Consider the following 230,686-nt stretch of genomic DNA (forward strand, 5'->3'; position numbering starts at 1 on the left):
TCTTGATTTCGTTATGCCTCCAGCGGGCAAGGGGCCATTGAGCGATGGCCCCTTGCCCGCCGGAGGCATAACGAGATCGGACGTGACCGAAAGGGCAGGATTGTCTTCGTAGAGGCCGCACCCAACAGGGCACTCCCCCTCCCCCTGCCTCCCCCACATCCCGCCCCGCACCTACAACAAACACACATCCTCGCCGCAGCACCGCTTCAGAAACGCCGTGTACGCCCCCAGTATGCGCCGCTCGCCCTCAGCGCGGTCCGGCGTCAGCGGCGGACACGGATGCTCTGCCGCCAACCGCCGCAGGTCATCGCGCTTCGGCAGCGCACGCATGCCTTCGCCCAGCACCGCGCCATCCACGGCGGCAACTAGCACGGCATCACGCGTATCGGTCACGGCCACCAGCGGTGCAGGGCCGCCGGGAAACAGCCGGGCCGCAGCCACGCTTTCGCGGACATAGGTGCCCGGCGCACCGGGGCAGAACAGCACGATGCACAGCGGCGTGCCGTCGTCGTCACGCAGGGTCAGGTCCACCACGCGGCAGCCTTCGTCGGGATCATCGGAAGGGGTAGGGGCGGCAAGGGAAACAGGCGGCGCATCAAACCGTACCCGCACGCGCGGCTCCACCAGCCCGCGCGGGTGGCCCAGTTCCTCCACCAGCAGCCGCGCCAGCGCCTGCCGCAGGTCCTCGTAGGTGGTGTGGTCCACGTCCTGCCCGGTCAGATAGTCGCGCAGGGTGGCCCCAAGGCTGACTTCATGCATGCGGCCCTCCGGCAAGGCTGCCCCTGATGGCGGCAGGCTTTGCTCCGGAATTCACGAGCACCACTCTCGCGGCGCCCAATCGGCCTGCGCACAGTGCCTTCGTCAGGCAAACCCGGTCAGTTTGCCTTCAGCAGGGCGCGCGCCACGGATTCGTCGTACAGCACCAGGGGATCGGCATCGCGCCCCATGTCGCGGTACATCCCCGCGGCATGGCGGATGATTTCCAGCGGCACCCACTCGTGACGCTCCCACACCTCGGGCCGGTCTGCGCGCCACAGGCGAAATTCCACGCTGCCGCCACTGGAGCGCACGTAAACGCGGGTGCGTTTGTCGTTGGGATCGGGGTAGTAATAAAGGCCAAGATCGTCCTGCATGGGCACTCCTGAACACATGAACTGCGGATGGCGCCCGCCGCCGTGGCCGGGTGCGGGCATACGGTCAATGCCCTATCCCGCCGATACGCGCAAGCTGTTGTCATTCCCCGGATGGTGGGCTACAAGCAGGCAAGTGTCGCCCGGCCCCCGCAATGGGTGGGCATGGCGGCGCCAGGATGTCCGACGGGGAGACTGCCATGCCCCGTCCCCGCGTGAACACGCGGCGGGCACCGGAACGATTCGGGGCATACGGCGCCACCGACACGCCGCCGCCTGCATCGATTCGGCAATCCCGACAAGGGCTTGCCCGCTTCCCCGCCGCCCGGCGGGGTGGTGTGCCAGCCTGCGTCGGGGCTTGACAACGCGCCGGAATCCTTTTAGGAATGGCGTTACTTTGTCCAAAAAATCACGAGTTTTCCGGGCGCAAGGGCCGCGCCGACCGATGCCCTTACCTCCGGAAGACGCCGTCCTGTTGCGCCCCAGGGGCGATGGGCGTGTCTGTTGAGAGTCCAGAACTTCAACAAACCAATGTGGAGGTAAGGCAATGGCGAAACATGCAACCCCCAAGTTGGACCAGCTCGAATCCGGGCCTTGGCCCAGCTTCGTGTCCGACATCAAGCAGGAAGCTGCTTACCGGGCTGCCAACCCCAAGGGGCTGGACTACCAGATCCCGGTGGACTGCCCCGAAGACCTGCTTGGCGTGCTCGAGCTGTCCTACAACGAGGGTGAAACCCACTGGAAGCACGGCGGCATCGTGGGCGTGTTCGGTTACGGCGGCGGCGTTATCGGCCGTTACTGTGACCAGCCCGAACAGTTCCCCGGCGTGGCGCACTTCCACACCGTGCGCGTGAACCAGCCCGCGGCGAAGTACTACCACACCGACTACCTGCGCCAGCTCTGCGACCTGTGGGACCTGCGCGGTTCCGGTCTGACCAACATGCACGGCTCCACCGGCGACATCGTGCTGCTTGGCACCCAGACCCCGCAGCTTGAAGAACTGTTCTTCGAACTGACCCACAAGATGAACACCGACCTTGGCGGCTCGGGCTCCAACCTGCGTACGCCCGAAGCGTGCCTTGGCATGTCGCGCTGCGAATACGCCTGCTACGACACCCAGGCCTGCTGCTACGCCCTGACCATGGAATACCAGGACGAACTGCACCGCCCGGCGTTCCCCTACAAGTTCAAGTTCAAGTTCGACGGCTGCCCCAACGGCTGCGTCGCCTCCATCGCCCGCTCCGACTTCTCGGTCATCGGCACCTGGAAGGACGACATCAAGATCGACCAGGCCGCCGTCAAGGCCTACGTCGGTGGCGAACTGAAGCCCAACGCGGGCGCCCACTCGGGCCGCGACTGGGGCAAGTTCGACATCGTGGCCGAAGTGGTGGAACGCTGCCCCTCCAAGTGCATCTCCTGGAACGGCTCCGCCCTGTCCATCAAGACCAGCGAGTGCGTGCGCTGCATGCACTGCATCAACACCATGCCCCGCGCCCTGCGCATCGGTGACGAACGCGGCGCGTCCATCCTGGTCGGCGCCAAGGCGCCCGTCCTCGACGGCGCCCAGATGGGTTCGCTGCTGGTTCCCTTCGTGGAAGTCACCGAGCCTTTCGATGAAGTCAAGGAAGTCATCGAAAAGATCTGGGACTGGTGGATGGAAGAAGGCAAGAACCGCGAGCGTCTGGGCGAGACCATCAAGCGTCTCAGCTTCCAGAAGCTGCTCGAGGTGACCGAGATCGCACCCCAGGCACAGCACGTGCAGGAGCCTCGCTCCAACCCGTACATCTTCTTCAAGGAAGAAGAAGTGCCCGGCGGCTGGGATCGCGACATCACGGAATACCGCAAGAGACACCAGAGATAAGAAGAGGGGTAGCACATCATGGCATTCATCTCTTCCGGGTACAATCCCGAAAAGCCGATGGAAAACCGTATCACGGACATCGGCCCCCGCAAGCACGACTCCTTCTTCCCCCCGTTCATCGCCAAGAACTTCGGGAAGTGGCTGTACCATGAAATCCTGGAACCCGGCGTGCTGGTGCACGTCGCCGAATCCGGCGACAAGGTGTTCACCGTGCGCGTTGGCGCTGCGCGTCTGATGTCGATCACCCACATCCGCGAGATGTGCGACATCGCCGACAAGCACTGCGGCGGCTTCCTGCGCTTCACCACCCGCAACAACGTCGAGTTCATGGTCGACACCGAAGCGGGCCTGAAGGCGCTGAAGGAAGACCTGTCCTCGCGCAAGTTCGCCGGCGGCTCCAACAAGTTCCCCATCGGCGGCACCGGCGCCGGTGTGTCGAACATCGTGCACACCCAGGGCTGGGTGCACTGCCACACCCCCGCCACCGACGCTTCCGGCCCGGTCAAGGCGATCATGGATGAAGTCTTCACCGACTTCCAGTCCATGCGTCTGCCCGCCCCGGTCCGCATCTCGCTGGCCTGCTGCATCAACATGTGCGGCGCAGTGCACTGCTCCGACATCGGCGTGGTGGGCATCCACCGCAAGCCCCCGATGATCGACCACGAATGGACCGACCAGCTGTGCGAAATCCCGCTGGCCGTTTCCGCCTGCCCCACTGCTGCCGTGCGTCCCACCAAGGTGGAAGTCGGCGACAAGAAGATGAACTCCATCGCCATCAAGAACGAACGCTGCATGTACTGCGGTAACTGCTACACCATGTGCCCCGCCCTGCCGATCTCTGACGGCGAAGGCGACGGCTGCGTGATCATGGTTGGCGGCAAGGTTTCCAACCGCATCTCCATGCCCAAGTTCTCGAAGGTCGTCGTGGCCTACATCCCGAACGAAATGCCGCGCTGGCCCTCGCTCACCGCGAAGATCAAGCACATCATCGAGGTGTACGCCGCCAACGCGAACAAGTACGAACGTCTGGGCGAATGGGCCGAGCGCATCGGTTGGGAAAGCTTCTTCAAGCTGACCGGCCTTGAGTTCACCCACCACCTCATCGACGACTTCCGCGATCCGGCCTACTACACCTGGCGTCAGAGCACCCAGTTCAAGTTCTAAGCCGGAAGGCAACCACATTCCGGGGGCGGGTTTGCCGCCCCCGGATAACCAAAGGGGCTATCCATGGAAGAAGCCAAGAACAAGGTCGTGGAATTCCTGCAGTCCAAGGCCGGCTCGAAGAGCAAGTTCTACTTCAACGACTTTCTCGACCTGTTCCCCGACAAGGGCCCGCGCGACGTGAAGAAGATCCTCACCGCGCTGGTGAACGCCGAAGTTCTGGAATACTGGTCCTCCGGCAGCACCACCATGTACGGCCTCAAGGGCGCCGGCAAGCAGGCCGGGGCCGAGGGCGAATAGTAGTTCTCCAAGCCGGGGAACTGTTTTTCCGAAAAGGCGTATGGACTGCAAGGTTCATACGCTCTTTTCGTATGCCCGCCCGCCATGCGCGCCGCGCACGGCAGCCACATCCATCACCCGCCACCCAGGCCGGACCCATCGGCGTCACTGCATGAATCTTCCGCGCATCGTCATCGCCGGGCTTTCCGGCGGCTCGGGCAAGACGCTGGTATCACTCGGCGTGGTGCGTGCCCTTACGCGCTCGGGCCTTGCGGTAAAGCCCTGCAAGAAGGGGCCGGACTACATCGACGCCTGGTGGCTGGCCCTGGCCGCCGGGCACCCCGCTACCAACCTGGACCCCTATTTTCTCGGCGCGGACATGCTGCGGTCGCTGTTCTGGACGCAATGCGGCCTGACGGGCAAGGGCAGCCCTACGGGCGGCGTGCCCGGCCCGTTGGGCATAGCCGATCCGGCTGGCCCGACACATCGTGCAGAACCCGAAGGCTCGCCGGTTCGCTATGACATGGCCGTCATCGAAGGCAACCGGGGGCTGTTCGACGGGCGCGACCTGTCCGGCAGCTGTTCCACGGCGGAACTGGCGCGCATCCTTGGCGCCCCGGTGGTGGTGGTCATGGACTGCACCAAGATGACCCGCACGGCGGCGGCCATCGTGTCCGGCCTGCGCCACTTCGAACAGGGCGTGCACATCGCCGGGGTCATCCTGAACCGCACGGCGGGGCCACGCCACCGCACCGTGCTGCGCGAAACCATCGAGCACTACACCGACGTGCCGGTGCTGGGGGTGCTGCCCAAGATATCCGACAATCCCATCCCCGAACGGCACATGGGCCTCGTTTCCGGCATGGAGCACGCGGAATGCGTGGCCGGGCTGGACAAGGTGGCGGACATCATGGCCGAGCACTTGGACCTGCACCGCCTGCGCCAGGTTGCCTCTGCCGCTCCCACGCCGCAGGGGCCGGTGGCCAATCTGTGGTCGCTGCTGCCAGGCACGGGGGACGCCCATTCACACGGCACCGCCCCCCTCGACACCGGTCGGGATGATGCGGCTCCGGGTGATGCGGCTCCGGATGATGCTGCTCTGGCTGATGCGGCGCAGTGCAATACCGCTTCCCGCGCGACGCCCTCCATCCGCCCGCGCATCGGCTACGTGCACGATGCGGCCCTGTGGTTCTACTACGAGGAAAACCTGCTGGCCCTGCGCCATGCCGGGGCAGACCTGGTGCGCCTTTCGCTGCTTGACGGCGCGGACTGGCCGCAACTGGACGGGCTGTACCTTGGCGGCGGCTTTCCGGAAAACCTTGCCGCCCGGCTGTCCGCCAACCGTCCTGCCCTTGACCGGCTGCGCGCCCTTTCCGAATCCGGCCTGCCCATCTATGCCGAATGCGGCGGGTTCATGGTGCTGGGCCGGTCCATCGTCATGGACGGCACCGAGCACCCCATGGCTGACATCTTTCCCGTGCGCACCGTGTTCCACCCAAAACCCCAGGGGCTCGGCTACGTGGACGCAGCCGCCATACTGGAAAATCCCTTCCACCCCGTGGGGGCGACCTTTCGCGGGCACGAATTCCACTATTCGCGCTGCATGCCCTGCGACGATGGGCGTGACGTCCACGCCATACCCAGCGCCCTGCGCCTGACCGCCCAGTCCGGGCATGTCACCGGCATGGGCGATGGCCGTGATGGCCTGCTGCTCCGCAATACCCTGGCCGCGTACACCCACATCTTCGCGCCCGCCGTGCCCCACTGGGCACCCGCCATGGTCCGGGCAGCGCGCGAACATCGGGCGGCTCGCGCTCCCAGGGCATAACCCCCTCTCCTGACGCCCTCCTCCCAGCCTGTCCTGCTCCGATACCTTCCTGACGGCTTCCTTGCGGCCCACCGGTGCAGCACGTTGCGACACGTGTAAAAGCACTTGCGCTGCGCGATCGCCTGTTTTATTAATCCGCTTATTATTAGCAATCAAACAATACTTGCAGCAATCATATGCCGCCGCATGGATCGGGCATGACCTGCGCCGCGCATGTCGTGCCCGCCGTGTCCGTTCCAGTCCGCTTTTCCACCACTGTTCCTTCCCATTGCATCGGCACTCGCCGGGCCTCCCGTTCATCCTACCCGCAACATGACGCACAACGCGTCCTCAGGAACCGCACATGATCCGCATTCTCTCGCATCGCGCCCACCGTGGCGCCCATCTCGTACCGTCCGCCGCCCTGCTGCTGTGCGCGGCCCTGCTGCTGGGCCTTGCCGTACCGGCCCATGCCGAAGACAAGGATTTCACCGCCACTGTCACCGGACGCTCCGTGGGCGAGGCCGACGTTGACGACGGCGGCTCGGTCTCCGTCACCGAAGCCGGGGCCAGCCTGCGTTACCGCTGGTTCGGCATCGACTACCTGAACCGCCGCTACGACTGGTCGGATACCGCCAGCCTGCCCTTCGGCAACGGTTCCGACCCGTGGGAGCAACTGCACATGCTGCGTCTGCGTGCCGACATTTCCGACCAGTTGGGCTTTGGCGGCCTTGGCTGGTTCGCCGGGGCAGGCCTGACCGCCGGGTGGGAAGAGGAAATGGACGACGCCTGGGGCATTTCCGGCTCGGCCGGGCTTACCTGGGCCGTGGGTGACGTGCGTTTGCGCGGCGGGGTAGCGGCCTCGCTGCACCCAGTAGGCACGCGCCTGCTGCCCGTTGCCGCCGCCGACTGGGGCAACCAGCGCGACATGGGCTTTTCGGCCACGGTGGGCATTCCGGAAACCATGCTGCGCTACCGCACCTCCGACATGTTCTCCTTTCGCGCGGGTGGCCGGATGGACGGCGACACCTATCGCCTGGCCGACGACAGCCCCGTGCAGCGGGAGGGCTACGTGAAAACCTCGTCCCTGACGCTGGGCGGCTACATCGACATCACCCCGCTGGACGACCTCACCCTGACAGTGGGCGCGGAATACCTGACCCGCCGGGAAATGACCATGTACGACAGCGACGGGGACGAACGGCGCACCTACGACCTGGACGACGCCCCGGCCCTGTTCCTGCGCCTGCGCTACGGCTTCTAGGACTGCATTCTTCACCTGCGGCGGCCCCGCTGGCTTGACGGCGCACGGGGCCGCCGCATAGCAAAGGGAAGCATCCGGACACTTTCATAACGGGAGCGCCATGCCCAAACCGCCCTTCTACCCCTATGACGCCCCCCTTCCCGGCGCGCGCACTTCGCACCGGTTCCTGTTTCTGCTCACGGAGCTGAACCGGGCCTGGCGGATGCGCCTGGACCAGCGACTGAAGCCGCTCGGCCTTTCCCTGGCCACCGGGGGGGTGCTGTGGTCGCTGGCCGCGCGCAGCACGCTGACGCAAATCCAGTTGGCCCGGCACATCGGCATCGAGGGGTCATCCCTTGTCCGCCAGGTGGACAAACTGGAAGCCGAGGGACTTGTCCGACGCGTCCGGAACCCGGAAGACCGTCGCGCCAACCTGCTGGAGCTGACGGAAGCCGGGGAGCCGCTGGCCCGGCGCGTCATTGCCGAGGGCGTTGCCGTGCGCGACGAACTGTTCGAGGGCATCCCCGACGCCGACCTGGAGACCACCCTGCGCACCCTGCACCTGTTGCGCACGCGACTGCCGGACTGACAAGCACGGCACGCCTGTGCACTGGGGGTCTGCCCGCAGGATCGGCCCACTGGCATCCGGCCCTGGCGACCCGCCGCACGCCGCCCGCCAAACCCGACCGGCGCGCCGCCCCGCATGCTTCGGCGTGCCACCTTCCAGCACTGGTTTCCACGGGGCTGCATCTGTCCCGACTGGCATATGCAGGCCTGACCGAGTTGTTCAACCAGCCTCGCCGTGCTACGCAGGCCAGACCATCCGCGACCAGTTCGAGGCCACTCCGCCATGTCCACCGCCACTCCCGTTCCCGGCGGCCCTTCGCCGCACCCGTTCCGTCCCGCACGCACCGCCCTGGCCGCGCTCGTCGAGTTGGCGCGTTCGCCCCGCCACGTCATCGCCCTCGCCTGCGCGGCGGCGGGTGCGCTGCTGGCCTTCCATCCCCCGACGGCACTGCCGCCCGAAGCCGCCAGGCCCGTGGGACTGGCCGTGGGCGCCATCGGGCTGTGGGTCACCGCCGCCCTTCCCGAATACCTCACCGCCCTGCTGTTCTTCCTGCTGGCCGTGCTGCTGCACGCGGCACCGGCGGCCACGGTATTCTCCGGGTTCCACTCGGCCACCTTCTGGCTGGTCTTCGGCGGGCTGTGCATGGGCGCCGCCATGCACTACACCGGACTTGGCGCACGCATGGCGCGGGGGCTGCTGGCCCGAACGGGAACGGGCTATGCCGCGCTGGTCTGCGGGCTGGTGGCCGTGGGCGTGCTGCTGTCGTTCGTCATGCCCTCGTCCATGGGGCGCATCGCCCTGCTCATGCCGCTGGCGGTGTCCCTTGCCGGTGCGGCGGGCCATGGGCCGGGCAGCGCACAGCGCACCGGCATCGTGCTGGCCGCCCTGTTCGGCGCGTTGCAACCGGCCTTCGCCATACTGCCCGCCAACGTCCCCAACATGATTCTTGCGGGCAGCGCGGAAAACCTGTTCGGACACACCCTTACCTACGGGCGCTACCTGTTGCTGCACTTTCCGGTGCTGGGCCTGCTGAAGGCCGTGATTATCGCGGGCGTGGTGTTGTGGTTGTACCCGGCACCCGCCGCCGAAAATGCAGGCGACATGACGGAGGGGGCGGCAGGAACGGCGGATGCGACGAACACGGAGGATGCGGGCCGGATACCCGGCGCTGCGTCCTCCGCCACCGGCGCCAACCTCGCGACGACTGCGGCCAGTCCGGTAATTCCCCCCAGTCCGGCGACCCCGCCCAGTCAGGTGACCCCGCCCAGTCAGGCGGAACGGCGGCTGATGGTGGTGCTGGCCGTGGCCGTGGGATTGTGGGCCACCGACGCGCTGCACCACGTCTCGCCCGCGTGGGTCAGCCTGGGGGCCGCCGTGCTCTGCCTGTGGCCGCCGCTGGGCCTTACCGGCAAGCAGGCCATCAGCAAGGACATGAGCATGGCCCCGCTGCTGTTCGTGGCGGGCATCATGGGGCTGGGCGCGGTGGTGGCGGCGTCCGGCGCGGGCAACCTGCTGGTGCGCACCCTGCTTGCGGCCCTGCCCCTGGTTCCGGGCGAATCCGTGCGCAATTTCACCGTGCTCACCGTGTACGCCATGGTCACGGGACTGCTCACCACCCTGCCGGGCATCCCCGCAGTGCTCACCCCACTGGCGGGCGATCTGGCCGCCGCCTCCGGCTTCAGCCTGGAGGCCGTGCTGATGACCCAGGTCGTGGCCGTATCATCCATGTTCCTGCCCTACCAGTCGCCGCCGCTGGTGGTGGCCATGCAACTGGGCAACGTTTCCTCCGGCCACATGACCCGCACCTGCCTGCTGCTGGCCGCCATCAACATCGTGGTGCTGCTGCCGCTGGACTACCTGTGGTGGCATCTGCTGGGTGTGCTTTGATGACGGGCCTGCCCTGAGCGGTCCGACAGGATTCCGAACGCACCCGGGCCATTCCAGCGGGCGCCGCCACCCGCACGCCAGCCCCACCGCGCACCCTCCGGCCACGCCCCGCAAGCCTGCCCGCAACGCGTCCCCCCCCCCGTCACCCCGAAAAAACAGCGACACCGCCCCCCAGCCGGGGAGCGGCGTCGAAAACCCTTGCGGCCTGAGGCCGGGCAGGTGCGCGCGGGCGCGCTATTCGTCGTTCAGTTCGGCGCGGAACTTGCGCGACAGACGGAACACCACGACCTTGCGCGGGGGCAGGGTGATGGTTTCGTCGGTCTGCGGGTTGCGCCCCTTGCGGGCCTTCTTGTCATAGGCCTCGAACTTGCCGAATCCGCTTATGAGCAGGGCATGATCCTTCTTGATCGCCTGCTTCATGATGCCGAGAAGCGACTCGACAACGCCTTTCACTTCGGCGCGGTTCCTGTCGGTCTTTTCATAGATGGCATCGACGATTTCCGCCTTGGTCAGGGTCTTGCCGCTCATACTGTCCTCCGGGCCGGTGCTTCCGGCTACTCCATGCGTTCCCTGATGGCCTTCGCGAGCGCCTGCATCTCGTCGATGCTGCCGTACTGTCCCTGCGCCCACAGTTCGTGGCCGTCGCCGGGAAAGCGGGGCACCAGATGCCAATGGACGTGGAACACCACCTGTCCCGCCGTCGCGAAGTTGTTTTGGAATATGTTCAGCCCTTCCGCTCCGGTGGCCTCCATGACGGCGCGGCCAACGCGCTGCTGGGCGGCTATGATGTGCTCGCCGAGCCGCGCGGGCATGTCCAGCACCGTGCGGTGATGTTCCTTGGGAACGATCAGCGCATGGCCCCGGTTGACGGGTCCGATGTCCAGAAAGGAAAGCACGTGATCGTCGGCGTAGATCTGCGCGCAGGGAATTTCGCCACGCACTATCCTGCAGAAAATGCAATCGGACTGGGACATGGATTCTCCGTCACATGGAACACTTTGAAATCATTCAGCCACGCGTACCGGCGCGCAGCATTGGGCATGTAACTAGTTATATACACAGTCAAAGACGCGACCGCAAGTAAAATCTTGCAAGATTATGCCGGGTTGCCACGCCTTGCGGCACAAGGGCTTCCGTGCCATCGTCCCTGTCGGAGGGGGGCTGCGGACCATGTCCAACCCCCTTGCATGAAAGGGGTCATGCGCCCGCCGACCTTTGCGCCCCGCTTTCCGCCCCGCAAGAAGGGGGCCGCACGGCGCAACGGAAGCCCGCCGCAAGGCGGGACGAACGCCCGGAAACCATCAACCTGGTTCCGATAGTAACACATCAGCAACACAAGGCAATCATGTCGGCGTTGATTTTTCCGGTCCCCAGGGCTCTTTGCGGCGGTCGCGAACTCGCCCGCGACATGCCAGACGGGCCAGACGGGCCAAGCGGGCTCAACGGACCAGGCGGGCTCAACGGACCAGGCGCGATGGGCCGATCAGAAGCATCGGACCAACCAGAAGTATCGGGCCGACCAGAAGCATCGAAAGGTCCGACGCATGGTCACGATGCGACCGATGCGCCTGCCGCACCACCGCGCAAGCGGCCACGCATCCTGCCGGTCTTCCTTCCCTTTGCCGGATGCCCCACCCGCTGCGTGTTCTGTGCGCAAGACGTGCAGACAGGCCAGCGCGGCGGAACCGACAGCGTAGCCCGCGCCCTGGCCCTGGCCGAAGCGCGGCTGGAACAGGAAGCGCGCCGACAACGGGAAACGCCCATGGCGGGCAACGGGCCCGGATCGGACGCTCTGCCCGGATCGGACGATATGCCCGCCCCGAACGCCGGTCGCGGCACACCCGCGCAGGACGGTTCCCCGCCGCCGCTGGAAATCGCCTTTTACGGCGGCACGTTCACCCTGCTGCCCGAAGCGGAGCGCACCGCCTGCCTGGAACTTGCCGCCCGCTGGCGGCAACGCGGGGTGGTCTGCCGGGTGCGCTGCTCCACCCGACCGGACGCGGTGACGGAACGCAGCCTTGCCGACGTGCGCGCGGCGGGCATGGACTGCGTGGAACTGGGAATACAGAGCTTTGACGACGCGGCCCTGGCCGCTGCCAGCCGGGGCTACGCCGGGTCGGTGGCCCGCGCCGCGTGCGCCATGGTGGCCGGGGCCGGGCTGGAACTGGGGGTGCAATTGATGCCCGGCATGCCGGGGGTGACGCCCGAGGTGTTCCGCGCCGACGTGCGCACCGCCCTGCTGCCCGATACCGCCGGGGCACGCCCCCTTGCCTCCTTCCTGCGCTTCTACCCCTGCCTTGTGCTGCGCGGCACGCCGCTGGCGGAACGCTGGCGGGCCGGAAGCTATGTTCCGTGGTCGCTGGACACCACGGTGGACGCCCTGGCCGACGGGCTGCTGGCCGCATGGGCGCGCGAGGTGGCCGTAGTGCGCATGGGCCTTTCGCCCGAAGACGGACTGGACGACGCGGTGCTGGCAGGTCCGGTGCATCCCGCGCTGGGCCAGTTGGCCAAGGGCGAGGCCCTGCGCCGCCACGTGGCCGCGCATCTTGCCCGTCTGCCTGGGCCGCCGGTACGCTTCGGCGTGCCGCGCCGCCTGCGCGGGCTGCTGTGGGGCCACGCCAACGGGCTGGTGGACGCCTACGCGGCCATGGGCATCACCCGCGCAATGGTCCACTGGCGCGACGACGACACCTTCACCCTGGAATGACGACGGCGATCGCCCCGCACTCCGGGACGACCGCCGCCGCAAAATCTTTCATTGCCCCACCGTCACCAATGGATGGGAGCCTCTCCCCGTTCTTCCAGCCAGGCATTGACCCGCGAAAAGTGGGCGCACCCGAAGAACCCGCGCGAGGCCGAGAGCGGCGAGGGATGCGCCGCCGTCAGCACCAGATGCGCCGGATGGGTCACCAGTCCGGCGAACCCGTGGGCGGGCCTGCCCCAGAGCAGAAAGGCGCACGGTTGCGAACGCGCGCCCAGCGCGGCCACGATGCCCCGTGTCACTGCCTCCCAGCCGAGGCCCGCATGGCTGTTGGGCTGCCCTTCCTCCACGGTGAGCACCGTGTTCAGCAGCAGCACGCCCTGCGCGGCCCAGCGTGACAGGTTGCCGGAAGGGACGGCGGGGGGCGGGGGCACGTCGGCGAACGGCGTCAGCAGCGGTGCGGCGTCCGGATTGCCGCCAGTCGGGACGCCAGTCATGCCGCCAGCCACCCCTGTCCCGGTACCCGCCCGCGTGCCGCAATCGGCGGCCACTTCCTTGAAGATGTTGCGCAACGAGCGCGGCAGAGGCACCCCGTCGGCAACGGAAAAGGCCAGGCCGTGGGCCTGCCCCGGCCCGTGGTAGGGATCCTGCCCCAGGATGACCACCCGCACGGCGTCCCACGGCGTGGTGCGCAAGGCCCTGAACACGTCGGCGCGGGCGGGGTACACGGTGCGCCCCTGCGCACGGAGTGTTTCGGCCATGGCCAGCGCTTCCAGATGTTTTCCGGCGGCCAGTTCCGCCACGTGGTCCAGCCAGCCGGTGGATGCCAGCGGGTCCGGTCCGGCCAGTACGGCGGGATCGGGCCCGGCCAGTACGGCGGGATCGGGCCCGGCCAGTACGGCGGCATCGGAAATGACGGATGCACGAGGCGAGGCGGAACGTGCGGGGGCGCCAGGCGCACGGGCAGACGCGCCTTTGGGCTTCCTTCCGGGCGTGGCGGCTGTGCCCGCCATGGTGGCCGCGGCAGTGGCGGCCCCATCCGCCTTGCGCGGCCTGCCGCGCCGCCGGGGCATAGCCTGCGGCTGTTCGCCGTTCACGGACGGGGATGCCGCATCAGACGAAGGTACGGCACTGGCCGCAGCCGCCCGTGCTTCTGCCCCTTCCCCCGGTCCGCGCGCCGGGCCGTCCACCAGAATCCTGCGACGGGCCATCTACAGCGCCGCCACCCAGTGCTGGATGCGGTCGAAGGACTCGGTCAGTTCCGCCTCGTCCATGCCGAACGAAAGCCGCAAATGACGTTCGCCCGTGGGGCCGAACGAGCCGCCGGGCACGGTGATTACCCGCGCCTCTTCCAGCATGCGCCGGGCCACGGCCATGGAGTCGGCATCGGTGAAGGTGTAGCGGGCCATGGCGTAGAACGCGCCGCGCGGCGGCACGTAGGTGAAGTGCGGGGCCAACGCATCGAGGCGACGGCAGGTCAGGTCGCGCCGGGCGGTCAGGGCCGCGCGCATGGTGTCCACGCAGTCCTGCGGGCCGGTCAGCGCCGCCAGTGCCGCGTGCTGCGACACGGTGGGCGCGCACACCGCCGTGGCGTCGTGCACCTTCAGCAGTTCCGCCATCCACGCGGCGTCGGCGGCCACGTAGCCCACCCGCCAGCCCGTCAGGGCGTACTTCTTGGAAAAGGAGTTCACGGTGATCACGTGGCGGCGCAGTTCGGGCTGGGCCACCGGACAAAAGCGGGCCGCGTCCGACCGTTCGCCGTACACCATGTAGTCGTAGGTGTCGTCCACGATGAGCACCAGATCGCGCTCCAGCGCAAGGTCGCACAGGGCGCGCACGTCGGCGTCGTCGTACACCCCGCCGGTGGGGTTGCCGGGGCTGCACACGATGATGGCCCGGGTGCGCGGGGTGACGGCGGCGCGCACCGCGTCCACGTCCAGCCCCCAGTCCGCCGCGCGCAGGGGCACGTGCACGGGCACGCCCTCGGCCATCAGCACCTGTTCGGCGTGCGAGGCATAGCCCGGAGAGGGGATGATGACCTCGTCGCCGCGCTCCACCACGGTGAGCATGATCATCACCAGCGCTTCCATGGCCCCCACGGTGACGCCGATTTCCGTCTCCGGATCGAAGCGCGCGCCCTTGCGGGCCAGGATGTCCGCCGCAATGGCCTCGCGCAGGGCAGGCATGCCGGGCTGCAGGCTGTAGCGCCCGGCCGTGGGGTCGTCGCGCAGGGCGCGGTACACGGCCTCCACGATGTGGTCCGGAGTACGGAACGAAGGCACTCCCTGCCCCAGCGACACGCAGCCGCCCACCTTGGCGGCCAGCATGGGCATGAGCTTGGTGGCGGAAATGCGGATATTGCGCACGCGCTCGGCAACGCGCAGGGAAGATTCCGAAGAAACGCTGTCGGACATGGTTCGGCTCCGGTGACCAAGAGAGGTCGGCAGAAAGGGGCGGAGGTGGAGAAATGGCCGCGCGGGTGGGCAAGCTCCGCTCCGTACGCGGGCACCCGGTGGCACGGTGCGTCGGCCAGCCTTGGGCTATACCCGCCCGCGCCGCGCTCCGCAACGCACGGGGACGGCGGAATCGCCGTCAGCGTGCGCCCAACTCGTGAAGCCTGCCCGCAAGATTGGGCCCATCGCAAGCGGATGGCAGTGTTCCTGTGGGGCAACGCACACGGACACCCGTCAGCATCGAACCGCGCCCTTGCATCGGCCTGCGCCTGGTGGCACCCTGACGGCATGGCAACATGAACGGTTGCAGCCCGCCCGCCATCCCGCGAGGACCGCATGAAGTACACCTGCACCATTGAACACCTGCCCGGTTCCCGCCCGTTGGAGGTTCCGCCCCGACCACCGCGCCATATGGCCAGGCACGGGGCTGGCTACGACACCGGATTCGGCATGAACGCCGCGCCGGATGCCAGCAGTTACGCCGACTACGGCCAGCGCCCGGTGCCTGCATCCGGCCTGCCCCTGCCGGTGCGCGACCGCATCGTGCTGGATGCGGCCCCCGGTGAAGTGCCGTGGCACATTGCGCTGAAATTTCTGGGGTATCTGCTGTACCGGGAATGGGAGCCGCGCGTGGAGGAAGGCGTGGGCTGGCACTACAAGCCGGACCTGGTCTCGCTGGACGCGGCGGGAAACATCCGGCTGTGGCTGGACTGCGGGAACATCGCGGCGCGCAAGACCGACCGGGTGGCGGCCAAGCTGGGCGAGTACACGCCCTTCCGCATCCTGCGCCGGACGGAGAAGGACGCCCGGCAACTGGCGACCACTCTTGAAGGCAAGGTGCGCCACCCGCAACGGGTGCGCCTGATAGCCTTTGACGCGGGATTCGTGGACGCCATCGCGGCGGGGCTGGACAGCACCAACCGCATCAAGGCCCTGCGTGGGTCTGACCGGCTGGACCTGACCTTCGAGACGCGGCAGGACCGGGTGGAACTGCACAGCCTGTTGCACGTGCTGGAACTGAAGGGGTAGCGAAGAGACCGATGGATAGCGCGGGACGGAGACGATAAAGACCATTCCCAGTGGCACACGCCACAGCGTATCGGCCCCCCAATTAAAAAGTTTGGAAGGCGGGGGAGGGTTCGGGAGGGGGAGGAAACTTTAGCTCTGCTGTCGCCATCCGTAAGGCTCGAAGACTCGCCTAACGGCTGCCGCTCAAAAGTTTCCTCCCCCTCCCGATTCTCTTCATTCCTGCTCTTTCTTCTCTACCCGAACACCTTGCCGGGGTTCATGATGCCCTTGGGGTCGAACACCTGGCGAATGCCCTGTTGCAGGCGGATGGAGGCGGGGGAGAGTTCCAGGGGCAGCAGGTGCTTCTTGGCTTCGCCAATGCCGTGCTCGCCGGAAATGGTGCCGCCAAGTTCCAGCACCTTGCCCACCAGGGCCACGATGCCCTGCTCCACCACGTCGCGGGTATCGCGGGTGGGGGCGGTGACGTTGAGGTGGATGTTGCCGTCGCCCGCGTGGCCGAAGGCGAAGATCTCCATGCCGTAGCGCTGCTCGAACTCCGGCAGCGCGGCCACCAGATCGGCGATGGCCCCAAGGGGCACGGCCACGTCCTCGGACATGTACAGGGCGGCATAGTCGTGGATGCGCAGCGACACCTGACGGCGCGCACCCCACACGCGGGCGCGGGTTTCCTCGTCGGCGGCGGGCAGCACGTGGGTGGCGCCCTGCTGACGGCAGATGGCGGCCACAAGATCAAGCTCGGGCACGATCTGCTCGCGGGGGCCGTCCAGTTCGATGATCAGCAGCGAGGGCTTGTCGCCGGGCACGGGGATGGGCAGCAGTTCGCCCAGCAGGCGGATGCAGCGGTGGTCCAGGAATTCGATGGCCGAGGGCAGGTGACCGCCCCCCAGCACGGCGGCCACGCCGCGCATGGCGGCGGCCATGTCGGGGAAGGCCACGGCCATGCTCACGGTGGCGGGCGGCAGGGGCACCAGCTTCAGGGTCAGCGCGGTGATGACCCCCAGCGTGCCTTCCGAGCCGCACAGCAGGTGGGCCATGTCGTAGCCCACCACGCCCTTGCGGGTGCGCACTCCGGCGCGCAGCAGTTCGCCATCGGGCAGCACGGCCTCCACGCCCAGCACGTAGTCACGGGTGACGCCGTACTTGACGCAGGCAGGGCCGCCCGCGTTGGTGGCCACGTTGCCGCCGATGGTGGAACGGTCCATGCCCGCCGGGTCCGGCGGATAGAACAGGCCCTGTTCGGCGGCAGCATCGCGCACATGCTGCGAGATGACGCCCGCCTCCACTTCGGCCACCAGGTTGCGAGGGTCGATGGCGCGGATGCGGTTCATACGCTCCAGCGACAGCACCACCCCGCCGCGCACGGCAAGGCAGCCGCCAGCAAGGCCGGTGCCGCCGCCACGCGGAATGACCGGGATGCCATGGGCACTGGCGCAACGCAGCAGCGCCTGCACCTGCTGCACGGTTTCCGGCAGCACCACCAGGTCAGCGGAGGCGCGCAGTTCCGAGGCATCGCGGTCGTAGGGTTGGCCGGGGGCGTGCAACACGGCGGCTTCGCCCACGGCAGCCACGATGGCGGCGCGGTGGTGGTCGGTGAGCACGAAACGGGGGGAGGAATCGGAGGTCGGGGGCAGATTGCGGTCAGGCATGTCGGCACGCTGGTCCGGTCGCGCGGCAGGCGGCGTGCGCCCCGGCCCCCTTCCGCGGGGTCACGCCGGACGGAATCGACGGGCGGAATCTGCGGACGGAACCGGCGCGCCACGCGCTACTGGCGCGGGCGACCGAACCCGGGAATGTGGAAGCGCTCCTCCACCTTGTGGAGCAGCCACGAAGCCACGGTGACAAGGAACAGGTAGTACGCGCCCACCACCAGGAACACCTCGGTGAACCGGAAGGTGCGGGACGCGAGCACCTTGGCCTCGCCCGTGAGCTCGATGCACGTGATCACGTAGGCGAGGGACGAGTACTTGATGAGATAGACGATCTCGTTGCCGCAGCCGGGCAACGCGCGCCGCACGGCCTGGGGCACCACGATGGACACGAGCGTCTGCATGGTGCTGAAACCCAGCGCCTGGGCCGCGCTGAGCTGCCCCTGACGGATGGAGAGCAGCGCGCCGCGCACGTATTCCGAATTGTAGGCCGCGCTGCACAGGATGAAACCCAGCACCGACGCCGCGTACGGTTCGAGGTAGATGCCGATGTTGGGCAGGCCGAAATAGAGGATGAACAGCTGCACCAGCAGCGGCACCCCCCGGAAAAGGGCGGTGTAGGCGTTGGCAACGCGCTGCATCCAAGGCTTGCCGAACACCCGCACGATCCCGATGATCACCCCGAACAGCAGGCCGAACACGGCGGAAGGCACGATGAGCTTCACGCTCATCCACAGCCCGGCGTTCAACTGGGGGAACACCCGGTCGACGAGAAAATCGACGTCGAACACTAGCTGCACTCCTCGCACAGGTCGGTCAGGCGGCTGCAGAAATCGGCGGTGCGGGTGCCGGAGCCGGGGGCCAGCAGTTCCGCCGGAGACCCGCGTTCGATGATCCGGCCCTGCTCCATGAACAGGATTTCGTGGGCCAGGGCGCGGGTAAAGTCCATCTGGTGCGAGGCCATGACCATGGTCATGCCGCCGCGGGCAAGGTCACGGATGACCGCCAGCACTTCGCCCACCAGTTCGGGGTCAAGGGCAGAGGTGGGCTCGTCCAGCAGCATGACCTTGGGGTCCATGGCCAGGGCGCGGGCAATGGCCACGCGCTGCTTCTGGCCGCCGGAAAGCTGGGCCGGGTACAGGGTGGCACGGTTGGCCAGGCCCACCCGTTCCAGTTCGGCCATGGCCCGTTCGGCGGCGGCCTTGCGGCTCATGCCGCGCACCTTGCGCAAGGCGATGGACACGTTGTTCAGCGCGTCCAGATGGTCGAACAGGTTGAAATCCTGAAAGATCATCCCCACCTGCTGGCGAAAGGCGTAGAGTTCGGACCTGCGCGCCGCATCCACCAGCCGACCTTCCAGACGGATGTGCCCCTCGTCCGGCGGAATGAGATAGTTGATACACTGCAAGAGCGTGCTCTTGCCCGCGCCGGAAGGGCCGATGAGCACCTTCAGTTCGCCCTTGTCCACATCCATGGAAATGTCGGACAGGATGCGCTTGCCGCCAAGGGTCTTGCCGATGTTCTCGAGGCGCAGGATGGGAGTGCCGGACGTGGTGACGCTTTCGGGCGTGGCCATGGGGATATCCTTATAACGGTCCGTGGCTGGCATAGCCCGGAATGTGCAGCTTGTGTTCGAGACGGCGCAACACCTTGAGCCCGATCAGGGTGATGACGAAGTAGAGCGCGCCCGCCGTCATGTACAACGGCAGGTGCTCGTAGGTGCGCGAGGCCACGAAGTGGGTGCGGGCCATGATCTCGGGCGTGCCGAGCACGAAGGCCAGCGCGGAATCCTTGAGCAGGATGGAGTATTCGTTGGACCAGCCGGGAATGGACAGGCGCAGGGCCTGCGGCAGGACGATGGAGCGGATGGCGGTGCCGTCGCTCATGCCCAGGGCGCGCGCGGCGCGCAACTGCCCCTGCGGCAAGGACAGGATGGCCCCCCGGAATATCTGCGACTGGTAGGCGGCGCTGGTCATGCCCAGCACCAGGCACGAGGCGGTGAAGGCCGAAAGGTTCAGCCCGATGAGCTGGAACAGCCCGAAATAGAACAGCAGCAGCAGCACCAGGATGGGCATGCCCCGGAAGAACCAGACGTAGAACCCCACGACGTAGCGCACGGGCCATGCCCCGTACACCTGGGCCACGGACATGGGCACGCCGAGCAGAAGGCCCAGCGACATGGCCCCGAACACGGTGGCGACGGTGACGAGGCTGCCTTCCAGAATGTACGGCAGGGCCTCTATGATGGTGGTAATGCTTTCAAGCATGAATCCGGGCCGCGCGGCCCCCCCTTTTTTTGCTGTTGCGCGCCGGGGCGCAACGGGTTGCATACCCAAAAAAGGTCCGGAAGGCGACAGGAGATTTCCCGCGCCCTCCGGACGGACATGCCCTGGCTTGCCGTGACCGCCCATGGCTGGTCATGGCCGGGCCGGACGCGGCAGCGCCCGGCGCCCCAGGCCGGATTACTTCTTGGCCAGGTGCTTCTGCTTCAGCTGTTCCCAGTAGGGGTCGGCCATGAGCAGCTTGTAGCCGTCGTTGATCAGCTTCAGCAGTTCGGCGTCTTCCTTGCGGGTGGCCACGCCGAAGTCTTCGGGGTCGCCGTACAGACCCACGACCTGGATGGCCTTGCCCTTGGCGGCGGCGTCGTCGGCGGGCAGGTTGTCCATGGTGGCGGCTTCGATGCGGCCGTTCAGCACGTCCTCGATGGCCAGCGGGGCGGAATCGTAGAAGCGCAGGTCATAGCCGTAGCCCTTGGCTTCCTTGTCCTTCTGCAGGGCTTCGGCCTCGGAGGTGCCGCGCTGCACGCCCAGCTTCACCTTGCCCTTCAGGATCTGGTCGGCGTTGAGGGTGGAGCCCTTCTTGGCGATGAAGACCTGCTTCACGTTCCAGTAGGGGTTCGAGAAGTTGACCTTCTGGCGGCGTTCTTCGGTGATGGACATGCCGGAGCAGACCATGTCGATCTTCTTGGCCAGCAGGTTGGGGATGATGCCGTCCCAGTCCATGGGCTGGTGGGTGACCTTGAAGCCCATCTTCTTGGCGATCCAGTTCATGGAATCCACGTCGAAGCCGGCAGGCTTGCCGCTTTTGTCCACGTAGGCGAAGGGGGGGTAGTTGGCGTCGATGCCGTTGATGTAGGTCTTTTCGGCAAAGGCCACGCCGCCAAGCGCCAGGACCAGGGCCAGGGCCGCCACAAGGGTGGTCATTCTGAACATGCTTGTGCTTCCTCTCGTTCGTTGAACCGTTGCTTCACCACGCCCACGCGCGGGGCCCGTCCCCGACACGCAACCCGGGCACGCATACCCGGCCACGCATACCGCCATGCGAACATGCCGGAAAAGCTAAATTTCTTCATTTCGCTACCAGAAACGGACTACCCGCGCAAGCGCCCCCCGCGTGATTTTGACAATTGCGTCGTCACTTGCCTTGCCGCGAGGGGCAAAGTCTGCCAAACTCGCCCCCAGCGCCCAGTCGCGCCCGGACCTCGCTGTCCGGCGCGGGCGGCGCCATTACCCCCAAACGAGGTCGGACATGAAGAAATCCCTGGGTGCGCGCACCCTTGCCTATCCCACTCCGCTCTTTCTCGTGGGCACCTACGACCGCGATTCCCGCCCCAACATCATGGCGGCGGCGTGGGCGGGCATCTGCTGCTCGCAGCCGCCGAGCATCGCCGTTTCGTTGCGCAAGGCCACCTATACCTACCGCTCCATCACCGAACGCGGGGCGTTCACCATCTCCATCCCCTCGCGCGTCTATGTGCGCCATGCGGATTACGCGGGCATCTATTCCGGCGAGAACGAGGACAAATTCGCCTCGCTGGGCCTCACCCCCGTGCCGGGTGAACACGTGGACGCGCCCTATGTGGGCGAATTTCCCATGGCCATCGAACTGAAGCTGATCCACCAGATAGAGATCGGCCTGCACACGCAGTTCATCGGCGAGATCATGGACGTGAAGGTGGACGAATCCTGCCTGCGCGACGACGGCCTGCCCGACATCAACAAGGTGGACCCGGTGGTGTTTGCCCCGGTTTCGCGCGAATACTACGCCGTGGGCGAGTTTCTTGCCAAGGCGTTCTCCGCGGGCAAGGGGCTGCGTTCCTGAGCACCGGGCAATGTTGCACTGCGCGGTGCCGCACCGGTTGCAGCGCCGCGCACTTTTCCTGTATAGAAACACTTTGTTGCAAGACCTCCGTGCGCCGCACGGACAACGGAACGACATTCAGAACAAACCGGCCCGGCCCGGATGCCCCCGGATGTCCCCCCCCCGGATATCTATGACACTCTGCTCGGTCCAGGCCGCGCCCTGGCGTACCACCCTGCTGCTGGCGCTGGCGGATACCGCCGTCATCATCTGCGTCACGCTGACGGCGGCCCTGCTGCGCGACCTTGCGGGCAGCGGCATCCAATGGGAGTTCTACCCGCGACTGCTGCCCTTCCTGCTGCTGCTGCCGGTGTTCAACGCGGTGTTCGGGCTGTATTCGGGCATAACCCTGCCTCCCCCACAGGAGCTGAAAAAGCTCACCCTTGGCGCCGCCATGGCCTTTCTGTGCGCCGGTTCGTTCACCTTCTTCGCCAGAGGGGGTGAACGCTATTCGCGTGTGGCCTTCCTGCTGGCGTGGCTGGGATGCACCGTGGCCCTGCCGCTGTGCCGCCACTGGCTGCGCACCCGCCTTGCCCGTCACGCATGGTGGGGAACACCGGTCGTGATCCTGGGCGGCGGCGCCCCCGCCCGGGAAGTGGTGCACACCCTGCGCGAGCGCCCTCTGCTGGGCCTGCGCCCCGTGGCCTGTGTGCCGCCGGATGGCGATCCGGCCCTATCCGCGGAAGAGTGCGGCCTTGGCTGCTGCGCCTGCGACGATGAGGCAGTACGCCTGTACCCCCACGCCTATGCCTTGCTGCTGCTCGACAGCTACGCCGAAGGAGAGGCGCGCCACCGCATCGTCGAGGCCACGGCGCGGTTCCGCAACGTGCTGATCATGCCCCCTTCTCCACGGGAGGGGCACGCCTGTGGGTCAGCGCCATGGACATCGGCGGGCTGCTGGGCCTGCTGGTGCGCCAGAACCTGCTGGACGCCAACCGGGTGCGCCTGAAGCGGGCCATAGACCTGCTGCTCACGCTGGGCACCGCCGTACTGGTCCTGCCGCTGATCCTGGCCATTGCCGTATGGATACGCATGGACAGCAAGGGGGCGCCCCTCTTCACCCAGCGCCGCATCGGCCAGAATGGCCGCGAGATGCATATCCTGAAGTTCCGCACCATGGTCCAGGACGCCGAATGCGTGCTGCACGACTGCCTGGCGACAAATCCCGAATTGAACGCCGAATGGGAACGGGACCAGAAGCTGAAGTGCGACCCCCGGATAACCCGGGCAGGGGCCTTCCTGCGCAAGACCAGCCTGGACGAGTTGCCGCAATTGTGGAACGTGCTGCGAGGCGAGATGAGCCTTGTGGGCCCGCGCCCCATCGTGCAGGACGAGGTGGCCAAGTACGGCGAGGTGTTCGATCTGTACACCCGCGTCAAGCCGGGCATCACCGGGCTGTGGCAGGTTTCCGGTCGCAACGACGTCAGTTACCAGCAGCGTGTGGAAATGGACCGCTACTACATCTGCAACTGGTCGGTGTGGTTCGACATCTGGATTCTGGCCAAGACCGTGCCGGTGGTATTGCAGCGCAACGGGGCGTACTAGGCCGCCCCCCCTCGCGGAAAACTTCGCTGAAACATGCCGCACTGCAGGAAGGCCGGGAGGATGCTCCCGGCCTTCCTGCAGTGCGGCGGATACGCACCCCGCGCAGCAACGCGCGCAGGGCACGGCCTCACCGTCCGCGTCCCGGCGGCTGCATCGTTCCCGGCCCCGCCATTTCGCGCAGGGACTCGTCCACCACCGCGCCGAACTCCGCCCGGAACCGTTCCTCGCCAAAATTCCGGGCATGCGCGGCGATGCGCAACGGATCGAACCGCTGCTCCTCACGCTCGAAGCGATCCATCGCGGCCATCAGTGCATCCACGCTCTGCTCACTGAAGAACATCCCCGTCTCGCCGTCCACCACCGTCTCCAGCGCCCCCCCCCGCCCATAGGCGATGACCGGACGCCCGGCGGCCATGGCCTCTACCGGGACCATGCCGAAATCCTCCTCTCCCGGAAACAGCAGCGCACGGCTCTGAGCATACATGGTGCTCATGGCGGCAGTGTCCAACCGCCCCACGAAACGTACCGTGGGTCCGGCCATGGCCTCCAGTGCACGACGCATTTCCCCCTCGCCCGCTACCACCAGCGGACGGTTGGTGGCGGTGCAGGCGCGCACGGCAAGGTCCACCCGCTTGTAGCCCACGAGTTGCCCAAGACACAGATAGGGTGACCCCGCCGCTGGGCGCGAAGGCTCGGCTGGCGCAAAGGGGTCCACATCGACAGGCGGGGTCACGACGACCGCGTCACGCCGCCAGTGCTTGCGGATGCGCGCCGCCACCGTGCGCGAATTGGCCACGCAACGGTCCACCCGCATGGCCGACACGGCGTCCCACATGCGCAGGTAATGGAACCACGGGCGCATCATGCCCCGCATGAACCATCCCGCCTCATCCAGGTAATCCTGATAGAAGTCCCACAGGTAGCGCATGGGGCTGTGGCAGTAGCAGACATGGAGGGTATCCGCGCGGGTCAGCACCCCTTTGGCCGGCCCGGATTCACTGGAAATGACCAGATCGTAGGCGCGCAGGTCCAACTGTTCCAGCGCCAGGGGCATGAGCGGCAGGTATTTCTTGTAATGCCGCACCGCGCCGGGCAGGCGCCCGATGAACGTGGTGCGGATGTCGTGCGCCAGCAATTCACGCGAAAGGCGGCTGCGATCGACCACGTGGGTGAACACGTCGGCCTGCGGATACATGCGGCACAGCGCCTCGACCACCTTTTCGCCGCCGCGCATGCCCACGAGCCAGTAATGGACGATGGCTACCTTCATCCCGCCTCCGTCAGCGTGCCGCCATTGCCTGAATGTTCCATGACCATGGCCTTGTAGCGCGTCCGACAGGGGAGCGTCCAGCACGGGCTGTGCCGGAGCCCGCGCCGCAGGCCCCTGCCCCGCGTGCCACGCGAAACGCCCCGCCGATACACACCGGCGGGGCGTCGTCATGCGTGCTTCCGACCATTCCGGCCGGGGCTATTTCTTCACCGTGGGCGCCACCCCGTGCTTGTCGGCCAGCAGGCGCACGGCGTGTTCGATGGCCCGGTCCACGTTCTCGAACACGTTCTCGCGGCCGATCATGTCCAGGGTGCCGAAGCGCTGCATCATGTTGCGGGCGGCTGGCCGCACGCCGGACAGCAGCAGCACGGTGCCCCGGCGACGGCAGGTGCGGTAGAACGCCTCCAGCGCGTTGGCCCCGGTGGAGTCCACGGTGGTGGCCTTGCGCATGCGCAGGATGAACACCTCCGGCTGCTTCTGCAACGCCTGCGACACGCTCTGGAAGCGGTCGGCCACGCCAAAGAAGAACGGCCCGTCTATCTCGTACACCTGCACCCCGTCGGGCACGGCCAGTTCCGCCGTCTCGCGCCCCTGGATCACCGGCTTGTCGTCGATGGCGCAGGAGCAGATGGCGGTCACCTCGCTCATGCGGCGCATGAACAGCAGCGAGGCCAGCACCACGCCCACGTATACCGCCACGGTCAGGTCGATGACCACGGTCAGCACGAAGGTCAGGCACATCACCACCACATCGGACTTGGGCGCGCGCAGCAGGCGCAGGAACTTGTGCAGTTCGCTCATGTCCCACGAAACCATGATCAGCACGGCGGCCAGGCTGGCCAGCGGGATGAACGAGGCCAGCGGCGCAAGGAACAGCACGAAGGCCACCAGCACCGCCGCGTGCACCATGCCCGCCACCGGGGTCTGCCCGCCGGAACGGATGTTGGTGACCGTGCGTGCGATGGCTCCGGTGGCCGGAATGCCGCCGAACAGCACCGAGGCGATGTTGGCCGCGCCCTGGGCGGTCAGTTCGACGTTGGAGTTGTGCTTGTCGCCGGTCATGCCGTCGGCCACCACGCACGAGAGCAGCGATTCGATGCCCGCCAGCAGGGCGATGGTCATGGCGTCGGGCAACAGTTCGCGCACGCGGGCAAAGGTGAACGTGGGCCAGACGAAGCTGGGCAGTTCACGCGGAATGCCGCCGAACCGGCTGCCGATGGTTTCCACCTGCAACCCCAGCGCCCACACGGCAAGGGAAGCCACCGCAACCCCCACCACCGGGGCGGGAATGCGCGGGATGAACCGCCGCGTGGCCAGGATGCACGCCAGCGCCAGCCCGGCCACGCACAGCGTGGGCGTGTTGATGGTGCCCAGGTGTTCCGCGTAGGCCATCCACTTGTCGAAGAATTCAGGAGGTACGACCTCCATCTGCAGGCCGAAGAAGTCCTTCATCTGCGACGAGAAGATCAGCACGGCAATGCCCGCCGTGAACCCGGTGGTGACCGGGTAGGGAATGTACTTGATCAGCGCGCCGATGCGGCACAGGCCGAAGATCAGCAGCATGGCCCCGGCCAGCAGGGTGGTGATGACCAGGCCGTCGTACCCGTGCCGATAGATGACGTTGTAGATGATGATCACGAAGGCGCCGGTGGGCCCGCCGATCTGGTAGCGGCTGCCGCCCAGCAGCGAAATGAGGAACCCGGCCACGATGGCGGTGAACAGCCCGCGTTCCGGGGTGGTGCCCGAGGCAATGGCGAAGGCCATGGCCAGCGGCAGGGCCACCACGCCCACGGTCAGGCCCGCCAGCAGGTCGCGGATGAATTTCTGCGTCGAATACCCGGCGCGCAGTTCCGTGATGGTGCGCGGCAGAAAGGATGTCGCGCTGTCGCCCATGTTGTCTGTACCAGCCATTGCCGCTCCCTTGCTTGCGCGCGCCGGGGTGGTGCATGCGCCCCAGGCACCGGTGGCGCCGTCATTCACGAACCGGATGCGGCAGCCCACCGCGTCCGGCCTGATCAAGAGTGCGCCACGCCCCGATTGACGCGCGTACTCACTCGCAAAAACTGCCTACGTTCCGCCGGTCATGCCGCACGATGCCTTGTCCCGACGGGATCGCAGGTCAGCAGGGGTGCGCGCCGCAAACTGCGGCGGTGCTGCCATTTTCAGCAGTAAGTAAAACATGCACCCCAAAGCCCGGTCCATTACTCCCGGTGCGCGGCATTGGCAAGCAGCCAGTTATATATTTTAATTTCAGCATATTGAAATGTGTTATATAAGACTGTGCGCCCGCACGATACACACCACCGCACCAAAGGCGGCAGGGAACGGGCACCGTGCCCCGATATTTGCGGGAACCGTTGAGCGGGGCGCGCATGGCGCGAAGGCCTGGCAGGACGGATGCCTGCGAGCGCAGAAGTCAGCCCCATGCAGGCAGGCTTGCGGCACGACAACTTCGTGGCGCCCCACTGCACACGGGCCGAAAACGGAAAAACCGGCCGCAGGCCATCGGCCCACGGTCGGTTCTTGCATGGCAGGCGGTGATGCAGATCGCGAAAGGTCGCAGAAACCGCCCGCATCTTCAATGCGCGCCCGACGCCCGCCCGATGGAGACGCGGACGATCCGCAAAAGGCGAACAGGCGGCGTGGAACCCCTGTACGGCTACAGCGGCCGCACCGCCACGCAGATGCCCACGTCCCACGGGCCTTCCGGAGGGCAGCCCAGCATGTCGTGATACAGTTCGTAGCCGGGGCGGTCATCGCACTGCCAGCCGCTGGCGGGCAGCCACTGGGTGTACATGTCGTTCCAGGCCCGGAAGAACCCGTCGCAGGGGATCATGCTGCGGTATTCCGCGTACAGCCCGCCGGGCAATGTCTGCACGCTGATGCCCGACTCGGCCAGTTCCAGCGCGTCCACCTCCGGCCCGATGGCGACGCAGGCGTCATAGCGGCAGTGTTCCGGCGGGGTCACTTCCGGGTTGTCCCAGCTCACGCCGAATCCCGGCACGCCGGGCCGTACCAGATCGCGCTGCCCGGCCCAGGCCATCAGGCGGCCCCACACCGGACCGATGGTTTCGCTGGCATAGGGGCCGATGTGCCGCAGGTAGGCCACGCGATAGGCGGGCTTTTCCGAAACTTCCACGTTCATGGCGTTGCTCCTTGCGCTGTCCGGATCCAGCCGGACGTGTGGCGGACCGCCCGGAAACCACGGCATGTCCCCATGCAGGGGCACCGTGCCCGGCAGGGCCGGGATACCGGAGGGCTCCGAATGCTGCGCCACGGAACCGGTCGCACCGTCGCGCCCGGCTGCCTCGTTGCACATGGACGGTGGGTACACCGGGCCGCCGGACGGGGCGTTTCGCGCCTTGCCATTCCCCGCGTGCGCGCGAAAGGGGTCTGCCAGCAGGCAGCGCGCCCCTTCCCGGTCCGCACCGGTCTGGTAATGACGGCGGCGGCGGTATTCGCTGGGCGTCATGCCGAAACGTTCACGAAAGGCGCGGGCGAAATTCTGCGACGAGGAAAACCCGCAGTGCATGGCAACGTCCGTCACGCTCAGGGCCGGGGCAAAGGCCAGCATGTTGGCCGCGCGGTCCATGCGCAGGCGGCGGATGAACGCGTGCAGCGTTTCGCCCACCAGCCCGGAGAAGATGCGGTGAAAGTGAAAGCGCGAAAAGGGGGCGGCACCGGCCAGTTCGTCCAGGGTGAAGTCGCGCGCCGGGTCCGCCGCGATGTAGTCGATCACCCGGTTGATGCGCGCCTCGTAGCGGCGCAGGGTGTCTTCGCGCAGGGGCAGGCCTTCCGGGCGGGGCAGGCCGAAGGCGGTGTCCGTGCCGGGCGGGGCATAATCCGTGAAGACTCCCGTGTACGACGGCGCGGATGCGCCTTGCCCGGTGATGTCCGCGGCGGAGGGACTGGCAGCGGGAGCGGCTGCGGCAGCCGGTGCAGTTCCGGGGACGGTCCGGAGGGCAATATCGAACGGAGAACGCGTCATGGGAATCTCCACAGGCGGAGGGGAATACCGGATGAGTACCGACCGCGATGCTCACGACAGGAACGCGCAGGGGATTGACCAAACGTCAGCACCGCGGATGCCGCACGTCAGGCCACCACGCGCGGGGCATGTCGCCCCGGCAGGTCAGAGCCTGGTATCCTGGTGCCGGAATAGGTGAAGGCGTTCGAGATCATGGCCCAGTGCCCGCCCTTGTCCACGCCCACGGCCTGCCCGCAGACGCACCAGATGCGCCCGTCGCGTTCCTCGGCGTCATACACGCGGGTGATGCGCTCCTTGTGGCAGCGCAGCACTTCGCCCTTGCCGAGCTTCAGGTACTTCCAGAGTTTGCGGCGGCAGGCCGCACAGCGCAGGGTGAGCATGGCACGTCAGATAGCAGGAGAGGTGGAAAGTGTCAGCCATGGTACGGCAGACGGGCAGGACCGGATGGGCCACGCGGAGCAATCCGCCCACACGACACACCGGGGCTGCGGCATCCTTGCCACGGCCCCGGTGCATCATATGTATGTACGGGCACAAAGCGTGCGCTATTTTTTCAAGGCTGTCTCCACCAGCACGGCCAGCGGCGTGGTGGGCCGCCCGATCAGCGTGGAAAGTTGGCGCCCGTCGTCGAACAGGCCTCCCCTGGCCGCGCCTGCGTCGGAATCGGCCAGCAGGTCCGCCACCGGTTCCGGCAGGCCCACGCCCACCAGCATGGCGCGGTACTCCGCCTGCGGCAGGTTGGTATAGCCGATCTGCCTGCCGGTCTGGCGGCTGACCTCGGCGGCCAGTTCGGCCAGGGTGTAGGAGGTGTCGCCCGCCAGTTCATACACCTTGCCCGCGTGACCTTCGCCGGTCAGCACGGCCACGGCTGCGGCGGCATAGTCCGCCCGTGCGGCAGAGGCGATGCGCCCGTCGCCCGCGCTGCCCACGAACGCACCATGCTGCAACGCGCCGGGCAGGCTGGCCAGGTAGTTTTCGGTGTACCAGCCGTTGCGCAGCAGCACGTGCGGCAGGCCGGATGCCCGCAGCAGGGCCTCCGTTTCGCGATGTTCCGCGCCAAGACCCAGCGGGGTAGTGTCCGCATGCAGAATGCTGGTGTACGCCACCAGCCCCACGCCCGCGCGTTTGGCGGCCTCGATGACGTTGCGGTGCTGCGGCACGCGCCCGCCCACCTCGCTGGAGGAAATCAGCAGCAGCCGATCCACGCCCGCGAAGGCCGCGTCCAGCGTTTCCGGTTTGCCATAGTCCGCCATGCGCACGGTCACGCCCCTGGCAGCCAGGTCCGCCACCCTGGCGGGGTTGCGCACCACCGCCACGATGTTTTCCGCAGGCACGCGGGCCAGCAGCCCTTCCATCACCAATCGGCCCAGTTGGCCGGATGCTCCGGTTACGGCAATCATGGTCAAACTCCTTTACGTTCGGGGTTGGAGTTGCCAATATATGACCGGCACGCACTTTTAGTAAGTACGCACATGAAGGTAAGTATGAAGAAAGCTGTCCATGACTCTGCCCCCGTATCCGCTGCCGCCGGAAACTCCACGGGTTTCGGCACGTCCGACATACATGGAGCACCCGGCATACATGGCGCACCCGGCATACATGGCGCACCCGGCATGCCCACTGCCACTGACGGCACCGCGCCCGTCACCGGACCCATGGCACCTGCTTCGGCGGCCCCTGCGGCCCTCACGCCCCCCGCCGCGCTTGTATTGCGCGGCAACCTGTTCGCGGAAAAGTGTCCATCGCGGCAGATCCTGACCCATGTCACCAGCCGTTGGGGCGTCCTGATCCTGGTGGCCCTGCTGGAAGGCACGCACCGCTTCAGCGAACTGCGCCGCCGCATCGGCGGGGTGAGCGAACGGATGCTGTCACAGACCCTGCAATGGCTGGAGGCCGACGGTTTCGTCACGCGCACCGCCTATCCCGTGGTGCCGCCCCACGTGGAATACAGCCTGACGCCGCTGGGCCGGGAGATCAGCGAACAGATGCGCCAATTGACGAACTGGATAGAAGAGAATCTGGAACGGATTCGGCACGGATGACCAGCCGCAGCGACCTGCACCCGGAAGACAAGCGGAAGTTGACACCGGGCACGTCGCCGCTCACCGGAACAGGCCTATTCGGGCAACCACCTGCGACATATCTATCTAATTACCATATTATGCATATCTACCTCGAACTGCACCTAAACTGTTTAGTCAAGCCGCTACAGTTGTGCCAACTAATTAGTTACGATAAAAGGGCAGAGAGGATTTCCCATGCATATGCCCCTTTCCGAAGAATGGCTTAAACGCCTGAAGCTCGGCCCACGTGTGGGCCGAGAGTTGATTACCGAGGCGACACAAGCCAAAGGGCATTCTTATGCCGAAATTTTGTGCAACACACTGGAGGCTGGGGCTTCCGGTGTCTTCTGCTTGGATGGTCGCCCCTGCGCTGCTGTGGCGCTACCTCCACAACACCACAACGCCGAGTGGTTGATAGAATTGCATACCGCCCTGTGGAACCAGGGTGAGTTAGATTTTTTACTCCTGTTGTTTCACGACAGAGTAGAGATCCACACCTTAGATGCCAAACCTCATGCGTGCTGGGAAGCCCTCAATACCGGTCACGAAGCCCTATCTCCGACCTTACAGGCATCTCTGAGAATTCTTGAACAGGCTGGTGAAATTGAAGACATCATCACCGGCCTGGAGTCTGGTCGCTTTCTGGAAAACATAAAGGGAGGGCTTAATACTGAAGCCAAAGTGGATGCTGCTCTAATTCGTGATTTGGAGGGTGCGCGTGAGACGCTTTTGAAGGCTGAAAGAGACAAAAATCCCGACCAGCCATCCAAAGAACTTGTCGAGTGTGTGCACGACGTTCTGCTTCAAGCCATGTTCCTTTTATACCTTGAAGATCGTGGGATCATTGAGGTCGGGTATATTCACGCCTATGGTAATGAACGGGTGGGTAAGTTGCACGAGCTATTACGTGGTTACCCCTCGGATTTTTGCCGTCTGTTGACGCGTCTGGACTGCGAACTCAATGGTGGCCTGTTCAAGAAAAATCCGCTGTGGGAAAAACACGCTAGCATCTTGGCTGACTTCCTGCAGGGTGAGCGCAACTTCCGCACCGGACAGGGACGGTTATTCCGGCTGTACCGTTTTGAGTACATTCCTGTAGAGTTGCTGAGTGAAGTATATGACCGTTTCCTCGGCTCCGAGGGCGGAAAGAAAGAGCAGGGGGCCTACTACACCCCCCGTCGCTTAGCTGCCTTGGTCGTGGAACAGGCGTGGGAATCGTTGCGCAAACACCTTGATGCCGGTCGGCTGCCTCGGGTTTTGGACCCAAGCTGCGGTTCAGGCATCTTTCCCGCTCTCCTTTTCCAGCGCATCGCTGGATATCTCACCACAGCCTCTTGGGATGATCTCAAGCTGATCACAGAGAACTTGTATGGGGTAGATATCAACCCGACTGCAGTGCGTATCAGCGCTTTTTCCTTGTATCTGGCCCTGCTGCACCGGGCTGAGCCCAAAGATCTGCGCACACTCATGGACAAGGGAAAAGTTCTGCCGGAGATTTTGGGTACAACGCTGCTTCAGGGCAATTTTTTCGAGTATTCAGCCGAGAAACAATTCGACTGTATCATCGGCAATCCCCCATGGGGTGGTTCCAAACAGAATGCCGGAGCCACAGGCGAACAGTGGGTGCGAAAAAACAAATACCCAAAGCCATCTCAAGGAGAGCGCTCCTGGCCGTTTATCTGGAAAAGCTTGACTCACTTATCGCCGGAAGGAACCCTGGCCCTGCTGCTCCCGTCCACGGGACTATTCCTCAACGATGTTACAAAAAGCCTGACTCACCTTCTAGATGTCGCACGCTTGGAAAAATTGGTGGATATTTCTGATCTGCGGCATGTATTATTCAAGGATGCTGACTTTCCGGCTTGTATCCTGACGGCTACACGAGCGAAAAAAAATGAGCCCCATACATTCGTCTACGTTTGCCCCAAAGCTGACCTGAACGCGACACGAGGAGACCGCATCACCCTCGCTCCGGGAGATAAACATCTTATCCACTCCCACGCGTTTGCGAGTGATTCTGTTTCCACAACACAGCGATTGATGTGGTTCAGCCCAAAGGAACGGCACCTGCTTTCCTACCTGGACACCCTGCCTACCCTGCAGGATCTGCCTTTATTGGAAACAGACGAAGCGCGGAAAAGATTCCCCGATGGCATACGCCCTGAGTGGGGAATGGGGTTAGGATTTCAAAAAGACACGGGAAAAGAAGAAAAAAACAAAAAACCTTCTATTGCCGAATTACTACGTCTTCCCCATGCAGATGTAAAAAAAGATTTTACTCCATGGATTCAGCTCGTCAGTCCCGCGTGGCAACCCTATGGCACAACACAGGTATACAGAAGACGCTTCCCAGAAGGATATACAGCTCCTCATATCGTCATGCCATGCAGTCTCCGTGCCGACTGCAGGCTACGCGCGGGCTACGCCGAAGAGAACTTCAGCTTTAATAATAGCGTAACGGCCATTACGGTGCCGGACTCAAATGCAGGCCGCGCTGCAGGGAAATTCCTTACCGCATTCCTGAATAGCGCCTTTACTGCTTGGTTTCTGGCGGCCTGCGGCCTTGCGGTTAATCGGCCTCGGTTCACCCCTTCACTCCTCCTTGCGCTTCCTTACCCTAACCCTGAAGACTTGCCCGATCCGAAGCGCGCTGAAGCCATCCGCGCGACCGTTATCGCCAAAATGGATGCACTAATGCAGCAGGCGCAGGCCAAGCAGGGAGCAACGCTTACTTCCTACGATGACTTTCCTACGCCACTGGATGTCCGCGAATTGGATAACCTGATTTTCGCCTACTTGGGACTGCGGCCCGAGGAAATCGCAATCATCTGGGAAAGCCTCGAACTGGTGCGCAAAGGCACCCAACCCACGCCAAGCGGCAACCTCCCGGAATTATGGAAAGCGTCCGAATCAAAACATTGGGACACGTATTGCGCAGCCTTGAACGAGGCATTGGGCGCGTACATGGCTGAAGGCGACAGGGTGGAGACCCGACCACTCGGCTATTCCAACGATGTGGTTGTCGTGCAGGTGACCTATCGGCAGATCAAGGATGCAAACGAGCCTGCGCATACGCGGCAACAAGAGGCCGTGAGACTGCAAGAATTACCCAGAGCCCTACTGCGAAGCCTAGAGCGCCCTCTCGGGGGTAATATTTATTTGCAGCGCTACGCCATGGTGTTCTCTAAAGAAAAGATATTTTTGTTCAAACCTAGACAGCGACGTTTTTGGCTCACGAGTATGGCCCATATGGATGCCGACCACGTTCTGGACAACCTGTTGCGGGCTGCGGAACCCGTCAGGAGTCCGGCATGACCGAAGCGGAAATTGCGCGTCGCTGGCTTGAGCGTTTTCCTCGCTTGCATCCCGATACCGTTATGAAACAGTTTCTACCACTGTTGGGGGCGGCCTGGGAGGCAAAAAAGGTGCTTTTCACCGAAGCTCACTGGGAAGATTTTATAACCAACACGCTTGTCGCCGATGTCATACAGCGGGTTCATCAAGCAAAGGATATTCCTTGGAGCGTACGCCCTCAAGTCCCAATACTGGTGAAAGGCGACGATGGCACTGGAGAGACCATTGGCCGTTGCGATCTGATCATTGATCTTGGTGGTAACAGGGAATACATCCACGAATGTAAGCGCCTTTGGCCAGAGGGTGAGAAACGCACCTTCACCACGTCGGCGCGGCTTTATGTGCAAGATGGACTGCACCGCTTTCTTCACCCCTCCAAGGATCACCCCACGCCGCATGCCCAATATACCACATGGCAGAATTTTGCTGGTATGATCGGCTACGTTATGGACGGTCGGACACCCCAGGCCTGCAAGGCCGTCCAAGCGGCCATCAATAATCACGCCCCGCCACAGGAGATGACCGCATCTTGCCCTTCAGCCTGTCGAGTTGAGGGGGCTCTCGACTTTCAATCCACCCATCAAGATTGCACGGGCAGCACCGTACGGACACACCACCTTTTTCTTGGGCTAGCTGGAAGAGGCTAACCCGCTTAGCCCATCAGCGGACCCACCCTCCTCCTGCTCAATATTTATGATCTACGAATACTAGCAAAGGGGCTTTTCGGATGTTGGTGAATATCCCCAATAAATGAGGAGTCGGTAGTCGTTGTATTCAACGACTACCGACTCTTCTGGGGGTGTATACCCCGACTTGAAAAATGGCGGAGCGGAAGGGACTCGAACCCTCGGCCTCCGGCGTGACAGGCCGGCGTTATAACCGTCTTAACTACCGCTCCGCGGAAACCCGGACATGGATACCGACCGCAAAGCGGTCTTCCATGTCGGGAAATTCGGGCTTTAAAAAGGGGGAGCTTGCGCTCCCCCCTCTGGGATCCTGGCGGAGCCGAAGGGACTCGAACCCTCGGCCTCCGGCGTGACAGGCCGGCGTTATAACCGTCTTAACTACGGCTCCGCGTGGTGGTGGGCAGTGCAGGGCTTGAACCTGCGACCCCCGCCGTGTGAAGGCGGTGCTCTCCCAGCTGAGCTAACTGCCCACGTAGGAAGGACTGTCTATCCTCACCCCCCCGAAGTTGTCAACGGAATTTTCCCGAAGCGGCGCATTTTTTTGAACTACGCGCACAACATTTTAAAATTACATACTATTCCTTCACACCAAGCACATCCGCCAGATCAAAAACCAGCCCCACCCCTGCACCCAGCACCGCCAGCGGCGGCCAGCCAGAACAGGCGATCCTGCCCGCAAAACACCGTCTGCCAATGCCTGGCGCGCACCGAAGTCGCCGCACATCCCCAACGCCCCCCCTTTGACGCAATGGGCACCGCCGCCCGACAAGCGCCCTGCTCCCCTTCCGCCTGCCCTGTTTCGGTTGCTCCGTGCTTCAGCCCCCCCTCCCGGCCCGCCATCCCTACCCGCCCCGTGCGCGCAATCCGCACGCGGGGACAGACAATCCTTGCGCGCGGAACCGTCTCTCTATACAAGGGTACTCGCATACCGTCGTCATGCGCGGCGATTTCTTGCAGCGCCCGGCGGCGGAGACGGAACGTCCTTTTCAGGAGTGCGACGTACGCACATGTTCGACCCCACGGATACCGATGCCGCAGAGAACTCTCCCTGCCGCACCTGCATACAACCGGCCATCGACCACAGCATGCAGCTTACCCTGCTGCTGCGCGATGCTACCGCCTACGCCGCCCGGCTGCGCACCCGCTTTGCGGATGAACGCTCTCACGCCCCCCCGCCGACGCCCGACACGTCGCCCCGGAGCAACTGACGCGCTTTCACGCCGCACCCCCACAGCGGGAGCCCCCATGCTCGCCCAGACCACTGCGCATCCACTGCACGCGCCACGCCACCAGCGTCGGCGCCGCCCCCTTATCGTGCGCCCCTTGCCCGCACGCTTTCTGCTGCTCCTGTGCGCCCTGCTGGTTGCGGCGCTGCTGCAACGCCCGGCACCGGCCCTGGCCCGCGACCCCTCGGTGCTCGACGGGCTGGCCCTGGCCCAGCGCGGCGTCAGCGCCAACCTGTGCGCCCTCACCTTCGACGACGGCCCCGGCCAGACCACGGAAGCCCTGCTGAACATCCTGCGCGACAAGGGCGTGCGAGGCACCTTCTTCGTGGTGGGATCGCGCGTGCATCTGTACCCCGACGTCATGCAGCGCCTGGTGGCTGAAGGCAACGAGGTGGGCAACCACACCTTCTCCCACACCAGCCTGCGCCAGCGCGCGCCCGTGGAACAGCTGAGCGAGATAGCCCGCACCAACGATGAACTGGCCAAGCTGGGCATCGTGCCGCGCTACCTGCGCCCGCCCTATGGCCGCTACGACAACGCCACCATCGACGCCGCCGCGGCCCAGGGCATGACCATCGCCCTGTGGTCGGTGGACAGCCGCGACTGGCGCAAGCACGACCTGTTCGCCATGCTGCCGCGCAAATCCTTCGGGGTGCGCGGGGTGCGCGGCGTCTTCCTGTTCCACGACAACCACCGCGAAACGGTGGAGGCCATGCCCGCGCTCATCGACCGTCTGGCCGAAGCGGGCTGTACCTTCGTGACCATGTCCGAATACGTGGAAACTTCCGGCCCGCTCTGCCTGCACTGATCGGCAGGGCGCGCCGCGCGCTGGCGCTTTCGACTGTCCGCCCGCGCTTGGCCTGCCTGCGACGGCCCTTCATGCTCCGGCCTGCTCTCCGTTACCAGCCCGCCGCTGCCGCCACCGGCCAACGCCAGCCCCCCTCCCGTCCTGTCCCGCCCCCGGCCCGCCCGGCGTGCCCAATCCGCTCCGGCGTGCCTCGTCGCTTCCTCACGCCATGCGTTCCATCCCGGCGCGTGGCACCGACCGGCACAACCCGCCCGCGCTCGGCCCTGCCTTTTTGCGACAAATTCGTCGCGCCCGCTGCCTTTATCTCCCTGCCCCCACACCGCCACTCCCGTTCCGCACCGCAATGTGGAGCGCGCGCATCTTTTATGGGTTGAACAACCAATCGAATTCATTGTAAAATTTTCTGCTTGCGAGTGATGTCCAGCCAAAACGGAGTATTACCCCCAGCCAGAGATATCCGCACCACTGTTTGCCGTGTTTACATTCTCGTCCAAACGCGCGTATTGGAACGCCATTACAACTTTCCGGCTCGCGAGAAGGAGCCCGCCGCACTTCGCGGCATGGCCTGACCGGACGTCCCGCCCAGGCAGACCGCCCCAACGGACGGTTGCCGACGTCCCTTCCCGCCGTGCCGCCGCCTCGTGAGCGCATGCCCTCCACCCGGCCCCATGACCGGTTGGCGTACGTTTCCTTCACTTTTCCGGAGGTCGAACCATGCGCAACATCCTGCTGGCTCTGTGTCTTTCCCTGTGCCTCGTCCTGCCCGCCACGGCCCTTGCGGCGGACCTTGCCCTCAGCGTGCCGCTGCCGCTTACCGGCGGCCAGGCCAAGTTCGGCGAGATCATCAAGAAATCCATGGAAATCGCCGCCGAGGAAATCAACGCCAAGGGCGGCGTGAAGGGCGGCAAGCTGGTGCTGCGCTTCGAGGATTCGCAGGGCAAGCCCGAAATCGCCCGGTCCATCGCCGAAAAGATCATCGACGTGCAGAAGCAGCCGCTGCTGTTCGGCGAATACACCTCGGCCTGCGCCAAGGCCGTGGCCGCCGTGGCCGAGGAACGCAAGACCCCGTACGTGGTCGTCGCCTCTGCCGCGGACGAGATAACCCAGCAGAATTACACGTACGTCTACCGCATCAACCCCACCAACGCCTATTACGCCTCCGGCCTGCTCTCGTTCATGGACAAGGTGGTCAAGCCCAGGACCATGGTCATCCTGTACGAATCGTCCGACTTCGGCACCTCGGGCGCGGAAGAAATGGCCAAGTCCGCCGAAAAGGCGGGCATCAAGGTGCTGATGAAGGAAAAGTACGAAAAGGGCGCGGTGGACTTCAAGCCCGTGCTCTCGCAGGTCAAGGCGCAGAACCCCGACGTCATCTACATGGTCTCCTACGTCATGGACGCGGCCCTCTTGATGCGCCAGATCAAGGAACTGCGCATCGACGCACGCCTGTTCGCGGGCGGGGCCGCCGGGTTCGCCATCCCCGAGTTCATCGACAACGCCAAGGACGCCGCCGAGTTCGTGGTCACCGCCACCCTGTGGAGCCCGCAGGTAAGCTACCCCGGCGCACGCGAGTTCGCCGAAAAGTACAAGGCCGCCCATGGCGACTACCCCTCGTACCACGGCGCGCTGGCCTATTCCTCGGTGTACGTGGTCAAGGACGCCGTGGAGCGCGCCAAGGGGCTGACCACCGAAGACATCAACGCCGCCATGAAGGGCGTGGACATGATGACCGCCTTCGGCCCGGTGAAGTTCGAAAGCCACGACGGCTACCAGAACCAGAACTTCATCGACACCCTTGCCTTGCAGGTACTTCAGGGAAAGCACGAAACCATCTGGCCCGAACGCTACGCCAGCGCCAAGCCGGTGTTCCCCATCCCCAGGTGGCGCGAACGCAAGTAGCGCCTTCCACCACGCCGTGACCGTACGGCGGCGGAGTGCCTCCCGCCGCCGCGCGACACCCCGGCCCACGGGCCGTCCACAGTGGACTGATCCCCGTCCGTCCCTCCACCCCAGCCGGTGCCGGGTTCACCAGACCCGGCACCGGCTGGACGGAGGACCGAATCCGGACCGCACCCGCACGCAATGCCCGCCCCCGCACGACAAGCAGAGGACGGGCCCCCTTGCGCAGGGCCGCGCATGCCCGTCCGCCGCCGCACGGACAACCCGCCGCCAGCAAACACCGGCCAGTCAACGCAGGCTGGCCGACACAGGGAGGTCACGCCCCATGTGGGTGCAAGCCGAAGTGTTTTTGCAAACCCTTGTCGCCGGCATCCTGCTCGGCGGCCTGTACGCGCTCATCGGCATCGGCATGACGCTGATCCTCGGCGTCATGAAGATCATCAACCTCACCCATGGCCAGTTGATGATGGTGGCCATGTACATCGCCTTCTGGCTGTTCACCCTGTTCGGCATCGACCCGTACGTGTCGCTGCTCATCGCGCCGCCGCTCATGTTCGCCTTCGGCATGCTGATCCAGAAGGCGCTGGTAAATCCGGTGCTGCGGGTGGAATCCATCCTGCCGCACAACCAGGTCATCCTTACCGTGGGCATCGGGCTGGTGCTCCAGAACATGGCCACCATCCTGTTCACCTCCGACTACCGGTCCACCCCGGTGGATTACGCCTCCACGGCCTTCTACCTGTCCGACCTGTGGAAGGACACGCCGGTGGAAATCTCGCTGTCGCTGCCGTGGGCGGTGTCGTTCCTGCTTTCTGTGGTCATCACCGTGCTGCTGTGGTTCTTCCTGGCCCATACCGACACGGGCAAGTCCATCCGCGCAACGGCCCAGGACAAGGACGCCGCACTGATCATGGGCGTGAATGTGGGGCTGATGCGGGTCATCACCTTCGGCCTGGGCTCCGCGCTGGTGGCCTGCGCGGGCTGCCTGTTCATCCCCATCTACTACCTGTTCCCCGCGCTGGGGTCGCAGTTCACGCTCATCGCCTTCGTCATCACCATCCTTGGCGGGCTGGGGTCCACGCTGGGCGCCATCCTGGGCGGGCTGATCCTGGGCGTGTTCGAATCCATGACCGCCACCTACGTGGGCATGGGCTGGGCCCCGGTGGGGCGCTTCGTCATCTTCGTGGCCGCGCTGGTGTTCCTGCCGGGCGGTGTCGCCTCGCTCCTCAAGACCAGGAAGCTGTCGAAATGAAAAACAACCTCGTTCCGCTGGTCGTGCTGGCGGTGCTGGCCGGGCTGCCGCTGCTGGGCCTGAACAGCTACGTCATGCACATCCTCATCCTGTCCATCATGTGGACCCTGGCGGGCATGGCCTGGAACCTGCTGGGCGGCCACTGCGGCCAGGTATCGTTCGGGCACGCCGCGTTCTTCGGCATGGGCGCGTACAGCGCGGGCCTCATCCACCTGCATCTGGGCCTGTCGCCCTGGTGGGGCTTTCTGGCCAGCCTGCCCGTGGTGGCCCTGGTGGCCCTGGCCATGGGGTCGGTGGTGCTGCGGCTGCGCGGCCCCTACTTCGTGCTGGCAACCCTGGCCATTGGCGAAGTGCTGCGCATCACCTGTGAAAACCTTACCGATTTCACCAAGGGCACCCTTGGCATCATGATCACCCGCACCTGGGTGGAAAAGACGCAATACTACTACATCATCCTGGGGCTGGCCGTGCTGGCCTTCGTGGTGTGCCGGGCCATCGTGCGTTCGCGCTGGGGGTACTACTTCGTGGCCATCCGCGAGGACCAGGACGCCGCCGAATCCATGGGCATCGACACCACGCGTTACAAGACCATCGCGCTGACGGTCAGCGCCATGCTCACCGGTCTGGCCGGGGCGTTCTACACCAATTACATGGGGTACATCGACCCGGGGGTGGTGTTCTCGCTGGGCGAAATATCCATCCTGATCATCATGGTGGTCATGGTGGGCGGCGTGGCAACGGAATGGGGCCCGGCGCTGGGCGCGGGCATCATGGTCATCCTGGCGGAATACATCCGATCGCTGCCGCTCATCGGCGTGGCCTACCAGACCATGTTCGGGGTGCTGCTCATCGTGATCATCATCTACCTGCCCAACGGACTGGTAGGCGACTGGCCGGTGCTCCGGCGCAAGCTGCTGCGCGGGGGGGCCACGGCATGAGCATGCTCGAAATCCGCAAGCTGTCCATGTTCTTCGGCGGGCTGGCCGCCCTGCACGACGTGAACTTCGACGTGCGCCAGGGCGAGATACTGGCCCTCATCGGTCCCAACGGCGCGGGCAAGACCACCCTGTTCAACTGCGTGAACGGCTTCTACAACCCCTCGGAAGGGCAGGTGCTGTTCAAGGGGCAGCCCATATCCGGGCTGAAGCCGCACAAGGTCTGCCAACTCGGCATTGCCCGCACCTTTCAGGTGGTCAAGCCGCTGTCGCGCATGAGCGTGTTCGACAACGTGCTGGCATCCGCCTTCCTGCGCAACCCCACCCGCAAGGGCGCGCAGGACGTGGCCGACGAGGTGCTGCACTTCACCGGGCTGTGGGACGACCGCGACCAGTTGTCCAAGGGGCTGCCGCTGGGCAAGCGCAAGCGTCTGGAAATAGCCCGCTCGCTGGCCACCCAGCCGGAATTCCTGCTGCTGGACGAATCGTTCGCGGGGCTGAACCCGGCGGAACTGGACGTGTCCATCGACATCATCCGGGGCATCAGGCAACAGGGCATCACCGTCATGATCATCGAACACCACATGAAGGTGATCATGGCCATTTCGGACCGCATCGTGGTGCTGAACTTCGGCCAGAAGATCGCCGAGGGCTCGCCCGCGGAAATCAGCGCCAACAGGCAGGTCGTGGAAGCGTACCTGGGGGAGGAGCACGGTGCTTGAGGTTCGCAACATCGATGTCGCCTACGGCGACGTGCAGGTGATCTGGGACGTCTCGTTCCGGGTGGGCACGGGCGAAATCGTGGCCATGATCGGCGCCAACGGCGCAGGCAAGTCCACCATCATGCGCACCGTGTCGGGCGTGCTGCGGCCGGGCAAGGGCGAGATACTGATGGCGGGAGAGGCCATCCACGACGTGGAGCCGTACACCCTCATCGAAAAGGGGCTGGCCCACGTGCCCGAGGCGCGGCGGCTGTTTCCGGAAATGACGGTGGAGGAAAACCTGGACATGGGCTCCCTGCGGGGGCGGGCACGCAAGGAGCGGGCCCGCACCAAGGAGCGGGTGTTTTCCATCTTCCCGCGCCTGGCCGAGCGGCGCAGGCAGGCATCCGGCACCCTTTCCGGCGGCGAGCAGCAAATGCTGGCCATTGGCCGGGGGCTGATGGCCCTGCCCCGGCTGATCATGTTCGACGAACCATCACTGGGCCTTGCACCCATTCTGGTTCAGGATATCTTTGGCGTCATCCGCACGGTGCGCGACGAGGGCATGACCGTGCTCATCGTGGAGCAGAACGTGCGGCAGACCCTGGCCCTGTGCGACAGGGCCTATGTGCTGGAGAACGGGCGCATCACCCAGGAGGGGGCCGGGGCCGACCTGCTGCGCGACCCCCACGTGAAGGCCGCGTACCTCGGGGTATAGCGCACCGCGCCGCCCCGCCATTTCCCAACGGAGGTTCCCATGCTGGTCAAGGACTGGATGACCACCCACGTCTACACGGTGACGCCCGACGACTCCATTTCGTCGGCGGCGGCCCTGATGCGCGAACGCAACGTGAAGCACCTGCCGGTGGTCGAAAACGAACTGCTGGTGGGCATGCTGTCCGACCGCGACATCAAGGCCTACCTGCCCTCCAAGGGCACGTCACTGGACATCTACGAAATCAACTACCTGCTGGCCAAGACCAAGGTCAGCCAGGCCATGACCCGCCCCGTGGTCTCCATACCGGCGGACACACCCATCGAGGACGCGGCCATGATCATGCACGACCGTGACTTCGGCTGCTTGCCGGTGACGGAGGCCGCCCCCGGCGGCCAGCGGGTGACGGGCATCATTTCCGACAATGACCTGTTCCGGGTCATGGTGGACATCACCGGCGTGCGCGGCGGCGGGCACCGGCTGGCCCTGGTGCTGCCCGACCGGCCCGGCTCCATCAAGGAGGCGGGCGACCTGGTGCGGGCGCGCGGCTTCCGCCTGCAAAGCATCATGTCCACCAACGAAAAGGCCGCACCCGGCACCCGTTACGTGGTGCTGCGCACCCGGGGCGAAGGCGACTGGGCCGGGCTGGTGGATGACATCGGAAAGAGCCCGTTCCAACTGGTGCACGCGTTGTAGGCAACCCACCCCACGAAAAACACGAGGGCCGGGAGACGATCCCGGCCCTTTTGCGTTGCCTGCCACATCCACATATATGAACGGGTGGACCGCAGGCCCCTGTGCGCCCCTGCGCCTTTCCCGCTTGCCTCCAAAAGCCGCTGCTGTTACAAGTTTGCAAAAATTGAGGGCGCGCACCTCCCTACGTTTTGCACGAATTTGTAAAATTTGCGGCTTTTTTACCGGCCCCGTGCACAGGACGAATTGCCAACCGCACGGAACACCGGCCTTTTTTTTAGTGGACCGCTTCTTGCTTTTGATTTTGGCGTCGCAACGCGCCGACACCCGCCACGTGGCACGCGGCGGAACCGGCACGCCGCCGCATCCCGGCGGGGCGACCACGTGAACGACGTGAACAGGGACACTGGCGCGAGCAGGTCGCGCCGGACACATGCGACAAATTTGTAAGCATCGCGATTACCGCAACCCCCTTTCAGGAGAACGTCCATGAGCGGAATCCAGGCCCGTCTGAACGCGATCTCGGCCATCACCAACTACAAGCCGAGCGCGGCCCCCATGAACTTCGCCGAAACCAAGCCCACCGAGCTGTTCGGCTGCAACGTCTTCAACGACAAGGTCATGAAGGACCGCCTGCCCAAGGCCGTCTACAAGTCGCTGAAGAAGACCGTGGAACTTGGCGAAAAGCTCGACCCCTCCATCGCCGACGTGGTCGCCAACGCCATGAAGGACTGGGCCATCGAAAAGGGCGCCACCCACTTCACCCACGTCTTCTACCCGCTCACCGGCCTGACCGCTGAAAAGCACGACGCCTTCCTGGTGCCCGACGGCAAGGGCGGCGCGCTGGCCGAATTCAGCGGCAAGCTGCTGATCCAGGGCGAACCCGACGCCTCCAGCTTCCCCTCCGGCGGCTTGCGCGCCACCTTCGAAGCGCGCGGCTACACCGCGTGGGACGTGACCAGCCCCGCCTACATCCTTGAAAATCCCAATGGCACCTTCCTGTGCATCCCCACTGCGTTCGTTTCGTGGACCGGCGAGGCCCTGGACAAGAAGACCCCGCTGCTGCGCGCCAACCAGGCCCTGAACAAGCAGGCCCAGCGCGTGCTGAAGCTGTTCGGCACCGAAAGCAAGCTGCCCGTGGGCTCGTTCGCCGGTCCTGAACAGGAATACTTCCTCATCGACCGCAACTTCGCCTTCGCCCGGCCCGACCTGCACATCTGCGGTCGCAGCCTGTTCGGCGCCAAGCCCGCCAAGGGCCAGGAATTCGAAGACCAGTACTTCGGCGTCATTCCCCGCCGCGTGCTGTCCTTCATGATGGAAGTGGAGCGCGAGCTGTTCAAGCTCGGCGTGCCGGTGAAGACCCGCCACAACGAAGTGGCCCCCAGCCAGTACGAAATCGCCCCCATCTTCGAAACCAGCAACCTGGCCACCGACCACAACCAGCTGATCATGACCGTGATGCGCAGCGTGGCCAAGCGCTACGGCATGGTCTGCCTGCTGCACGAAAAGCCCTTCGCGGGCATCAACGGTTCGGGCAAGCACCTCAACTACTCCATCGGCAACGCCGACCTCGGCAGCCTGTTCGATCCCGGCGACAGCCCGCATGAAAACGCCCAGTTCCTGGTGTTCTGCGCCGCCGCCATCCGCGCCGTCCACAAGTACGGCGCCCTGCTGCGCGCCACCGTGGCTTCCGCGTCCAACGACCACCGTCTGGGCGCCAACGAAGCCCCGCCGGCCATCATGTCCGTGTACCTCGGCGAACAGCTGGCCGACGTGTTCGAACAGCTGAAGACCGGCAAGGTCAACGGCTGCAAGAAGGCCTGCGTCATGAACATCGGCGTCGACGTGCTGCCGCCGCTGCCCATGGATCCGGGCGATCGCAACCGTACCAGCCCCTTCGCCTTCACCGGCAACCGCTTCGAATTCCGCGCCGTGGGCTCGTCCATGTCCATCGCCGGTCCCCAGGTTGCCCTGAACGCCATGATGGCCGAATCGCTGGACTACGTGGCCACCGAACTGGAAAAGGCCACCAAGGGCGATCCCGCGAAGCTCAACGACGCCGTGCAGAAGCTGCTGCAGAAGATCATGAAGGACCACGACAAGGTCATCTTCAACGGCGACGGCTACTCCGAGGAATGGCACAAGGAAGCGGCCAAGCGCGGCCTGCCCAACCTGAAGACCACCCCCGACGCCCTGCCCGTGCTGACCAGCCCCGAAGTGGTGAAGCTGTTCACCACCTACGGCGTGTTCAGCGAAGCGGAACTGAAGTCGCGCGAAGAGATCTACTTCGAGCAGTACTGCAAGACCATCGCTACCGAAGCCAACCTGGTCATCCGCATGGCCCGCACCATCATCTTCCCCGCCGCCATGCGCTACCAGGGCGAACTGGCCGCCACCTGCGCCAACCTGAAGGCCGCTGGCCACGACTACAAGGTGGTTGCCCTTGAAGACGTGACCGCCAAGCTGCGCTCCATGCAGGCCGCCGTGGGCGAACTGGAAAAGAAGCTGGAACACGAGGCTGGCAACACCCACGCCGAAGCCAGGCACATGTGCGACGTGATCCTGCCCGCCATGCTGAAGGTGCGCGAATACGCCGACGCGCTGGAAGCCGTGGTGGCCGACGACCTGTGGGCCCTGCCCAGCTACCAGGAAATGCTGTTCATCAAGTAGGGCCCGCCCCTGCCGGACGGCAGACATGCAATGACACGGGCCGCCCTTCGGGGCGGCCCTTTGCGTGCCCCCCCCCTTTGCGTCCCTGTCCGCACGCGCACGGGTATGGATGCGGCCGTCCGCTCCCACTGGCGCGCATCGGCAGCGCCTGCGGTACCCGGCGCACCGGGGGCACTGCGCCACACCGCGCATACCAGCCCATACCGGCCCATACCAGCTTGACGCAAAGCCCGGCCCCGTCTAGGCATGAGGCGCGCCGCGGCGGAATCCCCGTCACTACCGGTTCACCGTCGCGCGCATCACCACGAACGCGATCAGTACGAGGTTTCCATGGCCAACCACGAAGAAGACGACGGCTACGACTACCTGTTCGAGGCAGCCTACGAGGCGCTGGAAGAAAGCGGCTTCACCGGCCTGCTGGTAAGCGGCTACGAGGACATGCCGGAACCCGCCCCGGTGGAAGGGCACATGCCCGACCTGACCGCCACCAACGCCAAGGGCGTGGCCTGCATTTTCGAGATCTGCCCGCGCGAGGCCTTTGCCACGCAGGAACTGGCGGACCGGCTGCTGGTCTTCGCCCGCCATGCGGAAGCCATCAAGGGGCATCTGGTGCTCATCGTGCCCGAGGGCGAAGAGGACGTGGCCTGGGCCTTCCTGTCCGAGCACGCCATACCCGAGGACAGGCTGGACGTCTGGGAAGCGTAGACGAGACGCCGGGCACGGCCACAGGCACGACGCCCGCCCAGCTCTGGCTGACCTGGCAGACCGCCCGGCTCTGCAGACCGGGCAGATGCCTCTGACGGACGGTTTCGGCGGCTGCCCCTGCAACGCGGACACTAGCCCCTGTCGCGCACGTCGTGCCGCCACGAGCACAACGGAGCGCAGCAGCCAAGGCCCTGACGCAGCTCGGTCAGGTCCGGGCCCGGCGCGTCCCCAGCGGGCCTGCTGGCATCGGGCGTGTCTGCGCAGGGTCTTCCCGGACGGGACGCTTCGGACGACACCCCGGATGCCGGGTGGCGCGGCGCCATCAGCAGGCACAGGTACCGGCCAAGCGCGGCATCCCAGAGCAGTTCGGGGCAGCGCGGCAGATAGCCGTGCAGCAGGTGCGAGACCTGGCACTGGTCGGACAGGCAGCACCAGCCGCAGCCGACGCAAGGCACATGGGACATGAAGGTACCGTGAACAGCTTCGCGGGCAAGCCGTCCCCCTGTTGACGGACATATTGCGGGGGTGGCTCCGGGCCGCGCGGGTTCCGTGCCCCTTTCGGGGCAGGCACGGTCCTGGGAGGGGATTGCCGGGCACGGTACACCCCTGCCGCAGGCATGGCAAACCGGGCTTCGGGTCCGGCTTCCTCCGGCGGCGCCCCGGCCGGGTCCGCCCTTTCCCGCTTGCCATCAGGCGGTCGGACACGCCCCTCCCCCGTCCCCTCACTTCCCGGCGTCCCGCCGGGCTTGTTACACACCGTTACCATTTGCCCCTTGCCATCCGCCCGTGGTGGCTCTAGAAGGCATCCAGCAAAGCTCCGCGCGCAGCCCGGCAAAGCTCCTTCGCAGTCCGACAAAGCTCCTTCGCAGCCCGGCAACGCTCCCTTGCAACCCGGCAACGTCCCTCCCCAGCCCGAAAAAGACCGCCCGCAACCCCGGCATACCCGCCAAGACCGTCCCCATGTCGCGCCGCCCTCGCCTGCTCCGCCTCCCTGTCCTGCTGGTCCTGCTGGTCCTGCCAGCCCTGCTGGCGGCAGTGCTGCTGGCTCACCCCCCGCTGCGCGACGGCCTGGTGGGCCTGGCCCGCTATGCCAAGGCCCGGCTGTACGACTACCGCCTGTTCGACGATTCCGACCTGGTCACCGACGTCTCCGCCCGCGAACCAGTGCCCCTGCAACGCCTGGCCGACGGCAACACCCTGTACGTGCTGGTCATGGGGCAATCCAACGCCGCCAACGAGGTGGACACCCCCCTGCCCGCCGACGACCTGGAAAACGTGTTCATCGAATACGACGGCACCCTGTACCCCGCCGAAGACCCCATGCTGGGCGGCACGGGCGAACGGGGATCGGTGTGGTCGCGCTTCGCGCGGCTGGCGCTGGCCACCGGACGCTGGCGGTACGTGGTGCTTTCGGTCATTGCCGAAGGCGGCTCGCCGCTGTCCTACTGGCTGCCCGGCGGCCCGGTGCGCCCCAAGCTGGAAGAACGTCTGCGGGCCATCCAGCAGTTGCCCATCCGGCCGGACTACGTGTTCTGGTTCCACGGCGAATCGGATGCGCTCAATTCCCTGCCGCGCCTGCTGTACAAGTACGATTTCCTCGATCTGGTAGGCACGTTGCGCACCTTCGGCATCGACAATCCGGTGCTGGTCTCGCAAACCTCGCTGTGCCGCCGCTACGGCACCGAATCGGTGCGCCAGGCCCAGCAGGAACTGGCCCGCCAGGTGCCCAACGTTGTCCTGGGGCCGGATACCGACGAAGTGGGCCTGCCCTTTCGCCGCGATGGTTGCCACTTCACCGACGAAGGCGGCGACATCGTGGCCGGGCTGTGGATGGACGCCATGCTCGATGCGGAGCACGCCGCCGAATAGCCCGGCGGTGCGCCAGCCTGCGCCTTCCCTTCGGCCTCCTTCCCTGCCACGCTAGCTGCCCGGTCGCCCTTTACCTTTGGACCTGGTGAGCTCGGCTTGACGTGCCCAACGGCTCGGCCTTCCGTTGCGCCCCCCCCCCCCGGTTTCCCTGCGACCTTCCCCCGCCTCTCCGCCCCCCTGCTCCCTGCCGTTTCAGCCAGCCTGGCATTCCGCCTTGGCCCGCGTACCCTTCCCGCGCATCTGGATTAAAAAAATCAGTATTGGCGGAATGTTCCGGAAAAACTTCTTTCGCCGTTCAATCAATGCGGTTGGCTGCCCAGACAGTTTCACCCCACCGCGCGCAGACCCCCGGTTTTCGCCGTTTGCTCCGGTTTTTCCCGCCGCGCCGCAAGGCCACTCGGCGAAGCGCAAATATTTCCACGTGAATTTCCAAACATGGTAGCGGTTACTGACATTGGGTGATATACGGATGATAGACCATTAGTCTGTTCGGTACGCGAACTTCCCGCGCCCCTCGCCGGGCGGGCCTTTTCGCGTCGGCTCCCGTCAGGATGGCGGGTGGCGGTGGGGACGGGACACGCTTCGTGATGCCGGTCACGTTCACCCACGCCGGAATCGGGCATGCAGACGGCGGAAGGCGCCGCACTGCCCCCAGCCCGATGCCGGACGTACGCTGGCCCGGTGCCGGACCGACACCGCCGGCCCCTTCCGACAGGGCCACGAACGCGGACATACAACACGGCGTGTGACATTGGGCCGCAATTAGTAGCACTAATTTGACAAACGTAACACCATGAGGTAACCCACCACAACTCCACTTCCTCCGCGTTTCCGCCCACCATCGACGGGCAAACGCCAACCCGGCGGACACGGTCGCCGCCGGCGCGCACCGCATGTCAGGCGCTCCTGACATGGCATGCGCACGCAACGGGCAATCCAATGCCGCAGCCGCGCTGCGGTTTCACTGGTTTCCGGAGGTGACCGATGGTTTTCGACATCCTGCATCTTGCTATCATCCTCTTCCTCATCGCGGGGCTCGCGTTCGCGGGCGGCCCGCTCATCCTCGCCATGCTCGTGGCCCCACGGGCGCGCGGCGGCGACCTGGGCATGTCCTACGAATGCGGCATGCGCCCCCACGGCAACGCCTGGACCCGCTTCGGCATCAACTACTACGTTTACGCCCTGCTGTTCATCGCCTTCGACGTGGACGTGCTGTACCTGTTCCCCGCTGCCGCCCATTACCACGCCACCGTGGGCTGGGGCGCCTTCATCGAAATCTGCGTCTTCCTGTTCTTCCTCGTGCTTGCCCTGGTCTATTTCCGCGCCAAGGGGGTGTTCACATGGCCGCGCAAGATTGCCCTGTAAGGCCCCCGCTCATCGCGCCGGCCACGGGCGGAGTTGATGCACCCATCGTCAATGTGGCGCCGGTGCAGAAGATTCTGGACGTGTGCCGGGCCATGTCGCTGTGGCCCATGACCTTCGGCCTGGCCTGCTGCGCCATTGAAATGATGGCGGTGGGCATGGCCCGGTTCGACATCTCGCGCTTCGGGGCCGAAGTGTTCCGCCCCTCGCCGCGCCAGTCGGACCTGATGATCGTGGCGGGCACCGTCACCCGCAAGATGGCCCCGGCGCTGGTGCGCCTCTATGAACAGATGCCCGCGCCGCGCTACGTCATGGCGCTGGGCAACTGCGCCATCTCCGGCGGGCCGTTCAACTTCGAGGGGCAGTACGCCATCGTCGAGGGCGTGGACAATCTGGTGCCCGTGGACGTGTACGTGCCCGGCTGCCCGCCCCGGCCAGAGGCGCTGCTGGAAGGGCTGTTCCAGATCCAGCACAAGATCACGGGCCGCCGCTGGTGGCCGGTGCCTGCCGAAATCTCCGGCTCCATGGGGGGTGGCGCATGACGCCCGAAACCGCTTCCGTCACCCCCGACGTGCTGCTGGCCCCGCTGGACCCCGCCTACCTGGCCGAGGAAAACCCGGCCCGCACCGGCCTGCGCTGGTCCGCCTTCCTGTCCGCCGACGCCCTGCCCCGCGCGGCCAGCCTGCTGCTGGAAGCAGGCTGGCACCTGGAGGACATCTGCGGCCTTGACGTGCGCGAAGGGCTGGCGGCGGTGTACCACTTCGACCGCATGACCGCCCCGGGCCGCCTGGCCATCCGGGTGCTGGTGGACCACGCCTCCCCGGTGCTGCCCTCCATCGCCGACATCCATCAGGGCGCGGAATGGCACGAGCGGGAAACCGCCGACTTCTACGGCATCGCCTTCACCGGCAACCCCAACCCCGCGCCGCTGCTGCTGCCCGAAGGCATGCAGGGCCACCCCCTGCTGAAGGACGCCGCCGCCCGCGCGCCGCTGGCCGCCCTGCTGGCCACGCCGAACCGTGAAGCCACCGTGCTGCGCAAGGCCGAAGGCTTCGGCCTGCTGGAACCGGCGGAAGATGCCAAGCCCGCCAAACCGGCCAGGGCAAAGGCCGCCGCAACCGAGGAGGGCGCCGACAATGCATAGCACCGAGACCCTTCGGTCGCACGGCGCCGCCTGTCCCGCCACCTCGGCGGACGTGGGCTGCGCCGACGACCAGATCGCGGGCGACGGCTACACCTGCCGCTTCGAGCAGGGCGCCCGCCCGGAATCGCTCATCCTGAACATGGGGCCGCAGCACCCGTCCACCCACGGCGTGCTGCGCGTGCTTCTGGAACTGGACGGCGAATACATCGTCCGGGCGGAACCGGTGCTGGGCTACCTGCACCGCATGCACGAAAAGATGGCCGAGGTGAAAACCCCCGCCCAGTTCATGCCCAACATGGGCCGGGTGGACTACCTGCACGCCCTGGCCTGGAACTGGGCCTACGTGGGCGCGGTGGAAAAGCTGGCGGGGATAGAAATCCCCGAACGGGCCGAGTACCTGCGGGTGATCACCTGCGAGCTGAACCGCATCTCGTCGCACCTGCTGTGGTGGGGCGCGTACCTGCTGGACCTGGGGGCCTTCACCCCCATCATGTACGCCTTCGACGACCGCGAAATGCTGCTGGACCTGCTGCAGCTCATGACCGGCTCGCGCCTGACGTACAGTTCGTTCCGCTTCGGCGGGGTGTACACCGACGCCGGGCCCGCCTTCGTGCAGGGGGTGCGCCAGTTCATCCCGCACCTGCGTTCGCGCCTGCCCATGTACACTGCGCTGGTGACGGAAAACATCATCCTGCGCCGCCGCATCGAAGAGGTGGGCGTCATCCCGCAGGACATGGTCACCCGCTACGGGGCCAGCGGCCCGGTGGCGCGCGGCAGCGGCATTGCCTACGACGTGCGCCGGGCGGAACCGTATTCCGTGTACGACCGCTTCGACTACGAGATTCCCGTGCGCCACGAGGAATGTTCCATGGCCCGGTACATGGTGCGCATGGCCGAGATCGAGCAGAGCCTGCGCATCATCGAGCAGGCCATCGAAAGCCTGCCCGAGGGCGAGCACATGCACCCCAAGGCCCCCAAGCCCAGCTTCAAGCTGCCCGCCGGGGAGTCGTACTTTGCGGTGGAAGGGGCGCGCGGCAAGATCGGCGTGTGGATCGCCAGCGACGGCGGCAAGACGCCCTACCGCGTCAAGCTGCGCGCGCCGGGCTTCTCCAACCTGGCCCTGTTCGCCGAATGCGCGCGGGGCACCCTGCTGGCCGACGCCGTTGCCATCCTTGGCAGCCTCGACATGGTCATCCCCGAAATCGACAGGTAGGCCGCCATGAATGCAACCATCTCCTTCGATTCCGTGCTGCACGTGGTGCTCGCGCTGGTGGGCGTGGCCGTCTTCGTGGGGCTGAACGGGCTGCTGCTCGTCTACGCCGAACGCAAGGTGGCGGGCTTCATCCAGCGCCGCCCCGGCCCCTACGAAGTGGGGCCGCAGGGCATATTGCAGGCCGTGGCCGACGCCCTGAAGCTGATCGGCAAGCAACTGGTGCGCCCGGACAGGGCAGACCCGCTGCTGTTCTGGATGGCCCCGGTGCTGGCCTTCTTTCCCGTGCTGCTGCTGTTTCTGCCCATTCCCTTCAGCCCGCTGCTCACCGGGTGGGACGTGAACCTCGGCCTGCTGCTCATCCTTGCCTTTGCCGGGTTCAACGTGCTGGCCCTGTTGCTTGCTGGGTGGGGCTCCAACAACAAGTACGGCCTGCTCGGCGCGGCCCGCGCCGTGGCCCAGTCCGTGGCCTATGAAATCCCCCTGCTGCTGGCCGTGCTGGCCATCGCCTTCCAGGAAGGCACGCTGAGCCTTACCGCCATCGTGGGCGGGCAGGGCGGCATGCCGTGGCAGTGGAACATCGCCGTGCAGCCGCTGGCGTTCCTGATCTTCTTCGTCAGCGCCCTGGGCGAGACCAACCGCGCCCCCTTCGACCTGCCCGAGGCCGAATCGGAACTGACCGCAGGCTTCCATACCGAATATTCGGGCATGGGCTTCGGCATGTTCTTCCTGGCCGAGTACGCCAACATGATCGTGGCGTGCAGCGTGTGCACCGTGCTGTTCCTGGGCGGCTGGAAAGGCCCGTTCCTGGACGGGGCATGGTGGTTCCTGGCCAAGGTGTACGGGCTGCTGCTGTCCATGATGTGGTTCCGCTGGACGTACCCGCGCGTGCGCTTCGACCAGCTGCTGAACCTGAACTGGCGGTGGCTGCTGCCCCTCGGCGTGCTGAACCTGCTGGCGACCGCGTTCGTCATGAAGCTGTAGAGACGGTAAGGCGACGGGGGAAGGGACCCTTTGAAAAGGGTCTCCTTCCCCCGGACCCCCATCCCCCCAAACTTTTCATAAGGGTGGACACCCGCATGAAGGGGTCAAGGGGACACGGTCCCCTTGCGGGGGGCCGGGGGGCAGAGCCCCCGCTCTCTAAGGAGGATATAATGGCATCGATCTTCCGCACCCTCGCCGACCTGTGGAGCCTTGTGGTGGGCCTTGGCATCACCGGCAAGGAATTCTGCAAGCCCGGCGTCACCGTGCACTACCCGCGGGCAGAGGTAACGCCGGAAGCGGCGGCCTCGTTCCGGGGGCCCATAGAACTCATCGGGCTGGACAAGGACCCGGCAAAGCCCAAGTGCATCGCCTGCATGCTCTGCGTGTCCGCCTGCCCCAGCAACTGCATAACCGTCACCCGCGCCCCCACGCCCAAGCCCACGCCAGAAGAACTGAAGGCCATGGCAGAGGCGGAAGCGCGCGGCGAAAAGCCCAAGAAGCCCGCACCGCCCAAGGCGCCCGGCACCTGGACCTACGACTTCTCGCTGTGCAGCCTGTGCGGCAGCTGCGTGGAGGCGTGCCCGGTGGATTCCATCGGCTTCTCGCACGACATCTACATGGTGGGGACAAAGCGCGAGGACTTCGTGTTCGACCAGTTGGCGCGTCTGGCCCGCAAGGCCGCGGCCCGCAAGCCGGAACCGAAGAAGACCGCGAAGGCTGCGCCCGAAACTGCGCCTCCGGCCACGCCAGAGACCGCAACGGCCCCGGCCCCCGCGCCCGAAACCGCCGCAACCCCCGCAAGCGAGGCGTGACATGGAAACACCGGCAATCCTCGCCTTCGGCTTCTACTTTCTGGTCATCGTGGTCGGCTGTTTCATGGCCGTGGGCTGCGCCAGCCTTGTGCGGGCCCTGGTGGGGCTGGTCGCCACGCTGCTGGGCGTGGCGGGCATGTACCTCTTGCTGAACGCGCCGTTCATGGCCTTCATGCAGATTCTCATCTACGTGGGCGCCATCTGCGTGCTGATCTTCTTCGCGCTGATGCTGGCCCGGGCCGACGCGGACGGTGACGAGGCGGACCCCGCCCCAGCCCCGCGCACCTTCAAGGGCATACTGGCGGCCATGCTGCCCGGCGCGCTGCTGGCCCCCATCCTGCTGCTGCACCCCGCGGCCTCCAAGCTGATCCCGGCGGAAGTGCCGCTGGCCGAACTTGGCCGCAGGCTGATGGAGGACTACGTGCTGCCCTTCGAACTGATCTCGGTGGTCCTGCTCATCTCCATGGCCGGGGCCGTGCTGCTCGTCTGGGAAAGGAGGGACAAGTGAAACCGCTCGTGCTCTACCAACTGGCCTCCCTCGTGCTGCTGGGCGCGGGCCTGGCGGGGCTGGTCAAGCGGCGCACGCTGGTGGGCATGCTCATTGCCGTGGAGCTGATGCTCAACGGCGCGGGGCTGTCCATCGTGGCCGCAACCCAGCTTACCGGGGCGGACGCCACCCTCGGACAACTGGCCACGCTGCTGGTCATGGGCCTTGCCGCCGCTGAAGCCACCGTGGCCCTGGCCGCCATTGTCGTGGTGTTCCGCCGCTTCGGCACCACCCGCACAGACGCCCTGGCAACCCTGAGGGAGCAGCAGTGATGACCGTGCCCAACACCGTAGAATCCGCAAGCCTGCTCGTTCCGCTGCTGATCACCCTGGTCGCGCCCTTCGCCATCATGCTGGCGCGCGGCAACGACAACCGGCGCGAGGCCGTGTCGTTCATCGCCGCCGCGCTCACCTTCGTCTCGGTGCTGCAACTGGCGCCGGGGGTGCTTTCCGGGGTCATCTACACCTACACCGTCACCACCATCCTGCCCGGCGTCAGCCTGACCCTGTGCGCCGACGGGCTGGGCATGATCTTCGCGCTGATCGCCACCTTCCTGTGGGGCTTCGCCACCAGTTACAACATCGGGTACATGCGCGGGCTGAACGAACACGCCCAGACGCGCTACTACACCTGTTTCGCGGTGGCCATCTTCGGCGCGGTGGGCGTGGCCTTCTCCGCCACCGTGTTCACCCTGTACCTGTTCTATGAAGTGATCACCGTCTTCACCTACCCGCTGGTCGCACATCATCAGGACGCAGAAGGGTTCGCCGGGGCGCGCAAGTACCTCGTCTACCTCATGGGCACCTCCAAGCTGTTCCTGCTGCCCGCCATGATCCTGACCTACGTGCTTACCGGCACGCTGGACATGCGCCTTGGCGACGTGCTGAACGGCATGTTTCCGCCCGACGTCATCGCCGCGCACCCCAACCTGGTGCGGGTAACCTACGTGCTGTATATCGCGGGTCTGGCCAAGGCGGCCCTGGCTCCGTTCCACAACTGGCTGCCCTCGGCCATGGTGGCCCCCACCCCGGTCTCGGCCCTGCTGCACGCGGTGGCCGTGGTCAAGGCGGGGGTGTTCTCCGTAAGCCGGATCATCCTGTCCGGCTTCGGGGTGCAGGCCATGGACACCCTGGGCCTTGGCCTGCCCACGGCGTGGCTGGCGGCCTTCACCATCATCGGGGCCTCGCTCATCGCCCTGACCAAGGACGACATCAAGGCCCGGCTGGCCTATTCCACGGTCAGCCAGCTGTCCTACGTGATCATCGGGGTGGCCCTGCTGACGCCTTCGGCCGTGCAGGGCGGGCTGATGCACATCCCCCACCACGCCTTCTCCAAGATCACCCTGTTCTTTGGCGCCGGGGCCATCTACGTGGCCACGCACATCAAGAAGATCAGCCAGATGAACGGCCTTGGCCGCCGCATGCCGTGGACCTTCGGGGCCTTTGCCCTGGCGTCCCTTTCCATGATCGGCATGCCGCCGGTGTGCGGCTTCGTCTCCAAGTGGTACATCGTCAACGGTTCACTCCAGGCCGGGCAGATCGGTCTGCTGGTGACCCTGCTGCTGTCCACCCTGCTCAACGCGGGCTACTTCGTGCCCATCTTCTACCGGGCGTTCATGCTGCCGCCCGCCCCGGACGCCAATATCGAGCAGTACAACGAAGCCCCCGCCACCATGGTCATACCGCTGTGCCTGACCGGGGCCATATCGTTGCTGCTGGGCCTGTATCCGCAGGTGTTCCTGAACTTCATCCAGGCGTTCGGCCATTTCTAGGAGCGCGCTCATGAACAGACTCGGAGCATTCCTTGAACGCCAGCGCGAACTGCGCGGCGCATGGCTGAAGGCGCTGTACGGGGCGTTGGCCGCCCTCGTGCTGCTGAACCTGTTCGTCGGCCCGCACGAACCGCACTTCGGCCTTGATGCCTACCCCGGCTTCTGGGCGCTGTTCGGCCTTGTGGTGGGCGTGCTGATGGTGGTGATCATGAAGCGCGTGGTGCAGCCCGTCATCGTGCGCAAGGAGGACCACTATGGAGACGTCTAGCTTCATCCACCCCGCCATAGGGTTTCTGGCCCTGGCGGCGGTGCTGCCCTTCCTGCGGGGCAAATGGTGGAACTGGCTGCTGCCCGCACCCGCCGTGCTGGCCGTGTTCGCCGTGTTCACCATGACGCCCGGCGACCACCTGACCCTGCACTGGCTGGGGCAAACCCTGCTGCTGGGCCGCGTGGACAAGCTGTCGCTGGTCTTCGCCCAGGTGTTCGCCGTCATGTCGGTGGCGGGCATGCTGTACGCCATGCACGTCAAGGACCGGGGGCAGCACATCGCCGCCGCCCTGTACGTGTCGGGTGGGTTCGGCTGCGTGTTCGCGGGCGACTACCTGACCCTGTTCGTGTTCTGGGAACTGATGTCCATCGGCTCCACCTTCCTCGTGCTGCTGAACCGCACGCGCGAGTCGGTGCTGGCGGGCTTTCGCTACTTTCTCTACCACACCGCCGGGGGCCTTCTGCTGCTGGCGGGGCTGCTGATCCGCTACAAGGCCCTGGGCACGTGGGAATTCACGGCCATGGCCCCCGGCAACGCGCCGCTGTACGAATGGCTGATCCTGGCCGGGTTCTGCGTCAACGCCGCCGTGGTGCCGCTGCACGCCTGGCTGCCCGACGCCTACCCGCGCGGGACGGTGACCGGCTCCGTGTTCATGTGCGCCTACACCACCAAGACGGCGGTGTACGTGCTGGCGCGCGGCTTTGCAGGCTGGGAGATCCTGGCAGCGGCGGGCACGGTGATGGCGGTGTACGGCGTGCTGTACGCGTGCATCGAGAACAACGCCCGGCGCATCCTGTCGTACCACATCGTCTCGCAGGTGGGGTACATGGTGGCGGGCATCGGCGTGGGCACGGCCATGACCCTGAACGGCGCGGTGGCCCATGCCTACGCGCACATCCTGTACAAGGGCCTGCTGTTCATGGGCACCGGCTGCCTGCTGTACGCGGCGGGCACGGCCAAGTTGGACAAGCTTGGCGGCCTGGCCGCGCGGCTGCCGTGGGTCATGGTGCTGTACATGGTGGCGGCCCTGTCCATCTCGGGCATGCCGGTGTTCAACGGGTTCATCTCCAAGACCATGACCATCACCGGCGCGGCGGAAGCACACCAGACCCTGGTGGCGCTGGGCCTGGAAATCGCGGCGGTGGGCACGTTCATCTCGGTGGGCATCAAGCTGCCCTACTTCGCCTTCTGGGGCGGCAAGCCCACGGACAACGACCGTGTGCTGGCCCCCATCCCGTGGAACATGTACGCGGGCATGTCCGTGCTGGCCGTGCTGTGCATCCTGCAGGGCGTGGCCCCGTCCATCCTGTACGCCTACCTGCCCTTCGAGGTGGAACACCCCTACGTTCCGTGGTCCGTGTGGCACGTGTTGCAGTCGCTGCTGCTGCTGGGCTTCTCCGGCCTGGCCTTCTACCTGCTGCGCAAGGTGATCACCCCGCACGAAGGACTGAACCTGGACGTGGACATCGCCTACCGCGCGGTGGGCACCGGGGCCATGCGCTTCGTATGCCGCCCGCTGGCCTTCCTGGACGACCGCTGGACCGAGGCCTACCGCGCGGGCGGCCTGCGCGGACTGATGGGCATTGCCCTCGGCTCCGTGTGGTTCGACCGGCGGGCCATCGACGGCGTGGTGGACGGCAGCGCACGCACGGTGCGGGGCATCGGCGGGCTGGGCGCGCGCACGCAGAACGGCAGCCTCCAGGACTACCTGGGACTGGCCGCCTTCTTCGCGTTGTGTGTGTTCGGACTCGTCTGGTACCTCGGCTAGGGGGCTGTCCCCAAATTGTCCTTTTGCCCGTTGGCTGCGTCAAACTTCGCCTGCCATGTCGGTCGAATATAACAAGAGTATACTCCCTCATGCCAGGCTCGTTTTCCTTGCCAACGAACAAAAAACCTAATTTGGAAACAGCCCCCAGGACCCACAAAAAACGGAGCTGCCTGTGTATCCTGACATACCGGTCCTCAGCATCCTGATCTTCCTGCCGCTGCTGGCAGCGGTGCTGCTGCTGCCCCTGCGCGACGACGAGACCGTGCGGCGCGTGTCGCTGGCGGCGTCGCTCATCGGGCTTGGCGCCGCGTGGCCGCTCATCGCCTTCAACCCCGACGCCGGGTTCCAGTTCGTGGAACGCATGACCTGGGTGGCCCGCTGGGGCCTTGAATACCATCTGGCCGTGGACGGCATCAGCATCCTGATGGTGTGGCTGACCCTGTTCACCCTGCCGCTGTGCGTGCTGTGCTCGTGGACGTACATCGGCAAGCGGGTGAAGGAGTTCCACGTCTGCCTGCTGCTGATGACATCCGCCTGCATCGGCGTGTTCACCTCCATGGACCTCGTGCTGTTCTACGTGTTCTGGGAAGCCATGCTCATCCCCATGTACCTGCTCATTGCGGTATGGGGCGGGGCCGAGCGGCGCTACGCGTCCATCAAGTTCTTCCTGTACACCCTTGCCGGGTCCACCCTGCTGCTGGTGGCCATCGTGGCCTTCCGCATTGCCGGGGGCACCTTCTCCATCCCCGACCTGATGCAGCAGACCTTCGGGTTCCGCTTCCAGTACTGGGCCTTTCTGGCCATGGCCCTGGCCTTTGCCATCAAGGTGCCCATGTTCCCGTTCCACACCTGGCTGCCCGCCGCCCACGTGCAGGCGCCGTCCGCAGGCAGCGTGATCCTTGCCGCCGTGCTGCTGAAGATGGGCACCTACGGGTTCCTGCGCTTCTGCCTGCCGCTGACGCCCGAGGCCAGCGTGCACTTTGCCCCGCTGATGATCGGCATCTCGGTGGTGTCCATCCTCTACGGGGGCGCGGTGGCGCTGGGGCAGGCCGACATCAAGAAGCTGGTCGCCTATTCGTCGGTGGCCCACATGGGCTTCGTGACGCTGGGCATCTTCCTGTTCCAGAAAAGCGGCGTGCAGGGCGCGCTGCTGCAGATGCTGAACCACGGCATCGTCACCGGCGCGCTGTTCATGATGATCGGCGCCATGTACGAACGCAGCCACAGCCGCGAGGTGGCGGACAACATGGGCCTTGGCAAGTATCTGCCCGCGTTCATGTTTTTCTGGGGGCTGTATGCCCTGGCCTCGTTCGGCTTTCCCGGCACCAACGGCTTCGTGGGCGAAGTGCTGGTGTTCGTGGCCGCCTTCCAGCAAAGCCTGACCGTGGGCGCGCTCATCGTGCCCGGCGCGCTGCTGGCGGCGGCGTACATGTTCCGGGTCAGCCTGCGCATGGCCTGGGGCAGCCCGTCCACGGCCAAGACGTGGAACGACCTGAACCGCCGCGAATGGACCTACCTGCTGCTGCCCGCCGTGCTGGTGCTGTGGATAGGCCTTGCCCCCGCGCCCTTCCTGCGGCTGATCGACCCTTCCATCGACCGGCTGCTGGCCGACCTGCGCGGCCGCGCCCCGGTGAAGGAAGCGCCGCTGGCCCTCAATCATGCGGACGCGGTGCGGCATGAACCGCCCGCCGTCCTCGCATCCGCCGCCATCGCCAAGGAGGTGCGCCAGTGAACCTCGACCTTGCCCTGCTTGTTCCCGAATGCGCCATGCTGCTGCTGGTGGCCGTGCTGTTCGTGCAGGCGCTGTCCGCCGGGCCGGCCTCTGTGGCGGCCCACCGCTGGCTGCCGCTGGGCGCGCTGGCGGTGCTGGCGGCGTCGGTGGTGGCGCTTCCTGCCGAAGGCATGCTGCTGTGGGACGCCTACAAGGTGGACGGCCTGTCGCAGTTCTTCAAGCTGTGCGTGGCAGGCGGCTTCTGCATCGCCGTGCTCAACGCCACCCGCCAGCCCACGCTGGAGGAAGGCAAGCGCGCCGACTACTTCCTGTTCCTGGGGGTATCGGCGTGGGGCCTGATGCTGCTGGCATCGTCCGCAGAACTGGTGACCCTGTACCTTGCGCTGGAACTGTCGTCGTACAGCCTGTACGTGCTCATTCCCCTGCGCGGGCGCACCCGCGAAGGGGCCGAAGCGGGCGTCAAGTACATCCTGTTCGGCGCGGCGGCCACGGCCATCTCGCTGTACGGGCTGTCGTACATCATGGCCGCGCACCAGACCACGTACATCGCGGCGCTGGCCGCGCGCGACTGGTCGTGGGCGGCAAGCCCCACTGCGGTTGTGGGCCTGTCGCTGTTCCTGTGCGGCATGTTCTACAAGCTGGCCCTGTTCCCGTTCCACTTCTGGTGCCCCGACGTGTATCAGGGCTCCAGCAACGAGACGGCGGCCTACGTGGCCACCCTGCCCAAGCTGGGCGCTGTGGTGGTGCTGGTGCGTCTGGCCGCCGTGCTGCACCCCGGCCTGGAAGTGACCACCGCCATCGCCTGGCTGGGGGTCATCTCCATGACCTTCGGCAACCTGTGCGCGCTGGCGCAAAAGGACGTGAAGCGCATGCTGGGCTTCTCGTCCGTGGCGCATGCGGGCTACGTGACCGTGGGCCTTGTGTCCGGCACGGCGGAGGGCCTTGCCGCCGCCGCGTTCTACGCGCTGGTGTACGTGGTCATGAACCTGCTGTGCTTCTGGGTGGTGGCCCGCGTGGCCGTGGACGGGCGCAACCTGGTCCTGTCCGACCTCAACGGGCTGCATCGTCGCTCGCCGGTGCTGGCCTTTGCCCTTGCGGTGGGCGCATTCGCCCTGGTGGGCCTGCCGCCCACTGCTGGCTTCATGGGCAAGCTGTTCCTGATCACGGCGGCGTGGAACCACGGCTACAACTGGCTGGTCATCGCCCTGGCCCTGAACAGCGCCATCGCCATCTACTACTACCTGTCGCTGGTGCGCCACGCCTACACCGAGCCTGACGAAAATGCCTCGCTGCCCGCGCCCGACCAGAGCGCGTTCAGCCTGGGCGGCGCGGTGGCGCTGGCCGCCGCCACGCTGGTGCTGGGCATCGTGCCCTCGCCGCTGTTCGAAAAGGCGGTGCAGGCTGGGATGGCTCTTTTCGGATAAGGTAGAAAACAAGCCCCTGAAAGACACCGACACCCCCCCCGGTTCCACACGACGGAACCGGGGGATTTTTACACTTTCAAAGACCGGCGCCCTCGACAGGCCCCGCAACCTTCCCCTAGCATGGCGCATTCGCGCGGGGTGCTGCCTCTCCGTTCTCCCCATTCCCCGCGCCATACTCTGCCGGAGCACCGCCATGCCCGAACACGCCCCATCCGCCCTGCTTGGTGCCACCATCACGCCCGACCCCGCAAAGGGGCCGCTACTGGTCGCCCACCTTGGCGGTCCCAAGACCGGCAGCAGCGCCATCCAGGCCTTCTGCGACCACAATCGCACCGCCCTGTTCCGCCAGCACGGCATCCTTTACCCCACCCTGAACCCCGACCGCGTGCCCGACGCCACCCCTCCCGACATCCCCGGCGACCCGAACTTCGAGCTGCCCCACCACGGGGCGGTCATCATGGGCATGCAGCCCGACGCTCAGGATGACTACCTGGACCGCGCAATGGCCGTCTGCCGCGCCACCAATACCCCCGTCCTGCTGCTGAGTCTGGAGGCTCCCAGCCTGCCCGCATACGCGGACATGGTGCGCCGCAACGCCACGCGCCTAAACCTGCGCGCCGTGGCCATGTGCTACGTGCGGCGGCAGGATACCTGGATCGAGGATGCCTGGAAGCAGTGGGGGCTGAAGTACGACCAATACCCCACGCCGGACGACTTCGCCCGCGCCCTCATGGACAGGGAACTGGACGACGTGTTCTTTCGCGCCGCCGTCTCGGTGCTGGAGCACGCATGGCTGGACGAGGTGTGGGGCTTCATGGATTCCGCCGACATGGTGGTGCGCCCCTACGAACGCTCCGCCCTGCAATGCGGCGACGTGGTGGCCGACCTGCTGGGCCTGCTGGGGGTGGGCTCCATCGCCCACCTGCCCCCGCCGCCCGCCACCAACTTCAACACCAACCACGGCTTCACGCCAGAGGCCATCAAACTGCTGCGCATGGTGCGCCCCATGTTCGACGGGGTATTCGACAACGGCCCCTACGAGATGCTCTACGATGCGCTGCCCAGGGCCGCCGCCGCGCCATTCGGCCACGTGGGGCTGTTGTCGCCCGGCATGCGCGCCACGGTGCTGGCCCACTATGCCCCGTACAACGAACGGCTGGCCCGGCGCATGCCCGCATCACACGGACATGCGGATGGTGTGCTGTTCCACGAAGCGCCGGACCCCGACGCGCCGTGGTGGCCCGACCGCGAACTGACCGCGCAGGAGGTGGCCACCATGCTCATGCAGTGCATCCACCGCCAGCATGTCCGGCTGAACTCGCTGCAAGGGCGCATCGAACGGCTGGAACGGCTGGAAAAGAAGGCGCGCAGGCGACTGGCCGCGCTGGATGGGGGACAGAGCTCACCGGAATGAATCCTCCTTGAAGGTGACATCACCAGACAAGGGGCCATCCCTCTGCTCTCCATGCCCCCTGCGGGACGCCAAAGGCACCACCCGGCACAACACCCGGTGCCAATGTCACGCCAAGTCGCACTTCCGTGACTGCCACGCCAAAAGCTGCTAGTGTCTTGCCGCAGGGCGGGATTCCCATGGCAATACCCGGTATTTATTGATAAATACACAAGCGCGCCTGCCAGACGTCTGGCCATGCGCGCATGACCAGACGAATCCACGCGGACACGCATCCGCGCAACGGGGGGATGGAGCGCGCACGCGCCGTCCCGCACAGGCACCCCGGTCGGTTCCCCGCCGCCGCGCCGTTCACGCAACCCTTGCCTTCACGAGAACCACCACATGCTCATCGGTCCACACACCCACGACGAATTCATGGAAGTGGCGCGCAATTTCCACGGGTATCCGGCCCCCGGCCTGATCATCGGCGGCTACATGGTCGAACTGGCCCGCCGGGGCCTGCCGGAAGGCGTGCTGTTCGACGCCATTTCCGAGACGGAGCAGTGCCTGCCCGACGCGGTGCAGCTGCTGACCCCCTGCACGGTGGGCAACGGCTGGCTGCGCATCATGAACTTCGGCATCTACGCGGTGTCGCTGTTCGACAAGCGCACCGGTGAAGGGGTGCGCGTGCATCTGGACGTGGACAAGATGGGGCCGTGGGGCGAAATCCGCACCTGGTTCCTGAAGCTGAAGCCCAAGAAGGATCAGGACACGCCGCTGTTGCAGGCGCAGATCAAGGAAGCGGGCCCGGACATCCTTACCGCCCGGCCCATCACCGTGCGGCCCGACAGGCTGGGCCACAAGGGCAAGGGACTGGTGGGCCGCTGCCCGCTGTGCGGCGAATACTACCCCGTGGCCTCCGGCGGCATCTGTCGTTCGTGCCAGGGTGAATCGCCCTACCACGCCGGGCCCGGCTTTGCCTTCGAGGGCCAGCCCGCCCTGCGCGCCGTGCCCGTGGCAGAGGCCGTGGGCAAGCGCGTTCTGCACGACATGACCCGCATCGTGCCCGGCGAGCACAAGGACGCGGAATTCACCGCCGGACAGGAACTGACCGCCGGGGACATCTGCCGCCTCCAGATGATGGGGCGCAACTCCATCTACGTGCAGGACGCCGCCGATTCCGATAACGACTGGGTGCACGAGGACGAGGCCGCCAGAACCTTTGCCGCCATGCTGGCGGGCGAGGGCGTGGCCATGCGCGAAGACCCGCGCGAGGGCAAGGCCAACCTTGTCGCCACTCGCGACGGCCTGCTGATGGTGGATACCGAGCGTCTGGAACGCTTCAACCTTGTGCCCGACGTGATGTGCGCCACCCGCCAGGGCTATAGCATGGTGCTGGCCGGGGCCAAGGTGGCGGGCACGCGGGCCATTCCGCTGTACCTCTCGCGCGAGAATTTCATCAAGGCCACTGCCATGTTGCAGGACGGGCCGCTGCTTCAGGTGCTGCCCATGCGCGCCGCCAGGATCGGCATTCTGGTTACCGGCACCGAGGTGTTCCAGGGGCTGATCCAGGACAAGTTTGCCCCCATCATCACCCAGAAGGCCCAGCGCCTGAACTGCGAAGTGGTGAAGACCGTGTTCGCCCCCGACGACGCGGCCCTGATCACCCAGGGCGTGCGCGACCTGATCGCCGCCGGGGCGGATCTGGTGGTGACCACCGCCGGGCTGTCCGTGGACCCCGACGACGTGACCCGCAAGGGGCTGATCGACGCGGGCCTTACCGACATGCTGTACGGCCTGCCCATGCTGCCCGGCACCATGAGCCTTGTGGGGCGCATCGCCAGCGAACAGGCCCCCCACCCCGTGCAGGTGGTGGGCGTGCCCGCCTGCGCGCTGTTCTACAAGACCACCGCGCTGGACATCCTGCTGCCGCGCCTGCTGGCCGGGGTGGAAATCACCCGGCGCGACCTGGCCAAACTGGGCGACGGCGGCCTGTGCATGGAATGCAAAAGCTGCACGTATCCCAAGTGCCCGTTCGGCAAGTAGGCCTTGCAAGACACCCCATCGTTCCGAAACCGAACCGGGGCAGCCAACGCTGCTCCGGTTTTTTTCATGCACCGAGATGGGATGCGTTTCCTCGCACCGCCGCCACCTGCCCTGCAATCTGACCACACGCATCCCCCCCTTGACGCGCCGGGCGGGCGTCCCGATACTTGCCCCATGAGCCGCACCCCACGCCATGCCGCCGTCCGCTTCTGGCGCGACCCGGACCTGCCCGAGGTGGAGGTGCGCCGGTCGAGCTACAACGAGGAAACCTTTCGCCGCCACACCCACGCCGCCTATTCCATCGGCATCATGGACGGCGGGGCCGCCTCGTTCATGCTGGAAGGCGCGCCGCACCGGGCCGTGGCCGGACAACTGGTGCTCATCGAGCCGGACCGGGTGCACGCCTGCAACCCCGACCGCGACACCTTCTTCGCCTACCGCATGTTCTACGTGGACCCGCAGTGGCTGGCGGAACTGGCGGTTTGCGCCGAGGGACAGGAATCCCCCGCCCCCGCCCGTACACAGGCTGAATCAGTCGGACAGCCCGAATCCGGCGAGCGGGGCGAACCCGGCGCATCCGACATATCTGGCGCCCCCGACGATTGCTCCCGCCCGGCTGTGCTGCCCCGCTTTCGCGCACCGGTGGTGGACTGCGCGCAGACCATGTCCGCGTGGTCGGCCCTGTACGATGCGGTATCGCGCGGCGGCTCGGTGCTGGAAAAGCAGTCGCTGCTGGTGCAGGCAGCGGAACTGCTGCTGGCCCGCCACTGCCTGCCCGCATCCGGCGCATGCCCCGCCACGAACCCTGCGGATTCCGCCGATGCCACCCCGCCATCCTGGCCCGCCACAGCCGCAGCACCGCTCGGAACCACTGCCCCTTTGGACGTCACGGCCATAATCGAGGCGGTGCGCCGCCACCTGCGTGACCACCTGGCCGACCCGGTACGCCTGGACGATCTGGCCCGCATTGCCGGACGCAGCCGCTGCCACCTGCTGCGCATGTTCCAGCAGGCCACGGGCCTGCCCCCCCACACCTACCAGACCCAACTGCGGGTGGAGGCGGCAAAGGGTCTGCTGGCGGCAGGGCACGCCATAAGCCATGTGGCGGCGGAAACCGGCTTCTCCGACCAGAGCCACTTCTCGCGCGTGTTCCGCGACCTGACCGGGGCCACCCCGCGCCAGTACCAGCAGGCCGGGGCCGAAGGCGTCGCGCCCGACACGACAGGCAACACTGGCACCGAGTCCTGATTCCACGCAAGCCCAGGCTGGACTTCACGCCCCGCCGCCGCAAAATCCTTCCATACGCCAATGTCTCCCGCTGTTAGTGGATGATCCGGCGTGCCCACACGCCGTCAACCTTCATCCAACAGCATGGGATGCCCGCCCGCAGGCGCATCCGAAGGCGCTCGGCCATCCGGCTCCGATCCATCAGGGACCGCTCAGGGCAAGGAGCCTGACCCCGCAAGGCCAGCCCGAAACCTTGCCCTTCGGCCATGCCTGCCGGACGCTGCATCCCGCACCCCATGGGAGATCGCACATGAACCTTGATGCCACCAAGTTCGCCATCGTGCTCGACGGCGGCCTGCCGGGCGGCGTGGCCGCCAATGCCGCCGCCGTGCTGTCCCTGTCCGTGGGCCGGGCCTTTCCGGAAATCGTCGGCCCCGCCGTCACCGACGGCAACGGCGACGAGCACCCCGGCATCACCCAGTTGCCCATTCCCGTGCTGCGCGCCGCGCCCGAGGCGCTGCCCGCACTGCGCCGCAAGGCGGTCGAACGCGGCCTGTACTGCGTGGGCTTTACCCACACGGCCCGCACCGCGCGCAGCTACGATGCCTACACGCAGCGCATGGCCGCAACCGCCCACGACGACCTCAGCTTCGTGGGCATCGCCATCGTGGGCGAACGCAGTGCCGTGGACGGCCTGTGCGGCGCGCTGCCCATGCTGCGCTGACGCCCCCTGCCTGACCGTCACCTGCCTGTCCGCCCCCTGCCTGACCCACATGCGCGGGCCATCCCCCCGCGTCATACCGCCTAGCCTCTCCCAGACCCACACACACCCCACAAAGGGCCGGACATGTTCCGGCCCTTTGCCGTTTCCGCGCCCTCCCCGCGCCCGCCTGCCTTCCCTGCCCCCTCTTCGTAAAGCCACCTTTACATCTCTTTCGGTCTCTTGATGGGCATTTCGTGCCGCCAAATCCGTACATACGGACAACAGGGCCTTCACACTTCAGCACGGAAGTTCAGCTCATGAGACAGCAACGGCACCATATGACGGTGCTCCATTCCATCGAGGAAGGACTGTGCACGGACAATTCTCCATGTCCCGGCGCAAACATGATTGCCTGCTATCTGGAAAAAACGGCCACATCCGCAGAGAGAAAGCGTCTTGAATCGCATTTCGCGTCGTGCAGGGCATGCAGGGAAGACCTTCTGGAACTGCGCAAGATCCTGAAGGCTGCGGAAGTGAAGACACCGTTCGAGGTCATCGAAGCGGCACTGTCTCTCGAAAGTCGGCACGAAACGGGATTGGGCACGGATCAGGGCACGGAGGACGGCAATGACCACTATCTCATCCTTGGCTAGCAGCACCAGCACATCGTCGACCACCAGCAGTTCCACCACGCTGGATTCCGACGCCTTTCTGCAACTGCTCATCGCGGAACTGCAGAACCAGGACCCCACCAACCCCACCGACTCCACCGAGATGATCAACCAGATCGCCTCGTTCTCCACGGTGGAGCAACTGTCGGCCCTCAATGACACGGCCACGTCCATCTACGACTCGCTGACGGCCATGAGCCTGAACTCCGCCGTGAGCTTCATCGGGCAGTCCGTGCTGGCCGAGGGCGACGACATTTCCAAGACCGACGACTCCACCACCGTGGTGTCCTTCACCCTGGAATCGGACGCGGAGACCCTTACCGCGCACGTCTACGACTCCGACGGCACCATCATCAATTCCGTCTCCCTCGGCGCCACGGACAGTGGCACCTACACCTTCAGTTGGGACGGCACCAACTACACCGGCACCGAAGTGGCCAATGGCACCTACAGCGTGGTGTTCGAGGCCTACGACGAGGACGGCGACAGCCTGGAAGTCTCCACCATGGTGGCGGGCACGGTCTCCGGCGTTTCGGTGGAGGACGGCACCACGGTGCTCACCCTGTCCGATGGCCGCACGGTGAATCTCGAGGACGTCTACAGCGTCGTCTCCTCCGACGCATAACACCAGCACGCGCACTGTCGCGGGAGCACGCCATGGGCCTCTCCTCATCCATGTATGCCAGCGTCTCGGGGTTGCTGAGCACCGCCGAGTCCATCAGCGTCATCGGCAACAACCTCGCCAACTCCAGCACCACGGGCTACAAGTCCATGTCCATGCTGTTCGAGGACGTGTTCTATTCCTCCATCACCACGTCCGGCGGCATAGACCAGATCGGCAACGGCTCCACCATCTCTGCCATTGCCACGGACTTCTCGCAGGGCTCGTACCAGGACACCTCCGAGGCCATGAACATGGCCATCGCAGGCGAAGGGTACTTCATCGTCGAAGACCCCCAGAACGACGGTCAGATATACTATACCCGCGCGGGCGACTTCACCTTCGACGACGAAGGCTACCTGACGAACTCGTCCGGCTACCAGGTGCAGGGCTGGGCCGTGGACCCGGACACCGCCACCTCCAGCGACCCGTCAACCACTGGCGCCCTCGGCGACATCCAGTTGGAAAGCCGCACCTCGCCCGCATCCGCCACCACCAACGTCTCGCTGGTGGTCAACCTGGACTCGGACGGCGACGACAACTCCACCTCCACCACCGACCCGTACTTCTCGCTGCTGACCGAATGGGACGGCAGCGCCGACGACCCCCTCGGCACCACCAAGTACGAGTACCAGACCACCATCACCGTGTACGACGAGGCCGGGTCCGCCCATGAACTGACCGTGTATTTCGACCAGGTGGAAGACTCCACCACCGGCTCCACCACCTGGGAATACATCGTCACCATGGACCCCAGCGAAGACGTGCGCACCATCAACGGCCAGAGCGTGTCGGGCACATCCGCCGCCGGCCTGCTGATGGCGGGTACGCTGACCTTTGACGCCACCGGCGCGCTGGTCTCGCAGACGGCCTTCACGCTCGACTCCACGGCCACCGGCGACCTGACCGACCTTTCCAACTGGACCCTGGCCGACCTTTCCACCGACGGCCTGCCGGTGTTCACCTGCAACTTCTCCGGCTCGGCCAACGCCAGCACCACCGACGAGGCGGATGCCATCCAGATAGAGCTGGACTTCGGCCTGTCCGCAAAATCCATCACCGACGGCTGGGACACCACCGTCACCAGCGCGGCGGACATCGGCACGGACAGCTCGCTGCTGTTCGGGTTCACCTCCACCGCCTACGACAGCGATCGCACCTCCAGCAACGATTCGGCCAGCAGCACCGACAACTCCAGCCAGAACGGCTACGCCACCGGCTACCTGACCAGCTACTACGTGGACGAAGGCGGGGTGATCTACGGCACCTACTCCAACGGCCAGACCCAGGCGCTGTTCATCGTGGCTCTGGCCAGCTTCGACAACGACCAGGGCCTGCAACTGGAAGGCGGCAACCTGTACTCGGCCACCACGGAATCGGGCACGGCCAACATCGGTCGCGCCGGGCAGGGCATCTACGGCAGCATCTATGGGGAAAAGCTGGAGGAATCCAACGTGGACGTCTCTACCGAGATGGTCGACCTCATCGTGATGCAGCGCGCCTATCAGGCCAACAGCAAGGTCATCACCACCGTTGACGAAATGCTGCAGACCGCTCTTGGCCTGAAGCGCTAGGGGCTGTTTTCCAAATTGTCCTTTCGCCCGTTGGCGTCGTCAAACTTCGCCAGCCATATCGGTCGAATACGAGAAGAGTATACTCCCTCATGGCTGGCTTGTTTTCCTCGCCAACGGACGAAATCCCTGCTTTGGAAAACAGCCCCTGGCCCAAGCGGCACGCGCCAAGGCGTCGTCGAGCCTTGACGTGCCTATCGCAGGGCAGGCCCCCGGCACCGCCCGTCTCCGTCCGGGCGGCACCGGGGAGCCCCCACCGCAACGCACGGGCCTGCCCGCCAACCCGCCAACCCGCCAATCCGTAAGGACGCGCCATGTCCTCGCTCAGCTCCATCTTCAACATCGGCTCCAGCGCGCTTTCCAACGCTCAGATCGGCATTTCCGTCACCAGCAACAACATCTCCAATGCCGACGTAACGGGCTATTCGCGCCAGACGGTGCAGTACACCACGGGCCCCACCACCAGCAGCGGGGGCATCACCTATGGTTCCGGGGCGGAGGTTTCCGAGATCACCCGGCACTTCAGCTACACCGTGGAATCGCAGTACCTGTCGTACAGTTCCGATGCCTCCATGTGGGAGACCATCACCTCCACGCTCTCGTCCATCGAGTCGTTGTTCGACGACAGCGATGATGAAGGCTACGACCTGTCCACCGCGCTGGACGCCTTCTGGACCAGCCTTGACGCGCTGGCGGCAGACCCGGAAAGCGAATCCGCGCGCACCGAACTGGCCGGCTACGCCGAAACGCTGACCACGCTCATCAATTCCACCAGCGACAGCCTGGAGGCCGTGCAAGAAGACCTGAACGGCCAGATCGAAGACCAGGTGGACGACATCAATGACCTGCTGGACACCCTGGCCGGCCTCAACTCGCAGCTGGCGGCAGACCCGGAAAACGCCACCCTGCTGGACAGCCAGGCCACCACCCTGCGCGAACTTTCCACCTATCTCGACCTTTCGGTGGTTTACGGCAGTGACGGGCAGGCCACCGTGTACACCACGTCGGGCCAGACCCTGGTGCAGAACGACGTGACCTACAAGCTGGCCTACGAAGGGCCGCAGGCCACGGCGTCGCTGACATCCGCCTCCACCTTTGACGGGCAGATATATTTCGAGGGTGAGAGCAGCAACGAAATCGCCATAGAATTCGTCACCTCCGGCTCGGCGGACGGCTCGGCCAGCGCGGCCACCTACAAGGTTTCCCTCGACGGCGGCGAAACCTGGCTGACTGACGACAGCGGCAACACCTTGCTGTTCACGGCATCCGGCGCTGACGAGAAGGTGACCGTGGACGGGGTGTCCATCTGGTTCGGATCGTCCACCGATTCCAGCGCCAGCGCCAGCGGCACGCTGGCAGTGGGCGACGATTTCACCGTCATGGCGAAGTCGGGGGTGTACTGGTACGAAACCACGTCCAGCAAGGTGAACATCACCCCCATCGACGTCACCGCGTCGGACAGCAACAACCGCCTTTCGGGCGGCAGCCTGGCCGGGCTGCTGGCCACGCGCGACCAGTACGTGGGCGGGTATCTGGACGAACTGGACGCACTGGCAGAGGAACTGGCCTGGCAGGTCAACTACGTGCACAGCCAGGGTGCCGGGCTGACCAACTTTTCGTCTGCCACTGCCGAAAATTCCGTGGACGACACCACGAAAGCCCTCTCCGACAGCAGTCTTGCCTACGCCGACCGCCTGTCCTCGGGCACCCTGTCCATCTCGGTGTACGACGATGACACCGGCGACGTGGAAACCCTTTCCTCCATCGCCATCGATCCCGCGTCCGACAGCCTGGAAGACGTGGCCGACGCCATCAACACCGCCTTTTCCGACCAGCTCACCGCCAGCATCAGCAACGGGCAGCTCAGCATCGCGGCGGAGGACGGCTATTCGTTCCAGTTCGCGGGCGACACATCGGGCCTGCTTGCAGCGCTGGGCATCAACACCTTCTTCTCGGGTGACGACGCGGGCAACATCGCCGTGTCCGACGCGGTGCTGAACGACACCAACCGGATCAACGCCGCCGTGGTGGACGCCTCTGGCGAAGTGCTCTCCGGCGATTCGACCTGCGCCAACAACCTCGCGGCGCTGGCCGATACCGACGTCACGCTGGATGCGTACGGTTCCACCAGTTCGAAAACCATCAGCGAGCACCTGGCCGCGCTGGTGGGCGACGTGGGCACCGACGTGGACACCTCTGCCCGCAAGTACACCTATTACAGCGCGTTGGCCGAAAACGCCGACACCCTGCAACAGTCCCTTTCCGGCGTGAACACCGACGAGGAACTGATCAACCTCACCAAGTACCAGCAAGCTTACAGCGTGGCCGCGCAGCTCATCCAGGTGGCCAACGAGATGTTCGATACAATTCTTTCGCTGCGGGATTAGCCGGGCACGCGCCGCTGCCCTTCAGGAGCCCACCATGCGCATTTCCACACGCATGACTTTCGACAATTCGCTGAAATACATGACCAGGCTGCAATCGGAGATCAACCGCACGACCATCCAGATGGCCACGCAGCAGCGCATCAACTGCCCCTCGGACGACCCGTACGGGAGCGAGGTGGCCCTTACCAATTCCACGCTGATCAGCCAGCTTACCCAGTACCAGAGCAACGTGGACACGGCCAAGGGCTGGCTCTCGCTGGCCGACGACACGTTGGGCGATGCCAGCACGGTGCTCACCAGCCTGATCGAACTGGCCGAGCAGGCCGCCACCGGCACCCTGACCGACGCCAACCGCGAGGCCATCGCCGAAGAAGCGCGGGGGCTGTACGAGCAACTCATCACCTACGCCAATACCCAGTACAACGGGCAGTCCATCTTTGCCGGGCGCGATTCCGGCGGCACGGCCTACACCCTGGGCCTGGGGGCCACGGTGAGCGGCGCCACCCTGGCCTCGGGCGCTGGCAGCGCGGTGCTGACCCCCGTACTGTCCGTGGACGGCGAGGCGGACCAGAGTATCCGCATAGAATTCACCAGCGACGGCACCGTGGGGACGGACGACATCACCTACCGCTATTCCACCGACGGTGGCGACACCTGGACGGAGGCCACCCTGGCCGCAGGCGATACAACCCTGTCCTGCGACGGGGTGCAGGTGAACATGCAGGATGGAACCGGGGTCACCGCCGTCTCGGACGACGACACCAGCGTGGGCACGCGCATTACCGTGCGCCCGGCCGCCATCTACACCGGCGACGCCGACGACGGCGCGCAGGTGACCGCCCAGAGCAACACCGACGTCACCGCCACGCCCACCGGCACCTTCAGCAGTTCCGTGGTGGTGCGCATAGAGGACGACACCACGGTGGCCGGCCCCGTTTCGTACAGCTACTCCACCGACGGTGGGCTCACCTGGTCCGACACCCAGAGCTCGGACAACGGCACCCTTACCGTACCTGGCGGCACCCTGGAACTTTCCGCGGGCGGCGGCAGCAACCTGACTGCGGGCGACACCTTCACCATCACGTCCGACTCCACCGACCTCAACGTGCGCGTGTCCACCTCCACCAGCATCTCCATCAACAGCTGCGGACTGGACGTGTTCGGCGGGCTCTACAGCGCCGACGGCACAAGCTACTCCGGCACGGGAGACGACGATCTGTTCGAGGCCATCGGCGACTTCATCGGCTACCTGGAAACCAACAACCAGGAAGGCATTGCCGAAAGCCTGGAGGCCATCACGGCGGGCCAGGCCAAGATGCTCTCCGCCGCCAGCGACATCGGCGCGCGCGAAATACGCCTGGAGCACATCGAAACGGCCAACACCCTGCTCACTTCCACGGCAGAGAATGCCGTGAGCAACGTGGTGGACGCCGACACCACCGAACTGGCCACCCAGCTTTCCAAGCTCACCACCGTCTACGAGGCGGTGCTGAGCACGCAGTCGGCGGTGATGAAGCTGAGCCTGCTCGACTATCTGTAGGGGGTGCATCCCCTGGCAGGCGTCCGCCCGTACCCGCCCGGCGCCACTCCGCTCCAGACCCCCGGCAGACACGGAGGCCCCCATGTCCGATTACTGGTCCGGCTCCATCACCTTCACCGGCCTGAACACCGGCACCGACTGGGACGAGATCATCGAGGCCCAGATGGCGGTGGAAGAATACCGCTACAACAGCATGACCGAGAAGGAGACCGCGTACGAGGAGAAGCTGGCCGCAGTGCAGGATCTGGAAACCCAGATGACCACGCTGTACCAGACCCTGCAAGACTACGACTCCGCCTCCGACTTCCTCACCAAGTCCGGCACGTCCTCCAACGAAACCAGCCTCACCGTCTCGGTGGACAACGACGCCGAGGCCGGGTCGCACAGCGTGGTCATCAACCAGCTGGCCCAGAACGACATCTGGAGCAGCGACGACGGGTACGAATCCACGGACACGGTAATCACCGACACCGAACAGACCTTCTCGTTCACCTACAACGACGAGACGTACACCATCGACGTGCCGGGCGGCACCACGCTTTCGGAGTTCGTCAATCTCATCAACAACGCCAGCGGCAACAACGACGACGTGCGCGCCAGCGTCATCAACGAGGGCAGCGCCTACCACCTGCAGATCCGCGGCATGGACCTTGGCGCGGACAACACCGTGACCATCGAGGACACCGGCTTCGATGCCATGGGACCGGACGCCTTCACCAACACCCAGCAGGCCCAGAACGCCCAGATCAAGGTGGACGGCTTTCCCGCCGCCGACGACGAATGGATAGAGCGCAGCACCAACACCATCGACGACGTCATCGACGGGGTGACCCTGCAACTCAAGTCCACAACCGACGACAGCAGCGTCACGGTGACCGTGGAACTGGACACCGACGCCATGGTCGAGGCCATCGAAACCGTGGTCAGCAGCATCAACACCATCCTGCAACTGCTCATGGATCTGCAGGACCAGGGCACGGTGTCGTCGTCGGTATCCACGTCCACGGCGTCGGATTCCGACGACGAGGACGATGATGACGAGGACTCCACGTCCGCCTCGGTGCTGGCCAGCAATTCCAGCCTCGACCTCATCCAGAGCAGCCTGAAGAGCATCCTGGCCACCAAGGGGTTGGGCTTTTCCTATTACGACTCCACCGACGAAACCGGCGACCTGTTCACCAGCCTTTCCACCATCGGCATCTCCACCGACGCCGACGAGGATTCGGAAACCTTCGGCCTTTTGGTCATCGACTACGACGAACTGGAAGAGGCCATAGAGGAAGACCCGCAGGCCGTGGCCGAACTGATGGCCGCCGACGTGACGGGCAGCACCGATTCCGACGACTTTTCCTTCGACAGCGCCATCTCCGGCACCACCCAGGCGGGCGAATACGACGTTTCGTACCGCATCGAAAACGGCGAGATCGTGGAAGCGTACATCAACGGCAACGCCGCCTCCATCTCCGGCTGGACCCTTACCGGGGCATCGGGAGAGGACGAGTCGGGCCTGGCCATCACCGTGGACAACACGGCGGACGGCACCTATTCCGGCACCGTGTACCTGAAGCAGGGCAAGATAGGGCAGCTCGTCGACTCGCTGGAGGACATGACCAGCAGCGAAGGCACCCTCCAGATCATGGAGGACAGCTATCAGAGCGTGCTGGACCAGTTGGCCGAATCCATCTCCAAGGAAGAAGAACGGCTGGACCTGGTGGAAAGTCGCCTGCGCACCCGCTATTCCAACCTGGAAACCCTGCTCACCAGTTACGACAACCTGTCGTCCACCATCGATTCGCTGCTGGCCTCGCTGGACAGCGACTAGGCAGGGCCGGAACAGGCCGCGTCTGTCCCGCATCGGCGCACGCAAGGGGAACCGACCCGCAAGGGCGGTTCCCCTTGCGCGTCGTCCCGTGGTTCTGTCCGCCCTGTCCGCCCTGTCCGCCCCGCTGCAGCGGGGCCGCCTGTTCCGCAGTGCCCCCCCGCGCACGCAAAAGGGGCCGGGCGTATGCCCGGCCCCTTGCCGTTGGTGTGTCCGTCGTTCCTCCAGGGCCGGGCAGCAACCTGCCCTGACCCGCTCCCCGAAAGGGCGGATTAACCGCCGATCAGCGAAAGCGCCATCTGCGGCAGGGAGTTGGCCTGCGACAGCATGGCCACGGCGGTCTGCGCCAGCACCTGCTGCTTGGTGTACTCGGTCATTTCCATGGAGACGTCCACGTCCGAAATGCGCGATTCAGCGGCGGACAGGTTCTCGGACTGGGTCTCAAGGTTGGTGATGGTGGCTTCCAACCGGTTCTGCATGGCGCCCAGCGAAGCGCGGATCTGGTCCTTGGAAATGATGGCGTTGTCGATGGCGTCCAGCGCGTCCTGGGCGGCCTGCTGGGTGGAGATGCTGGACCCGTTGCCGCTGGCGGTGTTGCCGAGGCCCAGCGACTTGGCCGACACCGAACCGATGCGGATTTCGTAGTAGTCCTGCGCACTGTCGTTGCCCGAACCGAAGTGGATGTGCAACTGCCCCGTGGAGGTCAGGCCCGAACCGTCATAGGTATCGCCCGACAGGTTGCCGTTCAGCAGCGAGATGCCGTTGAAGTCGGTGGCATTGGCGATTCGGGTGATTTCCGAGGCCATGGCCTGGTATTCCGAATCGATGATCAGGCGCTGGTCCGAGTTGTAGGTACCGGTGGCGGCCTGTTCCGCCAGTTCCTTCATGCGGATGAGCTTTTCGTCGATGGTTTCCATGGCGCCGTCCGCAGTCTGGATCAGCGAAATGGCATCGTTGGCGTTGCGCACGCCCTGGTTCAGCGCCGTAATGTCGGAACGCATCAGTTCCCGGATGGCAAGACCGGCTGCATCGTCTGCTGCAGAATTGATGCGCAGGCCGGATGACAGGCGCTGGGTGGACTTTTCAAGTTTTCCGTAGGTTGCGTTCAGCGTATTGGCCGTGGTGAGCGCCGTAAAGTTGTTGTTGACGACGAGAGACATGGTTTTTCCTCCGTGAAAAATGCACTATCCTTGTGTGCCTCTGCCATGCATGCAGCGCATGCTTGTTGACCTTATCGACATCGATACGCCGCACGCTTAATTTTCAATTTTCCATAAGCACTCGCAAAGCCACGCAATTAACGTTCATAACAGTATCTTTGCATTACTTTGCATTGCCTGTAACGCCTGCCTTTGGCACAAAGAAAAGGCCCGGAAGGTTCCGGGCCTTTGCGTTGCGCGGGGCGCATCACAGGCAGAAGTGATGGCGCAGCCGCGCAAGGGCGTTCTGCTTCAGACTGCGCACGGTCTTGGGATGGATATCCAGCGTGCGCGCCACTTCATCGGTATCGAGGTCGTCCTGAAACAACAGCCGCAGCACCGTGCCCTGTCGCCTGCTCAGCAGGCCGGGGGGCAGGTCCAGCATTCCTCGGTCGTCCGAGGCCGATGCCGGGGTTGGCGCCTCGGCCCACAGCCGCTCGGCCAGTTCCTCCTCCAGTTCGGGGGTATAGGGAACCTGCCGCGCCATCCGTTCGGTGCGGCGTGCACGCAGGCAGTCGAGCGCCGTGGACCGGGCCACCACGGTCAACCAGGTGGACAGCCCCGCCCGGGCGGGATCGTAGGTGGACAGCAGGTGAAACCCGTCGCCCACCAAACGGCAGAACACCTCCTGCGTCACGTCCTGCGCGTCGAGCCCGGCAACCTCCCCGCCGTTCCACTGAAGGGTGTAGTGCACGGCCTTGTGGATCACCGGGGCATAGACAGACACGAAACGGCGCCATGCCTTTCCGTCGCCGGTCATGCATGCCGCTATATCCGTAGTGGTTCCTGTATTGGCTTCCATCTTCATCTCCAGTCGTGCGTTCTGTGGAGCCGGAATTGCGGCAACCGGGTCCATGCACCACGCCGGAAATTGTGGAAAAGCCAAGTCCCGTACATGACGGGTTATCATTATCCATACGCCAGACCACCCATGCTGTCCGTTCAGGGCAAGTAGTGTTTTGAAAGCATCAGACACATTAGTTTACATTGTTTTACACTCACGGAAATCATTCGGGCGCAGTTCTTGCAGTATACCCGGTCGCAAGCGGCAACCGGGAAATATGTGCCACCGCCCAGAGGGTGACATCATGGATCGAGTCTTGTTGATCGACGACGACAAGGAACTCTGCGCATTACTGACCGAATACCTCGCCCCCGAAGGCCTTGCCGTTGAACCCTGCCACACCGGTGGACAGGGATTGGCACGCGCCCTGTCGGGCGACTACGACGCGGCCTTGCTGGACGTGGCCCTGCCCGATGCCAGCGGCTTCGACGTGCTCGGCACCATCCGCTCCCGTTCGGCCCTGCCCGTGCTCATGCTGACCGGGCGCGGTGACGACGTGGACCGCATCGTGGGGTTGGAGATGGGCGCGGACGACTACGTCCCCAAACCCTTCGTGCCACGCGAACTGCTGGCGCGCCTGCGCGCCGTGCTGCGCCGCACCCGCCTTCATGGAATGGGCGGAGTGGCGGGCAGCGCGAGCACGGGCGGGTCTGGCGGCGTGGGCGGTCCGGGCTATGTCGGCGGCGTGGGTCCGTATCGCAAGCGCAACCTGTCCTTCGGAGGGATTACCGTGGACCGTTCGGCCCGCACGGCCCTGCGTGAGGGCGCACCCCTGCCCCTGACCCCCGTGGAGTACGCCATCCTGGTGCTGCTGCTGGAGGCCGAGGGCGCCACCGTCACGCGCGAGGACATCTCGCGCGGGGTGCTTGGGCGTGAAATACTGCCCTTCGACCGGTCCATCGACGTGCATGTCAGCAACCTGCGCAAGAAGCTGGGCCCCTGCGACGACGGCCAGCCCCGCGTGGGCACGGTGCGTGGGACGGGGTACTACTTCCGCGTTTCACCCACGGAATCCACCTTCGGCGGGCAGGACGCGGCGGAACCGCGCCTCGGGACGGGGCATGAGAACGTGGCCGGTTAGGCTGCTGGTGCTGCTGCTGGTCGGCTGCGGCATCTTCACCCTGGGCACCTTCGTCCGCTTTCGCCTGGAAGACCGCCCCAAGCGCGGCCCCTTCGAAATGAACGCGGTGCTGCTGGACCTGCTGGGCGACCGCGTTGCCGAGTACCTGGCCGAAGGGCGCACGGACAAACTGGATGCCCTGCTGGACACGCTGCGCAAGCGCGGCGTGCGCGTGGTGGTGCATGACGCCGGGTTGCAGCCGTTGGTCGACAACGGCCCGGTGCTGCCCATGCCCTTTGGTCCGCCGTTCCGTCCGGATGGACAGGGCGACCCCGCGGAAAGGGGCACTGCGGACAAAAAGGACGGTCCCGATGCGCGTGGCGATGCGGCCGCCGGAAGCGGCCACACCCCCGGCGCGGAAGGAGAAACCGGCCCCGCTGGCGGGCCCTCCGGCCATCCCCAGGGACCACCATTGCAGCCGTACTGGCCGCAACGGATACTGGGAGCCCTCCGGGGCGCCATGGACGGGCGCATGCCGCCCCCGCCATCCCTCGAAGAACGCCCCCCCGCGCCCGCCCCGCTATCGCCGGAAACGGAGGCCGCCATTCAGGTCGAAGCCCGTGAACTGACCGAAGACGCGCGCGACACGGGCGCCACCCAACTCGACTTTCCCCCGCCGTTCACCTTCCGGCCCGTGGTCCTGATGGCCGATCCCATCGACCTGCCCGGCGGCGGGCACGGGGTGCTCACCCTGCGCAAGGACATGCCCACCCCGCCGGACATGCGCCTGCCGCCCTTCGTGCTGCCCCTGGCCCTGGCCATGGTGCTGGCGGGCGGCGTGCTGCACCTGCTGCTGCGCCAGACCAGCAGGCCCATCGGCGAGGTGGGCAGCGCGCTGCAACGCTTTGCGCGGGGCGACCTGCAAGCGCGCGTCAATGACGACGTGGCCACCCACGGCACCGAACTGGCCCGCCTTGCCCGCGACTTCAACACCATGGCCGAGCGGACCGAAGAACTGCTGCAAACCCAGCGTCGCCTGCTGCACGACGTGTCGCACGAGATGCGCTCGCCCCTTTCACGCGTGGCACTGGCGCTGGAAATGGCCTCGCGCACCGTCTCGCCCGAGTCGCAACGCTTTCTGGAACGCATCCGCTGTGATGCCGAGCGCCTTTCCACCCTCAGCGCGCATCTGCTGGCCACCGGAGACCTGGACCAGCAGAAGGAAGACGCACCGCCCGCATGGTTCGACCTGGAAGCCATGCTGTCGCAACTGACTGACGAAACAGACTTTCAGGCCCGCGCGGCCCGCAAGCGGGTGGAACTGCGCGTGGACGCCCCGTGCACGGCCTTTCACGGCATGCGCGAAATGCTGTACGGGGCCGTGGACAATGTGGTGCAGAACGCCCTGAAGTTCTCGCCGCCGGGCACGCAAGTGACCGTGGCCCTGTCCTGCGAAGAAAGCCGGACCGAACGGCACGTCGAACCCCGCGAGACATGCCGCTGCGCATGCCCGGGAACCTGCGCCACCAGCCGCAAAACCGAACCTGACAGCACTCCGGAGCCGGAACGCCGGGTGGTCATTTCCGTTCGGGACCAGGGGCCGGGCGTGCCCGAAGCCGACCTGCCCATGCTCTTCGTGCCGTTCTTCCGGGCGGGCAACGCACCGCGCGGCACGGGCACCGGTCTTGGCCTGGCCATCGCCCAGCGTGCCGTGGAACTGCATGGCGGCGCCATCGCCGCCGAAAACCTGCCCACCGGCGGGTTGCAGGTCATCATCCGCCTGCCCGCGTAGGACGTTCCACATCGGCGCGGCCTGTGTAGGGCCAAGGGGCCGCGAGTCCGTGAAGCAATGGGCCCGTGGCCCCGCAGGCCACGGACCGTCCTTGCGCCGTTTTCTTCCGGCACACGCCGCGCGGCCATGCCGCATATCCGGCGCCTGCCCTTCAGCCACGCCAGCACTCGCTGCACCCAGCGCCAGCCTCCCTTCCGCCGCAAAGCAAAACGCCCCGCACGGCAAGACGTGCGGGGCGGGCAAAGGCAGGCAAATTTTGCCCTGCTCTTTCTTTACATTTCTTTACTGGGTCAAAACTGCCTGGCGAGATGCGATCACGACGCCGGTTCGGCCCGCCGATTCTGATTGGCCTGACGCCGTTCGCGGACAAAGCGCAGCAGTTCGGCCTTGCTCAGCCTGCCGTCGCCGTTGGTGTCGATGGCGGTGAACTCGCGGGCCACCACGGGCAACCCGGTTTCAGGGTGGGCGGCCTCCTCGCGGGTCAGGCTGCCGTCATGGTCGCGGTCGGCCAGTTCGAAGCGGCGGACATGCTCCTTCCGCGTGGTGGCGGGCGTAGGCGTGACCGAAGCCCCGCCCTCCGCCGCCGGAACCACATTGCCCGAGGCGGTGACGATATCGGACGCCGCCGGAGCCGCGTCGTCGGGGGCGGTGGCTCCATCCGCAGCCATGGCCGTGAATTCCGCATGCAGCAGCAGGCCGCAGAACAGGGCGGTTATCAGGGGAATGCGGGACTCTTTCATCGCAGATACTCCTGAGGCGCGCCATGCCGGATGATGCCGCATGGGCGCCATGGGTCGTCCTGGTTATGATGCGGCGACCCCAGACGTGCCAGGGGACGTGTCAGGGGACGTCTTTGGGGACATCTTTGGGGACATTTTGGGGGACGCCACCGGGGACGCGCCCGCACCGGCGGCAGGCGATGCGGGCCGGGGCGCAGCGCCTGCCTGTTCCGTGTCCGTCGGCACGGCCCAGCCACCGCCCAGCGCCCGGTACAGGGTGATGGCGCGGGTGGCCAGCACTGCCCGCGCCCGGACGTGGGCCAGGGCTGCGGTGGACAGTTCGCGCTCGGCATCGGCCACATCCAGAAAGTCGGTCAGCCCGGCCCGGTAACGGTCCCAGGCCAGGACAAGGGCGGTGCGGTCCGCCTCCAGCACGGCGGCCAGATCCGGCAACCTGCGTTGCTGGCGGTCCACGGCGTACAGGGCGGCCTCCGCTTCCTCCACCGCCGTGCGGGCGGTGGAAAGATAGGTCAGGGAGGCCTGTTCGCGCCGGGCATCGGCCTGTTCGATGCGCGCAGTGGTGGCCCCGGAATCGAACAGGGTCAGCCCCAACGCCGGGGCCACGGACCACACCCCGCTGCCCGAAGACAACAGCCTGTTCATCGTGGAGGCCTGCGAACCCAGCGATGCCGACAGGCTGAGCGTTGGCCAGCGTTCCGCCGTGGTGGCGGCAAGGTCCGCCGACGACGACGCCAGGGTGCGCTCCGCCGCGCGGATGTCCGGGCGGCGCAGCAGCAGGTCGGCGGGCAGGCCCACGGGCACCTCCCGCGCGGGCGCGGGAATGGACGCGGTGCGTTCCAGCACCGGGCGCAGTTCTCCGGGGGGCGCGCCCGTCAGACGCTCCAGACGGGCCAGGGCCGCCCAGGCGTTGTTTTCGTAGTCGGCGGCATCGGCCAGCGAGGAATGCCACAGCGCGGCGGCCTGGGCCACGTCGATGTCCCCGGCAAGGCCCGCGTCGCGCCGGGCGGTGACCAGGGCCAGGGTTTCGGCCCGGCTGGCCGCGATGTCGCGGGTCAGGTCCAGTTCGTTCTGGGCCTGGCGCAGGGTCACGTACTGGGTGGCCACTTCCGCCAGCAGGGCGACCAGGGTGTCGCGCCGGTCCTCTTCCGCCGCCTGGGCGTCGGCCACGCGGGCCTCGCGGGTGGCGCGCAGTCGCCCGAACAGGTCGATTTCCCAGGCCATGTCCAGGCCCGTGGCGTACACGTTGCCATCGCGCGAGCCGGTGGACTGCGCCTCGCCCGTGCCGGAGCGGCTGCGGGTGCCGGAGGCGGAGCCGGTGACCGTGGGGCCAAGGTTGGCCCCGGCTTCGCGCGCGGCGGCGCGGGCCTCGCGCACCTTTTCGGCGGCGATGCGCACGTCGAAGTTGGCGGTGGCGGCGCGGGCCAGCAGGTCATCCAGCACCGGATCGCCAAAGCTGCTCCACCAGCGGGCCAGCGTCACGCCGGAGTGCGCGGCGTGTGGACCCGGGTCCGTGGCGGAACCGGACGGTGCGGCATCATGCCCGCCTTCCTGTTCCTTGCCGGGACTGGGGAGCGACAGACCGGACGCCTCCGCGCTCCACGCGGCAGGCATGCCGGGCCGGGGGGCGACGGGCGCGGCGGCGCAGCCCGCGGCCAGCACCGCGCCCAGCAGGAGGCACGGCAAGGCGCATGAACGGCCCGGCACGCGGCGGAACCACGGACGTCGGAACAATTGCGCCGGTGGGGCGCCCGCGTCCTTGCGCATGGGGCACAGCGGCGCGGTCATCCCCGCACCCCCGTGCCGGTTGCGGGCCTCGTCCGGACGGCACGCGCACCGGCATCGCGCACCGGCACCACCACCTCGGGAAACTGCCCGTCCTTTTGCAACGTGCTGCCGGACGGAGATGCGATCCCGGACAGAGACGTGTCGCGTCCATCGGACAGAGACGCGCCACGCTCACCGGACAGGCTTACCGCACCGTGCCCGGTGTCGTCGAAATACACGTCCACCTGCTGACCCACGTAGGCGGGCATGTCCTTGGCGTCGAAGGCGTACAGCACCTGCAACACCCGGATGTCCACGCGCTCGGTGGTGTCGCCGGTCAGGGACGTCTTGGGCAGCACGTAGGGTTCCACCCGCACGAAACGCAGCGGCGCGGAAAAGTCGCGGTTGCCGCGCAGGAACACCGTGGCGGGCATGCCCGCGCGGTAGCGCCAGGCGATGTTCTCGTCGATGTCCACCCGCACGTGCAGGCGGCTGACATCGCCCAGCATGACCAGCGGGGAGGAAAGCGCACCCGCCGTGGCGTATTCGCCCTCGCTCACGTTCACCTGCAACACCGTGGCATCCATGGGCGCGCGCACGCTCAACCGTTCCAGGTCCACCTCTATGGCGCGGGCCGCCGCCTCGGCCTGGGTCGCATCCGCCGAGGCCGAAGCCAGTGCGGTGCGGGCGGCGTCCTCGGCGTAGCCGCGCTGGGCCGTCTCTTCCGCGCTTACGGCGCGCCCGTCGCGCAGGCTGCGCACGCGGACGGCGTCGGCATGGGCCTTTTCCAGGGCCACGCGGGCCTCGGCCACCCTGGCGCGGGCCACCACAAGGGCGGCCTTCTGCTGCGCCAGGGCTGCCTTGCGCTCGCGGTCGTCCAGCCGGAACAGCATGTCGCCTTTCTTCACCGCGTCGCCCACGGTGACGGGAATCTCCACGATGACGCCGGACGTGGGCGTGGCCACGCCCACGTCGCGGCTGGCCGCCTCCACGATGCCGGAACCGCTGATGTACTTTTCGTAGGGCGGCGCGGCCGGGTCGGCCACCGGCGGCACCGGGGCGGGCGGCGCCGATGCGCGCGAGGCGTACACGACGCCCGCCACAAGGCCCGCAAGGGCCAGGGCGGGAAGGACATAGGAAAGGATGATGTTGCGTCGCATGGGTGTCTCTGTCCGTCAGGTAGCGGGGCGTGCCACATGTGGGTGGGCGGCCCCGTGGGTGTTCGGGAAACGGCTGGCGGCGGACTTCCGGCATTTTCGGAACAAGGCGCGGGGCCATGCCCCGACCGAGAAGCCGTCGAAAGCCAACCGGAATCAGTCCATGCAGCTATGCGGCGTCCGGGCGGATGTCCCCGTGCCGTTGCCGCCGGGTGGGGTGTCGTATGCGGGGGGCCGGTTGCCATCGCCGCCGACGTCCGGCGTTGCGCTGGTGATCCCACCGTGCATGTCCGCCGTGCCCGCCACCCTCAGCTGCTCGGGCTGGGCGCTGGTCTGGACACTAGTCAGGGCGCCGGGCGTGCCCACGCGGGTCACCTGGCCGTCGTCCAGTTCGGCGATGCGGTCGGCAAATTCGAAGATGCGGGCATCGTGGGTGACGATGACCAGCGCCCGGCCATCCACGGTGCCCACCCGGCGCAGCAGTTCCATGACCCGTTGCCCGTTGGCGTGGTCCAGGGCGCTGGTGGGTTCGTCGCAGACGATCAGTTGCGGCTGGTGCACCAGGGCGCGGGCAATGGCCACCCGCTGCTGCTGCCCGCCGGAAAGATCGCCGGGGGCGGATTCCGTCTTGTCGCCAAGGCCCACCAGTTCCAGCGCCGCTTCCGCCTTGCGCATGGACTCGCGCAGGGGCGCGCCGCAGATGCGCAGCGGCACGGAAACGTTCTCCGCCGCCGTCAGGGCAGGGTTCAGGTTGTAGGCCTGGAACACGAAACCTATGTTGCGGGCGCGAAAGGCCGCGCGGGGCCGGGGGGCCAGTGCGGTCATGTCCTGCCCCAGGATGCGGCAACTGCCTTCCGTGGGGTCCAGAATGCCCGCCATGACCGAGATGAGCGTGGTCTTGCCGCAGCCGGAGGGCCCCACCAGCATCAGCAGTTCGCCGCGCTGCACGGTCAGGTCCACGCCGCGCAGGGCGTGCACGGCGGTGGCCCCTTCTCCGTATCGCTTGCGCAGCCCGGCGCAGACCACGGCGGGGACTCCTGCACCAGTCGCGCCATTCGGGCCGGTCGTAGTATCCATGCTTCTGTCCTGCATTCGTTCGGCTCCCGGTTGCCCAGTCGGCCTATTGCTTGAACACCACGGCCGGTTCCAGCCGCAGTACCTGGCGGATGCTGAGCGCCGCCGAAACCAGGGTGATGGACAACACCGCGCTGCCGCCCACCGCCAGAATCAGCGGTGAAAGGCGCATGCCCATGGGGTCGCCGGGCAGATTGCCCATGATCATGGCCATGCCCACCCCGATGCCGAAGCCGGTGCCCGCCACCAGCAGGGCCTGCGACAGGATCATCAGCAGCAGGGTGCGGTCGTCGGTGCCCATGGCCTTCAGCACGCCGAAGTGGCGCAATGCGTCCTGAGTGAAGTTGTGGAACATCAGCCCGGTGACCACCGCGCCGATGCAGAAGCTCATGAAAATGGTGGTGCCGAAGTGCATGATGATGGCCGTGCGCTTGATGAAATGCCGCAAGGTACGCACGCGGAAGTCGTCGGCGGTCAGGGCGTTGAGGCCGGTCTCCGACGCGATGCGCGCGGCAAGCGCGCGGTGGTCCTGCCCGGGCCGGGCCTTTACCAGCACGAAGGACATCACCTTGCGCTCGCTCTTGTTGAACACCTTCACCCGCGAATAGGTGGTGTACAGGATGGGTTGCGACTGGAAGGTGGGGGTGGCGTTGGCCACGCCCACCACCACGGCGCGGCGGTCGTTGACCTCCAGCGCGTCACCCACGCCCAGGGGACGCAGACCGTGGTCCGTCTGCACGGCAAGGCGGTTGGACGCGCCCTCGGCGTCCACCACCACGGCATCGCTCATGCGCAGGTCCGCCATGCTGCCGGAGCGCATGACGCCCGGCGCGCCGATGAGCGACACGTCGTCCACGCCGATGAGCCCGCAGCCCACGGTGTTGCCGTCGGGCAGGCGCACCTTCAACTGGCCCTTGTGCAGGGGCACGGCCCATTCCACGCCGCTGACGCTGCGCACCAGGGAAAGGCGCGTGTCGGGCATGGCCTTCGATTCCTCCACCGACTGGGCCTGGGGGTCCATGACCCAGATGTCGGCGATGGCGATGTCGTCGATGAGCCCGTAGGTACGGGTAAGGATGCTGGCGAACACGGCGGGCTGCTGAGTCATGATCAGCGAGGTGAAGGCCAGGCTCAGCACCATGCCGAGGTACTTGCCCCGGTTGGCGAGCAGCATCTTGAGCGCGATCTGATACATGCGGATTCCGATGTCTGTTTGGCGCCGCATATTCCCTTCGCAAGGGCGGCGAGCGAAGCGGCAAGCCGGGGCGCCCGCGTGCGGGCAGCGCCTGACGGCCTGCGCCGGGACCATCCCGGCGGCCAGCGAACGCCGGGGAAACCGGAGAGGAAGGGAAAAACCACCCGGTCCCCTTGCCGACCCTGCGGAAAGGAACGGCGCCTGACCAGGGTTCTAGCCTTGCGGCGTAACCGTTGTATGTGTTGCCCGTTGCCGCTTCATTGCCGCAACAGGCAAAGTGTTGCCGCGTATTGCACCCCGCGCGACGGAAACACTGTGTTGCAAAAAAACCGTGCACGGGGCCCGGCACGGCGCTATAGGTGACCCATGAACACCCCGGAACACATCCTGGTCGTGGACGACGACCCCGAAATCCGCGATCTGCTCACCGGCTATCTCGACAAGCACGGCTTTCGCGCCGAGTCGGCCGCCGAGGGCGCAGAGATGTTCCGCATGCTCGAGGTAGGCCGCTACGACCTCGTGGTGCTGGACGTGATGCTGCCCGGCGACGACGGGCTTACCTTGTGCCGCAAGCTGCGCGCCCGGTCTGAACTGCCGGTGATCATGCTGACCGCGCTGGACGATGACACAGACCGCATCATCGGGCTGGAACTGGGGGCCGACGACTACGTGGCCAAGCCGTTCAACCCGCGCGAACTGGTGGCCCGCATCCGCACCGTGCTGCGCCGTGCCCGATCCCTGCCCGAAAACATCGCCCAGGCCGAGCCGGAGGCCATGTCGCGCACCATCCGCTTTGCCGGGTGGACGCTGGACACGGTACCCCGCCATCTGGTGGCCCCGGACGGGGTGGTGGTGAACCTGAGCGGCGCGGAATACCGCCTGCTGCGGGTTTTCCTGAAGTATCCCAACAGGGTGATGAGCCGCGACCAGTTGCTGGACCTGACCCAGGGCCGCGCGGCGGAAGCCTTTGACCGGTCCATCGACGTGCTGGTCAGCCGCCTGCGCACCCGGCTGCGCGACAACGGGCGCGAGCCGCAGATCATCAAGACCGTGCGCGGCGACGGCTACTATCTGGCCACCGACGTGGAACGCGATGCCGGGACCGATGGCGCCCCGGACGGCACCCCGAATGGTGCGCCTGACCCCGCGCCCGGCACGCCTCCTCCCTCTTTCCCCGGCCCGGTCGACGCATGAGTCCCGCACCCGCGGCGCGCCCGTCCCAACGGCCACCGTTCCCCGCCGCACGCCTGCTGGCGGCGCTGCCGCCGCGTACCCTGCGTGGCCGGGTGGTGCTGGTGCTGGCATGCGGCATGGTGCTCATCCAGATCGTCAGCATGCTGTACGTGGTCTCGCGCGGGGGGCCGTTCGTGTACAGTTCCGTGGCCCGACAGGCCGCCATGCGCCTTGCCGGGCAGGCCCTGCTGCTGGATGCCGCAAAGCCGGACGCACGGGCAGGCATGATCGCCCAGATGGTGCAGGGCGCAAGCCGCATCGCCCTGACCACCACCCCGCCCATCAGGCCCCATGGCCGCGTGCCCTCGTCCGAACAGCCCGGGACGACGGGCATGACGGGCATGACGGGCACAACGGGCACAGCGGGCACGAACGATGCACCTGGCGTAACCGGCATACCCGGCCTGGCCGCCGACGTGTATTCCTCCATCTTCGCGGAGCATCTGCGCGGACTGCTGGCCCCGGACATGCAGCTTGTCTGCCGGGTGGACGGCATTGCCCGCGACGTGGGGCGCCGTCCGCCGCCGCCCCCGGGGCGCATCGACGACGGCCACTACGACATCGGCTACACCGTGGGCGTACGCCTGCGCGACGGCATGTGGGCCGTGTTCACCCACGTGCTGCCCGAGGGCGACCGGCCGTGGATACCCCAACCCATGCTGTGGGATCTGGGCTGGCGCATCGTGGGAGTGGCCCTGCTGGGCCTGCTGGTGGTGGGCTGGATGACCCGCCCCCTGCGCATGCTGGCCGACGCCGCCGACGAATTCGGCGCCGGGCTGGTGCGTGCGCCCCTGCCGGAGCGCGGCCCGCTGGAAATCCGCCGCGCGGCGCAGGCCTTCAACCGCATGCAGGACCGCATCCGCCAATTCGTGGACGAGCGCGGACGGCTGCTGGCCGCCATCTCGCACGACCTGCGCACCCCGGTCACCCGCATGCGCCTGCGCGCGGACCAGGTGGAGCCGCCGGAACTGCGCGAACGGTTCCTGGCCGATCTTGACGAAATACGGGATCTGCTCTCCACCACCATCGACTTCGTGCGCAGCACCGACAGCCGCGAGGCAACCGCCGCCGTGGACGTGACCGCCCTGCTGGAAAGCCTGGCCGAGGACTGTCTGGATCTGCACACCGGTCAGGCAGGGCTGGCCGAGCAGGCCGGACAATCAGGCCTGGCAGGGCAGACAGCCCAGGCCCCGCTACGCATCACCCTGCACGGCACCGCCGAAGGTCGGCCCACCCACATCTCGGCCCAGCCCCTGGCGCTGAAGCGCTGCCTGTCCAACCTGCTGGAAAATGCGGCGCGCTACGGCGGCGGGCAGGTGGACATAGAGGTGCGCGAGGCTGGCGACACGCTGTCCGTGGCCATCCGCGACCGGGGCCCAGGCCTGCCGGAACATTACACGGACAAGGTATTCGAACCGTTCTTTCGCGTGGAGCATTCACGCAACCGCCAGACCGGCGGCAGCGGCCTTGGCCTGTCCATTGCCCGCAACATCGCCCGCCAGCACGGCGGCGACATCACCCTGACCAACCGCGATGGCGGCGGGCTGGAAGCGCTGCTGCGCCTGCCGCGCGCGCGCCACGAACGTCCGTGATCCGTTTGGGTGGGGCACCCGGTGCGTGTCCCACCCTTTCTCCACCCGCCCCCTGTCGTCGCGTCTTTCGCTGCGCGGCATGCTGATCATCCCACCCCATCAAGTCTGAACGCCACGCCCCAAAGGCTGCCCCACACCTTCGTATTTCACGCCAGTGAAGCCCTTATTTCTACCGCAGCTGTCTGAAATTGCAAAAAAAACTGATTGAGGCACTCCACATGCATCCCTCAATTAGAATATCTGTGCCAGCATCCCACGGAAAATACTGTAGAATATTGCCTCACCCGCTAACCTCTTCGGCATTCCTGCCGATTGAACCTACGGGGCTGCATGCATCAGGGAGGCATAATGCGGGGTACTACGGGATTCTTCGACAAGCTGAACACCCGGATCGGCGCGCTGGTCATCGCGCTGCTGGCGGTCGGTTTCGGCGGGCTGGGCTGGTACGTCACTTCTGCCACCACCAACCTGGCGCTGGACTTGCAACAACGCAGTTCCCAGGGGTTGGTGGATACGGCGCAGGTAGCCGCAGATATCACACTGGAAAATCAGAAGAAGCTGGTCATCGCTCTGGCCCGGCAACGGGCCATCGTGGAAGCTGTCGCGAGTGGCAACGACGAAAGCGGCGCGGCCCAGAACCGCTTCCGCGACTATCTGCGCACCTACAAGGACATCTGGTCTGCCTACGCCTTCGATAAACGGGGCGTGGTGGTTGCCGGGGCCAACAATGGCGGCGCCGACGAGCGCGGCCAGGACAAGAGCGGGCACGCCGTGGTCCGCGAGGTGCTGAACGGCAGCGAACTGTCCATGGACAAGACCGTGGCCAAGGGCGGCGGTAGAATGATCTTCCGCATGGCCACTGCGCTGCGCGACGCGTCTGGCGCGCTCATCGGCGGGGTGCAGGTGTCGTTCGACTTCAACGCCTTCACCGAAGCCGCCATCTCGCCCATCAGGGTCGGGCAGACCGGCTACCTGTATATCCTGGATGGGGACGGCACCTTCATCGCCCACCCCGATCCGGCCACCCTGCTGCAACCCGGCAAGGACCTGCCCTTCGTGCGCGAGATGCTGGCCAACCCGCGCGGCACGTTGCAGTACGAATTCAAGGGCACGCGTAAACTGGCGGCATACACCCGGATGGACAAGACGGGCTGGATCATTGCCAGCACCGTGAACGAAGCGGAATTGCTGGCAGAGGCGTATTCGCTACGCAATGTGGTGGCGGGCATTGCCACGCTGGTCTGCGTGGTGCTGGCCGTTGTTGTGGTGCTGATGCTGCGCAGAATGGTGGTGTTGCCCCTGCAGGCCATGGGCCAATTCACGGCGGACATTGCCGGGGGCAACTTCGGCACCACGCTGGATGGCAGTTTTGCCTGCGAGCTGGCGGAGCTTGCCGACAACACCCGGCGCATGAAGGACAGCATCAAGCGCGAACTGGGCTTTGCCCGGGGCGTGCTGGAGGGCATTCCCACCCCGTGCGGCATCGTGGCGCCGGATTTCACCATGTCCTGGGCCAACCCTCAGGTCTGTGAACTGCTGGGCAGGCCAAAGCCCCCATCGGACTATTACGGCATGAAATCCGGCGAGTTCTACTGGTTCGACCCCAACCGGGAAACGATGTCTGACAAGGCCATCAAGGAACGGCGCACCCTGACCGGCAAGAACGTGTGGACATCGCAGGACGGCACGCGCACCGTGCACATCGACGTGGTGACCACCCCGTTCTACGACATGGACGGCGAACTGCTGGGCTCCATCTCGTTCTGGAACGACATCAGCGAGATGGTGGAAAAGCAGCACCAGATCGAGGCCCAGCGTGACCGCATCGCCGAGGCGGCACGCGCGGCCATGGACATTTCCGCCCGGCTGTCCACGGCGGCGGAAGAACTGGCCTCGCAGATAGAGGAATCCAGCCGGGGCACGGAAAACCAGAAGACCCGCGTTGCCGAATCGGCCACTGCCGTGGAACAGATGAACGCTTCCATCCTGGAAGTGGCGCGCAGCGCGGGCAGTGCCGCGGAAAACGCCGACCTTGCCCGTTCCCGCGCCGAACAGGGCGAAAAGGTGGTGCAGGACACGGTGGGTTCCATCCGCGCCCTGCGCGACCGCATGACCGAAATGGGCGGCAGCCTGCATGAACTGGGCAAGCAGGCCGACGGCATTGGCGCCATCATCGACATGATCTCGGACATCGCCGACCAGACCAACCTGCTGGCCCTGAACGCGGCCATCGAGGCGGCCCGCGCGGGCGACGCCGGGCGCGGATTCGCCGTTGTGGCGGACGAGGTGCGGAAGCTGGCGGAAAAGACCATGAGCGCCACCAGCGAGGTGGGGCAGGTCATCCGGGCCATCCAGCAGGTGACCCAGAAAAGCGTGGACCTGATGGGCCTTGCCGGCGCCGACGCGGACACCTCTGCGGAGCGGTCCGCCCAGGCCGGGACCTCGCTGCACGAGATACTGCGCGTTTCAGTGGACACGGCGGACATGGTGCGGTCCATCGCATCCGCCGCAGAGGAACAGTCCGCGACCAGCGAACAGATTGCCCGCGCCACCGAAGAACTGAACGTCATCTCCAGCGAGACGGCAGAGGCCATGAACCAGTCGGCCATGGCCATCGCCGAGGTGGCCCGCATGGCCGAGGAACTGCGCGCCATCATCGAGGGCATGAAGTCGTAGCCGAGAACGCCCTGACGGGGACTGCGCATGAAAAGAAAAGGGGTTCGTCCTGTTCGGACGAACCCCTTCGTTTATGCTATGGTGGGCGGTGAGGGGATCGAACCCCCGGCATTCGGCTTGTAAGGCCGACGCTCTACCAGCTGAGCTAACCGCCCCGATATGGCAAGGTAAATACGGCAAGGCAATGATGACAAGACATCAATGGCAGGACATACGCCATGTTGCCTGAAAGCACCATGGTGCTCCCCCCCCGGCGACGACAATCGGCTCCAGACCGCTGCCGCCCGTGACGGGATACTGCTCATAGTGCAGGGGCGGCGGTCATGTCAAACACCTTGTGCTTTTGTACTGGACATTGTGACGTCGGATATCTATGTAGCACTCGCGCGGCCCTGTGTCCGCCGTGCCACCGCCCACAGCGGCGTGCGGACACCGGCGCACGCGCCGACTTGCGAACCGGCCGACGGACCGTGAATCCGCCCCCTCATGCCCCCCACAGCCCCCCACACGTTGCGGCAGGACATCTCCCTGCTGCTCCGCTCCGCGCCGCCCAGGGCGCGCGCCGCCATCCTCGCCCTGCTGCCCGCCGCCAAGGCCGTGCTGGACACGGGCTGGCGACCCGACATGCATGCCGCGCCCATCCGCAACTGGCGCGACCTGATGCAACTGCTGTCCGGCCTCACCACCCAGCGCCACGACACGGAAACCCTGTTGCGCGTCACCAGCGAACTGCTGGGCATCGCCGACGAAATGGCCCCGCCGGAAATGGTCCTGCGCGAAAGCGCCGCCGTACTGCTGCGCGCCTTTCACGCCGACATGTTCGTGTGCCGCCTGCGCGACGACGAGGGCGAGTGGCAGATCATCTCCGCAGAACGCGAGGACGGTGGCCCCGTGCCGCTGCTGTCGCCGGTTCTGGAAGAAGGCCTGGCCGGGCACCCGGTCATGCGCGCGGTATGCGACGGCACCCGCCACGTGCTCTCCAACAACCTGATGGGCATGGACCGCGGCGGCGAATCGTACGACTGCATGGCCTACAAGGTGGGCTACCGCTCGCGTCTGGCCTTCGTGCTGCGCGACCGGGGCGGTCGCCCGCCCTTCGGGCTGGTGCTGCTGTATTCCGAGCGTGAGCACGGCTTCGACAGCTACGACGCCCGTTTTCTGGCCAAGTGCTCGCGCATCGTGGCCCTGACCACCGGCAGCCGCGTGGCCGTTGCCCGCGACGCGCTGGAAAAGGCCGCCGGGGCCGTGGCCCACCACGGCAACAACGCCCTGGCCATTCTGCGCAACCACGCGGAATACTGCGCGGAACTGCTTGACGACATGGCCGACGACTGGGATGACGCCGTGCACGCCGCCGACGAACTGCGCGAGCTTCTGCCCGAAGGCTCCAAGGCCCACGCAGCCGCCGCGCGGCTGGCCAACGCCCTGCACGGCATGGACACGCTGCAACTTACCGAGCAGCTGGATGGTGTGCTGCGTTCCACCCGGCGCATCGCCCGCATCATCGACGCGCTGGAGGAATCGGCCGAAAAGCCCCGCCTGATGCACTATGTGCTGGGCCGCCACGTGCTGGACCTGGGCAACCCCGCCGACGAGGAAGAGGAAATGGAAACCCTGCGCAAGACCTGCTGCACGGCGTAACCGCCACGGCAGGGCGCGGGCATCCCCTGCCCCGCGTGCCCCGACCCGTTGTTCGAAAGTTCACCGGCATGGCCGGAACGAAAAGAGCGCCGATGGACCGCATCCATCGGCGCTCTCGCTTAGTCATTTCACAATCGGCCGGGCGGCCAGCCAATTCGGTTGCGGTGTCCGCCGGTCAACCTTGGTCAGCCTTGGCCACCTCGGCCAGCCTCGGCCAGCCTCGCCCAGTCTTAGCCAGCCTTGGCCAGCCTTGGCCAACCGTAACTAGTCTTCGCGCCCGCCCCCGGCATTCTCGTCGTCGATCAGGCGGCCCTTGTGCTTGGGGGCATCACGCCGCTTGCGGCGCTTGTCCTCCTGCACGCGGGTGCGCAGGTCCAGCGGCACGTCCAGCAGGGCATCGCGCCGCGCGGCGCGCAGGGCGCGGCGTTCCTCTTCGGTCAGGCCCGTTGCGTCGGCGGCGTCTTCATGCCGGGCCTGTCCCTTGGGGTCGCTGTCCTTCATGCATTGCTCCTGACGGTCGTATCCCCAACGGGCGGGAGACCTTTCGAAAACGGCCGCTACAGCCCGATGACCACCTTGGTGGCCACCGCGATCTGGTAGAGAATCTGCGACATGTCCTTGACCGTCTGCAGGTTCTTGGAATCCACGCGCGGCAGCACCAGCAGCTGGTCGCCCGACGCGATGGTGGTGTCCGAGGTACGGAACACCTCGCCGTTGGGTCGCACCAGCAGGATGTTGCCGGTATCCGCGCGGTTGGTGTAGCCGCCCGCGCCGCGCACGTAGTCCTTCAGGCGCTTGTCCCCGTTCCACACGATGGCCTGGGGCATCACCACCTCGCCGGTCACCAGCACCACGTCGCTCTTTTCGGGAATGACGATGACGTCGCCGTCCTCCAGCGCGATGTCGGCCACCTTGCCGCCGCTGCCCACCACCACGATGCCCTCGGGCGTCACGTTGCGGGCCTTTTCGGCGAACTTGGAGATCATCTCCGCCTCGTGGTTGCGGATCTGCGCTTCTTCGGGGCTGGCCGAAGTGGCCGTGAACGAGCTTTCCTCCAGCCTGCGCAGGGCGTCCTCGATGGCGCGCTTCTGGCGGGCCGCCACGCTGCGCCGCTTGATGTACAGGCCGGTAAGATCGGCCCGGTCGGCATCCACGGCGATGTACTGCTGCACGTCGCGCAGGCGGGCGGTGCGCTTCAGCGGAAAGCGCGACGCCCCCCGGATGGCCCCCTGTACCTCGACCATGATGGTGTCGCCGGGGGTGTCGGCCAGAAATTCCACGCGGTCGCCATCTGCCAGCGGCAGGGTGCGGAATTCGCGCAGGGGCAGGTACAGGTTGAAGGGCGCGCCGTTGCGGGTGCCCACGATGCTGGCGTGCGAGGCCGTGGCCAGCGGGTCGGCCATTTCGGCCAGCCTGGCCCCGGTGGCCTCGCCCTTGCGGAATTCGAAGCGCGCGGCGTTGCGTATCTCGCCGCTGGCGGACACGGCGGGGCCCTTTTCGCCCACCACGATGGTGTCGCCATCCAGCAGGCGCACCAGCGGCAGCGCGCCCTTGAGCGCGAAGGGATACAGGTCGAAGCTGCCCAGTTCCGCCCCGCCGCGCAGCAGGCGGATGGTGCGGTAGCTGCCCCGCCGGGGGTCGATGCCGCCCGCCCGGTCCAGGAAGGCCAGCACCGAATCGGACGGCGCGCCGCTGTAGCGGCCCGGCTTCATGACGAATCCGGTGACGAAAACCGACACGGGCCGCCCGTCCAGCGGGCTGACGTAGACCTGCACGTTCTCGATGCCCGACGCGCTGAGCTTGCTGCGAATGGCCTCGGTGACCTGGGCCTGGGCAAGGCCCGCCACGGGCACGCCCCCCAGGTCCTGCACCTCGATGTCGCCCGCGTCGTTGACCATGACCACGCCGTCGAAATTGCGGTCGCCCCACAGGCGCAGCACCAGCCGGTCGCCGGTGGCCAATTCGCGCGCTTCGGCGCTGCGGGCCTGCCCGAAGTTGCCCTGGAACAGGTTGGCGGCAAAGGGCGGCAGGTCGGCTCCGGGGGCCAGGGCGGCCCCGGCGGACGCGGGCGACTTGGCCTCGGACGGTGCGGCGAACGCCGAGGTGCGGGCCGGGCCAAGCAGCACGACCAGCACAAGCAGCAGGCAAAGGGCGGGCAGCCATGCGGCAGCCCCCACGCGGCAGGGTGCAGCATGACGGGGCGCGGCGTGACGGGAAAACGGTGCGATATCCATGACAGGTATCCGTAATTGGCTACGCCGGGCGCGGTGCGCACCCGGCGGATGGAAACATGGGCATGCCCATGGGGAATGTTCTGGCGAAATGGCGCGACAAATCTTCTATTGCGCGGGACGGGCTATCCCCTGCCCCCAGATGCGCGGGGCCATCTGCCACGCGGCATCGTCGCCGCTGCCCGCCGGGCGGCAGGCTATGACCACCTCTGCCTCGCCGTGCTGCGAAAGCAGGGTGGCGCGGCGGCATTCCTCTCCGCTGGCCGAGGTGAACAGCCCTTCCACCACCACCCGGATGCCGGTGCCGAATTCCGGGTCGTCCAGCACGGCGGAGGCCCCGGCCGGATTGCCGGTCATGAATTCAAGGATGGGCCTGGCGGGCAAGGCCTGTTCCTGCGCCTGCGGCGCGGGCTGCTGGCGCCCCCCGCAGGCGGCGAGCAGCACGGGCAGCACGCACAGGGCGCACAAGGCCAGCGCGGAGGCGGGGCGGAGGCGGCGGATGGCGAACATGGGGTAGACCTCTGATGCGTGGGGATGTCTGGAAATATCTTGGGATGTCCGTGAGAAATATCCGCAGGGGGGAGCTGCCGTGGCTGGTGCGGTGCCGCCGCCATGGCCATGCGGCCTGCGTGGCCCGACAGTCGGCGACGAACCCCGCAACCGCGGAATCCGCCCGTGCGGATGCCGCCTTCTATACTCCCGGCAAAGGGCGGCTGTCCACAGGCGTGGGGACGTCGGGCCGCTGCAGCACAACTGCGTTACAATAAGAAGGACGAAGACGGGGGCAAGATGCCGGGGCGCCTCGCACCAACCTTTCCCGCAGGCCCGCCCGAATGAGGAGCAACGGGCTACCCGGCAACCGCCCTGTGCACATCTATCCCGAAACGCAGCATGCGGTTGCGCACCGTACCCCGGTGCACCCCCAGCAGGCGGGCCGCCTCTGACACATTGCCCCCGGCGGCGCGCAAGGCTTCCACCAGTTCGGCCCGCTCGCGCTCGTGCCGGGCGGGTCGCCCCCCGTAGGCAAACGCCCCGGCGGGCATGCCGTCCGGGTTCCCGCCCCGTGGAGCCACCCCCTCACCGCCTCCATGCCGTCCGTGGCCGCCCCGTCCGACCTGTCCGCCCTGTCCAGCCTGTCCGCCCTGTCCGGCCTGTCCGGCCTGTCCGGCCTGTGCCGGATGCAGGTCCAGATGCCTGTCGCCCGTTCCCGCGAGCCCGCCTGTCTCGTGTGTCCCGTGCGTCCCACCCGTCCCGGCGCATTCCGGGTGCCAGCCCGCCCCCGCGATGTGCTGCGGCAGGTGCTCCACGCCCAGCCGCCCCCCCTCGGCGATGACGCAGGCGTATTCCAGCGCGCTGCGCAGTTCGCGCACGTTGCCCGGCCAGCCGTAGGCCGTGAGCAGGCGCAGGGCCTCCGGCGTCAGGCCGGTCACGTCGCGCCCGTCGCGCTCGCGGATGCCCTTCAGGAAATGGGCGGCCAGCAGGGGAATGTCCTCGCGCCGGTCGGCCAGCGGCGGCAGATGGATGGGAATGACGTTGATACGGAACAGCAGGTCCTCGCGGAACCTGCCCGCCCGCACCAGCCGCCCCAGGTCGCGGTTGGTGGCGGCGATGATGCGCACGTCCACCTCGCGCGAGGCGTTGTCGCCCACCCGCTCGATGCGTTTGGTTTCCAGCACGCGCAGCAGCTTTACCTGGATGGGCAGGGGGATGTCGCCGATCTCGTCCAGGAAGATGTCGCCGCCGTGGGCCGCCTCGAACCGGCCCTGCCTGTCGCGGATGGCCCCGGTGAACGCCCCGCGCACATGGCCGAACAACTCGCTTTCCAGCAGCGCCTCGTTCAGGGCCGCGCAGTTCAGCTGCACATAGGCCCCGTTCTTGCGGCGGCCCAGTTCGTGGATGGCCCGCGCCGCCAGTTCCTTGCCCGTGCCCGACGGGCCCAGCACCAGCACCGGGGCGTCGCTTTCCGCCGCCCGCTCGATGATCTTGAACACCCGCTGCATGGCGGGCGACGTGCCCACCATGCCCGCGAACCCTTCGTCCGAACCCAGCAGGCGCGAAAGTTCCTCGATGCGGCGGTCCTTTTCCACCACGGCGGAAATGTCGGTGATGGTTTCCACCGCCGCGATGACCCGGCCATCCTCCTTCAGCACCTTGGCGTTCTTGAGCACGGTGATGGTGGTCCCGTCGCGCCGCACCAGGGTGCAGCGCTTGCGGTGCTCATCCTTGCGGTCGAACAGGCGGCACCAGTGCCCGCCCCCCAGCGACCGCGAGCGCACGCAGGCATCGCAATTGAGGATGGCGCAGGTCTGCCCCACCAGTTCGCCCGCCTCGTAGCCGGTCAGCCGCTCCAGGGCCGGGTTGGCCATCAGGATGCGGCCATCCGGCCCCACCAGAAAGAAACCATCGTTGATGGTGTTGATGACCTCGCGCAGGAAGCGGCCGGATTCCAGGGCGTCCATGGGCGTTCTCCTTCGGGGAAAGGGGGCGGGTTGCCGGAGTGCCGTGATAGCGGGACTGCGGAATGGCGGAACTGAGGAATGACGGAGCGGGCCGACCACGCTGCCGTGCCGCCAGGCGCGCCCATCACCATGCAGCTTCGGGGCCGTTGCGCGCCTTCGGGAAAAACCGGGGGTCGGGCACGACGCCGAACGAGTGGACGACGCCGAAAACGCCAACGCATCCCGCCGTTACCTGCCAGAATCATGGATGAATCCTGCAAGATTCCTTTTTCATGCGTCCGGCGAGAGCAATTCCGTGCGGGGGGTCCTTCCCCGTGCTCCACCATGGTGTACCGCGACTCACTGATGATCGCTGCATCATGTGATCAATTTTTCGCCACACGGTGCAGCATATGCCGAAAATTCACCACCGCGCAAGCAGGCTATGGCCCCTGCCAATCTTTATAAAAGACGTGCCACATCAACATGTTAGCATTCCTGTCCGGGTGGGCACGCTTCCTGCTCCATGGGAGGTACGGATGCGCCGCCACGCGCTCCGCCCATTCACCTGCACACGGACACCGGAATGACCTCACGCACCAACAACGCAGCATCCCCCCGCCGCCTGTCGCGGCGCGGTTTTCTCAAGGGCCTCGCGGGCACCGGGCTCGCCGGGTCCGCCTCCCTCGCAACCGGCATGTTCCCCTCCACGGCGGCGGGTGCGGACGTGGGTGGCAGCACGCCCGCGCCCGCCGGACGGGAAGCAGCCGGAAACGACGGCCCCTTTGCCACGCTCATCGACATTTCCGCCTGCGTGGGCTGCGGGGCCTGTGTACAAGCCTGCCATGACCGCAACGCAGCCCGGTATCCGGAGCCGACAAAGCCCTTTCCGCCCATGTTCCCGGCCTCGGTGAAGGCCGAGGACTGGTCCGCCCGGCGCGACACGGACGACCGTCTGACTCCCTACAACTGGCTGTACATCCAGAACGTGACAGTGCAGCACGGCGGGCAGCACGACGGACAGCAGGTGGAACTGAACATCCCCCGCCGCTGCCTGCACTGCGACAACCCGCCCTGCGCCAACCTGTGCCCGTGGGGTGCGGCCCGGCGCGAGGCCAGCGGCACCGTGTCCATCGACGCGGACATCTGCCTGGGCGGGGCCAAGTGCCGCACTGTGTGCCCGTGGCACATCCCCCAGCGCCAGACCGGCGTGGGCCTGTATCTGGACCTGCTGCCCCGCTACGCGGGCAACGGCGTGATGTACAAGTGCGACCGCTGCGCCGATGTGGTGGCGCGCGGCGGCACCCCGGCCTGCATCGAAGCCTGCCCCAACGCGGTGCAGTCCATCGGCCCGCGCGACGCCATCATCACCGAGGCCCGCCGCCTTGCCGCCGAGCGCGGCTGGCACCTGTACGGCCTGAACGAAAACGGCGGCACCTCGACCCTCTATCTTTCGCCCGTGCCCTTCGCGGCCATTCAGGGGGCGCTGGAGGCCGCGACGACGGCGGCCAAGTCCAGTTCCAGACAGGATGGCGCGCAGCAAGACGGCGGGCAGAATGCCGCACAGGGTCCGGTGCAAGCAGCCGCCACGCTGGGCCCCGGCAGGCCGCACTTCCGCGCCGTGGCCGATGCCATGCGGGGCGAGACCATGCTGGCCGCCGCGCTGGTCACCGCGCCGCTGGCCGGAGCCGGGGCGGCCCTGCTGCGCGTGGCGCGCGGCATCGGCGACATGGTCCGTGCGGATGCCCATGAAACCGAGTCCCCGGCCCCCCAAGCCTGCCGCCTGTCCACGGCCACCAACTGCCCCGTCTGTCCGCCCCGGCCGCCCCACTCAAAGGACGACACCACGGGCGATCTCGACGACGCACCCACGCCCCATCCCCTGCCCGTGGCCCGCTGGTTGTGGACCGCCTGCGCCACTGTGCTCGGCGTCACCGGCATGGCCCAGATGCCCATTGCCGCGCGCTACGGCATTGCCGCCGTGCCCGGTCTGGCCTGGACCGCCGACTTTCATTTCACCCACCTGCTGCATTACGGGGCCGCCGCCCTGCTGCTGGTACTCTCCGCGTGGCTGGCCGTGCGCGCCCTTGCCGGGCCGCGCATCCGCCGACTGTTCGCCGCGCAGCACCTGACCAGAGGCGGCACGCTGCGCCTGTGGCTGGTGGCGGCGCTCATCGTCACCGGGGCCATGCGGGTAGCCAAGAACCTGCCCGGCTTCGACTGGGGTCCCACCCTGACCATGTACCTGGACTGGACGCATCTGGGCCTTGCCGGACTGCTGGGCATCGCCTCGCTGGCCCTGGCCCTGACGGGCCGCTCCGCCTGGACCGTTCCCGTGCCCGTGGCGCGCTCCGCGCCCCGGCCCGCTCCCTCGGACCATCATCACCCGGAACATCCGCCCCGCGCGTAGCGTCGGGCTTACCGCTGAAGGAGGAGTCCCATGTCGTTGCCACACGTTTCCGCCCACCGGGCGCACGGCGGTTCGCCGCCAATCCGGCCAGCCCTGCCGATCCTGCTGTTCCTGCTGCTGTGCCTGCTGCCGGGCCTTGTCCTGACGCTTGCGCCAGCCGCACCGGCCAGTGCTACCCAACTGGCAACCGAGGTGCCCGCCGGGGCCACCGGCGCGGTGAAGAAGCCGGAAGCCCACGTCATCACTGCCGACCATTCCCGCCACCCGGCCCTGCAACAGCCCTTTGCCACGCCGCAGGAAGTGACCAGGGCCTGCCTGTCCTGCCACAACGCCGCCGCGCAGCAGGTGCACAAGACCATCCACTGGACCTGGCTGGACCCCGCCGACCCGGAACGCAAGATGGGCAAGGGCGGCATTACCTTCAACAACTTCTGCATCGCCATTCCGTCCAACGAACCGCGCTGCACCTCGTGCCACGCGGGTTTCGGCTGGAAGAACGCGCAGTTCGACTTCTCGTCGCAGGAAAACGTGGACTGCATGGTCTGTCACGACCATACCGGCACCTACAAGAAGTTCCCCACCATGGCCGGGCTGCCCGTCAGCGAACCCACCGAGTTCGAGGGCAAGACGTTCACCCCGCCCGACTACAACGCCATCGCCGCCTCCGTGGGCCGCCCCACCCGCGACAACTGCGGCACCTGCCACTTCTACGGCGGCGGGGGCGACGCCGTGAAGCACGGCGACCTTGATTCCACCATGTTCAAGCCCGGCCGCGAACTGGACGTGCACATGGACGTGAAGGGCGCCAACTTCACCTGCCAGCGCTGCCACACCACGGAAGCCCACGTCATCGCCGGGCGCACCTACAAGCAGCCCGCCTTTACCGAACGCACCAGCGTGCTGGACGACGACCGGGTGCACCGCATCGCCTGTGAATCGTGCCACACCGCCACCCCGCACAAGGCCGGGCACAAGGCCAACGACCACACCGACAAGCTGGCCTGCCAGACCTGCCACATTCCCGCCTTTGCGCGCGAAATGGCCACCAAGATGTGGTGGGACTGGTCCACGGCGGGCAAGAAGAAGGACGGCAAGCCCTTTGCGGAAAAGGGCCCCTTTGGCAAGCCCAGCTACGACAGCAAGAAGGGCGACTTCCGCTGGGAAAAGGACGTCACCCCCGAATACCACTGGTCCAACGGACGCATGGAGTTCCTGCTGCTGACCGACAAGATCGCCGACACCTCGAAGCCGGTGGAGATCAACCGCATCGACGGCGACCCGGCAGACCCCAAGGCGCGCATCATGCCCTTCAAGGCGCACCGGGGCCGCCAGCCCTTCGACGCGGGCAACCGCACCTTCGTGGCCCCGCACCTGTTCGGCAAGGACGACGCCGCCTACTGGAAGACCTATGACTGGATGAAGGCCGTGGAGGCCGGGCAGAAGTCGCTGAACCTGCCCTTCAGCGGCAAGCTGGAATTCGTGGAAACCGTCTACTACTACCCCATCACCCACCAGGTGGCCCCCAAGGAAAAGTCCGTGGCCTGCGGCGAATGCCACAAGCCCGCGGGCAGCCGCCTTGCCGCCGTCAGCGGGGTGTGGATGCCGGGGCGCGACCGCAACGCGGGCGTGGACGCCGTTGGGTGGATCGCCGTTGCCGGGTCCGTGCTGGCCGTGGGCGTGCACGGGTTCCTGCGCCTGGCCGCGCGTGGCCGCAACAACCGCAAGGAGGACTAGCCATGCACGCCACCGAACGACTCTACCTGTACAGCCGGTTCGAGCGGTTCTGGCACTGGGCGCAGACCGTGCTCATCCTGGTGCTGCTGGTCACCGGCTTTGAAATCCACGGCACCTTCACCCTGCTGGGCTTTGACCACGCCTTCGCCGTGCACAACTTCTGCGCGTGGTCGTGGCTGGTGCTGTACGCCTTCATCGTGTTCTGGATGGCCGTCACCGACGAATGGAAGCACTACGTGCCCACCTTCCTGAAGCTGATGGACGTGGTGCGCTACTACCTTTCCGGCATCTTCAGGGGTGAACCCCACCCCGTGCCCAAGAGCGAACGCGCCAAGCACAACCCCCTGCAACGGCTGACCTACCTTGGCATCGTCTCGTTTCTCGTGCCGTTCCAGATGATCACCGGGTTTCTCTACTACACCTACAACCAGTGGCCCCAACTCGGCTTTGCGGGCAGCCTGACCCTGAAGGCCGTGGCCGTGCTGCACACCCTGGGCGCCTTCGCCTTCCTGGCCTTCGTCATCGTGCACGTCTACATGACCACCACCGGCCACACCCTTACCGCGCACATCGCCGCCATGTTCACCGGGTACGAGGATGTGCCCCGCAACGGCGTGAAGCCGGAAGCGTAGCGGGAAGGAGAGGAAAGACAGAAGATGAAGAACATGTGGGGGAGGGAGGAAACTTTGAAAAGTTTCCTCCCTCCCCCACACCCCCTCCCACCTTCCAAACTTTTCAATTTGGGGTAGGACAGAAGGTAAATGACTTCCCGCCTCACATGAAGCGCACCAGCTCGAACAACTTTTTCCGCTGCGTGGCCACGATGTGGTAGAACTGCGTCTGCGGAATGAAGATGTACGGCACATCCTCCGTCCGCCGGTACAGAAAGTGCGACAGGATCATCCGGTTGATGGCCTGATGCCCGATAATCATCACCCCCGGCGCGCCCCCGGCCAGAAACAGCGCCCGGCGCACCCCGCGCTCCACCCGCTCGCGCAGGGTCACGTACCCCTCGCCGCCCGGATAGATGTAGTGGAACTTGTCGCGCTGGCGGGCCGCGAAGGCATCCGGAAACTTGCGGCGGATGTCGTCGTACCGCAGGCCTTCGCACTCGCCCGCGTCGATCTCGTCAAACTCCGGCAAGGCCATCACCGTGGCCTCCGGCCGCGCCGCGCGCATGGGAGCCGCCGTCTGCGCCGAGCGTTTGCGGGTGGATGTGAAGATGTACGGCACCTCGATATCCGCGAAGTGCGCGGCCAGTTCCTTGGCCTGGGCCTGCCCGCGCAGGGTCAGGTCCGCATCGCCGCCGATGCGCCCTTCCACGTTGTAGTAGGTCTCGCCGTGCCGGACCAGATACAGGTTGCGCACCCACGCGGACACCAGAATGTCCCGGATGCGATGGTAGTACGGCACCCGCCCGCCAATCTGCTCGCCCACCACGCGGTTTTCCAGCGTGTCCACCCGCACCCAGCACGGTTCGTCGGCGCACGGCGCATACATGCGCTCGTAGTAGTGGATGCGCTTGGTAAAGCTGTCCATGGCCGCCTGCGTGGTATCGCGGGCGAATTCCGGCATCTGCGTCTTGCGCCGGATGGCCGCGCCCAGCGCCACCGGGTCGTTGTTGACGCATTCCACGAACAGCAGCGGATGGTCCGTAAGCATGGACTCTATGGTAGCCCGCCGGGCGCGGCTGGCGTTGGTGGCGTCCAGAATGGCCACGTGCCCGTCGCCCGCCAGGTAGTCGCGCGCGGCGGCAATGTTCAGCCGGGCGATTTCCTCGCGCCGGGCGCGTCCTTCCGCGTTGTCCGGGTCGTAGAATTCCGGCCGGGCGGAATCCATGCCCAGCATGGAGCGGCGGATTTCGCCGTTGTTGAACACCTCGACGCGGAAGTCCTCTGCCTCCAGGCCCTCGCGGATGCGACGGGCCATGGTGGATTTGCCCCGCGCGGGCAGGCCGACCATGACGACGTAGAGTTTGTTCATGTGGGGGATCCTGTGCAGGGATACTGTGGATGATGCCGCATTGGTAACGACTTCTTCGCGGACACGCCAGCGTCACAACACGCCCGGCTGGCGTGCCCGGCGGCATGATGAAAGATATCCGGATACATCCGCCGCGCACGCCCGGACAAACTCGCACGCCCGGACAAAACCGCCTTCGCCCACGCGGTGCTCGCACAGGACGCCGTTTCGTCTGCATCCGTCCCCGCCACGTCCCACCCTCTTGACGCCACCCGCCCGGCATGCCAACAGAATTTCACGGCGGGGTTTCCCATTGCCCCCTTCTCACCCGCCGCCCCCATCCCGACACCCCCGGCAGGAGGCCGACCATGTACGCCATCAACTATCTGCTGAACCTGTGCGGCATCGCCATGCTTGCCGGGGCCGCCTTCAACTGGCTGCGCTGGCGTTCGGGCAACAAGGCTGCGGGTATCCGTGCGCGCAGTCTCGCCATCGGTGGGGCCATGCTGCTGGTGTTCGGCAACCTGGTGTCACCCATGGAAACCAAGGTGGTACCACCGGTAAACGCCACCGCGCCCGTGACCCAGTCGCAGCAGGTGGAACCCCAGCCCGCGCCCCAGACTGTTCCCCAATCCCCTGCCGCCCCCGCGCAGCCCGACCAGCCCGCCAAATAGTTCGCTGAACCGTTCGCCAAACGCGGAAGGCGGCTCCACATGCCGGGCCGCCCTCCGCGTATCGTTTTCCTTCCCGTTCGCTCCGCATCCCCGGCGGGCGCACTGTCCGCACCCTTCGGGGGTTTCCTCCGACCATCCGCGCCTTTCCCCCTCCGGGAACTGGTGCGGCAGCACGCCTTGTCGGAGTACTGCCCTGCCTTCCTCCGGCAACCGCCCTTTCCCGGCCTCTGCGTCTGCCGTCGCCAGCCCCGCCCCGTGCGCCTACTCCACGCCGCGCTCGCGCAGAAACGCCTCGTACCGCTTGTCCACCTTCATGATGTGCGACACCAGCCAGTCCACCAGACCGCGCAGTATCTCCATGACCACCGTGGGATTGCCGCCCGCCGCCTGCTTTTCCCACTCCAGCACCCGCTGCACGAAGCGATGGTGCACATCCTTGTGCTGCGCCCCTTCCGGGTAGCCGTGCAGGTCGAACAGCCGCTCCTCGTACCCGAAGTGCTCCACGGTGTAGGCCTTCAACTGGCCGAACACCTCCAGCACGGCGGCCATGTCGCTGGTGCGCGCGGCGCGGTGCAGGGTATTGATGTAATCCACCAGTTTCTTGTGCTGTGCGTCGATGCTGGGCAGATTGGACAGTTCGTCCGTCCAGCGAATCAGGGTTTCCTCGCCGGCATCGGCCATCAGGGCCACGCCGTCCTCCCCGGCGCAGATGACCTCGACCATGGAAAACATCTCCTGCACCCGGGCAAAGATGTCGTTGAGCGTGCCGGTAAAGCGGCCCATGGCCTCGGCGGTCTGCCCGGCGATGCGGTTCACCTCGTCCACGCTGCGGCCCACCACCTCGCTGGCTGCCGCCTGCTGGCCGTTGGCGGCGGCGATGGACTGGACCATGCCCGCCGTTTCGTCCACCTGCGTGACGATGCGGGCCATGGCCTGCCCGGCGGACTCCGCCGACGCGGCAGACGCCGTGGCGTCGCGCGCGGCCTGTTCCACGGCGGCGATGTTCTCGCGCGTGTGGCTCTGGATGCGGGCCACGGTCTCGCCCACGTCGCGGGTGGCGGCCATGGTCTTTTCCGCCAGTTTGCGTACCTCGTCGGCAACCACGGCAAACCCCCGCCCGGCGTCACCGGCGCGCGCCGCCTCGATGGCCGCGTTCAGCGCCAGCAGGTTGGTCTGGTCCGCGATATCCGAAATCAGCGACATGACCTGCCCGATGTTCTCGGCCTCCACGCCAAGGCGGCCCATGGCCTCGTTCAGCCGCTGGATGCGCTCGCGGATGCCGTTGATGGCAGCCACGGTCTCGCGCATTCCCTGCGCCCCCTCGTCGGCGTTGCCGCGTGAAAGGTCGGCCTGCTCGGCGGCCCTGCGGGCATTGTCGGTAACGTTGGCCACGGTCACCCGCATGTCGGCCACGGCTTCCGCCGTTTCGTCCATGCGTTGGCGCTGGGTTTCCACCCCGCCAGTGACGGTGCGCACCTGGCCGGTCAGGTCGGCGATGGAGTGCGAGACATGTTCCGACACGGTGCGCGTCTTGCCCGCGGCGCCGGTCATGCGCTCCATCAGGCGTTTGATGCGCGTCTCGGATGCGGTGGCGTTCTTCATGGCGTCCTGGGCTTCGCGGGCCATGCGCGCGGCCTCCCGCCCCTGGGCGTCGGCTTCTTCGATGCGCTGGCGCAGGTTCTGCACCATGCGCTCGATGGAGTGGCGCAGGGCATCCAGTTCCGGCGGGTATGCGCCTTCCGGGTGCGTATCCAGATCGCCCCTGGCCACCTCTCCCGCATAGGCGCACAACCTGCGCAGCGGCGATGAAATCGTGGCCACCAGAATGAAGGCCAGCGTCGAGCCCAAAGCCACCGCCAGCAGCAGGACTATGGCCACACCGGTCAGCATTCTTTGCTCTGCCTTCTCTCCCACCCTTGCGATGTCGCGCGCGGCGGCTAACGCCTCGTCGGTGTCTATTTCCGCCACAAGCCCGTAGGACACGCCATCGATATGCAGCGGCTGCCATGAAGCAAGGACGGATTCTCCCCGGTAGTCGGTGCCGGTTCCCTCTCCCGTATCGCCTGCCAGGGCCTTGCGCACGGCTTCCGTGTCCACGGTGTCCGCGAGGATGGTCCGCCTGTCCGATACGCGCAGCACGGACCGTGTCCGCTTGTCGCTGCCGACCAGATAGGTTTCGCCGGTCTTGCCAAGGCCCACTTCGTCCCACTTGCCTTCGGAGGTCATGATGCGGTTGATGCCGGTCTCGTTGATGCGGAAGGCCAGCACGGCCAGCATCTTGCCGTCGCGATCCCGAACCGGCGCAGCCATGAACGCCGAAGGAGCGTTGCGGGCAGGCTCGTACGGGGCGAAGTCGCCCAGTTCCACGGGATAGGACCCAGATTCCGCAATTTTCCCCGAATGGTTGGCCATTACCTTGCGAAAGACCTCTGCCAGCCCGGAGTCCTTGTAAGGACCGGTGAGCAGCGAGGTGGCGAAGTCCGGCTGCTTGCACACGCTGTACATGACGACGCCCGTAGCGGGTTCCACAAGCAGGATGTCCCCGTAGTTGAACGTCTGCACGAACTGCCGCAGGAAGGGATGATAGCGGGCATGCAGCGCATTGTACGTGATGCGCAGCGGGTGCTGGGTAAGGTTCTGGCGTTGGCCTGCCGGGTTGGGGTTGCCCGGCGCAACGGCGTACATGGCCTGCAGCAGGATGCCGTTGGTCGTTTCCGGCAGGTAGCGTTCCGGGGCGCGTGCGGCATGGCCGGGGGCATACGGGGCAAAGGGGGCGCCCAGATAGTCCGCGCTGGCATAGCCTGCCAGCAGGGCATTTCTGGCCCCTTCGGGCGTCAGCTGCCCCTGCGACTCCCGGTCCACGGCGTGGAACGCCGAGGGGAATTCCCGCGCGGCGTCATCCACGGCAGTATCCGCCGCAAGCGTCAGTATCTGATTGCGCATGCGCCGGAACAGGTCCTCGATGTGCAGGGCCTTGGAACTGCGGATGCTCGACAATTGATCCGTGGCCCGCTGCCGTATGGCCGCCACGCCTGCGGCATCGACGCTGTGCATGGCGTCCGAGCCGAAATGCCACAGCAATCCTGCCGTCAGCAGACAGCTGAGCACCTGGGTGCCGATGAACCCCACAAGCAACTTCACGCGCAACGTCATGCCGTCCCCCACCTTTTTCGCGCAGTACGGATGTAACGGGGCGGCTGGCCCCGTTACATACTAACGGCAAGAGGCGGCGGGCGGGCAATGATTTAGAGAACCGCCCGGAGGCTGGCGCATCCGGGCGGTTCAGACAGCACAAGGGCGTGCCACAGGGGCGGGAAAAGGCGGGACGCTGCGATGACCGCTCAGCGGACCTGCGCCGCAAAGGCGGGCCACATTTCCAGCAGGCGGCGCAGGGCCTTGCCACGGTGGCTGCGGGCGTTCTTTTCGTCTCGGGCAAGGGTGGCGGCGGTGCGGCCCAGTTCCGGGTCGAAGAACAGCGGGTCGTAGCCGAAGCCGTTGTCCCCTTGCGGGGCGGTGGCCACGCGGCCTTCCCAGGCCCCGGCGGCGGTGATGTGACGACCATCCGGAGCGCAGGCGGCGATGACCGAACGGAACCGCGCCGTGCGCTGCGCATCGGGCACGTCGGCCAGGGCGGCCAGCAGCTTCTCGTTGTTGCGGGCGTCCGTGGCGGGCACGCCGTCTTCGGCGGAATAGCGGGCGGAATACACGCCGGGGGCACCGCCCAGGGCGTCCACCTCCAGCCCGGAATCGTCGGCCACGGCGATGCGGCCGGTCAGTTCGGCCACGGTGCGCGCCTTGAGCAGGGCGTTTTCCTCGAAGGTGGTGCCGGTTTCCTCGATTTCGCCGATCTCGGGGTAGGCGTCGAGGCCCACGACGGTGACGCCCGTGTCCTTCAGCATGTCGTTGAGTTCACGGATCTTGCCCGCGTTGCGGGTGGCCAGCACGATGACGGCGGTGTCACTGGTAATGTTCGGGGGGGTGATGTTCGGGGCGGTGGTCATGGTGTGTGTATGATCGTATCCGGTTGGAGTCGTGTCTGGTTGGAGTGGGGGTTGGGGCAAGGCCGACGGGCACTGCCCGCACGGCGCGCATTGTGCGGAAGAATCGGGCGGGAGGCAAGACATGCCGCCGTGCTTCAGGCCAACCCGGAAACACCGAACCGGACCGGACTGAACAGGACAGGCTTGCAGACGCCCGGACGCGCCGTCAGCCTTTCATGCCTTCACCTGCCGGATCGTCCCGCGCGGGTTCCGTCGATTGCGGCACGGCCAGCAGGGGCAGCAGATACAGGGTAATGGTGGTCCCCTTGCCCACCTGGCTTTGCAGGTCCACCTTGCCGCCCATTTCCTCGATGATCTTGCGGCTCATGGCAAGGCCGATGCCCGCGCCCTTTTCCTTGGTGGAAAAAAACGGGCTGAAAATCTTGTCGTGCAGTTCCGGCGGGATGCCCACGCCCGTGTCCGCCACCGCAACGTACACGTGCTGCGGGTTCATGCCGGTGCGCACGGTCAGGCGGCCACCATCGGGCATGGCCTCCTGCGCGTTCTTGACCAGATTGATCAGGCACTGCTTGAGCATCTCGCCGTCGCCATGGGCCTTGGGGATGTCCGGCGCAGGCTGCATGTCCACGGTAATACGCCGCTGGTCGAAGCCCAGGCTCATCAGTTCCATGGTCTGGCGGGCCAGCAGGTTCAGGTCCACCTCTCCCTGCACCGGCGAGGTGGGGCGGGCAAAGTTGAGGATGGACTTCAGGATGGTGTCCAGCCGCCGCGATTCTTCCAGGATCACCTGCACCTTGCCCCGCGCGGCCTCGTCCAGCGAGGGCGAGCGCAGCAGCGAATTGGCAAAGCCGCCGATGGCGAACAGCGGGTTGCGTATCTCGTGCGCCACGTAAGTGGAAAGCTCACCGATGGCGGCCATCTTTTCGGCCTGTTGCAGGCGGATTTCCATGTTGGTGCGGTTGGTGATGTCGCGCCGCATCTCGATGACCCGCGTCAGCCGTCCCGCGTCGTCGGTGACCGGGTAGGTGTACACCCGGAAGTACTGCACCCGGCCATCGTCGTTGACCCTGGTGTGGATGCGCTCCGCCTTGTGGCCGGTGCTGACCGTTTCGCGGAAGGTGCAGCCGCCGTGCTCCGGCGGGCAGCAGAAGGACGCGCCATCCAGTTGCCAGCAGCAGGTGCCGATCCAGTCGTCCTTGGCGCCGCCCTTGCGTTGCAGGATGTTGCGATTCAGGTCCACGATGCGGCCTTCGGTGTCCAGCAGCAGGATGTCCTCGTCCACCTGGTCGATGAGCGTGGCGAACAGGTCGCGCGCCTCGCGCAGGTGCAGGTTGCAGGTGGAGCACAGCTTTTCCGAGGCCAGCATTTCCCACACCCACAGCGCACCGCCCGCGTCCAGCAGCGACACCCCGGCGGGGGCCGCCGCGCGCAGGTCGGCCATGTGGCGGCCATCGTCGGTCAGGTCGATGGCCATGCGCAGACCGGGCCGGGCCGCGAACAGGTCGGCTGCGTCGGCAAAGCGGGGCACGCCGCCGGGGGCTGGGGGGGCCGGGGGCAGGCCCGCGCGGGCTTCCAGCACGCCGGAGTCCGGCGGCGCCGGGGAAGAAACCGGGGAAGACGCGGAGGCGTTTGGCGAACCCGCGGTGTCCGTTGAACCTGGGGGGCTCAGCGGCTGGCAGGCGTGTTGCGCCAACTCGTCGTGGTCCTGCGGGGTCAGCAGCATGCCCGCCAGGTGCACCCACGGAAAGCCCCGCAGGAAATCGGGACGTTGCAGCAGGCCCGCCACCGGGCGCAGGGCACGCCCCACACCTGCCAATGCCACGGGAAAGGGGCGGCGCGGCGCGGCGTGGCCATCCGCTTCGTCCTGCCCGGCATGCCCCGAACCATGCTCGGGATTGCAATCCGGGCCGTGCCCCGAAGCACATGTGGGACAGCCAGGGGCCGTACGGAGCGGTGTTTCGCCGGATTCCGGCGTGGCGGCAGGGGGGGCAGGGAGGCCGGAAGGGGGCTGCGTGGTCATGCGGGGCTCCTTGGGCCGGAAAGTGGTGGCGGCGGACATGCTGCGCGGTCGGCGGGCAGACAGCATGGCCCACGCCCGGCCTGCCGGACGCGGGGGCTTGCGCCCGGCGCGCATTGCGGGTACGCGGCACCCAGCACCACGCCCGCGGGCTCCCTGCGTTTGCGCCGGGGACCCCCGGGGGCGGATCGGCTTCCGTGGCACGGGCATGTGCCGCCACGGGGCGTGCGGCACCCTCCACCCTTCCCATACCCGGAACGCCATCCAATGATAAGTGTTTATTCCGTCAGCCTTGGCTGCCCCAAGAACCGCGTGGACACCGAACGCCTGCTGGGTGCGCTGGGCGCCCCCGTGCGCCCCGTGGCCGGCATGGCCGAGGCCGACGTGGTGCTCGTGAATACCTGCGGCTTCATTTTGCCCGCCGTGGAAGAATCGGTGCGCACCGTGGTGGAGGCCGTGGACGAGATTTCCGGACTGGCCCGGCGGCCCCTGCTGGCCGTGGCCGGGTGTCTGGTGGGCCGCTACGGCGAACGCGACCTGGCCGCCGAACTGCCGGAAGTGGACCTGTGGCTGCCCAACCAGTCCATCGAGTCATGGCCGGACCTGCTGGCGCGCGCCGTGGGTGCCAGAGTGGCCGGGCCTGCCGGGGTCGGCTTCGTCGCGCCCGGCTACGCTGGGGGCACGCGCCTGTTGTCCACCGGGCCGTCGTACGCCTGGCTGAAGATCAGCGACGGATGCCGCCACAACTGTTCGTTCTGCACCATTCCTTCCATTCGCGGCGCGCACCGCTCCACCCCGGCGGCGGAACTGGAGCGCGAGGCGCGGCAATTATTGGATATGGGCGTGCGCGAGCTGATTCTGGTGGCCCAGGACGTCACCGCGTGGGGCGAGGACCTGGAAAGCGGTTCCGGCGGTTCCACGGGCAAGGGCGACCTGCGCCCCCTGCTGGACCGCCTGCTGCCCCTGCCGGGGCTGGACCGGCTGCGCCTGATGTACCTGTACCCCGCCGGGCTCAACGACGACCTGCTGGCGTACCTTGCGGCAGCGGGCGCACCCTTCGTGCCCTATTTCGACGTGCCCCTGCAGCACGCCCACCCCGACGTGCTGGGCCGCATGGGGCGCCCCTTTGCCCGCAATCCTCGCGTGGTGGTGGACCGCATCCGCACACACTTTCCGGACGCGGCCCTGCGTACCTCGATCATCGTGGGCTTTCCCGGCGAGACGGAGGAACACTACGCCGCGCTCACCGATTTCGTGGCGGAGACGCGCTTCCATCACCTTGGCGTGTTCGCCTACCGGGCAGAGGACGGCACCCCCGCCGCCGCCATGCCCGATCAGGTGGACGACAAGGTGAAGGAATGGCGTCGCGATGCGCTGATGGAGGTACAGGCCGAAATCAGCGAGGAGATCATGGAATCGTACGTGGGCCAGCGCCTGCCCGTGCTGGTGGACGCCCCCCACGACGAATGGCCCGGCCTGCACACCGGCCGCACCTGGTTCCAGGCCCCGGAGATAGACGGGGTGACCTACGTGAGCGGGGCCGGTGTGGCCCCCGGCGCGCTGGTGGAGGCGGACATGGTGGAAGCCCGGACCTACGACCTGGTGGCCCTGGCCGAGCCGGAGGAATAGGGGAGGCGTCCTGAGGCAGCGACGTGTGGCCGCAGGCTGTCCGGTGCCGCGCGGGTGTCTTTCCTCGGCGGGGGCGCGTCTATATGGTAGCGCTACGTGAATATGGCGACCGTGATGTGGACGCACTTCCAAGCATCGAGGTGAAGGCATGACCTATTCGCAGGAACGGGCGCTGGAACTGCTGCGCGCCGGGTCCGGGCTGGCCGGGGCGGAATTTCGGGATGGGCAGGAAGACGCCATCCGGCACATGGTGGAAGGCCGGGGCCGCCTGCTGGTAGTGCAGAAGACGGGCTGGGGCAAAAGCTTTGTCTACTTCATCGCCACGCGGATGCTGCGTGACGCGGGCCAGGGCCCTGCGCTGCTCGTGTCACCCCTGCTGGCGCTGATGCGCAACCAGATTGATGCCGCCGGGCGCATGGGCGTGCGGGCCGCCACCATCAACTCGGGAAACCAGGAAGAATGGGAGGATGTGGAGGCGCGGCTGGCCCGCGACGAAGTGGACATCCTGCTCATTTCGCCTGAACGGCTGGGCAACGACTGGTTCCAGGCGCAGGTGCTGGCCCCGGTGGCGGCGCGGATAGCATTGCTGGTAGTGGACGAGGCGCATTGCATCTCCGACTGGGGGCACGATTTTCGTCCGCACTACCGGCTGTTGGGGCGCATGGCCGCCAACCTGCCCCCCACCGTGCGCCTGCTGGCCACCACGGCTACGGCCAACGACCGGGTCATGGGCGACCTGGCTACCGTATTGGGACCCGACCTTGCGGTGTCCAGGGGCGACCTGAATCGCTCTTCGCTGACGCTGCAAACCCTCCGCCTGCCGGACCGGGCCGAGCGTCTGGCCTGGCTGGCCGAGCGGCTTGGAGAACTGGACGGGCATGGCATCATCTATACGCTGACGGTGCGCGATGCCGGCCTGGTGGCAACGTGGCTGCAAGAGCGCGGCTTCAACGTGGCGGCCTACACGGGTGAAACCGGCGAGGACCGGGAACGCCTGGAGCAGGATCTGCTGCACAACAGGGTCAAGGCCCTGGTGGCCACCACGGCGCTGGGCATGGGCTACGACAAGCCGGACCTTGCCTTCGTCATCCATTTTCAGGTGCCGGGGTCCGTGGTGGCGTATTACCAGCAGGTAGGCCGGGCCGGGCGCGCCTTGCCCGCCGCCTACGGCGTGCTGCTGAGCGGGCCGGAAGAAGACGACATCAACGACTGGTTCATCCGCAGCGCCTTTCCCACCCGCGCCGAAGTGCAACAGATTCTGGATGCCCTGGAAGACGCGCCGGAGGGGCTTTCGGTCCCGGAGCTGATGAGCCGCGTGAACATGGGCAAAGGACGCATCGAGAAGGGCATCACGCTGCTGTCGCTGGAATCGCCCGCCCCCATCGCCAGACAGGGCGCCAAGTGGCAACTGACGGCGGCTGCGCTGTCCGGACAGTTCTGGGACAGGGCGGACAGGCTGACGGCATTGCGCCGTGTGGAGCAGGCGCAGATGCAGGAATACGTGGGCCTGCCCTTCGGCCAGCACATGGAGTATCTGGTGCGGGCGCTGGACGGGGACGCGGCGAACATCGTGCCCCCCGCGCTGCCGCCCCTGCCGGAAACCGCCGACCCCGCGCTGGTGCACGAGGCCATGGCGTTCCTGCGCCGCGGCAACATGCCCATCGCCCCCCGGGTGCAATGGCCAGTGGGCGGCATGCCCCAGTATGACGTCCGGGGCAGACTGCCCGCTGCCCAACGGGCGCAACCGGGCATGGCGCTGAGCGCGTGGGGAGATGCCGGGTGGGGGGCTTCGGTACGACAAGGCAAATACCGCGACGGACGCTTTGCCGATGATCTTGTGGACGCCTGCGCCGCCATGGTGGAGGCGTGGAACCCGCAGCCCGCGCCAGAATGGGTGACCTGCATCCCCTCGCTGCGGCATCCGGATCTGGTGCCGGACTTCGCACGCCGTCTTGCGGCGCGGCTGGGCTTGCCGTTTGTTCCGGTATTGGAGAAAACGGAGGACAGACCCGAGCAGAAGACCATGGGCAACAGCGTCCAGCAGGCCCGCAACGTGGATGGGTCGCTGGGCCTCGCCGCCATTCCCGTGCCCGCAGGCCCCGTGCTGTTGGTGGACGACATGGTGGATTCACGATGGACACTGACCGTGGCCGCCTGGCTGCTGCGCCGGAACGGCGGCGGCGAGGTGTGGCCGGTGGCGCTTTCCCAGGCAGGCCAAGGATAGATGAACGACACCCTTTCGCTGAATACCAGGGCAATCCTGCTGCTGACCGCCCCGCTGATGGTGGGACGAAGCTCCATGAGGCCCGCCGGCCCGGCTGCGGCCCTGCTGAGCCTTGGCGAATACAAGCGCCTTGCCCGCCGCCTGCGCGAACTTTCGCGCCAGCCCGCCGACCTGCTGGCGGCGGACGGGGAAGCGCTGTGGGCCGGATGCGCTGACACTGTCGAGCCGGAGCGGCTGCGGCAGCTTCTGGGGCGCGGCTTTCTGCTGGGCCAGGCCGTGGAACGCTGGCAGGCCAGGTCCATCTGGGTGGTCAGCCGTGCCGACGCGGCATACCCCGCCCGCCTGAAGGCCCGCCTGAAGGAAGACTGCCCCCCGATCCTGTACGGCTGCGGCAACCGGCCGCTGCTTGACCGGGAAGGGCTGGCCGTTGTCGGTTCGCGCAATGCGGACGATGCCCTGCTGGCCTACGCAAGAGGCGTGGGCGCCCTGGCCGCCGCTGCCGGGGTGGCGCTGGTGTCTGGCGGCGCGCGGGGCATCGACGGTGCGGCCACCGACGGGGCCTTGGCAGCGGGCGGCGCGGCGGTGAGCGTGCTGGCCGAAGGGCTGGAGCCGCGCGCCATGCGTCGCGAAAACCGCAACGCCATAGCGGAAGGCCGCCTGCTGCTGCTTTCGCCGTATGACCCCAACGTGGCCTTCAACGTGGGCAACGCCATGCAGCGCAACAAACTCATTTATGCGCTGTCCGATGCGGCGCTGGTGGTATGCAGCGATGCGGACAGGGGCGGCACCTGGGCCGGGGCGCAGGAGCAACTGGACAAGCTACGGCTGACGCCGGTCTACGTACGTGCCACGGGAGCCCGTAGCGAAGGGCTGGAAGCATTGTGCGCCAAGGGGGCGCAGCCCTGGCCGGAGCCTGCCGACACCGCCGGGCTGATGGCATTGCTGCGCCAACCCATGGTCATGCCGCCCAGGGAACAGACGCTGTCGCTGCTGGATGCCGCCACCATGCAGGCCCCGGCGCCTGTTGCCGAAAAAAAGGAATCGGCTACCCCGAAAGGGGCTACCGCAGGAAAGACGCATCCCGGTGCGGAACTGCCCGATGCACAGCCGCCCGCCATGCAGCCGCCGACTTCACGGATGCCGGACGGGCTTCCTCCCGGACCGCAGGGGGGTGGACATGATGTGTCGCCCATCTCTCCGGCTGACGAACTTCAGGCGCTGATCCGCCAGTTGGCCCCGCAGTTGCTGGCCGTTCCCAAAAAGGAAGACGAGATCGCTGCGGAACTGGGCGTGGCCACCGTACAGGCCCGCGCCTGGCTGACCTGGCTGGTGGCCGAGGGGCTGGCGGAAAAGGGCGGGCGTCCCGTGAAATACCGCCTTGCGTCCACCGGGCGTCCCTGACCTGGACTGCCCGGGCCTCGCTTGCGTCACCTCGGGTACCCCCCACGTTCTCCTTACCGTACTTCACCATCCGCCGGACCTCGCGCGGTTGTCATTCCCCGGGCATTCTGCTATGCAGACCAATCCCGCGCATCAGGGCGGGAAAATTTGCGTCGGTTGGAGGAAACGTATGACAGCAACCCCCGAAAACATGGAAAACGCCGCTCTTGAAATGGATCTGAGTTTCGAGAGCGCCCTCGAGAATTACCTCAGCTCCGATTTCGGCGACCTTGAAGAAGGGTCGATCATCAAGGGCGAGGTGGTGCGCGTGGATGAGGACAGCGTCCTCGTCGACGTGAACTTCAAGTCCGAAGGGCAGATTTCCGCTTCCGAGTTCAGGGACAGCACCGGCAAGGTCAACATCGCCGTGGGCGACAAGGTGGACGTCTTCGTCGTTCGCAAGAACGAGATGGAAGGCACCATCACCCTGTCCTTCGAGAAGGCCAAGCGCATGCAGCTCTTCGACAAGCTCGAAGAGATTCAGGAAAACAACGGGGTCATCACCGGCCGCATCGTGCGTCGCATCAAGGGCGGCTACACCGTCGATCTCGGCGGCGTCGAAGCCTTCCTGCCCGGTTCGCACGTGGACCTGCGCCCCGTCCCCGACATGGACGCGCTGGTCAATCAGGAATACGAATTCCGTGTTCTCAAGATCAACCGTCGGCGCAGCAACGTCATCGTTTCCCGCCGCGTCCTGCTTGAAGAGGAACGCGATTCCAAGCGTCAGGATCTGCTGCGCACTCTCGAAGAGAACCAGATCGTCACCGGCAAGGCCAAGAACATCACCGAATACGGCGTGTTCGTGGACCTTGGCGGGCTGGACGGCCTGCTGCACATCACCGACATGTCCTGGAAGCGCATCCGTCACCCGAAGGAACTGGTCACCCTTGGCCAGGAACTGCAACTGAAGGTGCTCTCCTTCGACCGCGACAACCAGAAGGTGTCGCTGGGCATGAAGCAGCTGGTGGCCGACCCCTGGCAGGACATCACCGCCAAGTACCCCGAAGGCGCCAAGCTGCAGGGCCGCGTGACCAACCTGGTGGACTACGGCGCGTTCGTCGAGCTGGAGCCCGGCGTGGAAGGCCTGGTCCACATTTCCGAAATGTCGTGGACCCGCAAGCTGCGCCATCCTTCCCAGATGGTGCGCGTGGGCGACGAAGTGGAAGTGGTCATCCTCGGCGTCGACCAGGACAAGAAGCGCATCTCCCTCGGCATGAAGCAGGTCAAGCCGAACCCGTGGGAAGTTGTGGCTGAAAAGTACCCCGAAGGCACCATCCTTGAAGGCGTGATCAAGAACATCACCGAATTCGGCATGTTCATCGGCATCGAGGACGGCATCGACGGCCTGATCCACGTGTCCGACATCAGCTGGACCAAGAAGATCCGCCATCCCAACGAAGTGTTCAAGACCGGTGACGTGGTGCAGGCCAAGGTGCTGACCGTCGATCAGGAGAACGAAAAGTTCACCCTCGGCATCAAGCAGCTGACCGAAGACCCGTGGACCCACGTGCCTTCCCGTTACCCGGTGGGTGCGCTGATCGAAGGCACGGTGACCAACATCACCGACTTCGGCCTGTTCGTTGAAGTGGAAGAAGGCATCGAAGGCCTGGTCCACGTCTCCGAAATCAGCCAGAAGAAGATCAAGTCGCCCTCCGAAATGTTCAAGGAAGGCGTGGTCATCCAGGCCAAGGTCATCCACGTCTCCGCCGAAGAACGCCGCCTCGGGCTGTCCATCAAGCAGCTCAAGGACGAGGAAGAACGTCGCAAGCCCAAGGAATTCCGCGCCGGTCCCGCCGATACGGGCGGCCAGAACCTTGGTGACCTGCTGAAGCAGAAGCTGGAAGAGGATGCTTCCGACAGCTAGACCCTCCTTCAGCCAGCGGCATCCGTTCATCTTCGGATTCCTGCTCATTCTGGCGGCCGTTGCCCTCTTTATGGGGGCTTCGGCCGCCTTGCGCCATTTGACCGGCAGCACGGGCCCGTTCGCGGGCCCGCGCGTCGGGGTGGTGCGGGTTGAAGGCATGATTGCCGACATCTCCAAGACCACCGCATGGATGGATACCCTGCGCGAAGATCCTTCGGTGCGCGGCGTGCTGCTGCGGGTGGATTCGCCCGGCGGCGGCGTTGCCGCCTCGCAGGAACTGCTGGAGGCCGTGCGCCGCATGGCCCGCGTGAAGCCGGTAGTGGTGTCCATGGGCACCGTGGCCGCTTCCGGCGGGTACTACATCTCGCTGGGCGCCACGCGCGTCATCGCCAACCCCGCCACGCTCACCGGCTCCATCGGCGTGAAGATGGAACTGCCCAACGTGCAGGGGCTGATGGACAAGCTGGGACTGGCCCGGCAGACGCTGGTTTCCGGCGACATGAAGGACGCGGGCTCGCCCTTCCGGGCCATGACCCCGCAGGAGCGCGAGTACCTGCAAGCGCTGGTCATGGACATGTACGACCAGTTCGTGACCGAGGTGGCCAATTCGCGCAACCTGCCGGTGGAAAAGGTGCGCGCCGTGGCCGACGGTCGGGCGCTGACCGGACGGCAGGCCCACGAACTGGGCCTGGTGGACGCTCTGGGCGGCATGGACGTGGCCATGACCGATTTGCAGCAGTTGTGCGGCATCGTCGAGCGGCCCGTACTGGTGGAACAGCCCAAACCTTCGTCGTGGCTGCGCGACGCGCTGGAATCGGTGCTGGACCTGCAACCGGCGTCGCGGGTGGTGACGCCCGGATTCATGTACGTGTATTAGGCCGTTGCGCCCTTTCGCCCTCCGGCGGACCGACCCGAAGGGCGCGTAGCGTGGACGTCAGGCGAGCTTGCGAGCCATACGGACATCGAGAGCAGAGCTGTCAGATTTCGTCTTTTGCTCTGTCACGTACCAAAGAGCGCGTTGCGGTCGCCATCCGTAACACTCACCGTGTTCGTGCAACGGCTGGCGCACGCTCCCGTCGCAAAAGATTCATCTTCCTTGCCGGAGAACGAAAAATCGCAACGGCAAATGCATCCTTGCGAATGTTCCGCCCCTGCCGCCACGTGGTCTGACCCCCGTCAAGTAGACAGTGAAAAAGCCCCCTGGGGGCATCATTCAGGCGGCCAGCTTTTCCCTGTATTCCGCAGGGGAAAGTTGGCTAAGCCTCTTTTGGAAACGTTCCGCATTGTAGAAGCGGATGTATTCTTCTACCAAGATCATAGTCTCGGCAGCAGGTAGGACATTTTGGGTAGCAAATATTTCGGTTTTCAAGTGCGAGAAAAATGACTCAACGACAGCGTTGTCAAGGCAGTTGCCTTTTCTGGAATGGCTGCCGCGTAAGTTCATTTCCGTAAGCCTGTCCGCGTATGTCTTGTGCGTATATTGAAACCCTTGGTCAGAGTGTAGAATAGCCTTGTCCTCGTGCCTGGGAAGGGCACGCAGAGTGGCAAAGACGAGATCAAGATTGTTCTGATTTGACATGTTGTGGGAAATGATTTCGTTATTGTGCAGGTCTTGGATGACTGACAAATACATAAATCCACTCTTGACGGGGATATATGTAATGTCTGTCACGAGCTTTCTGCCAGGCTGCATGCTTGAAAAATCCCGCTTCAGCAGGTTCGGAAAAAGACTGCTCCCCACCCTTCCAAAGAATTTCCGTTTCTTGCGAATGGTGGATTGAATGCCAAGTTTACGCATCAGTCGGTACGCGCGCTTGTGATTCACAAGCAATCCTTCTCGCTTGAGCGCAACGGACATCCTGCGATATCCGTAATACGGACGAAGCGAGTGAATTGCGGTGATATGCATCTCGACAGTGTCGTTCTCACGCTGTTGAAAGAATGTGCTCTTCCACTTGTAAAATCCAGACCTGGATATTCCTGCATGCTTCAGAAGAACTGCGAGTGGGTAACGACTCCGCAGTTCGTCGACTATCAAGAAATTCCACCCTTTTTGTGCGCTCCCCATTCGTGGCCGAACCGGGAGCGATACAACTTTTTTACGTATTCAAGCTCCGCCTTGACGTATTTGAGCTCCTCTTCAGCGGAAGCAAACTTTGTACGCGGTCGACCGCAGCGCTCTCCTTGCCTGCCTCGGCCATCTTCAAGAGATTCACCACGCTGGAATTTTGCAACCCAAGTGCGCAATGTCTTCTTGTCCTTCAATCCCAATTCATTGGTTAACTGCTGGTAGCCCTTATTGCCCTCAAGATAGAGCTTGACCGCAGCCTCCTTAAATTCCTTGCTATACGTCATAAAGTTCCGCTGTGACATAAAACACCCCCATCAGGTTACAACGTCATTCCCTAGTGGGGCTTTTTTACGTTGTCCACCTAATGGGGGGCATACCAACGCCGCAGGGGCTTCCGTTTTGGGGCAGCCAATCTCCACGGCCTGCGGCACAAGGGAGCGCTGATGGATTCGGAAACCGGCAGACATTCCGTGACGGGGCACGGCACGACATACCGCCTGCCCTTCGCCTTCGATGTGGCCCCGGCATGTGCCGCCCGGAAGGAACGACTGACCCGCTGCCTGCGGCTGGAGTCGGTCTGCTTCGCTGCCTGGCCCGCGCAGGAGGAAGAATGGCGGGGCAACCTGCTGCTGCGCGCGGCTGGCGGCTATTCCATGCGCATCAACAGCGGCGTGCCGTTGCTGCCAACATGCCCGGACGTCATGTGGAACGAAGGCCACGTGCGCGAGGCCGAAGCCTGGTTCGCCGCGCGCGGTCTGCCCCCGCAGTTCCGGCTGCCGGAACCGCTGGAAGGGGGAGACGTAGCGGCGGATACCGCTGACGGAGAATCCGGGCGCGATGCGACGGCGGCCCCCGGCTGCGGTGCGGGGTGCGGACTGGACCCCGTGCTTGCCGCCATGGGCTATACCGCCACCGATCCCACACTGGTGCAGGAACTGGATCTGGCCGGTTGGGCCGTGGGCGCGGAAACCGGCGCGCCTGATTCCGCAGTCCGCCCCGTGACTGTGCACACCGGGCCCACCGTACCCACCACGCCCTCACCATCCCGCCAGTGCCTCATGGTGGACCACGCCGCATGGCTGACGGCGGAAGGCACGTTGCGTGGCCGCACGGGCAGCGCCACGGAGAATCCCGTCCTGCGCACCCTGCTGGCCACTCTGGGTACGACCGGCCAGACTTGGCTGTTGTGCGCGGATGGTCAGCCCGCAGTATGCGGCCTTGGGGTGCGCACCGACCAGGATTACGGCATCTTCGCCGTGGTGGCTCGTCCGGATTTGCGGCGACAAGGGCACGGACGCGCACTGGTCGCCGCCATGCTGACGGCGGCCCGGCGTGACGGTGCCTGCGTCGCATGGCTGCAAGTGGGGCAAGAAAATACCCCCGCCCGTGCGTTGTATGAGGGGCTGGGCTTCGCCACCAGCTACGGATACTGGTATCGCGTGCGGCGTTGAGTCCTTTCGGGCGGGAACGGAGCAATAGTGCCAGGTCCGGGTCGATGTCATCCGTCTCAGCCCGGCCTTGTCCGAATCCGACCGCACCCCCGCATCTCGCCCCATTCCCCGGCACCCCGCCGTCTACGCGCATGGCGTGCAGTTCACGTTCATGCTAGCGTTGCAGTCGGGTTCATCCATCTCATCCCTCGGTAATGGCCCGGGCGCATCATTCCCCGCCGCACACGTTTCAAGGAGCACGCCATGACCCGACCGGTCCGCGCCAGCGGCATCCTGCTGCACATCACCTCGCTGCCCTCGGCCTTCGGCATCGGCGACCTTGGTCCGGCGGCGCACGCCTTCGCGCGGTTGCTGGCCGGGGCCGGACAGACGGTGTGGCAGTTCCTGCCGCTTGCGCCCACCTCCACCTTCATCGGCAATTCGCCCTACTCCAGCCCCTCGGCCTTTGCGGGCAATACCCTGCTGATCAGCCCCGAACGGCTGGCCGAAGAAGGCTTTGTCTCGTGGGCCGACGTGGACGCCGGGGCCGAACAGTTTCGCGATGCGACACACGGATCGGGCGGTCCGCACGGCTCCGGCGACCCGGTCCGGTTCGAAGCCGTGGAGGCGCACCGCCGCGTCCTGCTGCGCGCCGCGTGGGAGCGCAACCGCCACCAACTGGCCATGGACACCGCCTATCTGCGCTTCTGCCGGGGCAACGCCCACTGGCTTGACGACTACGCCCGGTTCTCGGTGCTGAAGGAACGCTTCGGCGGGGCTTCCTGGACCACCTGGGACGAGCCCTTCGCCCGCCGCCACGCGGACGCGCTGGCCCTGCTGGACGCGCAGGAAGCCGCCGCACTGGATCACGTGCGCTTCTGCCAGTACCTGTTCTTCCGCCAATGGTATGACCTGCGGGCCGCCTGCACCGACCTTGGCGTGCGGCTGGTGGGCGACGTGCCCATCTACGTCACCCACGACAGCGCCGACGTGTGGGCCAACCCCGGCTATTTCCGACTGGACAAGGATTTCGCCCCCACCCACGTGGCCGGGGTGCCGCCGGACTATTTCAGCGCCACGGGCCAGCGCTGGGGCAACCCGGTGTACGACTGGGACGCCCTGCGGCGCGACGGCTTTGCCTGGTGGGTGCGCCGCGTGGCGCACAACCTGCGCATGGCCGACATCGTGCGGCTGGACCACTTCCGGGGCTTTGCGGGGTACTGGGAGATTCCGGCGGCGGAAGAAACGGCCATCAATGGCCGCTGGGTGGATGCGCCGGGCATGGAGCTGTTCGGCACGCTGGCCCGGCGGTTCACGGCGCTGCCGCTCATTGCCGAGGACCTGGGCGTGATCACCGCCGACGTGCGCGAACTGAAGGCGACCTTCGGCCTGCCGGGCATGAAGGTGCTGCAGTTCGGCTTTGGCGGCGACCCCGCAGACAACCCCGATGTCCCCTTCCGGCACGATGTGCGCAGCGTGGTCTACACCGGCACCCACGACAACGCGCCCACGCGCGCGTGGTTCGAAGCGGCCCCGGCGCACGAGCGGGCCCGGGTGGAAGAATACGTGGGGCACGCCATTGCCCCGCACCAGGCCCCCGGCGTGCTGCTGCGGCTGGCCATGGGCAGCGTGGCGGAACTGGCCGTGGCCCCGGTGCAGGACGTGCTGAGCCTGGGGGCGGAGGCCCGCATGAACACCCCTTCCGTCGCGGCAGGCAACTGGGCCTGGCGGATGACGCCGGACCAGATGGACCCCGGACTGTACGCGGAACTGGCGCGGCTGACGCGCCTCTTCGGCAGGTAGCACGGCAGGTAGTGCGGCAGGCAACACGAAGGCGCACCGCGCTGCTGCCTGACGTCACGATGTGCACGGGTCCGGTCGCACGCCGCGCCCAGGCTGCGCTCAAGCCCGCGCGGGCCGGATGCCAGCCGGGCGCGAATCGTGCGCGAGTCGGACGCGAGTCCTGCGGCCCCTCACGCCAGCAGGCCGCATCCTTGCGCACACCGCAATTTCCGCACCGGCGCATGCCCCCGCACCAGTTGCGAACCGGGCCGCAAACCTGATACATGCCACACCGCGAGGAATCGTTCGGGCGGCATGCGCCGACCGGGAAGATTTCCGCACCGGCCGCCGCTTTTTCCGAAAGCCGGCGGCCCTCGCCCACACCTTCCGGCGGCCACCCAGGCCGTCGCCGCGCGGCGTCCGCCGCGCCTCTGCCAAGGAGCACACCACCTATGTGCGGCATCATCGGATACGCCGGTCATCGTCCCGCCGTTCCCCTCATCATAGAAGGCCTGCGCCGCCTCGAATACCGGGGCTACGACTCGGCGGGGGTCGCCTTCGTCCAGAACCGCGAACTCATCACCGTGCGCGCCGAGGGCAAGCTTTCCGCCCTTGACGAAAAGCTGGCGTCCTGCCCCAACACCGTGGCCACCACGGGCATGGGCCACACCCGCTGGGCCACCCACGGCATTCCCGTGGAACGCAATGCCCACCCGCACAAGTCCAACGACGGCGGCCTCGCCATCGTGCACAACGGCATCATCGAAAACTACGCGGAACTGAAGGCCGAACTTGCCGCCAAGGGCTACGTCTTCCACTCCGAAACCGACACCGAAGTGCTGGCCAACCTCATTTCCGAGGGCCGCAAGCACAACGCCACCATGCTCGACGCCTTTGCCTGGGCGCTGCGCCAGGCCCACGGGGCCTACGCCGTGGCCCTGACCACGCCCGAAGAGCCGGAAGTGCTCTACGCCGCGCGCCTGTCCGCCCCGCTGATCCTGGGCGTGGGCACCGGCGAGAACTTCGTGGCGTCGGACATCCCCGCCTTCCTGCCCTACACCCGCGACGTGGTGTTTCTGGAAGACGGCGAACTGGTGCGCATCGACGCCAACTCGTGGAAGGTCATGCGCATCGCCGACCTTTCGCCGGTGGAAAAGGCCGTCAACCACATCCAGTGGGACATGCAGGCGGCCCAGAAGGGCGGCTACAAGCACTTCATGCTCAAGGAAATCTTCGAGCAGCCCAAGGTCATCACCGACTGCCTTGCAGGCCGCGTGGACTGGAACCGCATGGAAGTGACCCTGCCGGAACTGGCCGCGCTGCCGGTGCCCAAGCGGCTGCACATCGTGGCCTGCGGCACCTCGTACCATGCGGGCATGTGGGGCAAGCACCTGCTGGAAAGCTGGGCGCGCGTGCCGGTGAACGTGGAAATCGCCTCCGAGTTCCGCTACCGCGACATCATCCTGGACCCGGCGGACATGGTGCTGGTCATCAGCCAGTCGGGCGAAACGGCAGACACCCTTGCCGCCCTGCGCATAGCGCGCGAGCACGGGGTGAAGGTGGCGGGCCTGTGCAACGTGGTGGGTTCTTCCATCGCGCGCGAGGCGGATGCGGTCATCTACACCCAGGCCGGGCCGGAAATCAGCGTGGCCTCCACCAAGGCCATGTGCAGCCAGATGGTGCTGCTGACCCTGATGGCCCTGCACTGGGGCCGCAACACCGGCGCGCTGTCTGACAATGTGCGCACCAACGTGCTGCAAACCCTCAGGAAGCTGCCCGGCCAACTGGAAACCGTGCTGCCCGCCATGCGCGACGAGGCGCAGGTGCTGGCCCGCACCTATTCCAAGGCCAAGAGCTTCTTCTACCTGGGGCGCGGCCACTGCTTCCCGCTGGCCCTGGAAGGCGCGCTGAAGCTGAAGGAAATCTCGTACATCCACGCAGAAGGTTACGCATCCGGCGAGATGAAGCATGGCCCCATCGCGCTCATCGACCCGGACTTCCCCACCTTTGCCCTGGCGCTCAACGACGAACTGTTCCCCAAGGTGAAGTCCAACATCGAAGAAGTGCAGGCCCGGCGCGGCAAGATCATTGCCCTGACCAACCCCGGCGTGGAACTGCGGGTGGACCACCCCTGGTCCATCCCCGACGCCTGGGGCCCCATGGCCGCCTTTCTGGTGCTGCCCGCCCTGCAACTGTTCAGCTACGAGGCCGCCGATTACCTGGGCAAGGACGTGGACCAGCCGCGCAACCTCGCCAAGAGCGTGACGGTGGAATAGCCGCGCGCCTCCCGCTCGCGAAACGCCGCGTCCCCGCTCCATGCCCGTGGAGTGGGGACGCATGCGTTTTCGGGCGCATGCCACGCGTTCACCCGGTACCGGACGGGACGTCCTGCCCGCCACCGTGCACCTCGCGCGCGATGTCCAGCCATGCCCGCGCCGCGTGCGACAGGTAGCCCCCGCGCCGCCAGACCAGCGCCATGCGCCACTGCATGTCCGGTTCGTCCAGCAGCACCCGCGCCGCCGTGGTGGTATGGTCCGCCACCATCAGCCGGGGCAGCAGCGCCACGCCCAGCCCCGCCTCCACCAGCCCGATGATGAAGTCCATCTGACCGCTGCGCGCCGCCACCCTGGGACGAAAGCCGCTACGCTCGCACCCGTCCAGCACGATCTGGTTCAGCTGGAACGCCTCGTCGAACAGGATGAACGGCTCGCCAGCGATGTCGCGCAGCCGCAGGGCCTTTCGCCCCGCCATGCCATGCCCCGGCGGCAGCAGCACCATCAGCGGTTCCGCGCGCACGTGCTGCCACTCGAACTCCTCGGATATGGGCGCCAGCGACGCGGCAAGGTCCACCTCGCCCGCGTGCAGCAGTTCGCCCAGCCGCCTGCTGCCGTCCTCCACAAGCCCCACGTCCACACCGGGGTAGCGGCTGCGGAACAACGCAAACACCGGCGCGAACAGGACGCGGCTGCCGAACAGCGGCACGCCCAGCCGCAACGTTCCGCGCCGCAGCCCCCGCAGGTCGTCCAGTTCACCCTGGATGTCCTCGGTGGCGGCCAGGATGCCCCGCGCCCTGCGGAACACCACCTCGCCCGCATCCGTGAGCTGGCTTCTGCTGCCCATGCGGTCCAGCAGCACCACGCCCAGTTCGCCCTCCAACTGGCGCACGGCCTTGCTCACGTTGGACTGGGTGGTGAACAGCGCCCTGGCCGCGGCGGAAAATCCCCCGTGGCGCACCACTTCCACAAAAGCTTGCAACGTTCTGAACTCCATGCTCTATTCCTATCAGAGATACCTTCCATGCTGTCAATTCATTTTACGACCAGATGTGCCGGGCATACGTAGATACCGACGCCAAGCAGCGCCAAGGAGCATCACATGTCCGTTCGCAAGCTTTCCCTTTCCATGCGGCTGGCCGCCCGCCGCAGCCGACTGATCCAGAGTCTGTTCCTCGCCGCCCTGTGGCTGGCGGGCGAGGCCGTGGTCCGATTCGCCCACCTGCCCGTGCCCGGCGGAGTGGTGGGGCTGCTGCTGGTATTGCTGCTGCTGGCCTCCGGCAAGGTGAACGCGGCGGATCTGCAACGCGGCGCCCGCTGGCTGATGGCCGAAATGCTGCTGTTCTTCGTGCCCGCCGTGCTGGCGGTGCTGGACCACCGCGAATTCCTGAGCCTGCTGGGGCTGAAGCTGCTGGCCGTGGTGCTGCTGGGCACGCTGACGGTCATGGGCGGCACGGCGCTGGTGGTGGATGCCTGCTGCCGGATGCACTTTCGTGGCGCCGCCCACGCCCTTGCCTGTCCGGGCCATTCCGGGCCGGTCCCTTCCGGTCCGGACCGTACAGCTCCGGGCCGTACCGGCATGGCGGCGTCCGGTTCGCGCCGTCATCCTTCGTGAGCAACGCCATGAATCTTTACCCTGCCGCCCTGCCCCTGCTTTCCGGCCTGTTCTGGTCGGCGGCCACCATCGTCCTGTACCTTGCGGCCCGCTGGGTGCATGCCCGCATGGGCCGCTGGTGGACGTCACCCCTGTGCCTTGCGCCATTGCTGCTGCTGGCGCTGGCCCTGTCCCTGCGCGTTGGCTACAGCGACTACATCCGGGGCACCCACTGGCTGATGGTCATGCTGGGTCCCGTGACCGTGGCCTTCGCCCTGCCCATTTTCGAGCAGCGCGCGCTGATCCGCCGCCACTGGCCGATTCTGCTGGCCGGAGTGGCCACGGGCAGCAGCCTGGCCATGCTTTCTGCCTGGGGTCTGGCCACCCTGCTCGGCGTTTCTGGCGCCATGCGGCAAAGCCTGCTGCCGCGCTCCATCAGCACCCCCTTTGCCATGACCGTTTCGGGCAGCCTTGGCGGCGTGCCGGACCTGACGGCAGTGTTCGTGGTGCTGACGGGCGTGTTCGGCGCGGCCCTTGGCCAGCTGCTGCTGGCGCGGTTGCCGTTGCGTACCAGCCTTGCGCGCGGGGCGCTGCTGGGCATGGGCGCGCACGGCGCGGGCGTGGCGCAGGCCCGCCGGGTGGGTGACGAGGAAGGCGCCATCGCCAGCCTGGTGATGATTCTGGCGGGCCTGGTCAACGTGCTGGCCGCCCCGTTATTGGGCCTGTTGCTGCATCCGTCGCTGGGCCAATCGCTGAGTCAGTCGCTGCACTGAATTTCGCGGGCCATTCCCGTACGGGAAGAAATGGGTGTGCACCCGCCCGGCATCTTCCCCTGAACGAAAAAGGCCCCCGTGCGGCGGGGGCCTTTCGTCGTTTTGACGGGCAAGAACGGGGACAGCCCAAGGGCTGTTTCTGAATTAGGATGGCTCTAGACCGGCCCGGCATCCTTGGGGGTAATCTCCGCCGCCACCTCGGCATACATGGTCAGGGCCACCATGGCGAAGGTGAGCAACAACGGCCCGTACAACAGCCCAAGAATGCCGAACATGTTCAGGCCGCCCAGAATGGCCAGGAACAGGTAGAGCATGGGAATGCCCGCGCCTTCCTTCATGAACCACGCGCGCAGCAGGCCGTCGGAACTGGAAACCAGCACCGCGCACCACCCCAGCAGAAACACCGCCTGCCACGTCTCGCCCGAAAGGTACAGATAGGCCGTGGCTGGCGCCCAGATCAGCGCCGTGCCCACCACGGGAATCATGGCCGCGAAGGACATGGCGAAGCCCCAGAACAGCGCGGGCAGCCCCACCAGGGCAAAGCCCACCGCGCCAATGACACCCTGGAACACGGCCACCAGCACACCGCCCATGAACACCGAGCGGGCCACGCCGCGCAGGGCCGACAGCAGGCGGTCCTCCTGTGCGTGGGCCAACGGCGAGACGCGTTTGACGAAGGCCATCATCTGACGCCCGTCGCGCAGCAGAAAATACAGGATGAACAGCATCAGCAGAAAGTGGCCGAACAGGTACACGGCATTGCCCACCCCGGCGGTAATGCCGTGCAACACGGCCTCCCCGGCCTGGCGGGCCGCGCCCAGCAGGGTGCCGCGCAGGCTGGCCGGGTCGAAGTCGGCAATGCCCGAGGCGTCGATGCCGAAGCCGCCCAGAGTCTGGGTAACCCACACCGAAAGTTCATGCAGCCGGGCCAGCCCCAGTTCCACCGGCGCGGGCAGGGAAGCTGCCGCAGTGGTTGCGCCCGTTGCGGCAGCCCCGGCGGCGGTTTCGCCCGCGCCATTGCCGGACGCGGCGTAAAAGGCCATGGCCGCGCGGGCCAGGGCGCGGGCCTGGGGAATCAGTGCGGCCACGAACACGGCCAGCGGCGCGGCCACGCCCAGCAGCAGGGTAAGGATGGTGGACGCCGCGGCAAGGTCGCGCTGGCGCACCCGACAGGCGATGCGCTCTTGCAGGGGGGCCGCCAGCGCAGCCACCACGATGGCCACGGCCAGCGTGTGGATGAACGGGCGGGCCAGCAGCCAGCCGATGCCCACGGCCACAACGGCCAGCAGCGCCAGCCAGACCCGCGTGGGCGCGGCGTGGCCGCCAACGGATGGCCCGGATTGCACGGACGCTCCGGATAACGTGGACGACGCGGACGGCGCAGGAACTGCCCCCGCTGCCGCAGATGCGCCAAAAGCCGCCCCCTCCGCCTGTCCAGCGGGGCCATCAGGCATGGATTCCGCGCGGGCAGAAGGGCACCCGGCGCAGGCCGAAGAGGCAAAGGGGTCAATGGAAACGGGGGGGCCGGGGTCACCCGCATCGCACATCTGGTCGGATGCGCCGGGACAGCCGCCACAGGGCGAAGCCAGCCGCGATGCGGCACGGCGCAACACGGGACGGGCGTTACGACGCGGGGAACGGACAGGAGTACTCATGGCGCGGTGCTAGCACGCGGGCGGCGCCGAAGCAACAGCGGCAACGCGACGTTGCTGCGTCTTCGGGCATGGTGGGCAAGACCGAAACGGGAAGGGGGACGACAGGGGGGCGGTCCGCATCGGACGGCATGCAACGCCCCGACGGGGCCGGAACGCCGTCCGGCGTCAGCCCTGTCCCCAACCCTCTACAACTCAGCGCGCTCCAGCAGCTTCAACGGATGCACCACCACCACCTCGCGGCGGGTCACCCGTACCAGTCCCTCGTCCTGCATCTCGCGCAGAAAGTCGCTGACGGTCTGCTGGCACGAGCCGGTCATGGCGGCCATCTGCTCCTGGGTCAGGCGCACGGGAATCACGGCGGGCTCATGCCAGGCCGCCTCGTCGCCCAGCACCTCGTAGGCCATGTACACCAGCAACTTGGCCAGCCGGGTGCCCACGTCGCAGGTCATCAGGTTGCCCACCTGCTCGCCGAGATAACGCACCCGCCCGCCCAGCGTGGCAATGACCCTGCGCGCCACACCAAAATTCTCCGCCAGAAACCCCTCGAACTCGTCCCGCCCCGCCTCGCGCAGCACGCACGGGGTAAGGGCCTGGGCATTGGCCTTGCGCGGCACCGAATCCAGCACCTCTGCCAGCCCGAACATCTCGCCCCGTCTGCGCAGAAAGAAGATGGGCTCCTTGCCCGACGGCGCAATGCGAAAGATGCGCACGATGCCCTGCTCCACGTAGAAGCACGAATCGCCGGAGTCCTCCTCGAAGAACACCATGTCGTTCTTCGCAAAGTCCCTCCGGCGCGACAACGCCAGAAACGCCGCCCGCTCGTCCGGCAGGTCGGCGAAAAAGTCCTCGGTCCAGAGATGCCAGTTGCGTTCCATGAGCCCCCCTGGCGGAGAGCGTAGTACTCCTGTGGCGTATGGCAAGGGGGCAAAGGCGGTATCGGACACCGGATGTCCGCGCCGCCTCCGCCCCCCGGAGTGTGATTACGCGTCCTTGTCAGTAAGAATGGCCGGGGCCACGGCCAGACGGTTTCGGTATTTGTAGGTGGTTTCCACACCGTGGATGTCCACGCACTTCCAGGTGATGTGCTCCTTGCCCATGATGGGCCGCAGGGACGCCTTGTGGTACCCCAACTGGTAGGGAATGCGCGTCTCGATGGCGGCGCGGGGACAGGCCTTGGTGCAGGACATGCAGTCCCAGCAGTCGCGCGTGCAGCGGCAGCGGGCCTTGCCCGTGGCTGCGTCCACCACCATCAGGTTGCCGGGGCAGGCTTCCTCGCAGCGCGATTCGGGCAGCCCTTCGCAGCCGTTGCATTTTTCGGTCAGTATTCTCGGCGGCATGTATTCCTCCGTCCGGATGAAATGCGGTTAGGCCTTGAACCGGTCACCGGGGACCAGCTGTTCGTAGGGCCGGGTAAAGGCGGTTACCTCGCCGGTGGCCGGGTCGCGCCGGGTTTCCACGAAGCAGTCGAAGTTGGCGTCGTCGCGACCGGGGTAATCGCTGCGGGTCTGCCACCCGGCCCAGCGGGTTTCGCGGCGGGCCTTCAGGTGGTGCACCACGGCCTCGGCCACGTCCACGCGGTCCATGGTCTCGTTGGCCTGCATCAGATCGTGCAGGTCGGCGGCCTTCAGGTAGGCGAACTGCGATTGCAGCATCTTGATATGGCGCAGGGCGTAGTCCAGGCGCTCCTCGTTGGTGCGATAGAACTGCGAGCTGCCGCCCGCGTACTCGTCCATCAGGCGCTGGAGGCGTTCCTTCATCTCGGTGGGGGTCACGCCATCGTAGTCCTTGCCACGCAGCAGCGGCGCGAACACGCGGGCCTTTTCCGATTCCACCTGCGAGCCGACGGCGGATTCGTCGGGCGTTTCAAGGCCCGCCGCCATGTAGGCAATGGCGCCGCGCGCGGCCAGCTTGCCTTCCGCCGCGCAGCCGCCCACGAACTTGTTGGGGTTGCCGCCCGCCGTCTCGCCCGCCGCGAACAGGCCGGGCACGGTGGTCATGCGCTGCATGTCCACCCAGAAACCGCCCATGGTGTGGCCACCCATGATGTACGGGTCGGACCCGTAGATCTCGATGGGGTCCTTGGTCACGTCCTGCCCCCGGCTGGCCAGGAACAGCACGAACGACGGACGCTCGTTGAGGTAGTCGGTCATCATGGCCTGCACCAGTTCGGGGGCCATGTTGCGGGTGTCGCAGTAGCAGGGGCCGCGACCGGCCAGCCATTCCTCCATGGGAGCGTTGGCCCGGATGAAGCGCGGGGCCGCGTCGCCGCCAAGGTGGGCGTAGCGGCTCATGACCCGCTCGTCCTTGCAGTTGATGATGGGGGCCTTGTAACCCACCGAAATGGTGTCCACGGGGCCGCAGAAGTCCTTGGTGCGGGTGGCCACCCAGCGCTGCTCCAGCGACGACAGCTCCGCGCCCTGGCGGAAGCCCATGGCATAGCCGGACCCCACGCAGTAGGGGCACATCCAGATCTGCGCGCCGCTGTCGGTGGAATCGGCGGTGTACGACTTGTACAGGGTGCCCGCGCCGCCGGTGGAAACCACCACGGATTTGGCGCGGAACACGTAGAACGCGCCGTCACGCACGCCAAGGCCAGTGGCCCCCACGCAGCGGCCGCCGTCCATGAGCAGGCCGGTGCCCACCACGCGGTTGTACACTTCGGCCCCGGCCTCGATGGCCTTTTCGGCCATGATGGGCTTCAGCTGTTCGCCGTGGATGGAGATGTCCCACTTGCCGCGATAGCGGATCTTGCCGTTCTCGTCGCGCAGGATGGGCAGGCCCCAGCGCTCCAGGTCGTCGATGGCCTCGTTGAGCTCCTCGGCGTTGCTGAGGGCCAGGTCCTCACGCAGGGGACCGCCGCCAACCTGGGCGCGGCTCCAGCGCACCAGATCTTCGGGGGTCTTGCCTTCGGGAATGTAGGTGTTCAGGGCGTCCATGCCTGCAGAACACGCGCCGGAACGCATGATCTCGGCCTTTTCCATGATCACCACGCGCAGCGACGGATCAAGCCGCTTGGCCTCGGTGGCCACGAAACACCCGGCGTTGCCGCCGCCGATGATCAACAGGTCGCACTCCACCGTTTCCGTGCGCACCTCCGCAAGGCTGCGCGGCGCGATGTCCACGGCCCTGCTGGCCTTTCTGTTCGCCATGTCGTTTCTCCCGACGTTGATTGGATACGTTACGGATGCGCCGCAGGGGCCACCGCATCGCCATGCTATTTTCCTGGACACCCCGTGCGGCCACCTGCGGCGCAGGGCTCATGAATTTTTTCTGGTTTGACGTTCTGCGCCACCGCCATCCTGCGGCGCAGGGATTTTGTTCGCTGGCAAGGCGAGCAAGCCTGCCATGAGGGTGCATACTTTTGTCGTATTCACCCGAAATGGCAGGCGCAGCTCAACGCCGCCAGCGCGCAAAAGACCAAGCCGCAGCCTAGGCGCTGCCAAGGCCCAGCTTAATCCCCATGTACTGCAACCCCACGAAGATCAGCAGGATGCCGAACAACAGGCGCAGGTAGCGGGTGTCCACCACGCAGCCCAGACGCCGCCCGAAGTTGGCCCCGCAGTAGCCGCCCATCATGGCGAACACGGCCAGTTGGTAGATGACGGTGTCGGCCACGCCGCGCACGATGAACTGCGAGCCGATGTTGGCCACCTTGACGAAGTTGCCGGTGCCCACGGCCACCATCATGGGCAGGCCGAAGGCCGCGTGCAGCATGGGGGTGAACAGGAAGCCGCCGCCCACGCCGATGATGCCGGTAAGCGCGGCGATGAAGAAGTTGCCGAAGGCCGGGTACAGGATGTTGGTGCGGTAGGACACGCCGTTCCATTCACCGCCCGCGTAGAGCAGGCCCTGCTTTTCGGTGGCCACGAAGCCCGCGCCCTTGCCCGCGCCGGGGCGGAAGGCGCGCCACAGCATCCAGAACGCCGCGCAGAAGACCAGGATGGAGAAGTACATCTTCAGCTGTTCCGGCGACATGCCGAGCGAGATGTACGCGCCCGCGCCCGCGCCCAGAAAGCCGGTGGCCATCATGGGAAAGGCCACCTTCATGTTGGGGGTCTTCTTGGACAGGTGCACCATGGCGGCCATCAGGCCGATGACGGCGGAGGCAAGGCTGTTGGTGCCCAGGGCCACCTTGACCGGCAGGCCCAGCCACAGGGTGTACAGGGGCACGGAGAACAGGCTGATGAACGCCCCCACCATGCCGCCAAGGAAACCGGCCACCATGCCCACGCCGATGCCCAGCACCGGCACCACGTTGACGGTGCCCCAGGTGGGGTGGCTCCAGGCCACTGTCCACGAGGGGGCCACGGATTCCTTGACCAGCGCCAGCAGCAGCACGGCGGTCAGCGCCCACAGGGCCATGTTGGCGGGGGTGCGTTCGCCCAGCACCGCCCGGATGCCCGTGAGGAACGGGGAACAGGTGACGTCAACGTCCGCCGCTCCGTGTGCCGGGGCCGCTCCCGCCGCCGCCCCCGTCTTGTTCGTATCCGCCATTCCCGCCTCCCTTGCTGGTTGAAATGAGTGTGGTGAGTGTGCCCGCCTCGCCGGGGCATCCGGAACCGGACAGCCGGACGCGGGGCGTGCATCGTGAGCCACGGGAGTAGCGCGGTGGGGCAAAGGGTTCTATCGCGGGGACGATAAACCGGGGAAACGTGACAAAATGGGGGGGAAGGAAGGCGGGGTGGCAAGAAACGCCAGCAAATAAACCCATGTGATTCCCTGGCGTTATGCTTGATAAATAAAAAAGAGCAGACCACACGCATTCCGCGTCGCCTGCTGACAAGCCACGCGGGCCAAGGTATGAAAGAAGCATCCCCGTTCCTGCCGCACGATGCCCGCGCACTGCGAACCGGGCGCCACGAACAGGTCACCACGGACACGCGGCGCAACACGGGGAAGGGGGTGCGCCGTGTTCGCCCTGCTGTTTCTGCACCGCGATTGCGTGGGCTGCGGCTATTGCTGCGCCAAATCCCAGTGCCCGCCGGGGCGGGAGGCCTACGGCGACCACCGCCGCTGCCCCGGCCTGTTCTGGGATGGCGCGCGCTACCGCTGCCGACTGGTGATCACCGACGCGCAGGCCGCCGCCGTGTTGCAGGTGGGCGAAGGCTGCTGCCGCCCGCTGAACCGCTGGCGCAAGGATGTGCGGGAACGGGTGAAGCCGTTGTGACGGCGATGCGGCCCTGTCCGCCCTTACCTGTCCCGTCGGCCTATCCCGTCGGCCTATCCCGTCGGCCTGTCCGGTCCCGGCCTGCCAGCCTGACGGTTACAGGCATCCCCGCGCCGCCATGGTTACCGCCCCGCGCCACCCGTACCAGCCCGCACCCGCGCACACGGCTTTGCTTCGGGCGCGGCGTGACGTATACCCTTTGCGCAGGCGGCCCGGCCCGTGACCGCGCTAGGGGTTCCTGCCGGAATGACGGGACTGCGCCCCGTCCCGGTGCCGCCCCGCGCAGCCCTGTCGTACCGGCCCGTCCGGCGCGCCAACCCCTCACATCCAACCGCCAACCGGAACCAGCATGTCGCTTACCCAACGCCTCGGCCTTCGCGGCGATCCCCTGTGGCTCATGGACGGCTCGGCCTTCATCTTCCGGGGCTTCTACGCCTATCAGAGCATGCAGCGTTCGGACGGGTTTCCCACCAACGCGCTGTTCATCGTCACCCGCATCCTGCTGCGCCTTCTGCGCGAGGAACGCCCCACCAATTTCTGCTTCGTGCTGGACGGCAAGGGACCGACCTTCCGACACGAGCTGTTCCCGCCGTACAAGATGCAGCGCGCCGTGACGCCGGAACCGCTGGTGCAGCAACTGGACCCCATCAAGCGCATGGTGAAGGCGCTGGGCCTTCCGCTGGTCGTCTCCGACGGATGCGAGGCCGACGACTGCATCGCCTCGCTGGCGGCGCGCCACCGCAGCGAGCGGCCCGTGGTCATCGTGGGCACGGACAAGGACCTCAAGCAGTGCCTGCACGACAACGTGGTGCTGTGGGACCCGGCGGCCAAGGAAGAAAAGCTGGTCACGCTGGCGGACTTCACGGCGGAAACGGGCCTTGCGCCCGCCCGCTGGCCCGACTTTCAGGCGGTCATCGGCGATTCGTCGGACAACATTCCCGGCATCCCCGGCGTGGGCCCCAAGACGGCGGAAAAGATATTCAAGGACTTCGGCTCGCTGGAAGAAATCCGCGACCGCGTGGGCGATCTGCCCGAAAAGCTGCGCGCCAAGTTCGAGCCGCACCTTGAAACCATGTTCCTGTACCGCCAGCTGACCACCCTGACCACCGACGCCTGCCCGGAAGTGACCCTGCCCGACCTGGCCGTGCGCCCGCTGGACCCGGCGGAGGCAGGGGCCATGCTGCGTGAATTCGAGCTGCGCCAACTGACCCGCGAACTATCCGGCATGATCGAGAACGGCAGCGTCACCTCCGCCCCGCGCTCCAGCGGTCAGGTGCAGGCCAGCCTGTTCGGCGACGAGGGCCGCCGGGCCGATCCGGTGAACACCTGCGCCGACCCCGGCAAGCTGCCCGACTGCGAAGGCGTGGCCGCCGCCGTGGTGCCGCTGTTCGACAACGGCGCCATCACCGCCTACGCCGTGGCCGCAGGGGATTGCGAAAGCCGCTACTCCGGCCCGGTGGAGGCCCTTGCCCGCCACCTTTCCAAGGCCGCCCAGGTGGCCGCGCCCGACGTGAAGCATCTCTTGCGCACCGACCCGGCGTGGGGCGGCGTGGACCCGGCCCGCTGGTTCGACCTGGGGCTTGCCGCCTACCTGCTGAACCCGGAAGAGCGCGACTACGGCTGGCCGCGTCTGGCCGCCCGCTGGGGCGACGAACTGGAGCGCTCGTCCGGCAATCCCGGCCTGCTGGCGCTGGAAATGGCGGGCGCGCTGTCGGGCCGTCTGGCCGGGGCGCAGCTGTCCCGCCTGATGCGCACGCTGGAAATGCCGCTGATCCCCGTGCTGGCCGACATGGAGGCCGCAGGCATCGCCGTGGATCTGGACGCCTTTGCCGCCTTCCTGCGCGAGGTGCAGGGCGAACTGGACCGCCTGACGCGCGACGTCTACAAGGCCGCCGGGGGCGAATTCAACATCCGCTCGTCGCAGCAGCTGGCCGAACTGCTGTTCGGCACGCTGGGTCTGCCCACGGGCGGCAAGACCAAGGGCGGCCAGACCTCCACCGCGCAGGACGTGCTGGAAAAGCTGTCCGGTCGCCATCCGGTGGTGGACGCCATCCTGGAATTCCGCAAGCTGGAGAAGCTGCGCTCCACCTATCTGGAACCGCTGCCCCGCCTCGTGGACGGTGCCGGGCGCATCCATACCACCTTCAACCAGCTGGCCACGGCCACCGGGCGGTTGTCGTCCAGCAACCCGAACCTCCAGAACATTCCCGTGCGGGGCGACCTGGGCCGCCGCATGCGCACCTGCTTCACCGCCGCGCCGAGCCTGCGGCTGGTGTCCGCCGACTATTCACAGGTGGAACTGCGCGTGCTGGCCCACATGTCTCAAGACCCCACGCTGCTGGCCGCCTTCCGCGAGGGGGCGGACATCCACAGCCGCACCGCCAGCCTGTTGTACGACGTGGCGCAGGATCAGGTTTCCACCGACCAGCGCCGCAACGCCAAGACCATCAACTTCGGGCTCATCTACGGCATGGGGCCGCAGAAGCTGGCGCAGGAACTGCGCATCCCGCTTACCGAGGCCAAGGCGTTCATCGAACGGTATTTCAGCAAGTTGCAGAAGCTGCGCGAATTCTACGACGAGGCGGAAACCACCGCCCGCGAACTGGGCTACGTGACCACCATGGCGGGCCGCCGCCGCCTGCTGCCGGAAATCCATTCCGAAAACACCCAGCTGAAGTCGCAGGCGCGCCGTCAGGCCATCAACACCCTGATCCAGGGCAGCGCCGCCGACATCATCAAGCTGGCCATGCTGGCAGCCCACGCCGACCCGGAACTGCACGCGCTGAACGCCCGGCTCATCCTGCAGGTGCACGACGAACTGCTGCTGGAAGTGCCCGCCGACAACGCCCCCGCCGCTGGCGAGCGCCTTGCCGCGCTCATGTCCGGCGTGCGCCCCGGCGGGGTTGCACTGGATGTTCCGTTGGCAGTTGACTGGGGGCAAGGTGAGAATTGGGGCTTGGCTCACTAAGAAAATTCACGCGGGGGAGGGAAAGGAAACTTTTGAAAAAGTTTCCTTTCCCTCCCCCGCACCCCCTCCCTATCCTTCAAAACTTTTCATTTGGGGGCTGCCACAGTAGGCTGGGCAAACCCAATTGAAACGTTTTTGGGAAAAGGGATGGGGTTCCGGGGGAAAGGGAAAACCCCTTCACGCTCTGCGGTCGCCATCCGTAAGGCTCGAAGACTCGCCCAACGGCTGCCGCAAAAGGGGGTTTTCCCCTTCCCCCGGTTCTTCTTGTTATTACAGCCAGTAAAGGACCGCATGAAGACACTGATCCTGAAACGCGGAGAAGAGCGCCGACTGCGCGTGGGGCACCTGTGGGTGTTCAGCAACGAAGTGGACGTGCAGCGCACGCCGCTCAAGGACTTTGCGCCGGGCGAGGCCGCCCTGGTCATGGACGACGGGGGCCGCTGCCTGGGCACGGCTTACGTGAACCCGGCATCGCTGATCTGCGCCCGGTTGGTGAGCCGCCGCGAGAACGACCCGCTGAACGCGGACCTGCTCAAAACGCGTATTGGCCGCGCGCTGGCCTTGCGGCAGGCGCTGTTCGACACGCCGCACTACCGGCTGTGCTTTGGCGAGGGCGACATGCTGCCCGGCCTTGTGGTGGACCGCTACGGCGACACGCTGGTGGCCCAGATCACCACGGCGGGCATGGACGCGCAGACCGACGCGGTGGTTGCCGCGCTGGTGGAGGCCACCGGGGCCACCGGGGTGCTGCTGCGCAACGACACGGCCTCGCGCGAACTGGAAGGGCTGACCCGCGAGGTGCGTGTGGCCTACGGCTCCGTGCCCGACACGGTGGAAATTTCCGAGAACGGCTGCACCTTCACCGTGCCGCTCACCGCCGGGCAGAAGACCGGGTGGTTCTACGACCAGCGCGGCAACCGGGCCTTTGCCGCCCGCTTCGCCAAGGGGCAGGACGTGCTGGACGTGTTCTGCTACGTGGGCAGCTTTGGCGCCACGGCGGCGCGCGCGGGCGCGGCATCGGTCACGCTGGTGGATGCGTCCCTGCCTGCCGTCGAACTGGCGGTGGAAAACGTGAAGACCAATGGCCGCGCCTATGGGCCGGGCGGTGTGGACGACGCCGACGGCATCGAGGGCGACGCCTTCGAGGCCATGACGGAACTGCGGCGCGAGGGCCGCAAGTTCGGTCTGGTCTGCCTGGACCCGCCCGCGTTCATCAAGCGCAGGAAGGACGCCAAGCAGGGCCTGACGGCCTACCAGCGGGCCAACGAACTGGCACTCGACCTGGTGGCCGATGGGGGTGTATTCGTCACCTGTTCCTGCTCGCAACACCTCGACAGGGAAGAATTGCGCCGCGTGCTTACCCATGCCGCGGCAAAACGGAAGATGCAGGCCCAGATCATCGCACAGGGGCATCAGGGCGCGGACCACCCGGTACACCCGGCCATGGCCGAGACCGACTACCTGAAATCCTTCACCGCGCGGATATTCCGCGCCTGAACCGGAGACATTGCGGCATGCTCGACAAGCCCCGCCTGCTCACTCCCGGCCCCACGCCCACGCCCGAACGGGTGCGGCTGGCCATGGCCCATGACATGATCCACCACCGCAAGCCCGCCTTCAAGGCCATCATGGCGGCGGTGCAGCCCAAGCTGCGCGAACTGTTCGGCACGGCCCAGCCGGTGCTGCCCATGGCCTGTTCCGGCTCGGGCGTCATGACCGCCGCCGTGCACGGCCTGTTCAAGCCGGGCGAGAAGGTCATCGTGGTCGAAGGCGGCAAGTTCGGCCAGCGCTGGCGCGAAATCGCCGCCGTGCGCGGCCTCTCCGTGGTGTCCGTGGTGGTGGACTGGGGCCGCCCGGTCACCCCGGCGGAAGTGGAAGCCGCCCTGAACGAACACCCGGACGCTGCAGGCGTGCTGGTGCAGCTGTCGGAAACTTCCACCGGCACCCTGCACCCGGTGCGCGAGATCGCCAGGCTCACCGCCAACCGCGATACCCTGCTGGTGGCCGACGGCATCTCCGCCGTCAGCATCTCGCCCTGCCCCATGGACGAATGGGGCATCGACTGCCTGCTCACCGGCTCGCAAAAGGGGCTGATGCTGCCGCCGGGCCTTGCGCTCATCGCGCTGTCCGAACGGGCCTGGCGCAAGGCCGACACGGTGCCGCCCTCGTGCTTCTATTTCAACTTCCGGGGCGAGCTGGCCAACCAGGAAAAGCAGCAGACCCTGTTCACCACGCCGGTCAGTCTTATCATAGGGCTGAACGAAAGCCTGGACATGTTCCGCGAGGTGGGGCTGGAGACCGTGTACCGCAAGCAGTGGGCGCTGACGCAGATGGCCCGGCGCGGGGTAACGGCCATGGGCCTTGAGCCGCTGGTGAAGGAAGGCTACACATGGGGCCTGACCAGCGTGCTGCTGCCCGAAGGCGTACCCGCCACCGGCGTGCTGCGCGTGGCGGCGGAACGCTTTGGCGTCATCATGGCCGCCGGGCAGGACCACCTGAAGGAACGCATCATCCGCATCGGCCACATGGGCTGGCTGGACTGGGCCGACCTGGCAGCCGGACTGCATGCGCTGGCCGAGGGCTTCCGGGCCTGCGGCGGGTACATCGGCGCGCGCGACGTGCTGGAACAGGCCCTGGCCGCGTACCAGGCCGGGCTGGCCGTTGCACCGGGAACGGAGATTTAGGAAATACGGGGAGGGGACCCTTTGAAAAGGGTCTCCCTCCCCGAACCCCTCCCCCCCAAACTTTTTGATAGTTGGGGCTGCCGTCATCTTTTGACTGGGGTGCAGGGGGCGTGCCCCCTGCCCGCCGGAGGCACCAAAAAAACCTGCTGGCTCCCAAACGCGAGGATGTGACCATGACCGACAACGAACGCACCGGCTGCGGCTGCGCGGCTGGCGGAGCCAGGGATGGCGCGCAGGATGGCGCTTCCCATGGTGCGGCGCAGATGCCGCAGGTGACCTTTTCCACCTTCATCCTGTCGCTGGCCTCGTCGGCGCTGGTGCAACTGGGCGAAGTGCCCGACCCCGACACCGGGCGCACCAGCGAGAACCTGCTGATGGCCAAGCACACCATCGACGTGCTGACCATGCTGCAGGAAAAGACGCGCGGTTGCGCCGACGCGGACGAGGCGCGCCTGCTGGAAGGCGTGCTGTACGAACTGCGCATGAAGTACGTGGTGCACAGGAAGTAGCCGCCAGTTCCAACAGACCAAACAGATCAAACAGCGCAAGGACCACGGCATGACCATCATCCGCGCCGGCCTCGTGGGCGTTACCGGCTACACGGGCATGGAGCTTACCCGCCTGCTGGCGGGCCATCCGAACATGCGCCTTGTGCGCGCCACCTCGCGCACAGAGGCGGGCCGCCCCCTGTCCGACATCTATCCCTTTCTGCGCGGGCTGCCCGGCGGCGACGTGGTCATGACCGTGCCCGACCCGGACGACCTGGCCGCCAACTGCGACGTGGCCTTTCTGGCCGTGCCCCACGGGGCGGCCATGGAAATGGGCGCAACGCTACGTGAACGCGGCCTGCGCGTGGTGGACCTTTCGGCAGATTTCCGCCTGCGCGACCCCGACGTGTACGAGGCCTGGTACAAGGTGCCCCACACCCGCCGGGCAGAACTGCCCCAGGCGGTGTACGGTCTGCCGGAACTGTACGGCGAGGCGGTGAAAAAGGCGGGCCTGGTGGCCAACCCCGGCTGCTACCCCACCGCCACCATCCTCGGCTTGTACGCGGCGCTGAAACACGGGCTGGTGGAAACCGACGGCATCGTGGTGGACGCCAAGTCCGGCGCCACCGGCGCGGGCCGCAAGGCTGCCGTGGGCACGCTGTTCTGCGAGGTGTCCGACACCTTCCGGGCGTACAACATCGGCAAGCATCGCCACACCCCTGAGATAGAGCAGGAACTGTCGGCCATCGCGGGCACCTCCATGGTGGTGTCGTTCAACCCGCACCTGCTGCCCATCAACCGGGGCATTCTGGCCACCATCTACGCCAAGCTGGCGAAGCCCGTCAGCCCGCAGGACGTGCAGGCGGCCTTCGAGCAGACCTGGCAGGGGTCGCGCTGGGTGCGCGTGCTGCCCGCCGGGCAGCTGCCGGAAACCCGCCACGTGCGCGGCACCATGTTCTGCGATGTGGGCGTGGTGGCGGACCAGCGCACGGGCCGCCTGGTCATTCTTTCGGCCATCGACAACCTGTGCCGGGGTGCGTCCGGTCAGGCCCTGGCCAACGCCAACCTGATGTTCGGCCTGCCCGTGGAAACCGGGCTGATGCTGGCCCCGCTGATGCCGTAACGCACGGCGCGACAACCATCGTTCATGCAAGGGGGCGCTCCGCCAGGAGCGCCCCTTCTGCATGCGCATCCCAACGCCGTGTACAACACAGCCTGCGCGTTATTATCATGTGCCGCCCCTGCTGCCTGATGCATTCTCGGATAAAGGGAGTACTGCTTATGAGCATCAGGCTGCGCATACTGCTCGCCGTTCTCGGACAATCGCTGCTGGCCGTGGCCCTTTGCATCGCGGTGATCATCATCTCCGAAAGCCAGACCACGGACGGCCTTGTGGTGAACCTGGCCGGGCGGCAGCGCATGCTGAGCCAGAAGATGACCAAGGAAACCCTGGCGCTGCTCCACGGCGGTCCGGCGTCGTTGCGTCAGGCCATTGCGGGTGAAGTGCGCGCGTTCGACACCACGCTTTCGGCCTTCATCGACGGCGGTCAGGCGCCGCTCTCCCTGAAGGCCGACGGCCCCACGGGCAAGGTGCCACCGCCAAGCGCCACGGTGCGCAACCAGTTGCTGACCGCACGCGGCGAATGGCTGCGTCTGCGCGGCCTGGTGGAGGCCGCCCTGTCCGAGGCGGCCACAGCCACGCCGGAGACCGCCCCCGCCCTGCTCGCCGCCAGCGATGCCGTGCTGGATGCCATGAACAAGGCCGTTACCCTGATGCAGCGCGAATCCGAAGACAAGGTGACCGCGCTGCTGGTCAGTCAGGTTACCGGACTGTGCCTCGCCCTTGTCCTTGCCTCGGTGGCCGTATGGGTGCTGCACCGGCAGGTCATCCGGCCGCTGCACGACATCCGCGATTTTGCGCGCGAGCAGGCGCAAGGCGCCCGGTGCGTGGACCTTGCGGGCAACTTCCACAGTGAAATGCGCGAGGTGGCCGACGCCCTGTGCGCCATGACCGCCAACCTCACCAAGGCACTGGGCTTTGCCGAAGGCATTCTGCTCAGCATAGAGACGCCCTATCTCGTGGTCGACACGGAGGAACGTGTCATCCGGTGCAACGCGGCCCTGCTCCAGTTGCTCGAGCACAATGGTGACCCCGAACGATTCCAGGGCATGGGCGTTTCGGAATTCTTCTACGGCGAACCCGGTCGCCATACCGTTGTGGGGCAGGTGCTGCGCGAGGGCAACTCGGTGCTGCAGGAGGTAGACCTGCACGCCCGGCGCGGCAGCGTGCGCAAGGTCAACGTTGCCTCCGCGCAATTGCGCAACACCCTCGACGGAACCCTTATCGGGGCCATCTGTCTGTATTCCGACGTGTCCGACCTGCGCCGGGCAGAGGCGGAAGCCCTGGCCCGTACCGAACGGCTGGCCCAGGCCGCACGCGAGGCCGACGGCATCTCCCGCCAGGTGGTGGATGGTTCCGAAGAACTGTCCGAACGGGTGCGCGACGCGGCCATGGGCGCGCAAACCCAGCGTGACCGGGTGGACGAGACGGCTTCCGTCATGCAGGACGTCAACGCCACCGCCGTGGACGCCACCCGGCTGGCCGGGCGTGCCGCCGACGCGGCGGAGCGCGCCGTGGACGAGGCCCGGGCTGGTTCCGACAAGGTGCGCCGCATGCGCGAGGCCATGCGCGGCGTGGTGGAGCGGTCGGAGGAATTGCGCGGCGGCATGCGCGAACTGGGCGGGCAGGCGGAATCCATCGGACGGGTCATGGGCGTCATCGCCGACATCGCCGACCAGACCAACCTGCTGGCGCTGAACGCCGCCATCGAGGCCGCACGCGCCGGTGACGCCGGGCGCGGCTTTGCCGTTGTGGCCGACGAGGTGCGCAAGCTGGCCGAAAAGACCATGCAGGCCACCAGCGAGGTGCATGCGGCCATCACCGCCATCCAGCACGGGGTGCGCGAAAGCATGAACCGGGTGGACGCATCGGGCGGGGCCATCGACGAAACGGCGCAACTGGCCGGAGAATCCAGCGAGGCGCTGGATCGCATCGTGAACCTGGTGGGGGCCACCACCGACGAGGTGGGCTCCATTGCCGACCGGGCGGGCTTGCAGGCAGACCAGGCGGCGCGGGCGGCCATGGCCATCGACGTCATCCGCGAGGTGGCGGAAGGCATGGCCGAGGGCATGCACGAGGCGGCCAGCGCCGTGGACGGACTGCGCCAGCAGGCCGACCGGTTGCAGGCGCTCATCGTGCAGATAACCGCCTGAGCCTGTCCACCGGCACCCGTGCTTCGGCCCATCCGCAGGAACCCGCTCAAGGGAGCCCGCTCGCAAGCCCCCGCAGCACCATGCACGAAGCCGTCAACACGCAGGACGCAACAAACGAAACCGGGGCGCTCCGAACGGAGCGCCCCGGCGTTGTTCACAACATTCACAACATTCACAACATGGCGTGCACCAGCAAAAACGAAATCAACGGAACAGTGACAGCAAATTCCAAGGTATCGCAGCGGCGGCCCGTGCGTCAGGAAACGCCCAGCACCTGGCCGGGGTCTATGCCCGAGTCGCGCGGGTCCAGGCAGGCCACCACCTTCACGGCGGTCTGGCCGGAAAGGTCCAGCCTGCGGTGCTGGGCCGGGCGGCCCTTGGGGTCGCGCACCACGATCACTTCCGGCAACAGCGGTTCGCGCGCGTTGGCCTTGCTGACCACGCCGCGCTGCCCGGTGTTCAGTTCCACCACGCTGCCCACGGGGTAGATGCCGAGACACCGGATGAACCGTTCCACGAAGCCGGGGTGAAAATCCTGCCCGCGCATGCCGTACATCAGGCCCAGCGCCTTGTGCGGCAGCATGGCGGCCTTGTACACCCGGCGGCTGGTAAGGGCGTCGTACACGTCCACCACGGCCAGGATGCGGGCGATGATGCTGATTTCCTCGCCCTTGAGGCCACGCGGGTAGCCGAGGCCGTTGTACTTTTCGTGGTGCTCCAGCATGCCTGCCAGCACCTCGTCGTAGACCATGGGATTGTCGCGCACCTGCTCCCACCCCAGTTCGGGATGGCGCTTCATGACGCTGAATTCGTCCGGCGTCAGCCGGCGCGGGCTGTTCAGGATGGTATCGGGCACGCGGGCCTTGCCGAGGTCGTGGAACAGCCCGGCCAGGCCCACCCGGCTCAGGGTGATGTCGCCAAAGCCCAGGTGCCGCCCGAACACCACGGCCAGCACGGCCACGTTGATGCAGTGGGTGTAGGTGTATTCATCCACAGAGCGCAGCTTGGAAAGGCCCAGCAGCGCATTGGCATTGCGGGTGACGCTGGTGAGGATGCCTTCGACCATGGGCTGGGCGGCCTGCACGTCCACGAAGCCGTCCTTGCGCATGACGTCCATGGCCTTGCGCGCGAAGCCCACGGAATCGTCGTACAGCGCGCGGGCCTGGGGCATTTCTTCCGCCAGGGGCACGGTGGGCGCCAGCGGGTCCTCGTCGCCGAGATCGCGCGCCAGTTCGGCGGAAATGGCTTCTTCGTCGCTCAGGCCGTCGGTGCCGTCGCCCCCCAGCGAACGGCGCGTATCCACGAAGACTTCCATGAAGCCTTCGCGCTGGATGCGCAGCACGTCGCCCTCGGAGCCGACGACCCCCACCTGGCTGTACAGGTATGGATTCTCGAGCCAGGACAGGCCCATGTCCACCACGTACATGCCGGGTTTGAGATCCCGCGTGGAGATCTTCTTGAGCACCGGTGCCTCCTCCCCTCCCCTTGCTGCCGCCGGTGCGGCGACCCCTTGCATCTACGTATCTTCGCTGCAAAAAACAACTACTCACATGGCGTTGCGGCATCGAAGGACCGCACGAATGAAGGGCCACCGCGACATCCTTCGATGCAATGCAGGTTCACCCCCATGTGGCGTTACTCCCTTCCTGCGGTTCTGGGGGTATCACCGCCTTGCCCAGGACCGTCGCACCTGCCATACTGGAATACTCACTCCAGACCACCGGACGGGCCGCCGATGCGCCACCGTCCATAGCCCACCGGACGGGTCGCCAATGCGGCGCCGTCCATAGCTCACAGGACGGGCCGCCAATGCGGCGCCGTTCATAGATCACCGGACGGGTCGCCAATGCGGCGCCGTCCTGGCTCAACGCGCACGCGGGGCGGAGCCCGCACCCATGCAGGCCCAGAACCCCTCGCAGCAGCCCACCATCTTCATCGCCCGGCAGCCCATCTTCGATGCCGCTGGCGCGCTGTGGGGGCACGAACTGCTGTTTCGCGACAGCCCCAGCGGCCCCGCGCGCATCGACGATCCGGACGCGGCCACCGCCTCGGTCATTGCCGACGGCTACGCCATCGCCAGCGAGACCATCCCCGGCGTCACCCCCTTCCTGATCAACTTTCCCGAGGGGTTGCTGCTGTCCGGCGCGGCGGAAGTGCTGCCGCCGGACCGGTGCATCCCCGAAATCCTCGAAACGGTGCAGCCCACGCCCGAACTGGTGGAGGCACTGCATGCCCTGAAGCGGGCGGGCTACCGGCTGGCCGTGGACGACTTCGTGGGGCAGGATCAGGCCCTGCCGCTGCTGGGGCTGGCGGACATCATCAAGGTGGACGTGCTGGGCGTGCCCCCGGCGGAACTGCCCGCGCTCACGGCCACCATGCGCAAGCGCCATCACGCCGTGCTGCTGGCGGAAAAGGTGGAAAACGCGGCCATGTTCGGCCAGTGCCGCATGTTGGGGTACACCCTGTTCCAGGGCTACCACTTCGCCAGACCGGTCATCGTGCCGGGGCGCACCCTGTCATCCGCCCAGACCTCGCGCCTGCACCTGATGCAGTCGCTGACCGGAGAGGCGGACCCGCACAAGCTGGTACGCGCCGTGACCGTGGACCCCGGCCTGACCTACCGCCTGCTGCGGTACATCAATTCCGCGTGGTTCGCCCTGTTGAAGGAAGTGACCTCCATCCAGCACGCGGCATCGTTGCTGGGCTTCGAGACGCTGCGCAAGTGGCTGCTGGTGATCACCCTGGCCGACACGGCGGGCAGCGCCGCTCCGGCAGAGGCCATGCGGCTGGCCGTGACCCGCGCGCGCTTTCTGGAACTGCTGTGCGGCCTCACGCGCACCTGCTCCCATGCGCCGGAATCCATGTTCCTTCTGGGGCTGCTGTCGCAACTGGATGCGCTGCTGGGCATTCCCATGTCCGTCCTGCTGGCCCACCTGCCACTGGATGCGGACTTTCGCGCCGCCCTTTCCGGCGAGCCTTCGCCCATGCACGACGAACTGCACCTGGCCGTGCTGCTGGAGCGCGGCGCCTGGGATGAGGCCCTGCCGCTGATGGCCAGGCTGGGCTTTTCACCCGTGGACGTGGCCCGCAGCAGTGTGGATGCCCAGGTGTGGGCCAGCCGGATTTTGAGCTAGCGGAAAACGGCACCAGGCCGGTTCGTGGCACGCACGGGCGCGCAGGAAAGCAAGAGAAGCAAAAAGGGCACACCACCGGTGTGCCCTTGTGCATTCAATACCTTTGCAAGACGGTGCGTTGGCCCCAGCCGCTCCAAAAGGGCCTGTTTACCCTATGAGGATTTTTGTCCTCTGCCAAGGAAGAACGGTTTTTTATGGAGGGAGTATGCGTCAGCCGTTATGCGAGCTTGTGAGCATTACGGATGGCGACCGCAGCGCGCTCTTATCGTATTCGACCGGAATAAAAAATCATTCTGACCGCTCTGCGCTCGATGCCCGTATCGCTGCTGTCCCCATCCGTACGGCTCGAATACTCGCCTACGGCTGGGGCAAAGCTCGCAGGCTCGCTTAACGGGCACGCTCCGCGCCCTTCGGGTCGGTCAGGCAGAGGGCAAAAAGACCATAGGGTAACAGGCCCTACCCGTCGGCCATACGCATGTCGGTCACCCGCCTGGACTTGCCGAACGAACGCGGCAGCACGCCGGGGTCCACCACCTGCACGGCCACGCGGGCCATCAGCTTCTTGTGCAGGCGGTCGCCCACTTCGCGCGTGAGGCCCGCGTCGCTGTCCGCCGTAGCCCCTTCCTGTCGTTCCACCTGCAGCAACATGGCGTCCCGGCCATCGGTGCGGCTGAGCTGGATGTGGTACTCGGACCCCAGCACCGGAAACTCGTGCAGCACGTCGGCAATCTGGCCGGGGTAGATGTTCACCCCGCGGAAGATGATCATGTCGTCCGAGCGGCCCAGGATGTGGTCATGCCGGGGGATGCACCGCCCGCACGAACACTGGCCGGGCAGCATGCGGGTCAGGTCGCGGGTGCGGTAGCGGACCAGCGGCGAGGCTTCCTTGCGCAGCGAGGTGACCACCATCTCGCCCACCTCTCCGGGGGCCACCGGTTGCAGGGTGGCCGGGTCCAGAACCTCGATGATGAACAGGTCGGCCCAGTAGTGCAGGCCCTCGCGCGCGTCGCATTCCAGCCCGGTGCCGGGGCCGTACATTTCGGTCATGCCCGCGATGTCGTAGCTGCCCGTCAGGCCCAGCTTCTGCTCGAAGGCGGCGCGCATGCGCGGGCTGTGCGTTTCTGCGCCAAAGATCACCTTGCGCAGCTTCACCTTGTCCAGCAGTCCGTTGCGCTCCACTTCCTCGGCCATCAGCAGGGCCATGGAGGCCGTGGACCCCAGGCAGGTCACGCCCATGTCCACCAGCAACTGCAACTGCATCTCCAGGTTGCCCGGCCCCACCGGCACGGTGAGCGCGCCGAACTTCTCGGACCCCAGCTGGAACCCGGCCCCCGCCGTCCACAGGCCGTAGCCCACGGCGATCTGCACGCGGTCTTCGCGGGTCAGGCCCGCCAGTTCGTAGCAGCGGGCCATTTGCAGGGCAAAGGTATCCACGTCGTTCTGGGTGTAGGCCAGGATCTTGCGCTTGCCCGTGGTGCCCGACGAGGCATGGATGCGCACCACGTCGCTTTCCGGCACGGACAGCAGCGGCAGGGGGTACCCCTCGCGCAGGTCTTCCACGCTGGCGGTGGGCAGGCGCACGATGTCGTCCAGGGTGCGGATGTCGTCGGGGTGCACGCCCGCCGCGTCGAACTTGGCCTTGTAGGCCGGGCTGTTGGCGTAGGCGTGGCGCACGGTCCAGCGCAGGCCCTCGGTCTGCACGCGATGCAGGGTTTCGGGGTCGAGGTGGGGCAGAAAGCGTTGCTGCGACATGGAAGCGGACTCCTGGGACAGCGGAATATGTAAGTGCGGCATGAAAGCGGGACTCGATCGAATGGGGCCGGGCAGCGCGGCGGGCCAGCCCCGGAGCGGGCACCAAACGGGCGCGCGGCTTGTGCGGCGGCGCAAAAGCCTGTATCTGAGGCCCACGCGACGCACCGGCCAGCCCCCCTTGCGCGGGGGCATCGGCAACCCACCGGAAAGCAGCCGGTGCTTTGCCGCAAGCTGCGCCCCGACGGGGAATTACCGGACATGGCGGGCACGGCGGCCTGTGCACATCATCAGCACGGATGGTGGTCACAGCCGGTTGCCACGGCCAGTCGTCACGGCCAGTCAGTTTGGCACCGGAAGGCTGATCGCGCGGCGCCCGCATATTGTATACAATCCGGGGCGCCCCAGAGAGCTACCACGAATCCTCGCGGGGGAAAACCCCGGCCAGCAGCCGCGCGGCCCCCGCATCATCACCCCTTGCCGCATCAGGAGGCCCACCGTGCGGATACTCATCGTCGGATCCGGCGGGCGTGAACACGCCCTGGCCTGGAAGCTGCGCCAGAGCCCCCTCGTCAAGGACATCTTCATCGCGCCCGGCAACGGCGGCACCGCCCTTGAAGGCACCAACGTGCCCATTTCCGATGGCGACCTGCCCGCGCTGGTGCGCTTTGCGCTGGACGAAAAGATCGACCTCGTGGTGCCCGGCCCGGAACTGCCGCTGGTGCTGGGCATCAAGGACGCCATGGTCACGGCGGGCGTGCCCTGCTTCGGCCCCGACGCCTACGGCGCGCAACTGGAAGGCAGCAAGGCCTTCGCCAAGGAAATCATGCGCGCGGCGGGCGTGCCCACCGCCGCCTTTGGCGTGTTCGACGATGCCGATGCGGCCCGCGCCTACATCCGCCAGAACGGCGCGCCCGTGGTGGTCAAGGCCGACGGCCTTGCCGCGGGCAAGGGCGTGGTGGTGGCCCGCACCGTGGACGAGGCGCTGCAAGCCGTGGACGACATGATGGTCAAGCGCGCCTTTGGCGACGCCGGCGCCCGCGTGGTGGTGGAAAGCGCGCTGGCGGGCGAGGAAGCTTCCTTCCTGTGCCTGTGCGACGGCGAAACGGTCATCCCCCTGCCCTCGGCGCAGGACCACAAGGCCGTGTTCGACAACGACCAAGGCCCCAACACCGGCGGCATGGGCGCCTACAGCCCCGCCCCGGTGCTGCCCGAATCGCGCTACGGGGAAATGATCGACCTCGTGATCCGCCCCGTGCTGCGCGAACTGATCAAGCGCGGCCACCCCTTCACCGGGGTGCTGTACGCGGGCCTGATGATGACCGCCGATGGCCCCATGGTGCTGGAATTCAACACCCGCTTCGGCGACCCGGAATGCCAGCCGCTGCTGATGCGCCTGGACGGCGACCTTGCCGCCATCATGGTGGCGGGCGCGCAGGGCCGCCTGCACGAAACCACCCTGCCCCTGAAGCGCGAAACCGCGCTGGGCGTGGTCATGGCGGCCAAGGGCTACCCCGGCAGCTACGCCAAGGGCATGACCATTTCCGGCATCGGCGATGCCGAGGCGCTGGGCCCGGTCAAGGTGTTTCAGGCGGGCACCGAGCAGCGCGACGGCGCTTCCGTGTCGCGCGGCGGGCGCGTGCTGTGCGTCACCGCCCTTGGCGACACCCTGGCCGACGCACAGGCGCTGGCGTACAAGGCCGTGGCAAAGGTGTGCATGGACAACGCCCACTACCGCAGCGACATCGGCGCCAAGGGCCTGAAGCGCGGGGGCTAGCCCCGCACATGGGGAAAGGCGGCGGCGACAGGCTGCCGCTTGGCCCTTGCCGAGCGAACACGGTCCCGCCGGGCCCCAATCAATCCGGCCTGCACCGCACATGACGTTTCCGGCACCGCCCGCGCTTCCGCTACGCCGTCCGGCGATTGCCTGCCCGGTCTGAACCGGCGCACAGCGACACACGGCGGCACGCAACGCGGGCTTACCGAACTCTTATCGACAACAGGAGACCCGTCATGACCAAAGTTGCCGTTTTCATGGGCTCCGCCTCGGACGAGGACACCGTACGCCCGTGCACCGAAGTGCTCGACAGCCTGGGCATTTCCTACCTGTTCACCGTCAGCTCCGCCCACCGCACCCCGGAACGCACGGAACGGCTGGTGACCGAACTGGAAGCCGAAGGCTGCCAGGTGTTCATCTGCGCGGCGGGCATGGCCGCCCACCTGGCCGGGGCCGTGGCCGCGCGCACCCAGAAGCCGGTCATCGGCATTCCCGTGGCGGCGTCCGCCCTTGGCGGCATGGACGCCCTGCTGGCCACGGTGCAGATGCCCCCCGGCTTTCCGGTGGCCACGGTGGCGCTGGACAAGGCAGGCGCGCGCAACGCCGCCTGGCTGGCCGCGCAAATCCTGGCCCTGGCTGACCCGGCTCTGTCGCAACGCCTTGCCGCCGCCCGCGCCAAAATGAAGGCCGACGCGGAAAAGGCCGGGGAAGAACTGGAAGCCCGGTACCGGAAGTAGGCGATATCCATTTGAATGAGAAAAGCGACAGGCTCGCACAACCTGTCGCTTTTCTCATTATTCCGGCATAATTCTGATGGCTTTTTTTGCTTTTTCCTCAAAATCTCGCACCGCCTTTTTCCCGGCATCATCGAGATACTCATATTTTGCCCCAAACAACTCCTTCAAGCGACTCCTCGGCATCTGCTCCAAGTATTCTATGATTACCCGTTCTTTCCCAGACACACGCTTTCCGCACGTAAATGATACATAATACCCTGTCCTCCCTGTGACACCATACTTTTCAAAGAGCTCACTATACTCCTTACCCTTCACGATCTCACGCCTATAAATAAAGCATGAGAATCCCCCAACTTTGTCGTCGATATATGATGATTTTACCAGATACTCTCCTGCAATATCTGAAGTGATCGGAAGGTATTCCAAGCCGCTCAAAAGCATGCTTCCAAATTCAAAGACTACAATATCACCACTATACCCATCTTTGTTTTTGCCAACAAAAAAATGGCGTTCCGCGCTTTGAGCCCCTGACTGCACCTTGTCATCGTCGGCATGAACATTCCTGCGGGTTGTAAGCGCCCCCATGTATACCATTTTATCATCCAGAACTACTCGCATCCTTGGTGACGCAGTCGACACAAACTCATTTCCGTGGCCACCTCTTTCTTTGGATGCACACCCTGATAACGCCAGCGCAACAAGCATGATGAAAAAAACTGAACGAAACATGCTTCCCCTCCGTTTTTAGCCCCCCCACATAATTATTTCTTAATAGACAGGCGAACTACAAGCAATCATTCCCCCCCCGACACAACGACGACCGCGCTCCATCGGGACGCGGCCGTCATGTGTTTGGTCCGTTTTCGGAAAGGAAGCGTTCCCTTGCCGCGGGGCAACCGGGAGGGGTTGCGAACCCGTCAAAACCTCTGGTGGCCGACACCCTTGTGTCCGGCCTGCTCGTATCCGTTGCTCTCGTGTCCGGTCCTTCTGCGCACGGGGGGTCCGTACCTGTCCTTCCGCGCCTCGGCTTACCCTCAGGCGTTGCCCATGGGCTCCCCGTCACGCAGCAGGTCGCGGTGCACGATTTCGCTGATGCGGATGACCTTCAGGCGGTACTCGTCTTCTTCCGGGCGGCAGTGCGCGCAGCCGTCGGTGACGATCATGCAGTGCTCGTCAATGTCGGCGGCGTTCACGCCCACGCCATGCAGTACAACGGTTGCGCGGCCATGTTCCCACATCACCGGCCTGCCGCAACGGGCGCATTCCACAAACATCAGTTCAGGGTCATAGCCTTTCGGCTGCGATGGCACGTGGGGCTGCCGCTCAACAACGCGATCAATGCGGTCAATCTGGCGCATGGCGTTCCTCCCTGGCTTGTGCCCGGCTCGTGCCGAACCTTTTGATGGTCGCGGAATCGTTGGTCGTTCATCCTCCCGATTGTTCCCGTGAAGCGATCCATGGCGGGCGTCCGGCGTCGTGGCGACTGTCCGTAACCGTCGCCGTCGCCGTCACCTGACGGGCCGTCCGCCTTTTCCACGGGCTATGCCTTCAACAGTAAGTTATGCGCGCGCCCGAAGCAACGCCTTCGCACCAGGTGCAGCACGATAAATGTGGCCAGCGCCGTGGATGCAACGATCATCAGCATGACCACTATCTGGTAGCGCACGGCGTCCGCCGGGTCTGCCCCGGCCATTATCTGGCCGGTCATCATGCCGGGTATGGACACCAGCCCCACGCCCATCATGGAATTGACGGACGGAATCATGCCCGCGCGCAACGCTTCGCGAAATATGTCGGCGCTGGCCTCGTCCCTGTCCGCGCCAAGGCACAGGCGCATTTCCACCTCTGCCCGGTGGGCGCGCAGGTCGGAGAACAGCCGGTCCAGCGCCACGGCCAGCGCGTTCATGGAATTGCCCGCCACCATGCCCCCGATGGGGATGAAGTACTGAGGCTCCCACCACGGCTTGGCCCCGATTATCAGCCCCGTGACCACGAAGGTGACCAGAAAGAAGGTCACCTGCACCGCCAGCAGGGTGGGCATGAAGTAGTCCACGCTTTTCTCGCGCACCCGCCCCTTGACGATGCGCGCCGCGAACCAGGTCATGACCATGTACATGCCCACCACCAGCAACGCCGATTGCAGGCCGAACAAGATGCGCAGCAGGTAGCCCATGGCGAACAGCTGGGCAAAGGTGCGCAGCGTGCCGATGGCCAGGTCGCGCTCCAGCTTCAGGTGGTGCACCAGCGACAGCCCGCCCGCCAGCAGCACGAACACCACGGCCACGGCCAGTTGCCACGGCCCGATCTGGATGTAGGCCATGCCCAGCGGATCGTTCATGCGGCACCCCCGGCGGCCATTGCGGCGGCATCCGCGTCACCGGGATGACCTACCGCTATTTCGCGCACCCCGCAGTCCTGCACGCGCACGTCGCGCCAGGGGCGGCGCACCGGGCGGTAGGCCCCGTGGGTAACCATGAGCACGGTCACCCCGTCCTCGTTCAGTTCCTCGGTCAGGGCTTCCACCACCGCACTGCTTTCCGGGTCCAGCGCGCTGGTGGGTTCGTCCATCAGCAGGGCGGCAGGGCGCAGCAGCATCGTGCGAATGATGCACACCCGCTGGCGCTGCCCCACGCTGAGCGCGGAGGCTGTGGCGTCCAGCCCCACCCCGGCCAGCCGGAAACGGGCCAGCCACCCGGCCAGTTCCGCGTCGTCCGGCGGGGTCAATTCCTTGTTGGCCGCAAAGGTGAACGGCAGCAACAGGTTGTCGCGCACCGTGCCTGCGCCCACCGTGGGGGTCTGCTGCACGAAGCCCAAAGTGCGGCGCAGTTCCGCCGGTGGAATGTCCGCCACCGGTCGGCCCCCACATCGGACCTGTCCGGCGTCGGCTTCTTCCAGCCGCACGGCAAGCCGCAGCAGGGTGGATTTGCCCGCGCCCGACGGCCCGGTAAGCATCACGAAATCGCCGGGGTGCACCGCAAGATTCACGTGGGCAAGGCCGGGGTGACCCTGCTGGGCGGTGGGAGCGGCGGGAACGGCGACGGGCACGACCGCTGACGGCCCGCCGGACGGCTTGGGTTGCGCGGACGGCGAAGCGGTTCCCGCGCCCGGCCTGGCCGCACCATTCCCCGCAATGCCGGACGCATACGCGAACGACATGTCATCGAACTGAAGAAGTGGCTGCATGCCCCCAATCTACCGCCGGGTGCGCCGGGGTGTCATCAACTATCATCCGGGCAAATGCGGGGCATGGCACCGCGCGGGCTGTCGTCAATGCGCACAGGGACAAAGGCGGGCACAGGCAGGACGAGCACGGGCCGGAACTACTAGCGAGGACAGCCCCCACCCGTCCCCTGCCGCGCAGGCATCCCCGCCGCCGCTTTACCTTGCCCGCCCGAGTGGCTACAGAGGAACCATGCACACGCACGACCACGACACCGCCCCCTCCCCCGTTTCCGACAACGCAACGCACACCCCCTCCGCGCCCGGTGCGCGCCGCCGCATCCAGGTGCTGCCCGCCGACCTGCGCAACCAGATTGCCGCGGGCGAGGTGGTGGAACGCCCGGCCAGCGTGGTCAAGGAACTGGTGGAAAACAGCCTGGACGCTGGAGCCACCACCGTGGAGGTGACCCTGGACAACGGCGGGCAGTCGCTGATCATGGTGCGCGACGACGGCACCGGCATCCCGGCGGAAGAACTGGAACTGGCCGTCACCCGCCACGCCACCAGCAAGGTGGCGAACCTCGCCGAACTGGCCCGTATCGGCAGCTTCGGCTTCCGGGGCGAGGCGCTGCCCTCCATCGCCTCGGTGTCGCGGTTCCGCATGACCTCCGCCCCGGTGACTGCCGACGGGGGGGACGGTACCCCCGGAGAGGCCACCTATATCGAAGTGGCGCACGGCCATGTGGTGTCCGCAGGCCCGGCTGCGCTGCACCGGGGCACCATCGTCGAGGTGCGCGATCTGTTCGCCAACGTGCCCGCCCGCCTGAAATTCCTGAAAACCCAATCCACCGAACTGAAGCGCGCCCAGGAACTCTTTGCACGGCTGGCCCTGACCCGGCCCGACGTGGCCTTTACCCTGACCGCAGGCGGACGCGAGGTGCTGCGCTTTCCCGCCGGGCAGACCCTGGCCCGGCGGCTGGCCGTGTTGTGGCCCCCGGCGGTGGTGGACACCCTGCACCCCTTCGACCGCATGACCGACGGCATCCGGGTGCACGGCCTGACGGCGGACCCGCGCGGCGCGCAGCCCCGACCCGACCGCATGCTGCTGTACGTCAATGGCCGCGCCGTCAACGACCGGCTGCTGCTGAAAGCCGTGCGCGAGGCATACAAGGGCCGCCTGCTGGCCCGCGAATACCCCCAACTGGCGCTGTTTCTGGACATCGACCCGGAAGAGGTGGACGTGAATGTGCACCCGGCCAAGAACGAGGTGCGCTTTCGCGACGAGCGCGCCGTGTTCGTGGCCGTGCTGCGCGCGCTGGGCGAATCGCTGGACCGCATGCCCGCCATGGGCGCGGGCGATGAATCTGCCAGAGATTACGGCCAGTTCGGGCAATCGTCGCAGCACCACCCCGTTCTCCCGAATGTTTCCGACCCGGACGCCCCCCGGCGCGAGGCGCGCCCCCTGGGCTTCTGGGGGCAGGCCGACGCTCGCGACGTGATCATCGACAAGCGCCAGCGCGAAGACGATCCCTACGCCCCCATGGCTGGCGACAGCACGCATGAGGGCCACGCCGCCCCCGCTCCGCTCGATCCGTTCGGGCCGTCCGTCTCCGGGACTGTGACGGGTACTGCCCCCGCAGAACCTGCGAATTCCGCGGACCCGCGCATCGACTTCCGCCCCGGCCTGCCCGGCGTGCGGCGCGACGGCCCGGCACCCGCCTTGCTGGTGGCCGAGGAAGCGGGCCTTGCCGCCTCGCCCGGCCTGCTTGCCGATGGCTCCCGCCCGTTCACCGACCCGGACGCCTCCGCCGCGCCGCAATCCCCGCCGGATTTCACGCCGCCGCGCATCATTCCGGAGGACACCCGCGAGGGCGGCGTGCGCATCGGCGAGTACACCTACCTCGGCCAGATCGCGGACACCTATCTGGTGCTGCGCCGAGGCCGCGACACCCTGCTGCTGGTGGACCAGCATGCCGCCCACGAATGCGTGCTGCACGAACGCATCCGGCGGCGCGGCACGGCGGGCGGCGGCCAGTTTCTGGCCCTGCCCGTGGAACTGCCCCTGCACCCGGCAGAGGCGGAACGGCTGCACGAACTGCGGCCCGACCTGGAGGCCCTGGGCTTTGCGCTGGAAACCACCGGCGCCACGGTACGCGCCCGCGCCGTGCCCGCCCTGCTGGACCGGTCCGAAGCCGCCGCCTTCCTGCGCGAGGCCGTGGCCGGGCGCACCAACAGCCTGGATGCGCTGTGGGCCATGATGGCCTGCAAGGGCGCCATCAAGGCCGGGCAGCGCCTGACCTCCGACGAGGCCGCCGGGCTGGTGGCCCAGTGGCTGGCCACGCCGGGGCGCGATTTCTGCCCGCATGGCCGTCCGGCTGTGCTCACCTTCACCCCCGGCGAGATGGAGCGGATGTTCAAACGCCGGACGTAGAGGCTGCGCGTTCCTTCCGCCCCTCCCCCGCCGCGCCCGCCCTTTCCCCCAATTCCACTCAGCCCCTTTACCCGGCGCCACCGCCGGGGTACTCTGTACAGGATCCCGCCGTGCAGACGCTGGCGCCTTGCCGTTCCGGCCCTGCGCGCGCCCTGAGCCCTTTGCCGCCGGACACCGCCCGTGTCCGCAACGCCTGCCCGCGCGCCCCTGCCGCGCGGCCGCAAGGAGCCCGGCCCCATGTGTCCACAGCCCCCGCAGCCGCCCCGCTCCCCCCTGTCTCCCCAGTCGCCGCCGCTCCCCCCGCATGGGCACCCCGCCCGCGTGCTGTCGGTGGAGGACGACCCGGTCATCCGCCAGTCCATCGCCGCATGGCTTGCCGATGAAGGCTATGACGTCGTCGAGGCAGAGGACGGTATCGCGGCGCTGCGCGCGGTGCGCGAGCTCCGGCCCGACGTGGTGCTGCTGGACCTGGGCATTCCCGGCATTTCCGGCGATGCGGTGCTGGAGCGCATCGCCCAGGAATCGCCCGAGATGCCGGTTGTGGTGGTCTCGGGCCGGGCCGAGATAGGCGACGCCATCAACGCCTTCAAGCTGGGCGCGTGGGACTATATCACCAAGCCCATCCTGAACATGAACATGCTGGTGCTCACGGTGCGCAACTGCCTGGAACGCCGCCGCCTGCGCGAACGGCTGTCGGCCATGGAATCGCGTTACTCCGGACTGGTGCAGGGCCTGCCGGTGGTGGTCTTCAGCCTGGACGACGCGCTGGAACTCACCTTCGTCAACGAGGCCTGCCGCCCCGTGCTGGGCTGGTCACCGGACGATGCCCTGCTGGAACCCGGCTGGTTCATGGACAACGTGTTCCCCGAAGACCGCGAACGGGTCCGCGCCGCGTTTTCCGGCGCGTTTTCCGCCAGCACGCCGTTTTCTCTGGAATTTCGCATGATCAACCCGCGCGGGGTACCCCTGTTCGTGCAGGCGCGCTCCACCGCCGTTGCCTCGCCCGACCTTGCGCGCGGCATGCCCGGTCGCATAGAGGGCGTACTGATCGACCTTTCACGCCGGGTGTTTCTGGAGCGGCTGCTGGTGCAACGTGAAAAGCTGAACACTCTGGGCGCGCTGGTGGACGAGATTGCTCATGAATTCCGCAACCCGGTCTTTGCGCTGGCGGGCTTTGCCCGCACCCTGCAACGCAAGTTTCCCGACGCCCACGAGGCGGAAGTGGTGCTTCAAGAGGCCACCCGGCTGGAAGCGCTGATCAACCGGGTGCAGCAGTACCTGGCCCCCGTGGACATCGTGCCCCGCCCGTGCAGCCTGGCCGCCGTGCTGGACTTTGCGGCGGACCTGCTGCACGCCCCCCTGCTGCGCAAGGGCGTGGAACTGCGCGTGGAGGCCGAGACGAACCTGCCGCCCATCCAGTCGGACCCGGACCTGCTGGCCCAGATCATCGTGGGCATGGCGGGCCTGGCCGTGGAGCACGGCGCACCCGGCAGCGAAACCGTACTGCGCTGCCGCGACCTGGGCCGGGGCCAGCTGGTGGAGGTGCACATGCGCACCGAATCGCCCCTGCCCCACGACGCGGAACTTGCGCTGATGCCCTTCGGCGGCCAACAGGGACCGCAGCCGCTGGCCGTCAGCTACAAGCTGGCCCGCGACCTCAGTTGCCTGCTGCACGTCCGGCGCGAACCCGATGGCCTGCTGCTGATGCTGGCCGTGCCCGTGAACCCCGACGACGTGGCCGAACTGCTGGCCGAAGAGTAAGGCCGCTGTCGCCCGCCCCCATTACGCCCCATCCCCACACCGTGCGCTCCAAGGCCCGGCCCCATCAGGTGCCGGGCCTTCACTTCAGTCCAGCCTTCACTTCCGGCGGCCCTGCCACATCCGGTAACACGTTATCCTATTTTGTATCCCATCATGATTATCATTCGCCACCATAGGCATCGCCAATACGTTCAAGCATCCACAACCCCCATCAGGGAGGCGAACCCGATGCACCGTATCCGATGTCTTGCGGCGGCATTCCTCCTGCTCCTGCTGCCCACGGCGCTGCTGGCGTACGAGGTGCCCAAGGAGATCATCATCAAACGGCCCGACAAGAACCAGCCCATGGCCGCATGGGTGGTTCCGGTCACCTTTCCGCACGGCAAGCACGCCGTGCTGAATTCCTGCGATTCGTGCCATCACGAAGAGTCGGACAGGACCCTCGGCCAGTTCCTGCCCTGCACCCAGTGCCACAACAAGCCCACGGTCACGGACACCTCGTCGTTCTACATGGCTTGGCACAACGACAGCACCCACAGTTGCCTGGGCTGCCACCGCAAGATGCGCGAGGCCGGAAAGATGCCGCCCCTCTCGTGCACCCGTGGCTGCCACAAGAAGACGGAGGCCCAATGAACGCTCTCGCCCAATTCGTGGCGCGCCGTGCAGAGGCCGAGGAACGCGGCGTCTCACGGCGCGACTTTCTGAAATTCTGCGGCATGGTGGCCGTGGCCATGGGGCTGGATGTCTCCATGGGCGCGCAGATCGCCCGCGCGCTGGAAGGCAAGAAGAAGCCTTCGGTCGTGTACATGCACGGCGCGGAATGCACCGGCTGCACCGAAGCACTGTTGCGTCTTGTTGATCCGTACTTCGACGTGCTGATCATGGAAGTGGTCTCGCTGGACTACTGCGAGACAGTCATGGCCGCCGCCGGGCACGCCGCCCACGCCGCGTTGCAAAAGGCCATGAAGAATCCGGACGGCTATTTCTGCGTCATCGAAGGGGCCATCCCCACCCGCGACGGCGGGCTGTACGGCCAGGTGGGCGGGCAGACCATGCTTTCGCTGTTCACCGAGGTGGCGGGCAAGGCCAAGGGCGTCATCGCCATAGGCAGTTGCGCCAGCTACGGGGGCATCCAGGCCGCAGCGCCCAACCCGTCGAAAGCCATCGGGGTGGGGGCGGCGCTGAAGCCGCTGGGCATCGCGCCCATCAACCTGCCCGGATGCCCGCCCAACCCCGTGAACTTCGTGGGCACGGTGGTGCACCTGCTGACCAAGGGCCTGCCCGAGCTCGACACCTCGGGCCGCCCCAAGCTGTTCTACGGCAAGACCGTGCACGACATGTGCGAACGGCGGCCCCACTTCGACAAGGGCGAATTCGCCCTGTCGTTCTCGTCGCAGCAGGCGCGCGACGGCTGGTGCCTGCACAAGCTGGGGTGCCGTGGCCCGTGGACGTACAACAACTGTCCAACCGCGCTGTTCAACCAGACCACCTGGCCGGTGCGCTCGGGCGCGCCCTGCATAGGATGCAGCGAACCCGGATTCTGGGACCAGCTTGCCCCCTTCAACCGCGACGTGCGCGAAAAGGGCGATGACGCCTGAGGAGGCATTTCATGGCTGACAAAGCCTATACCGGCCGCATCGTGGTGGACCCGGTCACCCGCATCGAGGGACACCTGAAGATCGACGTCTCGGTCAAGAACGGGGTGGTGGACAACGCATGGTCCAGCACCCAGCTGTTCCGGGGCCTGGAAATCATCGTCAAGGGCCGCCCGCCGGAAGACGTGCACAACTACGTGCAGCGCGCCTGCGGCGTGTGCACCACCACCCACTCGCTGACCAGCATCCGCGCCGTGGAAAACGCCATGGGCTTCAAGGCCCCCCCGGCGGCGGAACTGGTGCGCCACCTGATTCTGGCCACGCTCATCGTGCACGACCATCTGGTGCACTTCTACCACCTGCATTCGCTGGACTTCTGCGACGTGGCCAACGCCCTGAAGGCCGACCCCGTGGCCGCGGCCAAGCTGGCGTCCCAGGTTTCCGGACGCGATGTCGCCCCCGGCGACCTGTTCGTGGTGCACGGCAGGCTGAAGAAATTCGTGGAGGCCGGGCAACTGGGCTGGCTGGACAACGCCTACTTCCTGGGCGGGCACCCGGCCTACCGCCTGTCGCCGGAAGAAAACCTGGTGCTGGCCGCCAACTACATCGAAGCGTTGCGCGTGCAGATGAAGATCGCCAGGGCCATGGCCATCTTCGCGGGCAAAAACCCCCATTCGCAGACCATGCGCGTGGGCGGGGTGACCTGCTACGAGGCCCTGCGGCCCGAACGGCTGGCGGAATTCCGCGCCCTGTACGAGGAATGCCGCACCTTCATCAACCACAACTACCTGGGCGACCTGACCATTCTGGGCCGCCGCTACCCCGAGGTAGCCGCGTACGGGCGCACCACCAACTACATGGACTTCTCCGACTTCCACGACCCGGAAACCGGCAAGGACCCGTTCTTCCGGGGCGGGGTGCTGTGGGGGCACGCCATCGGCAAGGCAGAGGACCTGGACCCCGCGCAGATTCAGGAACACCTGTCGCGCGGCTGGTACAAGCCGGGGCCGCCCGCCCATCCCTATGACGGCGTGACCGACCCGGACTACACCGGCTACGATCCCGACGGCCACTATTCGTGGTCCAAGGCCCCGCGCTACAAGGGCGAGGCCGTGGAAACCGGGGCGCTGGCCCGCCGCCTTATCGCCTATTCGCGCGGGGAAAAGGAAACCGTCACCCGGCTGGACGCCTGGCTTGCCGCCTGCAAGCTGAAGCAGGAAAACCTGTTCTCCACCATGGGCCGCACGGCGGCGCGCATGGTGGAAAGCGTCATCCTGATGAACCGCGTGCAGGGCTGGCTGAACGACCTGGAAGACCGCGCCAAGGCCGGACCCGTGGAAATCTACAAGGAATGGAAGATGCCCGACGAGGCCAAGGGCGTGGGCTTCTGCGCGGTGACGCGCGGGGGGCTTTCGCACTGGATACGCATAGAAAAGGGCAAGACCGCCAACTACCAGATGGTGGTGCCCAGCACCTGGAACCTTGGCCCGCGCTGCGACAAGGGCAAGCCGTCCGCAGTGGAGCAATCGCTGATGGGCAACCCGGTGCTGGACCCCGACCGCCCGGTGGAACTGCTGCGCACGGTGCACTCGTTCGACCCGTGCATTGCCTGTTCCGTGCACGTGCTGCACGCGGGGGGCAAGCGGTCGTTCCGCATCCTGTAGCGGCTGGGACAACCGGAACGACCGGGACAGGGGCGGCAGCGGACGGCCCGACAATTACGCGGGCAGGCCGGCAGCGCGCCGCCTGAAAAGAACACGACAAACGCACAACGGGGCGGACCGCGCATGGCGCGCGGTCCGCCCCGTTTCGCTGTCTTCTTTTTTGGGGGGAGCTGTCCGGCCCTTACGCTTCCGGGCTCAGGTACGGATCGTCGGTGGCCAGGTAGCCGCGCACGTAGTCGTCCACGCCCTCTTCCAGCGACCGGAAGGGCACGTCGCACCCGGCCCGGCGCAGCTTGTCCATGCTGGCCTGGGTGTAATTCTGGTACTTGCCCGCAAGGTGCGCGGGCATGTCCATGTATTCGATGACCGGCTGGCGGTCCATGGACGCGAACACGGCGCGGGCCAGGTCGTTCCAGGTGCGCGAGGCGCCGGTGCCCACGTTGAACACGCCGCCCACCTCGGGGTGCTGCAACAGCCACCACATCACGTCCACGCAGTCCTTCACGTACACGAAATCGCGCATCTGGCCGCCGTCGGCGTAGTCCGGGTGGTTGGAACGGAACAGGGTGATGCGGCCCGCGTTGTTCACGTTGTGGAACGACTTGCAGATGACGCTGCGCATGTCGTCCTTGTGGTATTCGTTGGGGCCGTACACGTTGAAGAACTTCAGGCTGGCGATGGAATCCAGCAGGCCTTCGCGCCGCGCCCACAGGTCGAACAGCTGCTTGGAGTAGCCGTACATGTTCAGGGGCTTCAGGCGGGGCATCAGTTCGTCGTCGTCGGAAAAGCCCAGCGCGCCATCGCCGTAGGTGGCGGCGCTGCTGGCGTTGACGAAGCGCGCGCCGGTCTGCATGGCCAGCGTGCACAGCATGCGGCTGTAGCGAAAGTTGTTTTCCATCAGGAAGTCGGCGTCGCGTTCCGTGGTGGACGAGCACGCCCCCATGTGCACGATGGCGTCCACTTCCCACGGCAGGTCGCCGTGCAGGACCATGTCCATGAACCCGTCGCGGTGGATGTAGTCCGCGTAGCGCAGGTTGACGAGGTTCTTCCACTTTTCCGTGGTGGCCAGGTTGTCCACGATGATGATGTCGTCGATGCCCATGCGGTTCAGCTTCCAGACCATGGCGCTGCCGATGAACCCTGCGCCGCCGGTGACGATGTACATTTCAGGCTCCTTTGCGAAGGCTGCCCGGCAGATGCGCCGGGCGTGCGGCATGATGCCGCGATGCGGGCCGCAGGGCAAGGGGGCGACGGGAGGATGGTCGCACTACCGGCACCAGCGTGCCTTGTAACCATGGAGGCGGGTTTAGACGGGTAGCACCACCAGTTCCGGGCCGTTGGCCGTCATGCGCACGGCCACGCCGTACATGACCGCCGTGGCCGCAAGGGTACGCCCCAGCAGGAAGTCCAGTTCTTCCATGGCCACCCCGGCCCGCTCGCGCACGATGGACCGGAAGGCGAAATCGAAGCGCACGGCTTCCAGAAACGCGTCCACGGCGTGAGCGACCTCGTCCGGCGCCGCCGTATCGTCCGCCCCTTCGGGCAGGGGCATCGGGTGCGCCATGCCGGGGTTGCGGGCGCGCAACTGGTCCGCCGCGCGCCGCAGGGTCGCACCCACGGGGGCCAGCACAGCGTAGCCGCAGCGTTCCTCGTACGCGGCCAGAATGTCTGCCCACGGCACGCCGGGGTCGGCGCAGCCTGCGAGAACCTGACCCTTGGAATCGGCCTGGCTTGCCGAATCCGCCCGGCTTGCCGAATCCGCCTGACCTGTCGAATCTGCCTGTCGGGCCCTTCCGGTGCGTTCCTCCACACCTTCCGCCCATGCCGTCAGCACGTCCAGCCGGGTCACCCGGTCCACGGCGTGCAGGGTCTGGATGGCCCAGGTATCGCGGCACAGCAGGGCGCGACACTCGGCGGGACGGTGCGCGTAGACGCCGCAACGGCTGTCGGCCTGATTCAGGAACAGGCAGGACCAGTCGCCGTCCCGCGCTGCCATGCGCGGGCGCAGCTTCACCAGTTCGCGCTCCAGCGGGCGCAGGTCGCCGCTCAACTCACGGGCCAGTTCACCCGCGCGCAGCGTAAGGCAATGTTCCGGAGCCAGATGCCCGGCCCGGAACAGGGCAAGGTCTTCCGTGTGCAGGGCAGGGCCGCCTTTGCGGCAGCAAGTGCCGCAGCCCCGGCAGTCCACGTTGGCGGCGTCATCCTGCGGGGCCAGGGCGGGCATGTCGTGTTCGTTGTGCATCCGGATTCCGTGAGGGATGAAAAGCGTTGGGAGCAAGCCAGTTGTGCGCGGTCAAGTCGAGCGCAGCGTTCGGGAAGCTGCGCACGGGCGGCGGAATGAAGGCCGGAGAGCTGGCGAGGTGGGAGCCGCCTGCGCGGCGTCGGGTTGGCAACGCCAAGGTCGTGGCCCCGTGCAGCCCATGCCCGAATTCACGCCGGAACGTCGCCGCGCACACCCCGGACTGCCCGGACCACACGCACATGAAAACGGCAGGTGTCGTCCTGCCAGCCCACGAAGCCCATGGACGCGCTGACGAACCACCCCGCCGTGAACGCCTTGCGGTCCGCCGTCCACAGCGGGTCGGGGGTCGGGTCCAGCACGGGGGGCACGCAGTGCCCACCCCCTTCCGGCGGCGGGGCCAGCAGGGTGCAGACCTCGTCCACGGTGGGCAGCCGCCAGTCGTCGAACCCGGCGAAGCGCGCCGCGTTCAGACCGGTCACGTGGGCGCAGGCCTCGGCCAGGGTCAGCCCCCATTCGCTGCCACCGCGCTGCCACAGCAGCCCCGTAGCCGGTTGGTACGCCACCAGCGCGGCAAGATCAATCGGGCTGGCGGGGAGATTGGCGGGGGCGGGGGAAACAAGAAGGCCAGCCGCGCCGCGCTCGGCGGGGGAACCGGCAGGAGCGGCGCCAGCGGCAGCCTCCGCCGCCACGGGTTCCCGCACGGGAAGACCCGGCAGCAGTCCACAAGTTGGGCCGCCGGTGCGACCTGCACCCGATTGAGGAGGTGACGGCGCGAACACCCCGGTGGGCCGCCACAGTTCGTCCAGCCCGAACAGGGCGCGGGCGTTGCGGGGCATGACCTTTACCGGAGTGGACCTGACGGGGGCGGACCTGACGGCAGCAATCTGGCCGGGCACGATGGAGTTCACCGCCGCGTTGCCGCCCGTAGCCGAAGGATTGGCATCCTCCGTGTCCCCCGACCCATCGGGGGCGACATCTGCTCCGTGGTCCGCATTGCCCGGCACGCCAGCATCATTGGTCAAGCCAGCATCGCCCGGCGCGCCGTCCATGTCCGGCAGCAGGCACACCGCATCCACGCGCTGACGCCATGCGGCCACCAGCGCATCCAGTTCCGCCGCCATGGTCCGGGCGTCCGCAAAGCGCTGTGCCGGGTCGCGGGCCATGGCCCGCGCGAAAAAGTCGTCCCACGCCGTGTCCATATCCGCGTGGCGCTTGCTGGCGCGGGGGATGCGCCCGCCAAAGGCCTCGTCCGTGGGCAGCACGCCGGTCAGCATGCGGAACAGCATCACCCCCACGGCAAACAGGTCGGCCCGGCCATCCGCCGCGTCCGGGTCGCGCTCCTGCTCCGGTGCGGCGTAGTACGGCGAACCCACCTTTACCCCGCGCGGCAGGGGCTGCATTTCTCCGCGCAACCGCGAGAGGCCGAAGTCGATGAGCTTCACGTCGTCTTCAGCGGTGACCATGATGTTGAAGGGCTTCACGTCGCGGTGGATCACCCCGGCGTGATGCATGCGGGCCAGCGCGTCCAGGGTCTGCGTGGCGTAGCGGCAGGCGCGCGGCAGCGGCAGGCGGCGGGTGGGGGCCTCTACCCGGTAGCTTTCGCCGATCAGCAGCCCCAGGTTCAGGCAGTAGTATTCCATGACGAAGAACGGCAGATCGCCGAAGCGGGCCACGCGGTCGGCGCGGTCGCGCTCCGGGTCGCAGTCCTCCGGGGCGGCGGAGGTCGTGTCTCGCGTATCTCCCGCGACCTCCACACCCCCAGCGTCCTCCGCAATCGGTGTCCCCGCGCCCTCGCCCCATGCATCGGGCGGCGGGCAGAAATCGTCGCCGGAGGGCAGGCGCAACGTGCCCGCCGGGGCCACATCCACATCCCACACCGCCGCCACGTGAGGGTGGTCCAGCGCGGCCATTACCTGCGCCTCGTGCAGGAAGCGGCGGCGCAGGTCGTCCATATCGGAAAGGTCGGCCAGCGTGTCGGCGGGGCGCAACAGCTTCAGCGCGGCGATGCGCCCGGTGACCGGCTGGCGCACCTTGTACACCGCGCCCATGCCGCCCCGGCCCAGCAGGCCGCAGACCGTGTAACGACCTATGCGCATGGGGAAAATCCTTGCAGCGGGATGCGCGCGGCGCACGGGGGGTGAGCCATGACAAAGGATGGCGGGGAGGATGTCATGCCACGACGGACGTGCGGGCCGGGCACCTCGTCAAAATTAGGATTTTCGTCCGTTGGCAAGGAAAACGAGTCTGTCATGAGGGAGTGCCTCAGCCGTTTTGCGAGTCTTCGAGCATTACGGATGAGGACCGCAACGCATACTCTTATCGTATTCGACCGAGCCTTAGCCGTTAGGGAAGCGCAGCGAACCTTACGGATAAGGACAGCAACGCCATGGCAGACGAAGTTTGACCGCGTTGCGCACGATGCCCGTAAGGTTCGCAAGCTCACCTAACGGGCACGCTTCGCGCCCTTCGGGTCGGTCAGCCAACGGGCGAAAGGACAATTTTGACGCAATCGCTACAGCAGACGGAGCACATACCGCTCATTCACCCCCGCCTCGCGGAAGCGCCGGGCGGCGTCCTGCACGTCGTAGGGGACAAAGCGCACCGTCAGGCGGCGCTGGGCGGGTTCCCACAACAGGTACTTGGCGCGGTTGTCGCCGTCGCGCGGCTGGCCCACGCTGCCCGCGTTGACCAGATAGCGCCCCCCGGCGGGCAGCACGCGCGCGCCTTCTGTCAGCGGCTCGCGGGCCACCACGCCGTCGGCGTCGCGCCGGACCAGTTCAAGGTCATGGGTGTGCCCCACGAAGCAGATGGGCTCCGGAAACCGGTCGAACACCGACGCCAGCCGCTTGCCATGAAATTCGTACAGATAGGTGAAGGGCGAATCGGGCGGCATGCCGTGCACGAAGCGGCAGCCATCGCGCACCAGCACGCGGGGCATGGCGCGGGCCAGTTCCACCTCGTCGTCGTCCAGCCAGTCCATGGTCATGCGCACGGCATCGCGCGACTGGCTGTTGAACTCGCGCAGCCAGCGGGCGTCGGCCACGGCCATCTCGTGGTTGCCCGCCACCGAAGGGATGTGCCGACTGGCCACAAGGCGCAGCACCGGGCCGGGGTCTGGCCCGTAGCCCACGTTGTCGCCAAGGGACACGGCGCAGGTTGCCCCCTGCGCGTCCATGTCGGCCAGTACCGCCTTGAACGCGCCAAGGTTGCCGTGAATGTCGGAAATGACCGCCAGCTTCATGGCTTACGGATAGCAGGCGTGGGGATGGTTGGGAAGGGTGGGAGAGGATGCGCAGCCGGGGAACGCGAAAGCCCCGGCGGGTGGAGAACCCGCCGGGGCCGAGAGACTGCATTGCCTACGGCAGATACGGCTTCGGCGTCACCGGCAGCATGGTGTCGGAAAAGGCGTCGCGCTCGTAAGACGGCGAGTAGCCGGGCGACAGAGGCCGCCAATTGTAGCGGGCATCGGCGCGGGCTTCGCGCCCGTTGGCCGTGGCGGCCTCTGCAACATAGCCGCTGGCGGCCTGCGGGCCGAGGGCCAGTTCGCCGGACATCAGTTGCTGCACGCGGGGCCGGATGGCCCGCACGACCTCGAAGCGGCTGGCGGTCCATTCCGCCCACGCGGTGCGGGCGGCGGCTTCATCGCGGGCGGCAATGGCGGCAATGCCCGCCCAGAACCGGGCGTATTCGGCGGCGCGGCGGTTGGTCCACAAGGGCTTCAGGACGTCCTGCGCGGCCTGGTAGTCTCCGGCACGATACAGCGCATAGCCGCGCCGCACGCCCGCCTGCCAGTCGTCGGGATTTTCGCGCTGGGCGGCGGCGTAGGTTTCCGCAGCCTGACGGAACTGCCCTTCTTCCATCTGCGACGAGGCGCGCATGCTGGTAGTGGCGCAGCCCGTAACGGCAAACGCCGCCAACACGGCGGCGAGGGTAAGCGTGCGAAGGTTGGTGTTCATGGTGTTCTCCTGCCTGCCGGGGTGCATGACGGCCTCGGTACGGGCAGCACCATCATAAGCACGGCCCGGCGGCGCGCAAGGTGTACGTGCGCCCTATCCCGCCATTATCACAAACATTTGCATTGGCTGTGCCATGTGCGCATACAGAGGCAGGGTAGTAGATCGGGTGGTCGTGTCGTGCAGCCCTGATCCCGGCCAGCCCGCCCCGCCATCCTGCCCTTTTCCTTGCGCCCAGTCCGAACGCACGGACAGGCCAGACAGGAAGCAAAAACCCCCCCGGAAGCTCACCGCTTCCGGGGGCGTCATCATTCGCCAATCTGCCGTATCTACGCAACTCTTCCCAATCTTACAGGGCCTTTTCCACCATCTCGCCAAAGGCCACGGTGCCCACGGTGGTGGCGCTGGCCATCTGCGAGGCCAGGTCCACGGTGACGGTGCGGTTGCCTATGGTGGTGTTGATGGCGTTGTAGATGCGGGTGGCCGCATCGTTCCAGCCCATGTGTTCCAGCATCAGCGCGCCGCACAGGATGAGGCTGCCGGGGTTGGCCTTGTCCTGCCCGGCAATGGTGGGCGCCGTGCCGTGGGTGGCTTCGAAGAAGGCCAGCGAGTCGGACATGTTCACGCCCGGCGCAAGGCCAAGGCCGCCCACCTGCGCGGCCAGCGCGTCGGACAGGTAGTCGCCGTTCAGGTTGGGGGTGGCGATCACGCTGTACTGGTCGGGGCGGATCAGCACTTCCTGGAACATGGCGTCGGCAATGCGGTCCTTCACCACCACCTTGCCCGCCGCGCCCCCGGCGTCGGCTTCCAGCACGGCGGCGTCGGCGAACTCGTCGCGCACCACTTCATAGCCCCATTCGCGAAAGCCGCCTTCCGTGAACTTCATGATGTTGCCCTTGTGCACCAGCGTAAGGCTGGACCGCTTCTGGGCCACGGCAAAGTCCATGGCGCGGCGCACCAGCCGCTTGGAGCCGCGCGCGGTCATGGGCTTGATGCCCACGGCGCTTTCCGGGTCCACGTTGGCGCCCAGTTCGTTGCGCAGAAAGTCGATGAGCCGCTTGGCTTCCGGCGTGCCCGCCTTGTATTCGATGCCCGCGTACACGTCCTCGGTGTTTTCGCGGAACACCACCATGTCCACCAGGTCCGGCCGCTTCACGGGCGACATGATGCCCTCGAAGTAGCGGATGGGCCGGATGCAGGCGTACAGATCCAGCGTCTGGCGCAGGGTGACGTTAAGGCTGCGGAAGCCCTTGCCCACCGGGGTGCCCAGCGGCCCCTTGATGGCCAGTTCCGCGCCGCGCAGGGCCTGCATGGTGGCCTCGGGCAGGTATTCGCCAGTGGCGGCGTAGGCCTTTTCACCGGCCAGCAGTTCCTTCCATTCGATGGAGCGCGCGTCGCCGTAGGTTTTCGCCACCGCCGCATCGATGACGGGACGGGCGGCCTTCCATACGTCGGGGCCGATGCCGTCGCCTTCAATCCAGTAGACCGTCTTCCGCATGGAGGCGCTCCTTTGCGCAGACCCCGCCGGGGCGGGGCCGTACTGTCGTGCTGATGTCGTGCTGCCGAAAAGCAGCCGGGCGGCGTGCCGCCCGGCCTTGTATCACGTGCTTCCGGTGGGATCCGGTGTACCCTTGGGGGTCAGTTCCGGTAGCCGGTTTGGCGGATTTTGTCAAAACGGGACCGTCCCCCGCGCAGGGCTGAACGGTCCCGAAGGTTTGCGAATGCTGTTGCGCCGCATGGGGGCGCCGGGCAGGGTGCTACCCCGCCCAGCCCACCCAACCCCGCTACTTCCACGCGGCCAGAAACGATTCGGCGCTGTTGCCCGCGTCGATGTGGCGCAACAGGGCAGAGCCGAACACCACCGCATCGGGCCGGTCGGGGAAGCCTTCCAGCTGCTTCGGTTCCTTGATGCCGAAGCCCAGCGCCAGCGGCAGGCGAAAGGCCTTGCGCGCGCGGGCCAGCGTCTGCGGCACCTCCGGCGGCAGGCCCTCGCGCACGCCGGTGATGCCCAGCACCGACACCACGTACACGTAGCCGGAGGCCACGGCGGCGTATTCGGCCATGCGTTCCTCGCTGGTGTTGGGGCCGACAAGGGCGATGAGGTCTATGCCCCGCGCGGCCAGCAGCGCGCGCATCTCCGCGTCTTCCTCCAACGGCAGGTCGGGCACGATGAAGCCCGCCACCCCCGCCGCCGCCGCGTCCGCCGCCAGGTTTTCCAACCCGTATTGCAGGAACGGGTTGTAGTAGCCCATCAGCACCAGCTCGGCGTCGTAGCGGCCCGCGCGGGCCTTCAGGCCGTCCAGTATCCAGCGCAGGGTCACGCCGTTTTCCAGCGCGCGCAGCGATGCCGCCTCCACCACCGGGCCGTCGGCCACCGGGTCGGAGAACGGCACGCCGATCTCGATGACATCCGCGCCGCCGCGATCAAGGCCGTCCATTTCGTCCCAGAAGCGGTCCAGCGTGGGAAAGCCCGCCGTCAGAAAGGGCACCAGCGCGGGCCGCCCCGCCGCGTTGGCGGCAGCCACGCGGGCTTCCAGCCGCGACACCGGGGCATCGGGCAGCATGTCGTTCATGTCGGTATGAATGGCCGCGCTCATGCCAGCTCTCCTTCGCGGAACAGCACTTCCCGCACGATTTCCATGTCCTTGTCGCCCCGGCCCGAAAGGTTGACCACCACGTGTCCCCCGGCAGGCAGCTTGTCCCGGTTGTTCAGCACCCACGCCAGCGCGTGCGACGATTCCAGCGCGGGGATGATGCCCTCGCGCCGGGTCAGGGCCTGGAAGGCCCCCAGCGCCTGACTGTCGGTGGCCATGCCGTAGGTCACCCGGCCAATGGCCCCCAGATACGCGTGCTCCGGCCCCACGCCTGGGTAGTCCAGCCCGGCGGACACGGAGTGCGACGGCTCGATCTGACCGTCCGCGTCCTGCAGCAGCATGGTCATCTGGCCGTGCAGCACGCCGGGGCGGCCCAGGTTGATGGGCGCGGAATTGTAGCAGCCCGGCTCGCCGGTGCCTGCCGCCTCTACCCCCACGATGCGCACCGAGGCGTCATCCACGAACGGATGGAACATGCCGATGGCGTTGGAGCCGCCGCCCACGCAGGCCACCACCATGTCGGGCAGCTGGCCCGTGCGCTCCAGCATCTGGGCGCGGGTTTCGCGCCCGATGACGCATTGCAGGTCGCGCACCAGCGTGGGGAAGGGGTGCGGCCCCGCCGCCGTGCCGAAGCAGTAGTGCGTGGAATCCTGCTGGGCAATCCAGTAGCGCAGGGCCTCGTTGATGGCGTCCTTCAGGGTCTTGGTGCCGCTCTGCACGGGCACCACCTTGGCCCCCAGCAGCTTCATGCGCATGACGTTGGGGGCCTGACGCACCACGTCCGTCGCGCCCATGTAGATCACGCATTCCATGCCCAGACGCGCCGCCGCCGCCGCCGTGGCCACGCCGTGCTGGCCCGCGCCCGTTTCCGCCACCAGCGCGGTCTTGCCCATGTACTTGGCCAGCAGCGCCTGCCCAAGCGTGTTGTTGACCTTGTGCGCGCCGGTGTGCAGCAGGTCTTCGCGCTTCAGCCACAGGTTCACGCCCAGTTCCGCCGACAGCGTGGGGCAGGCCGTGAGCGGGGTTTCGCGCCCGGCAAAGTTGCGCAAAAGGTCGTCCAGTTCCGCCCGGAACTTGTCCGAGGGCAGGATGTCGCGCATGGCGGCTTCCAGTTCCCGCAGCGGCGGCATGAGCAACTCGGGCACGAACTGCCCGCCGAACTCGCCGAAATAGCCTTTTTTCATGGTGGTATCCTTTGGCGCGGGAGCGCCAGTTGGTATCGACTATGCCGTGCGCAGCACCGCAAGGGCGGCGGCCACGCGGGTTGCATCCTTCTGGCCGGGGGCGCTTTCCACCCCCGAATTGAGATCGACGCCGATCAGCATGGCGGGGTCATGGCCGCCGCAGGCGGCAACGGCGCTGGCCGCGTTGTCCGGGGTCAGACCGCCCGCCAGCAGCCACGGCGCGCCGGGAGCCAGACCGCGCAAGGCGGCCCAGTCCATGGTGGCCCCGTGACCGCCGCCGCTGGTGCCCGCATCCAGCAGAAAGCAGCGCACATGCGGGGCAAGCCCGGCGAGTTCTGCTTCCAGCGCGGTGCGGTCCGCATGCCGTTGCGGCCATGCCACGCGAACGACCCGTTCACGCCCCACCCGGTCGCAGAAGGCGGCATCCTGCCCGCCGTGCAACTGGGCGAAGTCCAGCCGGACCGCGTCCATGATGGCCAGCACCTCGTCGGCGGACTGTTTCACGAACACCCCCACCCGCGCCATGCCATGGCTGCGCAGCCCGGCAGCCACGGCGGGCGTTACCGCGCGCGGGCTGGCCGGGTGGAAGATGAACCCGCACAGGTCCACCCCGGCCTCCGCGCAGGCGTCCGCATCCTGCTGCCGGGTCAGGCCGCAGACCTTCACCAGCAGGCGGTTGGGACTATCGAACAGGGCGGCTGGTGTCATCGGGCACCTTCGTTTTCGCAGCAATCCGGCACGACAGGTTTTTCGTTCTCCGGCAAGGAAGGCGAGCCCGACGCGCAGGGAGCGTACTCCGACCGTACGTGACCGGAGCAGGCGGCGCAGCCTGACGACGCCGGAGGACGAAAGGACGGAGTGCCCTCGCGTCCGAGGAGACGCATCAGCGAACCTTCAAGGTCGCCCCCATCCATCAGCGCGGTGCCCACCAATGCCGCGTCATACCCGGCATCGGCGGCTTCCGCCAGGTGGCGGTATTCGGCGATGCCGCTGGCCGCTATCCAGACCTCGTCGGGTTCGCTCAGCGGCCCCAGACGCAGGCAGGCGGTGCGGTCCACGGCCAGGGTTTCCAGATCGCGGTTGTTCACCTGGATGATCCGCGCGCCGGATTCGCGCGCCAGCGCAAGATCCGCCTCGTCGAATATCTCCACCACGGCATGCATCCCGTACGCTTCGGCCTGTTCGCGCAGGTCGCGCAGGGTGCGCGCATCTGGAGTCAGCCGCACGATGAGCAGCAGGGCCGACGCCGGGGTGGCCGCCGTGGCTTCCACCTGCAACGGGTCCATGATGAAGTCCTTGCGCAGCAGGGGTACAGTCGGAGCGACTGCCGCCATGCGTTCCAGATAGGCCAGGTCACCGCCGAAGTACTGTTCCTCGGTCAGCACCGAGATGGCCGTGGCCCCTGCGGAAGTATAGGCCGTGGCTGCGTCCTCCGGCGACACGCCCGTCTCGATGACCCCGCGCGAGGGCGAGGCGCGTTTGTACTCGGCGATGACCGACACCGGCGCACCCCGGTACCCCGTGCGATCCTGCAACGCCCGCAGGAAGTCCGGGCGCGGGGTGCCGCCGGAACCTGTCCCGACCGTTCCTGCAAGCAGCGGCGCGGGCAGCCCGCCGACAGCGGCCAGCTTGCGCAGCCGGTCCAGTTCCGGCTGCTTGGCTATGCGAAAGCGATCAAGCATGCAGCACCTTCCCCCCTGCCCCGGCTGCCAGCGCCAGCCGCGCTGCGGCCATGGCGTCGGGCAGGGCCAGACCCGGCTCCAGCAGGTGCAGGGCCATGCCCACGTTCAGCACCAGCATGTCGCGCATGGGGGCGGGACCGCCGCCGGACAGCAGTTCGCGCAGCACGCGCACGGCGGTGTCGCGGTCGGGCACGGCCAGTTCTTCGGGGGTGCAGGGCGCGATGCCGTAGTCCGCCGGGTCCACGCTGATTTCCGTGAGCGAGCCGTGGCCTTCGCCGTCGCCCTCCAGCAGCATGATGTGCGCGGGGCCCATGGGCGTCAGTTCATCATAGCCGCCCGCGCCATGCACCACCGCCGCCCGGCGCACGCCGGTCAGCAGCAGGGTCCGGGCCATCAGCGGCAGCAGTTCGGCGCGGGCCACGCCCAGCAGCATGTGGCTGGGACGGGCCGGGTTGAGCAGCGGCCCCAGCAGGTTGAACAGGGTGCGCACGCCCAGTTCGCGCCGGATGGGCATGACGTTGCGGAACGTTGGGTGGAAGCGCGGCGCGAACAGGAAGGCGAAGTTGCGCTGTGCCACCAGCGCGCGCACGTCGTCCGGGTCCAGTTCCAGCGGCAGGCCCAGGCCCTCCACCGCGTCCGCCGCCCCGCACGAGGACGACACCGCGCGGTTGCCGTGCTTGACCACCCGATGGCCCATGCCCGCCAGGGTCAGCGCCGTGGCCGTGGAGCAGTTGAAGGACGAGCGGCCATCGCCGCCGGTGCCCACGATGTCGATGGTGGGGCCGTCAATGCCGGTCACCCGCACGGCGCGGGCCAGCGCGGCGCGCACCGCCTCGGTGAGTTCCTGCGGGGTCTCGCCCTTCATGCGCAGCCCCATCAGGAACGAACCCGCCTGCGCGCAGGTCATCTCGCCGTCCATCAGGCGCGAGAACCCGGCCTCGGCCAGCTCCGGCGCAAGATCAACGCCCGTGGCCAGTGTTTCCAGTATGGTGGAAGTTGCAGTCTGCATTTGCTGTCTCCTTCAGGAGTTCTTTATGGGACGGGCAGCCTACCTAAAGGGGGTGCAGGGGGCCTGCCCCCTGCCCGCCGGAGGCGAACAAAAAACCTCTCCGCTGCCCCGCTCCTACTTCCCCGCCACCTGGGCGGGAAAGTTGGCGAGCATGCGCACGCCGTCGGGGGTCAGCACGGATTCGGGGTGGAACTGCACGCCCACCCAGGGCCGGTCGGTGTAGCGCAGGGCCATCACCTCGCCCTCGGGGGCGCGGGCGGTGACGGCCAGCAGGTCGGGGCGTTCCTCGGCATGCACGATGAGCGAGTGGTAGCGGCCCACCTGCATGGGGCTGGGCACGCCGTGGAACAGACCCTGCCCGTCGTGGGTAATGTCCGAGGTCTTGCCGTGCATGATGCGCGGGCCCACATCCACGGTGGCCCCGGCGAACAGGCCCAGCACCTGATGGCCCAGGCACACGCCCAGCACGGGCACGGTGTGCGGCAGACGCGACAGGAAATCGAGGCAGAAGCCCGCGTTGCGCGGGTGGCTGGGGCCTGGCGAGATGCACACCATCGAAAGCTTCGGGTCTTCGGCCATGGCGGGCACGGCGGGATCGTCGTTGCGGACCACCACCGGCTTCAGCCCAAGGCCGTAGAACGCCTGCACCAGATTGAAGGTGAACGAGTCGTAGTTATCGATTAACAGGAACATATTCCCCTCCGGTGACGGCGGCGCGGATGACGGCGGTCTTGTTGTTGCATTCCTTCCATTCCATTTCGGGCACGGAATCGAACACGATGCCTGCGCCGGCCTGCCAGTGCACCTGCCCGTCGCGCACCCACAGCGAGCGGATGGTGATGCCGGTGTCCAGGTTCACGCTGCCCCGGTCCAGCCCCAGCCAGCCGATGGCGCCCGCGTAGGGGCCGCGCGCCAGGCCTTCCGCCTCGGAGATGATTTCCATGGCCCGCACCTTGGGCGCGCCGCTGACGGTGCCCGCCGGGAAGGTGGCGGCCAGCACGTCCAGCGCGTCGCGGCCCGGTTCGATCTGCGCGGTGACGCGCGAGGTCAGGTGCATGACGTGCGAGAACTTTTCCACGTCCATGAACCGCTCCACCTGCACGGTGCCCGGCGCGGCAATGCGGCCAAGGTCGTTGCGGCCAAGGTCCACCAGCATGACGTGCTCGGCGCGTTCCTTGGGGTCTTCCAGCAGTTCCTGGGCCAAGGCGGCGTCGTGGGCGTCGTCCGTGCCGCGCGGGCGGGTGCCCGCGATGGGGCTGACCTGCAACTTGTCCGCCCGGCAGCGCACCATGACCTCCGGCGACGACCCCAGCAGCGAAACGCCGGGCAGGCGCATGAAGAACATGTACGGCGACGGGTTGATGCGGCGCAGACGGCGGTACAGCGTGAACGGGTCGCCGCTGAACGATGCCTGGAAACGGGTGGACAGCACCACCTGAATGGCCTCGCCCTCGCGGATCATGTCCTTCACCCGGGCCACGGCGCGGGTGTACACGGCCTGTTCCGGCACGTTGACCACGGGGCCGACTTCCGGCGGTTCCGGCGTGCGGTCCACCTGGCTGCGGTCCACCCTGGCGCCGGGCAGGTCGGTGAGCGAAAGCTGGCACAGCCGGTTGTACAGGTGGTCGAACACCACCACGGTGCCGGGCAGGGCCAGGCAGGCTTCCGCCGACGACGGCGGCAGCACCTTGGCCAGCTTGGGTTCGAACAGCCCGGACACGCCGTAGCCGAAATAGCCGTACAGGGCGCGGGTGATGGGGGGCTGGTCGGCAAAGGCACCGTCCGGTTCGATGCGCAGGGCGCGCATCACCGCGCGGGTGCCCTCGATGAAGCCCATGCCGTCGAACCGGCGCAGCGGGGCAAGGCGCGGGTCGCGCACGGCTACTTCCAGCTTGCCGTCGCGGCAGCCAAGACGCAGCAGGAAGTTGAAGGCGATGACGCTGTACCGGCCCCAACGGCCGTCCACTTCGGCACTTTCCAGCAGAATGCCCTGCCCGGACCCCACCATGCCCAGGAACACGCTGATGGGGGTGTCCACATCGGCCTCCAGCCAGCGACCGGTCTGGCGCAGCACGATCTCGCCGCCTTCGGGCAGCGGGGGAATGTCGTCCCCGGAACCGTTGGTGACGCAAGCGCAGCCGTTGGCCTGGGTCTGCGTGACTTCCGGCGTCTGGGGGGCCTGTGCCGTTTCGGGGGCTTCCGCCTGATCGGGCATTTCAGCCTGTGCGGGCATTTCGGGCATTTCCATCTGGATTCTCCTTCAAGTTCGGCGTGCCGTGAGTGGTGCGTTGAAAACAAAAAGCCGCGCTCCCGGGGAGGGAGCGCGGCCTACTATTGCCTTGTCCGTTACTCTACTACTCGCGTGCAGCTATGACGGACGCACTCCTCCCCTTTCGGTGTGCGAACGCCACCACCACTGGGCGCGATCAACCAGCACGTCCACATCGCCGGCGGCGGCGAAGTTGAGGAACGACAGGTAGCTGCGGACAGCGGTCTGGCTGTGGGGATTGGCTTCGAACATGCCTTCGAAGAGGGATGCATCTTCCGTGAGCATCTTGCGCGCCGCGTCGAGGCGGCGGCGGAACGAGGGGGTGATGAAGGGGGTAAGCTCGTCGCGGTGGGCCAGCGTGGCAAGGTAGGCAACGCTGGTGATGAAGTTCAGGCCCTGGATGCAGGCGGCGGCCTCGTCGTGCTCGTCCGCAGTGGTGCGGAAGGGCACGCAGCCCATGTCGGCGAACACGCGCTCGATAAGCGCCACATCCGCCTCGTGCGCACCTTCGCCGGGGGTCACGGCCACGCGCAGGTTCTCGGCAGGGGCACCCGCCGGGGGTACCGGGCCGAACAGCGGGTGGGTGCCCACCACGGGGCCCGCATAGTGGTGCTCCATGACCTGCATGGGGCGCACCTTGACGGAAGTGATGTCCGCCAGCACCTGCATGCCGTTCAGCAGCGGGGCCACCTGACGCAGCACCTCGTCCATGGTTTCCACGGGCACGCACAGCAGCACGGCGGCGGCACCGTCCACGGCATGACGCAAGGCATCCTGCGTCAGCGGACGGTCCACGCCCCCCACCGCGTATCCTGCGGCGGAGAGCCTGTCGGCGAACAGGCGGCCCATGCGGCCCCCCGCGCCGACCAGCGCGATTTTCACTGCGTTCATGCGCGTACCTTTTCCCACTCGTTCCAGAAATGCGGGAACGACTTTGCCACGCAGGCAGGGTCGTCCAAAGCCACCTGTACCCCGGCAAACCCCAGAAGCGCAAGACTCATGGCCATGCGATGGTCGCCGTATGACAAAAATGGCATCACTTTTTCGTCATTACCCGAGGCTGGCGCCGGTGCGGGACCGCCGCTGCGCAGCGAACCGTACACGACGAGGCCGTCGTCCAGTTCTTCCACCCGCACCCCGGCCTTGCGCAGTTCCGCCGCCGGGGCGGACAACCGGTCGCATTCCTTGATGCGCAGGTGCGCCACGTTGCGGATGGTGGTCACGCCCTGGGCAAAGGCCGCCGTGGCCGCCACCGTGGGCACCAGGTCCGGGCAGTGGCCCATGTCCACTTCCACGCCGGTCAGGCTGGAAGGGGCCACCACCACGCCGTTGTCGGCCCGCTCGAAGCGAGCGCCCATGCGGCCCAAGATGTCCAGCATGGCCCGGTCGCCCTGCAACGAATCCACCCGCAAGCCTGCCACGCGCACCGGGCGCGGACCCACGGCCCCCGCAGCCAGGAAGTACGAGGCGTTGGACCAGTCGCCCTCCACCCGGTAATTGCCCGCGCGGTACACCCCCGGCGACACCACGAAACGCACCAGACCGGGCCGGACTTCGCGCAGGGTGCGCCAGTCGTCGGCCTGCCACTTGCCGCGCGGGGTTTCGCGCGTTTCCACGCGAAAGCCGATGCCAAAGTCTTCCAGGGCTTGCAGGGTCAGGGCCACGTACGGCCACGACACCACCTTGTCGCCGGAAACCTCTATGGTCAGCCCGCTGGTAAGCGGCGCGGCCAGCAGCAGCCCCGACAGATACTGGCTGGATTCGCCAAGGCCGATGGCGGCCGAACCGCCGGACATGCCGTCGGAATCGATGAGCAGGGGCGGGCAGCCTTCGCGACCTTCGTAGGTCACGCGCACCCCGCGGTCGCGCAGCACGTCCACCAGTTCGCCGATGGGCCGTTCGTGCATGCGCGGCGCGCCGTGGATGCGGAACATCCCCTTGCCCGCCGCCAGCACCGCCGTCAGCAGGCGGCAGGTGGTGCCCGATTCGTGCACGTCGCACGATACCGGCGCGTCGAACCCGCCCGCAGGCGTGCCCGCCACGCCGGACACCGCGAACCTGCCGTCGCCCTGGCGCTCGATGCGCGCGCCCGCCGCACGCAGGATGTCTGCCGTGCGCTCGATGTCGCGGCTTTCCAGCACGTGCTCCACCACCGAATCACCCGCGGCCAGCGCCGCCCCGATCAGCATGCGGTGCGACACCGACTTGGACGGCGGTGCCGCCACGGTCACGGTTTCCCGTTTGGTTTCCATGGAAATTCCTTTGGATATCTTTCGGGAGAGTTACCGGGGAGGGGCTACCACCCCGGCCCCCAGCTTTGCTGTCGCCATCCGTAAGGCTCGCGCTGCGCGCTCGCCTGACGGCTGCCGCTCCCCCCAAACTTCTTCTTTGGGGCCAGTTGCCTGTTTCCTCATACCCCGTTGAGACGCGCGTAGCGTGGCTCGACGGCAAACGGGGTCAAGGGGACGCGGTCCCCTTGCGGGGCGCGGGGCGGAGCCCCGCTTTCCCAAAGCACGACAAGGCGAAATCAATCACCGCTCATGTCCAGCTGCGGCCCCGCCGGATAACTCCCGAGGATGCGCAACGTATGACACAGCCTGCGCAGCTCGTGCACCACCCGGCCATAGTCCTCGTTGCCAAGGTCGCATTCCACATCCACGAAGAATACGTACTTCCACTTTTCGCCACGCAGGGGCCGCGACTCCAGCTTCTTCATGTTGATGCCTTCGCGGGCCAGCAAATTCAGCACCTCTGCCAGTGCGCCGGGCCTGTCCGGCACCGAGAACAGCATGGAGGTCTTGTCCGTGCCCGGCTGCCCCGCCGGGGCGGGACCGATGACCACGAAGCGCGTCCAGTTGTCCGGCTGGTCCTCTATGCCGCGCGCCAGGATGTTCAGCCCCAGCAGCGATGCCAGACTGCGGTGCCCGATGGCCGCCGCGCCCTTCTCGCCCACCACCCGGCGCGCCGCCGAGGCGGTGGAATCCGCCGGAATGATCCGCGCGCCCGGCAGGGCCTGACGCAGCCAGCCGCCGCATTGGGCCAGCGGCTGCGGGTGCGAGTACACCGTGGTCACGTCGGCCAGACTTGTCTCCGTGGTCAGCAGGCAGTGGCTGATGCGGCAGAACAGCTCGGACTGGATGAATACCTCGTGCGACAGGAACAGGTCCAGACTCTGGCCCACGGTGCCGTGCAGCGAATTTTCCAGCGGCACCACGCCAAGCTCGCACTGCCGGTCGTGCACGGCGCGGAATACCCCGTCCAGATCCTTCTGCGGCATGTATTCCACGGCCTTGCCCAGAAATTCAACCCCTGCGAAGTACGAAAAGGTGCCCTCGGGGCCGAGGTAGGCCACCTTCTGCGGCCGTTGCAGGCTGCGCGAGGAGGACAGAATCTCGCGCCAGATGGAGCGCAGGTGCTCGTTGGGCAGCGGCCCGCCGTTGGCAGACATGAGATTTTCCAGCACCTCGCGCTCGCGGAAGGGCTTGAACACGATGCCCGCGTCGTCGGCCTTGATGCGCCCCACTTCCAGACTCAGCGAGGCGCGGCGGTTCAGCAGGTCCAGCAGGTCGGAATCCAGCCCGTCGATCTCGTGGCGTATCTGCCCGAGGCGCCCGGCCAGGGCGGCTTCCGGGTCGGCAGACGGCGAGGTTGCGCCGTGGTCCGTGCCTTCGAGGGTATTGGCGGCAGCGTCATCCCCTCGCCAATTGGGGTCCTTGTCGTCGGTGAGGCTCATGGCCGCGTCCTCCGGCGTTGTGTCGTGGTGCGCATCAGCATTCCTTGATGTCCTCCTTGATGCGCATGCCGAAGTGGCGGCCCGCGCAATCGGTGCGGCACAGGATCTGGTCGCCTTCCTTCAGGCTCACCACGCTCACCGGGGCGCCGTCGGGGCGGGTCAGGCGGATGGTTTCCGCATTCTGCAGGAACACCGCGCCCTCCACGTCGCCCACCCGGGCGCGCACCAGCAGCATGGGCCGCGCCTCCACCTTCAGCCTGCCCACGGTGGCCACGGTGGTGGAACCGTCGGCACTGACGATGAGCACCTCGTCGCCCGCACGCAGTTCCTCAAGATAGGTGGTCCTGTCGCCGGGCATCTGGGCGTAGGCGTGCACGGCCCCGGCATTGATGCGGAACGGACGTGCGGCCACGTATTCGTTGTGCTCCGTCTCGGCATGCACCAGAAAGGTGAACGCGCTGGAATTGCCCACCAGCATGCCCTGCCCCCGGCGCAACATGGACATGGTGTCCACGCATACCCGGTGGCCAAGGCCCACGTTCTCCACCGCCGTGACCACGGCGGTAGCCAGGTCCACGCAGCCCTGCGACAGCTTGAGGTCGGCCACGATGGACTTCAACTCGCCAGCGCCTTCGGGCAGCACCACCACGCTGGCCACGCCGCGCTCCAGGATGCCCGCCGCAAGGCGCGCCTCGGCAAGGTCGGCCACTTCCACGGCCACGTCGTCGGACTGAGCCAACAGATTCTCCACCGGAATGATCTCCCACCCGCGCGCCAGCACCACGGTTTCGCCCCGCGCCAGACGCGCGGCGGCGTCCTCTTCGTCGGCCTTGGCCGACAACGCGATGATCGCCACATCCTCGTCGGCCAGCACCCGGCACCGGGCCAGCGCCGCCACAGAATCCACCTGCGCGCGCGGCACGATGATGCCGTCCACGCCCGATTCCAGCGCCAGGGTCACCAGGCCCTTGTCGAAAGGCACGCTCTTGAAAAGAATGGTCCGCATCGGCCCCTCACATTTTTGTCATGGCGGCGAACCGCTCTTTGAATCCACCCGAACACTACGCGGGAGGAACAAGAACATTCCACCTCATTCGGCGGGACATTCCGTGCCTCTTCGGGCGTGTCGGGATTCAGGCAATTTCGTTCTCCGGCAAGGAAGGCGAGTCGTCCATGAAGGGAGTGTACTCTTATCGTACTCGACCGGAATGGACGACGAAGCCTGACGACGCCGGAGGGCGAAAGTGCCTGAATCCCGATACGCCCGCCTACTCGCCGACGAGGGCGATGGCCTGCTCCACATCCCAATCCTCGTGCACCAGGCCGCGCAGGGCCTTGACGAGGGCGGGGGTACGTTCGTGCTGAAAGATGTTGCGGCCCACGGAAAGACCGGCTGCGCCAGCGCGCACCGCGTCGTGGACCATCTGCAGGAACGAGCGGGTGGAATCCAGCTTGGGACCGCCCGCGATGACCACGGGCACGCAACAGGAGGCCACAACGTGGGCGAAGCTGTCCATGTCGCCGGTGTAGGCCACCTTGACCACGTCGGCGCCCAGTTCCACGCCCACGCGGGCGGCGTGCGCCACCACTTCCGGGTCGAACTCGTTCTTGATGCGGGGGCCGCGGGCGTACATCATGGCCAGCAGCGGCATGCCCCAGTCGTTGGCCACGGTGGCCATGCGGCCAAGGTCGGCCAGCATGTCGCGTTCGGTTTCGTCGCCCAGGTTCACGTGCACGGACACGCCGTCGGCGCCGTGCTTCAGGGCGTCTTCAACGGTGGCGACCAGGGTCTTGGCATTGGGGCGGGGGGAAAGGGAGGTGGATGCGGAAAGGTGTACGATCAGGCCCACGTCACGGCCGCCCTCGCGATGGCCGCAGCGCACCAGGCCCTTGTGCATGAGCACCGCGTCCGCGCCGCCTTCGGCAACCTGGTTCACGGTTTCGCGCATGTCCACAAGGCCGTAGATGGGCCCCACGCTTACCCCGTGATCCAGCGGCACGATGACGGCACGCCCGGTTTTTCGATTGAAAATGCGCTCCATCCTGATTCTTTTGCCGATTTGCATCGTATGTTCCCCTGTTCTTTCGGAAAGGTTTCGGCGCAACTGGCCGTGATCGTGTTTCCTTGCCTTGCGCCCGGACCATCGGGTCGCGGGCGCCGGGGGGCATTCCCCCCGCGTACCGGGTACTGCTGATGCGGCAGCGTCAGGCGTCGGACGTGGGGCTGGCCTGCGGCCTGCCCGGTCCTCCGGGTCACACGTTTCCGGGGTGCGCCGCGCGTAACGCACCGCCGGAAAAAACAGAAAGGGGCCGCCGGCTTTTCGCCCGCGGCCCCTTGAGTCTTCGTGTGTTTACACCTTCGTCAGATGCTTACGCACGCTCCATGCGGCCACGGGCTTCTCCATAGCTAAAAAAGTACCAAAAATAATAGTTGGTACGATAGGCAGTGGTGAAGGTGGCGGAGGTGGAAAGCATTGTCGTGATGTCCTGACGTTATCCGTTTTCAGGTGTTTCGGGATACCTACGCCCGCCTTGCAAGGGCTGTCAAGCGGAATGTTCGGCAAGACCCCATCTTTTTCACCGGGGCGGGGCGCATTAGATTTACGTTTTTGTTTCCTTGAACACTCATGCTGTGTTCATTTTTGTCATTATATGCCCCCTCGATTATCTCCACACCCTTGCCCGGCACCTGCGGAGTCTTGAAATTCGCCGGGTTGCCACCATTGGCCCCCCTTTTGCTATCTCACCAGCACGGACGGCATGCGCCGCCCGCGTCGCCCCCACCGGTTGCCGCCGGAAAGGGCATGTACAGTACAACAGAATCTGCGGGCCTTTGCCGCCCGGTACGGACAACGTCATGCACGCCGCGTCACGCCATACGACAGCCAGCCATGCTCCCCGCCGCAACGGCGCGGGCCGCTCCATGGCCGTGGCTGCCGAAGCCTACGCGGATGTGCTGCCCTTTGCCTGTCCCGATGCGGCCACAGGCTCCACCATTCCAGCGCCGCCCGCGGGCGCCGGACGTGCCTGCGACACGCCCGGCCACACCTCGCGCGGCCTTGCGCCGGGGCTCTCGTGCCTTCTGGCGGCCGGGCTGGGCGTGATTGCCGCCGCCCTGCCCGGCGACCCGGCCCGCATCGCCTGCGCGGCCCTGGTCTGCGCATGGCTGGTGTTCACCATGCACGTGGCAGCCGCCTCGCTGCGCAGCCTGCTGCGCCTGCCCACGGAACATGACCCGAGCACCGGCGACAGGCTTTTCGACGACGATGCGTCACTGTTTGCCCGTGGCCACGCTGCCTCCCACGCCGGGGGGCACGCTGCCGCAACGGGTGGTGGCTTTCCGCCGGAAGCACCCGGCGCAGGTTCTGCGCCCGGCTTCACGGTTCCTTCCGTGCACGGTTCCGCCGGGGGGAGCACCCTGCCGCTCCACCTGCAACCCGACGGAATCACGCACGGTTCCTCGCCCTGGCGAGGGAACTGACAACGGCGTGAACGGGCGGCGACACCCCAGCAACCCCCGCCGCCCGCACCCTCCGCCGGACCGGGGCACCCTTCCCCCGCCCGCCGCCCCGGTCCGGCCCTATTTCTTTCCGCGCGCCGCCGCGCCAACGAGACGACCACATGATCGCCACGAACCCGGCGCGCGCAGGTTCCCACTCGCCCGCCAAAACGCATACGCACGCCCCCCACACCCCCCACACCCCTGACACCGCGCTCCATGCGGCGCGGGACGGTGCGTCCACTGGCGGCGTTGTTCCCGGCTCGGAACACCATGGCGAAGCCTCCACCGCCGTGGCAGCCCGCGCCACCCCGTCTCCCGTGCCCGGCGTGAGCATCACCGATGTGTTCACCCTGTTCCAGCCGCTGGTTTCCGTGCGCCGCCACACCGTGGTTGGCATGGAAGCCCTGAGCCGGGGACGCGTGCCCGGCGGCGCGGTGATGCCGCCCGACCTCATGTTTGTCACCGCCGCCGCCAGCGGCAGTGCGCTGGAACTGGACCGCCTGTGCCGCGAGCGGGCCTTTGCCGCCTTTGCCCCGCTGGTGCGCCGCAAGCCGGAACTGCTGCTGTTCGTGAACATCGACACCGCCGTGCTGCGGCGCGGGGTGGTGGGGTCCGGGCACATCCAGCGGCTGGCCGAGGCCAGCGGGGTAAGCCCCAACAACGTGGTGCTGGAAATCGTGGAGTCGCAGGTGGACGACACCGATGCGCTGATGGAGTTCGCCGCGCGCCACCGCAAGCTGGGCTTTCTGGTGGCCCTGGACGACGTGGGGGCCGGGCATTCCAACCTGGAACGCATCGCCGCGCTGAAGCCCGACGTGCTCAAGCTGGACCGCTCGCTGGTGTCCGGCCTGCCCGATTCGTTCCACCGCCAGGAGGTGGTGCGGGCGCTGGTGGGCCTGGCCCGGCGCATCGGAGCCATGACCGTGGCCGAGGGCGTGGAGCACGAACGCGAGGCCGCCCTGCTGATGGACCTGGGGGCCGACGTGATGCAGGGTTTCCTGTTCGCGCGGCCCTCGCCCGAAGGGGCCGTGGCCGAAGGCGGCACGGCCATGCACAACGTGGCCCACGCCTACGCCGCGCTTACCCTGGCCCAGGTGGAGGAAGAAGAACGCCACGTGGCCACCCTGCGCAGCGCCGTGCACCGCCTGCGCGAAGACCTGCACCACGCCTGCCCCGGCGACTTCGACAAGCTGCTGGCCCGTTACCTGAACGCGGAATCGGCCCTGGAATGCCTGTACGTGCTGGACGGCGCGGGGCGTCAGGTGTCGGACACGGTATGCAACCCTTACCGGCTATCGGCCAGCAGGCGGTTCATCTACCAGCCCGCGCGGCGCGGCACAGACCATTCGCTGAAGGAATATTTCCTGCCCATGCGCAGCGGCATAGAGGAATGCCTGACCGCTCCGTACATTTCGCGGGCCTCGGGCAACCTGTGCGTGACGCTGGCGGTGCGCTTCACCGATGCCATGGGCGCGCCCCACGTGCTGTGCGCCGACGCGGGCCGCCCGGACCGCAGGCGGCGCGGCGCGTAGCCGTCCGCCCCCTGTTCTGCCCGACTCCGGCCTGCTCTGCCCCGCCCCGCCACCCCCCGCGCTGAACGGCAGCTCGGGCGCCGTGCCGGGCAGCAGCACCGCCACCCCGGTGGCCCGGCCATTGTCCCTTTCCCTTCCCTCCGCGCGCAAGGCCGCCCCCCGGAACCCCGGAGGGCGGCCTTGCCATATCCGGCATGCCTGCCATATCCGGCATATCCGGCGCGAAAGGCGCAAAAACGTGACGTTCACGACCCGCCCCCCCCCGGAGCGGGGTATTCTCGCCAGCGGCAGCACGCGGATTGCGCCCACGCACGACCAGCAGCACGCACCGTGCCGCGCGCGAACACGCATTACGTAGGCGAAACAGAACGGGTACGAGGCGTTGGATACACGCGGGGGGTGGCGCGCCAGTTCGCTACTTGCCGCGCGCGGGCAGCGGGGAGGGGGTAGCGGCAGCCGCCGCCCCGGTCGAGGCAGCGGACGTCGCGGCGGGTGTCTCCGAGGAGGGACCGGCAGGCGTTCCGGCAGGCAGGGCCGCAGGGGCCTTTTGTTCGGGCCTGTTTTCGCCCGGCGGCACGGCCTTCTGGGCGGCCTTCTGCCCGACAGCGGGTTCCGGTCCGGCTCCGGGTCCGGCGTCGGGCTTGTGGTCCGTTTTCGGTTCGGCCTTCTGCTCGGGCTTCTGTTCGGGCTTCGCGTCCACCTTGGCCCGCATTTTCTTGCGGGGAGCCAGCAGCCGCTTGTAGATGAAGAATTCCACGTTGCGGCCCTCTGCGGTGGCCAGCGGTATCTCCGCGCGGGCCATGGCCCGGTGCCCCCCGGCGGAGCCCACGTCGCCGAACTGCAGGCTGGCGTAACGGCCAAGGTCGCGCCCCATGCCGTCGCCGCGCAGGATGACCACTATGGTGTCCTGATACACCCCGCACACCGCCGCCCAGCGGATTTCGTGCACCCGCATGAAGAAATCGGCAATGACCACCAGGATGTCCGGATTTTCCACCTCGCCCACGTACACGTACTGACCGGTGCCCAGCTTGTGCATGCTGATGAACGCGCGCGAAAAGTAGTCCAGCCAGTGCAGCCGGAATTCGCTGCGCACGATGCGCGACAGCAGGGCGTGGTCCGCGAACTTGGTCAGGTAGCGGTAGGCGCGCATGTCCACGTCGTGAAAAGTGCGCTCGAAGCTGGCGGTGTCGGTCTTGATGCCGAACTGCAACGCCGTGGCCAGCAGCTTTCCGGGTCGGATGCCGAGATTGTACAGATACTCGGTCATGATGGTGGAGGTGGCGCCGTACTCGTTGCGAATTTCCTTGTAATCGGCCACCACCGGGTGTTCCTCGACAAGGGGGTGGTGGTCGATGACCAGCGAGAAAGACAGGTCCTTGAACGCGGGGTGGTGGTGGGGCTGCGAATCGACCACCGCAAAACGGTCGAACTGGGCGGCCAGGGTGGGGGTAAGCTTGACCATGGGAATGCGCAGGTAGCGGGCCATGGCCAGATTGTCGGGGCGGGTGATTTCATTGACGCGGGCGATGGCCACGTCGTCCACGCGGTGGATCATGATGCGCTTCAACGCCAGGGCGGAAGCCATGGCGTCGGGATCGGCGTTGATCACGATGAGCCAGCGTTCGGCGCGGTCGAACAGCTCCTGCAGGTGGGTGAGCTTTGTCTCCAGCTTCCGGAAGTAACTCATGATCTCCTCTCGGCCCCGAATCGCGTGATGCCCGATGCGCGTCTTTCGTGATGCCCGTGATGCCGGTCGATGCCTGGGGTGCCCGATGCGCGAGCGATGCCGGGCGTTCGCCACCACCGGTTCACCGATGAGTGGGATGAATGGGATGAGTGACGCGTCCGACAGCGCCGACCACACAGGTTCAGGCTGACAAGTTCAGGCCGACACCCCGTCCAGCAGGCGTTCCAGCACCGGCAGCGAGGCCAGCACGCCGTCCCAGGCGAACACCTCCACCATCAGCACCGCGTCCGGCGGCAGGGCGGGCAGCACCCGCGCGGCCCAGGCGGCTTCTTCCATCGCCAGTTCGGTGAGGGGGCGGTGACGGTCCATGCCGCCGGGGGCATGCACGTGCATCATGCGCACCCGCCGAAGCAGTTCGGCGGATGCGGGCAGCCTATGCTGACCGTAGGTCAGGACATGGCCCATGTCCAGACACACCTTGCAGTTTCCCTCGGCGATGATCGGCAGCAGGTCCGCCAGATCCTGCCCGGCGATGTTTTCCAGCAGCAGGCAGGCCGGGTCGCGGCCCTGGCGGGTCCATTCGGACAGAAAGGCGGCCAGCAGCCGGGCCGGGCCGTCCGTACCGGCAAAACCCGCCGCCTCGGACTGCTTCGGCGTGGGCGGGTGCAGCACCGCGCGCTGCCCCCCCAGAAAAGCCACCCGGTCCATCAGCAGCCCGCACACCTGCGCCGCGCCCGAGCCGGGTGCGCCGTGCGGCCCCGCCCCCCAGGCCAGGTCCACCGGCAGGTGGGCGTGCCAGGTCAGGGGCAGCGCGGCCAGCGCCGGAGGCAGGTCGGCATCGCTGTAGGCAAGGCAGGCTTCTGCCTCGAACAGGCACAACCCGACCTCGTGCACTTTTTTCGAAAGAAATGCGCAATTATCATGGATGTTGCCCGCAATGACCCACGAAGGGGCCGCTACGGTTCTGGACAGAAGCCGAGGCGATGCGGTAAGGGCCTGCGGAACGTGCATGTCGTTCCGGTTACGGGCTTTCCGCCTGACCGGCAAGCGCGGCCCGGCAGAAAAGTGCCGCCCGCGCGCCCGCAACGCCGGTTTTTCGTCCATCCGCACTGCGCCCCCCTCTCGCAAGGGGCCGCCACCATGGACCACGAACCGCACCGGCATGCGCCATGCACGGCATACGTCGTTCCCCCGTCAGGTCACAGCGGGCCACACTGGACCATGCCGGAGAACAGGAGATCTTGATGCGCCACGTAAAGCACTTTCTGCAGCACCGTTTCAACCCCCTGCACGTCTACTGTCGCCTGCGCGACGCGGGCCTCAGCCCCCGTGCGGCGGGCAGGGTGTCCGGCCTGTACGAACGCTACGTGTACCGGATGTGCTGCCCCCTGTAGCCCGCCCGCCACGCCAATTCCCGCCTGACGGGACGACTTGCGCCACGGAACGGCTTGTACGAAGGGACGGCTTGCGCAAGGGCGCACCGTCCGCGACGCCTTCCCCTTCCCCGAAAAACACCACGGCCGGCATGACCGGGCCGTTTGCATTGGGGGAAGGGGCGGAAGGATGCGGCCTGCCGGACAGCAGACGCAGGAGCGGGCGGAAACCGACGACATCACATCAGCGACAGCTGGCGCTCCTTGCGCTTCTGGTGCTGCACCAGCATGGAACGGCGCAGCCCTTCCAGCGGCACGTCGTCCAGAAAACGCGAAGGCTTCAGGCGCAGTTCGCGGCCATACAGCTGGCGGCGCGCGGCGCAGCTGAGGAACAGCCCCTCGGACGCGCGGGTCATGCCCACGTAAAGCAGGCGGCGTTCCTCGTCCAGGTCGGTACGGGCGTCCGGGCTGGCGCCGTCGCGATCGGGCTTGCCGGTCAGGGTGCCCGCCCCGGCAAAGGGCATGATGCCGTCCTCCAGCGCGGGCAGGAACACCGCGCGGAATTCCAGCCCCTTGGCCGCGTGCAGGCTCATGATCTGCACCTTTTCGCTGCCGCGCCGCACCAGTTCCAGTTCGCTTTGCAGACTGATCCAGTTCATCAGCCCGGCCCAGCCGCCGTGGGTGTCGTAGGCGCGGGACAGCGCCCGGAAGGCCGAGGACTGCCAGAACAGATCGTCGAAGGGCGGGGTTTCGCGCAGGTAGGCGGCCACGCCCAGCGGACCGCGGGCCAGCACCTTGGGCGGGCAGTCCACCTCATGCGGCAGGCCGCGCGCGGGAATTTCCGCGTCGGGCCGCAGGGGGGCCTCACCGCCTATGGAGTCCGTGCCCTCGACACCGGAAACGCCGGAGACGTCGCCCCCGTCGCCAGATAAATCTGACATGCCAGACGGGCCAGACATGCCAGACGGGCCGGATGCATCGATTGCATCGGAAGCATCGGCAGTCGCGTCCCCGCCCCGATGCACGGGGAACGGCGAGGCATCCAGCCCCAGCCGACCGGCCAGCGAGGGATGCACCCCTTCCGCCACCAGGCGGCGGTGACTGAGTCCGGCGGGCAACGCGGGACCAGACGGGGACGATGTGGACCCGATGCCCAGCATGCGCCCGGCGGCCCCCAGAATGAGCGCCACCCGCTGGTCGGCCCAGAAGGACTCGGCCTCGGGCACGGCGCAGGGCACGCCAAAGCGGGTCAGGGTGCGCTGCAATTGGGGAATCAGCGATTTGACGCGGACCAGCACGGCGATGTCGCCGGGGCTGAACCCGCCCTCGTCCAGCACCGTGCCCCGGCGCGTCCGGCCATGCCCGGCGTCCAGCAACGAATGGCTGGTGGCCCCGATGAGGCCGCGAATCTGCTCGCCGATCCAGGCTGCCTCGCCTTCCGCCGTGGGCGCCTCGAACAGGTGCAGTTCGCCGGGCAGGTCGCGCGCGGCGCGTAGCGGGCCGCAGGCCGAACGGCCCTGCAGAAGGCCGCCCGCAAAATCGAGAATGCGCGCCGAGGAACGATAGTTTTCCTCCAGCGCCACCACGGAAAGGTCGGGCCATGCCTCGCGCAGGAAGGCGGCCACGTCGCCGTGCGCGCCCCGGAAGCCGTAGATGGACTGGTCCGGGTCGCCGATGCCGAAAAAGCCTGCCCCGCCCCGCGGGGCCAGCGCCCGCACCAGCGTCAGTTGCAACGGCGAAAGGTCCTGAATCTCGTCCACCAGCACATGCCGCCACGGGCTGGCGTAGATGTTGTTCTGCATCTGATCCAGCCAGAATTCCAGCAGATCTGTGTAATCCGCCAGGTTCCAGGCCGCCTTCTGCTCGGTGTAGCGGGCCAGCAGCGGGGCGTGCTCCACAAGGCACGAACGCATCTTCTCGCGGCACACCCCGATGGCTTCCCACGCCTCGCGCAACCGCTGGGCGGGCTCGTCGGGGTTGGCCTCGGCGAACACGCGGCGGGCCGCCTCTTCCGAAAGCAGCACCGGGGGCGTGGGCGTGGCCCGGTGCCAGTATTCGAAGGCCAGGGCGTGCAGGGTGTCGGTGCGCGGCAGGGGGGCGTCCTCGCCAAGGGCGGTGGCGAGGCGCTCGTCCATTTCCGCCGCCGCGCGCCGGGTGAAGGTGACGGCCAGGATGCGCCGGGCGTCGATGCCCGTTTCCACCAGATGCAGCACCCGGCCCACCAGGGTACGGGTCTTGCCCGTGCCGGGACCGGCCAGCACCAGCACCGGCTGCGGTCCGGCGGTCAGCGCGCGGCGCTGGGCGGGGTTGAAGCGCACGGTGGCGCCTTCCGGCGGGCGGGGCGCGCTGAACGCGGCAAAGGCAGGCGGCGGGGGGCCGTCGTCGGTTTCGGAAACAGGGGACGGGTCGGGGGTGCCGGGCGCGGGAGAAAATTCGAATTCGGGCTCTGCGGCGGGGCCGGACGCTGCCCCCAGCGTCGTATAGGAAGCCCTGTCGGACGCCGTGCCGGGGACCGGGCCCGTCTGGCCCGATTCACCAGACTGGCCCGATTCACCTGACTGGCCCGATTCGCCTGATTGGCCGGAAGCGGCATCCAGCAGCGAGGGGCGGTCCGTGCCCTTGCCCTTCTTGCCCTTGGCCGTGGCGCGGGGCGCGTCCTTTCCGGCATCCGCGCGGGGGGCGGCGGGCACGCCCATGCCCTCCAGCAGCGGCAGGCCGCCCACCACGGAGCGGCGCTGGATGGAGGCGCGCTCCTTGTCCGTGAACACGCGCACCACGCCGTACTCGCCGTCGTAGCCCGACTGGCGCAGCACCTCGCGCCGCCGCATGCGGGCAATGCCTTCGCCCAGCGGTTCCCAGAACCGGGAAAGCTCGGCCTCCGGCACGTCCTGCAAAATGTTCAGTTCCGAGCCGAACCGGGCAATGCACCGGGCGTGCTGTTCCGCCACCTTGCGGCTCTTGGAACCCACGCCCAGCAACTCGCCCAGGATTTCCGGCAGCGGGATGAGCGAAAGGTAGCCCTGCTGCCCCGGCGACTGGATGGGGGTTTCGCGGTCGGCCAGTTCCACCACCCGGTGCAGCACGCCCACGGTCACCGGCTTGCCGCACACCGGGCACAGCCCGCCACGGGCGCGGGTTTCGCGCGGTTCCATGACCACGCCGCACTTGCGGTGGCCGTCCAGGTGGTATTTGCCTTCCTCGGGAAAGAATTCCAGCGTGCCCAGAAAGCGCCCGCCGATGCCCTGCCCCTTCAGGCTGCGCAGGATGCTTTCGTAGCCGATCTCGCCGGAGAACAGGTTGGCCTCGCGCCCCAGGTTTTCGCCGGAATGCGCGTCGGAATTGGAGATGAGCGCAAAGCGGTCCAGTTCGCTCCACAGCCAGTTCATCTCCGGGTCGGACGACAGGCCCGTTTCCATGGCGAAGATTTCGGACGACAGGTCGCCGAAGCATTCCGCCACCGAGTCGAAACCCGACTTCGAGCCGAACAGGGCGAACCACGGCGTCCAGATGTGCGCGGGGATCAAAAATGCCTGGGGATGCGTTTCCAGCACCATTTCCAGCAAATTGCGCGAATCCAGGCCAAGGATGGGCCGCCCGTCGGATTCTATGTTGCCCACCTCTGCCAGGCGGCGCGACAGGCGGTCGGCGGCGTCCATGTCGGGCACGTAGACAAGGTTGTGCACCTTGCGCACCTTGCCGCCGCGTTTGTAGATGCTGCTGATTTCGGCCTGGAGCATGAACAGGGTGCGCCCGGCCAGCGGCTTGCCCGCGTATTCGGGCAGTTCGGCGTCCAGCCCGCGCGGGTCGCGCAGGCGGTACAGGCCGCTGGGCTCGTCCAGCACCAGTTGCTCGGCCAGTTCCGCCCGCCATTTGGGGTGCGTGAAGTCGCCGGTGCCGAGCACGTCCAGCCCCTTTACCCGCGCCCACGCGGCCAGATGACGGGCGTTGAGCCGCCCGCTGGTGGCGCGCGAAAAGCGGGAATGGATGTGCAGGTCGGCCCGGAACTGTTGCATCGGGCGGGCTCCTGTGGGGCTGGCCGGAAGGGGATGGAATGCGGACGGGGGGCAGATGCACCGCCTTTGCCATGCCCCATGTTTCATGTCCCGTATCCGGCAGTGCATGCGGGGCGAAAGCACCGGAACGGCAGGCGGCGGAACGACGCGACGCGGAAAACGGACGGCCCCAAGACACATGGCAATGACGCCGCGCGGGTCTGCCGCCGTCACTCTTGTCTACCAAAATCATCAGCGATGGCAAATGGGTTCGCCAGGGCAAACGGGGCGGCACCCGTTGCCAACCCGGCGCCGCCCGGATAGCCTGCCCCCATGCGCCGCAACGCCCCACATACCCCCAAGGCCCCACACGGGCCAGATTGCCCGAACGGCCCCCCAGACAAACCAGACAAACCGGACAAACCGGACGAACCGGACCGGACTGGCAGCCCCGGCACGCCGGGCACCACGCCCGACGTCGTCCTCCAGGCCCGCGCCCTGTTTCCGCGCGGTCTCGCCCAGCCGGTGGGCGGCTTCCGTTTTTCCGTGGACGCCCTGCTGCTGGCGGCCTTTGCGGGGGAGTGCCTGCCGGAGGGAAACGCGTTGGCGGTGAGGGCGGAAAACCTGCGCGACGAACGCAGTACGACACCTCATGCGCAGCCCATGTCGGGGCAGGGTGCAGCACAGGGCGCGTCCCCAGGCATAGCGGGCATGGCGGGCATGACGACCTTTGCCGACCTTGGCGCCGGTTGCGGCGTGGTAGGGCTGGCCCTGCTGCTGGCCCACCCGCACCTGACGGGCACCGGCATCGACATCGACGGGGAACTGGCCGATGCCGCGCGCCAGAACGCGGCGCGGCTGGGGCTGGCGGATCGCTTCCGGGTGCTGCGGGCGGACCTTACCGCAACCGGCTCGGACGGCTGCAAGGACGAGAGGAACATTTCCGGCATGCCCGAAGCCCGCGAATTCACGAAGGCAGCGAACCTGCCCGACCCCGCGCTCGCCTTCGACGCCCTGCCCCGGGCCGCATCCATGGATCTGGTGGTGGCCAACCCGCCCTACCGCCGACACGGCTCGGGTCGCCCCTCGCCCAGCAGCCAGCGCACCCGCGCCCTGTTCGAGACGCCCGAAACACTGCCCGCCTTCACGCGGGCAGCGGCACGCCTGCTGCGTGCGCGGGGCCGCAGTTGCTGGGTGTACGGGCCGGACCGCCTGCCCGACCTGCTGCTGGCGCTGCGAGCCACGGGGCAGGAGCCCGCCCGGCTGCGCTGCGTGCATGCCCGCGCCCACGGCCCGGCAACGCTGGTACTGGTGGAGGCCCGCCGCGCGGGCAAGCCCGGCCTGGTGGTGGAACCGCCGCTCATCCTGCATGCGGGCGAGGGGGCAGCCACGGCCCTCACCGACGAGGCGCTGACCTTCTGCCCCCTGCTGGCCTGCAACGCCAGGGGGAAAGGGCGGTAGAGCAACGCCCCCTCTTCGCACTGGCACGTACTTGACAGCTTATGCGGAAGCGAGGTTTTTTGGCGCTTCACAGCCATAGCGCATGCATGTGCAGTGCGCCATCGGCCTGCGCAAACTCAGGGGGAAGCATGCCCAAGAAACCCAACCGGCCATATTTCTCAGCCAGCATAGAGCACCTTGAAGATCTATACGCCACGCGGGGGGCAGACGTTTCTGTACTACACGCTATTGCACAGGAATTATCCCACCGGCAAACGGTCCGCGCTGCTGCCCTTAACGCAAAAGTCACTCGGGATATGAAGAATAGCGCGCCAACCAAGCCTGACGCCAGGCCATCTGCCGCCAGCGGCACGCCCGCCGTCCCCTTTCCGCCAACCACTCAGGCAGGCACTCCCGCACCGCCCACGCCTAACACGACACACGGCAGTGCAGCAGCTGCGTCCCCTATTGGTGAGTCCCCCACGGCACCCGTAACGCCATCCGCCTCTTCCCCACCGCATCTTAACCCGGAAGCGCCATCATTTCCTTCTCCGGACAAAATGCCGCCCCCCTCGCGCATTCTTGCCGCATGGACCGCACTGGAAGCATTGTCACCACAAGCGTTCAGCAGGCCCGAAGACCTGGCCAATGGAGACCGGAGTTGCATAGCCCTGCTTGACCGCAGTTTACCGTGGAACCCACCGGGAGCGAAAGCACGCCCCAAAACGCAACTGTATTATCAGGTTGTTCTCGGCTCCATCTCCATGGGCAAGGCTACCGACGCCATGGTCGCCGCATTTGGCGAAAACGATGAACAGCCGTCCCGGCAAGGCGGCAACGCCGCAATTGCCACGCTGCTCGTTGACAGGCACGGCATCCTGCTGGCCGAAAACTGTATCGCGCTCAGTAGTTTTGCCTGGGCGTTGCCTTTGGCCCTGCAACAGCGTCTTGAGGTTTTGGGCGCATGGACATGCGTGGAACGGCAGACCGCCGAGGCTCTGGAGGAAATGCTGCGCAAAACCGATGAGGACGGCGCGCCGCTGCCCCTGACGCATGACGACATCATGGAAGCGTTCGACTGGCTTACCCGGCACTTTGCCATTCCGGGCGAGATGACAACACCGCCCACCTTTGCCGTACGCGTCTACCATTACTACAAGGCCCAGAATCCTCCGGAACCGTTGCTGCTCAATTCCTTCTTCCTGCATGACCTTGGTCGATGCCTCGGACAATCCCAGCAGGGCGATTTGCCCAAGGGCCTCCGCCGTTATCTCGGCGTCGAAACACCGCAGTCACCGCCCGACCTGCTGACCGACACGGCAGCGTTGGAGCAGGCTATCTCGCCAGCCGTGATGCCCCCCGCCCGCTGGCCAAGCCCAGGCGGACACCCGCTGGTGACATTGCAACAGGCCGCCGTGAACCTTTCCCGAAAGGAACTTGGACCCAACGGCGGTATCCTTGCCGTCAACGGCCCGCCCGGCACTGGCAAGACCACCTTGCTGCGGGATGTGGTCGCCGCGTGCGTATTCGACCGGGCAGTGGCCATGGTGGGTTTTGACAATCCCGTGTCTGCCTTCAGGCCATCCGGACAGCAGATAGCCTTCGGTGGGGGGGCATTCTACCACCTTTACCACGTGGATTCCCGCTTGAAGGGCCATGAAATTCTTGTGGCATCAAGCAACAACAAGGCCGTGGAGAACATCAGCCGCGAACTTCCGGCGCTTTCCGCCGTTGGCCGCTCCACGGACGAACTGCGCTACTTCAAAACCGCCAGCGACAGGCTGCAGCAAGGTGCCACTGGCGGAAACCCATGGGATGGTGACGGCGCCCCTAGCGCCATAGACGTTGCAGCCCCCGTTGAAACCTGGGGGCTGATCGCCGCCGTGCTGGGAAACCGGGCGAACTGCGCGGCGTTTCAAAGGGCATTCTGGTGGGACAAGGATTGCGGCCTGGCTGGCTATCTGAAAACCGCCGCCGGAAAGCCGCAGCAGATTCCGGTCCTGGACCCCAAGACGGGCAATGTAATAGGGCAGCGCCCGCCGCGCATCGTCGAAGAGGAACGTCCTCCAACTCCGCAACTGGCGCTTGCGCAATGGAAAGCCTGCAAGGCGCGCTTTCTGGCACTCAAAAAAGATGTCGAAAACGAGTTGGCATCACTGGAACAAGTTCGCCAAAGCTGCCTGCGCATTCCGGCTGTCCGGACCAGGCATGCGCAACTGCGGGAAGCCCATGCACAGCTTGCCGCACGGCACGAGCAGGCGGCAGCAGCCAGGGATGCCTGCATCGCCGACGCCGACGCCGCCCGGCAAGCGCACGAGCGGCAAGCCTCCGTGGCGCAACACCACCGGCTTACACGTCCGGGTTTCTTCTCTCGCCTGTTCCGCACTGCCCGGTGGAAACAATGGGCAGCAGACAACGATGCCTTGCTGGATGCCGTGGCGGCGGCTCTTGCGGCAGTGCGCGATACCGAGCAGGTGCGTGCACAGGCCGTGGCAGCCCTGAATACCCTGGCTGATGAACTCCGCTCGGGAGAAGTTGCCCTTGATGCGCTCACACGCGAACTGTCGGAACTTGCACGTCAGGTTGCGTCATGGCGTTCCACCTTGGGCGAACGCATGGTGGACGAGCATTTCTTCGGCACGGGGCATGAGGCCGTCAACCTTGCCGCACCGTGAATCCCTGCCAGCTTGCACAAGAAACGGGAAAACCTGTTCATCGCAGCTTTGGATGTCCATCGCGCGTTCATCGACGTTTCCGCTCAAAAACTCCTGCACAATATCGGAGTGCTCACCGGATTCATGTCCGGACCTGTGCAAGACCCCGGCAAACGCGCCCTGCTGGGTGACCTGTGGTCGTCGCTGTTCATGGTTGTCCCTGTGGTGTCCTCCACCTTCGCTTCGGTAGAGCGCATGCTTTGCGACCTGCCGCCGGAAAGTCTCGGCTGGCTGCTCATCGACGAGGCAGGGCAGGCAACGCCGCAGGCCGCCGCAGGCGCAATCATGCGGGCGCGGCGCACCATCGTGGTAGGTGACCCCATGCAGGTTCCGCCTGTCGTCACCTTGCCGCAACGACTTGTGGAAAATGTGTGCCGCCATTTCCACGTTGATCCGCTGCACTGGGCCGCGCCCGAGGCATCAGCCCAGATATTGGCCGACCATGCATCGGATTTCCAGGCTGCATTTGCGGCGGACCCGGAACCACGCCGCGTGGGCGTGCCGCTGCTTGTGCACCGGCGCTGCCAGAACCCCATGTTCGGAATATCCAACCGCATCGCGTATGACGGGCAGATGGTGCATGCGCCTGCCCCATGTCGCGCGTGCGCGGTAGCCGACGCACTGGGCCCCTCATGTTGGCTGGACATATTGAGTCCCTCCAACGCCAAGTGGAGTGCCGCCGAAGGAGACATGGCTTACGGTCTGTTGCAACAATTGGCCGACGCAGGCATCGCGGACCCCGATGCCTTCATCATCACCCCGTTCCGGAATGTCTCCAACGGACTTCGCACAGCCGCGAGGGGAAAAAACTCCCTGTTCGCAGCGTTGCGCGCGGACCCAAAAGAATGGGCAGAGCGCCGCATCGGCACCATCCACACCTTTCAAGGCAGGGAGGCGGATACGGTCATCTTCGTGCTGGGGGCTCCTGGCGCGGCGGAGGTCGGCGCCAGGATGTGGGCGGGGAACACACCGAACATCCTCAATGTTGCGGTGTCACGGGCAAAACGGAACCTGTACGTCATCGGATCGTACGATGCATGGTCCCGAATCGGACATTTCGCGGCACTGGCGGACGCTCTGCCCCGTACGCGCACCTGACGGACGGAACGTCTCCTACTGTTCCTCGCGCAGCGCCTTCAGCGATTCGCTGTACGCCCGGAACAGGTCGGAGCGTTCCAGCAGGCCCAGCACGTCTTCCTCGTTATCCTTGGAGACCACGGGCAGTTGCGAAAGGTCGGTCTCCACGAAGGCCAGCAGGGCGGTGTACAGGTCGTCGTCCTCGGTCAGCGCGGTCAGGGGCCGGGCCAGGTCGCCCGCCAGCACCAGGTCGAACAAGTCCGCCTCGTACAGGATGCCGCGCACGTCCTGCACGGCCAGCAGGCCGTTCAGCTTGCCGCGCATGCCCCGCACCGGAAAGGTGAACGCCTGCGTGTTGGCGATGATGTCGGTGAGGGCTTTCAGGGTCACGTTTTCCTCCACCACCGCAACCCGGCCCCGCGTGTAGCAGTCGCGCACGCGCATGGTGGCCAGCAGGTTCACCGTGGCGTCCTGCAGGTGGGCGGGGGATTCGAACTTGTTCTCCACCTGGTTCTCGTACAGCGCGGTGCGCCGCCCCAGCAGGATGCACACCGCCGAGGACAGCATCAGCGGGGCCAGCAGCCCGTACCCCTGGGTGAGTTCGCAGACCATCACCAGCGGCCCGATGGGCGCGTGCGCGATGCCCGCGAAGAACGCGGCCATGCCCACCAGCACGTAGCCGCCGGGCTGGGTGACCACGTTCGGCTGGATCTGCTGCGCGGCAAACCCCACCACCCCGCCGGTCATGCCGCCCACGAACAGCGCCGGGGCGAACATGCCCCCGCTCATGCCGGAACCCAGCGTAAGCGCCGTGGCCAGCGTCTTGCCCAGCAGGATGGTGACCATGGTTATCACGGGCAACTGGCCAAGGATGGCCTGCTCGATCCACCCGTAGCCGTCCGACAGCACCGGCGGGTACAGGATGCCGAACAGCCCCATGAGCACCCCGCCCAGGGCCGTGGTCCACATGATGCCCACCCGCGCCCGCAGCTTGCCGAACACCGAATACTTGAGCACCCGGAAGGTGCGCACGTAGGCCCAGCCGGTGGCGGCGCAGGCCAGCGACAGCAGCAGGTACCACGGCAATTCCAGCACGGAAGTGAAGCTGAAGCGCGGAATGCCGAAGATGGGCGCGGTGCCGAACACGAAGGTGAACAGCGAATAGGACACCACCGACGAAAGCACGGCGGGCAGCAGCGCCTCGGACTCGAAGTCCTCGCGGTACAGCACCTCGATGGCGGTCAGCGCGCCGCCCAGCGGGGCTCGGAACACGGCCCCCAGGCCACCTGCCGCCCCGGCCAGCATCAGGATGCGCCGTTCGCGCGGGGAAAGCCCAAGGCGCATGGACATCCACGAGCCGATGCCCGCCCCGATCTGCGACACCGGCCCCTCGCGCCCGGCACTGCCCCCGGAGGCGATGGTGCAGATCGAGGTCAGCCCCTTCAGCAGCGGGGCACGGCGGCGGATGACGCCCTTTTCCGCATGGAAGGCCCGGATCATGGCGTCGGTGCCGTCGGTCATGCCGTCCAGGCTCTTGGGCAGAAAGCGCTGCACCAGCCAGCCCGTGACCAGCCCCGTGATGCCCAGCGCCGCCACGATGACCCAGGGCCGGTAGGCGCGCGCGACGTCCTCCGCGTGGCCGAACAGCGTTTCTCCCGCCGGGGCGGGCAGGGAGAGCCCGGCCCAGAGCACCTGGATGTAGTGCTTGCCCGCCTCTATGCCCAGAAAGAACAGGATGGCCGCGCAGCCGGAGAGCACCCCCAGCCCCATGCCCAGCACGCCAAGGCGCACATAGGCCACGGTGCGGTACAGGCGCAGGAATTCGTGCACGGGTTTCTTGAGTATGCGTACCATGATGCTTCCAATGCTGAAGGTAACGCGGACATGCCGTCAACACACAGGGGCGCTGTGCGTTACGGCGGCATGCGGGCCGCGCGGCGCGGCACATGGCCGGGCGCGCGGCGGGCGAAGAAACCGGCAGGGCGACATGTCCCGCCGATGCGGCGGGGTGTACCCCGCCGGAAAACTACAGGCGCGCGTCGGGCGCGGAAAGGATTTGCCGGGCCAGGTCCACGTCGCGGCGGATCTGGGTCACCAGTTCATCCAGGCCGGAGAACTTGCGCTCGTCGCGCAGGCGATGCACGAACGAGACGCGGATCTCCCAGTCGTAGATATCGCGGTCAAAGTCGAGAATGTGGGTTTCCACGCTCAGCCGGGCATTGTCGAAGGTGGGGTTGAAGCCCACGTTGGTCACGCCCTGGTACACCTGCCCGTCGATCTGCACCCAGGTGGCGTACACGCCGGGCCTCGGCATCAGTTCGTCGCGCGGCTCCATGTTGGCGGTGGGAAAGCCCAGCAGCTTGCCGCCGCGGTCCATGCCGTGCACCACCTTGCCCCGCACGGTGTAAAAGCGGTCCATGAGCGGGCGCACGTCCCACACGTCGCCCGCGCGGATCAGGTCGCGGATGCGGGTGGAACTGACCACGGCGTCGTTGATGATCACCGGGTCCAGCCGTTCGGTGGCGAAGCCGTACTGCGTGCCCAGGCGCTGGAGCAGTTCGAAGTTGCCCTTGCGCCCCTTGCCCAGCGAAAAATCGTAGCCGATGACCAGTTCGCGCGTGTGCAGGGCGTCCACCAGCACGCGGCGCACGAACTCCTCCGGCTCCTGCGCGGCCATCTCGCGGGTGAAGCGCAGCATCAGGGTCAGGTCCACCCCCAGCGCCTCGAACAGGTCCAGCTTCTTCTCGTAATCGGTGATCAGCGGGGGGGTGTGCGGCCCCACCAGCACCCGCAACGGATGCGGGCAGAACGTGACCACCACCGAGGGCACGCCCAGCGCGGCGGCCTTGGCCATGACCCGCCCGATGAGCTTGCGGTGGCCGTTGTGCACGCCGTCGAAGTTGCCGACGGTGACGCAGCTGCCCCGCGAGAGGTCGAGGCCGATTTCCTGTACTTCGCGTGCGATTTCCATGAATACTCGTGACGGCGGAATGGTGCGCGGCGCATGTCGACGGATCGGACGGCGAGGGGTATGCGGCGCGGGGCCAGCGTGAACGGCTGGCGGCGCGGGGCCGACGTTCCGGCACCGCGCCGTCTCGTGCTACCCCAAACGGCGCAAGGGTTCAAGGGCGGGGACGTGATGGCCGTACGCACGGACGAACGCGTGGACGTGTCGGGCAAGGGACGGGCATGGGACGGAACAGGGCCAGAGCGGAGCGTAGGGCAGGCGAAAGACCAGACGGACAAGCGGTGCCCGTGGCCGTTGCCGCTGCGGCTGACCACGGCATTTCCCGGCCCCCCCCGGGGGGGGGAGAAGGGAGGGGTCGGGCCGCACCTCGCCAGTGCCCGTGCAAGATGCCGGTTTCACACCGGGGCAACGCCCGCCATCCATATATATCGGCATCTTTTTTTACGCCGGGCAAAAAAACCGCTTGCCAAGCTCACCCTCCTGTGGCTATACGACTCCTCCGCGCCGAAGTGGTGGAATTGGTAGACACGCTAGGTTCAGGGTCTAGTGGGGGTTCCCCCGTGGGAGTTCGACTCTCCCCTTCGGCACCACGAGAATAAAGGGCCGCAACGAAAGTTGCGGCCCTTTCTCATTTCCGAAGCCTGACGCCCGACCGGACTGCCGACCGACGGGATACCGGAACCGGCGCAACGCTGCCCGCCCCGATCAGCCTCCCCTAGAACCTCAACCCATACTCGCTGAACTTGTAGCGCAGGGTGCGCGGGCTGACGCCCAGCAGGCGCGCGGCCTCGCCCTTGTTGCCGCCGCTGGCGCGCATGGCCTTCAGGATCACGCGCACCTCGGCCTCGCGGCGGGCCACGTCCAGGCTGAGGTCTTCCCCCATGCCTGCCGGATGCACGGCATGGATGGCCAGGCCTCCACCCGTCAAGCCACCGCTGCCGCCCCCGCTCCCCCCATTACCGACGCCGTTGCCGTTCCCCGCTCCGCCAGGCGAGCCATCGGTCGCGCCGCCCCCGGCGTATCCGCCAGCCCCGCCAACGCCCCCGACACCCCCCACACCCGTTGTCCCCAGCGCCACGGCTGACCGCAGTTCCAGCGGCAGGTGCTCCGGCCCGATGTCGCCATCCGGGGCCAGCAGGGCCAACCGCTCAACCAGATTCTTCAGTTCGCGCACGTTGCCCGGCCACGGGTAGCCGCTCAGCCCCGCCTCGGTCTCCGGACGAAAACGCATGCCGTGCCGGTGATACTTCTCTGCGTAGTGGGCAAGAAAATGCCGGGCCAGCGGCACGATTTCCTCGCGCCGCGCCCGCAACGGCGGCAGCGACACCGGGATCACGTTCAGGCGGAAGAACAGGTCCGCCCGGAACCGCCCTTCGCGCACCATGTCCGGCAATTCGCGGTTGGATGCGGCAATGATGCGCGCCTGGAACGGAATGTCCCGCTGCCCGCCGATGCGCCGGTACTTGCGCTCTTCCAGCACCCGCAGAAAGTCCGCCTGGTTGGCGGGCGGAATCTCGCCTACCTCGTCCAGAAACAGCGTGCCGTCCCCGGCAAGCTCGAAACACCCCTGACTGGTGCGGTGCGCGCCGGTAAAGGCCCCCTGCTCGTGCCCGAAGAACTTGTCCGCGAACAGTTCGCCCTCGTGCACGCCGCAGTTCACGGCCACGAAAGGCTTGCGCGCCCGCACGCTCATGTCGTGGATGAGCCGCGCGAACAGCTCCTTGCCGGTGCCCGTTTCGCCGTGGATCAGGATGGGCGCGTCCGACGAGGCCACCTGCACCGCCAGCTGTTTCAGGCGCAGCATATCCCCGGACAACAGGAGAAACCCTGTTCCGTTCTGCAACGTTTCGAAATGAGGACCATCCTGGCCATCACTCGGCAATTTGTTGCCGGTATGCGGAAAATTTCTGCCGTCCATGTTCGTGAACTAGGCCTTTTCCCTATGTTTGGCAAGCGCTCATTGATGGCACGAAACTTGTTACAGCTATCACAATCTCAGGCTCAGCCAGACCACCATCCCGATTTTCGGTGTGTTGCTGGCAAACTGGACGCAACGCGCGCCGCAGCGCCGGGCAGGAAGACCAAACATCCCCCCGGATTGCGGACCGTGATGGCGAGTTGTTGTTTCATTAATGTTTCAATGTTTCAATGTTTCAAAAGGGGACATTACCGACATGAACACCGCTACCAAAGTCAGGTTCTGGGGCCCGGCGGTCCTTGCGGTCCTGCTTGTGCTGTGCTGGGCCCTTCCCGTGCTGGCGTCGGGGGGCGACGTGGCCTCCGCTGCCGCCGCAGCCATGCCGGCAGACGGCCATCCGTGGTGGTTCTGGCCCACGGCGCTGCTGTTCTTCTGTTTCATTCTCGGCATCATCGCCGTGCTTGCGGGCGTGGGCGGCGGCGTGCTGTTCGTGCCGCTGGTCAGCGGGTTCTTTCCGTTCCACCTCGACTTCGTGCGCGGCGCGGGCCTGCTGGTGGCCCTGGCGGGCGCGCTGGCGGCCGGTCCCGGCCTGCTGAAGCGCAATCTGGCCAGCCTGCGCCTGGCCTTGCCCGTGGCGCTCATCGCCTCGGCCTGCTCCATCGTGGGCGCCATGGTCGGCCTGGCCCTGCCCACCAACGTGGTGCAGATCTGCCTTGGCGGCACCATCCTGTTCATCGCCGTGCTGCTGCTGGTGTCCAAGAACACCGTGCGGCCCGAAGTGAAGAAGCAGGACGCCCTCAGCATCGCGCTCGGCATGGATGGCGTGTTCATCGAACCCTCCACCGGCGAAGTCATCGACTGGAAGACCCACCGCACCCTGCCGGGCCTGCTGCTGTTCATCATCATCGGCCTCATGGCGGGCATGTTCGGCCTTGGCGCCGGGTGGGCCAACGTGCCGGTGCTCAACCTGCTCATGGGCGTGCCGCTGAAGGTGGCCGTGGGCACCTCCAAGTTCCTGCTGTCCATCACCGACACCTCGGCCGCGTGGGTGTACCTGAACCAGGGCTGCGTCATCCCGCTGATGGCCATCCCCTCCATCATCGGCCTGATGCTGGGTTCTTTCGTGGGCGTGCGCCTGCTGGCCGTGGCCAAGCCCAAGTTCATCCGCTACATGGTCATCGGCGTGCTGCTGTTCTCTGGCGGCAAGGCGCTGTTGAAGGGCCTTGGCATCTAGCCCGGCACACAGGAGGAAACAGACATGTCCAATCAGTCCGTCAAGGCGTCTCCGGAACAGGTGACTTACGCCAACCTGCTCTATTACGGCTGCTGGGGTTCGCTGGCCATCATGGTGGTCACCTACCTTATCTATGCACTGGGCATCCTGCCCCCGCACATCCCGCTGGATACCATCACCCAGCTGTGGAGCCAGCGCGTGGGCGTGTACCTGACCCAGGGCAACGTGCCCACCGGCTGGGGCTGGGTCGCGCTGCTCGGCCAGGGCGATTTCCTGAACTTCATCGGCATCGTGCTGCTCGCGGGCATGACCATCATCTGCTACCTCACGCTGATCCCCGCCTTTCTCAAGAAGAAGGAACCGCTGATGGCCGCCATCGCGGTGCTTGAGGTCATCGTGCTCACCGTGGCGGCGTCGGGCATCTTCGGCGCTGGCGGCCACTAGTGCCTGTTTTCAAGTAGTCCTTTCGCCCGTTGGCGTCCGACCTGAAGGGCGCGAAGCGTGGCCGTTGGGCGAGCTTGCGAGCCCTACGGACATCGTGCGCAGAGAGGTCAAACGTCGCCTGCCGCTTCGGTCAAATACGAGAAGAGCGCGTTGCGGTCCGCATCCGTAATGCTCGAAGACTCGCATAACGGCTGAGGCACTCCCTCGCGGCAGGCTTGTTTTCCTTGCCAACGAACGAAAATCCTACGCTGAAAACAGCCACTAGCATTCCAATCTGAAACGCGGCTGGCACAGCCGCTTGCAAAAATGTGCCGCCCATGGAACTGCCATGGGCAGCGGTCCGGGGCGCGACGCGGCGCCCCGGGCCGGGAACCCCGAACGCCGGACGGCGGCTCGCTCCCGCTTCCCGCCCCTTGTTTCGCAGGGCAACCGGCACAACGCGCAACGACGGAACAGGTGTTTCGTGTCCACACAGCACACAGGCCCAGCAGCCCCGCACACCACCCGGCCCCGCGCCGGGTCGCCCGCACGCCATGGCGCGCCGCCGCCGCAGGTATCGGGCATCTCGCCCCTGCCGGTGGACCTTGCCGCCATGCTGGACGCCCTGCCCGTGGGCGTGGCCCTGCTGGACACCGACTGCACCATCCGCCTGATGAACCGCGCGTTGGAAACCCTGACCGGCTTCACCACGGCGGAAGTGCGCGGCATCCCTTGCCGCCATGCCCTGCGCGCCAGCATCTGCCTGCACCGCTGCCCGCTGCGCCGCCCGCTGACCACCGCATCGGGGATCACCGTGGCCACGGCGTCGGGGGCGCATTACGACATGGCCGACGACGGCGATCTGCCCCCCGTTCCGCAGGCCCAGGAAGGCGATATCCTGAACCGTCACCGCCGCCGCATCCCGGTGCGCATGAGCATGTCCCCCCTGCGCGATGCCGATGGCCGCGTGGTGGGCTGGCTGCACGCCGTGGAAGACCTGACGCTGGTGCGCGAACTGGAAGAAAAAACCGCCAGGGGCGAGGCCTTTGGCCCGCTGGTGGGACGCAGCGTGGCCATGGAACGGGTGTTCCAGGCCCTGCCCGCCATGGCCCAGAACGACGGTCCCCTGCTGGTCACCGGCGAGACGGGCACCGGCAAGGACACCCTGGCCGAGGCCGTGCACAAGGCCTCTTCCCGCGCCCGCGAGCCCTTCGTGAAGGCCAGCCTGTCGTCCCTGCCCGAATTCCTGGCCGAATCGGAACTGTTCGGCCACCGCAAGGGGGCCTTCCCCGGCGCGGAAGAAAACAAGCCGGGCCGGTTCCGCATGGCCCAGGGCGGCACGCTGTACCTCACCGAGGTCGGCGACCTGCCCCTGTCCATCCAGGGCCGCCTGCTGGCCTTCCTGGACGAGGGGGTCATCTACCCCGCAGGCGCAACAGACCCCGTGGCGTGCGACGTGCGCCTGGTGGTGGCCACCAACCGTGACCCGGAACAACTGGTTACCGAAGGCCGCCTGCGCGAGGACCTGTTCCGCCGCCTGTCCGCCGTGCGCCTGCACCTGCCCCCCCTGCGCGACCGGGGCGAGGACATCGAATTCCTGCTCAACCACTTCATGGGGCACTTCGCCGCGCGGATGAAAAAGACCGTGCGCGGCTGCTCCGGCAAGGCCCTGCGCACCCTGCTGGACTACCCCTTCCCGGGCAACGTGCGCGAGTTGCGCAACATCGCCGAATACGCCGTCACCCTGTGCCATGGTGAAACGGTGATGCCCGCCCACCTGCCCGCGTATCTCTTTCAGGCCAAGGCAGAGGCCCGCCGCGCCGAGCGCGAGCGCAAGGCCGGGCGCGGCATTCCCGGCGCGGTAGATGCGTTCGATGCCACCAGCGCCCCCAGCCAAGCGCAGTCTGCCGCGCAGGCCGCCTCCGGCGAGGGCGGCGAACACCTGGCCCGGGCCAGCGTCAGCGACCTGGAACGCCGCCTCATCGCCGACGCCCTGCAACGCACCGGCAACCGCCGGGGCGAAGCCGCGGAACTTCTGGGCTGGGGCCGTTCCACCCTGTGGCGCAAGATGAAACAGTACGGGATGTGCTGATATGCCCGCCACCCTGCTCATACCCCTGTACCGTGACGAGGTAGCCCCCCGCTTCGACCTGGCGGGCGAGGCCCTGCTGGTGCACCTGGACGCCGACGGCGCCGAGCTTTCCCGTTCCAGCGTGCTGCTGGCCCATGCCTCGTCCGAGGAACTGTGCCGCATCGCGCTGGAAGAAAAGGTGCGCGCGGTGATCTGCAACGGCATCGACGACGAGTTCTGGCAGTACCTGCGCTGGAAGCGCATAGAGGTCATCGACAACGTCATGGGCCCGGTGGACGAGGCCATTGCCCGGTTCCGCGCCGACGTGCTGCGCCCCGGCGACATCCTGTTCCACAGGAGCGACGCATGAGCCGCCTGGAACGTTTCCGCAGCCTGTTCCGCACCGCGCTGGACGTGCCGGAAGAAATCGCGCCGGAACGCTACCAGGCCCTGCGCCGCAAGATCACCCTGCTGCTGACCACCGCCGCCGTGGTGCCGCTGCTCATTCTGTCGGTCATCAACTACCACCAGTACCGGGCCACCCTGACGCGCGAAATAGTCACCCCGGTGCGCGGGCTGGTGAACAAGACCCGCCATTCCTTCGAGCTGTTCCTGGCCGAGCGCGCATCCACCGTCAGCCTCATCTCGCAGGTGTACAGCCCGGCGGAACTGGCCGACGAACGCAACCTGAACCGCATCTTCCGCGCGGTGAAAAGCGAATTTCCCGGTTTCATCGACCTTGGGCTCATCAACGAAAACGGCGTGCACGCCAGCTACGTGGGCCCGTACAACCTGAAGGGCAAGGACTACTCCACCGCCGACTGGTACCAGCAGACGCGGGTCAAGGGCGTGTACGTCAGCGACGTGTTCATGGGCTTCCGGCGCTTTCCGCACATCGTCATCGCCGTGCAGCGCATGACCGACGACGGCCACTCGTGGGTGCTGCGCGCCACCATCGACACCGGGCAGTTCGACCGGCTTATCGCCTCCATGGGGCTGGAACCGGAAAGCGACGCCTTTCTGGTGAACACCGCGGGGGTGCTCCAGACCGCCTCGCGCTTCTATGGCGCGGTGCTGGACCAGCTGCCCCTGCCCATGCCGCCCATGACCTATGAAACGGCCACGCTGGAAACCACCGACCCGGCCGGGCGCGACGTGTTCATCACCTACACCTACTTCCAGCACGCCGACTTCGTGCTGATGGCGGTGAAGCCCCGCGCCGACATCTTCAAGCCGTGGACCACCCTGCGCAGCGACCTGATACTGCTGTTCGTCACCAGCGTGGCGCTGATCCTGTCCGTGGCCTTCGGCCTGACCGACCTTCTGGTGCGGCGCATGCGCGCCAGCGACGAGCGGCGCATCGCCGCCTTCGTGCAGATGGAACACACCCAGAAGCTGTCCTCCATCGGACGTCTTGCCGCAGGGGTGGCGCACGAGATCAACAACCCGCTGGCCATCATCAATGAAAAGGCAGGCCTTGCCTCCGACCTCATGGAACTGGCCAAGGACTTTCCGGAGCGTGACCGCTTCCGCGCGCTGGTGGACGCCATCCTGCGCTCGGTGGAGCGCTGCCGCTCCATCACCCACCGCCTGCTGGGCTTTTCGCGCCGCATGGACGTGAACATCGAGCAGTTGGACGTCAACGACGTGCTCAAGGAAACCATGAGCTTCCTGGAGCAGGAGGCCCTGCACCGGTCCATTGCCACCTCGGTCAGCCTGGACCAGGCCATGCCGCGCATCGCGTCGGACCGGGGCCAGTTGCAGCAGGTGTTCCTGAACATCCTGAACAACGCCTTCGCCGCCGTGCCGGACGGCGGATCCGTGACGCTGGCCACCTGGCTGCGCGACCCGGACACGGTGGGCGTGTCCATCAAGGACAACGGCAAGGGCATGTCCGACGAGGTGCTTCGCCACATCTTCGAGCCGTTCTTCACCACCAAGAAGACCTCGGGCACAGGCCTTGGCATGTTCATAACCTACGGCATCATCAAGCGCCTTGGCGGCGACATTGCGGTGCAGAGCAAGGAGGGCACGGGTACCACCGTGTCCATCTTCCTGCCCGTCAAAGCCGCGCCAACCGCCACCCTCGGGAGCTAAGCATGCAGGAACTGAAGGTTCTGCTCGTGGATGACGAGGAGGAATTCGTCACGACCCTGGCCGAACGGCTGTCGCTGCGCGGCATGGTCACGCGCATCGCCACCGATGGCGAACAGGCCCTGCGCGCCGTGGAGGCGGACCCGCCCCACGTGGTGGTGCTGGACCTGATGATGCCCGGCATCAAGGGCACCGAGGCCCTGCGCCGCATCAAGGCCGGGCACCCCGGCGTGCAGGTCATTCTGCTGACCGGGCACGGCAGCGCGCGCGACGGCATCGAAGGCATGAAGCTGGGCGCGTTCGACTACCTGATGAAGCCCCTGCGGCTGGAAGACCTGCTGGAAAAGCTGCACGAAGCGGGCAGGCTGGCACAGGCCGCGCAGGCAAACGCCTGAGCCCCGCAGCACACAACGTACCGCACAGGAAACACGGCATGGCACACGACGACACCATCCACCTGGCCGCCCCCGCCACAGCGGGGGATGACGCCGCCCACGAATGCGTGGGTTGTCTTGCCGCATCGGCCACGCACGAATTGCAGAACGCCCTGGCGGTGATCCGCGAATCCGCCGGGCTGATGCAGGATCTCGTGTCCCTGTGCGGCGAAGGGCTGCCCCACCGCGACCGGCTGTGCACCATGCTTTCGCTGATTCAGGAACAGGTGGCGCGCGGGGGCGACCTTGCGTGGAACCTGAACCGCCTGGCCCACGCCTGGGAAGAGGACGGCGAGGCCGCCCGCGACCTTGGCGCGGTGCTGGAGGAATTCGTGGCCCTGGCCCGGCGCGGTTGCGCCATGCGCGGGGTGGAACTTGTCCTTGCGCAACAGGGGGGTGACGGCCCGGCAGTGCGCGTAAGCGCCCAGGGCCTGGCCTTGCGCACCAGCCTGCTGCGTGCGGTGCGCTGCTGTCTGGGCGAGGGAACGGAACAGGACACCGCCCGGAATGCCCGTCCCGCCACCGGCGGAATGCTGGTGCTGCGCGCGGCACTGCACAACGGGGTGCCCGGCGTGGAGATGGACTTCACCCCGCCCGGCGCACAGGCCGGTTCCGGATCCCTGGAACTTTCCACGGTCAGTGCCGATACAGCGCGCTGCATGCAGGCGTACGGAGTGGATGTGCGGCAGGCGGAAGGCGCGCAACTGCGCTTCTTTCTGCCCTGTCCCAAATGCACCGCCTGATGCGACGCCATATTTTCCGCTTTCGTGTTGCAACGGTTTCAGCTACGATATAGCCAACTGCTCTCCTGAAACACTTGTCCCACGCGGCGGCAACATCCTGCCGCCACGGCACAACGGAGGAACGTATGGCAACACTTCGTGAAACGCTGGAACGCTGCTTCGCGGCCGTGGCCTTCGCCGATGCGGCGGACCACGGCGAGGCCATGCGCATGGCGGGTGTAACCCCCGCTGCCGCATGCGCCGGGCGGCTTGAGGATGTCTTTGCGGCCGTGGCCTTCGCCGAGGCCGACTGCCACGACGTGGCCATGGAGATGATGGGATGCGTGCGCCCCGCGCGCCGGGTCATCCACAACAGCTTCCTGGATAACGTGGGGCTTGGCGACGTGGCCGTGTGCTACGGCGTCGTGCCCATCTAGGAGCTGCTTCCGAATTGTCTTTTCGCCCGTTGGCTTCGTCAAACATCGTCTGCCATTTTGGTCAAATACGATAAGAGTATACTCCCTCATGGCAGCCTTGTTTTCCTTGCCAACGAACGAAAATCCTCATTCAGAAACAGCTCCGGAATACAGCAAGTGCCCCGCGCGGCGGATTCGCCACCGCCGCGCGGGTTCGCGGACCGAGTTTCACCCGAACCCGAAGGAGAGCAGTCATGAAGGGTATCAAGGTATTGCTGGTGGACGACGAGGAGAATTTCGTCCGCACGCTGGCCGAGCGCATGTCCATGCGCGACGCCGGGGCCACCGTTGCCCTGAACGGTGAAGAAGCCCTGCAGATGGTGTCCGCCGGTGAGGTGCCCGACGTCATGGTCCTTGACCTGCGCATGCCCGGCATCGACGGCATGGAAGTGCTGCGCCGCGTCAAGAAGGCCTATCCGCAGGTGCAGGTCATCGTGCTGACCGGCCACGGCACCGAAAAGGACGAGGAAGAAGCCCGCCGTCTGGGCGCTTTCGAGTACCACAAGAAGCCCGTGGACATCGACATTCTGGTGCGCGACATCCGCCGCGCCTTCCGCGAAAAGGTCGAGGACGCCATGGTGGCCGCCACCTTCGCGCAGGCAGGCGATTTCGACAACGCCCGCAAGATCCTGGACGAAGACAAGAAATAGCGGGCGGGCCGCGCCCGCCTGGGGGTCTCCGGGGCCGGGGCATCCGCCGCGATGCCCATTCCGGGGATATCCGAGGGAAGCATGATGCGCGCCCTGCTCGTGGATGACGAGACGGCATTCGCCGAACTGCTGGCCGAACGGTTGCGTGCGCGCGGCATTGCCGTGCGCACCGCCTATGACGCCGAATCCGCCCTGGCGTTGCTGGACGCCGGAGAGGAATTCGACGTGGCCGTGCTGGACGTGTGCCTGCCCGGCGCCAGCGGCATCGACCTGTTGCGGCGCATGAAGGCGCGCCTGCCGCTGGTCGAGGCGCTGATGCTGACCGGCTCGTCCGACGTGCGCAACGCCGTGGAGGGCATGCGTCACGGGGCGTTCAACTACCTGCTGAAGCCTGCCAACATCGATGATCTGGTGCGCGAACTGCGCTCCGCCCACGAGCGCAAGCTGCGCCAGGAAGAAAACGCCCGCATGATCGAGGCGGGCAAGCTGGCCTCCATCGGGCGACTGGCCGAAGGCGTGGCGCACGAGATCAACAACCCCGTGAACATCATGACCAACGCGGCGGGCTGGATAGAGGACCTGCTGGACGAGCCGGACCTTGCATCCAGCCCGCACGCGGCGGAAATGCGCCGCTCGGTGGTCAAGATCAAGGCCCAGAGCCGCCGCGTGCGCGAGATAACCCGCAAGCTGCTGTTCTTCGGCAAGGGGCTGGACCCGCGCCCCGGCCCGGTGCGCGTGGCCGACCTGCTGGGCGAGGCCCTGCGCCTGCTGGCAGACCGCGCCGCCGACCTTGGCGTGGCGGTGCACCTGGATGTGCCGCCGGACACGCCCCTGCTGGTGGCCCCGCCCGTGGAATTGCGCCAGGTGTTCGTGCACGTGGCCGAAAACGCGCTGGATGCCGTGGAATACGCCCAGTCCACGGTGACGGAACGCAGGCTTGCCGTCACCGTGCGGGTGGAGTTTCCGACTGCCGGGGGTTCCCCGCCGCCGGAAAACGCCGCGCCCGCGCGCGCCTCATCCGGCGCGTCTCCCTCATCTGGTCCGTCCTTCTCTGCTGGCGCGTCCTCCACACCTCTCTCACCCGGCGCATCCCCCTCTGCTGGCTCCCCCCCTGCTCCGGGCACATCCCCTGCACCGGGCGGCGAGATGTGCATCGCCTTCCGCGACACGGGGCACGGCATCCCGTCCGAAGTGCTGCCCTACGTGTTCGAACCCTTCTTTTCCACCCGCCCCGTGGGGCGCGGCATGGGCCTTGGCCTGTCCGTGGCCGTGGGCGTCATCACCTCGCTTGGCGGGTTCATCGACATCGACAGCCAGCCCGGCGACACCACGGTGACCCTGCGCCTGCCCCTGCCCCAGTCCCTGTCGGAAACGCCTGACGAGGCGCCCGCCTCCACTTGCAAGGGCTAGCCCCGCCCGGCGGCCCTGCGCCGCCCCCCCTGACGCGTCCCCCAAACGCGTCCCCAGAAACTTCACCAGACTCTTCCCCCAAACGCATCCCCCACAAACGTCGGAGGCGGACCGGTCAAGCCGGTCCGCCTCCTTTTGCGGGAAGGGGGAGAGAACATTCAGGGGGCGCGATGAAAACCGCGCCTCCCGTTGTGGCCGGCCACCCGCGCCGGACATCGCCGCACGTCCGGCGCGGGTGTGGTTGCCGGCGGATGGAGCGTCCCGCCGCCAAACGGGGCGCTCCACCTTGCTATGATGAACTGTAACTTTCCGGCGTCATTCTTGGCCTTTCATTTCTTTCGCGGGCAACACACGGCGCGCTCGCGATTCGGGGCTGTTTCTAAATTAGGATTTTCGCTCGTTGGCGAGGAAAACAAGCCTGCCATGAGGGAGCATACTCTTCTCGTATTCGACCGATATGGCAGGCGAAGTTTGACGACGCCAACGGGTGAAAGGACAATTTAGAAACTGCCCCTAATGACCGGTAAGCTGCACCCGCCCCTCGATGAGATCCTGCACCACCCCCGGGTCGGCCAGGGTAGAGGTGTCGCCAAAGTCGGAACCCGCGCCGGAGGCGATCTTGCGCAGGATGCGCCGCATGATCTTGCCGCTGCGGGTCTTGGGCAGCCCTTCGGCGAACTGGATGACCTCCGGCGTGGCGATGGGGCCGATTTCCTTGCGCACCCAGGTGCGCAGGGCCGCGCGCAGTTCTTCGGTTTCTTCGGCGTCCGCCGACAGGGTGACATAGGCGTAGATGGCCTCGCCCTTGATGGCGTGGGGCATGCCCACCACGGCGGCCTCGGCCACGGCCGGGTGCGCCACCAGGGCCGATTCCACTTCCGCCGTGCCCATGCGGTGCCCGGAAACGTTGATCACGTCGTCCAGCCGCCCCATGACCCAGGTGTAGCCTTCCTCGTCGGTGCGGGCGCCGTCGCCCGATTCGTACATGCCGGGGAAGCGCTCGAAGTAGGTGGACTTGTACCGCTCTGGCGAACCGAACACCCCGCGCAGCATGCCGGGCCACGGCTTGCGCACCACCAGATGCCCGCCCTCGTTGGGGCCGCAGGGGGTGCCGTCGGGCTTCACCACCGCCGCGTCGATGCCGGGCAGGTGCATGGTGGCGGAGCCGGGCTTCAGCGTGGTGGCGTAGGGCAGCGCGGAAATCATGATGCCGCCGGTCTCGGTCTGCCACCAGGTGTCCACGATGGGCAGGCGGCTGTGGCCGATGTGCTCGTGGTACCACATCCACGCTTCGGGGTTGATGGGTTCGCCCACCGAGCCGAGGATGCGCAGCGACGACAGGTCGTGCTTCTGCGTCCAGTGCGCGCCTTCGCGCATCAGGGCGCGGATGACCGTGGGCGCGGTGTAGAAAATGTTGACCCGGAACTTTTCCACGATGTGCCAGAACCGGTCCGGCCCCGGCCACGAGGGCACGCCCTCGAACATCAGCGTGGTGCCGCCAAGGGCCAGCGGGCCGTACACGATGTAGCTGTGCCCGGTAATCCAGCCGATGTCGGCGGTGCACCAGTACACATCGTCGTCATGCAGGTCGAACACCCACTGGGTGGTGTGGGCCGCGTAGGTAAGGTAGCCGCCGGTGGTGTGCACCACGCCCTTGGGCTTGCCGGTGGAACCGCTGGTGTACAGGATGAACAGCATGTCCTCGCTGTCCATCTTGGCGCAGGGACAGGTGGCATCAAGGGTACGGTCGGCCATGGCCTCGTGCCACCACATGTCCCGGCCTTCGCGCATGGCGCAGCCCGAGTGCGCGCGATCGACCACCACCACCTTTTCCACGCTGGGGCAGTCCTTCAGGGCCTCGTCCACGTTGACCTTGAGCGGGATGGACCGCCCGGCGCGCAGCACGGCGTCTGCCGTGACCACCACCTTGGCCTCGCAGTCGTGAATGCGGTTCTGCAGGCTTACCGCCGAGAACCCGGCAAAAACTATGGAATGCACCGCCCCGATGCGCGCGCAGGCCAGCATGGCCACGGCCAGTTCGGGAATCATGGGCATGTACAGCGCAACGCGGTCGCCCTTCTGCACGCCCAGGCCCAGCAACACGAAAGCGAAGCGGCACACCTCGTCGTAGAGCATCTGGTAGGTCAGCACGCGCACGTCGTCTTCCGGCTCGCCCTGCCAGATGATGGCGGCCTTGTTGCGGCGACCGTTGATCAGATGACGGTCCAGGCAGTTGTACGCCACGTTCAGCGTGGCGCCCTTGAACCATTCGATGCGCGGCTCGTTCATGTCCGCGTCCAGCACCTTGTCCCACGGGGTGAACCAGTCCAGCAGCTGCTTTGCCCGGTCGCCCCAGAAGCCTTCGGGGTCCTTGTCGGCGCGGTCGCGGTGGGCAAGGTACTCGTCCATGCCGTTCACGTGGGGGCGGCGGCGGTCTCCGGAAGGCGCGGCGGGCGGCGCGAAGTGGCGCTTTTCGTCCATCATGCTTTCGATCTTGTCGGACTTGTTCTGGCTCATGCCGTTGCCTCCCGTTCGTTTGGCGGTACGCCGGTGTTTCCGGCCTTTTCGCGTGGCCCGGCCCGTGTCGCGGCGGGGCGTGGCCCAGGGGCTGTTTCCGGATAAGGATTTTTGTTCGTTGGCAAGGAAAACGGGTCTGCCATGAGGGAGCATACTCTTCCCGTATTCGACCGATGTGGCAGACCGCGTTTGACGTAGCCAACGGGCAAAAGGACAATCCGGCAACAGTCCCTGCAACCTTTGTTTAGCGACGCACCGTCAACATGCGAAGCCGTGCGCCACCCCCTTTTCGGTGAACGGTCATCCCGCGCCGGTGAAATTGACTTTTTGCCGGTGGACGGAAAGAATGCCCTGAATGGTGCGCCCCATGAACGGCGCAAGACGGCCCGTCACCGGACGGGGACGGCACGCCGGGGCAACAGCATGCGCCCCGCCCGCGCCATCCCCCGCCGCGCAGACCACCCCCGTGGCCGCCGCAACCGCGCACCGCACGACGCCGGGCAACCGCCCGGCGCGCCCGCACCTGCCCGCACGCGGCGGCTCGACGGAAGGGGGTTCGCACGGTGTCCACGCATTCGACCCTGGAACAGATGTTCAAGCCCACTTCCGTGACCGTCATCGGAGCCACGGCCACGCCGGGCGAGCCGGGTTGCGTCATCATGGACAACCTGATGTCCGGCACCTTTCTGGGGCCGGTGCTGCCGGTGAACGAAACGGGCGAGGCCGTGGCGGGCATGCCCGGCCACACCGACATCGACACCCTGCCGCTGACGCCGGACCTTGCCATCATCTGTTCCCCGCCCGAGACCATTCCCGGCTACATAGAAGAGCTTGGCAAGCGCGGCACCCGCGCCGCCGTGATCATGAGCCGGGGGTTCTTCCGGTTCGACCGTGAACGGCGCGAAGTGCAGAAGGCCGCCCTGCTGCAGGCCGCACGGCGCTGGGGCGTGCGGGTGCTGGGGCCGAACTGCCTGGGGTTCATCACGCCGTCGGTGGGGGTGAACGCCAGCCTTGCCCCGCGAGAAGCGCTGCCCGGCAAGGTGGCCTTTCTTTCGCAGTCCGATTCGCTGTTCACGTCCGTTCTGGACTGGGCCACGTCCAAGGGCATCGGCTTTTCGCACTTCATCGCCCTGGGCGACCGCTACGACGTGCACTTTCACGACGTGCTGGACTACCTGAACAGCGACGTGAACACCCGCGCCGTGCTGCTGTATATAGAGACCATCGACAGTGCCCGGCGGTTCATGTCCGCCGCGCGCGCGCTGGCCCGCAACAAGCCGGTGCTGGTGATCAAGGCGGGCCGGTCGGAGGCGGCGGCCACGGCAGCGGCCGCGCATTCCGGCATGCTGCTGGGCGCGGACGAGGTGTACGACGCCGCCTTCCGCCGGGCGGGCATGCTGCGGGTGGCCGACATCGACGCCATGTTCGACACGGTGGAAACGCTGGCCCTTGCCAAGCCGCTGAAGGGCGACCGGCTGGCCATCCTGACCAACGGCGGCAGCCCCGGCTTTCTGGCCACCGACGCCCTGTTGCAGGGGCGCGGCAAGCTGGCCGAACTTTCCGACGAAACCTGCCAGGCGCTGGACAACCAGTTGGGGCGCGACTGGTCGTACTGGAACCCGCTTATCGTGCGCAGTTCCGCCGATGGGGCCATGTACGCCAAGGCGTTGCAGATATTGCTGGATGACCGGGGCGTGGACGCCGTGCTGGTGATGCACGTGCCCACCTTTTCCATACCCAGCGACGACGTGGCGGGCGCGGTTATCGAGGTGGCGCGGCGCAGCCGCAAGCCGGTGCTGACAAGCTGGCTGGGCATAGACGACGCCGCCGGGGCGCGCCGCAAGTTTGCCGCCGCCGGGGTGCCCAGCCACTTCACCCCGGACAACGCGGTGCGGGCCTTCCTGAACATGGTGGAGTACCGGCGCAACCAGGACACCCTGATGGAAACGCCGCCCTCGCTGCCGGAGGCCTTCAACCCCGACGTGACGGCGGCGCGCATGGTGGTAAACGATGCGCTGGAGGCCAAGCGCATGCTGCTGACCCCGGCAGAGGCCCACGCCGTGCTCACCGCCTATGGCATACCCGTGGCCGAGACGCGCCACGTGAAGACCCCGCGCGAGGCCGTGGCCGCAGCAGCACAGATAGGCTACCCCGTGGCGCTGAAGGTGGAATCGCCCGACGTGCCGCGCACGTCGCTGGCTGGGGGCGTTGCCCTTAACCTGTCCAGCGACGAAGAGGTGATGGACGCCGCCCTGTCCACCGCCAACAACGTGTGCGACCAGGTGCCCGGCGCGCGCATGGAAGGCTATGCCGTGCAGCGCATGTGCCGGTTGGCCGGGGCGCACGAACTGGCCGTGGAAACCGCCACCGACCCTGTTTTCGGCCCCATCATCCGCTTCGGGCAGGGTGGGTCCATGGCAGAGGTGCTGGCCGACCGCCAGACCGCCCTGCCGCCGCTGAACATGGGCCTTGCGCAGGAACTGGTATCGCGCACGCGGGTGTACCGCCTGCTGCGCGGCAACGGTCACAAGGACCGCGTGAATCTGGACGCCGTGCGCCTGCTGCTGTGCAAGGTGTCGCAGCTGATCATCGACATACCCGAAATATTCGAGCTGGAAATTGACCCGCTGTTCGTGGATGCCGACGGCGTGGTGGCGCTGGATGCGCACATGCGCATTGCCTGGTCCACCACCACCGGCACGGACCAGCTGGCCATCCGCCCCTACCCGCGTGAGCTTGAGGAATGCGTGACCCTGCGCGACGGGCGGCACGTGGACCTTCTGCCCATCCGCCCGGAAGACGAGCCGGAGCACTGGGAATTTGTGGAAAGCCTGTCCGCCGAGGACAAGCGGTTCCGCTTTTTCGGCAACGTGGCCAAGCTGCCCCGCGCCGAAATGGTGAAGCTGACCCAGATCGACTACGACCGCGAAATGGCCTTTATCGCCAAGGGGCCGGATAACGAAGGGGTGGTGCGCACGCTGGGCGTGGTGCGGGCCATGGTCAGCACCGACAACAGCGAGGCGGAATTCGCCGTGGCCGTTCGGTCCGACCTGAAGCGGCAGGGTCTGGGCAAGCTGCTGATGCAGAAGATCATCCGCTACTGCAAGGCGCGCGGCACCAAGCGCATTGTGGGTGCGGCCCTTGGTGACAACAAGTCCATGGCCGAACTGGCACGGTCGGTCGGCTTCATCGTCAGCAAGGACTACGACGAGGACATCTGGCAGCTAGACTTGCCGTTGGAGGATGGGAAGGGGGAAGGACATTAATGGTGGTTTGCAACACAGTGATGTTGCTCTGAATCAAACTTCGTTAACAGTGATAGACTCGACCATTACACAGGACAGTCAGTTGTGACTTGACCTGAATCAGACCCCGTTTACAGTCCCCGGCCCGGGCGTCCGTGAACAGGCTGAGTTGTGACTTGACCTGAATCAGACCCCGTTTACAGTCCACACCGTCAGCGGCCGGTTGTCCGTGGCGTTGTGACTTGACCTGAATCAGACCCCGTTTACAGTTTGCTGCACGAGCAACGGGTGTGAAAATCTGTTGTGACTTGACCTGAATCAGACCCCGTTTACAGTCGATCGCGAAGGCTGGTGCCAGGTTGCCCCGTTGTGACTTGACCTGAATCAGACCCCGTTTACAGTTCGGCGTCGGCCACATCGCATCCCCGGCTTGTTGTGACTTGACCTGAATCAGACCCCGTTTACAGTTTGCTGCACGAGCAACGGGTGTGAAAATCTGTTGTGACTTGACCTGAATCAGACCCCGTTTACAGTCGATCGCGAAGGCTGGTGCCAGGTTGCCCCGTTGTGACTTGACCTGAATCAGACCCCGTTTACAGTTCGGCGTCGGCCACATCGCATCCCCGGCTTGTTGTGACTTGACCTGAATCAGACCCCGTTTACAGTGGCCATCCGCACCGGCATAGCGCCCAACTTGTTGTGACTTGACCTGAATCAGACCCCGTTTACAGTCAGACGCCCCGTGCTCATGAGTTTTACGAGGTTGTGACTTGACCTGAATCAGACCCCGTTTACAGTCCCTGTACGCCGCCCAGCAGCTGGACCGTTGTGACTTGACCTGAATCAGACCCCGTTTACAGTTTGACCTGGACTATATCCCCCTGGTCGTACGTTGTGACTTGACCTGAATCAGACCCCGTTTACAGTTGCCGCTGTCCAGTACCGCCGCCGTGACGCGTTGTGACTTGACCTGAATCAGACCCCGTTTACAGTACGGCACACAGTATCCCTCCAGTGGTCTGCGTTGTGACTTGACCTGAATCAGACCCCGTTTACAGTCTTGTCAGCCAGCTGGCGCACCGTGTAGCGGTTGTGACTTGACCTGAATCAGACCCCGTTTACAGTGGCCGCAGCCCACGCACGCGAGGGAAATGAGTTGTGACTTGACCTGAATCAGACCCCGTTTACAGTGCCCGTACCTCGCGGCTGACGTGCTGGCGGGTTGTGACTTGACCTGAATCAGACCCCGTTTACAGTTCCACGGTGATGCCATTCACCTTCCGGGTCGTTGTGACTTGACCTGAATCAGACCCCGTTTACAGTCTTCCACGTCGCCCAACAGGTAGCGGATGCGTTGTGACTTGACCTGAATCAGACCCCGTTTACAGTGATAGAGCCATCTCACCGTCCGCCAAGCAGGTTGTGACTTGACCTGAATCAGACCCCGTTTACAGTCGCGGCCACCATCACCTCGTAGCACTCGTGGTTGTGACTTGACCTGAATCAGACCCCGTTTACAGTGCGGGGCGAACACCGCCCCGTCGGCATAGAGTTGTGACTTGACCTGAATCAGACCCCGTTTACAGTCCGGGTACGTGTCCGTGCCTGTGCCCCCGCGTTGTGACTTGACCTGAATCAGACCCCGTTTACAGTATCGGCAGCGGCGGCTCGAAGCCCTTTGGGGTTGTGACTTGACCTGAATCAGACCCCGTTTACAGTATGACACATGGACTCAAGCATCATACGTAGGTTGTGACTTGACCTGAATCAGACCCCGTTTACAGTCGTGGGTGTGAACACGCTCCACGCCTTCTAGTTGTGACTTGACCTGAATCAGACCCCGTTTACAGTTCCCCGCCGTCTCGCCGCTGCCGGTCCTGGGTTGTGACTTGACCTGAATCAGACCCCGTTTACAGTCACCGGCGAATCGGACATGAACAACTGGTAGTTGTGACTTGACCTGAATCAGACCCCGTTTACAGTTCCAGCCCCGCGCGCTCGGCTTGCAGCGGTTGTGACTTGACCTGAATCAGACCCCGTTTACAGTTGAAGGCCGCGCAAGCGGCCTTCAACACTCCAAAAATTCCGTTCAAATCCCTACAAAAGCCAGAGTTGTTCGGGCGCTTTTTCCACGGGTTTGGCCTTTTTTCCCAAAAACACCTGCATGCGCGCAAACTGCTTGTCGGTCAGGAACATCAAGCGCACCTCGCCATCGGGCGGCAGTTCGGACTTGATGATCCGTACGGCCCGTTCGCTGCGGCGTTCATCGGGAAACGGCTGGGCATAGACGGAAAGCTGCAACCGGGTGAACCCGGCCCCCATCAATATCTTGCGGAACCTGTTGGCCCGCTTGCGTTCTTCTGCCGTCATCACCGGCAAGTCAAACAGGGCTATGCACCACATGATGCGGTACCCCGAAAAATCACGCGGCGTCGCCGTCATCATCCAGGCCGTCCATCTGCGGCCCGCAACCGCACAGCGGCTCCACCGGGGGCAGCCACAGCCCGCGCCGTGCGCCGCCCACCACGCCCGCCAACGATGAACAGGCCCGCGTGACGATATCCCACAAGGTACGGGCCTCTTCTTCCACCGCGAACCTGCCGCATACGCCCTCCAGCAGGGCGCGTTTGGCTGCCCCGTCCAGTTCCGCTCCCGGTCCGCATGGCTCCATGCCCGCCACCACCGTATCCACCAGCGGGCGAAACGGTTCCATCATGTCACTGGCAAGGCAGAACGCATCATAGCGGTTGTGGTGGTGCAGCCCCAAGGACGGATGCAGTCCCGCCCCGCACACGGCACGCCCCACCATAGCCCGCAATATGGCATAACCATAATTGAGCCGGGCATTCACGCCGCCCGAATCCCTGTCTCGCGTGAAGTCTGAACCGAAACACAGCGGCCAGTACAATCGGGCGGCCTGCGCCTCTACGTTGTCGGGGTCGCCGGAACGCACCCGCCCCGCCAACGCGGCCAGCCGCGTCCCGTCGCCCCCCAACCGCCGCACGGCGGCGGCCTGCGCCAACACCTTGGCCCGCACCAGTTGCTGCCACAGCCGCTTGCGCGTGGGCAGGTTCAGGTCCGCTTGCCGTCGAAACCGCTCTGCCTGCACGCTGTTGTCCGTCAGCGGCAGCAGCATGCCCACGGGTTGATGCCTGGCGTCGCAGCAGATGAACGGCACCCCGGCACCGGCCAACCCTGCCAACACCGCCTGAGTGTAGGTGACGCCGGGGCAGGAGACCACCACCGCCCCCAGATTGTGCAGGGGTACCGTTTCCTTGCTGTTGCCCACCTCCACCACCAGCAGGGAATTGCTCACCGATAGCCGGGCCGGTGTGGCCGCGATGTCCAGAATGCGGTCAATCACGGCAGGGCACCACTGTGCCCAAGGGGGTGATAACCACCTTCTCGCAGTCGCCTTGCTGCAATTGCTTCAAACTGAGTTTAAAGAAACCGCCTTCTCTCTTTTTGCCGATTTCTTTTTTCGGTCGCGCGTCTTGAAGACGTACCGCTTCCACCTTCAAAACCCCTTGCTCCATGTACACGGAACGCACCCGCAGGTACTCGTCCCGCCCGTCCACGCGCACCCGGATGCATTCGCCCGAACTCAGCGTGAACAGGAAGCGCGCGCCCTCCGGTCCCTGCCGGTCCACTACCGGCCCCCCCTCACTTTTCTTCCATGCCTCCTTGCGCTGCATGGCCTCCAGCAGGCTGACCACACCGGGGCATACCCATTCCTCACCCTTCTTGCCCGGCACGGCGTACACCGGGGCGTGGTGGTTACTGGCCGTCTGGCACAGCCTGCCGTCTTTGCCCACGGACACCGGGGTGCCCGTCTGGAGCACCCGTACGGAACGAACGGGCGGCGGACTGCCGTCATCATCGCGCCGGGGCACGCTGCCCGTCAGCAGCAGGGCCACACTGGGGGCAAGGCCAGGGTCCAGCAACTTGGCGGTAAAGGTGTTGGCAGCATCCTGCCCCACAGGTTTGCCCTTGCCCACGTCATCCAGCCGCTTGCGCACGGCATAGCCCACCGCGCCGTCCGGCAGTTCGCGGCGGGCGTAAATGGTCTCGTTGTGCAACGCACCCCGCACCCGGCGCGACACCCGGTGCGACGGCAAAATGGACAGCACCACATTGTCCGCCTGCTCCATGAACCCCTCGAACGGCAGCGGCACCATGTCGCGCGGCACAAGCCGATTCACCCGGCCCGACTCCGCCTGCGCGGCGGCGCGCTGCAACGCCTGCACCATGCCCCGGCTCGTCGCGGCCACGGCTATGGCGTCCACCGCATGGTGGCGATGGTCGCCGCGATTCTTGCCGCCGTCTCCCAGCAGCCTGTTGAGGCCCCACAGGCCGCGCAGCATGGCGGTAATTCCTCCACGGCTGGCCTGTACGTAACGGTTGGACTGCGGCCCGTAGAGCAGGCCCAGATACTTGCAGGCCAGAACCGAGGCATGGCGGGTGTCGTTCAACTGGCGGTCGGCGAAGTCTTTCCACTCCTGCATGGTGGGCGCGCGGAACCGGGCCAGCTTGGCCCGGCACGTGGCGGCATCGCCCTGGAAGGCCTCCACCCGCCGCAAGATGGCGTCCATGCGTTCCGGGTCTGCCGCATAGGCTTCGTGCGGAGTGCGCCCGCGCTTGTGGGCGCGGTTTTCCGGAGCATGGCACAGGGTTTTGTTCAGGAAACTGTCATCGAAACAGCGGCTGTACGGCAGAATGTGTTCCACATCGAACTGCGGATGCGGGCCGAACAGGTCATTCCACCCGATCATGCGCCCCGTGTACGGGCACTGCCAGCCGCATTCTTCGGCCAGCAGCAGTTTTTCCACGTCGTTGCGGCGGGGTGTGGCGATGCGTGCGTTGCCTGCTTCCGGCGACATCAGCCGTTCGGCCATTTTTTCTCGTTGCGATTCCTGCTTCCTGTTCCGTGCGCTGTAGTCAGTCCGTTCCTTGCGCGAACGCTTCATGTCGCGGGCAAGCTCCACGCGGATGACCACCGGCTTGCCATGTTCGCGCACAATGGCATTGACCACCTTGCGCAGTTCGGTAAGACAGCGCAGCACCACGGGATTGCGCAACGTGGACATGGCCTCCAGCGCAGGGGGCAAGGTGTCTTGCGGGGCATCGCCATAGCGGGGCGGGTACAGGCACGGGCGCACCGTGCCGTACGATTCGCCCGCGCGCATGGCGGGCAACAGGGTACGCAACGCCTTCAGGCTGTGGCTGGCATAACCTTTTTCAGGCAGCGGCCTTGCGAACTGTACGGCCTTTTCCTCGCTCAGCCCCCATGCCCTGCGCCCGCGCCCGCACAACGCGCGGGCATCATCCATGCTGATGATGTCGTGCAGGATCGCCGCGCGCTTTTCCGGAGCAAAATCATCCCAGGCATCTCCGAACACCGCGTGCATGCGGGCATTCACCCGGTGCCCGAACAATTTCTTTTCGCCGCCCTCCTCAAGGTTGAACCGGCTGTCCTGCGGCAGCCCCAGCAGCTTGCGCATGGCCGGAAAGGTCATGGAATCCGCCCGCAGCATGGCATCGCGCAGCCGCGCATACTGTTCCGGGTTGTCCGCCAGCCTGTGCGGCACAAGCTGTTTGTCGTACCATACAAGGTCGTTCAACCGCTGGAGCAGGCGGAATTCCTGCGCTTCGTCCGCATATTTGGGTGCACGCCGTTCGCCGGGTTCCAACTCGCAGAACCCCACAAGGTTTGCCTGCACCTTCAGGGGGCGCTGGTAGAAAATGGCGTCGCACAGGGCGTTGCGGGCAGCCTCGCGCAGATGCGCCGGGTACGGCGCGGGGTGCAGGGCGCGCTGGCGTTCCCACAGCAGGTCGAATTCCTGTGTCAGCATGTCGCGGCTGGTGTAACGCCCCCGGATACGCGACACGGACGGCGCCAGCCCGGCAAGGTACTGGCCCAGCGTCTCCGCCCCGGCGGCATCCATTTCCGCCTGAAGGCCATTGATGGACGTCTTGACCTTGCCGAGTTCCTCGTCCTCTTCCGCCTCCGTGCGGCGGTTGCTGAGAAAGCCCCGCCGCTGGGCAAGCTGGTAGACGGCCCGTCCGAATTCATGGGCGGAAAGCGGGCGGGTCAGCCCATCCGCGCGCAGCCGATAAGGGAAGACATGCAGAAAATCCGGGTCGCAAGACAGCCGTTCTGCCTCTGCGGGAGAACAGGAGGCCGCGTGGCGATTCAGCCACTGGTCCAGCAGTGCGGCATCCAGAGTGTTGAAAAAGGCATTGCGCGCGTTGGTGTCGCGCACGTTCCCCGGCGGCAGCAGCCCATACTTCTGCATGAGCACAAGAATGCGCTGACGGCGGCGCGCCTTGCGGCGGTGCTGCCTGCGCATCTGCCGGGCGGCGCGGCGGGCGGCGTTGGGGCTTTCCTCCTTGCCGCGCTGGAATTTGTCCATATCGCCCGCGCACCCCATCTCGAACAGTCGCACCCCGGAACGCAGCACACCCACTGGTTCGCCGTCGTTACCAGCGGCCAGCAACGCCCAACCGATGGATGCCGCGCCAAGGTCAAGCCCAAGAATGTAAGGAACCTGCTGCATATCGTCGTGCCCCTTTTCTTTACGAATGTTGACGCTACGTCAAAAAACACATAATAGCCAATTGTCAAGTCACAACAAGGCTGCCTCTCCCTTCCCTGGAAGGTGACGCGCCGCAGGGTGTTGTTCGCAAGAACGGCCCCATGGCCCTCCCAGCGGGGGCCTTTTCATTTTCTGTCCCGCCTTGACAAGGGGTATGGATTGGATACCCTTTTCATATGCTGTTCGAGTACGATCCCATAAAAAGCGACGCCAACAAGGCAAAGCACGGTATCGACTTCGAGGCCGCCAAGGCGCTGTGGGACGACCCGTACCTGATTGAAATTCCCAGCAGGGTAAGCGGCCCGGAGCCGCGCAGGCTGGCCATCGGAAATCTGGCAGGCCAGTGCTGGGCCGCCGTCATCACTGACCGGGGCCAGGCCGTGCGCATCATATCCGTGCGACGGGCAAGAAAAGAGGAGGTGGCACTGTATGTCCAAGCAAATTTCCACTGAAGAATTCGACCGCCGTTTTGACGAGGGCGAGGACATCACCGCCTTTCTGGATACCAGCGCCATCCGCCATCCCAACCGCGAGAAGAAGACCGTGAACGTGGACTTTCCGCTGTGGATGGTGAACGCGCTGGACAAGGAGGCCAAGATCCTTGGCGTCTCGCGGCAGGCGCTCATCAAGACGGTGCTCGGCAGGCACTTGCAGGAACGCAAGGGGCAGTAAGTCTGGCTCGGTGCAGGGTAGCGGGGAGCCGTCCGCCGTGCCTCCGCACCTCCAGCCCCCCTCGCTCCCCCTTTCTCCGAAACGCCAAAAGGCCTGCCGTATACGGCAGGCCTTTTGATTTGAAACCCCTTACCCCCTAAAAGGGGTCAAGGGGACGGCAGCCGTTAGGCGCGCTTGCGAGCCTTACGGATGGCGATCGCAACGCGCGCGGCCCCCTTGCCTCAGCCGTTGGTGAGCGCGCAGCGCGAACCTTACGGATGAGGACAGCAGAGCTACAGGGGTGCGGGGCAGCGCCCCGCTCTCCCAGACTTACGCCCGCAGTCGCCAGTCCCCCTACAATATGAAATCGTTCGACAGGAAATTCGACCGCCTGTCCCGGATGATGCTGGTCAGAATCTCCTTGTTGGCGTCGCTGCCCTTGGCGGCCACCAGCGTGCGGATGGAGAAGCAGCGCAGCGCATCGCTGACCGAAAGGGTGCCCTCGGCGGAATCCTTGCGGCCGGTAAAGGGAAAGGTGTCCGGCCCGCGCTGGCATTGGCTGTTGATGTTCACCCGGCACACCTGGTTGACCATGGGGTCGATCAGCCGGGCCACGTCGTCCGGGTCGTTGCCGAAAATGCTCAGCTGCTGCCCGTACTGCGACCCCACCACGTAGCGCACTGGCGTTTCTATGTCCGTGAAGGGGATGACGGGTATCACCGGGCCAAACTGCTCCTCGTGGTACACGCGCATCTGCGTCGTGGCCGGGCAGACCACCGTGGGGTGGTACAGGGTTTCGGCGTGGGTGCCGCCGCCGCTGTTGGCCACCTTGCCGCCGTGCGCGGCGGCGTCCCGCACCAGGTCGTCCAGATAGGCGGACTTGCCGGGCACCGGCAGCGGGGTAATGCGCACCCCTTCGTCCCACGGCATGCCGATGCGCAGCTTGCGGATGCCCTCGTCCATGCGGGCCAGGAATTCATCCAGCCGCTTCTGATGCACGAACAGCATCTTCAGCGCGGTGCAGCGCTGCCCGTTGAACGAGAACGAGCCTTGCAGCGCCTCGGCCACGGTCAGGTCCATGTCCGCGCAGTCCAGCACTATGCCCGCGTTCTTGGCGTCCAGCCCCAGCACGCAGCGCAGCCGGTGCGGGTGCGGGTGGGCCAGGCGCAGCGCGTCCGCCGCCGTGCTGGACCCGATGAACGCCAGCACGTTGATGCGGCCCGACGCCATGATGGGCTTCACGATGCGCCGGTCGCCGTGCAGGATGTTGACCACCCCGGCGGGGAACGCATCGCGGAAGGCTTCCATCAGCGGCGAATACAGCAGCCGCCCCAGGCGCGGCGTTTTCACGATGACCGGGTTGCCCATGATCAGCGCGGGCATCAGCGTGCAGAAGGTTTCGTTCAGCGGGTAGTTGTACGGCCCCATGCACAGCACCGGCCCCAGCGGCGCGCGGCGAATCTGCGCGTAGATGCCTTTCTCTATGACGAAGCGCGACGAGGCGCGGTCCAGATCCTTCAGCGCGTCGATGGTGTCGCGCAGGTACTCCATGGTGCGGTCGAATTCGCCGCTGGCGTCCTGCCACGACTTGCAGATTTCCCACATCATGATGCGCACCACGTCGGTGCGCCGCGCCGCCATGCGCCGGGCAAAATCCTCCACGTGGCGGATGCGCTCGGCCACGCCCATGGTGGGCCATGCGCCCATGCCGTCGGCCCAGGCGCGGTCGGCGGCGTCCACGGCGCGCAGTGCGGCGGCCTCGTCAAGGATGGGGCAGCGGCCCAACAGGCGCGGGGTAAAGCCGCCCGCAGCGTCGGTCTCGCCAATGGGCGAAAATACCTGCTGCATCTCGCCGGGCCATTCCTCCAGCTTGCCGTCGATAAGGCAGGTGCGCTGCTCTATGGGCGCAAAGGCGTGGGCGGCTTCCGGCAGAGGCTGCCCGGCCACGGGAAACAGCCCGCGCAGGCTATCGGCGGTATGGACGGCGGGGGCAGCAGTCGAGGCGGTCGGCTGGGACGACATGCGAAACTCCTTCATCCGGCGGCGGGCCGGGCTGTGGGATGGCGGCGATGGTTACGGCACGGCGCGGAACGGTCGGCAACGGTACAGGGCGGCACAGAAGCGCGGGCCGGACCATGCCGCGACATGGGACCACCATAACAGGGTTGCGCACCGATGGCAGCAGGGAAGGCGGGGCAGGGGTGATACGGGGAGTGACGAAAGCCGCCAACGGGCCGTCATCTGGACGTCTCACAGCACAAGCAACACACCGCAACAGCATCTCAATCCCTGACATTCTGGCAAATGAACGACGCATTGCCACCGCATCATCCATGCTTGCCAAACAGCACAGCGGGTAGTACCACACTGCACAATGCCCAACACTACCCGCAAATCATCATCCACGCCGCGCCAGCTTGCCCCCGCCACGCCGGGGCAGGTTGTCGATGCATGGAAAGACCTTGTCCTTCTCACCGATGCACGCGGCATCATACTGGAAGTACGCGGGCATCCCATTGCCTGCGCGGGCAGTCCGCCTCGTCCCGGCCAGTCGTTCTGGAAGGCTCTGGGGCTTGGCGGCCGCTCGGCGGACGACGCGCTGCGCCGCTACCCCCCGTTGTCCATCCACGAAATTCACCGCGCCGGGCGCACCTTTCTGCTGCGCATCATGCCCCTGCCCCCGGCCATCGCCCCGCAGGGCGGGCTGGTGGTCGTGGCCACGGACAACCACTCCATGCACGCGCTCTACCGGCGCTACGAGCAGCGCCTGCACGACCACATCTCGGCCTGGGCCGATTCGGTCACCCTGTTCAACGCGCTGTTCGACACCGCCAAGGACGCCACCTTCCTGATGAACGAGGACGGCGTGATCATTGCCGCCAACCCGGCAGCCCTGCGCAGGCACGCCGGGGACACGCGGGCCGAGCCCGCAGAGCCGGACGGACCAGCCCCAACGGGACCAGCCGAACCGACCGGACCGGCCAGACCGGCCGGACCGACCGGACCGACCGGACCAGATGGGGCGGACGGGACGGAATTCGCGGGCACCGCCGTGGACGCGCTGCTGGCGCGGCGGGCGCGCCCCATGGTGCGCAAGGCCATGCGTACGCTGCCCCCCAACAAGCAGTGGACGCGCACGCTGGCCGCCCGCGACGGCGAAGGCGCCACTTTTCCGGCAGAGGCCACCCTGCGCCGCATCGCCTTTCAGGGCGGCAGCCTGTTCCAGCTTATCCTGCACGACCTGTCCGAACGCGTGGAATTGCAGGATTCGCTGCGCGACCGCATGGCCGAGGTAAAGGAGATGAACATCGCCCTGCGCCAGGTCTTGCGGTCCGTGGAAGAAGAACGGCAGGAAATGCTGCGCACCCTGCACACCCGCATGAAGCGGCGCATGCTGCCCGCGCTGGACAAGATTGCCCGCGCCGAAACCGCAGAGGTGCGCGAAGGCTACCGCAACATCCTTGCCGAACAGCTGGTGGGCATGATGGGCGAACCGAACGGAGCAAACGGATCGGGCGGACTGGGCAGACTGGGCGGGATCAACGAGGCCAACGGGGCGGACGGCGGAAACGACCTTGCGCTGCTGGGCCTGACCCCGCGCGAACTGGAAGTGTGCCGCCTGATCCAGCTTGGCCGCAGCGGCAAGGAAATAGCCGACCTGCTGGGCATCTCGTTCGAAACGGCCCAGACCCATCGCAAGAACATCCGCAAGAAGCTGGGGCTGCGCGGCAGCACCACGTCGCTGCAAACCCACCTGCAACAGGGGCCGTCGCTGCTCTGAGCCTGGGCCCCCTCGCGCTGACGCCCCCCTTTCCTGACGCCCGCCCCGTCCGCCCCGACCCGCTCCGTTCCGCCCCACCCGGCCCGCCCGGCCCAATCCACCAGCCTTCCCCCCCTTCCCCGCAGCAGCGCAAACACCTCCCCCATCGGGTATGCCGCCATACCCGACACGTAACCCATATCCCCCTCTTGCCAGTCATGACGCATCATGCCAGCATTGCGGCATGATGCGATACTGTTCGCCATTCACGCCGCAGCACTCTGAAAAAATCCCCACGGATACGCACGCTGCAACCAAGCATCGATGACCATCCGGCAAACGCATGTGGCGACCATGCAGTTCATGCCATCGCCATTCCCACGCCATCAATGCGGCAATGCGTGCATCACACTCGTCATTTCCGCTCCAACCATCCAATCACCATCAACAAAGGAGCATCCATGAACATCCCCACCCAGGCGGCGCTCCTGCGGCCCGGCCCATCGCCGCTGCCGCGACTATTTTCCCTGATCTCGCTGCTGGCCCTGCTGGTGCTGGCCCTCACGGCCTGTTCCAGCCCCCCGCCCACCGGGCTGGAACGGGTGAAGAAGGCAGGAAAGATCAGCTTTGCCATGAGCGGCGGCTATCCGCCCTTCAACTTCTACGACACCACCAACACCCTCACCGGCTTTGACGTGGATGTGGCCGCCGAGGTGGCCAAACGCCTTGGCGTCACCTCGGCCCCGGTCACCACTGACTGGAGCGGCATCATCGAGGGGCTGCGTTCCGGCGCGTACGACGGCATTCTGGGCAGCATGGCCGTGACCGAAGAGCGCGGCAAGGTCGTCGATTTCTCCACGCCCTACTACTATTCGGGCGCGCAGCTCATGGTGCGCAAGGGCGCGCCGTTCGCCACGCCCGCCGACCTCGCGGGCAAGACCATCGGCGTGGTCACCGGCACCACCTTTGCCGACGACGCCAAGGCCCTCGGCGCGGGCGAGGTGCGCCTGTACAAGGATGACAACCAGACCCTGATGGAACTTTCCACCGGTGTGGTGGACGGGGTGATCACCGACCGCGTGGTAGGCGTCACCGCCATGCAGGGCGGCAAGTTCGACGTGACGGCGCTGGGTTCGCCGCTGCGCCGCGAGGACATTGCCGTGGCCTTCCGCAAGGGTGACGACACCCTGCGGGCAGAGGTGGACCGCATCCTTGCCGCCATGCACGCCGACGGAACCCTGAGCAGGCTCAGCGAAAAATGGCTGCACAGCGACATCACCAAACGCTAGGCCGGGCGGGGCGCGCGCGCCGTGGCGTCAGATGTGACGACCGGCCCCATGACCATCGCCATGACCATCACCATGACCGGCGTTACGCTCAACGCGACGCCACAGCCCGCGCTCCCCGCCCCGCTCGCCCCATCCCTGCCATCGCCCTCATCGCCCCCAGCC

At 66.5% G+C, this 230,686-nt stretch carries 178 protein-coding genes, 5 tRNA genes, 2 pseudogenes and 1 CRISPR repeat array; of the genes and pseudogenes, 106 read left to right on the top strand and 79 right to left on the bottom strand.

The features are described from left to right. Positions 1–171: 171 nt before the first annotated feature. Together DESTE_RS08420 and DESTE_RS08425 are read right to left on the bottom strand one after the other, a co-directional pair. Positions 172–759, bottom strand: coding sequence for a hypothetical protein (locus DESTE_RS08420; protein WP_035066847.1), 588 nt, complete (start codon positions 757–759; stop codon positions 172–174). A 116-nt stretch (positions 760–875) separates the two neighbouring features. Continuing rightward, positions 876–1,133 (bottom strand): hypothetical protein, encoded by a 258-nt coding sequence (locus DESTE_RS08425; RefSeq protein WP_035066849.1) that lies wholly within the window; start codon positions 1,131–1,133, stop codon positions 876–878. Positions 1,134–1,677: 544 nt separating this feature from the next. Between DESTE_RS08425 and dsrA the strand changes: the two genes are divergently transcribed. From dsrA to DESTE_RS08460, 7 genes are all read left to right on the top strand, one after another. Then, the gene (dsrA, locus tag DESTE_RS08430; RefSeq protein ID WP_035066851.1) at positions 1,678–2,991 is read left to right on the top strand and encodes a dissimilatory-type sulfite reductase subunit alpha; all 1,314 of its coding nucleotides are present in this window, start codon (positions 1,678–1,680) and stop codon (positions 2,989–2,991) included. A gap of 18 nt (positions 2,992–3,009) precedes the next feature. After that, complete coding sequence (dsrB, locus tag DESTE_RS08435; RefSeq protein ID WP_035066853.1) at positions 3,010–4,155, top strand: dissimilatory-type sulfite reductase subunit beta; 1,146 nt, start codon at positions 3,010–3,012, stop codon at positions 4,153–4,155. A 63-nt stretch (positions 4,156–4,218) separates the two neighbouring features. Further along, positions 4,219–4,452, top strand: coding sequence for a dissimilatory sulfite reductase D family protein (locus tag DESTE_RS08440; protein WP_007524227.1), 234 nt, complete (start codon positions 4,219–4,221; stop codon positions 4,450–4,452). A 151-nt stretch (positions 4,453–4,603) separates the two neighbouring features. Then, positions 4,604–6,259: a cobyrinic acid a,c-diamide synthase CobB gene (locus tag DESTE_RS08445; RefSeq protein WP_035066855.1), complete on the top strand. Its 1,656-nt coding sequence runs from the start codon at positions 4,604–4,606 to the stop codon at positions 6,257–6,259. Positions 6,260–6,602: 343 nt separating this feature from the next. Next, the gene (locus DESTE_RS08450) at positions 6,603–7,502 is read left to right on the top strand and encodes a hypothetical protein (RefSeq protein WP_051384391.1); all 900 of its coding nucleotides are present in this window, start codon (positions 6,603–6,605) and stop codon (positions 7,500–7,502) included. Between the two features lie 100 nt (positions 7,503–7,602). After that, the gene (locus DESTE_RS08455; protein WP_051384392.1) at positions 7,603–8,070 is read left to right on the top strand and encodes a MarR family winged helix-turn-helix transcriptional regulator; all 468 of its coding nucleotides are present in this window, start codon (positions 7,603–7,605) and stop codon (positions 8,068–8,070) included. Between the two features lie 261 nt (positions 8,071–8,331). Then, positions 8,332–9,936 (top strand): SLC13 family permease, encoded by a 1,605-nt coding sequence (locus tag DESTE_RS08460; protein WP_051384393.1) that lies wholly within the window; start codon positions 8,332–8,334, stop codon positions 9,934–9,936. A 234-nt stretch (positions 9,937–10,170) separates the two neighbouring features. On the opposite strand, the gene DESTE_RS08465 is transcribed toward DESTE_RS08460, so the two are convergent. Together DESTE_RS08465 and DESTE_RS08470 are read right to left on the bottom strand one after the other, a co-directional pair. Next, on the bottom strand, positions 10,171–10,464 hold the full coding sequence (locus DESTE_RS08465; RefSeq protein WP_007524232.1) for an integration host factor subunit alpha: 294 nt from the start codon (positions 10,462–10,464) through the stop codon (positions 10,171–10,173). A 26-nt stretch (positions 10,465–10,490) separates the two neighbouring features. After that, on the bottom strand, positions 10,491–10,910 hold the full coding sequence (locus tag DESTE_RS08470) for an HIT family protein (RefSeq protein WP_012612687.1): 420 nt from the start codon (positions 10,908–10,910) through the stop codon (positions 10,491–10,493). 668 nt (positions 10,911–11,578) lie between these two features. Between DESTE_RS08470 and DESTE_RS08475 the strand changes: the two genes are divergently transcribed. Then, positions 11,579–12,643, top strand: a complete 1,065-nt coding sequence (locus DESTE_RS08475; protein WP_245590783.1) for a radical SAM protein — start codon at positions 11,579–11,581, stop codon at positions 12,641–12,643. Between the two features lie 62 nt (positions 12,644–12,705). Here the strand turns inward: DESTE_RS08475 and DESTE_RS08480 are convergent, their stop codons facing one another. Then, positions 12,706–13,848 carry a uracil-DNA glycosylase gene (locus DESTE_RS08480; protein ID WP_245590784.1) on the bottom strand — a complete coding sequence of 381 codons (1,143 nt, stop codon included), beginning with the start codon at positions 13,846–13,848 and terminating at the stop codon, positions 12,706–12,708. Next, positions 13,849–15,051 carry a pyridoxal phosphate-dependent aminotransferase gene (locus DESTE_RS08485; protein ID WP_035066857.1) on the bottom strand — a complete coding sequence of 401 codons (1,203 nt, stop codon included), beginning with the start codon at positions 15,049–15,051 and terminating at the stop codon, positions 13,849–13,851. A gap of 375 nt (positions 15,052–15,426) precedes the next feature. Between DESTE_RS08485 and DESTE_RS08490 the strand changes: the two genes are divergently transcribed. After that, complete coding sequence (locus tag DESTE_RS08490) at positions 15,427–16,119, top strand: YaeQ family protein (RefSeq protein WP_035066859.1); 693 nt, start codon at positions 15,427–15,429, stop codon at positions 16,117–16,119. A gap of 233 nt (positions 16,120–16,352) precedes the next feature. On the opposite strand, the gene DESTE_RS08495 is transcribed toward DESTE_RS08490, so the two are convergent. From DESTE_RS08495 to DESTE_RS08515, 5 genes are all read right to left on the bottom strand, one after another. Next, entirely contained in the window at positions 16,353–17,765 is a 1,413-nt protein-coding gene (locus DESTE_RS08495) for an FAD-binding oxidoreductase (RefSeq protein WP_035066861.1), read from the bottom strand. 116 nt (positions 17,766–17,881) lie between these two features. Then, the gene (locus tag DESTE_RS08500; protein WP_035066863.1) at positions 17,882–18,556 is read right to left on the bottom strand and encodes an amino acid ABC transporter permease; all 675 of its coding nucleotides are present in this window, start codon (positions 18,554–18,556) and stop codon (positions 17,882–17,884) included. After that, complete coding sequence (locus DESTE_RS08505; RefSeq protein WP_035066866.1) at positions 18,556–19,341, bottom strand: amino acid ABC transporter ATP-binding protein; 786 nt, start codon at positions 19,339–19,341, stop codon at positions 18,556–18,558. The genes DESTE_RS08500 and DESTE_RS08505 overlap by 1 nt, the downstream gene beginning before the upstream one ends. Positions 19,342–19,351: 10 nt before the next feature. After that, complete coding sequence (locus DESTE_RS08510; protein WP_035066869.1) at positions 19,352–20,032, bottom strand: amino acid ABC transporter permease; 681 nt, start codon at positions 20,030–20,032, stop codon at positions 19,352–19,354. A 195-nt stretch (positions 20,033–20,227) separates the two neighbouring features. After that, complete coding sequence (locus DESTE_RS08515) at positions 20,228–20,977, bottom strand: ABC transporter substrate-binding protein (protein WP_035066872.1); 750 nt, start codon at positions 20,975–20,977, stop codon at positions 20,228–20,230. A 316-nt stretch (positions 20,978–21,293) separates the two neighbouring features. On the opposite strand from DESTE_RS08515, the gene DESTE_RS08520 reads away from it, so the two are divergent. The 3 genes from DESTE_RS08520 (at position 21,294) to DESTE_RS18390 (ending at position 23,450) form a co-directional block, all read left to right on the top strand. Further along, entirely contained in the window at positions 21,294–21,866 is a 573-nt protein-coding gene (locus tag DESTE_RS08520; RefSeq protein WP_035066875.1) for a flavin reductase family protein, read from the top strand. A 172-nt stretch (positions 21,867–22,038) separates the two neighbouring features. After that, positions 22,039–22,854, top strand: a complete 816-nt coding sequence (locus DESTE_RS18385; protein ID WP_035066878.1) for a nucleoside-diphosphate sugar epimerase/dehydratase — start codon at positions 22,039–22,041, stop codon at positions 22,852–22,854. Beyond that, the gene (locus DESTE_RS18390) at positions 22,785–23,450 is read left to right on the top strand and encodes an exopolysaccharide biosynthesis polyprenyl glycosylphosphotransferase (RefSeq protein ID WP_245590785.1); all 666 of its coding nucleotides are present in this window, start codon (positions 22,785–22,787) and stop codon (positions 23,448–23,450) included. The genes DESTE_RS18385 and DESTE_RS18390 overlap by 70 nt, the downstream gene beginning before the upstream one ends. A gap of 127 nt (positions 23,451–23,577) precedes the next feature. On the opposite strand, the gene DESTE_RS08535 is transcribed toward DESTE_RS18390, so the two are convergent. From DESTE_RS08535 to DESTE_RS08555, 5 genes are all read right to left on the bottom strand, one after another. After that, on the bottom strand, positions 23,578–24,720 hold the full coding sequence (locus DESTE_RS08535; protein WP_051384394.1) for a glycosyltransferase: 1,143 nt from the start codon (positions 24,718–24,720) through the stop codon (positions 23,578–23,580). A gap of 198 nt (positions 24,721–24,918) precedes the next feature. Then, on the bottom strand, positions 24,919–26,631 hold the full coding sequence (locus tag DESTE_RS08540; RefSeq protein WP_198015346.1) for a SulP family inorganic anion transporter: 1,713 nt from the start codon (positions 26,629–26,631) through the stop codon (positions 24,919–24,921). Between the two features lie 748 nt (positions 26,632–27,379). Continuing rightward, on the bottom strand, positions 27,380–28,708 hold the full coding sequence (locus tag DESTE_RS08545) for an AraC family transcriptional regulator (RefSeq protein ID WP_051384395.1): 1,329 nt from the start codon (positions 28,706–28,708) through the stop codon (positions 27,380–27,382). Positions 28,709–28,815: 107 nt separating this feature from the next. Continuing rightward, complete coding sequence (locus DESTE_RS08550; protein ID WP_035066881.1) at positions 28,816–29,088, bottom strand: hypothetical protein; 273 nt, start codon at positions 29,086–29,088, stop codon at positions 28,816–28,818. 165 nt (positions 29,089–29,253) lie between these two features. Beyond that, the gene (locus DESTE_RS08555; protein ID WP_035066883.1) at positions 29,254–30,108 is read right to left on the bottom strand and encodes an SDR family oxidoreductase; all 855 of its coding nucleotides are present in this window, start codon (positions 30,106–30,108) and stop codon (positions 29,254–29,256) included. 213 nt (positions 30,109–30,321) lie between these two features. Between DESTE_RS08555 and DESTE_RS08560 the strand changes: the two genes are divergently transcribed. From DESTE_RS08560 to DESTE_RS17965, 3 genes are all read left to right on the top strand, one after another. Next, on the top strand, positions 30,322–30,750 hold the full coding sequence (locus DESTE_RS08560; protein ID WP_281172048.1) for a winged helix-turn-helix transcriptional regulator: 429 nt from the start codon (positions 30,322–30,324) through the stop codon (positions 30,748–30,750). Positions 30,751–30,966: 216 nt separating this feature from the next. Continuing rightward, complete coding sequence (locus tag DESTE_RS17620; RefSeq protein WP_084559412.1) at positions 30,967–34,086, top strand: HsdM family class I SAM-dependent methyltransferase; 3,120 nt, start codon at positions 30,967–30,969, stop codon at positions 34,084–34,086. Next, on the top strand, positions 34,083–34,772 hold the full coding sequence (locus DESTE_RS17965; protein ID WP_156925304.1) for a hypothetical protein: 690 nt from the start codon (positions 34,083–34,085) through the stop codon (positions 34,770–34,772). The genes DESTE_RS17620 and DESTE_RS17965 overlap by 4 nt, the downstream gene beginning before the upstream one ends. 174 nt (positions 34,773–34,946) lie before the next feature. Here the strand turns inward: DESTE_RS17965 and DESTE_RS08575 are convergent. The 3 genes from DESTE_RS08575 to DESTE_RS08585 form a co-directional block, all read right to left on the bottom strand. Beyond that, a tRNA-Asp gene (locus DESTE_RS08575) sits at positions 34,947–35,023 on the bottom strand. Between the two features lie 99 nt (positions 35,024–35,122). Further along, positions 35,123–35,199, bottom strand: a tRNA-Asp gene (locus DESTE_RS08580). A gap of 6 nt (positions 35,200–35,205) precedes the next feature. Next, positions 35,206–35,281 (bottom strand) — tRNA-Val (locus tag DESTE_RS08585). Between the two features lie 537 nt (positions 35,282–35,818). On the opposite strand from DESTE_RS08585, the gene DESTE_RS08590 reads away from it, so the two are divergent. From DESTE_RS08590 to DESTE_RS08635, 10 genes are all read left to right on the top strand, one after another. Then, positions 35,819–36,019 carry a hypothetical protein gene (locus DESTE_RS08590; protein ID WP_035066889.1) on the top strand — a complete coding sequence of 67 codons (201 nt, stop codon included), beginning with the start codon at positions 35,819–35,821 and terminating at the stop codon, positions 36,017–36,019. A 37-nt stretch (positions 36,020–36,056) separates the two neighbouring features. Then, a complete protein-coding gene (locus DESTE_RS08595) occupies positions 36,057–36,845 on the top strand; it encodes a polysaccharide deacetylase family protein (RefSeq protein ID WP_035066891.1) in 789 nt (262 codons plus the stop codon). A gap of 714 nt (positions 36,846–37,559) precedes the next feature. After that, on the top strand, positions 37,560–38,744 hold the full coding sequence (locus DESTE_RS08600) for an ABC transporter substrate-binding protein (protein WP_035066893.1): 1,185 nt from the start codon (positions 37,560–37,562) through the stop codon (positions 38,742–38,744). Between the two features lie 325 nt (positions 38,745–39,069). Next, positions 39,070–39,996 carry a branched-chain amino acid ABC transporter permease gene (locus DESTE_RS08605; RefSeq protein WP_035066895.1) on the top strand — a complete coding sequence of 309 codons (927 nt, stop codon included), beginning with the start codon at positions 39,070–39,072 and terminating at the stop codon, positions 39,994–39,996. After that, entirely contained in the window at positions 39,993–40,934 is a 942-nt protein-coding gene (locus DESTE_RS08610; RefSeq protein ID WP_035066897.1) for a branched-chain amino acid ABC transporter permease, read from the top strand. The genes DESTE_RS08605 and DESTE_RS08610 overlap by 4 nt, the downstream gene beginning before the upstream one ends. Continuing rightward, the gene (locus tag DESTE_RS08615) at positions 40,931–41,653 is read left to right on the top strand and encodes an ABC transporter ATP-binding protein (RefSeq protein WP_035066899.1); all 723 of its coding nucleotides are present in this window, start codon (positions 40,931–40,933) and stop codon (positions 41,651–41,653) included. Before DESTE_RS08610 ends, DESTE_RS08615 begins: the two co-directional genes overlap by 4 nt. Then, complete coding sequence (locus DESTE_RS08620; RefSeq protein WP_035066901.1) at positions 41,646–42,350, top strand: ABC transporter ATP-binding protein; 705 nt, start codon at positions 41,646–41,648, stop codon at positions 42,348–42,350. The genes DESTE_RS08615 and DESTE_RS08620 overlap by 8 nt, the downstream gene beginning before the upstream one ends. 39 nt (positions 42,351–42,389) lie before the next feature. Then, positions 42,390–43,043: a CBS and ACT domain-containing protein gene (locus tag DESTE_RS08625; protein ID WP_035066903.1), complete on the top strand. Its 654-nt coding sequence runs from the start codon at positions 42,390–42,392 to the stop codon at positions 43,041–43,043. Positions 43,044–43,529: 486 nt separating this feature from the next. Beyond that, complete coding sequence (locus DESTE_RS08630; RefSeq protein ID WP_035066905.1) at positions 43,530–45,710, top strand: glutamine synthetase III family protein; 2,181 nt, start codon at positions 43,530–43,532, stop codon at positions 45,708–45,710. A 330-nt stretch (positions 45,711–46,040) separates the two neighbouring features. Continuing rightward, positions 46,041–46,415 carry a hypothetical protein gene (locus tag DESTE_RS08635; RefSeq protein ID WP_035066907.1) on the top strand — a complete coding sequence of 125 codons (375 nt, stop codon included), beginning with the start codon at positions 46,041–46,043 and terminating at the stop codon, positions 46,413–46,415. A gap of 131 nt (positions 46,416–46,546) precedes the next feature. Here DESTE_RS08635 and DESTE_RS08640 read toward each other — a convergent pair whose 3' ends face one another. After that, entirely contained in the window at positions 46,547–46,879 is a 333-nt protein-coding gene (locus DESTE_RS08640; protein ID WP_035066909.1) for a hypothetical protein, read from the bottom strand. Between the two features lie 496 nt (positions 46,880–47,375). On the opposite strand from DESTE_RS08640, the gene DESTE_RS08645 reads away from it, so the two are divergent. The 24 genes from DESTE_RS08645 to fliD all read left to right on the top strand — a co-directional run bounded on the left by DESTE_RS08645 (position 47,376) and on the right by fliD (position 75,327). Beyond that, entirely contained in the window at positions 47,376–48,284 is a 909-nt protein-coding gene (locus DESTE_RS08645) for a sialate O-acetylesterase (protein WP_035066911.1), read from the top strand. A 984-nt stretch (positions 48,285–49,268) separates the two neighbouring features. Further along, a complete protein-coding gene (locus DESTE_RS08650; RefSeq protein ID WP_035066913.1) occupies positions 49,269–49,649 on the top strand; it encodes an NADH-quinone oxidoreductase subunit A in 381 nt (126 codons plus the stop codon). Next, a complete protein-coding gene (locus DESTE_RS08655) occupies positions 49,625–50,188 on the top strand; it encodes an NADH-quinone oxidoreductase subunit B (protein ID WP_035066915.1) in 564 nt (187 codons plus the stop codon). The genes DESTE_RS08650 and DESTE_RS08655 overlap by 25 nt, the downstream gene beginning before the upstream one ends. Then, a complete protein-coding gene (locus DESTE_RS08660) occupies positions 50,185–50,790 on the top strand; it encodes an NADH-quinone oxidoreductase subunit C (protein WP_051384396.1) in 606 nt (201 codons plus the stop codon). The genes DESTE_RS08655 and DESTE_RS08660 overlap by 4 nt, the downstream gene beginning before the upstream one ends. Further along, positions 50,783–52,003, top strand: coding sequence for an NADH-quinone oxidoreductase subunit D (locus DESTE_RS08665; RefSeq protein WP_084559413.1), 1,221 nt, complete (start codon positions 50,783–50,785; stop codon positions 52,001–52,003). Before DESTE_RS08660 ends, DESTE_RS08665 begins: the two co-directional genes overlap by 8 nt. Before the next feature lie 6 nt (positions 52,004–52,009). Next, positions 52,010–52,984, top strand: coding sequence for an NADH-quinone oxidoreductase subunit NuoH (nuoH, locus tag DESTE_RS08670; protein ID WP_012612723.1), 975 nt, complete (start codon positions 52,010–52,012; stop codon positions 52,982–52,984). A 170-nt stretch (positions 52,985–53,154) separates the two neighbouring features. After that, positions 53,155–53,796: a 4Fe-4S binding protein gene (locus DESTE_RS08675; RefSeq protein ID WP_035066917.1), complete on the top strand. Its 642-nt coding sequence runs from the start codon at positions 53,155–53,157 to the stop codon at positions 53,794–53,796. Position 53,797: 1 nt separating this feature from the next. Next, on the top strand, positions 53,798–54,304 hold the full coding sequence (locus DESTE_RS08680) for an NADH-quinone oxidoreductase subunit J family protein (protein WP_035066920.1): 507 nt from the start codon (positions 53,798–53,800) through the stop codon (positions 54,302–54,304). Next, positions 54,301–54,615 (top strand): NADH-quinone oxidoreductase subunit NuoK, encoded by a 315-nt coding sequence (gene nuoK / locus DESTE_RS08685; protein WP_035066922.1) that lies wholly within the window; start codon positions 54,301–54,303, stop codon positions 54,613–54,615. Before DESTE_RS08680 ends, nuoK begins: the two co-directional genes overlap by 4 nt. Further along, positions 54,615–56,114 carry a monovalent cation/H+ antiporter subunit D family protein gene (locus DESTE_RS08690; protein WP_035066923.1) on the top strand — a complete coding sequence of 500 codons (1,500 nt, stop codon included), beginning with the start codon at positions 54,615–54,617 and terminating at the stop codon, positions 56,112–56,114. Before nuoK ends, DESTE_RS08690 begins: the two co-directional genes overlap by 1 nt. 10 nt (positions 56,115–56,124) lie before the next feature. Continuing rightward, the gene (locus DESTE_RS08695; RefSeq protein ID WP_035066925.1) at positions 56,125–56,382 is read left to right on the top strand and encodes a hypothetical protein; all 258 of its coding nucleotides are present in this window, start codon (positions 56,125–56,127) and stop codon (positions 56,380–56,382) included. Beyond that, entirely contained in the window at positions 56,369–58,150 is a 1,782-nt protein-coding gene (locus DESTE_RS08700) for a Na(+)/H(+) antiporter subunit D (RefSeq protein WP_035066927.1), read from the top strand. Before DESTE_RS08695 ends, DESTE_RS08700 begins: the two co-directional genes overlap by 14 nt. A 172-nt stretch (positions 58,151–58,322) precedes the next feature. Then, positions 58,323–59,882, top strand: a complete 1,560-nt coding sequence (locus DESTE_RS08705) for a complex I subunit 4 family protein (protein WP_035066929.1) — start codon at positions 58,323–58,325, stop codon at positions 59,880–59,882. Further along, on the top strand, positions 59,879–61,306 hold the full coding sequence (locus DESTE_RS08710) for an NADH-quinone oxidoreductase subunit N (RefSeq protein WP_035066931.1): 1,428 nt from the start codon (positions 59,879–59,881) through the stop codon (positions 61,304–61,306). Before DESTE_RS08705 ends, DESTE_RS08710 begins: the two co-directional genes overlap by 4 nt. A 193-nt stretch (positions 61,307–61,499) precedes the next feature. Continuing rightward, the gene (locus tag DESTE_RS08715; RefSeq protein WP_035066933.1) at positions 61,500–62,720 is read left to right on the top strand and encodes a hypothetical protein; all 1,221 of its coding nucleotides are present in this window, start codon (positions 61,500–61,502) and stop codon (positions 62,718–62,720) included. A gap of 381 nt (positions 62,721–63,101) precedes the next feature. Further along, complete coding sequence (locus DESTE_RS08720; protein WP_035066936.1) at positions 63,102–64,745, top strand: FmdE family protein; 1,644 nt, start codon at positions 63,102–63,104, stop codon at positions 64,743–64,745. Between the two features lie 174 nt (positions 64,746–64,919). Beyond that, positions 64,920–65,993, top strand: coding sequence for an AraC family transcriptional regulator (locus DESTE_RS08725; protein ID WP_035066938.1), 1,074 nt, complete (start codon positions 64,920–64,922; stop codon positions 65,991–65,993). Between the two features lie 289 nt (positions 65,994–66,282). After that, complete coding sequence (locus DESTE_RS08735; RefSeq protein ID WP_035066942.1) at positions 66,283–66,696, top strand: DUF2000 domain-containing protein; 414 nt, start codon at positions 66,283–66,285, stop codon at positions 66,694–66,696. 296 nt (positions 66,697–66,992) lie between these two features. After that, a complete protein-coding gene (locus DESTE_RS08740) occupies positions 66,993–67,328 on the top strand; it encodes a zf-HC2 domain-containing protein (RefSeq protein ID WP_156925305.1) in 336 nt (111 codons plus the stop codon). Further along, complete coding sequence (locus DESTE_RS08745) at positions 67,303–67,971, top strand: flagellar hook assembly protein FlgD (protein WP_035066946.1); 669 nt, start codon at positions 67,303–67,305, stop codon at positions 67,969–67,971. Before DESTE_RS08740 ends, DESTE_RS08745 begins: the two co-directional genes overlap by 26 nt. Positions 67,972–68,003: 32 nt before the next feature. After that, positions 68,004–69,581 (top strand): flagellar hook protein FlgE, encoded by a 1,578-nt coding sequence (locus tag DESTE_RS08750; protein WP_035066948.1) that lies wholly within the window; start codon positions 68,004–68,006, stop codon positions 69,579–69,581. A 311-nt stretch (positions 69,582–69,892) separates the two neighbouring features. After that, positions 69,893–71,965, top strand: coding sequence for a flagellar hook-associated protein FlgK (gene flgK / locus DESTE_RS08755; RefSeq protein ID WP_035066949.1), 2,073 nt, complete (start codon positions 69,893–69,895; stop codon positions 71,963–71,965). Positions 71,966–71,999: 34 nt separating this feature from the next. Further along, positions 72,000–73,505 (top strand): flagellar hook-associated protein FlgL, encoded by a 1,506-nt coding sequence (flgL, locus tag DESTE_RS08760; protein WP_035066951.1) that lies wholly within the window; start codon positions 72,000–72,002, stop codon positions 73,503–73,505. Positions 73,506–73,587: 82 nt separating this feature from the next. Next, the gene (gene fliD / locus DESTE_RS08765) at positions 73,588–75,327 is read left to right on the top strand and encodes a flagellar filament capping protein FliD (RefSeq protein ID WP_035066953.1); all 1,740 of its coding nucleotides are present in this window, start codon (positions 73,588–73,590) and stop codon (positions 75,325–75,327) included. 269 nt (positions 75,328–75,596) lie between these two features. On the opposite strand, the gene DESTE_RS08770 is transcribed toward fliD, so the two are convergent. Together DESTE_RS08770 and DESTE_RS08775 are read right to left on the bottom strand one after the other, a co-directional pair. Beyond that, a complete protein-coding gene (locus tag DESTE_RS08770) occupies positions 75,597–76,484 on the bottom strand; it encodes a flagellin N-terminal helical domain-containing protein (protein WP_035066955.1) in 888 nt (295 codons plus the stop codon). 247 nt (positions 76,485–76,731) lie between these two features. Further along, complete coding sequence (locus tag DESTE_RS08775; RefSeq protein WP_245590786.1) at positions 76,732–77,283, bottom strand: RNA polymerase sigma factor; 552 nt, start codon at positions 77,281–77,283, stop codon at positions 76,732–76,734. Positions 77,284–77,611: 328 nt separating this feature from the next. On the opposite strand from DESTE_RS08775, the gene DESTE_RS08780 reads away from it, so the two are divergent. After that, positions 77,612–78,448, top strand: a complete 837-nt coding sequence (locus DESTE_RS08780; protein ID WP_035066957.1) for a response regulator transcription factor — start codon at positions 77,612–77,614, stop codon at positions 78,446–78,448. Next, positions 78,429–80,219: an ATP-binding protein gene (locus DESTE_RS08785; RefSeq protein ID WP_035066958.1), complete on the top strand. Its 1,791-nt coding sequence runs from the start codon at positions 78,429–78,431 to the stop codon at positions 80,217–80,219. Before DESTE_RS08780 ends, DESTE_RS08785 begins: the two co-directional genes overlap by 20 nt. A gap of 314 nt (positions 80,220–80,533) precedes the next feature. Here DESTE_RS08785 and DESTE_RS08790 read toward each other — a convergent pair whose 3' ends face one another. The 5 genes from DESTE_RS08790 to DESTE_RS08810 all read right to left on the bottom strand — a co-directional run bounded on the left by DESTE_RS08790 (position 80,534) and on the right by DESTE_RS08810 (position 86,149). Continuing rightward, positions 80,534–80,959, bottom strand: a complete 426-nt coding sequence (locus DESTE_RS08790; RefSeq protein WP_035066959.1) for an EF-hand domain-containing protein — start codon at positions 80,957–80,959, stop codon at positions 80,534–80,536. 63 nt (positions 80,960–81,022) lie between these two features. Then, positions 81,023–82,744 carry an efflux transporter outer membrane subunit gene (locus DESTE_RS08795; RefSeq protein WP_084559414.1) on the bottom strand — a complete coding sequence of 574 codons (1,722 nt, stop codon included), beginning with the start codon at positions 82,742–82,744 and terminating at the stop codon, positions 81,023–81,025. Then, positions 82,741–83,883 carry an efflux RND transporter periplasmic adaptor subunit gene (locus tag DESTE_RS08800; protein ID WP_035066960.1) on the bottom strand — a complete coding sequence of 381 codons (1,143 nt, stop codon included), beginning with the start codon at positions 83,881–83,883 and terminating at the stop codon, positions 82,741–82,743. Before DESTE_RS08800 ends, DESTE_RS08795 begins: the two co-directional genes overlap by 4 nt. Before the next feature lie 153 nt (positions 83,884–84,036). Further along, on the bottom strand, positions 84,037–84,957 hold the full coding sequence (locus tag DESTE_RS08805) for an ABC transporter ATP-binding protein (protein WP_051384397.1): 921 nt from the start codon (positions 84,955–84,957) through the stop codon (positions 84,037–84,039). Positions 84,958–85,000: 43 nt separating this feature from the next. Further along, complete coding sequence (locus DESTE_RS08810) at positions 85,001–86,149, bottom strand: ABC transporter permease (RefSeq protein ID WP_035066961.1); 1,149 nt, start codon at positions 86,147–86,149, stop codon at positions 85,001–85,003. Positions 86,150–86,515: 366 nt separating this feature from the next. On the opposite strand from DESTE_RS08810, the gene DESTE_RS08815 reads away from it, so the two are divergent. From DESTE_RS08815 to DESTE_RS08825, 3 genes are all read left to right on the top strand, one after another. Next, positions 86,516–87,343 (top strand): response regulator, encoded by an 828-nt coding sequence (locus tag DESTE_RS08815; protein WP_035066962.1) that lies wholly within the window; start codon positions 86,516–86,518, stop codon positions 87,341–87,343. Beyond that, positions 87,340–88,974: an ATP-binding protein gene (locus tag DESTE_RS08820; RefSeq protein WP_035066964.1), complete on the top strand. Its 1,635-nt coding sequence runs from the start codon at positions 87,340–87,342 to the stop codon at positions 88,972–88,974. The genes DESTE_RS08815 and DESTE_RS08820 overlap by 4 nt, the downstream gene beginning before the upstream one ends. Positions 88,975–89,322: 348 nt before the next feature. Then, positions 89,323–91,650 carry a methyl-accepting chemotaxis protein gene (locus DESTE_RS08825; protein WP_035066965.1) on the top strand — a complete coding sequence of 776 codons (2,328 nt, stop codon included), beginning with the start codon at positions 89,323–89,325 and terminating at the stop codon, positions 91,648–91,650. A gap of 79 nt (positions 91,651–91,729) precedes the next feature. Here the strand turns inward: DESTE_RS08825 and DESTE_RS08830 are convergent. Continuing rightward, a tRNA-Val gene (locus tag DESTE_RS08830) sits at positions 91,730–91,805 on the bottom strand. A 331-nt stretch (positions 91,806–92,136) separates the two neighbouring features. Between DESTE_RS08830 and DESTE_RS08835 the strand changes: the two genes are divergently transcribed. Next, positions 92,137–93,291, top strand: coding sequence for a hypothetical protein (locus DESTE_RS08835; RefSeq protein ID WP_035066967.1), 1,155 nt, complete (start codon positions 92,137–92,139; stop codon positions 93,289–93,291). A gap of 264 nt (positions 93,292–93,555) precedes the next feature. Here the strand turns inward: DESTE_RS08835 and DESTE_RS08840 are convergent, their stop codons facing one another. From DESTE_RS08840 to DESTE_RS08855, 4 genes are all read right to left on the bottom strand, one after another. Next, entirely contained in the window at positions 93,556–93,792 is a 237-nt protein-coding gene (locus DESTE_RS08840; protein ID WP_035066970.1) for a hypothetical protein, read from the bottom strand. A 56-nt stretch (positions 93,793–93,848) separates the two neighbouring features. Continuing rightward, positions 93,849–95,525: a polysaccharide biosynthesis/export family protein gene (locus DESTE_RS08845; protein WP_035066971.1), complete on the bottom strand. Its 1,677-nt coding sequence runs from the start codon at positions 95,523–95,525 to the stop codon at positions 93,849–93,851. Positions 95,526–95,630: 105 nt separating this feature from the next. After that, the gene (locus DESTE_RS08850) at positions 95,631–96,032 is read right to left on the bottom strand and encodes a DVU3141 family protein (protein ID WP_035066973.1); all 402 of its coding nucleotides are present in this window, start codon (positions 96,030–96,032) and stop codon (positions 95,631–95,633) included. Between the two features lie 338 nt (positions 96,033–96,370). Continuing rightward, complete coding sequence (locus DESTE_RS08855; protein WP_035066975.1) at positions 96,371–97,981, bottom strand: sigma-54 interaction domain-containing protein; 1,611 nt, start codon at positions 97,979–97,981, stop codon at positions 96,371–96,373. A gap of 565 nt (positions 97,982–98,546) precedes the next feature. On the opposite strand from DESTE_RS08855, the gene DESTE_RS08860 reads away from it, so the two are divergent. Genes DESTE_RS08860 through DESTE_RS08870 form a run of 3 tightly spaced genes read left to right on the top strand, consistent with a single transcriptional unit; the run spans position 98,547 to position 102,736 of the window. Continuing rightward, the gene (locus DESTE_RS08860) at positions 98,547–100,370 is read left to right on the top strand and encodes a 4Fe-4S dicluster domain-containing protein (RefSeq protein ID WP_035066976.1); all 1,824 of its coding nucleotides are present in this window, start codon (positions 98,547–98,549) and stop codon (positions 100,368–100,370) included. Positions 100,371–100,400: 30 nt separating this feature from the next. Next, positions 100,401–102,104 (top strand): tetrathionate reductase family octaheme c-type cytochrome, encoded by a 1,704-nt coding sequence (locus DESTE_RS08865; RefSeq protein WP_035066978.1) that lies wholly within the window; start codon positions 100,401–100,403, stop codon positions 102,102–102,104. A gap of 2 nt (positions 102,105–102,106) precedes the next feature. Next, positions 102,107–102,736 carry a cytochrome b/b6 domain-containing protein gene (locus DESTE_RS08870; RefSeq protein WP_035066980.1) on the top strand — a complete coding sequence of 210 codons (630 nt, stop codon included), beginning with the start codon at positions 102,107–102,109 and terminating at the stop codon, positions 102,734–102,736. A 142-nt stretch (positions 102,737–102,878) separates the two neighbouring features. Here the strand turns inward: DESTE_RS08870 and DESTE_RS08875 are convergent, their stop codons facing one another. Next, positions 102,879–104,087 (bottom strand): histidine phosphatase family protein, encoded by a 1,209-nt coding sequence (locus DESTE_RS08875; RefSeq protein WP_035066982.1) that lies wholly within the window; start codon positions 104,085–104,087, stop codon positions 102,879–102,881. A gap of 347 nt (positions 104,088–104,434) precedes the next feature. Here DESTE_RS08875 and DESTE_RS08880 point away from each other — a divergent pair, with 347 nt between their 5' ends. After that, positions 104,435–104,740: a hypothetical protein gene (locus DESTE_RS08880; RefSeq protein ID WP_035066984.1), complete on the top strand. Its 306-nt coding sequence runs from the start codon at positions 104,435–104,437 to the stop codon at positions 104,738–104,740. 261 nt (positions 104,741–105,001) lie between these two features. Here DESTE_RS08880 and DESTE_RS08885 read toward each other — a convergent pair whose 3' ends face one another. The 3 genes from DESTE_RS08885 to DESTE_RS08895 form a co-directional block, all read right to left on the bottom strand. Continuing rightward, the gene (locus DESTE_RS08885; protein WP_035066986.1) at positions 105,002–107,893 is read right to left on the bottom strand and encodes a bacteriohemerythrin; all 2,892 of its coding nucleotides are present in this window, start codon (positions 107,891–107,893) and stop codon (positions 105,002–105,004) included. Between the two features lie 188 nt (positions 107,894–108,081). Next, entirely contained in the window at positions 108,082–108,741 is a 660-nt protein-coding gene (locus tag DESTE_RS08890) for an XTP/dITP diphosphatase (protein ID WP_035066988.1), read from the bottom strand. 205 nt (positions 108,742–108,946) lie between these two features. After that, complete coding sequence (locus DESTE_RS08895) at positions 108,947–110,761, bottom strand: two-component system sensor histidine kinase NtrB (protein WP_035066989.1); 1,815 nt, start codon at positions 110,759–110,761, stop codon at positions 108,947–108,949. 264 nt (positions 110,762–111,025) lie between these two features. Here DESTE_RS08895 and rimO point away from each other — a divergent pair, with 264 nt between their 5' ends. The 5 genes from rimO to sppA all read left to right on the top strand — a co-directional run bounded on the left by rimO (position 111,026) and on the right by sppA (position 118,792). Then, positions 111,026–112,387 (top strand): 30S ribosomal protein S12 methylthiotransferase RimO, encoded by a 1,362-nt coding sequence (gene rimO, locus DESTE_RS08900; protein ID WP_035066991.1) that lies wholly within the window; start codon positions 111,026–111,028, stop codon positions 112,385–112,387. A gap of 148 nt (positions 112,388–112,535) precedes the next feature. Then, positions 112,536–114,611, top strand: coding sequence for a RecQ family ATP-dependent DNA helicase (locus tag DESTE_RS08905; protein WP_035066993.1), 2,076 nt, complete (start codon positions 112,536–112,538; stop codon positions 114,609–114,611). Further along, complete coding sequence (locus DESTE_RS08910; RefSeq protein ID WP_035066995.1) at positions 114,612–116,012, top strand: DNA-processing protein DprA; 1,401 nt, start codon at positions 114,612–114,614, stop codon at positions 116,010–116,012. A 169-nt stretch (positions 116,013–116,181) separates the two neighbouring features. Beyond that, entirely contained in the window at positions 116,182–117,915 is a 1,734-nt protein-coding gene (locus DESTE_RS08915) for a 30S ribosomal protein S1 (protein WP_035066997.1), read from the top strand. Continuing rightward, the gene (gene sppA / locus DESTE_RS08920) at positions 117,899–118,792 is read left to right on the top strand and encodes a signal peptide peptidase SppA (protein ID WP_035066999.1); all 894 of its coding nucleotides are present in this window, start codon (positions 117,899–117,901) and stop codon (positions 118,790–118,792) included. The genes DESTE_RS08915 and sppA overlap by 17 nt, the downstream gene beginning before the upstream one ends. A gap of 336 nt (positions 118,793–119,128) precedes the next feature. Here sppA and DESTE_RS08925 read toward each other — a convergent pair whose 3' ends face one another. Then, entirely contained in the window at positions 119,129–119,983 is an 855-nt protein-coding gene (locus tag DESTE_RS08925) for an IS3 family transposase (protein ID WP_035067002.1), read from the bottom strand. Next, positions 119,950–120,270, bottom strand: coding sequence for a transposase (locus tag DESTE_RS17625; protein WP_198015345.1), 321 nt, complete (start codon positions 120,268–120,270; stop codon positions 119,950–119,952). The genes DESTE_RS08925 and DESTE_RS17625 overlap by 34 nt, the downstream gene beginning before the upstream one ends. 159 nt (positions 120,271–120,429) lie before the next feature. Here DESTE_RS17625 and DESTE_RS08930 point away from each other — a divergent pair, with 159 nt between their 5' ends. The 3 genes from DESTE_RS08930 to glmS all read left to right on the top strand — a co-directional run bounded on the left by DESTE_RS08930 (position 120,430) and on the right by glmS (position 125,474). Then, positions 120,430–121,437 carry a GNAT family N-acetyltransferase gene (locus DESTE_RS08930; protein ID WP_035067004.1) on the top strand — a complete coding sequence of 336 codons (1,008 nt, stop codon included), beginning with the start codon at positions 120,430–120,432 and terminating at the stop codon, positions 121,435–121,437. A gap of 210 nt (positions 121,438–121,647) precedes the next feature. Next, positions 121,648–123,219 carry a 4-alpha-glucanotransferase gene (gene malQ, locus DESTE_RS08935; RefSeq protein ID WP_281172069.1) on the top strand — a complete coding sequence of 524 codons (1,572 nt, stop codon included), beginning with the start codon at positions 121,648–121,650 and terminating at the stop codon, positions 123,217–123,219. 431 nt (positions 123,220–123,650) lie between these two features. After that, positions 123,651–125,474: a glutamine--fructose-6-phosphate transaminase (isomerizing) gene (gene glmS / locus DESTE_RS08940; RefSeq protein ID WP_035067008.1), complete on the top strand. Its 1,824-nt coding sequence runs from the start codon at positions 123,651–123,653 to the stop codon at positions 125,472–125,474. Between the two features lie 88 nt (positions 125,475–125,562). On the opposite strand, the gene DESTE_RS08945 is transcribed toward glmS, so the two are convergent. Further along, positions 125,563–126,468, bottom strand: a complete 906-nt coding sequence (locus tag DESTE_RS08945) for a LysR family transcriptional regulator (protein WP_035067009.1) — start codon at positions 126,466–126,468, stop codon at positions 125,563–125,565. Positions 126,469–126,573: 105 nt separating this feature from the next. Between DESTE_RS08945 and DESTE_RS08950 the strand changes: the two genes are divergently transcribed. Together DESTE_RS08950 and DESTE_RS08955 are read left to right on the top strand one after the other, a co-directional pair. Continuing rightward, positions 126,574–127,086 carry a CidA/LrgA family protein gene (locus DESTE_RS08950; RefSeq protein WP_084559416.1) on the top strand — a complete coding sequence of 171 codons (513 nt, stop codon included), beginning with the start codon at positions 126,574–126,576 and terminating at the stop codon, positions 127,084–127,086. 8 nt (positions 127,087–127,094) lie between these two features. Continuing rightward, positions 127,095–127,838, top strand: coding sequence for an LrgB family protein (locus tag DESTE_RS08955; RefSeq protein ID WP_051384611.1), 744 nt, complete (start codon positions 127,095–127,097; stop codon positions 127,836–127,838). Between the two features lie 155 nt (positions 127,839–127,993). Here DESTE_RS08955 and DESTE_RS08960 read toward each other — a convergent pair whose 3' ends face one another. From DESTE_RS08960 to DESTE_RS08980, 5 genes are all read right to left on the bottom strand, one after another. Beyond that, positions 127,994–129,184: an AI-2E family transporter gene (locus DESTE_RS08960; RefSeq protein ID WP_245590787.1), complete on the bottom strand. Its 1,191-nt coding sequence runs from the start codon at positions 129,182–129,184 to the stop codon at positions 127,994–127,996. 494 nt (positions 129,185–129,678) lie between these two features. Then, positions 129,679–130,368, bottom strand: coding sequence for a Crp/Fnr family transcriptional regulator (locus DESTE_RS08965; protein ID WP_035067013.1), 690 nt, complete (start codon positions 130,366–130,368; stop codon positions 129,679–129,681). A gap of 105 nt (positions 130,369–130,473) precedes the next feature. Next, complete coding sequence (locus tag DESTE_RS08970; protein WP_035067015.1) at positions 130,474–130,830, bottom strand: 4Fe-4S dicluster domain-containing protein; 357 nt, start codon at positions 130,828–130,830, stop codon at positions 130,474–130,476. 27 nt (positions 130,831–130,857) lie between these two features. Next, complete coding sequence (locus tag DESTE_RS08975) at positions 130,858–132,642, bottom strand: FAD-binding protein (protein ID WP_035067017.1); 1,785 nt, start codon at positions 132,640–132,642, stop codon at positions 130,858–130,860. A gap of 280 nt (positions 132,643–132,922) precedes the next feature. Beyond that, the gene (locus DESTE_RS08980) at positions 132,923–133,987 is read right to left on the bottom strand and encodes a sulfite exporter TauE/SafE family protein (RefSeq protein ID WP_035067019.1); all 1,065 of its coding nucleotides are present in this window, start codon (positions 133,985–133,987) and stop codon (positions 132,923–132,925) included. Between the two features lie 415 nt (positions 133,988–134,402). On the opposite strand from DESTE_RS08980, the gene DESTE_RS08985 reads away from it, so the two are divergent. From DESTE_RS08985 to DESTE_RS09015, 7 genes are all read left to right on the top strand, one after another. Beyond that, entirely contained in the window at positions 134,403–134,660 is a 258-nt protein-coding gene (locus DESTE_RS08985) for a hypothetical protein (protein ID WP_035067021.1), read from the top strand. Between the two features lie 349 nt (positions 134,661–135,009). Continuing rightward, positions 135,010–137,628, top strand: a complete 2,619-nt coding sequence (polA, locus tag DESTE_RS08990) for a DNA polymerase I (RefSeq protein WP_035067023.1) — start codon at positions 135,010–135,012, stop codon at positions 137,626–137,628. A 291-nt stretch (positions 137,629–137,919) separates the two neighbouring features. Next, complete coding sequence (locus tag DESTE_RS08995) at positions 137,920–139,125, top strand: class I SAM-dependent rRNA methyltransferase (protein ID WP_035067025.1); 1,206 nt, start codon at positions 137,920–137,922, stop codon at positions 139,123–139,125. Between the two features lie 17 nt (positions 139,126–139,142). Continuing rightward, positions 139,143–140,312 (top strand): pyridoxal-phosphate-dependent aminotransferase family protein, encoded by a 1,170-nt coding sequence (locus DESTE_RS09000; protein ID WP_035067027.1) that lies wholly within the window; start codon positions 139,143–139,145, stop codon positions 140,310–140,312. 173 nt (positions 140,313–140,485) lie between these two features. Continuing rightward, positions 140,486–140,821: a DUF1844 domain-containing protein gene (locus tag DESTE_RS09005; RefSeq protein ID WP_035067029.1), complete on the top strand. Its 336-nt coding sequence runs from the start codon at positions 140,486–140,488 to the stop codon at positions 140,819–140,821. 49 nt (positions 140,822–140,870) lie between these two features. Beyond that, positions 140,871–141,923, top strand: coding sequence for an N-acetyl-gamma-glutamyl-phosphate reductase (gene argC / locus DESTE_RS09010; RefSeq protein WP_035067031.1), 1,053 nt, complete (start codon positions 140,871–140,873; stop codon positions 141,921–141,923). A gap of 158 nt (positions 141,924–142,081) precedes the next feature. After that, a complete protein-coding gene (locus tag DESTE_RS09015) occupies positions 142,082–144,073 on the top strand; it encodes a methyl-accepting chemotaxis protein (protein ID WP_035067033.1) in 1,992 nt (663 codons plus the stop codon). Positions 144,074–144,329: 256 nt separating this feature from the next. Here the strand turns inward: DESTE_RS09015 and DESTE_RS09020 are convergent, their stop codons facing one another. Continuing rightward, a complete protein-coding gene (locus DESTE_RS09020) occupies positions 144,330–145,538 on the bottom strand; it encodes an HD-GYP domain-containing protein (RefSeq protein WP_035067035.1) in 1,209 nt (402 codons plus the stop codon). Positions 145,539–145,968: 430 nt separating this feature from the next. On the opposite strand from DESTE_RS09020, the gene DESTE_RS09025 reads away from it, so the two are divergent. Next, positions 145,969–147,207, top strand: coding sequence for an EAL and HDOD domain-containing protein (locus tag DESTE_RS09025; RefSeq protein WP_035067036.1), 1,239 nt, complete (start codon positions 145,969–145,971; stop codon positions 147,205–147,207). Between the two features lie 456 nt (positions 147,208–147,663). Here DESTE_RS09025 and DESTE_RS09030 read toward each other — a convergent pair whose 3' ends face one another. Continuing rightward, positions 147,664–148,959, bottom strand: a complete 1,296-nt coding sequence (locus tag DESTE_RS09030; RefSeq protein WP_035067037.1) for a phenylacetate--CoA ligase — start codon at positions 148,957–148,959, stop codon at positions 147,664–147,666. Between the two features lie 496 nt (positions 148,960–149,455). On the opposite strand from DESTE_RS09030, the gene purD reads away from it, so the two are divergent. Beyond that, positions 149,456–150,733, top strand: a complete 1,278-nt coding sequence (gene purD / locus DESTE_RS09035) for a phosphoribosylamine--glycine ligase (RefSeq protein ID WP_035067038.1) — start codon at positions 149,456–149,458, stop codon at positions 150,731–150,733. A 236-nt stretch (positions 150,734–150,969) separates the two neighbouring features. Then, positions 150,970–151,470 (top strand): 5-(carboxyamino)imidazole ribonucleotide mutase, encoded by a 501-nt coding sequence (gene purE / locus DESTE_RS09040; protein WP_035067041.1) that lies wholly within the window; start codon positions 150,970–150,972, stop codon positions 151,468–151,470. A gap of 57 nt (positions 151,471–151,527) precedes the next feature. On the opposite strand, the gene DESTE_RS09045 is transcribed toward purE, so the two are convergent. The 4 genes from DESTE_RS09045 to DESTE_RS09060 form a co-directional block, all read right to left on the bottom strand. Beyond that, on the bottom strand, positions 151,528–152,199 hold the full coding sequence (locus DESTE_RS09045; RefSeq protein WP_156925306.1) for a hypothetical protein: 672 nt from the start codon (positions 152,197–152,199) through the stop codon (positions 151,528–151,530). A 305-nt stretch (positions 152,200–152,504) separates the two neighbouring features. Beyond that, positions 152,505–152,828, bottom strand: a complete 324-nt coding sequence (locus DESTE_RS09050) for a hypothetical protein (protein WP_035067044.1) — start codon at positions 152,826–152,828, stop codon at positions 152,505–152,507. Positions 152,829–153,010: 182 nt separating this feature from the next. Then, positions 153,011–153,808: an ABC transporter permease gene (locus DESTE_RS09055; protein ID WP_035067046.1), complete on the bottom strand. Its 798-nt coding sequence runs from the start codon at positions 153,806–153,808 to the stop codon at positions 153,011–153,013. Beyond that, positions 153,805–154,515: an ABC transporter ATP-binding protein gene (locus DESTE_RS09060; protein WP_084559557.1), complete on the bottom strand. Its 711-nt coding sequence runs from the start codon at positions 154,513–154,515 to the stop codon at positions 153,805–153,807. The genes DESTE_RS09055 and DESTE_RS09060 overlap by 4 nt, the downstream gene beginning before the upstream one ends. A gap of 367 nt (positions 154,516–154,882) precedes the next feature. Here DESTE_RS09060 and mutL point away from each other — a divergent pair, with 367 nt between their 5' ends. From mutL to DESTE_RS09085, 5 genes are all read left to right on the top strand, one after another. Continuing rightward, the gene (gene mutL, locus DESTE_RS09065; RefSeq protein ID WP_156925307.1) at positions 154,883–157,060 is read left to right on the top strand and encodes a DNA mismatch repair endonuclease MutL; all 2,178 of its coding nucleotides are present in this window, start codon (positions 154,883–154,885) and stop codon (positions 157,058–157,060) included. Positions 157,061–157,297: 237 nt separating this feature from the next. Further along, positions 157,298–158,821 (top strand): response regulator, encoded by a 1,524-nt coding sequence (locus tag DESTE_RS09070; RefSeq protein ID WP_035067051.1) that lies wholly within the window; start codon positions 157,298–157,300, stop codon positions 158,819–158,821. Positions 158,822–159,049: 228 nt separating this feature from the next. Further along, positions 159,050–159,454 (top strand): cytochrome c3 family protein, encoded by a 405-nt coding sequence (locus DESTE_RS09075; protein ID WP_035067054.1) that lies wholly within the window; start codon positions 159,050–159,052, stop codon positions 159,452–159,454. Beyond that, positions 159,451–160,419, top strand: coding sequence for a hydrogenase small subunit (locus DESTE_RS09080; protein ID WP_035067056.1), 969 nt, complete (start codon positions 159,451–159,453; stop codon positions 160,417–160,419). The genes DESTE_RS09075 and DESTE_RS09080 overlap by 4 nt, the downstream gene beginning before the upstream one ends. An 11-nt stretch (positions 160,420–160,430) precedes the next feature. Continuing rightward, positions 160,431–162,080 (top strand): nickel-dependent hydrogenase large subunit, encoded by a 1,650-nt coding sequence (locus tag DESTE_RS09085; RefSeq protein ID WP_035067059.1) that lies wholly within the window; start codon positions 160,431–160,433, stop codon positions 162,078–162,080. Positions 162,081–162,261: 181 nt separating this feature from the next. On the opposite strand, the gene rfaD is transcribed toward DESTE_RS09085, so the two are convergent. The 18 genes and pseudogenes from rfaD to DESTE_RS09175 all read right to left on the bottom strand — a co-directional run bounded on the left by rfaD (position 162,262) and on the right by DESTE_RS09175 (position 182,812). Beyond that, positions 162,262–163,245 (bottom strand): ADP-glyceromanno-heptose 6-epimerase, encoded by a 984-nt coding sequence (rfaD, locus tag DESTE_RS09090; protein ID WP_035067061.1) that lies wholly within the window; start codon positions 163,243–163,245, stop codon positions 162,262–162,264. Between the two features lie 141 nt (positions 163,246–163,386). Then, on the bottom strand, positions 163,387–164,322 hold the full coding sequence (locus DESTE_RS09095) for a YkgJ family cysteine cluster protein (RefSeq protein ID WP_035067064.1): 936 nt from the start codon (positions 164,320–164,322) through the stop codon (positions 163,387–163,389). 188 nt (positions 164,323–164,510) lie between these two features. Next, complete coding sequence (locus tag DESTE_RS09100) at positions 164,511–166,418, bottom strand: protein kinase domain-containing protein (protein WP_035067065.1); 1,908 nt, start codon at positions 166,416–166,418, stop codon at positions 164,511–164,513. Between the two features lie 416 nt (positions 166,419–166,834). Then, complete coding sequence (locus DESTE_RS09105) at positions 166,835–167,563, bottom strand: metallophosphoesterase family protein (RefSeq protein ID WP_035067067.1); 729 nt, start codon at positions 167,561–167,563, stop codon at positions 166,835–166,837. A gap of 115 nt (positions 167,564–167,678) precedes the next feature. Next, a complete protein-coding gene (locus tag DESTE_RS09110) occupies positions 167,679–168,278 on the bottom strand; it encodes a tetratricopeptide repeat protein (protein ID WP_245590788.1) in 600 nt (199 codons plus the stop codon). Between the two features lie 346 nt (positions 168,279–168,624). Further along, complete coding sequence (gene icd, locus DESTE_RS09115; RefSeq protein ID WP_035067071.1) at positions 168,625–169,773, bottom strand: NADP-dependent isocitrate dehydrogenase; 1,149 nt, start codon at positions 169,771–169,773, stop codon at positions 168,625–168,627. 286 nt (positions 169,774–170,059) lie between these two features. Then, on the bottom strand, positions 170,060–170,839 hold the full coding sequence (gene trpA, locus DESTE_RS09120) for a tryptophan synthase subunit alpha (RefSeq protein WP_035070052.1): 780 nt from the start codon (positions 170,837–170,839) through the stop codon (positions 170,060–170,062). A 29-nt stretch (positions 170,840–170,868) separates the two neighbouring features. Then, positions 170,869–172,053 (bottom strand): tryptophan synthase subunit beta, encoded by a 1,185-nt coding sequence (trpB, locus tag DESTE_RS09125; RefSeq protein ID WP_035067073.1) that lies wholly within the window; start codon positions 172,051–172,053, stop codon positions 170,869–170,871. A 39-nt stretch (positions 172,054–172,092) separates the two neighbouring features. Continuing rightward, positions 172,093–172,761, bottom strand: a complete 669-nt coding sequence (locus DESTE_RS09130) for a phosphoribosylanthranilate isomerase (RefSeq protein WP_051384398.1) — start codon at positions 172,759–172,761, stop codon at positions 172,093–172,095. 158 nt (positions 172,762–172,919) lie between these two features. Beyond that, positions 172,920–173,735 (bottom strand): annotated as a pseudogene (locus tag DESTE_RS09135) (indole-3-glycerol-phosphate synthase); the annotation flags it as partial. Next, a complete protein-coding gene (trpD, locus tag DESTE_RS09140) occupies positions 173,728–174,744 on the bottom strand; it encodes an anthranilate phosphoribosyltransferase (protein ID WP_035067075.1) in 1,017 nt (338 codons plus the stop codon). The gene trpD and the pseudogene DESTE_RS09135, both read right to left, overlap by 8 nt. Positions 174,745–174,858: 114 nt before the next feature. Continuing rightward, complete coding sequence (locus DESTE_RS09145; RefSeq protein ID WP_035067076.1) at positions 174,859–175,437, bottom strand: anthranilate synthase component II; 579 nt, start codon at positions 175,435–175,437, stop codon at positions 174,859–174,861. Then, on the bottom strand, positions 175,418–176,992 hold the full coding sequence (locus DESTE_RS09150) for an anthranilate synthase component I family protein (RefSeq protein WP_156925309.1): 1,575 nt from the start codon (positions 176,990–176,992) through the stop codon (positions 175,418–175,420). The genes DESTE_RS09145 and DESTE_RS09150 overlap by 20 nt, the downstream gene beginning before the upstream one ends. Before the next feature lie 120 nt (positions 176,993–177,112). Further along, complete coding sequence (locus DESTE_RS09155) at positions 177,113–177,904, bottom strand: prephenate dehydrogenase (protein WP_035067077.1); 792 nt, start codon at positions 177,902–177,904, stop codon at positions 177,113–177,115. After that, positions 177,901–179,265: a 3-phosphoshikimate 1-carboxyvinyltransferase gene (locus tag DESTE_RS09160; protein ID WP_035067080.1), complete on the bottom strand. Its 1,365-nt coding sequence runs from the start codon at positions 179,263–179,265 to the stop codon at positions 177,901–177,903. Before DESTE_RS09160 ends, DESTE_RS09155 begins: the two co-directional genes overlap by 4 nt. A gap of 275 nt (positions 179,266–179,540) precedes the next feature. Continuing rightward, positions 179,541–180,746, bottom strand: coding sequence for a prephenate dehydratase (pheA, locus tag DESTE_RS09165; protein ID WP_035067083.1), 1,206 nt, complete (start codon positions 180,744–180,746; stop codon positions 179,541–179,543). A gap of 34 nt (positions 180,747–180,780) precedes the next feature. Then, the gene (locus DESTE_RS09170; protein ID WP_035067085.1) at positions 180,781–181,752 is read right to left on the bottom strand and encodes a 3-dehydroquinate synthase II family protein; all 972 of its coding nucleotides are present in this window, start codon (positions 181,750–181,752) and stop codon (positions 180,781–180,783) included. Positions 181,753–182,014: 262 nt separating this feature from the next. After that, positions 182,015–182,812 carry a 2-amino-3,7-dideoxy-D-threo-hept-6-ulosonate synthase gene (locus tag DESTE_RS09175; protein WP_035067088.1) on the bottom strand — a complete coding sequence of 266 codons (798 nt, stop codon included), beginning with the start codon at positions 182,810–182,812 and terminating at the stop codon, positions 182,015–182,017. Positions 182,813–183,603: 791 nt separating this feature from the next. Here DESTE_RS09175 and DESTE_RS09180 point away from each other — a divergent pair. Beyond that, positions 183,604–184,227 (top strand): hypothetical protein, encoded by a 624-nt coding sequence (locus DESTE_RS09180; RefSeq protein ID WP_245590789.1) that lies wholly within the window; start codon positions 183,604–183,606, stop codon positions 184,225–184,227. Positions 184,228–184,367: 140 nt separating this feature from the next. After that, positions 184,368–185,780, top strand: coding sequence for an EAL domain-containing protein (locus DESTE_RS09185; protein ID WP_035067091.1), 1,413 nt, complete (start codon positions 184,368–184,370; stop codon positions 185,778–185,780). A gap of 685 nt (positions 185,781–186,465) precedes the next feature. On the opposite strand, the pseudogene DESTE_RS09190 reads toward DESTE_RS09185, so the two are convergent. Both DESTE_RS09190 and cbiR read right to left on the bottom strand, forming a co-directional pair. Continuing rightward, positions 186,466–187,470 (bottom strand): annotated as a pseudogene (locus DESTE_RS09190) (DHH family phosphoesterase); the annotation flags it as partial. 195 nt (positions 187,471–187,665) lie between these two features. After that, positions 187,666–188,481, bottom strand: a complete 816-nt coding sequence (gene cbiR / locus DESTE_RS09195; RefSeq protein ID WP_035067098.1) for a cobamide remodeling phosphodiesterase CbiR — start codon at positions 188,479–188,481, stop codon at positions 187,666–187,668. Positions 188,482–188,714: 233 nt separating this feature from the next. Between cbiR and DESTE_RS18220 the strand changes: the two genes are divergently transcribed. Further along, on the top strand, positions 188,715–188,864 hold the full coding sequence (locus DESTE_RS18220; protein ID WP_198015348.1) for a hypothetical protein: 150 nt from the start codon (positions 188,715–188,717) through the stop codon (positions 188,862–188,864). Between the two features lie 218 nt (positions 188,865–189,082). Here the strand turns inward: DESTE_RS18220 and DESTE_RS09200 are convergent, their stop codons facing one another. After that, complete coding sequence (locus DESTE_RS09200) at positions 189,083–192,856, bottom strand: UvrD-helicase domain-containing protein (RefSeq protein ID WP_035067100.1); 3,774 nt, start codon at positions 192,854–192,856, stop codon at positions 189,083–189,085. 312 nt (positions 192,857–193,168) lie between these two features. Between DESTE_RS09200 and DESTE_RS09205 the strand changes: the two genes are divergently transcribed. The 3 genes from DESTE_RS09205 to DESTE_RS18230 all read left to right on the top strand — a co-directional run bounded on the left by DESTE_RS09205 (position 193,169) and on the right by DESTE_RS18230 (position 198,087). Continuing rightward, entirely contained in the window at positions 193,169–194,296 is a 1,128-nt protein-coding gene (locus tag DESTE_RS09205) for a tRNA1(Val) (adenine(37)-N6)-methyltransferase (protein WP_156925310.1), read from the top strand. Between the two features lie 539 nt (positions 194,297–194,835). Continuing rightward, the gene (locus DESTE_RS18225) at positions 194,836–196,950 is read left to right on the top strand and encodes a hypothetical protein (protein WP_198015349.1); all 2,115 of its coding nucleotides are present in this window, start codon (positions 194,836–194,838) and stop codon (positions 196,948–196,950) included. A gap of 12 nt (positions 196,951–196,962) precedes the next feature. Continuing rightward, positions 196,963–198,087, top strand: coding sequence for a DEAD/DEAH box helicase (locus tag DESTE_RS18230; protein ID WP_198015350.1), 1,125 nt, complete (start codon positions 196,963–196,965; stop codon positions 198,085–198,087). Between the two features lie 15 nt (positions 198,088–198,102). Here the strand turns inward: DESTE_RS18230 and DESTE_RS09215 are convergent, their stop codons facing one another. Beyond that, on the bottom strand, positions 198,103–199,920 hold the full coding sequence (locus DESTE_RS09215) for a chloride channel protein (protein WP_035067102.1): 1,818 nt from the start codon (positions 199,918–199,920) through the stop codon (positions 198,103–198,105). 172 nt (positions 199,921–200,092) lie between these two features. Next, entirely contained in the window at positions 200,093–201,037 is a 945-nt protein-coding gene (locus tag DESTE_RS09220; protein ID WP_035067104.1) for a bifunctional riboflavin kinase/FAD synthetase, read from the bottom strand. A 500-nt stretch (positions 201,038–201,537) separates the two neighbouring features. Between DESTE_RS09220 and DESTE_RS09225 the strand changes: the two genes are divergently transcribed. After that, positions 201,538–201,624: transfer RNA gene (locus DESTE_RS09225), tRNA-Leu, on the top strand. Positions 201,625–201,749: 125 nt separating this feature from the next. Here DESTE_RS09225 and DESTE_RS09230 read toward each other — a convergent pair. Next, positions 201,750–202,952, bottom strand: coding sequence for a sigma-54 interaction domain-containing protein (locus tag DESTE_RS09230; RefSeq protein WP_035067106.1), 1,203 nt, complete (start codon positions 202,950–202,952; stop codon positions 201,750–201,752). A 256-nt stretch (positions 202,953–203,208) separates the two neighbouring features. Between DESTE_RS09230 and DESTE_RS09235 the strand changes: the two genes are divergently transcribed. From DESTE_RS09235 to DESTE_RS09280, 10 genes are all read left to right on the top strand, one after another. Beyond that, complete coding sequence (locus DESTE_RS09235; RefSeq protein WP_035067108.1) at positions 203,209–204,186, top strand: sulfite exporter TauE/SafE family protein; 978 nt, start codon at positions 203,209–203,211, stop codon at positions 204,184–204,186. A gap of 24 nt (positions 204,187–204,210) precedes the next feature. Then, a complete protein-coding gene (locus tag DESTE_RS09240) occupies positions 204,211–204,630 on the top strand; it encodes a hypothetical protein (protein WP_035067110.1) in 420 nt (139 codons plus the stop codon). A 463-nt stretch (positions 204,631–205,093) separates the two neighbouring features. After that, positions 205,094–206,701 (top strand): sigma-54 interaction domain-containing protein, encoded by a 1,608-nt coding sequence (locus DESTE_RS09245; protein ID WP_035067111.1) that lies wholly within the window; start codon positions 205,094–205,096, stop codon positions 206,699–206,701. 1 nt (position 206,702) lies between these two features. Beyond that, positions 206,703–207,050 carry a NifB/NifX family molybdenum-iron cluster-binding protein gene (locus DESTE_RS09250; RefSeq protein WP_012612887.1) on the top strand — a complete coding sequence of 116 codons (348 nt, stop codon included), beginning with the start codon at positions 206,703–206,705 and terminating at the stop codon, positions 207,048–207,050. Further along, positions 207,047–208,777 carry a sensor histidine kinase gene (locus DESTE_RS09255; protein ID WP_035067114.1) on the top strand — a complete coding sequence of 577 codons (1,731 nt, stop codon included), beginning with the start codon at positions 207,047–207,049 and terminating at the stop codon, positions 208,775–208,777. Before DESTE_RS09250 ends, DESTE_RS09255 begins: the two co-directional genes overlap by 4 nt. A gap of 2 nt (positions 208,778–208,779) precedes the next feature. Beyond that, positions 208,780–209,169: a response regulator gene (locus DESTE_RS09260; RefSeq protein WP_035067116.1), complete on the top strand. Its 390-nt coding sequence runs from the start codon at positions 208,780–208,782 to the stop codon at positions 209,167–209,169. 38 nt (positions 209,170–209,207) lie between these two features. Continuing rightward, a complete protein-coding gene (locus tag DESTE_RS17205) occupies positions 209,208–209,951 on the top strand; it encodes a sensor histidine kinase (RefSeq protein WP_051384399.1) in 744 nt (247 codons plus the stop codon). A gap of 125 nt (positions 209,952–210,076) precedes the next feature. After that, positions 210,077–210,367, top strand: coding sequence for a hypothetical protein (locus tag DESTE_RS09270; RefSeq protein ID WP_035067118.1), 291 nt, complete (start codon positions 210,077–210,079; stop codon positions 210,365–210,367). Positions 210,368–210,600: 233 nt separating this feature from the next. Then, positions 210,601–211,056: a response regulator gene (locus tag DESTE_RS09275; RefSeq protein WP_012612892.1), complete on the top strand. Its 456-nt coding sequence runs from the start codon at positions 210,601–210,603 to the stop codon at positions 211,054–211,056. A gap of 84 nt (positions 211,057–211,140) precedes the next feature. Further along, positions 211,141–212,466, top strand: coding sequence for a sensor histidine kinase (locus DESTE_RS09280; RefSeq protein WP_035067121.1), 1,326 nt, complete (start codon positions 211,141–211,143; stop codon positions 212,464–212,466). A gap of 513 nt (positions 212,467–212,979) precedes the next feature. Here DESTE_RS09280 and acs read toward each other — a convergent pair. Continuing rightward, positions 212,980–214,983 (bottom strand): acetate--CoA ligase, encoded by a 2,004-nt coding sequence (acs, locus tag DESTE_RS09285; protein ID WP_035067123.1) that lies wholly within the window; start codon positions 214,981–214,983, stop codon positions 212,980–212,982. Between the two features lie 563 nt (positions 214,984–215,546). Here acs and DESTE_RS09290 point away from each other — a divergent pair. Then, positions 215,547–218,249 carry a bifunctional acetate--CoA ligase family protein/GNAT family N-acetyltransferase gene (locus DESTE_RS09290; protein WP_425411690.1) on the top strand — a complete coding sequence of 901 codons (2,703 nt, stop codon included), beginning with the start codon at positions 215,547–215,549 and terminating at the stop codon, positions 218,247–218,249. Between the two features lie 81 nt (positions 218,250–218,330). Next, a CRISPR array of direct repeats spans positions 218,331–220,275; the repeat unit is 36 nt; unit sequence GTTGTGACTTGACCTGAATCAGACCCCGTTTACAGT. 50 nt (positions 220,276–220,325) lie between these two features. Here DESTE_RS09290 and cas2 read toward each other — a convergent pair. From cas2 to cas9, 3 genes are read right to left on the bottom strand one after another with little or no spacing between them, the layout of a single operon-like run. Next, positions 220,326–220,673, bottom strand: a complete 348-nt coding sequence (gene cas2, locus DESTE_RS09295) for a CRISPR-associated endonuclease Cas2 (protein WP_051384401.1) — start codon at positions 220,671–220,673, stop codon at positions 220,326–220,328. Beyond that, positions 220,651–221,592, bottom strand: coding sequence for a type II CRISPR-associated endonuclease Cas1 (gene cas1 / locus DESTE_RS09300; protein ID WP_051384402.1), 942 nt, complete (start codon positions 221,590–221,592; stop codon positions 220,651–220,653). Before cas1 ends, cas2 begins: the two co-directional genes overlap by 23 nt. Then, complete coding sequence (cas9, locus tag DESTE_RS09305; protein WP_035067125.1) at positions 221,585–224,785, bottom strand: type II CRISPR RNA-guided endonuclease Cas9; 3,201 nt, start codon at positions 224,783–224,785, stop codon at positions 221,585–221,587. Before cas9 ends, cas1 begins: the two co-directional genes overlap by 8 nt. Before the next feature lie 215 nt (positions 224,786–225,000). On the opposite strand from cas9, the gene DESTE_RS09310 reads away from it, so the two are divergent. Next, complete coding sequence (locus DESTE_RS09310) at positions 225,001–225,276, top strand: BrnT family toxin (RefSeq protein ID WP_035067128.1); 276 nt, start codon at positions 225,001–225,003, stop codon at positions 225,274–225,276. Next, positions 225,254–225,496 carry a type II toxin-antitoxin system BrnA family antitoxin gene (brnA, locus tag DESTE_RS09315; RefSeq protein ID WP_035067131.1) on the top strand — a complete coding sequence of 81 codons (243 nt, stop codon included), beginning with the start codon at positions 225,254–225,256 and terminating at the stop codon, positions 225,494–225,496. The genes DESTE_RS09310 and brnA overlap by 23 nt, the downstream gene beginning before the upstream one ends. Before the next feature lie 333 nt (positions 225,497–225,829). Here the strand turns inward: brnA and DESTE_RS09320 are convergent, their stop codons facing one another. Then, a complete protein-coding gene (locus DESTE_RS09320) occupies positions 225,830–227,497 on the bottom strand; it encodes an aldehyde dehydrogenase family protein (protein ID WP_035067134.1) in 1,668 nt (555 codons plus the stop codon). A gap of 352 nt (positions 227,498–227,849) precedes the next feature. Here DESTE_RS09320 and DESTE_RS18550 point away from each other — a divergent pair, with 352 nt between their 5' ends. Beyond that, the gene (locus tag DESTE_RS18550) at positions 227,850–229,256 is read left to right on the top strand and encodes a LuxR C-terminal-related transcriptional regulator (RefSeq protein WP_035067137.1); all 1,407 of its coding nucleotides are present in this window, start codon (positions 227,850–227,852) and stop codon (positions 229,254–229,256) included. 440 nt (positions 229,257–229,696) lie between these two features. Next, a complete protein-coding gene (locus DESTE_RS09330) occupies positions 229,697–230,524 on the top strand; it encodes an ABC transporter substrate-binding protein (protein ID WP_084559417.1) in 828 nt (275 codons plus the stop codon). Positions 230,525–230,686 lie beyond the last annotated feature (162 nt).

The organism is Nitratidesulfovibrio termitidis HI1 (assembly GCF_000504305.1).
GTDB lineage: Bacteria > Desulfobacterota > Desulfovibrionia > Desulfovibrionales > Desulfovibrionaceae > Cupidesulfovibrio > Cupidesulfovibrio termitidis.

Excerpts from the sequence above, each read along its gene's own strand:
- DESTE_RS08420 (WP_035066847.1), bottom strand. The coding sequence starts at position 759 with ATGCATGAAGTCAGCCTTGGGGCCACCCTGCGCGACTATCTGACCGGG.
- DESTE_RS08425 (WP_035066849.1), bottom strand. The coding sequence starts at position 1,133 with ATGCAGGACGATCTTGGCCTTTATTACTACCCCGATCCCAACGACAAA.
- dsrA (WP_035066851.1), top strand. The coding sequence starts at position 1,678 with ATGGCGAAACATGCAACCCCCAAGTTGGACCAGCTCGAATCCGGGCCT.
- dsrB (WP_035066853.1), top strand. The coding sequence starts at position 3,010 with ATGGCATTCATCTCTTCCGGGTACAATCCCGAAAAGCCGATGGAAAAC.
- DESTE_RS08440 (WP_007524227.1), top strand. The coding sequence starts at position 4,219 with ATGGAAGAAGCCAAGAACAAGGTCGTGGAATTCCTGCAGTCCAAGGCC.
- DESTE_RS08445 (WP_035066855.1), top strand. The coding sequence starts at position 4,604 with ATGAATCTTCCGCGCATCGTCATCGCCGGGCTTTCCGGCGGCTCGGGC.
- DESTE_RS08450 (WP_051384391.1), top strand. The coding sequence starts at position 6,603 with ATGATCCGCATTCTCTCGCATCGCGCCCACCGTGGCGCCCATCTCGTA.
- DESTE_RS08455 (WP_051384392.1), top strand. The coding sequence starts at position 7,603 with ATGCCCAAACCGCCCTTCTACCCCTATGACGCCCCCCTTCCCGGCGCG.
- DESTE_RS08460 (WP_051384393.1), top strand. The coding sequence starts at position 8,332 with ATGTCCACCGCCACTCCCGTTCCCGGCGGCCCTTCGCCGCACCCGTTC.
- DESTE_RS08465 (WP_007524232.1), bottom strand. The coding sequence starts at position 10,464 with ATGAGCGGCAAGACCCTGACCAAGGCGGAAATCGTCGATGCCATCTAT.
- DESTE_RS08470 (WP_012612687.1), bottom strand. The coding sequence starts at position 10,910 with ATGTCCCAGTCCGATTGCATTTTCTGCAGGATAGTGCGTGGCGAAATT.
- DESTE_RS08480 (WP_245590784.1), bottom strand. The coding sequence starts at position 13,848 with ATGGCCCGTCGCAGGATTCTGGTGGACGGCCCGGCGCGCGGACCGGGG.
- DESTE_RS08485 (WP_035066857.1), bottom strand. The coding sequence starts at position 15,051 with ATGTCCGACAGCGTTTCTTCGGAATCTTCCCTGCGCGTTGCCGAGCGC.
- DESTE_RS08490 (WP_035066859.1), top strand. The coding sequence starts at position 15,427 with ATGAAGTACACCTGCACCATTGAACACCTGCCCGGTTCCCGCCCGTTG.
- DESTE_RS08495 (WP_035066861.1), bottom strand. The coding sequence starts at position 17,765 with ATGCCTGACCGCAATCTGCCCCCGACCTCCGATTCCTCCCCCCGTTTC.
- DESTE_RS08505 (WP_035066866.1), bottom strand. The coding sequence starts at position 19,341 with ATGGCCACGCCCGAAAGCGTCACCACGTCCGGCACTCCCATCCTGCGC.
- DESTE_RS08510 (WP_035066869.1), bottom strand. The coding sequence starts at position 20,032 with ATGCTTGAAAGCATTACCACCATCATAGAGGCCCTGCCGTACATTCTG.
- DESTE_RS08515 (WP_035066872.1), bottom strand. The coding sequence starts at position 20,977 with ATGTTCAGAATGACCACCCTTGTGGCGGCCCTGGCCCTGGTCCTGGCG.
- DESTE_RS08520 (WP_035066875.1), top strand. The coding sequence starts at position 21,294 with ATGAAGAAATCCCTGGGTGCGCGCACCCTTGCCTATCCCACTCCGCTC.
- DESTE_RS18385 (WP_035066878.1), top strand. The coding sequence starts at position 22,039 with ATGACACTCTGCTCGGTCCAGGCCGCGCCCTGGCGTACCACCCTGCTG.
- DESTE_RS18390 (WP_245590785.1), top strand. The coding sequence starts at position 22,785 with ATGGACATCGGCGGGCTGCTGGGCCTGCTGGTGCGCCAGAACCTGCTG.
- DESTE_RS08535 (WP_051384394.1), bottom strand. The coding sequence starts at position 24,720 with ATGAAGGTAGCCATCGTCCATTACTGGCTCGTGGGCATGCGCGGCGGC.
- DESTE_RS08540 (WP_198015346.1), bottom strand. The coding sequence starts at position 26,631 with ATGGCTGGTACAGACAACATGGGCGACAGCGCGACATCCTTTCTGCCG.
- DESTE_RS08545 (WP_051384395.1), bottom strand. The coding sequence starts at position 28,708 with ATGACGCGTTCTCCGTTCGATATTGCCCTCCGGACCGTCCCCGGAACT.
- DESTE_RS08550 (WP_035066881.1), bottom strand. The coding sequence starts at position 29,088 with ATGCTCACCCTGCGCTGTGCGGCCTGCCGCCGCAAACTCTGGAAGTAC.
- DESTE_RS08555 (WP_035066883.1), bottom strand. The coding sequence starts at position 30,108 with ATGATTGCCGTAACCGGAGCATCCGGCCAACTGGGCCGATTGGTGATG.
- DESTE_RS08560 (WP_281172048.1), top strand. The coding sequence starts at position 30,322 with ATGCCCACTGCCACTGACGGCACCGCGCCCGTCACCGGACCCATGGCA.
- DESTE_RS17620 (WP_084559412.1), top strand. The coding sequence starts at position 30,967 with ATGCATATGCCCCTTTCCGAAGAATGGCTTAAACGCCTGAAGCTCGGC.
- DESTE_RS17965 (WP_156925304.1), top strand. The coding sequence starts at position 34,083 with ATGACCGAAGCGGAAATTGCGCGTCGCTGGCTTGAGCGTTTTCCTCGC.
- DESTE_RS08590 (WP_035066889.1), top strand. The coding sequence starts at position 35,819 with ATGTTCGACCCCACGGATACCGATGCCGCAGAGAACTCTCCCTGCCGC.
- DESTE_RS08595 (WP_035066891.1), top strand. The coding sequence starts at position 36,057 with ATGCTCGCCCAGACCACTGCGCATCCACTGCACGCGCCACGCCACCAG.
- DESTE_RS08600 (WP_035066893.1), top strand. The coding sequence starts at position 37,560 with ATGCGCAACATCCTGCTGGCTCTGTGTCTTTCCCTGTGCCTCGTCCTG.
- DESTE_RS08605 (WP_035066895.1), top strand. The coding sequence starts at position 39,070 with ATGTGGGTGCAAGCCGAAGTGTTTTTGCAAACCCTTGTCGCCGGCATC.
- DESTE_RS08610 (WP_035066897.1), top strand. The coding sequence starts at position 39,993 with ATGAAAAACAACCTCGTTCCGCTGGTCGTGCTGGCGGTGCTGGCCGGG.
- DESTE_RS08615 (WP_035066899.1), top strand. The coding sequence starts at position 40,931 with ATGAGCATGCTCGAAATCCGCAAGCTGTCCATGTTCTTCGGCGGGCTG.
- DESTE_RS08625 (WP_035066903.1), top strand. The coding sequence starts at position 42,390 with ATGCTGGTCAAGGACTGGATGACCACCCACGTCTACACGGTGACGCCC.
- DESTE_RS08630 (WP_035066905.1), top strand. The coding sequence starts at position 43,530 with ATGAGCGGAATCCAGGCCCGTCTGAACGCGATCTCGGCCATCACCAAC.
- DESTE_RS08635 (WP_035066907.1), top strand. The coding sequence starts at position 46,041 with ATGGCCAACCACGAAGAAGACGACGGCTACGACTACCTGTTCGAGGCA.
- DESTE_RS08640 (WP_035066909.1), bottom strand. The coding sequence starts at position 46,879 with ATGTCCCATGTGCCTTGCGTCGGCTGCGGCTGGTGCTGCCTGTCCGAC.
- DESTE_RS08645 (WP_035066911.1), top strand. The coding sequence starts at position 47,376 with ATGTCGCGCCGCCCTCGCCTGCTCCGCCTCCCTGTCCTGCTGGTCCTG.
- DESTE_RS08650 (WP_035066913.1), top strand. The coding sequence starts at position 49,269 with ATGGTTTTCGACATCCTGCATCTTGCTATCATCCTCTTCCTCATCGCG.
- DESTE_RS08655 (WP_035066915.1), top strand. The coding sequence starts at position 49,625 with ATGGCCGCGCAAGATTGCCCTGTAAGGCCCCCGCTCATCGCGCCGGCC.
- DESTE_RS08660 (WP_051384396.1), top strand. The coding sequence starts at position 50,185 with ATGACGCCCGAAACCGCTTCCGTCACCCCCGACGTGCTGCTGGCCCCG.
- DESTE_RS08665 (WP_084559413.1), top strand. The coding sequence starts at position 50,783 with ATGCATAGCACCGAGACCCTTCGGTCGCACGGCGCCGCCTGTCCCGCC.
- nuoH (WP_012612723.1), top strand. The coding sequence starts at position 52,010 with ATGAATGCAACCATCTCCTTCGATTCCGTGCTGCACGTGGTGCTCGCG.
- DESTE_RS08675 (WP_035066917.1), top strand. The coding sequence starts at position 53,155 with ATGGCATCGATCTTCCGCACCCTCGCCGACCTGTGGAGCCTTGTGGTG.
- DESTE_RS08680 (WP_035066920.1), top strand. The coding sequence starts at position 53,798 with ATGGAAACACCGGCAATCCTCGCCTTCGGCTTCTACTTTCTGGTCATC.
- DESTE_RS08690 (WP_035066923.1), top strand. The coding sequence starts at position 54,615 with ATGACCGTGCCCAACACCGTAGAATCCGCAAGCCTGCTCGTTCCGCTG.
- DESTE_RS08695 (WP_035066925.1), top strand. The coding sequence starts at position 56,125 with ATGAACAGACTCGGAGCATTCCTTGAACGCCAGCGCGAACTGCGCGGC.
- DESTE_RS08700 (WP_035066927.1), top strand. The coding sequence starts at position 56,369 with ATGGAGACGTCTAGCTTCATCCACCCCGCCATAGGGTTTCTGGCCCTG.
- DESTE_RS08715 (WP_035066933.1), top strand. The coding sequence starts at position 61,500 with ATGCCCGAACACGCCCCATCCGCCCTGCTTGGTGCCACCATCACGCCC.
- DESTE_RS08720 (WP_035066936.1), top strand. The coding sequence starts at position 63,102 with ATGCTCATCGGTCCACACACCCACGACGAATTCATGGAAGTGGCGCGC.
- DESTE_RS08725 (WP_035066938.1), top strand. The coding sequence starts at position 64,920 with ATGAGCCGCACCCCACGCCATGCCGCCGTCCGCTTCTGGCGCGACCCG.
- DESTE_RS08735 (WP_035066942.1), top strand. The coding sequence starts at position 66,283 with ATGAACCTTGATGCCACCAAGTTCGCCATCGTGCTCGACGGCGGCCTG.
- DESTE_RS08740 (WP_156925305.1), top strand. The coding sequence starts at position 66,993 with ATGAGACAGCAACGGCACCATATGACGGTGCTCCATTCCATCGAGGAA.
- DESTE_RS08745 (WP_035066946.1), top strand. The coding sequence starts at position 67,303 with ATGACCACTATCTCATCCTTGGCTAGCAGCACCAGCACATCGTCGACC.
- DESTE_RS08750 (WP_035066948.1), top strand. The coding sequence starts at position 68,004 with ATGGGCCTCTCCTCATCCATGTATGCCAGCGTCTCGGGGTTGCTGAGC.
- flgK (WP_035066949.1), top strand. The coding sequence starts at position 69,893 with ATGTCCTCGCTCAGCTCCATCTTCAACATCGGCTCCAGCGCGCTTTCC.
- flgL (WP_035066951.1), top strand. The coding sequence starts at position 72,000 with ATGCGCATTTCCACACGCATGACTTTCGACAATTCGCTGAAATACATG.
- fliD (WP_035066953.1), top strand. The coding sequence starts at position 73,588 with ATGTCCGATTACTGGTCCGGCTCCATCACCTTCACCGGCCTGAACACC.
- DESTE_RS08770 (WP_035066955.1), bottom strand. The coding sequence starts at position 76,484 with ATGTCTCTCGTCGTCAACAACAACTTTACGGCGCTCACCACGGCCAAT.
- DESTE_RS08775 (WP_245590786.1), bottom strand. The coding sequence starts at position 77,283 with ATGACCGGCGACGGAAAGGCATGGCGCCGTTTCGTGTCTGTCTATGCC.
- DESTE_RS08780 (WP_035066957.1), top strand. The coding sequence starts at position 77,612 with ATGGATCGAGTCTTGTTGATCGACGACGACAAGGAACTCTGCGCATTA.
- DESTE_RS08785 (WP_035066958.1), top strand. The coding sequence starts at position 78,429 with ATGAGAACGTGGCCGGTTAGGCTGCTGGTGCTGCTGCTGGTCGGCTGC.
- DESTE_RS08790 (WP_035066959.1), bottom strand. The coding sequence starts at position 80,959 with ATGAAAGAGTCCCGCATTCCCCTGATAACCGCCCTGTTCTGCGGCCTG.
- DESTE_RS08795 (WP_084559414.1), bottom strand. The coding sequence starts at position 82,744 with ATGACCGCGCCGCTGTGCCCCATGCGCAAGGACGCGGGCGCCCCACCG.
- DESTE_RS08800 (WP_035066960.1), bottom strand. The coding sequence starts at position 83,883 with ATGCGACGCAACATCATCCTTTCCTATGTCCTTCCCGCCCTGGCCCTT.
- DESTE_RS08805 (WP_051384397.1), bottom strand. The coding sequence starts at position 84,957 with ATGGATACTACGACCGGCCCGAATGGCGCGACTGGTGCAGGAGTCCCC.
- DESTE_RS08810 (WP_035066961.1), bottom strand. The coding sequence starts at position 86,149 with ATGTATCAGATCGCGCTCAAGATGCTGCTCGCCAACCGGGGCAAGTAC.
- DESTE_RS08815 (WP_035066962.1), top strand. The coding sequence starts at position 86,516 with ATGAACACCCCGGAACACATCCTGGTCGTGGACGACGACCCCGAAATC.
- DESTE_RS08820 (WP_035066964.1), top strand. The coding sequence starts at position 87,340 with ATGAGTCCCGCACCCGCGGCGCGCCCGTCCCAACGGCCACCGTTCCCC.
- DESTE_RS08825 (WP_035066965.1), top strand. The coding sequence starts at position 89,323 with ATGCGGGGTACTACGGGATTCTTCGACAAGCTGAACACCCGGATCGGC.
- DESTE_RS08835 (WP_035066967.1), top strand. The coding sequence starts at position 92,137 with ATGCCCCCCACAGCCCCCCACACGTTGCGGCAGGACATCTCCCTGCTG.
- DESTE_RS08840 (WP_035066970.1), bottom strand. The coding sequence starts at position 93,792 with ATGAAGGACAGCGACCCCAAGGGACAGGCCCGGCATGAAGACGCCGCC.
- DESTE_RS08845 (WP_035066971.1), bottom strand. The coding sequence starts at position 95,525 with ATGGATATCGCACCGTTTTCCCGTCACGCCGCGCCCCGTCATGCTGCA.
- DESTE_RS08850 (WP_035066973.1), bottom strand. The coding sequence starts at position 96,032 with ATGTTCGCCATCCGCCGCCTCCGCCCCGCCTCCGCGCTGGCCTTGTGC.
- DESTE_RS08855 (WP_035066975.1), bottom strand. The coding sequence starts at position 97,981 with ATGGACGCCCTGGAATCCGGCCGCTTCCTGCGCGAGGTCATCAACACC.
- DESTE_RS08860 (WP_035066976.1), top strand. The coding sequence starts at position 98,547 with ATGACCTCACGCACCAACAACGCAGCATCCCCCCGCCGCCTGTCGCGG.
- DESTE_RS08865 (WP_035066978.1), top strand. The coding sequence starts at position 100,401 with ATGTCGTTGCCACACGTTTCCGCCCACCGGGCGCACGGCGGTTCGCCG.
- DESTE_RS08870 (WP_035066980.1), top strand. The coding sequence starts at position 102,107 with ATGCACGCCACCGAACGACTCTACCTGTACAGCCGGTTCGAGCGGTTC.
- DESTE_RS08875 (WP_035066982.1), bottom strand. The coding sequence starts at position 104,087 with ATGAACAAACTCTACGTCGTCATGGTCGGCCTGCCCGCGCGGGGCAAA.
- DESTE_RS08880 (WP_035066984.1), top strand. The coding sequence starts at position 104,435 with ATGTACGCCATCAACTATCTGCTGAACCTGTGCGGCATCGCCATGCTT.
- DESTE_RS08885 (WP_035066986.1), bottom strand. The coding sequence starts at position 107,893 with ATGACGTTGCGCGTGAAGTTGCTTGTGGGGTTCATCGGCACCCAGGTG.
- DESTE_RS08890 (WP_035066988.1), bottom strand. The coding sequence starts at position 108,741 with ATGACCACCGCCCCGAACATCACCCCCCCGAACATTACCAGTGACACC.
- DESTE_RS08895 (WP_035066989.1), bottom strand. The coding sequence starts at position 110,761 with ATGACCACGCAGCCCCCTTCCGGCCTCCCTGCCCCCCCTGCCGCCACG.
- rimO (WP_035066991.1), top strand. The coding sequence starts at position 111,026 with ATGATAAGTGTTTATTCCGTCAGCCTTGGCTGCCCCAAGAACCGCGTG.
- DESTE_RS08905 (WP_035066993.1), top strand. The coding sequence starts at position 112,536 with ATGACCTATTCGCAGGAACGGGCGCTGGAACTGCTGCGCGCCGGGTCC.
- DESTE_RS08910 (WP_035066995.1), top strand. The coding sequence starts at position 114,612 with ATGAACGACACCCTTTCGCTGAATACCAGGGCAATCCTGCTGCTGACC.
- DESTE_RS08915 (WP_035066997.1), top strand. The coding sequence starts at position 116,182 with ATGACAGCAACCCCCGAAAACATGGAAAACGCCGCTCTTGAAATGGAT.
- sppA (WP_035066999.1), top strand. The coding sequence starts at position 117,899 with ATGCTTCCGACAGCTAGACCCTCCTTCAGCCAGCGGCATCCGTTCATC.
- DESTE_RS08925 (WP_035067002.1), bottom strand. The coding sequence starts at position 119,983 with ATGGGGAGCGCACAAAAAGGGTGGAATTTCTTGATAGTCGACGAACTG.
- DESTE_RS17625 (WP_198015345.1), bottom strand. The coding sequence starts at position 120,270 with ATGACGTATAGCAAGGAATTTAAGGAGGCTGCGGTCAAGCTCTATCTT.
- DESTE_RS08930 (WP_035067004.1), top strand. The coding sequence starts at position 120,430 with ATGGATTCGGAAACCGGCAGACATTCCGTGACGGGGCACGGCACGACA.
- glmS (WP_035067008.1), top strand. The coding sequence starts at position 123,651 with ATGTGCGGCATCATCGGATACGCCGGTCATCGTCCCGCCGTTCCCCTC.
- DESTE_RS08945 (WP_035067009.1), bottom strand. The coding sequence starts at position 126,468 with ATGGAGTTCAGAACGTTGCAAGCTTTTGTGGAAGTGGTGCGCCACGGG.
- DESTE_RS08950 (WP_084559416.1), top strand. The coding sequence starts at position 126,574 with ATGTCCGTTCGCAAGCTTTCCCTTTCCATGCGGCTGGCCGCCCGCCGC.
- DESTE_RS08955 (WP_051384611.1), top strand. The coding sequence starts at position 127,095 with ATGAATCTTTACCCTGCCGCCCTGCCCCTGCTTTCCGGCCTGTTCTGG.
- DESTE_RS08965 (WP_035067013.1), bottom strand. The coding sequence starts at position 130,368 with ATGGAACGCAACTGGCATCTCTGGACCGAGGACTTTTTCGCCGACCTG.
- DESTE_RS08970 (WP_035067015.1), bottom strand. The coding sequence starts at position 130,830 with ATGCCGCCGAGAATACTGACCGAAAAATGCAACGGCTGCGAAGGGCTG.
- DESTE_RS08975 (WP_035067017.1), bottom strand. The coding sequence starts at position 132,642 with ATGGCGAACAGAAAGGCCAGCAGGGCCGTGGACATCGCGCCGCGCAGC.
- DESTE_RS08980 (WP_035067019.1), bottom strand. The coding sequence starts at position 133,987 with ATGGCGGATACGAACAAGACGGGGGCGGCGGCGGGAGCGGCCCCGGCA.
- polA (WP_035067023.1), top strand. The coding sequence starts at position 135,010 with ATGTCGCTTACCCAACGCCTCGGCCTTCGCGGCGATCCCCTGTGGCTC.
- DESTE_RS08995 (WP_035067025.1), top strand. The coding sequence starts at position 137,920 with ATGAAGACACTGATCCTGAAACGCGGAGAAGAGCGCCGACTGCGCGTG.
- DESTE_RS09000 (WP_035067027.1), top strand. The coding sequence starts at position 139,143 with ATGCTCGACAAGCCCCGCCTGCTCACTCCCGGCCCCACGCCCACGCCC.
- DESTE_RS09005 (WP_035067029.1), top strand. The coding sequence starts at position 140,486 with ATGACCGACAACGAACGCACCGGCTGCGGCTGCGCGGCTGGCGGAGCC.
- argC (WP_035067031.1), top strand. The coding sequence starts at position 140,871 with ATGACCATCATCCGCGCCGGCCTCGTGGGCGTTACCGGCTACACGGGC.
- DESTE_RS09015 (WP_035067033.1), top strand. The coding sequence starts at position 142,082 with ATGAGCATCAGGCTGCGCATACTGCTCGCCGTTCTCGGACAATCGCTG.
- DESTE_RS09025 (WP_035067036.1), top strand. The coding sequence starts at position 145,969 with ATGCAGGCCCAGAACCCCTCGCAGCAGCCCACCATCTTCATCGCCCGG.
- DESTE_RS09030 (WP_035067037.1), bottom strand. The coding sequence starts at position 148,959 with ATGTCGCAGCAACGCTTTCTGCCCCACCTCGACCCCGAAACCCTGCAT.
- purE (WP_035067041.1), top strand. The coding sequence starts at position 150,970 with ATGACCAAAGTTGCCGTTTTCATGGGCTCCGCCTCGGACGAGGACACC.
- DESTE_RS09045 (WP_156925306.1), bottom strand. The coding sequence starts at position 152,199 with ATGTTTCGTTCAGTTTTTTTCATCATGCTTGTTGCGCTGGCGTTATCA.
- DESTE_RS09050 (WP_035067044.1), bottom strand. The coding sequence starts at position 152,828 with ATGCGCCAGATTGACCGCATTGATCGCGTTGTTGAGCGGCAGCCCCAC.
- DESTE_RS09055 (WP_035067046.1), bottom strand. The coding sequence starts at position 153,808 with ATGAACGATCCGCTGGGCATGGCCTACATCCAGATCGGGCCGTGGCAA.
- mutL (WP_156925307.1), top strand. The coding sequence starts at position 154,883 with ATGCACACGCACGACCACGACACCGCCCCCTCCCCCGTTTCCGACAAC.
- DESTE_RS09070 (WP_035067051.1), top strand. The coding sequence starts at position 157,298 with ATGTGTCCACAGCCCCCGCAGCCGCCCCGCTCCCCCCTGTCTCCCCAG.
- DESTE_RS09075 (WP_035067054.1), top strand. The coding sequence starts at position 159,050 with ATGCACCGTATCCGATGTCTTGCGGCGGCATTCCTCCTGCTCCTGCTG.
- DESTE_RS09080 (WP_035067056.1), top strand. The coding sequence starts at position 159,451 with ATGAACGCTCTCGCCCAATTCGTGGCGCGCCGTGCAGAGGCCGAGGAA.
- DESTE_RS09085 (WP_035067059.1), top strand. The coding sequence starts at position 160,431 with ATGGCTGACAAAGCCTATACCGGCCGCATCGTGGTGGACCCGGTCACC.
- rfaD (WP_035067061.1), bottom strand. The coding sequence starts at position 163,245 with ATGTACATCGTCACCGGCGGCGCAGGGTTCATCGGCAGCGCCATGGTC.
- DESTE_RS09095 (WP_035067064.1), bottom strand. The coding sequence starts at position 164,322 with ATGCACAACGAACACGACATGCCCGCCCTGGCCCCGCAGGATGACGCC.
- DESTE_RS09100 (WP_035067065.1), bottom strand. The coding sequence starts at position 166,418 with ATGCGCATAGGTCGTTACACGGTCTGCGGCCTGCTGGGCCGGGGCGGC.
- DESTE_RS09105 (WP_035067067.1), bottom strand. The coding sequence starts at position 167,563 with ATGAAGCTGGCGGTCATTTCCGACATTCACGGCAACCTTGGCGCGTTC.
- DESTE_RS09110 (WP_245590788.1), bottom strand. The coding sequence starts at position 168,278 with ATGAACACCAACCTTCGCACGCTTACCCTCGCCGCCGTGTTGGCGGCG.
- icd (WP_035067071.1), bottom strand. The coding sequence starts at position 169,773 with ATGCGGAAGACGGTCTACTGGATTGAAGGCGACGGCATCGGCCCCGAC.
- trpA (WP_035070052.1), bottom strand. The coding sequence starts at position 170,839 with ATGCTGCCCGATGCCCCGGTGTCGCGGCTGGAAGCCCGCGTGGCTGCC.
- trpB (WP_035067073.1), bottom strand. The coding sequence starts at position 172,053 with ATGAAAAAAGGCTATTTCGGCGAGTTCGGCGGGCAGTTCGTGCCCGAG.
- DESTE_RS09130 (WP_051384398.1), bottom strand. The coding sequence starts at position 172,761 with ATGACACCAGCCGCCCTGTTCGATAGTCCCAACCGCCTGCTGGTGAAG.
- trpD (WP_035067075.1), bottom strand. The coding sequence starts at position 174,744 with ATGCAGACTGCAACTTCCACCATACTGGAAACACTGGCCACGGGCGTT.
- DESTE_RS09145 (WP_035067076.1), bottom strand. The coding sequence starts at position 175,437 with ATGTTCCTGTTAATCGATAACTACGACTCGTTCACCTTCAATCTGGTG.
- DESTE_RS09150 (WP_156925309.1), bottom strand. The coding sequence starts at position 176,992 with ATGGAAATGCCCGAAATGCCCGCACAGGCTGAAATGCCCGATCAGGCG.
- DESTE_RS09155 (WP_035067077.1), bottom strand. The coding sequence starts at position 177,904 with ATGAACGCAGTGAAAATCGCGCTGGTCGGCGCGGGGGGCCGCATGGGC.
- DESTE_RS09160 (WP_035067080.1), bottom strand. The coding sequence starts at position 179,265 with ATGGAAACCAAACGGGAAACCGTGACCGTGGCGGCACCGCCGTCCAAG.
- pheA (WP_035067083.1), bottom strand. The coding sequence starts at position 180,746 with ATGAGCCTCACCGACGACAAGGACCCCAATTGGCGAGGGGATGACGCT.
- DESTE_RS09170 (WP_035067085.1), bottom strand. The coding sequence starts at position 181,752 with ATGCGGACCATTCTTTTCAAGAGCGTGCCTTTCGACAAGGGCCTGGTG.
- DESTE_RS09175 (WP_035067088.1), bottom strand. The coding sequence starts at position 182,812 with ATGCAAATCGGCAAAAGAATCAGGATGGAGCGCATTTTCAATCGAAAA.
- DESTE_RS09180 (WP_245590789.1), top strand. The coding sequence starts at position 183,604 with ATGCACGCCGCGTCACGCCATACGACAGCCAGCCATGCTCCCCGCCGC.
- DESTE_RS09185 (WP_035067091.1), top strand. The coding sequence starts at position 184,368 with ATGATCGCCACGAACCCGGCGCGCGCAGGTTCCCACTCGCCCGCCAAA.
- cbiR (WP_035067098.1), bottom strand. The coding sequence starts at position 188,481 with ATGCACGTTCCGCAGGCCCTTACCGCATCGCCTCGGCTTCTGTCCAGA.
- DESTE_RS18220 (WP_198015348.1), top strand. The coding sequence starts at position 188,715 with ATGCGCCACGTAAAGCACTTTCTGCAGCACCGTTTCAACCCCCTGCAC.
- DESTE_RS09200 (WP_035067100.1), bottom strand. The coding sequence starts at position 192,856 with ATGCAACAGTTCCGGGCCGACCTGCACATCCATTCCCGCTTTTCGCGC.
- DESTE_RS09205 (WP_156925310.1), top strand. The coding sequence starts at position 193,169 with ATGCGCCGCAACGCCCCACATACCCCCAAGGCCCCACACGGGCCAGAT.
- DESTE_RS18225 (WP_198015349.1), top strand. The coding sequence starts at position 194,836 with ATGCCGCCCCCCTCGCGCATTCTTGCCGCATGGACCGCACTGGAAGCA.
- DESTE_RS09215 (WP_035067102.1), bottom strand. The coding sequence starts at position 199,920 with ATGGTACGCATACTCAAGAAACCCGTGCACGAATTCCTGCGCCTGTAC.
- DESTE_RS09220 (WP_035067104.1), bottom strand. The coding sequence starts at position 201,037 with ATGGAAATCGCACGCGAAGTACAGGAAATCGGCCTCGACCTCTCGCGG.
- DESTE_RS09230 (WP_035067106.1), bottom strand. The coding sequence starts at position 202,952 with ATGGACGGCAGAAATTTTCCGCATACCGGCAACAAATTGCCGAGTGAT.
- DESTE_RS09235 (WP_035067108.1), top strand. The coding sequence starts at position 203,209 with ATGAACACCGCTACCAAAGTCAGGTTCTGGGGCCCGGCGGTCCTTGCG.
- DESTE_RS09240 (WP_035067110.1), top strand. The coding sequence starts at position 204,211 with ATGTCCAATCAGTCCGTCAAGGCGTCTCCGGAACAGGTGACTTACGCC.
- DESTE_RS09250 (WP_012612887.1), top strand. The coding sequence starts at position 206,703 with ATGCCCGCCACCCTGCTCATACCCCTGTACCGTGACGAGGTAGCCCCC.
- DESTE_RS09255 (WP_035067114.1), top strand. The coding sequence starts at position 207,047 with ATGAGCCGCCTGGAACGTTTCCGCAGCCTGTTCCGCACCGCGCTGGAC.
- DESTE_RS09260 (WP_035067116.1), top strand. The coding sequence starts at position 208,780 with ATGCAGGAACTGAAGGTTCTGCTCGTGGATGACGAGGAGGAATTCGTC.
- DESTE_RS17205 (WP_051384399.1), top strand. The coding sequence starts at position 209,208 with ATGGCACACGACGACACCATCCACCTGGCCGCCCCCGCCACAGCGGGG.
- DESTE_RS09270 (WP_035067118.1), top strand. The coding sequence starts at position 210,077 with ATGGCAACACTTCGTGAAACGCTGGAACGCTGCTTCGCGGCCGTGGCC.
- DESTE_RS09275 (WP_012612892.1), top strand. The coding sequence starts at position 210,601 with ATGAAGGGTATCAAGGTATTGCTGGTGGACGACGAGGAGAATTTCGTC.
- DESTE_RS09280 (WP_035067121.1), top strand. The coding sequence starts at position 211,141 with ATGCGCGCCCTGCTCGTGGATGACGAGACGGCATTCGCCGAACTGCTG.
- acs (WP_035067123.1), bottom strand. The coding sequence starts at position 214,983 with ATGAGCCAGAACAAGTCCGACAAGATCGAAAGCATGATGGACGAAAAG.
- cas2 (WP_051384401.1), bottom strand. The coding sequence starts at position 220,673 with ATGATGACGGCGACGCCGCGTGATTTTTCGGGGTACCGCATCATGTGG.
- cas9 (WP_035067125.1), bottom strand. The coding sequence starts at position 224,785 with ATGCAGCAGGTTCCTTACATTCTTGGGCTTGACCTTGGCGCGGCATCC.
- DESTE_RS09310 (WP_035067128.1), top strand. The coding sequence starts at position 225,001 with ATGCTGTTCGAGTACGATCCCATAAAAAGCGACGCCAACAAGGCAAAG.
- brnA (WP_035067131.1), top strand. The coding sequence starts at position 225,254 with ATGTCCAAGCAAATTTCCACTGAAGAATTCGACCGCCGTTTTGACGAG.
- DESTE_RS09320 (WP_035067134.1), bottom strand. The coding sequence starts at position 227,497 with ATGTCGTCCCAGCCGACCGCCTCGACTGCTGCCCCCGCCGTCCATACC.
- DESTE_RS18550 (WP_035067137.1), top strand. The coding sequence starts at position 227,850 with ATGCCCAACACTACCCGCAAATCATCATCCACGCCGCGCCAGCTTGCC.
- DESTE_RS09330 (WP_084559417.1), top strand. The coding sequence starts at position 229,697 with ATGAACATCCCCACCCAGGCGGCGCTCCTGCGGCCCGGCCCATCGCCG.